Raw genomic sequence first — 230,686 nt, forward strand, 5'->3', positions numbered from 1 at the left:
TTGTAACTTTATCTTTTATTTTTTTAGAAAATAGTTGAGAATGACGTATTGTAATTTACGATATAACGTCTTTAAGATTTTAATTATGAAGCTGTTAAAGAGATGACATTTTTAAATGTAAATGTCCTTATTTAAATATTTTTAAATTTTTGTTTGCGGATTATCAATAGTTTAGGTATGATTTTTGAATTGTAAGGCATGATCATTTTGATTAGCGCTATAATAAGAGTCTTTTATTCTGTATTAAATATTCTAACATCTTAGTAGATATTGGCTTTGGTAAAAAATCAATAACCATTGAGTATTTTTTTGTTTTTTCTAAATCTTCAGGATCAATTGTAGAAGACAGTACTACTATGGATATAGAATTATAAGCTTCGTATTCAGGTAAGCAAAAAGTATCAAGGAATTCCCATCCGCCCATTACTGGCATGTTAAGATCTAAGAATATAAGTTGCGGTAGTTCTTCGACTTTGTCAGATTTTATGTTTTTAAAGTACTGTAATGCTTCTTCTCCGTTATTTGCTGTAATCGTCTCTTTTGCAAATGAGGTCCTAGATATTACTTTCTTGCATAACATTAAGGTAATTGGATCGTCGTCTACACATAGTATTTTATGTAACATTTTGCTTATTTTTGAAAATTAGTGTAAACGTCGTTCCTTTGTCTACTTCGCTGTTGATACTTATTGTTCCGCCCATTGCTTCAACCTGTGATTTTACCAAGTATAGGCCTAATCCCTTGCTGTCAGGGTAATTATGGAATCTTTGATAAAGTCCGAATACTTTATCGTGGTTTCGATCTAAATCAATTCCGATACCGTTATCTTTAAACGTTAAGGTAAATAAGTTGTTAACCTGTTCCGTAATTACGGTTATTTTTAATGGGCGTTTATCTGATCTATATTTTAAGGCATTCGATAATAAATTTAGTAATATACTCTCAATATATGATTTGTTTATTATTAGTGCAGGGACCCTATCGAAATCGATTTTTAAAATGGGTTTTTGTTTGTAGATTTCGAAAGAGAGTTGGTTGAATACATTTTCGAATACATCTTTCAATAATATAGGTTCTTTTTCTATTGAGGTATTATCTTTAATTATCATCACCTTGGTAAGGTCATTGATTGTGTCGTTTAATAAGTTGGTAGATTTATTGAAACCATGTAGGATTTCTTTTAACTCGTTGTCCTCAATGGTAATGTCTTCAATTAGGTTTAATAGACCGGTCAAATTTGAAATTGGAGCTCGCAGGTTATGTGATGTGATATATGAAAAATGTTTTAAATCTTTATTATTTTTTGTTAGTTCTCTAATAAGGTGTTCCTTTTCTTTTTCTTGTCTTTTTTCATCTGTGATGTCTCTTTGTATGGAGACCCAATGTGAAAGTTCTTTTTCTTTATTGAAAATAGGAATCATAGAAAATAAAAGCCAAAATTCTTTCTTTTCTTTTGTGTAACAAATCATTTCGATAAGCGCTTCTTTTTTTTCTTTTATCGCTGTGATTATTTTTCTGCTAACCTTTGGATCTGTTTTAGGCCCTTGTAATATGTCTGGAGATCCATTAATAACCTCTTCTTCGCTATAGCCAGTCATTATTGTAAAGGCAGGATTAACGTATACAATCTTAGGGAGTTGGTTATCGCTAAAAGTTGCTTCAGTGATAACTATAGCGTCTTTGGTCTGAATAATAACTGTTTCTAATAATTTTAAACGTAATTCTTCTTGTTTTCTTTTGGTTATATCTTGGATGGCACCAATCATCCTTGTTGGTTTACCCTCTTGGTCTTTTATTAAAAAACCTCTATCTAAAACATATTTATACGAATTGTCGGCGCATTTAAAGCGGTATTCATCTTGCCAGTTTTCTGTTCGTTGTTCAATAAATGCATATAGTTTGATCGACATTTTTATGCTGTCTTCTGGATGTATTTGCTCAAACCACCAGCATGAAGTTTTTCCTACTTGATTTTTATTATAACCAAAAATACTATTGATTCCGTTGTTCCAAGAAATCTTGTCATCTATAATATTCCAATCCCAGATTGTATCACTAGTAGCTTTGGCAACGATGTTAAATTTTTCGTTAGACTCTCTTATCTCAGCTGTATTTGCTTTAAGTTTTTCGAAAACAATTTTATTTTTTCTATTGTTTTCTTTTAGTATTAATCTGAAGATGAGACCTGTAAATGTTACGAGTGTAATGTCTTTTGCAAAGTTGTAAACTGGGTAGTTCCAGCTAGGCACAAACTTGATAGAAAGTTTATGAAAAACTATAACTGCAAATAGCGCAATGAGTAGGTAGACTATTGTTATTTGGTTTATTTTGTTTTTCATTACCCAAATGTAATTAATAAATGTGAATTAAAAAACAGGTGCTAAAAATTAATTAAAAGTTAGATTAGATAGGGTTTTAGGTGTTTATAGAGTTAAGAATGTGTAAAGTAGTTTGATTATTGTTTTTTATATGAAAATAAAGTGTACCTTTGCACCCATTAAAAATCACAGATGGAATCTATTAGAAACATTGCAATTATTGCCCACGTCGATCACGGTAAAACAACTTTGGTTGATAAAATTATGTATCACTGTCAGTTATTTCGTGACAACGAAAACACAGGTGATCTAATCCTTGATAACAACGATTTAGAGCGCGAAAGAGGTATTACCATTACTTCTAAGAATGTTTCTGTTCAGTATAAAGGAACGAAAATCAACATTATTGACACTCCTGGTCACGCCGATTTTGGTGGTGAGGTAGAGCGTGTATTAAATATGGCTGATGGAGTTTGTTTACTTGTGGATGCATTTGAAGGGCCTATGCCACAAACGCGTTTTGTATTACAAAAAGCATTAGACCTTGGTTTAAAACCATGCGTTGTTATAAATAAAGTTGACAAAGAAAACTGTACTCCTGAAGAAGTTCATGAAAAAGTTTTTGACTTAATGTTTGAATTAGGAGCTACTGAAGAGCAGTTGGATTTTCCAGCAGTTTACGGTTCTGCTAAGAACAACTGGATGTCTGACCATTGGGAAAACGTAACTGATAATGTTGAAGCATTGTTGGATATGGTTATCGAAAATGTACCAGCTCCTAAAGTATCAGAAGGAACTCCTCAAATGTTGATTACGTCTCTTGACTTTTCTGCGTTTACAGGTCGTATCGCTATTGGTCGTCTTGAAAGAGGTGTATTGAAAGAAGGAATGCCAATCTCATTAGTAAAAAGAGATGGTACTGTAACAAAATCTCGTATCAAAGAATTACATACTTTTGAAGGTCTTGGACGTAAAAAAGTAGCTGAAGTAATTGCTGGAGATATTTGTGCAATTATTGGTGTTGAAGGTTTTGAAATTGGTGATACTATCGCTGATGCTGAAAACCCTGAAGGACTTAAATCAATTGCTATTGATGAGCCTACAATGAGTATGTTGTTTACAATTAATGATTCTCCTTTCTTTGGAAAAGAGGGTAAATTTGTAACATCTCGTCATATTAGAGAAAGATTAACTAAGGAGCTTGAGAAAAATTTAGCCATGAAAATGGGTGAAACTGACTCTGCTGATAAGTTCATGGTTTTTGGTCGTGGTGTACTTCACTTATCTGTTCTTATTGAAACAATGAGAAGAGAAGGGTATGAGTTACAAATCGGTCAACCACAAGTTATCATCAAAGAAATTGATGGTAAAAAATGTGAGCCAATTGAGGAATTAACAATCGACTTACCAGAATCACTTTCTGGAAGAGCTGTTGAGTTTGTTACTATGCGTAAAGGTGAAATGTTAAGCATGGAGACTAAAGGTGAACGTATGATTGTGAAATTCAATATTCCATCTCGTGGAATTATCGGATTGCGTAATCAATTGTTGACTGCTACTGCTGGTGAGGCTATTATGGCACACCGTTTCATTGGATATGAGCCTTACAAAGGTGAAATCGCTGGACGTAACAAAGGTTCTTTAATCTCTATGGAAAAAGGAAAAGCTATTCCTTATTCTATCGATAAATTACAAGATCGTGGTAAGTTCTTCGTTGAACCAAATGCTGAGATTTACGAAGGTCAAGTAATTGGTGAAAACTCACGTTCTGATGATATGTGTGTTAACGTAACTAAGGAGAAAAAACAATCTAACGTACGTTCATCTGGAAATGATGAAAAAGCTAGAATTATTCCTCCAATCATTTTCTCTCTTGAGGAAGCTTTAGAATACATTCAAAAAGATGAATATGTTGAGTGTACTCCAAAATCTATTCGTTTGAGAAAAATCTATTTGACAGAAACTGATAGAAAAAGATTTAAAGTATAGTACTATCACAAGTATACTAAAAAAGCCATTTCGAAAGAAATGGCTTTTTTTTTGTTCAATAGTAGAGGTGATTTTTTTTATGTATAGGTGGTTCAATATTGTTTAACAATATTAGATCATTTATAAATTTTGGCAATAAAACAGTATAAGTAATAGTGTTACAAGGATTTTTGATACTATAGCGAATTTTGTGCTGTGCTTTACATGACTGCTTGTATAATCCGTGAGGGATTGAAGTGTAAATCCTTTTTTGGGGCTTTTTTTGCCCCTAAAAAGATTGAAACATAAAGCCCGACCCGCTTTTTTGCGGGTCACGCCCACCATTAAATTTATCTTTTTAAACTAAAATGTCCTTTGGCTGCTCTTCCATCTTCCAACTTAACGGTGTACCAGTAATCATCGCTTGGAAGTGGTTTGTTATTATAAGTACCATCCCAGCCTTGGTCTAATGGATTTAGTTGTTTAAGTAGTTTTCCATATCTGTCAAAAATATAGATAACGGTGTTAGCATTGAAGGTGCTATCAATTCCTTGTACATTCCAATAATCATTGTAGCCATCGTTGTTTGGAGTAAAGAATTTAGGTAATCCAATTACAGAAATCCTTTGGCTTACGGTTCCGCAACCGTTCACGTCTTTGATGTATACGTCATGAATACCTGAAGGAACATTTACAAAGATATTCGATTCTTGAAAAAAGGTATTGGCATCATCCAAGCTGTATACGTAGTTTCCGGTGCCTGTAACGTTGACGATTACGGTATTGATATCAGTCATATCTTCGATATCAATTGTGGAGATTTTCGCAATGTCTGATGGGGTTACCACTATTGTACGCGTGCGTTCGCATCCTGTTGTTTTGAATGATACAGTTACTGTATAGATTCCCTTGGTATTGACATCGAGTGTTGGATTTGTTTCTGTTGGTAGCACTATTCCGTCTCTTGACCATTTAAAATTGTAATTCGTTTCTGGTGATCCATCTAAGATTCCAGCATTTAGTTGAACAAAGAATGTCGGAAGATTAGAACATATTAATTCGTCCTCTGTACCGTCTGCATTAAGTGAAATTTGCGGAAGCGGATTAATAATAAATGGAATTACTGTCGTTGCAGTACAATTTGGGTTAATAGGGTTTGTCACCGTTGCTGTTATATTTTGGGTGTTTGTATTGAATGGATTTGGTAGCGGACTGGATAATAAGTTACCATTTTGATCAGTATAACTTACGACCATACCAGTTTGGGAACCTATGATTGTAGATTCGAATGTACTCGTATTAAAGCTATAACGTCCATCTTGATTAACTGGGTCTAATTCATCATCGCAAACAGTGGTTAATGATGTAGGAACCGAAAATGCTTGCGGCAAAACATCTACTGTAAAGGTTATAAGTGTATCATCAAAACATTTTGAAGATGTATTGTTTGTAAGGACAGCCTTTATAGTTTGAGATTTAGTCGAAAAGGTTGCTGGAAAACGACTTGAAATGAGGAGTCCGTTGGCGTCTTTAAGCGGATTATTCATTGCATCGAAATAAGTTGCCGTCACATTTATTTGTCCGTTTACGAGTGTATTTTCTAAGGTAGCAGTATTGAAAATGAATATGCCATCTTGATTGTCGTCACATTGTCTTGCAATCGTTACAGGGTTTGCTGTAGGTAATTGTTCGACCGTTAGTGTGATATAAGGTCCAAAACCATAGCAAGAGTTATCGGTGTCACTATCAACGCGACCCCAAATTTGCTGTTGATTTGGATAACCTATATTTCTATAATTTGTTGTACTGGTGATTTTGTTTTGTTCGGATAATGCATCGGCCTCATTTCTATAAAATGTTATAGAATAGTTTCCAGTACTGGGAAGTAAAGCTTTAATATCATTTTCGGCAGAGCTGAAGTTGAAAGCAGAGACGCCATCTCGTTTGTTATTATTCACATTATTGAGTCCGTTTATATCTAGTTCATCATCACAAGTTACAAAGGAACGATTGAAGGTAGCTGGTACTTGTGTTGCTACAACTTTCAAAGCCATTTCGGCAACACTGAAGCAATTGTTTGCATTGACTACTCGCGCCCATACTTGCATAAGTAAAGGGGTAGTATTTGTATAGGATAATGGATTTGGAATCAATTGTGATGAATCTGCATTTGTAGCGGCTGTTTGAGTCTTGTAGTAGGTAAAGGTTTCAGCAGTTGAATTTGCCGAAATTATATTGTTTTTCTCTGTCAAATTAAATGCTGTGATTCCGTCAAGATCATCATCACATTGAATTAAAGTGATGTCGTTTACAGTAGGTATTGGATAAACAGTCAACGTTGTTTCAGATGAGAGTAGTCCACAACTATTTCCTATTCGATTAATAAAAACTCTGTATTTATAGCCATTCATAGCAGTTGTCACTGAATTTACATTTAGTTGGTTTGTGGTTGCGTTGCTATATGTGGTACCATTTGTAATCGCAGTCCATGTTGTTCCATTGGAGCTTACTTGCCATTGATAACTATCTCCATTTGCTACAACGGGAATTATTGCTTGCTGCAATTCGCAGGTTGCTGGAGCATTTGGTTGGTTAGTAATGATAATTGGAGCGGCAGTTTTATAATTGTTATTGGGTGTAGTGTATCCCACTGCGCTAGTTACTTGACCTTTTGTATTTACGGTAACTGGACTGTTTCCAAGAATTCCATCATTGTTTGGATCCAAAAATCCTGCTTCAATTACGTCCAAACATAAGTCATTATCACTATCGAGTTCACGATAATTCATAATGCCATCGTTGTCAATATCCTTATTTGTTGCATTGGTTCCAGATTCTTCGATATCATTAATACCATCATTATCACTATCTAGGTCCAAATAGTCTGGAATTCCATCGCCATCAGTGTCGACTGGTGTAAATCCTGATCCAAATGCATTGTCGATACCATCTTTGTTAGTGTCAGCATTAGTAATTGAGACCGCATTGTTTACTTGTGCTTCAATGTTATCAAGTATTCCGTCATTGTCACTATCTGTATCAACTTGATCAGCTTTACCATCCCCGTCGCTATCAATAGGAACACAAGTGGCTATTAATTTGAAAGTGCTTATGTTGGCATCACTATCCGTTAGGTTTTTATGCGTTATGCTTATAGTATTGGTTAGGTACGAAGAAAATCTAAAATCGCCTGTTCCAGCAGGAAGCGGAACAACTGCATTTAGTCTAAATCGAATTTCGAATGAAGAATACTGTGTTACACCGCTTTCATAGATTCCGTCATAATTAGTGTCAATTAATAACTGATTACTTGGATTGCTAACAGTTATAGTTTTGTTAGTATCAGAATTAATAATGTACTCAGCATTGGCATTTAGTAAATCGGTACTATTTGCTGTAGTAACATATTCAAGTGCTACCGACATGGGTTGGCTAAAAGTAAGTTTTTGTTTTACAAAGCTATCTTTACCAGCTGGTATTTGGGTAACAAAAGTACCATCTGCAGCACCGACAAAAGGAGTTGTGCTTACTGCAGCTGAAGTTGTAGTGGCGCCTGTAAATGTAGTGGTATAGGTACCAACAGCGATCGTTCCAGAAGAACTGTTTGTTAAATTGATTGCCTGATTTCCGTAGGATTCTGTGCAATTTGTGATTCCGTCATTATCATTATCAAGGTCAATATTGTCATTTACTCCATCTCCATCCTGATCTGTAGGGCATTCACTCACCGGAATTTCATCTGAGAATAGTGGTTGTGATAACGGGCAATTTGAAACAGTTCCACGTACGTTGTAGTAACCTGGTGTTGTGGGAATGAAGGAATTTGCTATCTGTCCAGAAATTGGTACACCGTTGGAAAACCACTGGAACGAATCGTATGATGATATAGTATTTACATTTAACTCTACATTGGGTATGCAGGATGAATTGGTTGTTGTTATCTTGTTAGAAATAATTTCTGGTTTAGTGTCAAATCCTGAGTAATATCCTCCGTAGGTTGCTGCGCCATTTTTACCAAAATAAGAAACATATACTTGTCTAGTAGATTTGACAGAGATGTTACCAGATAAGCTATTAACGGTATATCTTTCAAACCCAGGGCTACCACTGACTGGAACTGGGCTGGAAGTTAGAACAGAGTTGTTTATGGATACCGTTGCTCCAGTTTCTGTTACAATATTTAAAAAGTTATCTGAAAAAGAATTGCTTCCAATCAAATCAACTAATGGTATATTATCCACTATTTTAGGTGTTGTACAGTTTAATGGAGGGACAAAGAATAAATTTTGATTGGCAGGGTTTGCTGCTCCACCAATGCTCTGGTAGGCAAATACGGGCTCGGAAGTTTGTACATAAAGATTTCCATTGGTAAAAGAACTACCCGTAATATCGGCATATTGGCCAGCATTTAGCGTTGCAAAAGGCGTCGTGCTACCATTTATGTACACAATGGTATTATCAACTTGAGCAATTAACTGTACTCTTTCAATGTCATTTGTTCCTGCTCCTTTTACAAATATATACTCTTTTCCTGTTTTTTCGAATGATACAATTTGGTCAAAGCCTACATCACGTCCATTAAGAGAGGTGCTGTTACTACCACCAAACGAACCAGAGTTTACCACTACAGGCTTATCTGTTTGAACTAAGGCTCCAATCATTTTGGCACTATTGGAAACAGATCCTGTTCCGTTTTCAAATGCTAAAACATAACTTTCATTTTTATTTAAATTGATTGTAATGGGTCCAGTAATAGTAGTTCCATCAGTCATAAGGGTTCCTGTTGGAATGTTTGATATTGTTACTGTAGTATTATTGTCGGTCGCTAGTATGGAACCGAAATTTAGTAAAAATCCATCGGTATTCACTGGGTTAAGCATAGCACCTAATCGAAAGGTTTGCCCGAGTGCACTATTCCCCTTAGAAACTATTCCTCCTGCATGATTATAACCGCTTGAAGTGTTTCTTGAAGAATTTAATCGCATACTCACGTAAACTTGGTTCTCTGCTTCAATGATATATCCTTTATTGGTTAACTTACCTATTGTGGACTTGGGTGTCATTAACTGAGTGGAACTACCAGTACCTATACTGTATATATAAGGTAGTGTGTTGCTAACTACCCCTGTTACGGTAGCACCACCAATAGCAATAATTTTAAAGTTAACGGGAGAAATACTAGGTGTCGAAATGTAGAAATACTGGTCCTCGGCAAGATTATTGTTGCAAGTTACAGGCGGTATATAGTGTGTGGTGCTAAACTGTGCGTAACTATTTAATGATAATAGGAAGAGTAAAGCGAGTACAGATTTTTTCATTTGCTAAAAATAAGAATAATTTTATTTAGTGTGCTAAAAATAGGCAGATTAGATAATGCTATGCGTTAATATTTTGTTAGTTTGTTAAATGCAGTGTCTATTTAGTTTGATTTTAAAATTTAAACTGTAACTTATTCCATGTAAAATACTTTAAATTTGTATAAAAGCCCAAATGTTATGAGTGAATCATCTGTTTTATTTAAAAAACCTTCCTACCCAATAAACGAATTTTTATTAGAATACTTGGATCGTTACGATCGCATTTCTACAGTTACCGTTTTTTATGATGATTTATTACGTTTTTCAGGTTCAATTGTGGTGTATGATAAAAATGATCATGACACTTTGTGGGTTCGCGTGTACTACAATGAATTTGAAAGAGCAGAGATTGACTTGAATTTAAAAAAAATATATTCCTTATTGCATTCAGATGGAAATTTAGAGATTATTAAATTTCTAAATATTGATGCTATTGACTATTGTACTTTTGGAAACTCAAAACCTTTTCGAATAAAAGTAAGAAACATTCTAAATGACAATTACGTTCATTTTTATGTAAAAAAGGCGGATGCATCAAGAATTTACGGTCTTGAACTAGAAGATATTCTTTCGCCAGATAAAATAAATTTTTTGGTTCATGGAGACACATTGATAGAGGAGCATATTATTGGAATTCCTGGTGATGTATTTATGGAGACCTTACTTACCAAATGTACTGAAACTGAAAAAGCGCAGATTGCCAAAGAGTTTGTAAAGTTCAACGAACGTTGCATGATTCGTCTCTTGGGAGACATGCGTGCTTACAATTATGTTGTACTACCAATTCATGATTTTGACCAAGTGGTACATCGTATAAGGCCAATTGATTTTGATCAACAGTGTTATGAAGGGAATTTTAAAATATATAGGCCGCAGTTTTTTAAAGAAAATAACCCAATGGTCCAATTGGTCAAAAGTAAATTACAGGCTTCTTCAATAGAACAATATAAAAATGAAGAGCGTGCAGCCTTGGCCAAAAGATTGCATTCTGCCCGCAAGCGCATTTCGCGTTTGTTGCACATTATGAGTAATGACTTTTTGGCTCCTGATGAACATACTGAGAAATTGAAGATGGAATTGTTCCGCTATACCAATGATCTCAATTTTAAAAATGCCAATTCAATGGGTGATGTACTCGAAGCATCGTTTGAGTTTATCTCTAGAAATTATAAAAATGCCAATATTTTTAAACCTGGATTTTAATGTCCCAAATACATAAATTGTAAAGAAATATAACCATAATGAAAAAGTATTTTAACGTCATCGTCATATTCCTTGTACTTGCCTGCCAGCAAAAATCAACTAAGCTTGTGGACTTGTACGATTTTCCAAAATCATTGAAGGAAGTTTCAGGGATGATCACTTTGCAAGATTCAGATCTTATGGCCTGCATTGAGGATAGCGGAAATAAGAACGAAGTTTATTTTTTAAATTCGAAAGGAAAAATTAAAAATACCCTTGAAATTTCGAATGTCAAAAACACAGATTGGGAAGATGTAACCAAAGACCAAGAAGGTAATTTGTACATTGGTGACTTCGGTAATAATGATAATGTTCGAAAAGATTTAGCAATTTATAAAATAAACAAAGATCAATTGGCAAAGTCAGAAACGACAACTTCTTCTATTATCACTTTTTCATATCCGGAACAAAAAGACTTTCCTCCTAAAAAGAAGAAACTTTTTTTTGATGTAGAGGGGTTTATTGTTTTTCAGAACAATTTTTATTTGTTTACCAAAAACCGTTCTTCAAATTTTGACGGAACGGCTTACATATACAAAGTGCCTACCGCTGCGGGAAACTATCAAGCTCAAAAAGTAGGGGAATTTAAATCAGGCCCAGATTATCATAATTATGTGATTACTAGCGCGGCTATAAGTCCTGATCAAAAAAAAATAGCACTATTAACGCATAGTAAAATTATTTTGTTCGAAAATTTTAAAGGCGACGATTTCCTTTCGGGCAAACGAACTGAAATTGATTTACAGCATTTTTCGCAAAAAGAAGCGATCTGTTTCAAAGACAATTCAACGGTTTACATCGCCGATGAGAAAGTTAAAAAATCAGGCGGAAAAGTGTACGAATTTAAAATCCAAAGCCAAGAGCAAAACTAAGTCGTCCTTCTTCTTCTCTACTTTTAAAATAGGAAAGCCTTGCGGTCAAAGTATTAAGTCCGTTTAGCCATAAGCCTCCACCAACGGCTTGATGCCATTTTTGATTGTCTTTATTATCTAGCCAAACACGTCCATAATCATAACCACCAAGAATTCCGTAACTCATAGGCAGGATACTTTCTTTAATTTTACCTAGACTTACACGTAAGTCAGTACTGTTATAAAACGAACTTTTTCCTAAAAATCGTTCGTTTCTAAAGCCTCTTAAACTCAAATCGCCTCCTAAAACTGCACCTTGGTAAAACTCGTAATTGTTGTTTAAAATGGCTTTTGCTTTTACAATGGTAGCCAAGACTATTCGTCCGCTAGCATCAATTTTATGATTGAAATTTAGTTTTGATTCGAATGTTGGAAAGTTTGTTCGAGTGTCGTCCAAGTTTGTTTTCCAGCTTCCAATCACTGAAAATCCCATTCCCATTTTTGGTAATGAGGGTATGTCGTAGTTTTCAAAGTGGTAACCTACAGTGACTCCAGCAAATTTTTGACTATCAAAAACTAATGGGTCAACAATTGAGTTGGATGTAATATAACGGTTGACTGTATTTTGGACTTGTATATTTTCAAAACTAGTCTGAATTTGCAAACGACTACCAAAAGGGCCAACTTTCTCAAATTGTGGTGCCACCTTAAAAATACTGATTTTAACTCTATTAAAATTCATTCCTTTTACTTCATCGTTGTTTACAGTTTCGTTGCCGTATCCAAAAAAGTTGATAGAAAAATTAGGACTAGTAAAACGGGTATCAAGATTAAAATCCCATTTATCAGTGACCTTCGGTGCTTTAAACGAATAGAATAATTCAACCCCACTCGTTGCAAAATAATAATTTGCTTTAAGTATGTGCTTGCTAGAATATGGATTTTGCTTAAAGTTATTAATCGTATAGTTAGCAATAATACCAATTTTTAGGCCATCATCGGGGTTATAGCCAAGGGTAGGCAGTCCAGAAAAAGCATTGTATTTGGGCAAAGTATACCTGTAGGAATTGATAGTATAGTCGTCTGTGATTTTTTTGGTAGTTTGCGCATCAACATTATAGGTGTTCTTTTTCGAAAGGAAATCAATAACTCGAATTCCTTTACCGTTTTCGATGGTATAGCTATCATGGTTTTGTCCACCTAGCAAAATAATTTCTGCTGCAGTTTTAGCTTTTCCTTTGACAATAAATTCATCATCATCATCTAAACCGTAGATCCATAAATGTTTTGTTTTTTTGCCCGAAAGTGTTTTGGAGTACGCAAATTCAATTCCGTCTTTCTTAATTCGATTCACGGTTATTTGGAGTACATTGCCTGGCTTTTTTTCGATAATAAACTGGTCTTTTTTATTTGTTCCAACAACAAGAACACGTTTTTCTATTGTTTTCGAATACTTTTTAGCATAAGTAACTAATTCTTTTTTGCGAGCTTTTAAATCTTTTTTAATTGTCGTTATCGTTTCGTCTTGCACTTCTAAAGGTAGCTGCAGGAATGCTTTTTCGATGGCTTCATCAGATAAGTTATTTTGAATATAAGTAGCTTGCTCAATCCAATCTTGTTCAGTTGCTGTCTTTAAAATCGCCAAATCCATTGGGTAAGGTTCTCTATTAAACCATTTTACGTTTTTTATTTTATCTTTGAATGTTTGCATATGACGCAAGTCAGGAATATTCATCAAGATGGACAGTAAGGCACCATCATACTTAGAAAAAACCTGGTCACGGTCTCTAGGAATTGGTTTGTAAATTGTTTTGTCACCTTCTTTATATGTACTCCAGCGCCATTGGTCTTGATGCCTGTCCCAATCGCCTAGTAGCATATCAAATAAGCGAGCTTTGATGTATTCTTTTTCATCTACAGCATAATTTTCATCCTTATGAAGTTTTTCCAAAAGATCAGCTGTACTTATAATATCGTCAGAGTTGCCAAAAGAAGCAAGGTCTTTTTGAGTTTCAGAGGCTTGTTCTTCAATAAAGTACAACTCATCGCCAAAATTGCTATTAAACTCTTGCAATGTATTTTGTTTCGGGATATAATATAATTTTGGATTGGAATGATTGACTCCAATTTGTTCTGCCAAATAACCTACAGCAAGTGGTGCATACGGGTGTGAACTAGTATAAAAATCAAGAAGAAAATCTTCTGCATAGGTGTCTTCAAAATCATTTTCTACAAATTGATCCTTGAAGGCAACCGCTTGCAAAAATCGAGAAGCACTTTTCTTGAGGGCTCTCATAGCATACTCCTTACCCGATTGATCTACAAGGCGAAGCGATTTTGATTGATGACCGCCACCAGCTCTTTTTGGAGATACGCCACCATACAAAGTATCTAGCATAAGTACAGGCGCTTCTATAGCTGTATTATAAATGGTGCGGTAGTGGTTACCAAAAACAAAACGATAAGCAGCTGACTTCGAGGTACGATCCTCCGAATAAACAGAGGCCGATTTTGTTTTAGGAAATGAAGTAGGGTAGGCGGCAACTTCATTTTCGGGAACGTTTAATACGATTTGACGGTACAGTAATTTATCTTCATTAAAAAAGGAGACTATGCTTTTTCCATTAGTGTACACGTTTAAAATTGCGTAACCTTTTTGTCCGTATGAAAAATCATTTGGGTATACTGCTTTGGCAGCTTCTTCTTTTGACCCTGCTCCGCTAATAATTTGTTTTATATTTTGATGATCGATATACTGCAAATTGTGATCGTGCCCAGAAACTACAATCACATTATCCTCACCTTGAATAAGTGCTTTGATTCTATTTGATAAAGTGGAATATTGTTTGTTTTGAAGGTCTTGCGGGCTAGCTCCTGTAGTTTTTCGAAGCAAATTAATAAAAGAACCAATAACTGGTAACGGAATGTCTTGTTCCAACGGGAAAATTTGTTTTCGCAAAGAAAATTGTCCTCCATGCGTACCATTGCTCATAAGCGGATGATGCATGGCTATTAGGATTGTTTTGTCTTTGTTTTTACTAATTAAACCTTCAAATTCTTCAAAGAAGGCTTCTCTAGTTTTGATCGAACAATCATCATTAATAGTAGGTGAGTCGTCCCAGTTTTCTAAGAACCATTGACTATCAATAGTAATCAATAGAATGTTATCATTAATTTTCACATCATCAATAGCGCATCCTTTCCTGGGTGAGAATGTTTTTTTGTCATTTAAATAGTCTTGCACCAAGTCTTCTTGCTTTTTCAAACCTTCAATTCCGCTATACCAATCATGGTTTCCGGGGATAAAGATGGTTTGGCCCTTGTAATTTTTTGCAATTTGCAATTGATTAATAAGCTTTTGTTCAGCCGGTAAATAGTCAGGATCAGATGTTTTGCTTGGTATTCCTTTTGGGTAGACGTTATCTCCTAAAAACAATAAGGAGGAATTTTTGTTTGCAGTAACTAACTTTTTACTTAAAGCCATTAAAATGGATTTGGAATGTTGCTCTGTAGTGTTGCCAGCATCACCAATTAAATAGAAAGTATGGGCAATTTTTGCGGTGTCTTCCTCGTTAACTAGGTTCGAATTGGTTACATTAGAGCCGTATTGTTCTTTTTTGGTTGCACAAGCAAACAAAAGAGAAGATATAAAAAGGAGAATCAACCGTTTTTCCAAAAACAATTTCATATTTTAGTCGTATAATTATTTTATTATGAATCTTCTACATCAAGCTGAAGCTTTTGTTTCAGAATTACTCAAAGATAAACTTTCTAAATCATTTACCTACCATAATTTGGGACATACTAAAGTCGTGGTAAATGCAGTAGAAGCTATATTGCAGGCTGAAAAGCTTAATGAAAATGATAAGCAGGCTTTGTTAATGGCCGCGTGGTTTCATGATACGGGTTATACGCAAGGATGTACAAAGCACGAGGATGCCAGCGTAGTAATAGCAACAGATTTTTTGAGAGATAAAAAGCAGTCTGAAGAATTTATAGTTGCAGTAAACAAGCTCATTGAGGCCACTGTTCACGATTATGAGCCCAAAAATAATCTAGAAAAAATAATTAGAGATGCCGACTATGCACATTTTGGTAGTTTAGATTATCCGGTAATTTGTGAACAACTGCGAAAAGAGTGGCAAATTACCATGAATAAAGTATTTTCGAATGAAGAATGGGCAAAAGAAAATCTTCATTTTATGGAAGAAAAGCACCGCTATCAAACAGGATATGCCTTGACGCATTGGCAACCAATTAAAGAAAAAAATATACAAATGCTCAAAGGAAATGATCAAAAAGAGTTGAAAATGGAAAAGATTGAGACAAAAAGTAAAAAAGGTAAAAAGAAAAAAGACAAGAAAGAAAAACCAGACCGAGGTATTGATACTTTGTTTAGAATTACCTTAGGAAATCATACTCGTTTGAGTGGAATTGCTGACAGTAAAGCCAATATTTTATTGTCTGTAAATGCGATTATTATTTCGATAGCATTATCTTCTATTATACCAAAGCTTGATAGTCCTGGGAATGCGCATTTAATCCTTCCTACTTTTATTTTATTGATGTTCAGTGTAGTGTCTATAATTTTTGCCATATTGTCTACCCGTCCAAAGGTGACCACTGGTACATTTACGCGTGAGGATATCGAAGCTCAAAAAGTAAATCTTTTATTCTTTGGTAACTTCTATAAAATGCCGCTAGAGGAGTACCAATGGGCTGTTAACGAGTTAATGAAAGACCGAGATTATTTGTACAATTCTATGATCAAGGATTTGTACTTTTTGGGTATTGTTTTGGACAAAAAATACAAACTATTGCGTATAACCTATAATATTTTCATGATCGGAATTATTGTTTCGGTGATTGCATTTGTCTTGGCTTTTAATTCTGTTCTAGGATAATTCGTTTAGTAATTCTTGATACGTGTACTCTTTTTTATGAGCAACATCACTGTTGATTACTTTGATTCGAATGGCTTTCAAACCAGAAACACCTTGTAATTCTTCAACGTCAAATTTTTCGATTTCTGGTTCGATTATGTTTTTAAATTGCAGGTACTGAATGTATTTTAAATATTCCGTCTCTTCATTTTGATGCGAATAGACGATGGTTATTTTTTCCTTTTGGGTAATGCGTTCCAATGTTCCTTTGATGTTGGCTTTGTCGATTCGTTTTTTTACTACCTCATAGCGAGCATTGTAAGTTCCGTCTACGTCAAAACGTTTTTCGTCCATTCGAAAACGGATAGAAAGTGGCGAACTGAAGACCAAAATCAATGAGGTAACATCCAATTCATATGGCAACAAAGGTTTTAAACGATGGTGCTCGAGCTCCATCTTGCACAAGGTTTGCAATTGCCATAAGCGAAGGTTATTCAAATACATCATATCAAACGGAATATTTGGATTGATGCTTTGGCCTATGTACAAATTGTGTTCGACCCCGTCCGTTTTAAAACGTTCAAAATAATGTGGGTAATTCTGTTGCGCTTCCAATTGTTCTTTGTCTAGAACCGATGCCATTTTTTTGTTGATAATAGACATTGCCTCATCAAACTTTTTGCGGGCATGGTAAAAGAGTTCTGTTTTTTCATCCAATTCATTAAAATAAGCGTCAATTAGCAATTGCAACTTAGGATCATTTTTAGCATTGGTCAAAACAGGATGAATTTCCTTCTGAATATACAACTGAATTTGCTGTTCGGTATCTGCTTTTAATTCGATCAATAATTCTTTCGAAAAAGAAAACAATTCAAACTTACGTTGTTCTAATAGTTGCAGTTTGTTATTCTCTGTCAAATGATCCAATATCGTAATCAACTGACTTATTTGGCTTTTTAAATCTTGTTTTACAGTCTCATTTCTATGATTTGAGGAACTCTTTATGTCAATCTGACCGTACAAAGGATAAACTTCTTTAAAAACAATTGCTTTAAAAATGTAATCTTTATTAGGTGCTTGAATTTGAAAATATTTCTGTGCCTCTTTTCTGAATTTCCAATAAACGCTCGGGTGAATGGAGGTGTATTCTCTTTGAATTACTGCTTCGATCTGATTTTGTAAATCTATATTGTAACGCTCAATGGTCTCTACAACATAGGGTAACAATAGGTCAAGATTGTTGGCATTGACGCTATTGAGTATTTTGGGTTGCGAAGAAATGAGTTCGATCACACCCAATAATTTATCATTTTTAATAACGGGGGCCAAAATGCAACTCTTAATGTTTTGTTTTGCTAAATGAGCCGCAAAAGATGCGTTTTCGATTGAAAACTTATCCACATCAGAGATAATAAATGGTTTTTTGTCATTGATTATAGCTTGTAGCGTACAACCAAATAATGCAGATTTACAAATTATTTCCTCTTCTTTTTCTAATAAAATGTAGCTGTTCGATTCTGTATTGTTACTGAAAGGTGGTGTAGTGAATTTATTCTCCTCCTCATTGTACAAGACGAATCCAAGTTTTAGATCTGGGATTTTGAATATAGTTCTGAAAATGGTTTGAATATCATCATCTTTAGATTTTTGTTGATTATCCGACCTTAACAAGTTTGTTTTTAAGTTAGAAATAGCACTCTCTACCGAAGCATCAAATAAAGATATAATTCCGAAGCCCTTTAAAATCCAACTTTCTTTTGGGAATTTTTGTTTCCATAAGGCAATGTCATCGTAGTTGTCCATCAACATATCGATATCCTCTTGGGTTAATTCGACTGCATTTTCGGTACGAATAATTTCCATGAAATCTGCGTTGTACAAAATACGGTAGTGTTTCAATATACCATTGGCATCTGGAATGTCATAAAACAAGGGTTTATTGTAATCTAGATTTTGCCCGTACTGTGTGTTTAAAATTAAAATACAACTCACAATATAGAGTTGGTCGTCATTATAATCACGAATAGACATGTCAAATGCATTACCCGCATCGGCCAAGATAGTTTTGAAACGGTCGGTATAATTAAAGGTGAGATTCTGAAACGGAATGGTAATGGCTTTAATCTCATTTTTGGTCAATGCTGTTGGAAACAAGTCTGCCAATAAATGCTTGATTAGTTGTTTGTGCTCGTTTATAGACGCGTAATCTTCTATTCCGGTAAACAATTCTGGGACTTTCTTGATTTGCTCCAATAAGGCAAGAGCATAATTTGAGCGATAATCTACATCTGTAAGAGCAATTTCTTCTAAAGATTCGATTAATTTATGAAAAGATATTTTAGTCTTAAACGGACTATCATTAAGTATAGGATGATTCATTTTTTGTTCTTTTAAACAAAGCAACTTTTGGACGTGGTACTAGAAAAAGAAACTTTATTAGAGTCTACAAAAGTAACAAAAAAAACTCCAATTACATTCGTAACTGGAGCTTCGATTTGTTTCTTTGGATGGTATTTTGTTTTCGAACCCTTAAAATTTAAAATTATTGAAATGAAAGGCTATCGATAATAACTAATCATGGCAACTACGTTTTTTTATTTTAATGATTTGTTTTGGAGTATTAAATGTAGTGTAAAATGTGTTTATCGGCTTAATAAATTCGATAAAAAACATCTTATTTTATAAAAAGCAGGATTTAATTTATATTTTAAAGTAAAAATCCTCACCGTAGAAGGTAAGGATTTTGTATTTGAAAAGGGATAAACTTATGATTTTTGTTCTTTGTTGAAATATACTAGATAGTAGTACATTTGTTTTTCTTCATCCCATCCTTTTTCTACAAATTTCTCTGCACTTTCGGGGTTGATGAAATCCATTTTGATTTGGATGTTGGTATCTAGGTTGATCACGTTTTTGATAGATTTACGTGCATCACTTACAGCTGCATTCGCAATAGGGAAGGATGTTACGTCTTCAATACTGTACTTTTCACCTTTGTCAACTTTATAATTTTTGAATTCAGGAATCAAGTCTGGGTTATCAATTACTTCGTTCAAAAAGTTGTTTTCGTCAAATTGGTCATTCTTTGCAAAATAATTTACAGAACGGTTCATAAACATGACTTCTTCTTTCTTGTCTTCAGCAGGAAAAACAACATCTTTAGCAAATCCTTGACAAAATTTCAAGTATTTTTTTGTGATAAAGTTTTCGTCTTCAAAGGCGTCTACATTCAAAAAGTGCTCCAACCAGTAGCGCGCATCATAGCGGTTGCTATCAACGGTTAGGATTTTAAAGCCTTCCTCTTTTTTATGATTGAAGATGATGCAACCTTTGTCCAATTTATTCAAATTGATACCGTGTTGTAAAATCATTTCTAGATGCGTGTCTTTTTCTTCAAACTGTAAAAAGTCAGCTTGTAATTCACTTTTAAAAATCCCGATAGCATCAACCGGAGTATTGTCAATATTCACATTAGTCAAGTAGGTTACATAAACCTCTCCGTTTTTAATATGTGGATGATTGGATTGTTCGAATAAATGCTTAGTTATTTTTTTTGAAGCCTCATGAATATTGGCAGGATTATCAAAAATCTCACAGGCCAATTTGTACATGTCATTATAATCTAAATCTACTTCATGAGCAAACTGATAATAGTTTTCTTCTTTCTCTCTAAAAGGTTTCAAGAAAAATTCCTTGATCAACGGCACGATTTCATCCTGAAGATTAAAAGGCTGTTCTGATAAAAATAATGCTTCGTTACGGCTTTTATTTCCTACTCTGTGAATAGAAAGCGTATCGATGTGGGTGTTGAATAAGTTGATCATGTAAAATGTTTAATATTGTTTAAGGTTTAGAAGTTGTTTAAAGTTTAGGAGTCGATAAACTTTGTCCCTTTAAAATCTTTTTTGTTTAAATAGGTAATAAAATTGTGGATTTTGATACTTAACCTCTCATACTGAGCAATTAATATTTTTGAGTTTTCTTCGGTAATATACTCATTATCTAATAAGCGATAAAGTTGTGATCGAGTTTCGCCAGCCGAGCCTTTTGCAATTGATAAGAATTGTCGAAACTCAAGATTGCCATTTCGTTCAAATCCTTCTGCGATATTATCCATCACAGAACCCGAAGAATCTTTGATTTGTTCCTTTAGTTTATAGTCTCGGTTTAATTCTGTGTTTTTGGCTATAAAAATAATCTCCTTTGATAATCTTCTAGCTTCTTGCCAAATTTCTAAATCTTCAAATCTCGTAATTGTAGCCATTTCAAAACAATTTTAAACAATTAAACTATAAACCATTCAAACTTTTTTAGTTCCACAAATCCTCTGAGCCATAATCTTCAAAGCTATTATCGCCTTCAAACATGTCTAGATCATCTTCGTCTAGGCCGTCTTCATAGTCGTTTGCGTAGTCATCGGCATTGTCTGCTTCAAAGTTTTTCTCCATTGCTTCATCTGGCATTTCACCATGAGAGAAAAGTGTTTCAGGGTATAATGCATTTCCTTCTTGTTCTTCAATTGCAGCCAATTCGACCAAGAAAGTCCACATGTTGATGAAATCATATACGTAGATGATTTTGGTATTTTCATCATCCAATAAGTCAGACAGTTTGTAGTCGCTCATGGTTTTTTGTTCTCCAGGAATGTCTCCGGTATCAAAAAGAGCTATTTCGTCTTCTTGATTCCATGTTTCATCACAGGTGTAAAACGAGGCTACTTCCATACCATCAAACCCAAAGGAGTTGAAAATAGCGTTGTGTAAATCCTCTAGAGTATCGTCATCAAGGATGGCAATATCTCTAAAAATATCTTCTTCTGCATCTAGAATTACTCTGAATTTGTAAACCATAATCGTTGTTTTAATGAGAGGTCAAAGGTAAAATTAAATTTTTAATATCTTTTTACGAAACTAGATTTGTTAATAAGATTTAAATACCATTGATCCTTAGTTCATTGCTGTCTCTGAGCCAATTTTTTTCTGAAAGTGTGGTAGTTCCTGTGAAATCGGTTGTTTGAGGGGTAACTTCTACGTTCGGTAACATTATTTACAATCAGAGCAACAAACAATAAAATCAAGCAACCTGCAAGTACAGGAGATAGAACATACCAATATCCTAAGGTTTTTATCTTTTCAGTACCAATTATAGCAATCAGTGCGGTTGCTCCACCTGGCGGATGCAAGGTTTTGGTCATTTGCATGGCAATAACCGAGAGCGAAACAGCCAAAGGAGCGGCGAGCCATATAGGTTCGGGTAGGAGTATTTGGATGGTAACACCAATAATTGCAGATATAACATGACCACCTATGAGGTTCCGAGGTTGTGAAAACGGACTTTGGATAATTCCATAAAGCAATACGCTCGACGCACCAAATGACCCAATTAAGTAAACACCATCTGATCCAGGGAAATGTTTAGCATGAAAATAAGCAATACATCCAATACCAATAAAGGAGCCAACAAACGACCAAAACTGCTCTCTAAAATCAATTAAAGTCTCCTTATATATTATGTACTTGGTTTTTTGATATCCTTTTTTTATATATTGTGTTGGCATGTTAGTGAGCTGTTTTTGGAATGAAACTATAAACGGTGTGTGGAAAAATCATTTTTGCAGTGTATTTCGATACAAAACAAACTAGTAAAATGGGTAAAAACAAAGTATAATTATTGGTTAGTCCAAGTGTCAAAAACAAAGCCGTAAAAGGAGCGTTGATACTCGCACTCAAAACGGCTCCCATACCTAGGACCATAAAATTGAGAACTATTACATCACTATCAAATAAATGATTGAGGCATAATGCTGTTAGCAATCCTAAAAAAGCACCTATAAACAAACTTGGAGCAAACACACCGCCATCACCACCTGCAGCCAAGGTCACAGAACTAACAATAGGTTTTAAAATCAAAATACTTGCAAGGGTGACAACCAACGACAAGCTAACTAAACTTTGATTGGAACTATTGATGATGCTTTTTATCGAATGATAACCTTCTCCATACAACTGCGGAAACAAGAGCAACGCAGCGCTTAATATTATTGATCCTAAAATGATTTTGTGAAAATGAGTGTTTATTTTTAAAAATTGCCCTTTTATAAACAATACTGTTTTGGTCATATACACGGCATTAAGTCCTGCTAAAATTCCGAGTAGTATAAAATACGGAATAGCATTGGTGTGCCAAGTAGTAATATGAATGGCAAACAGTGGAGGTTCATTTATGGTAAGTAATAAACCATAGGCAATAGCAACAGCAATGCCCGTAGTAAGTAAAAAGATATTTGAAATCTTTTTCGAAATAACCTCATACGCAAACAATAATCCTGCAATAGGACTACCAAACAAAGCCGTAATTCCGGCAGCAACACCCGCACAAATCAATTCGGTTTTGTATTTTCTAAAGATATTTTTCTTTCGCTGGGCCACAGAGCCAATCGTTGCTGCGGCCACCACAGTCGAAATTTCGATCCCTGTTGATCCTCCAAAAATGACCGTTAAAAATCCGTTGATGAAGTGTGACGGAATTTTATAAGCGGGTAGGTTGTTCGTTTTGTTTGTAGTACTATCAAAAACTTCTTTAATGCCCTTGTTTTCTTTTTTTCTGAATACATATTGACGTAAAAAGTAGATCAGTGACAAGCCAATAAAGGGGAACAATAGATAAAAAACAAGATGATTATTGGCTCTTTCTAAGAAAATATCCTCGTAATATTCAGTTGATCTTTTTAATACAATTCCCATAAAGGAGGAGAGAAAACCAATTAAAGCAGAGACAATTACTAATTTTTTTAAAATGATAAAAGAATGATTCTTTTTGATTTTAGCCGATTTTGTCATCTTTGTATTCTTTACTTTTTAAGGAATACAAAGGTATAAATCCGAAATCGCATTAAACACCCTTTTAACATTTCGTGTTATTTTTCATAGAATTCTACAGGCAAATCATCAGGATCAGCAATAAAGAAAAAGCGTTTCCCTGTAAATTCATCTACCCGAATCGTTTCGCAATTAATCCCTTCGATAATTAATTCATCCCTGCAAACAACAACCGAATCAACCTCAAATGCCAAATGACGCAAACCACAACTCTCAGGTCTTGAAGGGCGTTGTGGCGGACTTGGGAACGAAAATAATTCGACCACATAGTCACCATTCAGCGCCAAATCGAGTTTGAACGAATCGCGCTCCTTTCGATAAATTTCTTGAATAATAGTCAATCCTAAAATATGCGTATAAAAGTGTTTTGACTTTTCATAGTCCGAACAAATAATCGCAATATGATGTATTTTGTTTAATGCTAGCATGTTATTATTGATTTAATTTCCTGATTACTTTTGCAGGATTTCCAACTGCTAACGAATTCTCAGGAATATCTTTCGTTACCACAGATCCCGCGCCAATCACCGATCCTTTTCCAATTGTAATTCCGGGACAAATCACCGTATTGCCACCAATCCAGCAGTCGTCGCCAATGGTTATAGGTAAGGCGCTTTCGAGTGTGCGACGCAATTCGGCCTCAAGTGGGTGTGTAGCCGTGTACAATTGCACATTGGGTGCAAAAAAGACATTCGAACCAATAACCACCGGCGCACAGTCCAACACCACACAATTCACGTTGAAGTAGACATTGTCGCCACAACTAATATTGTATCCATAATCACAGTGAAAAGGCGGCTCAATATACAAGTTCACCCCCGCATCAGGAATCAATTCCTTGATGATTTCGCGTGCTTTTTTGGTGACACGATATTCAGTAACATTCAATCGGTGCAGCAAATTTTTGGCACGTCGGCGGTCTTTAATTAGAGTTGCGTCACCCGCATTGTAATAGTCACCCGCAATCATTTTATCTTTTTCTGTCATCCTTCTTTACTTTTATATTTGGGCATGCCCTTCGGTCGGGCTATCCGTTTCAATCTTTTTTTCGGCAAAAGCCTCAATAAAGGATTTCCACTGCTATCCCTCATGCAAAACACCTTGGGAGATTATTGTATTTAATTGTAAATATAAATCAAAATTGTAGTTGTTACAATTCATCATGAAATTTCAACAGTTCAGTAGTATTAAATTTATTTGAGACAACAATAATAGTACTTTTGAAATAGAAATGTTTTAGAATTAGATTCTTGTATCATAGCGGCATCCAAAAAACAGCAACACTTAACATATGCATTTACATTCGTTATATGTACTGCTGTTTTAAGTACTCAAAATCTGGAACAAATATAACAGCACTAATAAAATAGAAAATGAATCCAAGTAGACTATTTAAAGAGCTCCCAAGAGCACTTCTTATTTCGTTTTTAATATTTATTGTCTTGGTAACTATTCCGGTTTTGAATGGCGGAACGATAACATTCGATAACAAATTGAAGGTGAATTTTCTATACACCATGTTGTATGGGATGGTTTTATATTATAGTAATGCTCTTCTTTTTATGAAACTACAATCATCTTTTAAAAATAAAAGTTATACGCTCAAAAGATTGGTTATAAGTTTGGGTAGTTCTTTACTTTTATCTTTGTTCGTGATTTTTTTACTTCGAATTTTTGAAGATGTAATTGTAGAAAACAGGAGTTTTTTAACCTTTTTCGAATCAGAAACGATTTCAAATTACATTGTTGCTGCAGTAACTTCCTTTATTGTTTTCCTGGGAATTTATTCACTATATTACTACAAAGTATACAATGAAAACAAGGTAAAAGAACAGAAGATTATCGCAGGAACAGCTTCGGCTAAATTCGAAAGTTTAAAAAATCAAATCGACCCTCATTTCCTTTTTAATAGTTTGAATGTGTTGAGTTCCTTGATTGAAGAAAATCCCGAAAATGCACAACGTTTTACAACTTCATTGTCTAAAATTTACCGTTATGTTTTGGAGCAGAAAGACAAAGAATTGGTATCGATTGAAGAGGAGCTTGCCTTTGCAAAAACCTACATGAGTTTGCTCAAAATGCGTTTTGAGGACAGTTTGGAATACGAGATGACAATTGAAAATCCAGATCCAGAAGCCAAAGTGGTGCCGCTTGCTTTGCAACTTTTGTTAGAAAATGCAGTCAAGCACAATGTGGTGAGTACCCAAAAACCTTTGAAAATTCGGATTTTTATCGAAAACGGATTTTTAGTAGTTCAAAATGCTTTTCAAAAGAAAGAGGTTTTGCAAAATAGGCAAGGGGTAGGATTACAAAATATCATCAACCGCTACGCAATTGTCACTGATCGAAAAGTTTTGATCGAAAAAACAGAACACCATTTCAAAGTCCGTTTACCAATTTTGACAAAGCAAATTTCGATAGTTCAAACTACAGTTTTGCAAAATGAAAACAATGCTTATTATCGTGCCAAAAAACGAGTGGAAGAATTAAAGGGGTTTTACGGGAATTTGATTTCGTATTGCATCGTCATTCCGTTTTTGGTTTTTATTAATTTGACATTTTCGCCGCAATTCCAATGGTTTTGGTTTTCTGCCGGTGGTTGGGGATTTGGACTTCTCATGCACGGTATCAAAGTATTTGGTTACCGAAGCGATTGGGAAGAACGTAAAATACAAGAAATTTTGAGAAAAGAAGCGACTAAAAAACACAAGAAATAATCATGGAATGTAGTAACCAAGAAGAAGAGCGCTATTATAGAGCGAGAAAAAAAGTTGAGGACATCAAAGGCTTTTATGGTAACTTAACCTCATACGTAGTGGTAAATAGCGGGTTGTTTATTCTCAACATTATCACTTCACCAGGTCATTACTGGTTTTATTGGCCTTTGCTGGGGTGGGGAATTGGCGTGCTATTTCATGCCTGTAAAGTTTTTGATTTGATTTCGGTTTTTGGATATGATTGGGAAGAACGAAAAATCAAAGAATTCATGGAGAAGGAAAATCAGAATCAGAAAAGAGATCAATGGCAATAATTTTAAAATGCAAGAAATAATGAGAAAGGATAAAAGAATACTTGATAATTACGATTTGGATCCTAACAGTGATCAAGCACGATATAACGCTGCATACAAGCGCGTAAAAAGAATAAAAGGGTTCTATGTTCATTTGTTAGTTTGTGTGCTGGTAAATGCCTTTATTTTGATCTCAATTGTAAAAAGTAGTGGTTTCGGAGTTGAAATGTTGTGGAAATGGGAAACTTGGAGTACGGCGCTTTTTTGGGGTATCGGAATCGTTGTACATGGCTGGTCTGTATTTGGGAAGAACTATTTTTTTGGATCGGATTGGGAAGAGAAAAAAATGAAAGAATTCATGAGCGAAGAAGAAAGCAATAAGTGGGAATAGCTTTTTCGAAAGAGACTAAAGCGCAAGTAGTAAACCATTAAAAATTTTATCTTGAAAACAATAATTATTGAAGACGAAAAACCTGCAGCTAGATTGTTGCAACGAAAATTAGAAAAATTAAATATCGAAGTAGGGGTGATGCTTCATTCGGTCGAAGAAGCTGTCAATTGGTTTTCTCAAAATGAACATCCCGATCTGATTTTTTTAGACATTCAGTTGTCGGATGGTTTGTCATTCGAAATTTTTGAAAAGGTCGAAATCAAAAGTGCTATCATTTTTACAACAGCTTATGATGAATTTGCTTTGCGCGCTTTCAAATTAAATAGCATCGATTATCTTTTGAAACCTATCGACGAAGAGGATTTGGAAATGGCAGTTTCAAAATTCAGGGAACGTCATCCTAAAAATGAAAAAGTGGAATTGGATTTTGAGACGATAAAAAAAATGTTGAGTGGTTCGGTGGAAAAAGAATATCAAAAAAGATTCACCATCAAAATCGGACAACATCTAAAAGTGATCGCTATTGACGAAATTGAATGTTTTTACAGCGAGAACAAAGCGACCTATTTGCACACTTTTGAAAACCGAGATTATTTGATCGATGGCACCTTGGATCAACTCGAACAGAAATTAGACCCCACCACTTTTTATCGCATCAGTCGTAAATTTATAATTCCGATTTCGGCCATAAAAGATATTGTGGTCTACTCCAATTCGAGACTCAAAATTGTCCTTCCAAGTTACAAAGATGATGAGGTAATTGTCTCGAGAGAAAAGGTCTCAGATTTCAAAAATTGGATTCAATAAAGTGGGTCAAAATTTGGTCTAAATCCGCCTTCTTTTTTATCGAAAATAATGCAGAATTTTAAGCCTGAAATCAATTTGATTTCAGGCTTTTTTTTTGGCTCAAACTGTTCGGGTTTTCGACTGTTTTATTTTCGAAATAATTGCTTCGTTTTTGCCTGTTTGCTATGAATTAATTTAGGCTTGTTTTGGGCTGTTTTCGATCTGTGATTTGTATATGTATTAGGTGCGAGTAGGAGGTGGTTTTATGATTCGTAAGTAGTGAGTGTCCATAGTAAACTGATGATCATTTTTCGCCCCTAATTAAGGCGGGTCATTGCTTCATTCTACAATTATGGTTTGTTCGGAAATGAAGCTTTAGAAGTTGTTAAAACGGATATTAATGCAGGACTTACATCCAGGATCAACTACCGTTTTGTCTTTATTTTTTATAGAAAGATGGTGAGAGTAGGCTTGTGTTTGAGCTAAAAAAAACGATAAAAAAAGGCTTCAAAATATCGCTCGATTAGCATTTTTTAGAGGGTGTAAAATGGAGAGATTTCTCTAGGTTGTTAGGGTAGTATTTAAGTTAATTTTTAATGGTTAACTTTGTTTTTGTCTCTTGTTAATAATATGATATATTCTAATTTTGTTTTTGAAAATAAATACAATTTATGACTGATACATAGCTTAAATAGCGTAATTTGGCCAAATATTTCAAGAGTAAACACATTTTTATTCTTCGTGTTTTTAATTAAATTTATAGTTTATTTAATAGTTTATAATTAGTTGGTAAATAACTATTTAATGTTGTTGTATAGTTTTTGTCTATATTGCTAAATTGTAAGTTTTTTATTTTTAAATTGCATAATTTATTTTTACCTACTAAATCTGCTTTTTTGAAAGTGCAATTTTTTTAGCTCGAAAAATATCAAAATTAAAATTGTACTCAAGGTTGCTTTTATAGTATTATAAAGTGTTTTTAATTTAAAGTAATACTTTAAGTAAAACGTGAAGTCTTTTTCACGCTAGAATCCACCTTTTTTTTTAAGTTTCCCTCCAAAATTAAAGCGGTAATTTTGAGTAAAAAATGATCGATTATCACCTACTTCTACTCAGTTGTAATTTGCTTTTTCATGATAATGTTTTGTTAACTGAAATGATAAAATGAGATATAGATTGTAAATTGTTATCTCAAATTAATTAATCGATGGTCGTTATGAAGTACTCATTGTTCTTGTTTGTAGGTGTCCTTTTTTCTTTCCAAATGAAGGCACAAAATCCAGTCGTTTTTGATAATTACCAAGCTTTGGAAAACGAAATATTGAGCAATAAAAACACCACTTATGTAGTCAATTTTTGGGCGACCTGGTGTGCTCCATGTGTTAAAGAATTGCCCTATTTTGAGCAACTGAATACAGAGAATAAAATGATAAAAGTGGTCCTCGTAAGTTTGGATTTTAAGGACCAAATTCAGTCCCGATTAATTCCGTTTTTGAAGCGTAAAAAGGTGCAATCTGAAGTCGTGGTTTTGACTGATAAAAACTATAATAATTGGCTCGAAAAAGTAGACCAAAACTGGTCTGGATCTATCCCTGCTACACTGATTATACAAGGTGAAAAAAGGGTGTTTGTTGAGCGTGATTTCGCTACTTTTAATGAGCTAAATCAATACATAAATTCGAATATAAATTAAACTACTACACTATGAAAATTATCTCTTCCTTCTTGTTTATTTTTACTTTTTTTATTGGCTTAGCCAATCCATTTCCTCCAACGGATTATAAAATTGGGGATACCGCAACCGACTTTAATCTCTAATCTATTGATGATAAAATGTATAGTATGGCCGACTATAAAAGCGCAAAAGGCTTTATTATTGTGTTCACTTGTAACCATTGTCCGTTCGCCAAAAAGTATGAAGATCGTATCAATTCTTTGGCTAAAAAATACAAATCCATAGGCTATATTGTGTTAGCAATAAGTCCAAATGATCCTGAAGCGCAGCCCGAAGATAGCTACGAACTAATGCAAGTAAGAGCCAAAGAGAAAGGATTTGCTTTCCCGTACATGTTAGATGAGGGACAAAAAATCTATCCTCAATACGGAGCGACTAAGACACCGCACGTCTTTTTATTGGGCAAAAACAGAGTCGTAAAATACATTGGAGCCATCGATGATAACGTAGATAGCGCCAAAGAAGTGAAAGGAAAATACTGGCAAAACACCATCGCAGCTTTAGAAAAATGACAAACTCCTTCACCAGAAACTACTAAAGCAATAGGCTGTTCAATTAAAATGATGAGGTAATAGTAAGTTGAAAAGGCATTCATTTATCTCCTTTTTACATTCTGTAAACAACAAAAAAGAGCAAAAAGTCGTAGATTTTTTGCTCTTTTTTATGCCTCAAAGTCTCGTTTTTTAGCGGCTAAAACAGTGAGTAATCATCAAAATAATTCAAAAATAATTAGTTTTTATCTTAGGTTTTGAGACTGTATTTTTACATTATGGGTGGCAATAAGTTTATTAAATCAGTCCGCTATTTTCTTATATTTCGAAAAGGAATCAAGCTTATCCGAGTCCTGAATTTGTCGAAAAGACATAATATATTCGTTCGAATTATAGATAAATTAGGCTTTAAGAACGGTTTTTTGAAGTAGTTTATACGCTAGATTTGCTTTATTTCGGACGATTAGATAAGCTAAACATGGAAAATTTATTAGATAATTGGTGCTTTATACTGCATTATAAGAGTTAATTTAAGGGGTTTTCAATACAGTTTTGATAATAGGTTTGTAACAAAAGCGCTAAATTAGGCCCTTTTAATCGGTCTTCTCAAGTTAGCGGTTCTATGGTTTTAGTGTTCTTTTAAGTGGTCATACGTATAAACTCACTACTCATATTAACTGATTAGAAATAAATAATTCCACCTTTAGCCGTGCTTTCAATGCAGTGAATTCGTTAAATTCGTGTCCTAATAGCAGGTTATACATGCAAAATACTCACTTACTTTATAAGAAATAGGTAATGAGAAATCTGTTTTCAAACCTGTAGCAGTAGCATGTCACATACACGAACTGTACCCATTATTTGTTAGATAGTCAAGAGAGTGAATCAGTTTTTATCCGAGGTTTCGCGATAGCGAAACTGTTACATCCGTATCCTAATTGCTTATTATATACACAAACTATTCTCTCTATTTACAAGATAGTCAAAAGGAAAAATCAGTTTTTATCTGTGCTTTCGCGATAGCGAATCCGTTATATCCGCGTACCAATGCCACGCCATGTACATAAAGCACATGAACCGTTAAAGAGATAAGAAAATTACTTTTTATCCATGCTTTCGCGATAGCGAAACCGTTACATCTTTAACCTAATAGCGTATTATGGACACGAACTATTCTCTCTATTTATAAGATAGTCAAAAGGAGAAATCAATTTTTATCTTTGTTTTCGTGATAGCGAATCCGTTATATCCGCGTACTAATACCACGCCATGTACATAAAGCAAATGTATAGTTAAGAAGATAAGAAATTCAGTTTTAATGGGTCTTCTCCGCGTACCATCAAACACATCGCTCATATAATTACTACTCAATATACATACGGCGAATCGGAATTAATACAGCCAATAATAAAGAATAGCCAATAAAAAAGGGCAGAATCCATTCAACATATCCCAGCGGAAGCATAACAGCAATCAATAGCAGTTGAAAGCCCAAACCGTACACAGACAGTACAGTCATGAACCAATTCGGAAAAGTAGAAACAAGATACGCTTTCGGGTCCAAGGCATAGATTACAGCATCAAAGGCACCGTATACATAGGTATATATTCGGAACATCAAGTTAACATTTCGTTGCTTTTCACCCGGCAAAGCGGTTGGTGTATGACGTTCAAATATCATACTTGTGGCGTCGGCTCCAGCGGACTTATGACGCAAAATAACATAATAGTAATTGTATAGAGTGCCTTGTAATTGTAGTGCGGCAAATGCGATAATCGTAACCCAAAACGGGGTATTCGAAACATAACAAATAGCAGAAAAGAACATAAAATTCAATAGGATATCAAAGACACTATCGAGGTATCTACCCGTGTAGGAAGGAGTTTTCTTCAGGCGGGCCAGCTCGCCATCTGCGGCATCAATCATTGATTTTAGTACAATGAAAAAAGCAGCCCAATACAAATGGCCTTCAATAATGCAGTAAATAGCCGTTAGTCCCGACAGACCAAATAATAAGGTAACATCAATTGGAGTAAAGCGAGTATTTTTTAAGGAATTAGCCAATAATCGACCAAAAGGACGTCCGTAATCAGACAAATCGATAAATTGGTCTTTAGCAGTAAGTTTTGACATTAATGTTTAGAAACAAAAATAAATGTGACAATATAGTCTGGTGCAAATTTATACAATTAGTTATAAATAATTTTAAAAATTAGGGGTTTTAGTGCTAGAATGTATTGAAAAAGCGGAAACAAATTACTAAATCATAATTATTTCCGCTTTATTATATATTTTTACCCTATAATTGGTAATCTTAACTCCTATCATTATTTAGAAAGTCTATGCAAAGTAAACGTCATCGTTGCTAACAAAAAGAAAGCGTTAATTTGATGTGCCAATCCCAACCAAAGTGGAACAGCTAGTAATAAAGTAAATACACCCAAGGCAAATTGCACCAAAATCAAGAAAATCAAAGCATTAATTCCTCTTTTTTGATCCTGTAATAACAAGTTTCGTTTACTTTTTACAAACAACAATCCAATCATAAATACAACAACATAAGCTAGTGTACGATGTACAAACTGCACACCACTCTTACCTTCGGTAAGGTTTAGTAGTAAGCTAGGTTGCTCTATAAAAACACTATCATGTACAAATTGTCCGTCACTCATCAAAGGCCAGTGGTTATGAATCAAACCAGCATTTAAGCCCGCTACAAAACCACCATATATAATTTGGATTAATAGTAAAACAAGCGTAATTCTTGCAATTTTCTGTAAATTCAATTGCGGAGGATTGCGGTGTGGATACAACAAATCTAGCGCCACCCAAAGGGTATAAGCAAAAGTGATGAAAGCAAAAGTAAGGTGCAATGCCAGTCTAAAGTGGCTTACATCAGGATTGTCAATCAGTCCACTTCGTACCATGAACCAGCCTAAAAATCCCTGAAAACCACCCATAAATAGTAGTACAAAGCACTTTTTAATCGTAGCGCGATCTAGCTTCTTTTTGATCAAAAAATACACAAACGGAACTATAAATACCAATCCGATAATGCGCCCTATAAAACGGTGAAACCACTCCCAAAAATAAATAAACTGATAGTCTGATAACTGAAAATCGTTATGAATATTGATTTTCTGATACTCCGGAAACTTCTTGTACTCTTCAAAAGCCGCATTCCACTTTTCTTCCGTCAAAGGAGGGAAGGTATCTGTTACCAAATGCCAATCGGTCATAGATAAACCGCTATTGGTCAAACGAGTGATGCCACCAACGGTCACCATCAAAAACAAAAGAAAACATCCTGTAAGTAACCAGTATATTACTGATTTTTCCGCTTTTTTCATTCTATTCTAACTTTTATAGTTTTATTTTATTGCTTTCAAGCCCATTTTTTGTGCCCTTTTTAACACAAAATCATATGCGGCTTGGTATTCATTCGGAATCTCACCTTCCAAAATGGCTTCTTTAACCGCTTCTTTCAATGTTCCAATTTCTCTTGAAGGTTTCAAATCAAAAATTTCCATGATTTGCTCTCCTGTAATCGGTGGTTGAAAATTTCGAACAGAATCTTTTTCCTCTACTTCCACAATTTTCTGACGTACAATCACAAAATTATTGTGGTATTTCTTGAATTTCCCTGGGTTTTTGGTCGTGATATCTGCTTCGCAAAGCGTCATCAAATCTTCCACTTCATCACCAGCGTCAAACACCAAGCGGCGTACTGCCGAATCGGTAACCAAATCTTGCGAGAGCACGATAGGGCGTGAGCTCATCACCACCATTTTCTGTACAAATTTCATTTTTTGGTTTAGTGGCATGTGCAAACGCTCAAAGATTCGCTTAACCATTTTTCCGCCCAAAAATTCATGACCATGAAACGTCCAACCTTGTTTTTTGTTGAATTTCTTCGTCGGTGCCTTACCAATATCGTGCAACAAAGCCGACCATCGCAACCACACATCATCTGTGTTTGGGCAAATATTATCTACAACTTCAAGCGAATGATAAAAGTTGTTTTTATGCGTCTGACCTTCAATTTCCTCCACATTGTTCAAAGCTGTCAATTCGGGCAAAATAATGTCGAGTAAACCCGTTTTATATAACAGTAAAAATCCAATAGATGGCTTTTCGGTCAAAAGTATTTTGTTCAATTCGTCCACAATACGCTCACCAGAGATAATGTTGATGCGGTCTTTATTTCTTGAAATCGCTTCCAAGGATTCCGCCTCAATTTCAAATCCCAATTGCGTTGCAAACCTGATGGCGCGCATCATACGCAAAGGATCGTCAGAGTAAGTAATGTCTGGGTTCAAAGGCGTTTTGATGGACTTAGCCTCCAAGGCTGTTACACCATCAAAAGGATCAATCAAATCCCCATAATTACTTTCGTTTAACGAAAAAGCCAACGCATTTATCGTGAAATCCCTGCGATCTTGGTCGTCTTGTAACGTACCAATTTCCACTTTAGGATTGCGGCTTTCCGTTTGGTAGCTCTCCTTACGAGCGCCTACAAACTCAATATCCGTATCCTTGTAGCGCAACATTGCAGTACCATAATTTTTAAAAACCTGTACCTTTGGCTTGTTTGGCAACAATTCAGAGACCTTCAAGGCCAATTCAATACCACTACCAACGGCAACAATATCAATATCTTTCTTCAACGGTCTCGCTAGCAAATAGTCACGCACAAACCCGCCAATAACATAGCTATCAATTTGCAGTTCGGCACTCGCTTGCGCCACAATTTTAAAAATAGGGTTTTGTAAAGCTTTTGTATAATTCATATGATTTTTTGACGTTCCAACTTTCACGTATAGTTAATCAACCTGAAACTTGTAACAACTTTTTTTACTTTCTAATGATCTTCACTTGGTGGTCATTTCCTAACTTAATGATCGTAGAGGGTTTACCACATACAAGCTCCCTATTCCAGTTCACCACATAGTCCACACCATTAACAATCGCAGGACTAATTTCCTTGAAACTTTTAGGAGTAGGTTGGCCCGATATATTGGCCGAAGTCGACACCAAAGGCTTCTTCATGCGTTCCATCAACTTAAAACAAAACGGTTCCTTAACCAGTCTTATTCCGAGTGTTTTATCAGTTGCAACTATGTTTGCAGCCACATTTCTCGGATTATCCAAAATCAAAGTCGTTGGGTTTTCAGATAAATCCAAAATTTGCCAAGCCACTTCTGGAATCTCCTTAAAGACATTATACATCATCTTCTCGCCATTCATCAAGCAAATCATCGACTGCGTTTCGGCACGTTGTTTCAGTTTATAAATCTTCGCAACCGCCTCAGGATTCGAGGCATCACAGCCAATTCCCCAAACCGTATCGGTAGGGTATAGAATAATTCCGCCCTCCTTAATCACCTCGTAAGCATTCAGTATTTCCTGATTGATATCCATCTTTACATTTTAAGTGGTGCAAAGATATTTATTTGTTATCATTTAGCGGGCATCCAAGCAGGTTTAAAAATGGTTTTTAACGACATTTTATAGAATGTTCGACTAGTCAGAATAATTATTTGGGCATTCCCTTCGGTCGGGCTCTTCGCTATATCTTTTTTGGGGCAGAAAAAGCCCCAAAAAAGGATGCCGCTGCGATCCCTAATGCGGGGAGTTGGGGTCTTGTAGAAGTGGAAAGTATTTTAATGTAGATTTGATTTTTTGTTTTAGTATGTTGAACTTTGACAGTAAAATGATTTATTATTTTAGTACTGTATAGTAATGAATGTTTAAAACTTTAGTTATTACACTAGATTTATTATATTTTTGTTCAATATATTACCAAAATGGCAGCTGCAGATCAAATAAAATCCTTAATAAAATCTTTTGGAGATGACGATGAAAGTCGTTTCTTCTCAATTGCTTTGCAAATTGCTGCAACCGAAGCTAAGCAAGGCCATACAACTTTTGCACAGGAATTAAAAAAACTTATTGATGTAGCAAAAAAGGATAGGTCTGTAAATGCTATACATAGCAAAGCTTTACCTTTAAATTTACCCAAAAGAGAATTACAAGAATTAATAGAGGTTTTTCAACCTAAAATCAATTTAGGTGATATGGTTTTGGATGAAAATATTAAAGAAACTCTATATAAAGTTATCAAGGAGCAAGAAAAATGGCAACTTTTAAAGGCTCATAATTTAGAACCAAAGCGTAAATTATTATTAACTGGTGCTCCGGGAACCGGTAAAACTATGACAGCTCAAGCAATTGCTGGTGAATTAGGAATTACTGTTTTTATTATACGATTGGATGGATTAATGTCCAAATATCTGGGTGAATCAATCGCAAAACTTAGATTGATTTTTGACGCAATGAATGACCAAAGAGCTGTGTATCTTTTTGATGAATTTGATTCAATTGGGTCTCATAGAGATCAAAATCAAGATGTAGGAGAAATAAAAAGAGTTTTAAATTCCTTTTTAATAAACATTGAAAAAGACCAGAGTAATAGTATAATAATTGCAGCAACAAATCTACCTGAATCTTTAGACAAAGCTTTGTTTAGAAGATTTGACGAAATTATAGAATATCCTTTACCTGATGAAAACCATATTTCTGAAATTATAAAAAAACATACAAAAGCATTTTCTTTTTCTACAAAAGTTGATTATAAAGTACTTTCAAAACTAGCTTTAGGTTTAAATTATTCTGAAATTGTTAGAATATGTAATGATACGATTAAAGAGATGATTTTGAATGATATGGGTAATTTAGAATTAGCAACATTAAAAAAATTATTAAAGTTGAGAAATGTTGTAAATGAAAAATAAGCCACATATTTCATTTGAGGGTAATTACGATAAAAGAACCTACAAGACACCAAAGTCCAATCCAATTAGTCCTACTCCAATAACAAGAGATAGGTCACATGGGAGCTATTTACTTAAGGAAATTGAGAAAATAAAGAAATCGTTTGAAGTACAAGTGATTGAGAATTCTAATTTAATTATTGATGATTCAATCTATGTTGAATTTGTTTCAGAATGGGGAACAAAATTTGATTTTGATAAATTTGACAAAGATGGAGTTAGAAAAACCAAAATTCTTTTCCAACTTTTAAAAATCGAGGTCGAAGAAAGACTAGTTAAAGAAAGCAAAGAATTTAGGTATACTTTACTAGTTGTGGTAAATGAGAATGGAGTTTCTGATTTTATTAAAAAAATAAAACAATTTCTTGATCCTACTAAGGATTCTGAGAAAGGAAATTTTAAAAATCAAGCTTTATTAAACAATATTAATAGTATTGAAATTGCTACGCTAAAATCTTTTTGGGTTGATACGCCTGAAATTCCTTTTCCTGTAGAAAATGAGAATATTTGGTGGGAAGTTTGGTTTAGAAAATCTGAAAACTATCAAGACAAATTAGATGATGTTTACAATAATTTAGAAATAATTGGATGTCAAATAGGTTTGTCACAAATTGAATTAGCAGAATATATTGTAAAGTTGGTTAAAGGTACTTCTAAGCTATTATCAGATTCTTTATTGTTACTAGATAATCTCGCCGAATTAAGAAAACCTCAAGAAATTTCAAATTTCCTCACTGATAACGACATATCTTTTGAAACTAAAAAAGAATACCTAGACGATTTACAAAATAGAACGGTTAACAATCTTGACGCTAATAGCGTATTAATTTGTTTACTTGATTCCGGAGTAAATAATAACCATTTTTTATTGAGAAATTTTGTTATGGATGAAAATCTTTATACTTATAATGAGTCATGGGGGAAACAAGATGATTTAAACCACGGAACAGGTGTAGCAGGGTTGTCATTATATGGAGATTTGACAGACGCATTAAGTCATTCAAATAATATAGAGATTTTTCACGGCTTAGAGTCTTTTAAAGTAATTAGCACCAATAGTAATAATGATCCTGATTTATATGGAGCCATCACAGAAAGCGGGGTTAATACACCTCAAATTTATAAACCATTAAATTTGAGAGTATTTTGTTTAACAGTTACAGATGTTAATACAAGATTTAATGGAAGGCCTTCATCTTGGTCGTCTGCTGTTGATAATATTTGTTTTGGTAAAGAACTAGAGCAGCAATTATTTATTATAAGTGGAGGTAATGTTTCCATTACAAAACATAGTGATTACCCTTCACTAAACGAAACAGAATGCATACATGATCCTGCACAATCTTATAATGCTTTAACTATTGGTGCTTACACAAGAAAAGATAAAATTGATATTTCAACTGGATATAAACCATTAGCTGATTATGGTGCAATGTCTCCTAGTAACTCAACATCTCTTTTATTTAATAGAAGTTGGCCAAATAAACCTGATTTGGTGTTTGAAGGAGGAAATAGATCTACTGATGGAATTTATACATCAGACCATTCAGTATTGAGATTATTAACTACAGATGCGGATTTTACTAACGATTTGTTTATGCCCTTTGGAGATACTAGTGGTGCGGCCGGCTTAGCTTCAAAAATGGCTGCTGAATTAAGAACGAATTATCCTAACTATTGGGTAGAAACTATTAGAGGTCTAATGATTCATTCAGCTGATTGGACTGATGCAATGAAAAAAAGCATTACCAAAAAAAACTTACTAAGAACTGTTGGCTATGGTGTGCCTAATATCCAAAAAGCAATGCATAGTGTAGAAAATTCTTTAACGCTAATTGCAGAGAGAGAAATTCAACCCTATAAATATGAGAAGTCGAGAGGTCAATATAATGAATATCATTTGTTTAATCTTCCTTGGCCAATTGAAGCGTTAGAAAGTTTAGAAGAAAAAATGGTAAAATTAGTAGTTACATTATCGTACTACATTGAACCGAATCCAGGAAGTAGACGATTAGCTACTCATTACTCTTATCATTCACACCAATTAGATTTTGAATTAATTAAACGAAATGAATCTATTGAGGAATTTCAAATAAGAGTGTCAAAGCCAGAAAACGAAACAAAAGAAAATAAACCATCTAGAACTGGTGTTAATTGGGAAATAGGTAACACAATAAGTGCAAAAGGGTCTATTCGAAAAGATTTCATTACCGCAACAGGTCGAGAAATATCAGAGAGAAATGTTTTAGCCGTTTATCCCAAAAATGGTTGGTACAAGAATTTAAAGAGACAAAACAAGTTTAATGAAAAAGTTCGTTATAGTTTAATTGTTAGTTTAGAAACTGATGAGGTTGATATAGATCTATATACACCTGTAATGAATCAATTAGCAATTTCTTTATAATTAAGGAAGTGGTAATTACCACATACATAAGTGAATATTGCTCGTGTCTACAAATAAAATAAACTAACAAGCTAGATAAAAAGGATTATTCCATAAAATGTTTCATTATTTATTTTATCGCAAGAAAGAAAACAATTAGCAAGAAAAAAACTAAGAAATTGTTCCGTTATCGAGCGGTAACGCTGTTTACGTGATTGCTCCCTTCGTCGCATTGACGAGAAGTAAACAACAATCTGTATACCAAAACCTTAGCTCATTTTAACTATAACCTAATCAATCCTGCGGTGAATAACTTAATATTCTCTGCAAATTATGCGGTAAATAATGGTATATTTACCGCATAATTTAAGGACAATGACAAAATACATCCACGAACGACCAGATTTCCCTCAGTTTTATTGGGATAATGAGCAATTATTGACTCCTTTAAGCGAAGTGCGTTTTTTGCAAGGACGCATTCTGGGTAAAATGGAGTCATTGGGTTTTAGTACGCAATACGAGTCCAATTTGTTATTATTAGAAACAGAAGTACTTTCTTCGGGCGAAATAGAGGGCGAAATTTATAAACCAGCAGCGGTACGTTCCTCCATCGCAAAACAGATCGGTGATCCATTTTATGACAACCAACCTACAAATCAAAATATTGATGGCTTTGTGGCGTTATTGCTGGATGCTTTCCAAAATTACAAGGACGAACTAACTACAGAACGAATCTTCAGTTGGCACGCTGCTTTGTTCCCAATGGGCAATAGTGGTTTGTATCCCATAACAGTAGGGGGTTGGCGGCAAGATAAACGAGGACCAATGCAAGTGGTTTCAGGTGGAATTGGAAACGAAAATATACATTTTGAAGCTCCAGCTGCTACTTTAGTTCCGACCTTAATGGAGGACTTTATGAAATGGCTTGCTGAGGATACTGGTCAAGATTTAGTGATAAAAGCTGCGGTTGCACATTTATGGTTTTTGACAATTCATCCCTTTGATGATGGCAATGGTCGAATAGCGCGTTCAATTTCAGAAAGCCTTTTGGCAAAGTCAGAAAACTGCGCCATGCGCTGCTACAGTTTATCGTCTCAAATTTTAAGTACTGTAAAAAGCTATTATGATCTATTAGAGGCAACTCAAAAGGGGAATTTAGATTGTACTAATTGGTTGCTGTGGTTTATTGATATATTGAAAAAAGCAATAATTCACTCAGAAACAGTGATTAGCCGCAGTTTACAAAAAGCTGAATTTTGGAAGACACATCAAAAGACGATTTTGAATGACCGTCAACTAAAAATGATTCAGCTACTTTGGAATGATTTTGAAGGTAATTTGACCACAAAAAAGTGGGCTAAAATCACTAAATGTTCCGATGATACCGCTTTAAGAGACATCAATGATTTAATCTTTAAAGACATTTTATACAAGGAAGATAAAGGAAGTAGGAGTACAAGCTATAAAATGCGAGGGTTTTAATTGAAAATATTTAAATGTGTGGTTTGGATAATGGAATTACCATTGCAATTGTCGCTACCAATTGGCAAACGAAACTCCAATACCAATAGTTGTTTGTTGAATATTATAGTCAATTAAGGTTTCACCATAGCCTTGAAAAACTTGTGCATGTCCACGTAGGTGTCCATGTATAGGAAAGACATAATTTAGTTGGATATTACCTTTCTCTAATGTGCTAAAAGAGTGATTGATAATAGTGTAAAATTCATGTTTGCCAAAATGAGTTGCAACTTCTAATTCTGCATCACCCACAGATCTCGTGATACCTGGATTCTCGTCTTCGTCATCAGGCATACGGTACCAAGGTCTGAAGTTGATGTTCCAATTTTTATATTCATAGCCTATATTCAGGATGATTCTGTTCCAACTTCTAGAGGTCGGGATATCTTTTCCGTTGGATTGATGATTTAAAGTCAAACCAACTGTTCGAATATGGCCCTTAAATAACGGAATTTTAGTCGGGAAATTTAACATCACTTCTGGCTCGTAATTGACTTCACGAAAAGCTCTACTTAAGGTCTTGTTATATACCTGCCAGTGTGCTTTTTGGGTGTAGCCCACCCAAAGATCTCCGGTTCCAAAAAGTAATCCTTGTATAACTTTGGTTTTAAAACTAATCTGGAATTTAGTTTCGATATTGTTAAAAATGTTTTTATCCTTGGATTGAAATTCACCACTTTCATTAAAAGGTTCCGTATTTCGTCTACTTGACCATCGTGCGGCCGAAAAGTAAATCGGGCGATAAGACATTAATCTAAAAGTTCCCTGCTTGTCAATGCTATCCAATTCCCAAGCTTCAGATAGGGTTTTTCGAATGATAACCTTATCGGGATCAATTTGAGCGCTTGCAAAAGTAAAAATTAAGAATATAAACAGTGTCGTTTTGTATTGTTGTAGCATGTATGTGAGATTATAATTTACAAAACTAAGACTAGACCGTGCTTGTTATGTTCTATCAATTTTGAATTAGGTTACATAATTTACACGTGGTACAGTTTAAATAATTAGGATTTTGTGTTAGCAGTTTTCATCCAATGACTTCACTAATAGGAATGTTAGTAGAGAAGGGGTAATCAATAATTCAGGTTGCACGCCAATACTCGCATATGGGACGGAACAGTTGTTAAGCAAAAGAATTTGGCTTCTACATAATAGTGTATCAATATGCAGTACTATTTTGCTGATTTTATTTTTAAGCTTTTAAAAAATCTATTTTGTTACGTTTATATTTACAAATAAATGCAAATGTTGCGTATTGTCTAATTTTTTAAGATTTTTAGAATCAATATACTGGTCTTTGTATATATTTGGCATTATAATAATTGATTTACCAAACTAACAAACCAATTTATGATTACAACTAAAAATTTTTCGAAAGCAGCAGTAAAAATCGCTTGCTTATCAATGGCAGTCACTGCACTATCTTGTACAACTGATGCTACTCCTACCACAGATGTTGCTGCTGCAACAACGACTGAAGTTACCGCTAATGCTGCAGTTTCCACGGCAAAAGTAACCAGTACTGTATTGAACAGCTACAAAATTCAGATTGGTACTACTACCGGAAGCACAAGTACAACAAGTTATACCTCATTGACGAGCTCTGGTGTATCATCCTATTGTTATTTGAGTGGTGATAACTTAATTATGACTATGAACAAAGGAAAATCAACCCGTTGCGAATTGCGCGGACTAGGTGAGTATGCCTATAACGCGACATCTTACCAACAAACAAAACTATATGTGACCAAGTATCTAACTACCGGAGAAATGGCTATTGTGCAGTTGCATAGAAATGGTGATAACGACCAACAGTTTTTCATGCTAGTTGTTGATAGTGGAAAATTCAGATTCAAGCAAAATTCACATAAAACAGACACTGGGAATACTGAAACTAAAGAATATATTGACAGCGATGTTGCCTTTAATACAGGTCACGAGTACAAAATCACGTTGCAAATGACAGGCGCCAAATTGGTATTCAGCATTTATGACGCTACAGATAAAACACATTATACCAAATCATTTACAATTAGTAGCACAGATTTCGGTGCTAGTGGTTACTATTTCAAAACGGGGGTTTACAACCAAACTACTGGTACTGGTGAAGTGAAAATCACTTCTGTTTCTACAGGATCAGGAACAGCACCTTTGTCAGCGTACTAGATAAAATAGAATAGCGTTAAAACATAAAAACCACTTACAGCAAGATTTGTAAGTGGTTTTTTTATTCGAATAATACTCCTTAAACTAAGCAGTATTTATCGAATGATTCCTGTACAAGCAACACGTCCGCCAGCGTCACCTGTAGGTTGTGTCTTGAAATCGTCTGTACCTTGATGAACTATAATTCCATGATTTAAAATGTCTTTGGTAGCATCGCCAGATCCTATGTTCCATTCATCGGTAGTGAATTTTATCGAACCATTTCCGTTTTTGTCAGCGGTGAAATTTCCAATATCTCCTTTGTGGTATTCACCAACACCCCATTTTCCATGATTTTTAAAAGTTGGATTCCAGTGTCCTCCAGTAGATTTCCCGTCAGGAGAAGAGCAGTCCGATTTTTCGTGTATGTGTATCGCATGTACACCAGGAGTTAGTCCTGTGAAATTTGCTTCAAGTGTTACCTTGCCGTCTTTTTCTACAAATGTGGCAATTCCAGCTACATTGCTACCGCTCTTAGCTTCAAAGTTTAATGTTAACTTTTTGTCATTAGAAGAATATAGTGATTTGCATCCTAAGAAGGCAACAGCCATCAGTACGAAGGAAAGAATGATTTTTTTCATAATTGTAAGTGTTATTTAATTATGGGTAAAATTACAAATAATATGAGATGTCTAAACGGATAATTACGTTATAATTTTACATAATTTACACTTAAGCACACTTTAGTTTGTATTAGTAATGGTTTTCGAAATAGAAGCAGGGATTCATTTTGGTTTTCTGATCAAAAAAGTGAATTTCTAGTCTTTTTTAACGCAATTATGATGTCGAAGAGACAAAATATTGCGTTTTTTCAACTCATTTAGGGCAAATTTTTTAATTCTAAATCTTTTATCTTTTTATCATTTAATAAAATAATTGCGAATAAAGTAATAGAAAGTTTTTGTCATTATGATATCCTAGAATATAGTCCTTAAAATCACCTTTTAGGCAATAAAACCTTCTGCTTTGTCTAAATTTGCAATCCAATATTTTGCTTCTTTAAGACTGTTTTTTTTCAAACAGGTTGATATTGATTATAAATCATTTACTCATTTAAGTTTTTTGAATGCCTTTCTCTAGCTTTTTGCTATAGGATGAACATTGCTATTTTACAATACTTAGCTATAAAAAAGGCAGGATAACAAGATAATCAAACCTATTGCTGGATTACCTGAATCACTTTTTTTGTTTTTAGGTATCCTTATTTATTCAAAAGTTTAATTTAAAAAAGATTGATGTTAAAAAAAATTACTCGATTACAATGCACAAAAAAGAAGTGCTTAATGCTCCTATTTTTACTTATGGTACTTCCATTAACCGCTCAGGATAAGCCAGAACTAAGCATTGGTGGTGCTTTGCGTTTTAACTATAATTTATCTTCATGGAAGGATGGTCAGAAAAAGCGAGGGGGAGATTTTGGATATGATGTGTTTAGAATAAATGCCAAAGGGGCATACAAAGGAATACTTATGAATGCCGAGTACAGACTGTATTCTGAAGGTTTTGGTGGTGGAATGCTAAAGCAGGGATGGCTAGGATACAATATAAATGAACAAGATCAAATACAAGTTGGTTTGACTCAGGTTCCTTTTGGTATTCAGCAGTACAACTCTCATAACTGGTTTTTCAACTTAGCCTATTATGTTGGTTTAGAAGATGACCATGATATGGGAATAAAATACATGCACAGTAGTGAGAAATTTGAATATCAACTGGCCTTTTTTAAAAATGCAGAGGAATTAAGATTTGGAAACAATTCAGAAAATTCGACGAGTCGATATTCTTATGATGTCACGGGGCGAAATAAAGAAGTGAATCAATTTAACGGAAAATTCATCTACAAATTTGGCGAAAAGTCAGCAAGTAGAGTGGGTGTTTCAGTAGAATATGGTGGGCTTTACAATCTAGACACGGAAGAAGTTGGAAATCATGCTGCTTTTGCTGCTCACTATGAACTAACCAAAGGAAAATGGAATGCAAAAGCACAATTTATTGCTGCAACAAATAATCCTGAAAATGCTATTGGTGAATCCGACGATGTAGTAACGATGTCTGCTTATGGAGCACCTTATGAAGTTGCTGCCGATTTTAATATGTACACCTTGGGGATTTCTAGGAATGTTCCCGTAGAATATGGGCCGATAACCAACTTACAATTTTATAATGATTTTGGTTTTATGCAGAAAAAAACAGCTGGATTTACCGATTCGTATATGAATGTTACGGGAGTTTTAATCTCTGCAGGAAATGTGTATACCTATGTTGATTATGCCGCTGGGTACAATCATTCCTGGCTTGGTGGAAATTTTGTAGATGATTTTGCAAAAGGGAATCCCGATGCCAAATGGGAAGCTAGGTTTAACATTAATATTGGTTACTATTTTTAGACTTTGAATAATAAGTAGAAGGATTTAGAAGAATAAGGAATTTAAATTATAATAATAAATAAAAGGATTTATGGCTAAGAAAATTATAAGAAGTGATGAGAGGAAATCCATTTTTGGGTTGGAGGTTAATGGCCCGGTGTTTTTTACATCAGCGATTACCATCATTTTAATTATCACACTAACGCTGATGTTTAAAGATGGGGCAGAAAAATTTTTTACAGCAACCCAAGAATTTGTAGCCAATAAGGCGGGTTGGTTTTTTATATTAAGCGTGAATATTTTTCTAATATTCATGATTTATTTGGCGTTTAGTAAATTTGGACACTTACGAATCGGAGGTCAAAATGCAAAACCTGAATTCAAGACTCTATCTTGGTTTGCTATGCTTTTTAGTGCGGGAATGGGAATCGGATTGTTATTTTGGAGTATATCAGAACCTATTTTTCATTTTCTGAGTCCACCAATGGCAGAAGGCGGAACCGCCGAAGCAGCCAAGGAAGCTATGAAATTTACCTTCTTGCATTGGGGTTTTCATGCTTGGGCTGTTTATGCTTTGGTAGGTTTGTCTTTAGCTTATTTCACGTATTCTAGAGGCTTACCGTTAACCATTAGATCCATTTTTTATCCTTATTTAGGAGATAGGATTTATGGGAGGATCGGTGATGCAATCGATATTTTTGCAGTATTAGCTACATTATTTGGTCTTGCAACCTCATTAGGTATGGGCGTACAACAAATTGCAGCAGGTTTACACCATCTTTTTGGAATCGATAGCGGCGTGCAAACTCAAATTGTCTTAATTGTTGGTGTTACATTAATTGCTACCGTTTCGGTTGTTTTGGGAGTAGACAAAGGGGTGCGAGTTTTAAGTGAATGGAACATGAGAATAGCCGTTTTATTTCTGTTGATTGTTTTGATTCTAGGACCAACTATCTTTATTTTTAAATCTTTTGTACAAAATACTGGGAATTATTTATCTGGTTTTCTTGAAATAGCAACTTGGACAGAAAGTTATACGGGTTCAAGTTGGCAAAATGCTTGGACCATTTTTTACTGGGGATGGTGGATCGCATGGTCTCCTTTTGTAGGGATGTTTATTGCTCGTATTTCTAAAGGTCGTACCGTACGTGAGTTTATATTAGGTGTTTTATTAGTACCCTCTCTTGTTACTTTTTTCTGGATAACAGCTTTTGGAAGTACCGCATTACATCAAGCACTACTTGGAGATGATACTATCGTAAAAGCAGTAAATGATAATGTGGCTACTGCTTTGTTTGTGTTTTTAGAAGATTATCCTTTTTCTTTTTATCTAAATATTATTGCTATAATATTAATTGCAGGTTTCTTTATTACCTCCTCAGATTCTGGGTCATTGGTAGTTGATAATTTAACTTCCGGAGGTAAAATAGATGCTCCTGTAGGCCAAAGAATTTTTTGGGCCCTTTCTGAAGGTGGTGTTGCTGCCGTACTATTATTAGGAGGAGGGTTGCAGGCACTTCAAACGGCCACGATAGTCACGGGCCTGCCTTTTGCTATTATTTTAATCGTGATGTGCTTTTCACTTTATAAAGGTTTAAGCGAAGACCTTAGAAAATTAGAAAAACGACATTCTCAAAAAGAGCTTGAAAATTACGAAGAAATAGTTTCAGAGATCGTTAAAAAACAACATACAAGTCAATTAAATAAAAATAAACAATCATAAAATGGCTGAAATAAAAAACATATTGGTCGCCTTAGACCTTTCAAATATTGACATTACTTTAATTGAGTATGCATCCTTTATAGCAGAAACTTTAAAGGTGAATAAAGTTTACTTTGTACATAATATCAAGAAATATGAAATATCAGAATTGTTTGAAGAGCAATTAAAAGGTATCAATCTAGATGAAATAATAGGAGATGAATTAAATGAAAAAGTAGAAGAGACATTTACCTCTTCAACAGACTGGGAGGTACTTATCTCAGAAGATCCCTATTCGGAATCACTTATAGATTATATTGTCAATAAGTATGAAATTCAACTTGCTATAGTAGGTAATAAAAATAAAATTAAAGGAACTGGGGTTGTTAGCGGAAAGCTACTTCATATGCTTAAGTGTAATATTCTATCCATTCCTATGAATTCAAAACCTGTTATTAATACTATTTGGGCGGGTACAGATTTTTCAAGCGCTTCTAATAAAGTCTTTGAAGTAGCCGAAAATTTACAGAAAACTACGAAAGCTACCGTAAAGTCGGTTCACGTTTACAATGTTCCATTACAATTTTCAATTTATATTCCAAAGGAACATCTTGATTCAAAAATTGAGAATCATTTAAAGGAAAAACATGAGAAATTCATTAAAAAGATAGGATACAAAGGAGAATTGACTACAGAGATAATTCCAGGTAGAGATACTGGGATTGCTGAAAAATTGCGTAGAAAAGCGGAATCTGCAAAGGTTGATCTTATTATTGTTGGTGACAAGGGGAGGAATACTTTCTCATCATTATTGGTTGGTAGCGTCACAGATGAACTCTTTAATCAAGATTTGAACATCCCTTTGTGGATTGTAAAATAAAATTGGTTTAGAGGCCAAATATTTTTTAAGTTCTCTTGATAGATGAACTTTAGAGTTTACAATTTCACTTTATTTTGGTAAGTATAAAAACGAAAAAACCGCAATCAACTTAATGATTGCGGTTTTTTGATTCAGAACCTTTCTTGTTTAGAAACAATATTGATTTTCGTCAATAAGTTTACTAGCAATTGTATTTCTCAATGCCACAATATTTGGCATGTTTGTGTATTTTGTAAAACGTTTCAATCCCATTAACATCATACGTTGTTCGTCTCCTTCTGCAAAAGAAATAATACTTTCTTTTCCTTTTTGAGTAATGATGTCTACTGCTTTGTACAAGTACAATTGCGCCATAGCGATTTGTTGTTCAACTTTATCTGCACCTTCTTTTTTAGCCAATTTCTCAGTTCTCAAAATAGTACTTTCAGCCATGTACACTTCGATTAAAATATCTGAAGCAGCCATTAACAATTGTTGATGAGAATCTAAATCTGGTCCGTATTTTTGAACAGCGCTACCAGCAACCATTAAGAATACTTTTTTCAATTTGGCAACCATTTCTTTCTCTTCTGCAAACAATTCAGAATAGTCAGGTGTATCGAAAGATGGAATACCCAATAATTCTTCACCAACTTTTGAAGCAGGTCCTAAAAGATCAACATGACCTTTCATTGCTTTTTTGATTAACATACCTACAGATAGCATACGGTTGATCTCGTTTGTCCCCTCATATATACGAGCAATACGAGCATCACGCCAAGCAGATTCCATTGGAGTATCTTCAGAGAATCCCATTCCACCAAAGATTTGAATTCCTTCATCAGCACAATTCTGAACATCTTCAGAAACAGCTACTTTCAAAATAGAACATTCGATAGCATATTCTTCAACACCTTTTAATTCAGCATCTTGATGAGATGCACCTTCAGCTTCACGAGCTGCAATACGGTCTTCAATATCTTTTGACGCTCTATAAGTAGCACTCTCTCCTGCGTAGCAAGAAGTTGCCATTTCGGCTAATTTATAACGAATAGCACCAAATTTAGCAATTGGAGTATTAAATTGTACTCTTTCATTAGCATATTCTACTGAACTAGTAATTACTCTACGTTGTGCGTCCAAACAAGCTGCAGCCAATTTGATACGTCCTACGTTCAAGGCATTCATTGCGATTTTAAAACCATTTCCTCTTTCAGACAACATGTTTTCTACCGGTACAACAGTATCAGTAAAGAAAACTTGACGAGTAGATGAAGAACGAATTCCTAATTTGTGCTCTTCCTCGTTCATTGTGATTCCATTTGCAGGATCATTTTCTACAATAAAACCAGTAATATTTTTATCATCTCCAATACGAGCAAAAACGATGAACACACTACAGAAACCTGCATTTGAAATCCACATTTTTTGTCCTGTAATCTTGTATGTTTTTCCGTCCTCAGACAAAACTGCTTTTGTTTTTCCAGAATTTGCATCCGATCCAGCTCCTGGCTCTGTCAAGCAATACGCTCCAAACCATTCTCCAGAAGCCAACTTAGGTACGTATTTTTGTTTTTGCTCTTCGCTACCATAAAGCGTGATTGGCATGGTACCAATACCTGTATGTGCTCCAAAGGCTGTAGAAAAAGACCCAGTTGCACCAGAAATATAATCGCAAACTAATACTGTGTTTACAAATCCCATTCCCATTCCGCCATAAGCTTCTGGTACAGCGATACTCAAGAAACCTAAGTCTCCAGCTTTTTTCATACACGCTTCTGTGTATGCATAATCTTTTTGCTCAAAACGGGCTTTGTGTGCCCATAATTCTTTATCAACAAATTCTTTGACACTATCACGCATCATGATTTGTTCTTCATTAAAATCTTCTGGTGTGAATATTGATTCGCACTTGGTCTCTTTTACAAGGAATTGTCCTCCTCTAGTTACGTCGCTCATTATGTATGTTTTTTTTAAAAGAATATAGAATAGAGATTTTAGAAAAAAGACCTATTTAAGGTTATTTTGAAATGACATGGTCATTCTTTGGAAATCTTCTATTTTAAGTTCTAAATGGTTGAAAGTTATTATGTTAATATATTTTCTATGCTTTGCAATGATCAGTTGCATATTTAATTCGAATGAAGAACCAAAAGTCTTATCTAGTCTATTTTCTCTTCTCTTTTTTATTCTTGTTCCCTGCCGAGGCGGGGTTAGGGGGCTTTACATTAATTCATAAACCCCTGCTGATCCTTGTCCTGTACCAACACACATAGTAACGATTCCGTATTTGTTACCACGGCGTTTCATTTCGTCAAATAATTGAACTGAAAGTTTAGCACCTGTACATCCTAATGGGTGACCCATTGCGATCGCTCCACCATTTACATTGATGATGTCAGGATTTAAATCCAATTCTCTAATTACTGCTAATGATTGAGAAGCAAAAGCTTCGTTCAATTCGAATAATTCAATATCGTTTAGAGTCAAACCTGCTTGTTTCAATACTTTCGGAATTGCTTTTACCGGTCCGATACCCATAATTCTAGGTTCAACACCTGCTGATGCAAAGTTTACTAATCGTGCAATTGGCTCTAGGTTTAATTCTTTTACCATTTCTTCACTCATAACCAATACAAAAGCAGCACCATCACTCATTTGTGATGAATTCCCAGCAGTTACACTTCCACCAGCTTCAAAAACGGGTCTTAGTCCTGCCAATGCTTCTTTTGAAGTTCCGGCTCTAGGTCCTTCATCTTTGTTTACAACATACGATTTGGTTTCCTTTTTACCATTTTCATTCAAAAACGTTTGCTCTACAGTAATAGGAACAATTTGTCTGTCAAATTTACCTTCAGCTTGTGCTTTCAAAGCTTTCATGTGCGAGTTAAAAGCAAACTCATCTTGATCTTCTCTCGAAACGTTAAACTGTTGTGCAACGGCTTCAGCTGTTAAACCCATTCCCCAGTAGTAGTCTTCGTTTCCTGCTTTTGCAACAGCATAATCCGGAGTTGGTTTGTACCCACCCATCGGAATAAAGCTCATACTTTCAGCTCCACCTGCAATAATACAGTGTGCCATTCCTGATTGAATTTTGGCGGTTGCCATACCAATCGTTTCTAATCCTGATGCGCAGTAACGGTTTACGGTTACACCAGGAACATCCTCAACTTTCAATCCCATTAAAGAGATCAAACGTGCAACGTTCAATCCTTGTTCTGCTTCAGGCATGGCGTTTCCTACCATAACATCGTCAATACGGGTTTTATCAAATTGCGGTAACTCATCCATCATGTACTGAATGGTTTCTGCTGCTAGTTCATCTGGTCTTTTAAATCTGAACACACCTTTTGGGGCTTTCCCCACGGCAGTTCTGTATGCTTTTACTATATAGGCTGTTTTCATATTAGCCCCCTAACCCCACCGCAGCGGGGGAATTCCTATTAGGGGTAAATAGGGTTTTAGAATTATATTATTTTATCATCTCTCTTATTCCCTTTCGGGGTTAAGGGGATACTAGTTACGCAACGGTTTTCCGGTTTTCAACATGTGCTGAATACGTTCCAACGTCTTTCTTTCAGTACATAGCGATAAAAATGCTTCTCTTTCAATGTCCAAAAGATATTGTTCGCTTACCAATGTTGGTTCAGATAAATCACCACCAGCCATAACATAAGCTAGTTTGTTGGCAATTTTTTTATCGTGCTCAGAGATATATTTACCCGCTTCCATTTGGTCTGTTCCTACTAAGAACATTCCTAAAGCTTGCTTTCCTAACACTTTAACATCTGTTCTGCGTATTGGTTGTGTGTATCCAGCTTCGGCCATTAGTAAAGCATGTTTCTTAGCTTCAGCAATTTGACGGTCTTTGTTCACTACAATAATATCTTTTCCTTTTTGTAATAGACCAGTATCAAACGCTTCATAACCAGAAGTAGATACTTTTGCCATTGCAATAGTCAAGAAATATTCTTGCAACACATTCAACTCAACATCATTTTTGTGGAATAAGTCCGATGCACGTAACGCCATTTCTTTCGACCCACCTCCACCAGGAAGTACACCTACACCAAATTCAACCAATCCCATATAGGTTTCGGCTGCGGCAACTACTTTATCAGCATGCAAACTCATCTCGCAACCACCACCAAATGTCATTCCGTGAGGTGCTGTGATAACTGGGATACCTGAGTAACGTACACGCATCATCGTATCTTGGAACATTTTGATAGCCATATTAAGCTCATCATATTCTTGCTCAACGGCCATCATAAAGATCATTCCGATATTTGCTCCAACAGAGAAGTTAGCTGCTTGATTACCGATTACCAAACCTTGGTATTCTTTTTCGGCAAGATCAATTCCTTTATTGATAGCTTGTAAAACATCACCACCAATAGTATTCATTTTTGATTGGAACTCTAAGTTCAAAATACCATCACCCAAATCTTGAATGATTGCACCACTATTACTCCAAACTTTTTTGCTTTCGCGAATGTTGTTCAGGATAATAAACGAATCTTGTCCTGGTACTTTTTCTTGTGATTTTCTTGGAAGATCGTAGAAATAAGTTGCTCCTTCTTTAATAGAATAAAAACTAGTATGCCCTGAAGCAATCATATCTGTTACCCAATGTGCAGGCTCTAGACCTTCTGCTTTCATCATGGCAACTCCTTTTTCTACTCCAATAGCATCCCAAATCTCAAATGGACCATTTTCCCAACCGAAACCTGCCTTCATAGCATCGTCGATTTTGAAAAGTTCGTTTGAAATTTCAGGGACACGATTAGAAACATAGGCAAAAAGGGCTGAAAAACTTTTGCGGTAAAATTCTCCCGCTTTGTCTTTCCCTTTTACAAGAACTTTAAAACGGTTGATAGGTTTGTCAATAGTTTTTGTTAATTCAAGCGTTGCAAAAGAAGCTTTTTTTGCTGCTCTATATTCTAAGGTGTTGAGGTCTAAAGTTAGAATCTCTCTTCCTTCTTTTTTATAAAATCCTTGTCCAGTTTTACTACCCAACCATTTGTTTTCCATCATGGTATTGATGAAATCTGGCAATTGGAATAAGGCGTGTTGCTCATCTTCTGGGCAATTCCCGTAAATTCCGTTGGCAACATGCACCAAAGTGTCTAATCCAACAACATCAACAGTTCTAAAAGTAGCCGATTTTGGACGACCAATTACAGGACCAGTAAGTTTGTCGATTTCTTCCACAGTAAGATCCATTTCTTTTACCAAATGAAACAAACTTTGAATTCCGAAGATTCCAATTCTGTTTCCAATAAAAGCTGGAGTATCTTTGGCTACCACAGAAGTTTTTCCTAGAAATTTTTCACCATATACAGTCAAGAAGTCTAAAACTTCAGGAGATGTAAGTGGTCCAGGAATAATTTCGAATAACTTTAAGTAACGTGCAGGGTTAAAAAAGTGCGTTCCACAGAAATGTTTCTGAAAATCCTCTGAACGTCCTTCACTCATAAAGTGAATCGGAATTCCGGAGGTATTAGACGTTACTAATGTTCCTGGTTTTCTGTATTTTTCGACTTGTTCGAAAACCACTTTCTTAATGTCCAATCGTTCTACAACCACTTCAATAATCCAGTCAACATTGGCAATTTTGGCCATGTCATCGGTAGTATTTCCGGTTGTAATTCGGTTAGCAAATTTCTGACTGTAAATAGGAGAGGGCTTTGATTTTAGCGCATTTGCAAGATGGTCATTGACCACGCGATTGCGCACAATAGGCGACTCTAATGTAAGTCCTTTTTTTGTTTCACTTTCAGTAAGTTCTCTAGGTAGGATATCAAGAAGTAATACTTCGACTCCTATGTTGGCAAAATGACAAGCAATGCCAGAACCCATTATACCTGATCCTATTACTGCAACTTTTTTAATTGTGCGTTTCATTTTCAGCTTTTTCGGTTTGATTAAAAATAGATTTATTTTGAATTAATTCATTTATTATTTCTGCGACTTCCATAAAGTTTTGAAGTTTATCTTCGGGTATGTTCTTTTTTATGGCTGCATTAAATTGCATTACGTTTTCTCTAGACACGGCTCTTTTATCTTTGCCTTCGTTGGTGAGGTAAATTAATACGCCTCTACCATCGTCTGGATTTTTTTTTCGTTCAATCAGTCCTTTGTCTTCCATAGACTTCAGGGTACGTGTTAAACTAGTTGCTTCCATTCCCATTTTTGGTCCTAATGACGTTGATGGTGTTCCTTTTTCTTTGTCCATACTCAAGAGTGCAAATCCTGTTGACATAGTGGCTCCATATTTCGCAGCCTCTTCGTTGTACATCCTCGAAACGGCTTGCCAAGTGGCCCTCAATATGTAATCTATAGTTTTGTCTTTCATAAGCAGTAGTAACTCTTTCAAATATAAGAAAAAAATACTATGCACGCATAATAAAATTAAGTTATTTTTTTATTAAATATAATAAAAGGCTGAAGATGAATAACTTTCTCTGTAGATTGAAAGTGTGAAAACAGTGTTAATAGTAGAGTAGCAGCTGAATTTGATTTACTAAGGTAATGAAAATGGATTTAATTTCCAATCTAAAATTAAAGGATTGATTACTCTTTAAAATGATAATAGTCGAATTTTGAAGTAATACATATATAGGAGTATAATAAAAAAGCTGAAAGTCATTTTGTGGAAAATGGCTCTCAGCTTTTTTATTGATATAATAAGGTAGGTGTTAATTTAACACATCTATTTGGATAGCGAATAGTTTATGAATTATAAATCTTATCAAATAATGATTTGTAAATTCCCATAATGATTTTACGTCTTAGTTTTAAAGTAGGAGTAAGGTGTCCGCTATCAGCTGTCCAAACATCACTTGTCAATTCAAAACGTTTAATTTGTTCCCAATTTCCAAATTTGGTATTGATTTCGTTTATTTCTTCTTGAATACGAGCAATAACTTCTTTGTTGTTTACTAATGAATCATTTGATGGGCCTAAATCAATTTTATGCAACACACCCCATTCTCTAACAAATTCAAAGTTGGGCTGAATGAAAGCAGCGGGCATTTTTTGTCCGTCACCAATAACCATCACTTGTTCAATAAAACGTGATTGTTTCATGGCATTTTCAATAAGTTGTGGTGCAATATACTTTCCGCCAGATGTTTTGAACATTTCTTTTTTACGATCAGTAATTTTAAGAAAACCTTCGCTGTCTATCTCTCCAATGTCTCCGGTATGAAAATAATCATCAATGATTACTTCTGCTGTTTTTGCATCATCTTTAAAATAGCCCATCATTACATTTGGACCTTTGCAAAGAATTTCGCCATCGGCAGCAATTTTTACAGTTAGATTGTCAATAGGTTTCCCTACTGTTCCTACTTTGAAACCATTGTTACGCATGTCATTAACCGAAATCACAGGGGATGTTTCAGATAATCCGTATCCTTCCATTACCGGAATTTGCGCTGCGGCAAAAACGCGAGATAATCTTGGTTGCAAGGGTGCACTACCAGAAACCATTAGCTCAATTTTACCTCCTAAACCTTCTCTCCATTTACTGAAAATTAGTTTTTGAGCAATTTTGAGTTGCATTTCATACCACCATCCATTGGCGCCATAAGGTTCGTAACGCAACCCTAGATCATTTGCCCAGAAAAATAACTTACGTTTGATTCCTGTTAAGTCATTTCCTTTTGAGTAAATTTTATCGTAGACTTTCTCTACTAGTCTAGGAACAACTGTGATTACAGTGGGTTGCACCTCTTTGATGTTGTCGCTAATTTTTTCGATAGATTCACCAAAATAAATGGCAACACCATAATATTGGTATAGATAAAGTATCATTCGTTCAAAAATATGACAAATAGGCAAGAAGCTAAGTGCTCGACTTACTCCTTCTTGAAATGGGATTCTCGGAGCACTGTTTAATACGTTTGAAACTATATTTTGGTGTGATAACATTACACCTTTTGGTCTTCCGGTTGTACCAGATGTATAGATAATTGTAGCGAGGTCAAGTGTTGTAACATTGTCTTTGCGCGCTTCTACTTCATTTTGGTTCGAAATATCTTCTCCTAAAACTAAGAGTTCTTTCCAGTTTTTACAATTGGTAACTGAATCAAATGAATATACTTCCTTCAATAAAGGTACATTTTTTTTGATTCGGCTTATTTTTTCGAATAATACTGCATCAGAGATGAAGCAATATTTAGCTTCACAATGGTTTAAAATATATTCATAATCCTCTTCAGTAATAGTAGGATATATAGGTACATTTTGAGCTCCTGTTTGCAAAATCCCGATATCAACTATATTCCACTCCGTTCTGTTGGTAGTAGAGATAACAGCAATTTTGTCGTTTTTTTCGATTCCTAGTCGCAATAAACCACGAGAAATAGCATTGGCTTTTGCAATGTAATCTTGAGTTGAAGTCTTTACCCAAACGCCATTCTCTTTGTTTACGAGTGCATCAGGAATGGTTTTGTATTTTTGTTCTTGGTAATAAGGAAGATCAAATAATCTTGTTATGGTTGTCATAGGTTAGTTATAATGTACTGCAAAATAGAAAAAAAATGTGATTCTTAAAAAAGAATGTTATATTTTTTCGAATAGCTCGTGGTTAAATTTTTTCGATGTAATCTTTACTTCTTTCTCCTGCAATAAAAATTTTCTTCTTGTTGGGGTGTATAGAAAGTTGCACTGTTGTCCAGTTTTCTTCTGGATCTGACGTTTTTTTGTACCAAAAAGAATACTTGGAACTGTCGAACCCTTTTTCGAATAAAGGATATCCTTTTTCATTGGACTCAATACCCCAACTTATATTATTTTTTGATAGATCTTGAAACTGATAAATACCTGTGCCATTTGCATTCAACAAAACTATTGGCTCGGTAGTGCCATCATATAGGTATGTTCCTGTAATGTCATGTCCAATTGTTGTTGTGAGATATACATCTTTATTATCTACTTTTATTAAAGTGGCACTATTTTGAGAAAAGGCGGTAGTGATAAATGCAAATAATAGTATAATGACAAAGTGGTATTTTTTCATTGTTGCTATTGTAAGTTAAACAAATCTAATTAAAAAAAGTCGTAATAATTATAATTGAACTCCTTTCTTTTATTGGTGATTAGTTAAATTTTTCTGAATTATTTGGGTTGTCTTGCTAATGAAATAGAAAAAAATAGCAGTATAAAAACCATTTCGATAAAAAAAAGGGTTAATTTTAATTTTCGAAAAACAATTAAATATTTTGTATAACTATGGGTGTAAATAAAAAACACATATTGCAAGGTGCACAAAATCAGGAATTTGCTTTGGATATTAGCTATTCTGAGCAAGGAAACCCGAAAGGGACTATAATTTTTTGTCACGGATTTAAAGGATTTAAAGACTGGGGATGTTGGCAAATGATAGCAGATTATTTTGTAAATAATGGGTTTGCATTTGTTAAATTTAATTTTTCTCATAACGGAATGGGTCTCGAAGATGCCTCTGATTTTACTGCGCTTGAAAAGTTTTCGATCAATACCTTAGGTAAAGAAATGGAGGATATAGCCAGTGTCGAGCATTTTTTGTTGAACGAGCTTCGATTGGAAATACCCGTTATAAACACACAAAATATTTTTTTAATAGGACACAGTAAGGGCGGAGTTGCTGCTTTGTTGTATTGCAGTCACAAACAAACGACCATTAAAAAGGTAGTGACATGGGCCAGCCCGTTTGATTTTCATCGCAGTTGGAATGCCAAATTTGTGGCACAATGGCGAGCAGCCGGAGTTCAATACATCAAGAATGCGAGAACAAATCAAATGATGCCGCTCAAGATCGAAATTTTAGAGGATTTAGAGTCAAATAAAGCGTATTACGATTTGAGTCTTGCTAGTAAGAAAATGACAATTCCTTACCTCATTTTGCAAGGCACAAACGATGCTGCAGTGAAAATGGAGGAATTCAATTTACTCAAAAAACACTTTACAAAAGCCAAACATCAAATTATTGACGGTGCAAATCACGTCTTTGGTGGTTCGCATCCTTATGTAGGTGATGCGCTACCTGAGCATACGCAGGAATTGGTCGATTATACAAAAAATTTTTTGTTATGAGTATTTTTCAAGGGTAGATTGTGCATTGTTCTGGTGGCTAGCACGGTAAATAAGAAGCGCCATAATGACTATCGAGACTATCGAAGCCTGCAGTGTACCAAGGTCCAGACCACCTTTGGTAATAGGTTTTGTTAGGAAATCTCCAAAGGTTGCACCAAATGGTCTAGTAAATACAAATGCAATCCAAAACAATAGAATGTGATTAATTTTTGTGTAGTAATGCAGTGCAACTACCAACAGAATAATGCTGCCTGTAACCATAGCTCCGGTTAGATAGCTTATTCCCAACACATCACTTAGATAATCTCCAAAGGCGGTACCTAAACTGTTCGAAAACAAAATAGCAGTCCAATAATAAAGTTCTTTTGGTAGCTCTTTGATTGGGAATACCTCAAGGGTTTTATATTTTTTAAACCATAATAGAAGGGTCAAGAGTAAACAACTTATTAGAATTAGGCTGCCATACGTGTAACCTAAATTCAAAGTGCGATCCATGAAATCTGAAATTTCTGTCCCGAGCGTTGTGGTTCCAATAATCACCAACCAATATATAGCGGGTACGTATTTTTTTATCGAAAGTTGTAATCCTAATATACCAATAAAGAAAACTAAGGTAATTAAGATTCCAATGGCGTAGCCTAGATCTAGAGTCATAGAAATAAAGTCACCCAAGGTTTCGCCCAAGGTGGTTGCTACTATTTTCATGCTCCAAAAAAGGAGTGAAACTGCTGCTACTTTATTGATTTTATTCATTTTTCGGATGTCTAGTTCTTGCTGTGATTCCTAATTACATTGCTTTATAAATCAAAGCTAATCAATTTTATAGATCAAATTTGGGATGAGGATTAGTTTGGATTTTATTTAACTTTTGTACAAGTTGCAATTTGTGTTACAAAGCATTCTCGGCTACTTGGGCAGTTGTTAAATTGATGTTAGAGTCCGTTTTTGACTGTTTAGGTATGGTTGTTATTGTGGTATATTTGTTAAAAAAGACAGTATGCGTTACCTTATATATTTGGTTTTAATCATTATGACATTTTCCACAATAGCTTGTAGTTCAAAAAAAATAAAAGACGAGCCCTACCTTACAACAACTATAAACGCTGATGAAAATGCACCTAAGTTGAATGTCTTTGTCCCTAGGAACAGCAAGGAAGACGCTCCCATATTGATTTTTGTTCATGGAGGATATTGGAACAGTGGACGAAAAGGTACTTATGACCTCATGGGACGCAATTTTGCCAGCAAAGGTATCGTTACTATAATTCCGGATTACACCCTAAGTCCAATGGCTAATTATGATGAAATGACAAAACAAGTTGCAGCAGTAATTAATTGGACAAAAGCGAATGCGAAAAATTACAAGGGTAATCCAAAACAAATTTTTGTAACGGGTCATTCTGCAGGGGGACATCTCGCAGCACTGGCAGTAATGAATCCAAAATATGGAATTGCAAAGAATACGATTTCGGGCATAATTCTTAATGATGCTGCAGGCTTGGATATGCACGATTATTTGCAAAAATATCCGCCTACTACAGATCACGATTACTTAGCAACATGGACCAATGACCCTAAAAATTGGAAAGATGCTTCGCCAATCTATTTTATTGATAAAGATACACCGCCAATAATGATGTATGTTGGTAAAAAAACCTATCCATCAATAACAGAAAGTAATGCTGCCTTTTTGAAGGTGTTACACAAAGTACAACCCAATGTCCAACCGATATTTCTAGATAAGGAGCACGTGCCAATGGTGACACAATACTTTAAACCGTGGAGTGATCGTTATGACGAGGTAATCGATTTTATAACGTTGAATAAAAAATAATTTTTGGCATTGACTTTGAAATTTTCTACTTTTAACGTATCTTCATAAAAACGGTTTTTAACTGTTCTATTAATAAATATTTATACTATTTTTTGTATGAAATTAGAAAAAATGCATGCTATTAGAGTTTATCCAAATGAAGAATTCAAAGAAATTGTGATGGAGGATAAATTACGATTGCGCTACGCAGTATCCAACAAAGGCCGATTGATAAGCTTTGTAGACGATATAAAATTTGGTAGAGAATTAAAAGGCGGAATAACCGATGGTTACAAAATGTTTCGCTACAAACTATATTCTGCTGACCAAATTAAAAATAAGCACCTATTTGTTTGCAAATTGGTAGCTGAATTGTTTGTGTCAAAAACAAGTGAAGATCAAACTTATGTGCTACACTTGGATCGCGTTCGTGACAATGATGATCATCGAAATCTCAAGTGGGCAACGAGAGAAGAAATGATTGAACACAGCCGAAACAGTCCATTTGTGAAACAAGCCAAGTTAAAACTGATAGAGCACAATTTAAAGTCGAATGGTCGAAAATTGACGATTACAAAAGTAATGCACATCAAAAAGATACTTGCCAATCCTGTGCAAAAAACGCGTATGAAGATGATTGCCAAACAATTTGGTGTAAGTGAAATGCAGATTTGCAGAATAAAATCAGGAGAAAATTGGGGTCACATTAAAATATAAAGTCGATTATAAAATGTATTTTTTTTCTCGATAACAAATAGGATTATAATTAAAAAACGCCAACCTATCTTTCATACGAAAGGTAGGTTGGCGTTTTTAATTTAAATTATTACAGCATTACTATAATGACTCGAAATAGTTTTCTACGGTTGCAATATGAGCTTGTTTTTCTGTTTCAGTTAACCAGCTTGCTTTGAATCCATTGATTGCTAATTGTTTCAATTGGTCATTATTTAAATGCAGTGCCTTTGCGGTCTCAAAATAATTTTCGTTCATATACCCACCAAAATAAGCGGGGTCGTCTGAATTGATTGTTGCCAAGATACCTTTATCCAACATCGTTACTAGGTTGTGATCTTCTAATTTTTGAACCACTTTTAGTTCCAAATTACTCAAAGGGCAAAGTGTTAAGGCTATTTGTTGATCAATAATGCGTTGCGTCAATTTTTCATCGTCCAAACAACGATTTCCGTGGTCAATACGGTCAATTTTCAATAAATCTAGGGCTTCCCAAATGTATTCTGCAGGTCCTTCTTCTCCGGCATGTGCGACCAATTTGAATCCTTCTTTAGCTGAAGCTTCAAAAACATTTACAAATTTGCTAGGAGGATTTCCAAGCTCAGAAGAGTCTAGACCAACACCATCAATCCATTCTTTGAACGGCAAGGCAGATGTTAAGGTTTGAAAAGCAGATTCCTCGCTCAAATGGCGTAAGTAGGACATAATTAACTTATAGGAGATGTTCAATTCCTTTTTAGCTTTCTCCAAAGCATTGTAAATTCCTTTGATCACTACATCAAATGCAACTCCTCTGTCTGTGTGGGTTTGCGGGTCAAAAAACACCTCTACGTGCACTACATTTTGGCTGTGTACTTTGGTCAAATAAGCCCAAGTTAAATCAAAAAAGTCTTGCTCGTGCAGCAATACTTGTGCACCCATGTAGTAAATATCCAAAAACTCTTGAAGGTTATTGAATTTATAGGCTTTTTTTAAGGATTCAACAGAATCGTAGTCGAGAGCAATGTTGTTTCTTTTGGCGATTTCAAACATCAATTCGGGTTCAAAACTCCCTTCGATATGCAAATGTAATTCTGTTTTAGGTATGCCTTGTATGACTGATAATAAGTTTGATGCTTCCATAAGATGTATTGTGTATTTTTAAATTGGTAATGGTGCAAATTTAATTATAATTTGAAAACGATTCTCATAAAACTAACGATTGTATTCTTCTTGAAGTTTTTTGTTCAATAATTTATAAAGATTTTCTACTTCTATTTCTAATTTTTCAAAGGGTACATTATTTAGCGTTGTGTACAATCGACCACCATAAAATAAATCTAGATTATATTTGTTTGCTGATGTTGGTCGTACTTGGATGCCTGATGAAGGTTGTGACTTCTCATTTGTTTGTATTGTTGCAAGCACTCTCTTATCTTGTAGTTCATCATCATGACGTACAAATCTATAAAATTGATATTCGGTCATAAATTCTTGTGCAATAGCTTCCTTAAAGCCTATTAGCGTATTATCTTCATAAATCATAGCATAGAAAATATTGGTTAGGATCTCAAAATTTTCTTCACTATCAGCAATATTAGCTTTCTCAGTTTGATCGACAGTAAAATCTGCGGTAACAACCTTATTGTTTTTTAAAATATAAGCTCTTCCTCCATTTCTGGGTAATTCATCACCTATAGTACTGTTGTTTGAAGTTTTGGAAAAAAGTGTCTGACCTTTACCAATCAAACGCATTGTCAAAATTTTGTTTTTCTCTTCAATAATTAGCTCTCCTTTTGATTGATAGTCAGTTATTTCAATGCTCTCTTTTAAGAAATTAAAACTTATTCTGTTGAAATAATGCATCGCAAACACATCAAAATCAATAGATTGCAAAACACCGTTTTTCCATTTTTTCGAAATATAAGATTTGCTTTCTTTTTTATATTCCATTCCATCGAATACTTTTCCATCTTTGAAGGTAGATTTCAAATCATATTCTGGAAAAGAGTATTTCTCCATGTTTTTTAAATAGTCATTCGAATATTGGTGTTTTAGAATTCCATTTTCATAATACTCGATTGTTTTAATCTCATTACCATCTTCTCTGAAAAACCCATCAAAGGGTAATCCATTTTTGTATGTACCTGTGTAAATTTGTTGAGGTACATCGAGTAAAATAAACTGTTCTGAATAACTCACGCTTTGTATTTGATTATCCTTATACGATCGAACAATTTTTTTATTAGGCATACCATTACGCTCGTAACTAGTTTCTTCAATTATAAAACCGTTTTCATAAGTTACCATCATTTCATCATCATGATATGTACCATCAAAAAATTTCCCGTTTTTACATATAATTCTTGAAACCACCTCTCCATCCTTATAATATACGCTTTCACCGTTTCGTAGACCGTTTATTAAAGTGTGCGTTTCTATTGGTTTTAAAAAATTATAATTGAAAATAATTTGTTTCCCCGTCTTAATAAAATTATTTATTTGTACAATTTCATTCCTGTCTTTCTCTGGGTCTTCAATAAGAAACGAACCTTGATAGGGTTTACCCTCCTTAATGGTTCCTTTTGTAATAATACTATCTTTATCTGTCTTGGTCGTTACTTCGCCAACTTGTGCACCATTGCTGTAGGTGGCGTGGATAAAAATTTGCGATGAAAATTTTTCTACAAAATTGCCTTGATAAGGCTTACCATTTTTCCAAACTTGCTTATTTTCTATGTTTCCTGCTGTGTTGTACACTAGTGCCTCTCCATCTTGTTTCCCTTTCTTATAATTGACTATACTACTCATTTTTCCGTTAGGATAAAAGGATACTATTTTCCCTTGAATAGCCCTTTCTACGTAGGGCGTTATAGATTTTACACCTACAACAAAATTATTTTGAGTGTAATACTCATACGTATTTCCGTTTTTAATTTTGTAGCCATAGTCAATATCTTGCTGTAGAATACTTTGTAGACTATTTCCAGATTTATCATAATTTTTTTGACCAATCAATTTAGGATTATCATAGTCATTGATTAGTTTAAAAGCTTTGGATTGCGCTAATTGCTGCCCTCCCGACCAAAATAATTTTTCATAAATGTTAGCTTGAGGCTGTACTGCTGTTTTTGATGGTAAACTCTCATCATAAACCATAACAGCTGTCGTCTGCTCTCCATCTGCTTTCTCCTGTAGTAACGATTTTCCATAATAGTGTTCTATTCTATATAAATTATTAAAGTTACCACTGACTGGCTTTTTGTAATGAAATTTTCCTGACATTAGAACAGAACCATCTTTTTTGTAAATGGTCGTTGCACCCTCTTTTACTTCATTTTTATAGTTCACCTTCTTCCATAATTTTCCGTCAGGATAGTAGTAGGTAAGCTCTGGAACCTGAGAAATATTATAATACTGAGATGAATTTGAATCCATTCCATTTTCATCATACCAATAAATATCTCCAACCTTCTGTTCTTGTTCTTTTTTGAGAAAATATCCCTGCATTTGTAGATTTCCGTTTTTGTAATAATCCCTAACGAAAACTAAATCTCCAATTTCTTTCAATGGCATGGGTCTGTAATAGGTGTAGTTTTCTTTGGTACAAACCTTCCAATCACTATCATAATAAATCGCCGTTTTTTCTTGAGAATAGCATGCAGTTATTAAAAAAAAGAATAGGCAGCAAATGCTGTTTTTTAGTTGAAATTTCATAATGTTTTTTAATTGAAGAGGAAGAGATACTGTCAAATGTACTGTTTTATTACTTTTTAATACATTACGAATCATATCATTGTACTTATATAAAAATATTCCCCTACAGGTTTTAGCTGTAAATTTATAGTGTTTTTTCTTATAATCCGAATCATTTTTGTTTTATAAACAAAGATTTTTGTAAGTATAAGTTAGTTCCTGATTTTAGAGCAGATGATATTTGTAGAACTTATATTTTATACTCGATTACTTTTTTTAACATATTGTTGTAGGCGAGTGTTATTTACTAACTTATATAGCTGATTATTAGCTTAGGAATCGCTATATTCGTAATTGCCACGCTATTGAAAATTTCATTATGAAAAACGTTATCAAATATTTTTCCGCTCTAAGTTTGTACTTTTGTGTTTTGGGATTTTCTGTAGTGGTAAATGCTCAAAAAAAGCAGGTTACAGAACCAGATATTATAAAAGTTGGTATCTACAACAATCCGCCAAAGATCTTCATGAACGAAAAGGGCCAGCCTGACGGATTTTTTGTTGATATTTTGAGAGAAATAGGAAAAACCGAAAACTTAAAATACGAATACCAATTTGATACTTGGGATCATTTATACAAAAAACTGCAAACGGGTCAGATTGATGTTTTGCCAGATGTCGCGTACTCAAGCAAAAGAGACTCCCTTTTTACCCTTAGTAAGTTACCCGTAATATCCTCTTGGTCTGAACTATTCTCTCGAAAAGACGTGCATTTGAATTCTATTATGGATGTTCGGAACTTAAAGGTAGGAGTACTCAAAGGTGCTATTGAGGCCCAGTATATGAGTGAGTTTGTCACTAAAGAATTTGAAATTACATTTACATTAAAAACATATGATACGTTTGCTCAAACAGTAAAAGCATTAAAAAACAAAGAAATTGATGTGCTAGCTGCCGATCGTTTTTTTGCTTTTTCAAATTTACGTGACAAAAATATTGAACCAACGGGTGTGATTATTCGTCCCATTGGACTACATTTTGGGTTTGTAAAAAACAAAAATAAAGCGCTGGTTGATTTGTTTGACAAAAACATTACTGATTTAAAAAATGACAAAAACTCTGTTTACTATACGTCATTGTTTCATTGGCTTGAAAAACAAAAATCGAATGCACTACCTGAATATATAAAATGGTTCATCTTAGGTACCATTGCTGCCCTAGTTTTTGCGCTATTAATTGTTTTTTTATTGCGAAAAAGAGTCAAAGAAAAAAGTGATCAACTATCAGCGGCTAATATAATAGTAGGAGAAAGCGAAGATCAACTAAAAACGATTGCAGGTAATTTGGTTAATGGTATGATTTATCAAATTGTAACAATCGACGATAACGTGCGTAAGTTTAACTACGTAAGTGACGGTGTTTTCAATTTATACGGATGCTCTGCAGAGGAAGTGATGAACGATCCAGGCTTAATTTACAGGAAAATACATCCTGACGATATACCTATAATGCGGGCTGCAGAACTCAAAGCGATCCATACTATGACCAATTATGTGGTTGAAGTTCGCGTGATAAATCCCGATGGTAGTGTAAGGTGGTCATATTCCGTTGCTAAGCCTAGATATATCAATGGCTTACTATGTTGGGATGGGATAGAATATGACATAAGCGAGAGAAAGCAACTTGAAATAGATTTGAAAATTGCCAAAGATAAAGCAGAGGAGTCAGATCGCCTAAAGTCGGCTTTTTTGGCCAATATGAGCCACGAAATCCGTACGCCTATGAACGGAATTTTAGGTTTTGCTGAATTACTGAAAGAACCAACCTTGAAAGAGAAAAAGCAACAAAAGTACGTTGCAATTATTGAGAAAAGCGGTGTTCGAATGCTAAATATTATCAACGATATCATCAATATTTCAAAAATAGAATCGGGGCAAATGGAAGTGTACTTACAAGATTCAAATGTAAATGAGCAACTGGAATACCTACTCACATTTTTCACCCCAGAAGCGGAGAAAAAAGATATTGCCTTGCTCTGTAAAAAAGGTTTGCCTTATGACGATGCTTACATCACTACCGATCGAGAAAAACTCTTCGCTGTCCTTACCAATCTTATCAAAAACGCCATTAATCACACCAAATCTGGTACGATTGAATTTGGGTACAAACAGAAGGAAATGATGCTTGAGTTTTTTGTAAAAGATACTGGTGTGGGTGTGCCTCAAAATAGACAAGAAGCAATTTTTGAACGTTTTATTCAAGCAGATATCGCAAATAAAATGGCCTACCAAGGTGCCGGTTTAGGATTGTCAATCTCTAAAGCCTATGTTGAAATGCTTGGAGGTTCACTTTGGTTATTCTCTGAAGAAGGTAGAGGTAGTACCTTCTTTTTTACTTTGCCTTATGATAAAAAAGAGAGTAAAGAAGCCATGATAACACTTGACTTCGAGCCTCCAATCGCTATCGCTGCAGCTCCATCATTGAAAATATTAATAGCTGAGGATGATACTATTTCTCGAATGTTAATCATGCGAGTAGTAAAAGATTTTAGTCGCGAAATTATCATTGCCAAAACAGGTCTAGAAGCCGTTGAAGCTTGCCAAAAGTATGATGATATCGATTTAATTTTAATGGATGCTCAAATGCCTGAGATGGATGGCTACGAGGCGATGACTGAAATTAGAAAATTTAATACAACCGTAAAAATCATTGCACAGTCTGCCTATGCATTACCTGGAGACAAAGAAAAAGCTATTGAAGCCGGCGCTAATGAATATGTGACAAAACCAATCAAAATCAGAGTACTGAAAGAGATTATTGCGCAATTTTTTAGTAATTAGGCAGTTTTAAAGTTTAAAGCAGATACTATTGTCTTTTTAAGAAACGGTTATTGATTTATCCATCAATCATCATGTCTTTGGGTGTCATACCATCAAAATCTATAGTAACAAAATGGCGCATAGGTTTAGAATCATATGTAACAGACCATTCAGTTTTTTGATTCGAAATATAGCCAATTGAGATTCCGTCCAGTTCAAATTCGGTGTCAAAATTTGCTAGGCCGCTTTCTTCAATAGTATCTTCCAATTCAATTTGTAAAAAAGGAAGGATGATTTCGTCTTTGATGTTTTTGTAATCGGATGTTAGTTTTTTAAAAAAGTCTTTTTGCAGTTGACTAGGTCCTTTATCTTTAGCATCAATTGTAATTCCAATCAAGAATCCTTGAAAAAGAATGTCCCCAGAGTAAAAATTCTTAGTATTATCCTTGAATACATTATAGGTAAGTAGTCCAAATACTTCGTCCTGAAATTTTGGTTGTTTTTTGAAGAAGTCAAATAATCCCATTAGTTTTCAAATTGATTAGTAAAATCAAATATAGGTAATTTTAGTGATTATAGCGATCGCGTGAGGGATGGGAGCGGCATCCTTTTTGGGCAGGCTTTTTTGCCTGACCAAAAAGATATAGCGGACAGCCCGACAGCATTCCTGAAAAAGAGCCAATAAGCGCAAACTGCTTGGCTCTTTTTTGGGGATGGTGGCACGCCCAAATTTTAAATATGACATCAAAAAAAAAGCGGTAAACCTAAATTTACCGCTTTTGTATTCTTAAATCTTGAAATTATTTATTTTCAATCCATTTTCTTGCATTAACAAACGCTTCATGCCAAGGTGAAACCTTGTAGACTAGGCCTAAAGAAAAATTAACAATATTCAAGATGCTCTAAGAAATAACGATTATAAATTGACATTTAATATGAGGTCAGTTTGATTCGTTACCAGATACATAATAGAAGTTATTATAATGATAATCTCAATGATAGTTAACGAATAAAACATGAGAATCCTCCATGAGAATCCCATGATAGAATACTCTTTTTTTGTAGCATTAAAGTAAGTCCAAGCTGGAAATAAAAAGATCAAGAATAGGCAAATAGATTTAAGAATCTGTGCAAAGTCTTTTATTCCTTGAAATATGGATAAGAGTGAAAACAAGTTTACGAATAGACATAAAACTAGAATTCCCAGTAAATTAATTCCTCCAATTATAAAATGTTCAGCTATATTGAGTTTCAATCTTCTGAAAATAAGAATTGCATTTATAGCAATTAACGGAACGAACCCTAGTAAAACTACTTTTACATTAGCCGATAAAAAATTCATGAACTTTAAACCATTGCCTATATTTTCCTTTACTGTTGAGTGGTTAATTTCATGATAATAATGCACCGTAAGAATATTTAATCCGATCAGCATTAAAATGAGATAAAAAACATTATAGTATTTGACTCTTTTACCATTAATGTAATCCAATGCTGCTTGTCCAGGTCTTGTGAAAGTTTCCTTTATTGTTAAGAGAATACCTTTTTCCAAATGCCATACACCGTGTATAATGTCGTGAAACAAAAAGTGTTTTAAAGTAATAGGGTGTGTGTCATTTTTTTGTCCGCAATTTTCACAATAATTCCCAGATACCTTTTGTTCACAGTTTAAACATTGCTTGTTATTCATACGGTAATTTGTTAAGTGTTCTATTCAGTCGTTAAAAGACAGAGTCTACTGTTTTCAATTGATAAAGCTTTCAATTATACTATTTGAAAGCTCTATCAAAGTTGAAATTTAGTAAATTTTATTTATTTTCAATCCATTTTCTAGCATTGACAAATGCTTCATGCCAAGGCGAAACTTCGTCGTTTCTATCTTTTGGATAATTAGCCCAGTTCCATTGAAAAGTCGAACGCTCAATGTGTGGCATCATTACCAAGTGGCGACCTGTGGTGTCACAAAGCATGGCCGTATTGTAGTCTGATCCGTTTGGATTGGCTGGGTAGCTGTCGTAACCATACGTTCCTACGATATTGTAGTTATCTTTGGCTTCTGGTAAGTTGAATTTACCTTCTCCGTGCGATACCCAAACACCCAATGTGCTACCTGCAAGGCTAGACAACATTACCGATTTGTTCTCATTTACTGTAACAGAGGTAAAGATGCTTTCGTGTTTATGACTGTCGTTGTGCAACATTTTTCCGTGTACTTCGTGCTCAGGATTGATTAATTCCAATTCCATGAACAATTGGCAACCGTTGCAAATTCCGACAGATAAAGTGTCTTCTCTTTTGAAGAAGTTTTTCAACGCCGTGTTTGCTTTTTCGTTGTACAAGAAAGCACCCGCCCAACCTTTGGCAGAACCCAATACATCTGAGTTAGAGAAACCTCCAACAGCACCGATGAATTGTACGTCTTCTAAGTTTTCACGACCCGAAATCAAGTCGGTCATATGAATGTCTTTAACATCAAAACCTGCCAAGTACATAGCGTTTGCGAATTCACGCTCCGAATTACTTCCTTTTTCACGAATTACCGCTGCAATAGGACGTGGTTTTGAAGCATCGATTACTGGTTTTTTTCCTGTAAAATGCGTTGGAAAAGTAAACTGTAACGCTTGGTTTTTATAATTATCGAAACGAGCTTGCGCTGTTCCGTTTTTAGCTTGTTTTTGGTCTAAAAGGAAAGAAGTTTTGAACCAAATGTCTCTGTATTTCGCAATATCATGTTTACAAGGACCAAAGTTTAAAGTTGCCTCGTTGGTAACAGTTCCTAATTTGAAGAATTCTACTCCGTTTTTATTTAATAATGCCTCTACAGCTACATCGTCTTTGGCTTGGAAAACCACCGCGATATTTTCTGCAAATAGGTATTTGATGATGTCTTTTTCTTCGAAAACAGAGAAATCAATCTTAGCTCCTAAGTTCACGTCTGCAAAACACATTTCGAGTAAAGTAGTAATCAAACCACCGCTTCCGATATCGTGACCTGCCAAAATTTGGTTGTCACCAATTAATTCTTGCAAGCTATTGAATGCTTTTTTGAAGAAAGCAGCATCTTTGATAGTTGGAACTTCGGTACCAATTTTGTTCAACGTTTGTGCGAAAGAAGAACCTCCCAATTTGAATTCGTCTTGCGACAAGTTGATGTAGTAAATAGAACCACCGTCTCTTTGCAAAACAGGTTCTACTACTTTTTTGATATCTGTACAATTTCCTGCAGCCGAAATAATAACCGTTCCCGGTGCAATTACTTCGTCATTAGGATATTTTTGTTTCATAGAAAGCGAATCTTTTCCAGTTGGAATATTGATTCCCAATTCGATTGCAAAATCAGAACAACCTTTTACAGCAGCGTACAAACGAGCGTCTTCCCCTTCGTTTTTACAAGCCCACATCCAGTTGGCAGATAATGAAAGTCCGTCCAAACCACCTTTGATAGGTGCCCAAACAATATTCGAAAGCGATTCTGCAATCGCAGTTCTACTTCCAGCCACAGGATCGATCAAAGCAGCGATAGGAGAGTGTCCTATTGAAGTTGCAATTCCTTCTATACCTAAATAATCCAAGGCCATTACCCCACAGTTGTTCAACGGCAATTGCAAAGGTCCAGCACATTGTTGTTTGGCTACTTTACCACCCACACAACGGTCTACTTTGTTTGTCAACCAGTCTTTACACGCTACTGCTTCTAGTTGCAATACTTGCTCTAGGTAAGTGGAAATGTTTTTTACTGAATAATCTAATTCCGTATATTTTCTATCGATAGTTTTGTCTGTGATAACCACTTTTGGCGAACTACCGAAGAAATCTTCCAAAGCATAATCCATTGGTTTTGCACCAGTAGTTTTTGATTCGAAAGTAAAACGGTGATCTCCCGTTACATCACCCACTTGGTACATTGGCGAGCGCTCACGGTCAGCGATGCGCTGCAAAATGTCAATATCTTTTTGAGCGATAACCAATCCCATTCTTTCTTGCGATTCGTTTCCGATGATTTCCTTAGCCGAAAGGGTAGGGTCACCAACAGGTAGTTTGTCCAAATCGATTAAACCTCCAGTGTCTTCAACTAGTTCAGAAAGACAGTTTAGATGTCCACCTGCACCGTGATCGTGAATCGATACAATTGGGTTAATGTCGCTTTCTACCATTCCACGAATAGCATTGGCAGCACGTTTTTGCATTTCTGGATTCGAACGTTGGATCGCGTTCAACTCGATACCCGTACTAAAAGCACCTGTATCTGCAGAAGAAACTGCCGCTCCACCCATTCCAATTCTATAATTTTCTCCACCAAGGATAACGATTTTGTCACCTACTTGTGGTTTGTGTTTGATTGCTTGTTCTAGTTTTCCGTAACCAATTCCACCTGCTTGCATGATGACTTTGTCGAAACCTAATTTTCTACTTGACGCACTGAGCTTGTCGTACTGTTCGTGTTCAAATGTTAAAACAGAACCTGTGATTAACGGTTGCCCAAATTTATTTCCAAAGTCAGACGCTCCGTTGGAAGCTTTAATTAAAATGTCCATTGGTGTTTGGTACAACCATTTTCTTTCGGTCATAGCCTCTTCCCAAGGGCGATTGGCTTCAAGGCGCGAGTACGAGGTCATGTAAACAGCTGTTCCTGCTAGAGGTAACGAACCTTGTCCACCTGCCAAACGGTCTCTGATTTCTCCACCAGCTCCAGTTGCAGCACCGTTGAAAGGCTCTACGGTAGTTGGGAAATTGTGTGTTTCTGCTTTTAATGAGATTACCGAATCAAATTCTTTGGTCTCATAAAAATCGGCTTTGTCGGCACTTTTTGGTGCAAATTGCTGCACTCTTGGTCCTTTTACAAAAGCCACGTTGTCTTTGTAAGCCGAAACGATAGCACCAGGAAATTCCTGTGATGTTTTCTTGATTAATTTGAAAAGAGAGGTGTCTTTTTCTACGCCATCAATCACGAAAGTTCCGTTGAAGATCTTGTGACGACAGTGCTCAGAGTTCGCTTGTGAGAAAGCAAATATCTCAGAATCGGTTAATTTTCGATCTAATTTAGTCGCTAAATCATTCAAATATTGTTCCTCTTCTGGACTCAAGGCCAAACCTTCTTGTTTGTTATAAGCCGCTATATCATCAATTTCCAAAATAGCTTCTGGAGCGATGTTGATGGTGAAAATATCTTGATTTAGCTCGGGATATTTTTGCGAAAGCATTGGGTCAAAATCATTGAAATCTGCAGTCGCAGGATGGAATTCTTCAATTCTAATAATGCCTTCGATTCCCATATTCTGGGTAATTTCTACCGCATTGGTGCTCCATGGCGTGATCATAGTGGCGCGTGGACCAACAAAAAAATCCGTCAAAGCGGATTTTTCTATTTTATTTGCGTCTGCAAAAAGCCAGTTTAATTTTGATATGTTTTCAGCCGAAATTTTGTCTTGCGTCTGTACGGCAAAAACGGTTTTGCTTTGGTTTTCAAAGAAATGAATCATCATGGTAGTTTTGTTGTATTGCGGTGCAAAAATAGTTATTTAAGATTAAAATGCTAATAAAAAAAAGCGACAATGTTGTCGCTTTTTTAATTTTAGTTGTTTTGTGATTTATTAGTTGATCAGAATCTTTTTGATTGTGGTATGAGTTTCATCTGAAACCTTAATTAGGTAGGTTCCTGTAGGTATATTTGTTAATTGTATCGTGCTGCTATTGCTACTGTTTTCTTGTTGAATAAATTGTCCCAAAATATTATAAATGGTAACAGAAAATGGCATATTGGAGTTGTAAACTGTGAAATTACCTTGGGAAGGATTTGGGTAAATTAGCACTTCATCTGCGTCAGCTTCATCTTTGCTAATCGCACTTTTTGTAATTGCTTGTACTGTCTTACTACCTAAATTGTTGCAAGTGTCTGAAGAAAATGTATCCCATTCTCCAGTTTTATTAAATTGAGTATTTGGAGAGGTAATAGAAGCTTTCCTTCTTAAAGTTACGTCTGCTGCAAAATTAGAAGTACCACCGTTAAAAGTTCCTATAATGTCAATTAGGATGCCATTTTTAAATAAACCAACAGCATCATTTCCGTTAAAAGTCATTTCTGCAGCAGTTGTACTTATGTTTGCAGCAGCAGTAGAATAACAGTTTGTAGTTATTGAACTGTTTACAATTATGTATTTATTTCCTTTACTTAAATTTCCACTCAGCGGTATTCCTGTGCTCCAAGATCCTGAACCGTTTGTTTGTTTTTTAATACTGTAGATACTTAAATTGACTGTACTAGTTGTTGCATTCGAGATTTCAAGTGCCTTGTTGTTTGCAGAACCTTCAACATATTCTGAAAAGTATAAGTCTGTAGCTGTATTTGATGTATTAGATGATGTAGTAACGAGTAGGGTGTTGCTAGAGCTAGAAGTGTTCCCGGCAGCATCTTTTGCTTTAACAATAAAATTATATGTTGTAGCAGCGCTTAAGCCTGTTACTGCATAATTTGTGTTGGTAACGGTTGCTTTTAGTATTGTACCTTGGTAGACTTCGTATGTAGTCACAGCAATATTATCAGTTGCGGCTGTCCATGATAGGTTTGTATTCGTTTGCGTTGTATTAGCTGCTGCTAAATTAGTAGGAGCACTTGGTGCTGTTGTGTCAGTCGTCGGATTCCATACTTTTTGCACATATTCGGGATGGTCAATATACGGATTTCTGTTATTTTGAATTGCATAAATAGCATTGTTACGGGCTATTTCTCTCGGACTTACTGGGTCAAGTGCATTCCAAGCTAATAGCATGTTTAAAAAAGTAGTTGTGAAAACTTGGTTGCTAGTACCATTAAACATTGGATACGAATATCCAGAAACTGTGGTTTCATAACGGGTGGCAAAGTAAAAATACATTCGGGCTATATCACCTTTAAATTCATCTATAGGTTCAAAAACAGTTCCCGTATAACCTGATTCTGCACTTGTTCCTAATTTACTACCATTTAATGAGGTCCAACTTGCGGTAGCAACGTTACCGTGTGGATAATTAGAGCGTTGACCATTTACCTTTCCGTCAGTAGGTGTTATAAAATGTGCATCTGACACCATAGGAGAACTTGAGTTAAAGGAGGATTGTGGTATAATATGTTCTCTATTGTAGCAATTTCCTTCCGAACTATAACTTCCACAACGCTGTGTGCTGCCTGAGCTATAATTATAGGGATCCTTTGCGCTTGGCTTTTCACTATACATGTCCAAAACCGTTCCGTCATTTTCGTAAAAATAATCCCTGTCAGAAGTTTGGTAGGTGGTATACAATTCGTCATATGATTTGACGGTATGATTTTTAATGATATTGTAAAGTTGGGTTTTCAAAGCATAACCTGTTCCGTTAGAGCTAATATAGTAATTTGCTGGAATTTGTGCATGGCCAAGAACACCTAGTAACACTAGTAAAAGAAGTAATTTTAGTTTCATTTATTTTTCTATTTTTATTTTAAAATTTTTTACGAATGTAAATACAAAACTCATTTGTAATTTAAAGTAATTGTTAAGATATGGTATTATCTGATTCTCTAAGATTAAATAACTTATTTAAAGTAAATGCTTTCTCTATTTAAGTTTGATTTTTTTTAAGTGTTTATGTACTTGAAAATTGTATGTAATTGATTTAATGTACTAGGTATAAAGTAAAGTGCATAAAAAAAAACTTCCCTTTTATTTACCTAGAATAATTTAGGTAAACAATAGGGAAGCTATAGTTTTTAATAAACGTGAACTGTCTTTAAAACCGACCTTAATTCACAATTATTTTTTTTGTTACGGATTTTTTACCCGCTTTAACTTTAACAAAATAGATTCCTTTGTTCAAGTTTTTTACAGTAATTCTAGCTCCGTCAGTGCTAGTTTGTGTCTTAATTAGTTGACCTACGGTTGAGTAGATCTCCATTGAGAATGGTTGATTATCATTTTCAATAAACAACTGATCGTTTACTGGGTTTGGATATACACTAAACGTATTTCTGTCAAAATCAGTTACAGCCAAATCTTCGGTATAACAAGACCAACTCAAATCGTCAAAAATTACTCTGTTTTTATTACTACTGCTGTTGTCTGTAAAACTGATCACCACATTTCCTGTCACGTCAATTCCAGGGATTGTGGTAGTTGTTGCAGTATCACTATATGGTACCGTTCCTACTGCATTTCCATTTACTCGAACTATAAATGTCCCAGATGTACCCGAGTAAATAAGTTGAGTAGTGACTTTAAGGTCGTGGATTCCATTTTCTACCGTTGATGAGGTTAAAGATCCGTTACGAATAGTAATTGCTCTTGTTGCATTCAGGGGTTGGTCAGTACGAGCATCGGTAGCAGTCCAGGTTATCCCATTATTGGTCCAAGTTCTAGTCAAATAACTACCATTATTAGCAGGTATAGTCTCAAAATTCTCAGTGGCGCAAAATTCTGCTACAGCTGATTTTTCTGGAGTAGTAACCATTATAGAATTGCTTGCAGTTGAATAGTTTGCAGCAGCATCTTTTGCAATTACATAAAATGTATAGGCAGTCGATGCTGTTAAGTTTGTAATATGCGCCGTATTACCCGTTGTACTTAAACTTAATGTACCATTTACGTATACATCATATCCAGTAACACCTACATTATCTGTGCTTTCGCCCCAACTCAACGTAACTGATGTAGATGTACTTGAGGTACTAGCCAAAGCAGTTGGAGCCGTTGGACTTTCTGTATCAATAATAGGAGCGGTAGTTGTTCCGCTTACAGTATTGCTCGCCGGTGCCGCATTGTTTGCTGCATCTCTAGCTACAACATAAATAGAATAGGAGGTCGAAGGGGAAAGATTTTGTACTGTTGCTGTAGTGTTGTTTACTGAGGTTTTCAAAATGCCATCAACGTATATACCGTAACTTGTTACAGCCACATCATCAGTTCCTGCAGTCCAACTAAGAGAAATTGTCGTTGCTGTACTATTGGTTACAAGTAAATTGCTAGCTGCTGTAGGTGCTTGTGTATCAGGAGCTGCATTCCAAACTTGTTGTACATATTCAGGATGGTCAATATATGGATTTCTGTTACCTTGTTGTGCATAGATAGCGTTGTTTCGATCAATTTCTCTTTGATTTACGGGGTCCATTGCGCTCCATGCCAAAAGCATGTTCAAGAAATCGGTCGTGAACACTTGAGTTCTTGTTCCGTTAAACATAGCGTACGGATAGGTTGAAACCGTAGTTTCGTAACGCGTAGCAAAATAAAAGTACATACGAGCAATATCTCCTTTGAATTCGTCAATTGGTTCAAAAACGGATCCAGTATAATTTGGTACAGCACTTGTACCAAGTTTACTTCCGTTTAATGTTGTTGTGGTAGCGGTAGCAACTATTCCATGAGGATAGTTTGATCGAATTCCGTTTACTTTTCCATCTGTAGGAGTAATAAAGTGAGCGTCAGAAACCATTGGAGAATTCGATCCAAAAGTGGATTGCGGAATAATATGTTCTCTATTATAACAATCTCCTTCTGCTGAATAGTTTCCACAACGCTGTGTGCTTGCTATTGAGTAATTGTAAGGATCAGTACCATTTGGTTTCTCAGAATACATATCCAATACTGAACCATCATTCTCGTAATAATTATCTATATCCGAAGTTTGGTAGGTAGTGTACAAATCGCCATAGCTTTTTACAGTATGATCTTTAATGATATTGTACAATTGGGTTTTCAATGTATAGCCCGTTCCTGTAGAGTTGCTATAATAATTTGGTGGAATTTGCGCGTGTCCAACTACACCTAACAATGCTAGTAAAAAAAGTAATTTTAGTTTCATCTATATCTGCTTAAATAATTTAAATTAGCTTGCGAATATAGCAGTAAAAATTCTTATTTGCCTGAGATTCATTGTTAAGAAATCGTGTTTTTTATGTTTTCTTTGGGAATTCTTTAGTTTGGTAGGCTCCTAGGTCTGGAGGAAGACTTCTTGTCGCTCCTGTAATGTCGGTCGGAATTAAATACGAAGAATTACCTTTCGCGAAAGCGGCAGAAGTAGCATCGATATTAAAATTGTTTAGACTCGTTTTGTAGAATGCCGGATCTTGGTTTAAAATTATATTGGTATAATGGGCGCTATCTGTTGTAAATTGATAAAGTGCATTCGTACTACTACCAAAATATTTAATCAAGCAATTATTGAAGGAATAGTTGAAAGTTGCAGCGTCTTTTTTGCTTAAACTTAAATGATTGGAGTAGGAGCCATAGATGATGCAGTTATTAAAAGTGGCTTGAGTAAGATTTTTTACCTCGGGTGTTGCGCCCAGTTCAAAGTTGTTTACTAGCACAGATGTGGGACTATTACCATTCCAATTGTTATTGAATGTACAATGTGTAAATTTGTAATCGCCTCCGTATGTGCATGCTAGACTAGCTTGACCCGCTGAGTTGATTACGAGATTTTGGCCCGTGATTAATGCGCTTTTCGCCAATATGCCATAATTGGTACAATCGTAAATTTGACTGTTTTCTATGGTTAGTTGGTCAGTATTGTTTTCGATCAATAATCCAATAGTTGCATTTTTTAAAGTCAAATGATTGATGCTGTTGTTTTTGGTGCCATTCTGAAGCCAAATTGTACCCCATTGCCCAGGAATATTATCGTACAAAGGTTCTAGTCGGTCTCCTTCAAAAAGGACTTCTCCTTCAAGTTTATCGGTGGTTGAGGTTGTTCCGTTGATTTTTAAACTGGCATTTTTTGATACAATTAAACCCGAATCCGCATGGAAGTGCACACGAGCACCAGCCGCAAATGTAACGGTCTTGCCTTCGGGTACGGCTGCATATCCGTAGATGACGTAAGGCTTTTTATTCGAAAAATTCAATTCATTTCCGTTTATAGCATCGCTTTCGTCCAAGTAGAATCCGTATGTTTTCTCATCATTAATAGTTACCGTTTCGGTCGATCCATCAATAAATTTTTGTGGATATAAAAAAACAGCATCTTGAATAAGAGTCACCAATTCTACTTTTTGCAAATTGGTTCCAGCATCAAATTCAATATTATCAGTATATAAAAAATCAGTAGGGTTTGCATCCGTAGCGGCAGCGGTAGTTTCGATGAAAATATACAAACTGTCTTTGGCCAACAAAGTCACATTGCTAAATTCTTTTCCGTTCACGCCAGTCATTCCATCAACAGTCATGCGGTATTTTGAGTTGGACCGCTTGCCCAAATTTATTGTTGGTATGTTAATATCGTTCTTAGAATGATTGTATACTTTTAACGTGTAAGTGCTTGATCCAATGTTTGAAAAAACAGTGTCCAAGTAAATAGTGTCTCTAGAAAAAGCCAATTCTCCTTTGCTAGCAACGGTTTCAAAATCGGTACGACATGAACCCAAAGCAAGGAGCAATCCAGCAAAAAGTAAAAAAGAAAAATAACGCATGAAATTAGTTTTCTGTAAAAATAGGTAAAAACTATATTGCTTTGGCGCTCTTTTGCATTTTTGAATGTAGAATGCAACTGCAATTATTATTTTGCTAGGTAACTTTTCCTTATTTTTACATTCTATAAAATAAAAATCTATGACATTAGACAAAGCGAAAATGCTGGAACAATGCAACGCTATTTCCAAAAACACTTTGATGGAAACTTTGAATATTGAGTATATAGATGCTGGTGAGGATTTTTTGGTAGCGCGTATGCCTGTAACACCTACTGTGCATCAGCCCATGGGATTGCTTCACGGAGGCGCATCGGTAGCCTTGGCAGAAAGTGTAGGTAGTACAGCCTCTCATTTTTTTATAAATGCGAAAGAACAAGAAGTACGAGGTATCGAAATATCAGCCAATCACCTCAAGAGTATTCGTGAAGGATTTGTTTATGGCACCGCAAAATTAATACATAAAGGAAGAACGATTCATCTTTGGGAAATTAAAATCACCAATGAAGCAGGAGAACTTATTTCGCTATGTAAACTTTCCAATATCGTTCTGGATAAAAAGCCACAGGTTAAATAAGTAGAATTTACAAAACCATTAGTTCATAAAAATATGATTGATTTTTTTATAAAAGTAAAGCAGCAGGAAGCGCAAGATTTGCCTTTTGTTCTTTTTAAAAAACCAAATAAAAAGAAATTGGTTGGTTTTTTTCAAAATAATGATCATCTGTATTTTGCAGAAAACTTCAAGGAACGAGGATTTGTTTTTGCGCCTTTTGACGGAAATCAAATGTTGCTTATTCCAAAGGAAGAGTCGGTACGTTGGGAAACGAAAATTTCGTTATCCAAAGATTTTTCAGTTAATGATATCGAAGTAGCAAGCGAGGACGATGTAGACTCTAAGCAGTATTTTGAAAATTTAGTTCGAAAGGGAATTCAAGGAATAGCTAATGGTGATTTTCACAAAGTAGTGGCTTCGAGAGAAGAAGTTGTTGCTGTGCCTGATTTTGATCTGGTAACCGTTTTTAAAAAATTGATTCAGTATTATCCTAGTGCGTTTTGTTACTGTTGGTACCATCCCAAAATTGGTTTATGGATGGGTGCTACACCCGAACGTTTATTAAAAGCCAACAAAAAACGATTCTATACCATGGCATTGGCTGGAACCAAAATTGGCGATGATATTGATAATGTGGAGTGGAAACCAAAAGAAAAGGAAGAACAGCAGATTGTGACTGATTTTATTTTAGAAAATCTGAAAGATAAAACCTCAGAAGTAGCTGTTTCGAGTCCGTATACATTGAAGGCGGGGAAGCTTTTGCATATTATCACCGATATTGAAGGTGTAATTAATAAAAATTCTAATTTAAGCGACGTGGTCAAGGTATTGCATCCCACACCAGCAGTATGTGGCTTGCCCAAAGAAAAAGCCAAAGCATTTATTTTAGCTAACGAAAATTATGACCGAAGTTATTATACGGGGTTTTTGGGCGAATTGAATATTAAAGAATTTGATAAGCACCAAAGCAAGTCAGATTTGTATGTTAATTTGCGATGCATGAATATCAAGAATAAAGAAGCGCATTTGTACATAGGTTGCGGTATCACCAAAGATAGTGTGCCCGAAAAAGAGTGGAAGGAAAGCGTAAACAAGGCTACGACAATGAAACGTGTTTTATAAATATAATAGAGGAATATTTTTGGCGAAACAATTTTACCAAGTTGCGAGGTCGAAAAACAAAATAAGCATTACAATTAAATAGAAGAAGAAAATGAAATTAGATATTTTAGCTTTTGGAGCTCACCCTGATGATATCGAGTTAGGTTGTTCTGGAACCATCGTAAAAGAAATTGCATTAGGAAAAAAAGTCGGTATTGTAGATTTAACCCGAGGAGAACTAGGGACTCGTGGTACGGCCGAAATTAGAGATCAAGAAGCAACCGATGCAGCAAAGATCATGGGCGTGTCTGTTCGTGAAAATTTGGAGATGCGTGATGGTTTCTTTATCAATGATGAAAAACACCAAATGCAGGTGATAGAAATGATTCGAAAGTACAAACCAGAGATCGTTTTGTGCAATGCGGTCGACGACCGTCATATCGATCACGGAAAAGGGAGTAAGTTAGTTTCTGATGCTTGTTTTTTGTCGGGCTTACGAATGATCGAAACCACACTAGAGGGAGTGCAACAAGAAGCATGGCGACCAAAGCTAGTTTATCATTATATTCAATGGAAAAATATAGTACCAGACTTTGTCGTTGATATAACGGGGTATGAAAAAGTGAAAGAAGCTGCTATCTTAGCGTACCGTTCGCAATTTTATGACCCAAATTCGAAAGAACCAGAGTCTCCAATTTCGTCAAAAACCTTTCTTGAAAGTATCAATTATCGCTCAAGAGACCTAGGAAGACTATCAGGAGTAGAATATGCAGAAGGTTTTACAGTAGAAAGATATTTGGCAGTCAATAGCTTAGGTGATTTGAAGTGATTTTATTGAATTATTTTTGTAAAAACGTTTGCAGATATCAAGTTTAGTTGTATCTTTGCAACCGCAATACAAATGGTGGTTGTAGCTCAGTTGGTTAGAGCATCGGTTTGTGGTACCGAGGGTCGCGGGTTCGAGCCCCGTCTTCCACCCAGAAAGTAAAAGCCTTGAAGAAATTCAAGGCTTTTTTTGTGGATTAAACTGAAATTTCCCTATCGGGTTATTGATGAATGTTATACTTTTTAATGTAGCAAAAAAAACTCCCAAGACTAAAAATTTTAGTTTTGGGAGTTTTTTATTTTTTTGATAAATTTCTATTTAGTCGGTTCCGGTTTATTCTGGAAAACCTCTATTTCGAAAACTAATGTTGCGTTTGGCGGAATAACACCTCCAGCACCACTTTCACCATAAGCTAATTTTGAAGGGAGGATAGCGATGATTTTCTCACCATACGTCATCAATTCAATAGCTTCTGTAAAACCTGGAATCATGCTGTCTTTCTTTCCTAATTCATAAGGAAAAGGCTGGTATCCGTTTTGAGCAGCACGGTTCGGATTGTGTTGACCGTAAGTTTTACTTAATTCTTCGTAGCTTGTATCAAATAAGGCACCGTCTTCTAGGTAACCTGCATAATGAAAATACAAAGTTGACCCTACGGCTGGTTTAACACCAGATCCTTTGTTTATGATTTTGTATGCCAATCCAGATGGAGTAGTCGTTGCAGTCGCTTTTACATCGGCTATATAAGCCTTTTTAGCTGCGATTACAGGTGCATATTTCTCAATATAAGCTTTCTTCTCATCTTCGATTTTTTGAAGTGCCATCTTTCTGTTCTCTTCATCAACTAGCGCTTGTTTTTTCTCGTCTTCAGCTTTATTATTGAAGTAGGCAGCAAATACTTTGGCTGCATCAAATTTTTTGGCTTCGGATCCCACTTTGTTGATGGTGATTTTGGTGATTACATCATTTTGTGTGATCTTATTCACAACATCCATTCCTTGTGTCACATGACCAAATACGGTATGTTTTTGATTCAACCATGGTGTGTCTTTGTGGGTGATAAAGAATTGGCTACCGTTGGTTTTTGGTCCAGAATTTGCCATGGCTAATATTCCGCCTTTGTCAAAGGATAGGTCAGGAATAAATTCATCTTTAAAAGAGTATCCTGGATCTCCAGCGCCTGTACCTTGTGGGTCACCACCTTGAATCATGAAATCATTAATAACTCTATGAAATTTTAATCCGTTGTAAAATGGTTTTCCTTTCAATTTTTCGTCCTTAATAAAAGGATTTGTTCCTTCGGCCAAGGAAATAAAGTTGGCTACTGTTACAGGTGTTTTTTTATATTCTAATGCCAAAACAATAGCACCTTTTGGGGTTTCAATGGTAGCAAAAATGCCGTCTGTTATTACCGGTTTCTTTGCAATAGGTTTAGCAGTTGTAGTTGTTTTTTTTGCAACAACTTTTTTCTTTACTGTTTGTGCTTGTAGGCTCACTACTCCTAAAAAAAGGAGGCATAAAAGTTTTAATTTCATTTTGTAGATTTAAAAGGTCTTTTTTTTATTGTTGGTTATCCATTAATTCAATTTCAAAAATAATATTGGCATTGGGCGGAATTACATCTCCAGCGCCACCAGCTCCATAAGCTAAGTGTGAAGGGATAAATAATACGGCTTTGTCACCATAAGATAATTTTTCTAATCCTTCGATAAAACCAGGAATCATTCCATCTTTTTTACCCGCTACAAAAGGAATTGGGATGTATTGTTGGGCTTCAGCTCTAGCTGGATTAAATTTCCCAAAGGTTTGCGCTACGTTTTCTATACTTGTGTCAAACAAATGACCATCTTCCAGAAAACCAGCATAATGAATGTTTAATGCTGCTCCTTTTGCAGGTTTCTTTCCTCCAGATTTTTTGGTAATCACATATTTTAAACCTGTAGATGTTTTTGATGCCTTTGATTTTAAAGCATTAAAATAATCGGTTTTATCTTGACGTACTTCTTTATATTTAGAATCCGCTACAGTCAAAGCTGCTAGTTTTTGTTTTTGCTTGTCTGCTTCCACAGAGAAATAATCGTAAAAAGTTTTTTCAGCATTGAATTTTTTTGCTGCTTCTCCTTTTCGAATAATAGTAATTTTTTTGATAAAATCGCCTTGCTGAATTTTATTCACCGTTTCCATTCCTTTTTCTACTACATGACCAAATATGGTATGTTTTCCATCAAGCCAAGGAGTAGGTAGATGTGTGATAAAGAACTGACTGCTGTTGGTTGAAGGTCCGTTGTTTGCCATCGCAAGAACACCAGCATCTTCAAAGCGCAAATCTGTAATTTCGTCTTTAAATTTGTAACCCGCATCACCAGAACCTGTTCCAAGTGGATCTCCTGTTTGCACCATGAAATCACTAATCACACGGTGAAAACGAAGTCCGTCATAAAAAGGTCTTTCTTTTAGGTGGTCATTGGTCACAAACTTGTTTTTTCCTTCGGCCAAAGTCACGAAGTTAGCAACTGTAATAGGAGCTTTGGTATAATTTAGTTCTACTATTATTTCGCCTCTGTCTGTTTCTATTTTGGCATACAAACCATCAGGTAAGTTGCTGTTCTCTTCTTTACAAGAAACAAAGGTTATGGCAAGTAATAACAAGTATAAAATATTTTTTTTCATCGGTTTGTTAGTTTATAGTATCGTTAGGTTTTGGAGTTGATTTAGGTGTTTTTGGTACTGCATTTGATTCCGTTTCTGCATTTTTTTGTGCTTCTAGGTCTCTTTTTACTTTATCGGATTGTTCTTTTTTATACGCAACTTCAGATTTAAAATCTCGTAGTTTTACAGTAATTAACAAAGGTGTATTAGAACCAATTTTTTTGGTGTCGCCTCTATATCCGTAGGCTTTGTGCGAAGGAAATAGAAAGTTTACCTCTTCACCACGGTGCATCAATTTTATTCCGTCACGCAGTCCAATTAATATATCTTGTTTGTCAACATAATACGTTTGCGGACGCAATTCTAATTCTGAATAAATAATTTTATTCGATAAATCCTTAATTTCATAAGAGAAGAAAGCAACATCACCTTTCTTTGGTGTGATGGTATCCGTTACATTTTTTGTGGTGTAACTGTACCAATATCCTTTACTTGATGCTGTATAAGGAGTTTTGCCATCATTCTTGATGATATTTTTAATTTGCTGTTCTTCGCTAGCAATCAATTTTTTGTTTTTATCGATAGACTTTTTCATAAAAGTCCCAGATGAATGTGATATCGGTCGTCTTGCCTCTTGATTGTTTTTGCAACCAATGGTTAGTATCGAAAGCAGTAATCCTATTGCGATTTTGATTTTCATAAGTACTCTAGTTTAATTGACTTACTATTGATTCGAATTTAGCAACCGTTTCTTCCATTGAAACATCAGATTTTCCACCAGCAGCGTTGCGATGCCCACCACCATTAAAGTGATCTCTTGCGAATTGATTTACATCGAAATCTCCTTGTGAACGAAACGAAATCTTGATGATTTCCTCGTCTTTATTTTCGATAAAAATAGCGGTCAAATGAATTCCTTTGATGCTCAAACCATAATTCACAATTCCTTCTGTATCGCCTTTGATATAATTGAAACTGTCCAGTTCATCTTGTGTTAGCGTTGTGTAGGATGCATGATGCTTATCAAGAATTTTCATGTTTTGTAAAGCACGGCCTAACAGTTGCAAACGGCTGTACGAACTATTATCGAAAAGTAGATTTGGAATCTGAGTATTTTCTACTCCCAAGTCAATCAGTTGAGCAACAATACGATGGGTGTTTCCTGTTGTTCCCGGAAATTTAAAAGAGCCCGAATCGGTAAGGATTCCGGTATAGATGCAAGTTCCAATTGTTTTGTCGATCGAGGCAACTTCTCCTAATAAAGAGATAAAGTTGAAGATCATCTCGCAGGTTGAGCCAATAGAAGTGTCTGAATAGACAAATTTGGCATAATCATCTGGTTTTTGGTGGTGGTCAATCATGATGAAGGTCGTGGTCAAACTTGCCAAAACTTTCTCCATTTCTTCGCCAACACGGTGGAAAGCATTAAAATCTAAAGTAAAAACTAGATCTGCTTCATTTAGTATCTGAGTACATTTATCTTTCTCTTTTTCGAAAATTTGAACGGTTTCTGAACCAGGCAACCACGCCAAGAAATCTGGAAATTCGTTTGGAGCAATTACTACCGCTTGGTGATTGAATTGTAATAAAAAATGGTATAAGGCTAGGGTAGAGCCCATAGCATCACCGTCTGGCCCGCGATGCGGAATAATTGCAATTTTTTTTGGAGTCGCTAATAATAGCTGTATAGCTTGTATGTCTTGTATTTTCATAGTGTGCGAATTTACATTTTTTTAATGTAAAACTGAGTTGGTTTTTAAAATTAACACGATTTTTAAATATTACAAATTCTTCAAATTTCTCTTTCTAAAACGCTCATACAAATGGTATTTTACTCCTTTTGAATTTTGTGAACTGTAGATACCAATAGATCCCGAAGCCAAATAAGCAATACCACAGGCTAGCGCAATATACCAACCACTTTCCATGCCAAAAAGTTCGAGCCCCATCGCAGTACATGCTATAGGTGTATGTGTAGCACCCGAAAATACGGCTACAAATCCCATACCTGCTAGTAAGGCGATTGGTAGCGGAACCACCATAGAGAGTGCGCTGCCAAGTGTTGCACCAACAAAAAATAGTGGTGTAACTTCGCCTCCTTTAAAACCGCAACCCAGTGTAAATCCGGTGAAAAGAATTTTTAATAGAAAGTCAAAATTAGCGCTAGGATTATTAAACGCTTCTACAATGACCGGAACGCCGAGTCCTACAAATTTTTGAACATTAAAAAAATGAATAGCTAGTACCAAAACAAGTCCACCAACCACAGGACGTAAGGGTGGGTAAGAAATGTATTTACTAAATGTTCTCCCCCAAAAATGTGTTGTTCTAGAAAAAGCCATTGCGGCAAATCCGAAATAGATGCTGGCTACCACTGCCCACATAAGTAATGTAGGTGTCCAACTAGGCACTTCGGGAATGCTGTAGTGGGTATGTTTGACGGCCCAAACTTCTACTGTGAAATAGGCAACAAAGGCCACAATAAAGGAAAGTAGGATGGTTTTAAAATCAATTTTACTGCAATAGAGTACTTCGATGGCAAATAGAGCACCTGCCCAAGGTGTTCCAAAGATTGAGGCAAATCCAGCGCTAATCCCCATGACAATAAGGGTGCGTCGCTCAATGTTTTCTAGTTTAAAAAGTGCTTGAAATTGATCTGCAATAGCGCCACCCATTTGTACGGCCGTACCTTCACGTCCAGCCGATCCTCCAAAAAGATGTGTAATCAATGTACCTACAAGTACAAATGGCGCCATTTTGAGCGGAATTACAGTTTTGGGATTGTCATATTCTTCGAGCAGTAAATTATTACCTCGTACAACTGTACCTCCATAATAATGATAACCAAGACCAATAATTAAACCTCCAAACGGTAATAGCCAAATGATCCATGAATTTTGAATCCTAACCTGGGTTACCCATTCTAAGGTAACCAAGAAAAAAGCAGAGGCAGAACCCGAAAAAATGCCTATCAAAACACAAATGAATAACCATTTGAGCATGATAGGCAGTGTAGTAGTGACTTTTTCTAACATTAATTTGTTTTAAAGTAGGAATGCAGTCCAAATGTTTAATTTATTCAGAAAGAACAGCAGTTAATTCAATTTCAACCAAATATTCTGGAGCAACCAATTGATTGATTCCGTAAAAACCAGTTGTAGGTTTGATGTCCTTGAAAAAAGTGGCATGAGCAGTAGCAACGGCCTCAAAAGTACTTACATCAGTAGTAAAAATACGAGTACGAATCACATCGCTCATACTAGCATTCAGGTCCTGTAATACTTTTTCAACTCGCTCCAAGATGTTTAATGTTTGTGCATGTGCATCATCAGCTTTTACATTTTCGCCATCAATAATCGCTACCGTACCCGATACTTCAATGATGTTTCCTATGCGTACTGCACGACAATATCCCATTTTATCTTCCCAAGGTGAACCTGTAAGGATGTTTTCTCTTTTCATTTTAATTTTTTTTAGTCTGATTATTAGTGTGTTGTGTTATGAACTGTATTTTGGTATATTTTTTGCAATTTATAAAAAAATGTCAATAATCAAACGGTACATTTCGTTTAAAAAATGATATTTGTGAAAGCTTTTCAGGTTAATAGCAAATTCGTATCGGAAGGAAATAATATAGGCTTATTTGTTTTTTATCGAAATTAACTCTTTGGATGAAAGAATTACTTTGCAGGTAGCTGAAAAGAATACAGTTTTTGTTGGCAGATCAGGAATTAAGGTTTACTTGTTCTTTTGTACCATTCACTGAAAATCAGCCGAATTGCAAGTGTAATTGGAATAAAATTGAGGTAATAAATTAAAGTTAAAATAGACAACAAACAGCAATTATACTGTGGGAGTTTATATTTTTGAAAAAATTAAAACAGATTGAGTCATCAATTAAAGGATATGAAGCAGCTTCTTTTTTTTATTTTTATTTTGGGTATATCCACTTCGGGTTATGCACAGTTTGAGGGTAGCAAAACTTTCAAGGTGATTCCGCCGCAGGCTATTCCGCCAAAAGCGAAGGCCAAAGAAGCACCAAAGAAAATAGATGACAAAGATCCTTTTGCGGTGGTTCCTACAATTGACCCCAAGAAAGCAAAGCCCATTACAGAGGATCCGACTTATTCGAACGGAATCGAACCAGAGCCTTTTTCGATGATTGTAAAAAAACCTGACTTTGATGATCCAGGGCAGGTGCTAAAAGATCGATTGAGCCAAAGTTTAGAGAAATCGTTAGTCAATCGCGGAATGAAATTTGATCCTCGCAATCTTGTGAAAATTGATGTTAACTTTGGAGACATACGTACCAAATCAAAGTTTTTTGTAATTAAATGTCGTGATTTTGGAGAAATTGATGGTGATTTAATCAAGGCAACACTCAATAATCAAACAGTTGAACAACGTTTGTTGCTTCAGAACTCATACAAAACCTTCACTATTTATTTTAAAGAGGGTATAAATACTTTTGAACTCGAAGCTTTGAACCGTGGTACGCTCGGTGGGAACACGGCAGAATTCCAGATTTATGACGACACAGGCAAACTTGTTCGATCCGACTATTGGGAAAACTGGGATACAGGTGTCAAAGGATCCTTTATTATCGTCAAGGAATAAGGTTTGTAGTTTACTAAATTGTTTCGAATATAGATAAAGAGTACTTATAGATAATGAAAACTACTCCTACCTAATAATAAAAATGGCACTTGCTTGAAGCGAGTGCCATTTTTTTATAAAGTGATTTACTATTGTACAATCACTCTACAGATCGCCAAAATTGAAATACTTTTTTTAATTTGTACTGCAATTTTTGGACTAAAATATTTTACAACGATTATTCGTTAGGTTTAATCTCCATACATTCTATTGGAGAAAATTTATATTTTACATTATCATAATCAATTTTGGTTCCTTTTACAAAATAAGATGCCCCCATTGAAGTGGCAATTTGCCCATTACCAAGGATTAATTCTGTACCGCGTTTCAAGAAAGCCATTGGATTTTTGAAAGTAACTTTTTTATTAGCGCCTTGTGTGAAGGTATAACTCGCATACAAAGTATCGCCGCTAAATTCACCCACTAGTTCCCCTGATTTCTTAGGCATATTAGCAATATTCATGTCCATTGTACCGCTAATTTTTCCGCCTTCAAGTGTATTTATTTGTAGATCAAGCGTATCAGCTTCGTAAACTGCTTTAAAGCATTCCTTACTCAACGTCTTTGCCATTACAGTTGTGTCTTCCGTTTTATCAGCGTCTTTATTTTTACAGCTTTGAAATCCTAAGGCAATTGACAGTAAACCCAACATAGCTAGCTTTTTCATAGTAATTTGATTTGATTAATAATTTATATCTTTTTCTAGCTAATTTACGTATAAAAACTAAAAACGCTAGAATATTAATTGTAATTTTTTGTTATCGAAATCGAAGTTGCTGTATGTATTTGATTAACAAACCCAATTGATGAGATCACTGCTACGAAGCGCCTGTCAGGATTTGCGTAAAGCGATCACGGTTTGCTATATCTCGCTTGGTTTAATATAATTTGTTTCTGAGTTGAATTTATCTGTGGGTACAGGTATCTCGAAGTGGTGGGGACTGCGCAACCTATTATCTATATTGCTGCGCGATCGGGATTTCATTGTTGGCTTTTCAAGCCCAACGAAATCTTTCCTGTTTTATGCTGTTTCTTTATTTTCTCAGAATAAAATTTAAAATTCTTGCAAATATATTTTTTTTCTCTTCTATTTGAGTTGCATTAAAATTTTCTTCTTGTGATTGGACTTTAGCAGTTTCAACTTTTCTAACGATAATTACTGGCTCATTTTTAATTTCAATTTTTGATTGTTTGGAACTTTCATTTTTTAATTGAAGTAACCTTTTTTCTTCTACTTTTCTTTCTCTCTCTATTTTTTGTTTTATATAATTCGGGTTGTGTAAAGTTCTTGCGTATCTTTCTTTGTCAAAATATCCTGAAAGTTGTCTATATAGTTTATTTAAATCATTATCAAACTTTATTTCTTTATAAAGGTCGATTTCAATAGCGGCATAATTATTATCTCTAAAAAATTGTTGTTTTGTTTTAGTTACTTTGTTTGTTTTATGAATTTCTATTATTAGAAATGAATCAACAGGTAATTCAAATTTGTTGTTTTCCTTTATCTTAGCATATAAGTCAGTTCTAAAAAGTCCATTTTCAAAAGGTTTTTCAATAAATATTTCAGAAAACATCAGAGTATCTTGTATTTCGCCAATCTTTAATTTTAATGACTTTTTATCGTAAATTATTTCTTTAGAAAGCTGATGTTCAATACTTTCTCCCGTTCCTGAATTTTCATTTCCACCACCGCCATTTTTAAAAGCAAAATGAGGTGTTTTTGATTTTGTGTTGACAACGGCTTTCATTGGTGTGAAATGAGATAATGAATAATACTCACGATTTTCCCAAATTTTTGGAAATTTTGAATTTAACCCATTTTTCACATCAAAAATCGATACTATTTCACTATTTAAATTGTTTTCGAGGTGGGCATGGTATTTCATTAATTGATGTTTTTTTGTTTCAGTAGCGTTTTTTTGAAATAGCATACAACGTCAGTCTGTGAAAAAACTTCCGTTTACTTCTCCCAAATATACTTAAATAATTAAAGTACTCGACAGAAAAGTTATACACTTAACTATGCGGCATATCACATGAATATTGCGCAATCAGCTGTTTTATTCTAGTTTGGAGGCAACTATTTTGCCTAAAGGATTTTGTAGAAATAAGGCATTACGGTTTTTTGAGTAGTAATTGGAAGCGAGAGAAATTAAAGGTTTTACAAGAAAAACTAAAAGTTAAACCCCAAATAAAGGTAGCTAAGGAATCGAAAATTAGAAAGTGTCAATGCTGTAAAACAGGCAATTTGCACACAATTCTAATGTTCGACCAGCGAGGTCCGCCTGTTTGGTATCTTGGCAGTAGCCAAAAATCACCTGCCTGCAAAAGCTAGTTTTGTGGGTAAGGCATTTGTGTTAAACGGTGAAGGAAAACACTATAAAACCATCTTAACGTACCCCTCAAAAAAAAGAGGACGTTTTGTCCTCCAAAATTACCTAAACTTGTTTATCGATATCCCCATAGTGGCGGAAGTAGAGGGGTGAGCCTGTCCTGAGCGATAGCCGAAGGGTTCAACTGCGGTTTCATTACTTCGTCCGTTCGCTATCGCTCGGGTGTTGGCTTTTCAAGTCCAACGAAACCTTTGCTGATATGTGAGGTTATAATTTCTCCATCACTCTTTTTAATAAATATTTAGCCATTCCTTTTGCAAAATATTCTACTAATAACTCATCATTTTTATTTTGTTCGCATTTTACAATTGTACTTATATACTCTATCTGTTCTTCTTGTGTTACAATTTCGGGAAAAATAGGTGCACAATTATTTTTCATTAATATTGCTCCTACAATTATTCTACAAACTCTCCCATTACCATCAGCAAATGGATGAATATCATTTAAAAATTTATTATGGAAATATGCAATTCTTGTAAGTAAATGTTTTTCAGCATCATTATTGTCAATTTGGTTTATTCTGTCATTGAACATATCTATATATGATGCCATTATAAATTCTAAATTATAATGTGGTGCATATTCTTTATTTTCAAAAAAAGGTTCTCTTGATCCAACTGTCGGAATATTTCTATAATTCCCAACAAGTTCAGGTTTAAACTCAGTTTCCCAAGCTAATGGATTATTCATTAAACTTCGATGAATATTTTTAATAGCATCTTCTGTTAATTGAAAATTTTGAAAATTATCTAAAACATTTTTTAAAACACTTTGATGTTCAGAAACATTCATTAGGGAATTAAAATTAATACCTCTTATTGTTTCGTTATTTAGAAAACGAATTGTGTCTCCGTACTCTAATTTTGAATCTTCAACTCTTGCGGAATAAAATGTATAATCATTTATAAGTGAAGACTTAAAATCTTCACCCCATTCTAATCTAGGAAATTTATTCTGAAATAATAAAAGAGCCTCATTAAATTTCAATAAGTAATTTGGAAGCATTAAAATTATCCATTATATTTATTAAACATAAAACGTATCCAAACTTTAACATCGTGTGGGTAGGCGAAAAGAAGTTCGTCTTTTTTCATAAGCGTTTTACCAAAAAAGTATAATTTAAAATCACTTATAAAGGCACTAGGAATTGAATCAACTGCAACTAATTCTTTAGTCGTTGATAAATTACTCAAAAATAATATGTCTTGCCTTGTAACTAACATAATACAAATGTAATATATTTTTTATCTCAATTTCATTTAATTGTGATTTATTTCTATTTTCCGAGATGTTGTGAAATAATCTTATATATCGTCTTGGCGCTTGTAGTAGTTGGGGAATAAAGATGCGAGTTTTTTCCATTAAACACAATTTATCAAGTACAAAACCATTTTTAAATTCAGCCAAATGCCCAAATCTTTTGCAAAACGGCTGTTGAACTAAACCTTCGGTAGTGTATTGAGTTAAATAGCAGTCCTTTGTAAAAGTAAATAAAAACTTTATAAGATGAATAAAAAAAACCACTAGAAGAATTAAAGTACAACAAAATCATCAATCAGGCCATACGAAACGTACCTGATTTTGAAGCCTTGTTGAATCGATTTGAGAGAACAATTTCGGTATTAGGACGCAGTCAAAGTACATTTTCCAACTACTCCCGCCATGTTGCTTCGATGGCGTTGCATTTTGGAAAGATTCCAACAGAATTGGATGTAGAGCAAGTACAGGAGTACTTGTTTATGCTGCAAAAACGATCCCTGCCTGGCCGGCAGGCAGGCAAAACACCTTCTCAGACTTACTTTAAACATTGTGTTTATGGACTGAGATTTCTACTCAAGTCCGAAGGATTGCCTTATGAGTATTTGCATTTACCTTCGATTAAGCACGAGAAAAAACTCCCTACCGTACTCAGTAAAGAAGAAGTTTGGCGGATGCTCAAGAGTTGTCATTTGCTAAAACACAAAGTCCTAATCGGACTTTTGTACGGCTGTGGACTTCGTTGCATGGAAGCGCGATCGGTGCGCTTGCAACCCCGATAGCTATCGGGGTTGATTTTGACCGTCAGCAACTCAAAGTAGTTCAGGGAAAAGGCAAAAAAGACCGCTATGTGCCGCTATCAGAGCATCTTATTAGGGTACTAAAAGTATATATCGAAGCCGAAAAACCAAAAACCTACCTCTTCAACGGGCAACCTGTAGCTCGTGCTGGAGGCGATACTTCGTCTACGCTCAGCACAGGTTTTGACTCTCGTTATTCGCAACGTGGCGTGCAATGGGCAGTAAAACAAGCCAGTAAAGCTGCTGGCATCACCAAAGAGGTTTGCGTACACACGCTCCGACACACTTTTGCAACGCACTTACTCGAGGATGGACTCGATATTGTGAGCTTAAAAAACCTTTTGGGACACGAACAAATTGAGACCACAATGGAGTACTTGCACATCGCCCAACTCGACACTCAAAAAGCTTTTAGTCCACTCGATACTTTGTTTGCCAAGTGTCGCAAGAAGTAGCCTGCACTGAGCCAAGCCGAAGTGAAGTAGCCCATGTTTTAGAAAAACTCGGGACAAAGATTGAGAATTTAGGACTTAATACTTGGCAATTGCGCACCTTATCGGCAGTTCGTAGGTGTCGTACGGCGGCTTTGGGCGGGCATATTGATGCTTGTGATAGTTGCGGAAACATCAGTATTAGTTACAACTCCTGCCGCAATCGGCATTGTCCTAAATGTCAAGGTAAAAACCGAGAAGATTGGATACAAGCACGGCAAAGAGAACTCTTACCCGTGCCGTATTTTCATGTAGTTTTCACTTTGCCCGAAGGCATTAATCCGCTGGTGATAAAGGATCCAAGATTGGTGTATAATTTATTGTTCGAATCGGCTTGGGCGACGCTAAAGACTTTTGGAGTAAGAAAAGAAATCCAATCTGGCATGATTGCTGTTTTGCACAGTTGGGGACAAAACCTGTCCTTGCATCCACACCTGCATTGCATTGTGCCTGGTGGTGGTGTGGACAAAGATGGTAACTGGAAAAACATTCGAGGAGATGGAAAATACCTCTACAATGTAAAAGCATTGTCAAAGATGTATCGAGGCAAATTCTGTGATGCTTTGAAGCAGTGTGATCCCGATCAATACACCCGAGTGAAGAAACAACTTTGGGAGAAACCTTGGGTGGTATTTGCCAAGAAGCCTTTTGGAAATCCAAACTCTGTTGTTGAATATCTGGGGCGTTACACCCATAAAATCGCTATTAGTAACAACCGACTAAAAAGCATCGATGATCAAAATGTAAGTTTTCATTACAAGGACTACCGTCAAAATGGGCAAAGAAAGAGCATGACCCTCACACACGAGGAATTTATCCGCCGTTTTGCGATGCATATTTTGCCTAAGGGATTTGTGAAAATACGGCATTACGGTTTTTTGAGTAGCAATTGGAAACGAGAGAAACTAAAGGTTTTACAAGAAAAACTAAAAGTCAAACCCCAAATAAAGGTAGCTAAGGAATCGAAAATCAGAAAGTGTTAATGCTGTAAAACGGGCAATTTGCACACAATTCTAATGTTCGACCAGCGAGGTCCGCCTGTTTGGTATCTTGGCAGTAGCCAAAAATCACCTGCCTGCAAAAACTAGTTTTGTGGGTAGGGCACGTATGCAATGATGTGAAGGAAAATACAATAAAACCAGCCTATTTAAGGCTCAAAAAAAAAGAGGACGCTTTGTCCTCTTAAATTACCTAAACTTGTTTATCGATATCCCCATAGTGGCGGAAGTAGAGCGGTGAGCCTGTCCTGAGCGATAGCCGAAGGGTTCAACCGCGGTTTCATTGTTGGCTTTTCAAGCCCAACGAAACCTTAGCTGTTCAAGCCCAACGAAACCTTTGCTGTTAGCAGTAGTTGTTTATTCCATCAACACATTTTCTATTTTGAAATATCTTTCTGCAACTCTTTTAGGATTTAAAATTTCTTCATCACATTCTGTTGGTTTTTGCTTTCTAACCTTTATTGCATTAAAATAATCATTTTCTAATTGCTTTAAATTTTTAGCAGGACTTGATGCGCCAATGCTTATTTTGTCAATATCAATTTTTACATTTTCAAAAACACGTACGTTTTTAGAGACAGAATTTTCGTTTAGATAACTTAGGTCATAGCAACTTACGCAATCTCCGCTAAAACCACTTGGTATATTTCTAGCAAAGAAATTTAATTCATTAATTTTTTTTTGATTAGGTATTATGCTTCTATAATCACTAAGACATATTCCATACCATATTCCGGCTTTATCTTGGTTAATATCCATTATTATTCCAATATAATATTGCTTATCAATAAAAATTGATACAGCGTCTCCAAATTTATATTTAATATTTTCAGGTGTTATTCCATCCCAATTTGGTTTCATAATATCTGGATGAAAATCTTCCGATTTTTTAGTTTCACAGCTAAATATTAATAATGACAAAGTTAATAATAATAAAATATTTCTCATTAAAATCTGATTTTTTGGTACAATTACTGCTAACGTGTCGCGGCTTGCAGAAGTGGCGAACTTCGTGACCGATTATTTTCGGCTAAGATAAAATATCTTGCGAAAGATAAACGTGAATTTACCACATATTTCGCCATTTATGCAAACCGCTGTGTGTGCCCTGCATGAGCAGGAAGCAGATTGTAAATCGTTTGTTCACGATTCGAAATTAAACATTTTGAATTAGAAAACAAATCCTACAGTCTGATATTTTTCCAGAGGGTGCAAGTCCCTTATGAGCGGATTGAAAACCCGAATCATTAGTACGTCGCAAGGTGGTTTATCGTGAGGTATGCACTGAAGGCAGCGAAACGACAAAATCCGGTACTGACGTACAGGAACGTCATATGAGGCAAGTTAACGAGGATAAGCGTCCACAGCAACGTAACGTCCGAAGATTATCAAAATCGTTGATTTGTAGATGACGCAGGAATCGGAGGAAGGAAGAAGCTCTTACCGGGGGAGGTCTTGACAACTACGAGTTGGTTAGGTCAAGAAGTCAGCAGAAGTCATAGTACTTGTGGCAACGAGTTGCAAATAGAAACTGCATAGGTCTCACAATCAAGGAAGGACAGAACGCATTGAGGTTCTTAATTTTCAACGGAATGACGCAAGTTATAGCCCTGAAAAACAAGAACAGGTTAACCGATTAAAACAACAAAATGATTGCACGAGTAGTACATCCTTACAATCTTCAAAAAGCATTGGAACATGTTATTTCCAATCGAGGCAGTGCAGGCGTTGATGGCGTAAAAGTCAGCCAACTCAAAGAAGGTTTTCCGAAACGAAAACCACAACTGCTAGAAGATATTGCAAACGGAAACTACTGCTCACAACCCATTTTGGGAGTAGAAATTCCTAAGGGGAACGGCAAAGTCCGTCTTTTGGGAGTTCCTACCACTACCGACCGAGTGTTGCAACAAGCCGTATCGCAGGTTATAGCACCATTATTCGAAACCGAGTTTAGTAGCAATAGTTTTGGATTTCGCCCCAACAAGAATGCCCGACAAGCCGTTGGACAATCACGGGACTACATCCATCAAGGGTTGAACCACATTGTGGACATTGACCTCAAGAACTTCTTTGATGAAGTAGACCATTGTTTATTACTGAATTTAGTCTATCGAAAAGTGAAATGTAAAACTACGATGCGACTCATCCGAAAATGGTTGCGTGCGCCAATACAAATCAAAGGAAAACTACAGAAAAGACGCAAGGGCGTTCCGCAAGGAAGTCCACTCAGTCCGTTATTGTCGAATATTCTACTCCATGAATTGGACAAAGAAATGACAAGACGCAAATACAAATTTGTACGTTATGCCGATGATTTTAGTATTTATTGTACGAGCCACAACGGGGCAAAAGCGACAGCACAAGCACTTGTTAAATTCTTGAAAACAAAGCTCAAACTGACCATCAACGAGGAGAAAAGCGGGATAAAACGTCCTGTTCACTTCACGATTTTGGGATTCGGATTTGTGCCAACTTACAAGAAAGGAAGCAAGAACGATTATCAATTGGTAGTGGCAGAAAAAGCATGGAAGAAACTAAAAGAAAAGCTCAAAAGCATTAGCCGTAAAACCGCACCAGTCAAACTAGAAGACCGTATTGCCAAGATAAACGAAATTCAGCGAGGATGGTTAAACTATTTTCGGGGAACAAGTATCATGGGAAAATTACGTGACATAGATGGCTGGTTAAGAAACCGACTTCGGTACTGCATTTGGCACGACTGGAAAAAACCCGAACGGAAAAGGAAAAACCTCATACGACTAGGAATTGACCAAGACCACGCCTATGCATGGAGTCGGACTCGAAAAGGTGGTTGGGCGATTGCTCAGAGTCCAATTTTGGGGTCTACCATCACTTTGAAGCGCTTAAAACAAAAAGGGTATCAATCATTAACCGATGTTTATATCGAACTTAACCCATCTCTTTGCGAACCGCCGAATACGTGACCCGTACGTTCGGTGGTGTGAGAGGCGCAGTCCGTCCTATTCGGGGCGGACCCGTCTACTCGATTAGCCGTTCGTCCTTTTTTCGCAGTGGTATTTCAAATGACAAATCCTTGTCCAATTTTTATTTGAACAAGGATTTTTAGTTTACAAGTAAATAGTCAGGTAATACTTTATTTGTCTAATAATTTTTTAATTACGCTTTTATTTCAACCCCTTCTTCAACCAATTCAGCCACCTGAATGTTTGCAATTAGTTTAATATTTTCACCCAAACCTAAACCACCTGTGTCTGTCAATTTATTCCAAGTCATTCCAAATTCCATACGGTTTACCGTTCCTGTTATTTCAAAGCCGTGTTTTAGAATACCGTGACCATTATCTTCCGAGCCACCATATTCTACATTCAGCTCGACAGTTTTGGTTACTCCTTTCATTGTTAAATTACCAATCATTTTGTAATCGTTTCCGCCTTGGTTTACAAACGATGTGGACTCAAAAGTAATTTCAGGAAATTCGTCTGCGGCAAAAAAATCGCCACTTTGTAAATGTTCATCACGCTGTGATTGGTTGGTGTCGATACTTTTTACATCAATCTTAAAATTTACTTTGGCATTGTTAAAATCGTCTCCTTCTTTAACAATTCTGCCGTCAAATTTTCTGAAAGTGCCTGTTACGGTAGATATTACTAAATGTCTAATTTTAAATTGCACATCTGAATGTAGTGGGTCAATTGCCCAAATTGTTCTATTTGTCATAATTTTTTTATTTTTTTTAATGTTTAATTATGGTGTAAATTTATATAACTTTGCTTTATAAAAGATAGTAGTTACTTTTAGGTAAGTAGTTACCTGTAGGTAAGTATTTTAAAAATCAACCTAATATGAATCAAAAAGAAGATATTTGCCAACATAAATTAATGGTAACAAGAGATACATTAGAAGTAATACAAGGAAAATGGCGAATACCTATAATTATTGCTTTAACTTTTGGCGAAAAACGCTTTGGTGAATTGCAAAGAGATATTGCCGACATATCTCCAAAAATGCTGTCGCAAGAATTGAAGGCTTTGGAAACGAACAAAATTATTACACGAACGCTTTATGATAGTATGCCAGTAACTGTCGAGTATTCGCTAACACCATTAGGCAAATCAATGAAAAATTTGCTTAATGAAATTTTAAATTGGGGTGTTCATTTTCGGAAAGAAATTATTGGAAAATAAACTACTGAAATTTCAACGGGTTTTATTATAAAAAATTGACGGATTTGTGTGTCCGTTCAATGTCCGCTAGGTCGCTCACAGGATGACGGCTAACGTTTTGCTGCTTTGAGATGGCTGGAAAATCGTAACCGCTCAATTTTCGGCTTAACGAAAACTTGATGCGGAACGATAATTCCACTAAATTCCAGCTATATCAAAACAGCGGTTGGCAGATGTTTTTTTTACTCTACTTTTATAAGTTTTGTAATTTTTTCAACTAATTCCCCTATTTCAGATAAGTTAGAAGGTACACTTTTGGATTCTTTTGATGTTTTAGTTCTGTTTCTTAAAGGGTCTTTATGTATTTCTTCTAATGCAGTTTTGATATAATGTATGTATTCTTCATTATTTTCTGTACCATTCTTTTTCAATTGCTCCGAAAAGCCAACTATTGATTTTGCTAAAACCATTTTATAAGCATAATCCTCAATAATATTTTTTTGCTTTGTATATTGGTTTGCACAAAATATTGCGCCAATAATAGGTAATGGTAATAAAGAAATTCGAGCAATTAATATTCCAATATCATTTGGTATTGTGTGTAAAATCCAAATACCTAAACCAACTGTACCTAATAAACAAATTATTGCTCCAAAAATCCAACTTCCAAAGACCCATCTATTATCTGCATTTTCGTATTGAACTTGAAACGATGCGCTTATACCTTCAGCGGTTTTATAATTCAATGCTTTTTTGGCAGATTCAACAAGATTATTAGCTTCTGATAAAATTTTTTTTCTTTCAGTTTCGTAACTGATTAGTTTTTGGTTATTGTCGTTTGTTAAAACTTCCAATTCGCTTAATCGTTTTTCTCGTTCTTGAACTTTATTAGCAAAAGAAGTTATTAGCTTCTCATTGGATTTGCTTTCAGTCATTGAATTGACAATTTCTTCTAAATTATCGTCTGCTTTTTCTTTTGCTATTACTAAATCTTCATTGTATGATTTTAAAGATTCGGTTTGCTTTGTCAGTTCAAGTTTTTTCGCAATTATTGTTTCTAATTCAGTTTCAATTTCCTCCAATTTTTCGTTACTGGATTCTATATTTTCATTTATACTTTCATTATCTTTTTCAATTTCAGCTTTAATTTTTTTAACTTCATTTAATTCATCTTGGAGTTCAAGTTTAATTTTGGTAACGTTACTTATTTCATTTTCAAACTCAATTTGCCTTTCAGAAATTCCTCTGACATTAAAATTCCGTGTAAGAATTTTTAATTCTTCAAAATGAGGAATGTAATTATTTGGAGATTCAAAATATGTATTTATAGAGTTTAAATAATTGTATATATTATTTCTTTCTGTATAAGTTGAAATAGCAACAAATCTATTTGGAGCTTTTGTCAGTGTTGAGATATCAATTAATAAAGTATCAAGACCTCCAACAATACCTTTGAAAGTATATTCATTTTCACTTCCGTAGGTGTTTGTTTTGAATTGGCTGTAATTTACAGATTTGATTTTCTCACGAATTTCATCTCGTTTTTCTCGAATATTTTTTATTGAAGTTAATTCCATATGTTAATTTCTGGTTTCTGCGGTAAAATATCTGCCAACGTCTTGGCGCTTGGCGAGGTTGGGGACTTTATAGCAGAGTATTTTCTGCCGAAACGAAGATATGATAAAAAACGTTAATTCCACTAAAACCCCAATCTCGCCAAACGGCTGTGTGTGCCCTGCATGAGCAGGAAGCAGATTGTAAATCGTTTGTTCACGATTCGAAATTAAACATTTTGAATTAGAAAACAAATCCTACAGTCTGATATTTTTCCAGAGGGTGCAAGTCCCTTATGAGCGGATTGAAAACCCGAATCATTAGTACGTCGCAAGGTGGTTTATCGTGAGGTATGCACTGAAGGCAGCGAAACGACAAAATCCGGTACTGACGTACAGGAACGTCATATGAGGCAAGTTAACGAGGATAAGCGTCCACAGCAACGTAACGTCCGAAGATTATCAAAATCGTTGATTTGTAGATGACGCAGGAATCGGAGGAAGGAAGAAGCTCTTACCGGGGGAGGTCTTGACAACTACGAGTTGGTTAGGTCAAGAAGTCAGCAGAAGTCATAGTACTTGTGGCAACGAGTTGCAAATAGAAACTGCATAGGTCTCACAATCAAGGAAGGACAGAACGCATTGAGGTTCTTAATTTTCAACGGAATGACGCAAGTTATAGCCCTGAAAAACAAGAACAGGTTAACCGATTAAAACAACAAAATGATTGCACGAGTAGTACATCCTTACAATCTTCAAAAAGCATTGGAACATGTTATTTCCAATCGAGGCAGTGCAGGCGTTGATGGCGTAAAAGTCAGCCAACTCAAAGAAGGTTTTCCGAAACGAAAACCACAACTGCTAGAAGATATTGCAAACGGAAACTACTGCTCACAACCCATTTTGGGAGTAGAAATTCCTAAGGGGAACGGCAAAGTCCGTCTTTTGGGAGTTCCTACCACTACCGACCGAGTGTTGCAACAAGCCGTATCGCAGGTTATAGCACCATTATTCGAAACCGAGTTTAGTAGCAATAGTTTTGGATTTCGCCCCAACAAGAATGCCCGACAAGCCGTTGGACAATCACGGGACTACATCCATCAAGGGTTGAACCACATTGTGGACATTGACCTCAAGAACTTCTTTGATGAAGTAGACCATTGTTTATTACTGAATTTAGTCTATCGAAAAGTGAAATGTAAAACTACGATGCGACTCATCCGAAAATGGTTGCGTGCGCCAATACAAATCAAAGGAAAACTACAGAAAAGACGCAAGGGCGTTCCGCAAGGAAGTCCACTCAGTCCGTTATTGTCGAATATTCTACTCCATGAATTGGACAAAGAAATGACAAGACGCAAATACAAATTTGTACGTTATGCCGATGATTTTAGTATTTATTGTACGAGCCACAACGGGGCAAAAGCGACAGCACAAGCACTTGTTAAATTCTTGAAAACAAAGCTCAAACTGACCATCAACGAGGAGAAAAGCGGGATAAAACGTCCTGTTCACTTCACGATTTTGGGATTCGGATTTGTGCCAACTTACAAGAAAGGAAGCAAGAACGATTATCAATTGGTAGTGGCAGAAAAAGCATGGAAGAAACTAAAAGAAAAGCTCAAAAGCATTAGCCGTAAAACCGCACCAGTCAAACTAGAAGACCGTATTGCCAAGATAAACGAAATTCAGCGAGGATGGTTAAACTATTTTCGGGGAACAAGTATCATGGGAAAATTACGTGACATAGATGGCTGGTTAAGAAACCGACTTCGGTACTGCATTTGGCACGACTGGAAAAAACCCGAACGGAAAAGGAAAAACCTCATACGACTAGGAATTGACCAAGACCACGCCTATGCATGGAGTCGGACTCGAAAAGGTGGTTGGGCGATTGCTCAGAGTCCAATTTTGGGGTCTACCATCACTTTGAAGCGCTTAAAACAAAAAGGGTATCAATCATTAACCGATGTTTATATCGAACTTAACCCATCTCTTTGCGAACCGCCGAATACGTGACCCGTACGTTCGGTGGTGTGAGAGGCGCAGTCCGTCCTATTCGGGGCGGACCCGTCTACTCGATTGTGCGTTCGGCCTTTTAAGTTTGAAATGTCTTTAATTTAAATAGTTGTAACTGAATTAGCTAATCTTCTTTCGTTTCCTTGCCTTGTTGTATAGTAACGTTGCTCAATTCCAAAAAGTAATTTTTTTAGTTCATCTTCAGTTGAAATTGTAAAATTTTCGTCATTTTCGTCAAAGTTCAAATCTTCACAATACTCTCTGATATATATAAAAATCTCGCTTTTTTCTATAGGAGTAAATCTTTGTAAAGTTTCCATTGCCATTGCAATTCTTTTTCTGTTTGCTTTTTTTACGCTTTCTGCTGAATAATTAATATCAAGAGATATAAAGTCACTTAACAAAAACGCCTCTGTTTCTTCTTGAGTTGCTTCTTTATATAATTCATCAATTCCATTAAATATTGTTGTTAACGAAGTTAATCTTTTAAAATATAAAATATCTTCAGTTTTTATATAAATGGCGTCAGGATAATTATTTATTACTATGATTGGTTCATTCACAACCAAAGTTGGTGCAATAGAACATGAAAAGTATTTTTTTTGTATTACTTGACTTGAAGTTAATTTCTGAAAATAATAAATTCCTGTTTGATAGGCACATAAATAATTAATATTATTATAGGCTGTTACAGGAAGTTGATTATAATCTGTAGAAATAAATCGGTGCGTCAAAAAATCAATACAATATTCTTTTTCTGAAAATGCTTCAATTGCAAACCATTCATCATCTTCAAGTTTATAATCTGAATTGTATTCGATTGGATTATCTAAATCATCAGGAAGAGCGAAAATTTCTTCGTTTGATATTACTTTAAAAAAATCTCCTGTTCTACCTTTTGTTTTTGCTAATAAGTGGTTCATATTTTTAATTTTCTTGGTCTATAAAAGTGAAGTCATTAATTCGTTTAAGTTTTGGAAGGTTTATTTTCCTTGGGTCTTTAAGTTCTTTTCTTGAGATAAGGAAAATTTTTATGTTTGTAGCTGTAGTTAAATAATAAAAATGATATCCAAAAATCAGAAACAATGGATTGAAATATAGAGTTTGTGATAGAAATGTGAACAAAAATAAAATCACAAAAACAAAAATTAAAGTGTCACAATACGGTACACTTAATGCTACGAAAAAATAGCCTAAATAACTTGGTAAATAAGCGTTATTAGCTTGTTCTATTTCCTTAATTGCTGAAATGCCATTTTCAATTTCTATGCTTTCGTCAATTAGTTTTGTTGATAAAAATAAACTTAAATAAGTAAAAAGAACTGGTATAGCAAAATATATTGCGTAAGAAACAAAATGCGGTAAATTAAAAATATATACACAAAAATGATTTATTAGTATTTGACTTTTGACTAAATAAACTACTATAATTAATGAAGTCGCATTGAATGTTAAAAATAGACGAAATAGTAAGTTTATAATTCTATACATGATTTTGTTTAATTTAATATTATATTCTATCTGTTTCAACAGGCTGACGCACAACTCTTTAATATACGCAACTCTATTAATTGAAATATATTTAAAGTATTGATTTTTAGCTTTTTAATTCTGACAACATGAAAAAACGCATTGCGTTTTTTCATGTTGTCAAATTCAAGTTTGCGTTCATTTTCCAAAAATAGGAAAAATTGTATTAGAGATTGTCCAAAGGGCTAGTTATTTTTCTTAAATTTTTGTCAGTCACTTCGGTATAGAGTAAAGTTGTTTTAATATCCTTGTGTCCCAAAAGTTCTTGTATGAATCGGATGTCGGTGCCTTGCTCCAATAAATGTGTGGCGTAGCTATGTCGCAAACTATGTATTCCTACAGTTTTGTTTATTTTTGCTTTTAGCATGGCATTTTTAAAGACCTGTTGTGCACTGCGTACACTATATTGACCACCATATTGCCCTTCAAATAAATATATTTGTGGTTTGTATTCGATAAAATAGGAGCGGAGTTGCCCCAAAATACTCTCGGGTAAATTCACATATCGGTCTTTTTTGCCTTTGGCTCTTTCTATAAATACCTGCATCGATTTACTGTCTATATCGGTTATTTTTAGTTTTACAATTTCAGATACTCTTAATCCAAGACCGTAACAAAGTTTTAGCATGGTGTTGTGTTTGATATTTGGGGTAGCGTTGAATAATTTTTTGATATCGGCTGGAGCTATAACTTTGGGGAGTTTTATGGGCATTTTTGGACGTGGCAATTCAATCAAAAAACGTTCTTGTCTAAGAACTTTTTCATAATAAAATTTAATAGCATTTATGCGACTGTGTATGGTTGACTCGGATAGTTTCACCTCATTGATGCAATACAAAATATAGTTGCGTATGTCTTCTATTGTACAAGTTTGTGCCTGCGTTTGGTTCAAGTAACATAGGTAAATACCAAATTCATTGCGATAGGTTTTTAAGGTTGCACTGCTGTAACCCATTAGTTGTATCTGTTCAATAAAACGTTTTAAGGCAATTTGATTTTCTGTTTGAATTTGGGATAATGCCGATTTTCCTTTATTACCTTCAATTTTAAATCGAATTCTGTTTTCTGCGGTATCGGGAAGATGCCAAGCTACTAATGAGGAACTCCATCTAGCGCCCTGAATTTGCTTGATACGTGTGATGAGTTCTGTGTTTTTTTGGAAATAAACGGCGATTCTGCTTTCGCTTTTGTGTTTTATTACATTTGCTGACCACTTCATGCTAACTTGTTTTGATGTTTTAAAGATATTATTTTTTTTCTTACAAATCATCAAAGTAACTTTTTGTTTGCTGCAAATTTCTCGTGAAAAAATGAAATTCTGTTTTCCTCAATCTCGCGTGAGGGGGAGAAGCTAGCTACCGAAGTAGCGCGTATCACCCGACAGTACTATAGAAAGGGGCTTTGTGACTGCAAACTACTTTCAGCCCCTTTTTATAGTGCTGGCACGCCCAAATCACTCTTTTTGTAGGTGCAATAATTCCGTTTTTGAGAGAATGAAAAAAAATTAAATTCCGTTTTTACAATCCAAATTTTAAAAGTAATTTTGCGGTCATGCAACACAACGTACTTATTTTAGATTTCGGATCGCAATACACTCAGCTGATTGCGCGTAGAGTTCGCGAATTAAATATATTCTGCGAAATTTTTCCTTACAATCATTTTCCAGATGATTTGTCCAGTTATAAAGCTGTAATTTTGGGAGGTAGCCCTTTCTCTGTACGCGGAGAAGATGCGCCACACCCAGATTTGTCGCAAATACGAGGCAAATTGCCTATGCTTGCCGTGTGTTACGGGGCGCAATATTTGGCTCACTTTTCGGGTGGCGAAGTTGCGGCATCGAACACAAGAGAGTATGGTAGAGCGAATTTGTCTTATATTAAGGAGGACGAAGTTTTCTTTGAAGGGATTACGCCAAACAGTCAAGTTTGGATGAGTCATAGCGATAGTATCAAGGCGTTACCAACCAATGGAGTTAAACTTGCAAGTACGCACGATGTGGAGTTTGCGGCTTACAAAATTGAAGGGGAAACGACTTATGCGATTCAGTACCATCCAGAGGTTTTTCACTCTACTGAAGGTGGAAAAATGTTGGAGAACTTCTTGGTGAAAATTGCCGAAGTACCTCAAAACTTTACACCAACTGCTTTTGTTGAAGAGATGGTGGCTGAGTTGAAAGAAAAAGTGGGGAATGACAAAGTAGTTTTGGGACTTTCGGGTGGAGTAGATTCTACTGTTGCGGCAGTATTATTGCACCAAGCGATTGGAAAAAACTTGTACTGTATTTTTGTAAATAACGGTTTGCTTCGTAAAAACGAATTTCAAAGTGTACTGGATCAATACGAAGGAATGGGCTTAAACGTAAAAGGAGTAGATGCTTCTCAACGTTTTTATACTGCTTTGGCTGGAGTTACAGATCCTGAATTGAAAAGAAAAGCAATCGGAAATGCTTTTATCGAAGTTTTTGATGCAGAGTCTCACCTTATCGAAGATGTAACTTGGTTGGCCCAAGGAACGATTTATCCTGATGTAATTGAGTCGGTGTCTGTAAAAGGACCTTCGGCTACGATTAAATCACACCACAACGTAGGAGGTTTACCTGATTATATGAAACTGAAAATTGTGGAGCCTTTGCGTATGCTTTTTAAAGATGAAGTGCGTAGAGTAGGAGCAAGTTTAGGAATTGATCCTGAATTGTTAGGAAGACATCCTTTTCCTGGTCCTGGGTTATCGATTCGTATTTTGGGTGATATCACACTAGAGAAAGTACAAATCTTGCAAGATGTAGATAAAGTTTTTATCGACGGATTAAAATCTTGGGGATTGTATGACAAAGTTTGGCAAGCTGGAGCGATTTTGCTTCCAGTGAATAGCGTTGGGGTTATGGGTGATGAGCGTACGTATGAAAAAGTGGTTGCCTTGCGCGCAGTAGAGTCTACTGACGGAATGACGGCGGACTGGGTACACTTGCCTTATGATTTCTTGATGAAGGTGTCAAACGACATTATCAACAAAGTAAAAGGTGTGAATAGAGTGGTGTATGACATCTCGTCTAAACCACCAGCAACGATTGAATGGGAATAGTAAACAGTAGTTTATTGGAATAAATATATAAACGGTATCAAATTTTTGGAATAAAATTTGGTACCGTTTTGTTATCTTTGAAAATATAATTTCTATAAAAATAAATAATGAAGTACATTTTTACCTTAACTCTAAGTTTGTTTTTGGCGGTAAGTACTGGTTTTGCTCAAGGGAAAGCCATTATGCATAAAGTGGTAGCGAGCGAAACGGTGATACAAATTGCCAAAAAGTACCAAGTTACGCCTTATGATATCTACCAGCTTAATCCAGATGCACAACACGGTATTCAGCCCAATATGGTTTTGTTGATTCCGAATAAAACGGGTAACAAACCAACTGTGAAAGCGGCTACTGAAAAGCCTGTTGCAAAAACGGCTGTAACTGCCACAGCTGCACCTAGTAAAATGGTATTGAAAACGACCTCACACGAGGTGTTGCCGAAAGAAACAATGTACGGAATTTGTAAAATGTACAACCTAAGTGCAGAAGAATTGATTGCTGCCAATCCGTTTTTGGCTACTGATGGTGTGCAGATTGGTCAAGTTTTGCTTGTTCCTGCTAAAAACAGTGGTAAAGCACCTGTGAAAACGACGGCTGCAATTGCACCGGTAAAACCAGTTTTTCACGAAGTGTTACCGAAGGAAACTAAATATTCTATTGCAAAACAATACGGCATCTCGATCGCTGAATTGGAAACTAAAAATCCAGAAATTATTCCGAATCTAACCATTGGGTATAATTTGTTGATCAAAGGTTCACGCCCGAAAGAGGTAGTAGCGGCTCCAACTTATGGTGTAAAAACAGAGAATACTGCACTGTCCTCTTGGAATACGCCAAAGCCAATGGCGGAATTCACGACTTATGAGGTGAAGCCGCAAGAAACGATGTACAGCTTATCTAAAAAGTTTAATATAACTCAGGAAGAATTAATTGTACTGAATCCTGATTTGCAAAACGGAGTGAATATTGGGATGAGTTTAAAGGTTCCTGCAAACTCGATTGCTACTTTTCAAAGTAAAAAAGAATTTGGTTCTTTGACCAAAATAATTGCAGAAGGACGTCGCAAACGTTTGGTGCTTTTGTTGCCGTTTAATATTCCGCATGTAGAAAATGATTTTAACAACTCTACTACCGCACGATTGAAGAAGGATAAATTCTTGAACATGACGATGGACTTCTATGCTGGTGCGTTGGTCGCTATTGATTCGGCCAAAGTATTAGGATTGCCAATTGATATCGAAATTTATGATTCTGAAGAGAATAAAAATGGCTCAGATGTGCCAAAAATTATAGCAGAACACAATTTGCAAACTGCCAATGCCATCATTGGACCCTTCTACCAAAGTAATGCAGAGATTGCTGCTCAATTGTTGGCAACGACCAATACACCTGTAATTTCGCCACTTTCCAAAGATGTAGGGAACCCAATGCGTAATTTGTACCAAACGATTCCGTCGCCTGATACGGTGAAAAACACCATGTTTGATTACATGCGTGCACAAGGAGGAAACATTATGGCTGTTGTAGACAAAAAGAAAACATCTATTATTGAGTATCTAAAATCAAATCAAAAAAGTGTACCCTTTGTAGCTTTTACCGATCGAGGTAGTGTATCTGTAGAAAGCTTTAAAAGTCTTTTGGTCAAAGGTCGAATGAATTATGTCGTGATGGAGACAGGAAATACTTGGATGATCAAAACCACGATTTCGATGATGTTGAATGTGATGAAAGACTACCAAGTTCAGTTGGTTATTTTAGAACCAAACGATACCTTGAATTTTGAAGAAATTAAAATAGATAATTTGGTAAAATTGAAATTAATGTATCCTTCTGTAACGCGTGAGAACATAAGCCCTGAGGGAATGGTTTTTGATCGAAATTTCAAAAATACCAATAATATTTTCCCAGGTGTGTATGCAACACGTGGGTTTGATGTGACCTTTGACACGATGATGCGTTTGGTGCAAGATGTGAAGTTTGAACAAACCGTAAACGCAGTAGCAACAAAGCAAGTGGATAATAAATTTGAATATTACCGTAAAGCAGATGGCGGATACACCAACAAAGGTGTTTTTATCTTGTATTACGATACTGACTTGATGATCAAAGAAGCAAATTAAACCTAAGTAGAAAGCAAAGTAATAGCTTACGCTATATTTTAAAAAGATTGAACTAGAAATTATATAAAGTAAAATGAAAATAAACCTAAAGAACGGGATTGATAAATTGCTTTTTGGAATGAAACAAAAAGATGTAGTGGCCTTATACGGTAAGCCTACAAAAGAATATAAAGACGAAGACGAGAATTTAATTTTGGTTTATAATGACTTAAAAATGCGTCTTACGTTTTATAAAGACGAGGAGTTTAAGTTAGGGTACATCGTTGGGTCTAGCCTTGATTTGGATTTGTCAGGTAGTAAAATCATCGGAAAAAAAATTGCTGATGTAAAAAAGGATTTAGCTAAAAAAAGCATCACTAAGTTTACACAAGAAGAGTTTGATACTTTTGAAAATTACTTCAACGAAGAAAACTGGATTATTTTTCAGACTGAATTTGATGAGGTGGTGAAATTTGAAATCGGAGCGATTATCAATCAAAAAGATGAATTTGATTGGAAGTTTGGAAAAAAATAACCAAGGAAAAATAAATAGAAAAAGCCACTAATTGTAATCATTAGTGGCTTTTTTAGGTTTTGTGATTATCGTATCTCGAATTCGATATCTATTTTTTATCTATAGTAATTCTGTTTTCACGATTGGCAAGTTCCCACGCAACAGCAAAGGCAAGTTTTGTTCTTTTGGTTAAGGCATCAAACTCTATTTTTTCTACAGTGTCAGTGCTTCGGTGGTAGTCTGCATGTACACCATTGAAAAAGAAAACAGATGGAATTCCAAATTTTGCAAAATTGTAATGGTCTGAACGTTCGTAAAAATGGTTGGGGTCATTTGTTGCTGTATATCTAAAGTCTAAATCTAGTTTGGTTGTTTTTTCGTTAGCAGCGACTACTATGTTAAGTAAATCAGTTGAGAGTCTTTCGGCACCAATTACATACACGTAGTTATTGCTTGCAACATGCTCAACATCACGACGGCCAATCATATCAATGTTAATGTCACTAACGGTATTTTTTAGTGGATACAAAGGATGTTCAGAATAATATTTCGAACCCAAAAGTCCGTGTTCTTCACCCGTTACATGCAAGAATAGAATAGATCTTTTTGGACCATGCCCTTCTTTTTGAGCGATCTTAAAAGCTTGTGCAATTTCTAGCAAAGCCACCGTTCCTGAACCATCATCATCGGCACCGTTAAATATTTTTCCGTCTTTGATTCCGATATGGTCGTAATGCGCTGAGATAACAATGACTTCCTCTGGTTTTTCAGATCCTTTGATAAAAGCTGCAATGTTTTCAGAGGGTGCTAATAGATCTCCTTTTCGCGTTTTTAATGCAGAGGATGGAACTGCCTGTAAATAATTGGTAGTGTTGTCAGCGGCTACGATATTATTCTTTTTGTAGTGACCAATCAAATATTGCCCAGCTGCTTTTTGTCCTTCCGAACCTGTTTCGCGCCCTTGCATTGCGTCTGAGGCAACAGTGTATAAGTGGTCTTTTAATTCAGATTCTGTTATGGTCTTGCTGTATTTTGTTACTAAATCGGCAGGATTTGCATCTATGGACTTGGTATTGGCACAAGAAACAGCCAAGGCAGCGGTGATAAAAAGAATAGTTTTTTTCATTTCTAAAAAGAATAGGGGAGATGAATAATAGTGTTTTATTGTGGTGGTATTTTATTGAAAACGAGTCCGCTACCATTGACGTAACGATCAGTATTGTTTGTTTTTGAACTGCGAATGTACATTATATTTCTATTTTTTGAACATATTGGTAGTGAATTGTTACTTAAAAAGGCAGATTTGAATAGATTGTTATCGAATTTATATTCGCTTTTGGCTATTTTTTACGATCAAAACTCAAACTAAAGCGTTATTTTTGTGTCTTAACTAACAATACAATAAAATATGCAACAATTTCAAGGCGAACTATCTTCGAAATCAGAATCTTTAATTGCTAAAGAAAATAAATACGGTGCTCACAATTACCATCCGTTACCCGTAGTATTGGATAGAGGAGAAGGAGTATACGTTTGGGATGTTGATGGAAAACAGTATTTTGATTTTTTATCTGCTTATTCAGCAGTGAATCAAGGGCACTGTCATCCTAAAATTGTTGGTGCTATGGTGAAACAAGCGCAAACGTTGACCTTGACTTCAAGAGCTTTTCACAACGACCAATTGGGTGTTTATGAAGAATACATTACCAAATATTTTGGATTTGACAAAGTATTACCAATGAATACAGGTGCAGAAGCGGTAGAAACTGCTTTGAAATTGTGTAGAAAATGGGCTTATGAGGTAAAAGGAATAGCTGAGAATCAAGCACAAATTGTAGTTTGTGAAAATAATTTTCACGGTAGAACGACAACAATTATTTCGTTTTCGAATGATGAAGGTGCTCGCAAGAGTTTTGGTCCGTTTACCGAAGGATTTATAAAAATCCCTTACGATGACATTGCAGCATTAGAGGAAGTTTTGTCTTCATCATCAAATATTGCAGGATTTTTGGTAGAACCTATTCAAGGTGAAGCAGGCGTATACGTACCAACGGAAGGTTATTTAGCGAAAGCAAAAGCACTTTGCGAAAAGCACAATGTATTGTTTATTGCAGATGAGGTACAAACAGGGATAGCACGTACAGGACGATTATTGGCAACTTGTGGGAACTGCAGTTGTACAGACGGTTGTGAAAACAAACCAGAAGTAAAAGCAGATATATTGATTTTGGGAAAAGCAATTTCGGGTGGTGTATATCCAGTTTCGGCAGTTTTGGCCAATGATGCGATTATGAATGTGATCAAACCAGGACAACACGGATCTACTTTTGGAGGTAATCCTGTTGCAGCCGCTGTAGCCATTGCGGCACTAGAGGTTGTAAAAGAAGAAAAACTAGCCGAAAACGCAGAACGTTTGGGAGTGATATTGAGAGACGGACTGAATAAAATTGCAGCCAGCAACTCATTGATCACACTTGTACGCGGAAAAGGTTTGTTGAATGCGATTGTAATTGATTGTGATGAAGAGTCAGATTTGGCCTGGAATATCTGCCTAAAATTTAGAGACAATGGTTTGTTGGCGAAACCGACACACGGAAACAAAATTCGTTTGGCGCCACCATTGGTAATTACTGAGGCGCAGATTGTAGAATGTTTGGCTATTATCGAAAAATCGTTAAACGAATTTAAATAAAAATAGTGGCCGCAAAAAAATAGCAGTTAACTCGCTCCACTTAGTAAAGCAGGTTCGAAAGGGAATTATTGCTAAAGTAATTGGATGTAATTAGCGGTTTACCTATCAGAATGAAGTTAAAATAAAAATGTGTAGCCAGCGAAAGCTACTCAAATACTTAAATTAAATTATTTTTGTTACTTATGATTACGTATTAATACTTATATTTGTATAAGTATTTTTGCGTAACTAAGTAGTGATAATTTAATTTAGAAGATAACATGTTCAAATTTTTAAACCATTGGGTGAGGGAATCCAAAGTTATTTTCGAATTATTAAAGGAAGAAAAAATGAATAAATCAAATACACCAAAATTAACGATAGTAGGTGCAGGACCTGGAGATGTAGAGTTAATTACTGTAAAAGCAATAAAAGCACTTGAAGCTGCAGATGTAGTTTTATATGATGCTTTGGTTAATGAAGATTTATTGCAATACGCAAGCAATGCAGAAATTGTTTTTGTAGGCAAGCGCTTAGGGTGCCATGCTTATAGCCAAGACCAAATCAATGAACTAATTGTTGCCTTGGCGCAGCAACATGGGCATGTAGTACGTTTGAAAGGTGGTGATCCTTTTATCTTTGGTCGTGGAAGTGAGGAAATTGAATTTGCTCATGAAAACGGACTAGAAACAGCGATTGTTCCTGGTATTTCATCTTCTATGGGGGTACCGGCATTAAACGGGATAAGTTTGACGCAACGCAAAGTAGCTGAAAGCTTTTGGGTGATTACAGGTACAACCTCAGATCATAAATTGTCTAAAGATGTGATACTTGCTTCACAATCTGCGGCGACAGTAGTGATCTTGATGGGGATGCATAAGTTAAACGAAATAGTAGCCGTTTATAACGAAAATAGAACGGATGATTTGCCGATAGGAATTATTCAAAATGGTACGCGTGCTGATCAAAAGAAAGTAATTGGTACCATGAGCACGATTTTGAATTTGGTTAAAGACCAGCAAATATCCTCCCCAGCGATTATCGTAATTGGCGAAGTAGTAGGAAATATTTCGAAACTGACAGATTACTTAGAAATTGAAAACCTAGAAGACGAATTTGTTTACCAAAACTTAAGTTTCTAAATTGAACTTTAAAATAGATTATAAAAAAAAAACAGCTTTTAGCTGTTTTTTTTTGCTTTCAACCATAAAAAAATCCCATTCGTATTGAATGGGATTGGTTTTTTATGTTTTTGAATTTTACTGTAACTCTACTTTAATATTGTATTTGTTTGAGTTTAAGATAGAATCAATAGAGCCAAAAGTGGCTACATTTTTTTGCTCTTCTTTCAATTTTTTCATTTCGATTTGTCTCAAACAGTTTTGAAAACGACTTACCTCTTTCAAAGTGGTCAAAATCAAACCAGGAACGAGTGATGTCTTTCCTTCGCTATCTTTGGAAACCATTGTAAAGTAAGACGAATTACAGTGTTTTATGACTCCTGTTTGAATATTTTCGGCCTCGACACGTATACCTACGATCATGGAGGTTCTCCCTACATAATTCACGCTGGCTTTCATGCTTACTAATTCGCCAACTTCTATTGGCATCAAAAAGTTTACGGTATCTACAGAAGCCGTTACGCAATAGTTACCACAAAACTTAGACGCACAAGCAAAAGCAATCTGGTCCATAAGGGAAAGAATATAACCTCCGTGAATTTTACCACTAAAATTGGTATGTGATGGCAGCATTAATTCGGATATCGTAATGTGAGATGAGGTAACTGTTTTGAAAGTAGTATTCATGTATTCGTTCTTAGATTATTGTATTTCTTGTGTTTCTGTGCTCAAAGCTATGAAATTATTTTTTGGCGCTTCGCAAAGTGAGCAACAATAGTCAGCAGGCAAGTCCTCAAACAGTGTTCCAACAGGAATATCTTGGTGTAAATCACCATATTTTGAGTTGTAAACCGTCAAGCAGTCTTGACATTGGTACACATCTTGAACCATTACTTCTTTTTTAGGAATCTTGCTTTCGGTAGTGCTGTCAAGAATAGTATTCCCCAATTGATCAAAATATTTTTTACTAAGTTCGATCAAAATGTTAGGCAGTTCTAGTTTATCAACATCTTGTGCGTGTACAATGTACTCGCGACTATTGGCATCGAAATTTTTGGCATACAAAACATTGAAGGTATCACGTATTTTGATAGATTCCAGTTCTTTGGGCAATTGGTTTTTTTCGACAACTATCGAAGTGAAGTAATGCCCATCACGATTGTAATCTGCAATTCCAAAGGTAAGTCCGTAGGTACTGATATCAAATTGATCAAGGGTACGCACAAGGAACGTTTTTAGATTCAAAGCCCATTCTGTAGCCACCGGTAAATGCCAGTTCAACTCCAACAAAGAGTGGCGGACATTGATTCCGTTTTTACCAAGAAATTTTTCCCATTCTAACTTTTTATCTTTCGGAATCCCTTTTACAATAAATGATTTCCAGGGTGTGATGCATATTTTACCGATTTTACATTCGAAACACAAATCGCATAATTCCTGTAAAAATTTAAGGTCATATTGATTGTTTCTCCAGTACAATCCTAGCCAATATTGGTCGATTCCGAGTCGGTTCATCCCTTCGTAATAAGGGAAAGGATAAAACGGAACATGCAACGGCGCATCTATTGTTCTATTATTGGAGTCTAAAGCTTCGCTAACTAAGCTAAAAATCATGTCGATACCACATGACTCTTGGCGTACAACTTTTTCTATTTCGTAATAAATAGTGGCAATATCCCAAGTGTAAATCAATACAGGATAGACCTCCATGCGTTCCCACTTGGGTAGGCGTACGTATAGGAACCAGTAATCTTCATGCTCAGAAGCAATAAAATTGATGTGGCCAGTAAACAAAGGGACCAATTGCTGCTTTGGATCGGTTATATTGACCTTTAGATCAGGTTGCTCTTTGAATTGTTCTAATATATAAAGTAATTTGTTTCCAGTGAGCCATGGCGTATCACGCAATAAGTCAGAAGAAACGTAGGAGGATACAATATTGTTTCCGCTAGTTTCATTTGGCAGAACAAAATGATGTTTGCCCGCTTTTTCTGGTGGTAAAGATTGGAAACCTTTAGGAAAAATAATGTCTTGTCTGGACCCAAAAGAGATGGTATCAAGTCCTTGTTCTAAGGCCATATTTGCGATTTCTTTTAATTCACTAGGTGATAAAACGCCTCCTTTTACTATCAATCGTGTTAATTCCATTTTTTTCTACTTTAGAGTGTGCTAGTTTTTGTTTGAATCGAATGCCATGCTACCAATTTTTTTCTTTCGAATAAAAAAACTAAGGATGGCGAACAAAACCTGCAACACTAATTGTTATTGGTCTCAAATAGTATGTTAAACGAGGCACTTTGAGTACGACTCGTTTTTTTTATTTTTTGATTACTGATTTTTTTCGAATAAGAAAGCGATACACTTTACAAATCAATAGTATCAGTGGTTATTTTTGCATCCATTATTGCTGCTAATCCATTGCTTAAAAGCAGTTATAACGGAAATTATTTAATTTTAGATAAAATCTCTTTCACTTCGGTTTTGCAACTCCCGCATCCAAGACCTGCGCCAGTGGTTTTGCACAATTCGGTAAAATTGGTGCAACCGCTTTTTATAGCTTCTTCAATATTTCCGCTTCCTACTTGGCTGCAAGAGCACACGAGCTTACCAATTACGGGCTTTGCTTGTGAGCCGCTCCCTCGCAGTAGCATTTCTCGTTTGTCAGACAATTCGATTTTGCTTTCGATCATGGTTTTGAATTCGGCAAATTCATTTTTGTCTCCCATCAAAATGGCGCCTACGAGCAGATCATTTCGAACCACACATTTTTTATAATACCTTTTCTTCAAGTCGGTAAAGACTATTTCTTCATAGGAATCATCATTTTCTGGGAAATCAATTTGACCAATGCTGCAAAGGTTGATGTCTTCGAGTTTTAAAATATTCATTAAAACAGAACCTTTGTAGTAACTGCTAATATCGCCTCCGATAAAGTTAGCCAAAATATCCGCTTGTTCCTCTGCGGCAGATGTGATTCCGAACAGCTGATTGTTGAACTCTGCAATTTCGCCAATGGCAAAAATATTTGGTTGAGAGGATTGCAAGTATTGGTTTACCTTAACGCCACGACCACAAGCTACACCGGTTTCCTTGGCAATTTCTATATTCGGAATCGTTCCAATGGTATACACGATAGCATTGGCAGTAAGGATACGTCCACTTTTAAGGCCAATTTCTAGTTCATTATCATTATCAGTATCGAAAACAGTGCTGACTTCATTGTCAAAATAAATTTGAATGTCTCTCAGTTGTACTTCTTCGGCCAATAATTTGCAAGAAACGCGATCCAGTTGTCTCTCCATCAATCGAGAGGCACGCTGAATAATGGTGATTTTTACTTTTTTGTGTTTAAGTGCAGCGGCCAATTCTAGTCCTAATAAACCACCACCAACAATAACCACATGTTGCTCTTCAGATTTTAATTTGGTTCCATCCAAATAATTTTTGAGACGGTCGGCATCTTCTTTTCGACGCATAGTAAAACGGCCTGGGAGGTGCAATTGTGCATTTTCAGGAACAAAAGGTCGACTACCCGTGGCTAGAATAAGCGAGTCATACGTATGTACAATGCCTTTGCTGTCGGTAATAAGGTTGTCCGTTTTATTGATACTTTCGATAGAAACACCCGACTTCATTGTAATATTTAGTTTACTCAATGAGTCAGCCTTTATTTTTTGTAGGCTCTCCCACGAGAGTTCGTCTGTAACATACTCGGGTAAAAGAACACGGTTGTAAAAAGGATTTTCTTCGTTCGAAAACACAATTATTTCATCCGTGGTATTGATCTCACGGTAGTTTTGAATAAATCTAAAAGCGGCTGCTCCTGCACCTACAACGGCAATTTTTTCAAAAGGTTTTTCGTATTTAACTACTGCAACTGTTGTGAATTTAAAATCGGGCTCTTTTGAGATCGGATCCACCACTGTATTGGTCAGATTATTGGCTCTATTAAGATCATTGTCCAATTGTTTACCCCAATGCATCGGCAAGAAAACTACACCTTCTTTGATAGTGTCAGTGACTTTGGCTTTGACACGAACTTCTCCGTTCTCACTTGAAACAACCACAATATTACCATCTTCTATTCCGGTTTTGAAAGCATCAATGGGGTTTATTTCGAGTGTTGGACTCGGAATATGAGATAGCAATCGAGATACTTTTCCTGTTTTGGTCATCGTGTGCCATTGGTCTCGAATACGACCCGTGGTCAAGATAAATGGATGTTTGTCTGTGGGTTGCTCAGAGGTATTATCTATGGAAGTTGGTAAGTTAAAAATCGCTTTTTGAGATGGAGTATAAAACTTTTTGTCTGTAAATAATCGTGCTGTTCCGGGGTGTCCATAATCTGGAACGGGCCATTGGAAAGTACCTTCATTTTTAAGACGCGTATAATTTAGGAACGAAATATCAATCTTGGTATTTTTGGTTAAAGCACAATATTCCTTGTAAATATCTTCGGCAGAATTATAATTGAAACCATTGAAATTCATTTTTTTTGCAAAGCGAATTAGGATTTCGATATCCGAAAGTGCTTCACCAGGAGGATTGATTCCTTTAGGTAAATAAGATATTCTCCTTTCAGAGTTGGTCATTGTACCTTCTTTTTCCAACCATCCAGCAGCAGGCAGCAGTAGATCGGCGTACTTTGCCGTATCAGACTTGTGTGAGATATCTTGAACCACAACAAATTTGGCATTCGCTAAGGCTTTTTCTACCCTGCGTACATCAGGCATGCTCACGAGAGGATTGGTACAAATGATCCAAACCGCTTTCATCTTGCCCGATTCTAATGCATCAAACATTTCGGTAGCCGTCAAGCCTGGTTTTTCAGATATGGAATCTACGCCCCAAAAATCGGCTACTTCTTGGCGGTGTTCAGGGTTTGCCAGTTCTTTGTGTACTGCCAGTAAATTGGCCATACCACCAACTTCACGACCGCCCATTGCATTGGGTTGGCCCGTGAGTGAAAAAGGTCCAGAGCCTGGTTTACCTACATGTCCCGTAATTAATGAAAGATTTAGCAAAGCAGTATTTTTATCTACACCAATGGCACTTTGGTTAAGTCCCATGGCCCACATGGAGATGAAACCTTTGGCTTTCGCAATAATTTCAGCCGCTTGTTTGATTTCGCTAATAGGAATTCCGCACAATTGAGAAGCTTTTTCTAATGAGGTTCCGACAACCATATTTTTGTAGGCTGCGTAGTTTTCGGTATGATTTATTATAAAGTCATTATCAATATATCCTTTGTCGATCAGGCATTTTGCAATGGCATGGTACAAGTAAATATCAGATCCAGGTAAAATTTGCAAATGCAAATCGGCTGTTAGGGCTGAATCTGTTTTGCGAGGATCTACGACTATAATTTTTGTTTTGGGATTTTTCTCTTTGTGTTGCTCAATTCTCCTAAAAAGAATCGGGTGGCACCAAGCAGGATTTGCACCAGTGATTAAAAACGTATCGGCTAGCTCAATATCATCATAAGAGATAGGCACAGAATCTTCGCCAAACGTTTTTTTGTATCCCACCACTGCAGAACTCATGCACAGTCGGGAGTTGGTGTCAATATTATTTGTTTTCAAAAAACCTTTGACTAGTTTGTTGACCAGATAGTATTCCTCTGTCAAACATTGACCAGAGACATAAAATCCAACACTATCGGGACCGTGTTTTTTAATGATCGAAGCAAATACAGCGGCAGCACGATCAAGTGCTTCGTCCCAATTTACTCTCTCGAGCGGGTGTGATTTGCTCCAACGCATTTCGGGATACAAAATTCGATCAGAAACATCATTAGCAACATAGTGCAAATTCATTCCTTTAGAACAAAGCATTCCTCTGTTTACTGGGTGATCTTTGTCTCCTTTTACGCTTATTCCATTATTAGAATCCTTGGTGACAATTATTCCACATCCTACACCACAATAGGAACAGGTTGTTTTTATTTCTGAATTTTGCATTGCTGATTTACTTTGTTGTTACTAAAACGTAGTCTTATCTATTTTGATGTTGTAAAAATACGTATTTTTACGTATAAATACGTAGTTCTATGTCTTTTTTTTCTATTTTTACTAAAAATTATGAATTCCTAGTACGTAGCATGATTTATTGAGGTAATGACAAATACTATGGCTAAACTGAAGAAATGTATTGATTTTTGAACCATGAGCAACTGCTGCAATGATATAGAAACCTATTTTTTACTATTCGAATATTCTAAAACCTGCCAAAAAGCAAGGTTTTTAATGTAATAAATAGGGTACGGTTTAACAATAGAAAAGTATATTTAGGTAACAAACGAGATAACACTAATTGAGTAGAAGGCTATTCAAAAAAACAACAACATGAACAATATTATTTTTGACTTTATAGGCGGAAAAACAGGAGATTGGAAGGTGCTAAAGACAACCACATTGGCAGGAGATTCCTTGCCGAAAGTGACACATATCGATAAGATTCAGAGTTCGTTACTGAATCGATTTGAAGGGTTGTGGTCATTAAAAGGTACCATTAGTAATTTGCGTTATACCCAAAAAGAAGAGAAAGTACAACTCGAAGCCAAGCAGCCTGATCTTGGTCGAAAAAAAGCAACTTATGCCGCTTTGATTCCGATTAAAAAAAGTGAAGCATGGTGGAGTCTAGCCCAAGACGAGCGAAGAGACGTCATGGAAAAACAATCTAAGCACATGCATCATGGTATGAAATACTTACCAGCCATTGCCCGTCAGCTCTTTCATTCGAGAGATATAAATGAGCCTTTTGATTTTTTGACTTGGTTCGAATTTGCTCCCGAGGACGAACCTGCATTCAATGAATTGCTAGGAATTATGCGTAAATCTGAAGAATGGAAATACGTAGAAAGAGAGATTGATATTCGAATGGTAAGAGTATAATGTCTAGTCACGACTTTCCTTATTTTCGAACAGCATAACTTTCGAACTAAGTAGTCTTTTTTAAATTTCGAATAACAAAAAATAGCCCAATAATAATAAACGGAATACTTAGTAATTGCCCCATATTTAATGACATACCTTCTTCAAAATCGGATTGATTGATTTTTAAGAATTCGATTAAAATACGCATGATAAAGATCAAAGTGACCGATAGTCCAAAATAAAAGCCATTCCCCATTTGAAATTTGTCGCTTTTATAGATCGAAAACACTACTATAAAAATGATGAAGTAGGTGACAGCCTCGTACAATTGAGTTGGATGTCTAGGTATTGAATCTATTTGTTTAAAAACGAAAGCCCACGGCATCGTTGTTGGATTTCCAATCATTTCTGAGTTCATTAAATTGGCCAATCGAATAAAAGTAGCGCCCAATGGAGCGACGATAGCAATAAGATCCAGAATAGTCAGGTATTTAATTTTGAATTTTTTGGAGTACAAATAAAGGGAGAAAATCAATCCTACGGTACCGCCATGACTGGCTAAACCTGCATATCCTATGAAGTGGTAAGTTCCGCTACTGTTCTTCTGAATCGGTAAAACGATTTCTATAAGGTGTTGCGAAAAGTAATCAAAGTCATAAAAAAGGCAATGCCCTAATCGTGCTCCCACAAAAATCCCAACAATTCCGTATAAGAATAATGATTCGTGAGCGTCTTTGTCTAGATTTTCATCTTTAAAAATGCCTTTCAGGATAAACATGCACAAAACCAGTCCGGTTGCAAATAAGAGTCCGTAGTATTTTAATGGGAAGCCATAAATATTTACAATCTCCGAATTTATATCCCAGTTTACGTATAATGATGTCATTTCTGTTTTCTTTTTTAGCGCATCCAAAAGTAGCCAAAATCTTTGAGCCAATGAAAAATTTTAGACGGTAAGAATGTAAAGGCTCCGTTAAGGTTCTCTTTCTAATGACTAAGGGAATTAGAATAGCAATTTTTCTTGAGAGAACTATCGATTTAAATGTTCTCTATTGAATGAAACAAGTTCAAAGGAGCATCGTTTATTCGAAAATTTAAAAATAGATTTTAAAGGTTTGATCCGTTTTTTAAAATAGATGCCATTATACTCTATCTATTCGTTAAATAAGCAATGCTGTTTCAAAGTTTCAATATCTTTTTCAAAATCCAATGCAATTTGGGCTCTTTGGAGTGCTTCGGCTGAGTTTCGCATCGCTGCTTCCTTGATATCTGTTTGATTAATGGTGTGTAGTGCGGTGAATGTTTTTTGCAATCGCAACATCAATTCGATCGTACCGGCACCATCTCGTGCGATAGGTCTAAAAGCATCTTCAAAAAAGTCATCCATTGCAATTTTTGGTACTTCAATACGGTCGTAAACTGTTTTTTCAATATGACTATTTTTGTTTGACTTATTCCATAAAAAGAACAATCGTTCATGGCAACCCACAATTTGAATAGCCGTGCCGGGATCGTTAATTCCGGGTGACAAGGCTCTACTAGCAATTTCAGATAGGGCTATCAAACCAAATCTTGGATCATGATTATAAAGTCTTGTGCTACCTATCTGCAGGGTTTCAGCAATTTTTTGAGTAATAGGAGCGCTAAGTGGATTCTGCGATGATTGGATCCATGCAATCGTAGAATGTTTATTCACAAAAGCACCTGGAAGGCAGTTTATTCTAATTTTTAATTCGTGTTCTACTGCGATTTTTTGAAGCGCATCCAAATCAATTTTCTGAACATATCCAATATCCTGCGCAAGAATACTTTGACCATTTGGGAACTCGCCAATAATAGGCATCGCCTTTAGAGTAGGATGTTGTATGTACGCTTCTAGTGATTGGGTGGCAACGTTTTCAACTTGAGAGATAGTGTTCTCCAATCGACCTAAGCGAGAAATCTTGTCCACCCAATGCAAGAACGTCAGGATCACCACGGTAAAAAATAAGATGGTAACAACAAACAATACAAAGCGTCCTGTTTTGCCATAATACCCGTTGTTTAGTGCAATTGTAGCCACAATACTAAAGATGAAGGCACCAATAAATACAGCTAAAGCATTCAGGGAAACATCATCTGTAACGATAATCTTAAAGGATCTGGGAGTAGCATTATTACTTGCGGAGGTAAAAGCAGAAACCATGGAACCAACTGCGAATATTGAAATCACCAACATGGTATTGGCGATGGTGTCTAAAAGTCCTTCAATCGAATCTGCTTTGATATCAGGAACAAGTTCACTGAATCCAAAACCATCTGCCAAACGTGCAAATAGCGCTGCTGCAACAGAGAATAAGCAAAATAACAAGGGCTTAAACCATAATTTATGACTAAAAACCCTATAGTATTTAAGGATTATCTGATTCATATTTTTTGTTTTATTTTTATAAATGATGCTCGATCATTTCATGTGATTTGTAAAAATAGGTTTTTAAAAATAGTGACAAACTATTATAAGGAATGAAATTGCAGAAAAATGACATGAAATTGTAATGATAGTGGTGATTATTGAATCGAAAGGTAAGCACGTTCAAAATCGAATGTGTGCAGCTAAATATTCGAAAGAGTTCTAGTAAATTGATTATCGAAGGATTTAAAAACGGATTTAAAAGTGTTATAATTTAATGTTGATTTGTAATAAAATGCAGTTGGTTTCTATTTATAATTTAAATCAGCTATTTTTATAAAAAAAAATACAAATTGTAATGAACATCAAAACATTAATCCTCATTATCATTAATAGTTTGATCGCGTTGGTGATTGCGCTTTTGGCTATTTCGTCGTACAATGAGTTTTCGACTGTTTTGAATGATCGTGTTTTGTTGCAGCTCAATTCAATCAAGACACTCAAGAAAAATCAAATTGAGCACCTTTTGCAATCAGAATGGGAGCGGTTTGAAAGTACTAAATCAAGTTATAAAACAGATGAAGCTAAGCTACTGAAACTGCCGGACAGTATTAAAAACAGGAACGGAATCCATGATTTTACAGCTTACAATCCAACTAAAACTACAACCTTAGGGTTTGTCTCATCATCCGAAAATGGGACGGTTGTCAAAATTTTAGATTATAATAAAATAAAAACTATTTTGCTCGAGCGCACCGGAATGGGGAATAGTGGTGAGTCCTACCTCGTGGGCCAAGATTTTCGACTGCGCTCTCAATCTCGTTTTTATCCAAACAAAACTCCTTATGGCATAAGGGCAAAAACAAAAGGAGTTGTAAAAGCTTTTAGGGATGTAAACGGTCGTGGCATTTTTGAAGATTACAGAGGCGTTGAGGTGTATAGTGTGTACAGTCTTATCAAAATTTCAGATTTAAAATTGGTTATTCTATCTGAAATTGATGTCGATGAGGTCACAATGCCTTTGGATAAATTGAAAGAAAGACTCGTAGGACTAACTCTTGTCATCTTTTTATTGGCTGTAATGTTGTCTCTTTTTCTAACAAGATTTATAACCAATCCCATTAAGAACATGCAAAAAAGCCTGAAAATTATGGCTGAAGGAGATTATAATCAAACCAATGAGTTTATAAAAAATTCGAAAGAAATAAAGGAAATGTTTGATGCTTTGGCCAATTTAAAGGCGTCTTTGCAAGGTGCCGTGCAATTTTCAGATGCTATTGGAAAGATGAATTTAAATACCAATTATACTCCTAAAAGTTCTAATGATCTTTTGGGGAAAAGCTTGGTAGCGATGAGAGACAAGCTAATTGAATTCCGAAATAACGAAGAAAATACTAGAATACTATCTAAACGAATGTTGGTTAATGGCATGGAGAATGAAAGGCGTCGTTTATCGCGAGAGCTTCACGATGGCGTAGGACCGTATTTGACCTCGCTGAAACATTATATCGAAAATAGGGTAGTGGACGAATCGAAAAAAACAGAGATGAAAAAGATAGTTGATGACACCATTTCAGAAATACGGTTGATGTCAAACGCCCTAATGCCAGCTTCAATAGATGATTTTGGAGTGGGTGTAGCGTTGACAAATTTTATTGAAAGCCTGCAAAAGTCGACGCCGGTGACCATTGAATTTGAAGATTTGACTTTGCAAGAAGGTTCCAATATTACCAACCATCAAGCGATTAATCTTTTTCGAATGAGTCAAGAGCTCATCAATAATACTTTAAAGCACGGGAAGGCGCAAAATATTCGAATTACACTGTCAGAATTTGAAGAATTTATTTCGCTATTTTATTATGATGACGGAATTGGTTTTGATGCAGCGACAGTAAAATTAGGATTAGGAATTAGTAACATTAAAGAACGAGTTGAAATTTGCAATGGTAGCATTATAATTGATGCTAAGCCAGGAAATACAACTTTTGAAATTGAATTACCCATAGAATTATGAATGAAATAAAAGTGATAATAGCTGATGATCATGAGCTTTTTCGAAAAGGACTTGAAGAGTTGCTTAAAAAACATGATGATATAAAAATAGTCAGTACTGTTGCAGATGGAGCAGAGTTTTTGACATTAGTAAAAAGTAGTTTTGACGCAGATATTGTTTTGCTAGACATTACTATGCCAAATACGGATGGTTTTCAGGTTTTAAAAGAATTACAAGCGTTGGGATCAGACATCAAACCTATTGTAATTTCGATGCATAACGATGGAAATTACATAGCCAAATGTGCAAAGATGGGTGCTTTTGGTTACCTACTAAAAAACACTGACGAATCAGAATTAATTTTGGCGATACGCATGGTGTATAAAGGTAAAAAATATTTTAGCGCCGAGATTTCCGAGAAAATGATCAATTTTATGGCAACGCAAAGCATCAGTGAAAATGTATTGTCCAACAAAGAAACAGAAGTTTTAGGGTTGATTTCTACAGGATTAACAACCAAAGAAATTGCCGCCAAACTGTTTGTGAGTTCGCGTACGATAGAGACCCATCGTGCTAGTATTTTAAAAAAATTAGAAGTAAAAAACACCGCCGAACTTATCAAAAAGGCTACTGAAATGAATTTGCTTTAAAGCTGTTAAAATAGTCTATCCGTATAAATACGGATACAGATTGGGTAGATTCACATACTTCCAAAAGCCTACTTCTCGTCCTAAATTTGTATGGAACGATAAAAGTAATGGTTATGAAAAAAGTACTACTGATTTTAGGATTTTTATTTTTTTCTCTAGGTGCCTTTGCACAAGAAAAAAGTAATGTAAGACAGAACGAGCTAAAAGGTCCAGCGTATAAAAACTATAAACCTTGGATGCACGAAACGGTCCCTGTGAAGATATATACAGATAACAATAAACAAGATCTCAAAGGACCTGCTTACAAAAATTATCAAGTGGCGAGAGATACTTCAGAGAAAGATTTGGTTCTTGTTACCACAAACGGTGATGCAAGACAAAAGTTGAAAGGGCCAGCATACAAAAATTTTGGACCTTGGACCAAAAAAGAACAATAAATTGCTTGTAAGGGTCTGCAAAATGGCTGCAGACCGCAGCATTTTTATCATTTTAAGTAAGTAGTTTGTGGTAAGTGAGCTCGATATTATGTCGGGCTCATTTTTTTTTATGATGTATAGAATAGCAATTTTGAAATCACAGTTTTTTGCTGTAATTGGGTAAAAGTTGGAGTTTTTTTCCTAAACATCTAAACTTGTTTATCGATATCCCCATAGTGGCGGAAGTAGGGCTTTTAGCGTGTTATGAGCAATAACCGAAGGGTTCAACCGCGGTTTCATTAGTTCGTCAGTTCGCTATCGATTGGGTGTTGGTTTCTCGAGCCTGACGAAATCTTTGCTGTTTTGGGTAGTACTTATTTTTCGAGTTCAATTACAAGTTTGTCAATTTCGCTATTTATTTCAGATACTGAAATATAATTTCCATTTCCAATTGAAAATAAATTGTTTGATATTTTTATTAAATTTCCCATTAAAGAATTATTGGTTGGTGTCCAAATTTTTCCCGTTTTAGTTTTTCCATTATTGTCAGCCGTAATAAAATAATATGTTTCACCATCTGTGCTATAAATTTCATTATCATAACTTTTTGTTTGTTTAGCTAATAGTTGGAATAAATGACTGATTTTTGAGTAAAATTTTTTATCGATTTTAAGTTTTTTACTTTCAAATTTCACGTTTTTTTTGTTTTTAGCACGCCAGTAACTTTCTGATGGAGTAATAGAAACCACAAAATATTCTTCGTTTTTCTTTTCGATTGAAAAGGCATATTCTTTTGAAAACGACGGAATAACAATGAATCTTGCAAATGGAATTTCAGACAATCCATCATAAAAATATGTATTTAAGTTTCTGTAATAATTTTCTAAACTACCACCAACATAAAAGCTTGCGGGCTCTAAATGTTCCTTTTGCCCATAATTTATTAAAGTGTTGAATAATATGAATGCAAAAATTATTGTTCTTTTCCTACGGAATTTTTATCGTATTACCCATAACGTCAGTCTGTAAAAAAACCTCCGTTCATTTCCTCAAATATAAGTAAATAATTAATGTAATCGAAAGAAAAGTTTTATAATTAAGTATGTGACATATTTCAGGAACACCGCGCAATCAACTGTTTTTATATAGTTTGGAGGAAACTATTCTACTTAATGACTGAGTGTTCAGGCTACCGTATATCTGCGCGATCGAGATGTCTTTTGCGCATTATTATTTCGGCAGTTTTTGTAATTCCAATTATTATTAAGTGTGCAAATAAAAATAATCCTCCGTAAAACAAAATCGCTAGAGAGTTTCCGTATTTGAAATTTTCTTCATCAGAAAATATGTAAACCATAAAAGAGAAATAGATTATATAAATTAGAAGATTTACTTTGAAAATTTTCTTTTTGTTAATTATAAATCCTCGAATAAGATAAATAAGTAACAAAATGTAACAAATGTAAAGAGTGATAAACTCGGAATCAATGGGAAGCATATTTTCTGATTTGTTTTAGTTTCTGCTCGGGTATCTGCGTTAACGATAGTGAGTGATTTAACTCATTAGGCATTTTCTATGCGTTGCGAAAAGTATCAGTTTGCGGGCACCGGTAAATACCTGCGCTAAGGATTATGCATATCTGCGCGATTGGGTTAGCTCAAAATGGCTATTAGCAAACGTTTTATTTATTAGAAATATGTGATTTTTCTTTTATCTAATTTTACAAGTTTTCCCATTCGATTAAAAGTTTTTTTCTCAATCCAATTATTTTCTTTGTCATAAATGTATTCAAAAGATTGAATTACTTTTTATCTTGGTTGTAACTGACTATAACGTTATTCTGTTTATCGTATTTTTTTGATTCAAAAAAGATAGGGGTTTCATTATAAATATATTTTTCGTTTGATATATTGTTTGATTTTGAGTCTAAATATTCATAGATTTTTTTTGAATATATTGTGTCATGAGTGTAAGTTTCATTTTTATAAATCCTACCTTTTTTATCATAATAAAATATAGAACTTATTTTAAAAGATGTTTCTGGACGTCTAGTATATAGTTTTTCCTTTTCGCTTTCTTGGACATAACTATAAAAAAGAGTTCCGAGCATTCTACCTTTTTGTTCTATAATTACAGTTTCTTTATTAGGAGAACTATATTTCCAAGTAGTTGTGTCTGGATATTTAAAAGATATTTTTTGTTCGTTTTTTATTACATCTCTCTTATTATATTCATAACTCCATTCTTCAGCTTTTACTGTCAATTCATTATTCGTATAATATTCTTTTTTGTTAATTAAATATCCATTTTTATTAAATGTAAAATCAATATGGCAATTAACGAATGGTTCAAAGTTTAATTTATAAATATAGCTTGAATCGATCATTTGGGACACTTCATATTCCCTATATTCTATTGCATTCACCTTACCATTTAATTTTTGTCTTTTTAAGTCATCATAATGAAGTCTGTCGCGCATTTGACCATTACAAAGCGAAATGAAAAACGTGAATGTTAATATAAATATTTTTCGTGCTGTCATAATATGTTTGCTAACGAAAATCTGTGAAAAAACCTCCGTTTGTTTACTCAAATATAACTAAATAATTAATGTAATCGAAAGAAAAGTTGTATATTTAAGTGTGTGACATATCACAGGAACACTGCGCAATCAACTGTTTTTCTCTAGTTTGGAGGAAACTATTTTACTTAAGAGTTTTGTGAAAACAAGATTTTACGGTTTTTGATTAACATCCCGAAAAATCAAGATAGGATTTGGAAGCGAGAGAAACTAAAGATTTTACAAGAAAAACTAAAGGTGAAACCCCAAATAAAAGTAGCCAAAGAATCGAAAATCAGAAAATGTCAATGCTGTAAAACGGGCAATTTGCACACTATTTTGCTGTTTGACTAGCGAGGTCCGCCTGCTTGGTATTTTGCCGGTAGTCAAAAATTACCTGCTGCAAAAACTAGTTTGTGGGTAGGGCAAGGATGCAATAATGTGAAGGACAACACAATGAAACCAGCTTATTTACGGCTTAAAAAAAAAAGAGGACGTTTTGTCCTCTTGATTCAGAAGCATCGGGAGCGCTGTACTATTTTTATATTGTATCGGAATTATGTTGGAAGATCTAGGATTAAAATATAAATTCATTTTGCATTTAATTTAAGTGTTGCACAAAAAAACCGAACAAGAAAACGAGGCCTGTTCGGTTATTTAAATTTACTAAATTTTTGGGGGAACTTTTAATGTTCTAAGAAATTGATTAAATGTTCTCTATTTTTATAATAGGTTTCATGTTCCAAAATAGCCTTTCGATTACGGGGGCGGCTGTAGGTTATGTCAAGTATATCTCCAATTTGTGCACGTGGACCCGAGGTCATCATAATCACGCGATCGGCCAAGAAAATAGATTCGTCAACATCGTGCGTAATCATGATTCCGGTAGTTTTTTCTTTGTCCAAAACTTCGAGCAAAACATCTTGCAATTCGCCTCTAGTTAGTGAATCTAGCATTCCGAAGGGTTCGTCCAAAAGTAAAACTTGAGGCTTTAGTGCCAAAGCTCTTGCGATTCCAACACGTTGTTTCATTCCTTGTGAGAGGTCTTTTGCTTTTTTATCGAATGCGCCGTCGAGGCCTACTTTACTGAGGTAGTATTTACAAATGTCTTGACGTTGTTTTTTGGTTGCATTTGCAAAAACTTTGTCTACACCCAACTGCACATTTTCCATAGCACTCATCCAAGGCAATAAACTTGGCGACTGAAAAATCACGCCACGGTCTGGTCCAGGACCCGAAATAGGGGTTCCGTCTAAGATGATTTCTCCTTTTGTAATCGGATTCAAGCCAGCAATCATCGAAAGTAATGTTGTTTTTCCACAACCCGAATGCCCGATGATCGAAACAAATTCGCCTTCTTTTATTTTTAAATTCAAGTTCTCAAGTACCACAAAATCACCATTTGGAGTAGGGTAGACTTTGGTGAGGTTGGATAGTTCCAACATGTATTTTTCAAATCCGTGCGGGTCTCTTTCTGTATCTGGGGTGGTATGTGGTGTATTTGTCATGATTTAAATTTTTTATAAACTGTGTGTTTGGTTTTTTAAACACATAGATTTATAGATTTTAGTTTGCGTTGAAGGCGTTTTACTTTCATAGGGAGCATAGCGCTATGTTTATTCAATTTTTAAAGGTATGTGTTTGTTTTTCAAGCACATATATTCATGGATTTTAGTTTGCATTGAAGGCGTTTTACTCCCATAGGTATCATAGCGTTATATGAATTCAATTTTTTTAAACACATAGATTCATAGATTTTCAGTTTGCGTTAAAGTCATTTTACTCTCATAGTTAACATAGTGCTATGCGAATTCAACTTGTTGAACTATGAACTCTTTTTTTCTATGCTTCTATGTGTTAAATCCTCTTTTAAACTGTTTGTCTTTTAAACACATAGATTCATAGATTTTACTTTGCGTTGAAGGCGTTTTACTCTCATAGGTAACATAGCGCTATGTGAATTCAACTTGTTGAACTATGAACTCTTTTTTCTATGTTTCTATGTGTTAAAACCTTTTTTAAACTTTGTGTTTGTTTTTTCAACACATAGATTCATAGATTTTATTTTGCGTTGAAGGCGTTTTACTCTCATAGGTAACATATCGCTATGTGAATTCAACTTGTTGAACTATGGGCTCTTTTTTTCTATGTTTCTATGTGTTAAAGGCGTTTTACTCTCATAGGTAACATAGCGTTTAGTTCTTTAATTTTCAATTTCTAATAATCTTCGTGTTTGTTATTTTAAACACATAGATTCATAGATTTTAGTTTGTGTTGAAGGCGTTTTACTCTCATAGGTAACATAGCGCTATGTGAATTCAACTTGTTGAACTATGAACTCTTTTTTCTATGTTTCTATGTGTTTTTAACCTTTTTAAGGCTTTGTTTTTTAAACACATAGCTTTAAAAAAATTTAGTTTGCGTTAAAGCCGTTAATCAAATTTCATCGGGACCAAATCGGGAAGCTCATATTCTGTTACTTCGAGTCCGGCGGTTCTTTCTTGACCAATTTCCATCAAATATTCAATGATTCCGTTTCGTAATAATTTGAAATTATCGTTGTGGTTCAGTGCAATTTTGTTTCTTGGGCGGTCAATCGAGATATCAAATTCGGGTCCCAAAGTTGCTCTTGGTCCTGGTCGTAACGGAATCACTCTGTCGGCCATAAAAACACCTTCGTCTACATCATTGGTGATCAATAGGGCAGTACGTTTGTCTTCGCTCCAGATAGATAGAATCTCCTCTTGAAGGTTTCCTCTTGTCAGAGCATCGAGTGCACCAAGCGGTTCGTCCATCAAAATCAATTCTGGCTTCATGGCCAAGGCTCTCGCAACTGCTACACGCTGGCGCATACCACCTGAGAGTTCTCTCGGTTTTTTGTGTGTGGCGTGAGCAAGATTAACTTTTTCGATAAAAGACAAAACCTGTGCATCCACCTCCTGCGCGGTCCAATCTTTGAAAACCGCTTTTACCGCCATTGCAATATTGTCATAAACACTAAGCCAAGGCAGCAAAGAATAATTTTGGAAAATAATTCCTCGCTCGTGACTCGTCCCTGAGATCGGTTGTCCTTTAAAAAGAATTTCTCCCGAATCAGGTTCGATCAATCCAGCCAACAAATTAACCAAGGTTGTTTTGCCGCTTCCAGTAAAACCAACAATGGCTACAAATTCGCCTTCTTCTATTTTTAAATTGATATTCGATAAAACTTCGGTTTTGTTTTTGCCTTCACCGTAGGATTTGCAAACATTTATAAGTTCTAAATAAGCCATTTTTTTTGTTTTTTAGTTGCTGTATAAAAGTTTCTAAGTTTCTGAGTCGCTAAGTTTCTAAGTAACTTAGCAGCTTAGAATCTTAGCAACTCTTTTAATCCGTAAACGTTAATAATTTTTGAAAAATCATCATGATACGATCCAGCATGAACCCGATGATACCAATTACAAACATGGCAACTATAATTTTCGAATTCGAATCACTAGAACCATTTTGGAATTCTTCCCAAACAAAAGATCCTAAACCTGGACTCTGAGCCAAAAGTTCGATGGCAATCAATACCATCCAAGCCACAGATAACGTAATACGCAAACCTGTAAAAATCATTGGAAAAGAGGACGGAAGAATAATCTTGAATATTTTTTGAAACGTCCCTAGTTGCAAAACCTTCGCTACATTCATAAAATCTTTGTCTACAGACGAAACCCCAACGCTAGTATTAACCAAAGTCGCCCACATAGAACAAAGTCCGACACTGATAAATGAAATAACAAATGATTTTTCGACATCAACATTGGTCAACATGGTTTTTACAATCATCGAGACCAATAAAAGCCAAACTACAGGCGAAACGGGTTTCAAAATTTGAATGATCCAGTTAAAAGAGGTACGCAAAGTGGTACTAAGACCCAAAACAATCCCCAGCGGAACAGCGATTATGATCGAAAGCAAAAATCCTGCAAATACAGTTTTTAAGCTGGTTTTGATTTGGTCCACAAAGGAAGGACGGCCGGTGTACACAATTTCGATTTCGCCATTGGCTGCACGCTCTTTGTTGATGGTTTCATATTTATCTACAAAATCTTGTTTTTTTGCATCCATTATTTTATGATCTTCCCACAATTTTCCAAGGGCAGTCGCCACCATTGCAGGTGAGGGCAAAGAGTTGGGTCTACAACTCAAATCACCTGATGCTATGCAGTCTTCTAGTTTTTTTGCCGCTTCGGGACCTTGGTCTTTCAGTGCTTTTTCTATTTTTATTGTAGATTCAACATTATTCAAATAATTTGAAAATGACTGCCATAAAAGGATAAATACAACAACAGATAAAAGTGGGAAAAGAATTCTCTTGAAAGCTTCTTTTGAATTTTTTTTCACTTCTTCGCCAGTACTTAATCGGATGAGTGGTTCCAAATACCCCAGTCCCATGAATTTTACGGTCTTTATTAATTTAGTTTTCATATTTCTTTATTTTATAATATTGGTCTAAAAAAGGAGCTAGTAGTTCTTGAAATAGTAGTCTCTTTTTTGTAGTAAAAAATAGGTCTTGTTTTGTTTTCTAAAAAAAATGAGGGCACTAGTACAGCACCCTCAATTTTAAATGCTTTTTTTTATTCTAAGTATTTCAAGGAGTAGGGAACACATAAGCTTACCTACAGATCCTCATGATTCATAACTTAGTTTTTGTTCCCGATTTTCATACTTTTAATGTATTCCAATGGTTTTTTACCGTCGTACTGAATTCCGTCAATAAAGTCAGATGTAGGCTCTTTGTATCCGTCTGTAGTAGGAATATCTTCTTGAGATAGGTTTCCTTCTTTAACCAACATTTCGGCTGCTTTTTTCCAGATTTCTGGCATGTACACCTCTTTGATTTTTGAAGCATACCAGTCAGCAGGTTGTGCTTCTGTGATTTGTCCCCAACGTCTCATTTGTGTCATGTACCAAACTCCATCAGAGTAAAAAGGATAGGTTGCATTGTATTTGAAGAAGACGTTAAAATCTGCAGCATCGCGTTTGTCTCCTTTTTCATATTCGAAAGTTCCAGTCATTGAGTTTTTCAAAACCGCCTCGTCTGCACCTACATAAGCAGGACTAGATAAAATTTTGACAGCTTCATCTCTATTTTTAGGATCATCCAACCATTTTCCTGCTCTAATTAAAGCTTTGGTAATTGCTATAGCTGTATTTGGATTTTTCTCTACAAATGCTTTTGTCATTACAAAAACTTTCTCTGGGTGGTTTTTCCAAATATCACGTGAGGTGATTACAGGCACTCCAATTCCTTTACTTACCGCTTGCTGGTTCCAAGGTTCTCCCACGCAATATCCGTTGATTGTACCTGCTTCAAGTGTTGCTGGCATTTGTGGTGGTGGTGTTACAGACAAAAGTGCCTCGGCATTAATCATTCCTTGAACATTATCTTTGGTGTACATTCCAGGGTTGATTCCGCCTGCCGCTAACCAATAACGCAATTGGTAGTTGTGAGTAGAAACGGGGAATACCATACCCATTTTGAATGGTTTGTTGGCGTTTTTGTACTCCTTAATCACTGGTACCAAAGCACTAGCCGATATTGGGTGTACTGGTTTTCCATCTTTCAACGGTAACGAAGGTTTCATTTTTGACCAAACATCGTTTGAAACAGTAATTGCATTTCCGTTCAAATCCATAGAGAAAGTAGTTACCAATTTGGCTTGTCTTCCAAAACCAACAGCAGCAGCAATTGGTTGTCCTGCCAACATGTGAGAACCGTCAATTTGTTCGTCAATCACACGGTCCAAAACATTTTTCCAGTTAGATTGTGCTTCTAGGGTAACAAACAATCCTTCGTCTTCAAAGAATCCCTTTTCTTTTGCAATGGCTAATGGCGCCATATCGGTTAGTTTGATAAAACCCAAAGTTACTTGTGGTTTCTCCAATTTTAATTTCTCTGTAGTGGTTGCAGTAGCTGTTCCGGTAGCTGCATCTTCTTTTTTTCCTTCTTTTTTACAGCTCATTACACTAAGAGCAGTGATGGCTAGTAACGAAATTTTGAATACTAATTTTTTCATCTTATTTGTTTTTGTTCGTTGTATTATTTTTTGCTCGAAAATATTTGCGGGTTGATGTTCACCATCACATAAGCCCAGTTGTTAGTCGTGTCTTTAAGCCCTGTTCCGCCTTTAAGTGCTACCATAGAACTAGAAGCAAACATTTGAGAATATCCTGCTACCAATGTGATGTCTTTGTACACTTTGTAAACAGCTGTTAAGTCGATTTCGGTTCCCAAATACTTATCAGATGTTGAGGATAATTCATTTGCTGAGCTGAAAATATGTGGCGCGACAGAAAGGTTTACCTTCTTGATCGGGAAATCTAGTTTAAGGCTTAGGTCTTGTAATCCTACAGATCCACCGTGGTTCCCAACATAAAAGTAGTCCATGAAACCATTGAAGGCATGGTTGGTACCAAATACCGGGTTGAATGACTTGACTACTGTAGACGTAGAGGCTTGGTCTTTACCAGATAAATATTCGTAGCCTATTGTCGCTTTGAATTTTGGTGCGAATGCGTAGCCTAAATTGGCTGCAGTCTCAAAAGCAGAGACTTCATTTTTTCCTATTTTACCAGTTTGTCCGTAAAAACTAAAGTCAAATGTTGTTTTCTTTCCGGCATAGTTTGCATACGTACCAAAGGTTTGTGAATAGTTGGTTTCTATTTCAGCAATTGTTTTTTGATATTCTCTTCCTAAGTTTAAGGCCAAGAAGCTTACACCCAATTTCTTGATGTTGGTATGGTACCACGCATACTGCATGTCTTTGAAGTCTGTAGCAAATGGTGTAGTTGGTGCTACCTTAGCTTCAGAATCTGAGTTTAAAGCAAATCCTAAGTCCAATGCGCTTGTTTTTCCTTTGTATTTGATAACAGCAGCATCAAAACTACGACCTTGATTAGCCCAGTCCAATCCGCCTAATATCCTTTGATTATCATAAGCAATAGATTGACGTCCTGCTTTCACACTCCATGAATCGGTAAAACTATACTGTGCATACCCTTCAAATAATGCTAGTCCATTTTGAGTAGAAGCCGAATTTCCTAATGTGTTTACATTTCCCCATGTACGAATGTTTTGAAAAGCTACTTTTACCTTTAATTTGGCATCACCATAATTTAAATTTACTCTTGAACGTTGCCCAATAAATGATGTATGGCTTGTAGTTGGAGTTAACAGGGTACCAAAACCATTGGTGTATTCATAACGAGGACGTATTTGAAGATCGGCATTAAATTCTTGTGCATAGGTACTAGCACTAATAAATCCCAAAACGGAAAAAGATATTGTTTTTAGTAACTTCATAGTTGTTGTTTTAAATTGATAAATTGATTGCTGTTTGTTTACATGACAAATATACGTACGTATTTATACGTAAGTTAAATGTAAAAAGCATTAAATAAGAAGTTTTTTAAAAGGTTTTAATCGAATGTAACACAGTTAAATAGCTGTTTTTTGGCAGTTTTTAAGCATAAGTATCATGTTTGTAGTTGGTTATAATATTTAGTTTTATACGTAGTAGTGTGTAACTGTATTCTATGTACGTACGTATACAGTCAATGGAGTTTGTAACAAAAAAAAAGCCCATTATAAAAATGGACTTTCGTACTAGGGGAGAAGTATATTATTTAGAACTGCCTGTGTTCTATCAATTCACCTTGCAATTTATTAATTTGAATAAGGCTTATTTTTTTTCCAACGGTATTGATGAGGGCTTCTTTTTTTAGACTCGAAAAAATACGGGTCACCTGTTCGTCTGTCGTTCCAGCAAAATCGGCAATTTCTTTTCGAGAAAGACTCACATTAATAAGGTTGTTGGTATGTCCAAATTTTTTGAATAAGTGAAGCAAGGTGTCTATAACGCGCTCTCTCACATTCATTTGAGCAATTTTTTTAACTTTGTTTTCGCTTTTATTCAGTTCCTCAGCATAAAAAAGCATCATATCATAAGTAAACTCAGGTATTGTTTTTAAAATTTGTTCCATAACATCGTTACTAAAGTTGCATAACAAACTATCTTCGAGTGCTGCGGCGCCAATTAAATACCTATTTCGAGTACCAAACCCTCTAAAACCCACCGTGTCACCTTCTACAGCCAAACGAACGATTTGTTCCTTGCCATAAATCCCGGTTTTTAGAATTTTGACTTTTCCTTTATACAAAAAATAAAGCCCTTGAATTGGCGCCCCTTCGATCATAAATTGCTGTCCTTTTTTGCAAGCAAACGAATTTTTTTGCAAGGCAAAATCTTGCATCTTTTCTAGATGAAGGTGTTTTTTAATAAAACAGCTCGTATTATCGCAAGTGGCACAGTCAATATTTAATCTTTTCATGGTAACTTATTTTAAGCACATTTGTGTGCGTCTGTAAAAGGAATAGTAGGCTTGTTTTGGCTTTGGGTGTAACAAATTTAAATAAAATTAAGTATTTGTACTTAAGATCAAGAAGATAGATTCTTTTTTGGAAGCGGTTTTGAGTATGATGTAATTATCGTTTCTAATTTTGTCTATTTGTCAATTTTGCCAACCAAATAATATAACATTGATAATTTTGCTCCTTTATTCGAAAATTGGCAACTAGGGTTCAGCAGGCAGAAAAAGGTTCGTTTATGTAATCATTAGGCAGTCAATGGCAACAGGATACTGCATTATTATCGAAAAAGAAATGCCACTGATAAAAATGATTTCGATAGAATTAATCCTTTTGAATCATCTTGATCAGTGGCAAAATCTTTAATTATGACTGTGCTATTATCGAAAGTTTAAAAAACAATTCAAACTTGGATAAGCATTAATTTTTTCTATCAATTTGGTTGGCCATTCCTGGCTGTTTTTCATTCATCATGTTGGTAATTGTTACATGCATCCAAATCAAGCAAATCACAGAGAAGATAAGAACAAATATCCATGAACTTGACCAAATACCGGTTGTGGTTAATAAGTAGCTGAAGATAATGGGACAAAAGAAGCCACCCAATCCACCAAGTAATCCGACCATTCCACCGACAACGCCAATTTCATTCGGAAAATAATCTGGAATGTGCTTGTATACTGCTGCTTTCCCTATTCCCCATGAAACCCCGATCAGAATTACCAAGATGAGGTATACCCACATGTTGGCGTCAAAGCTGATGCGTGTAACACCTTTGGCAATAACTTCCTTTTTATTTACTTCTTGATTTTGTTCTACAATTATTTTTTGCCAAGACGATTTCGTTGGAAAAATACTTCCTTCTTCTATCTTTTCTGGTTTTGAATCAATAGGAAAATCTTTGTCGCCTATGCGCACATTGTCTGGGCTTATAGCGGTAATGACGCCTTTTTTTCCTGCCATTACACCAGGACCGGCAGTGGTGATTTCCATTTTTGGAATCATAAGCAAGGCACTCAAAATTACCGACGAACTCAATACCCAATACATTACTTTTCGAGCTCCAAATTTATCTGATAACCAGCCACCAAAAGCGCGAATCACACCCGAAGGTAAGCTAAACATAGTAGCAAACATTCCGCCCATCACCAAGCTGGTGGAATATACGTTCATGAAATTGGGTAATAACCATTGTGAATACGCAACAAAACAACCAAAAACTAAAAAGTAATAAGCTCCAAATCGCCATACTCGAGCACTTTTTAATGTAGTTAACATTTGCGGAATCGTGCGGTTTGATTTTTCTAATTTTCTGTTTTCGGCGAAGAATAAAAATAACAGTCCGATGAGTAATAATGCTGCACCATAAACAATTGGTAGCATTTTCCATCCATTTTGAGCATCGGATATTGAAAAGTGATTTAAAAGCGAAGGCGCTACAAAAGTAGTTATGGCGGCACCAGCATTACCCATTCCGAAGATTCCTAATGCTCTACCTTGCCATTCTTTTGGGTAAAAAATAGAAGTATAACCAATTCCGACCGCAAAACTAGTCCCGACTAAACCAAACAAAAAGCTCAGTATGGCAAACATAAAAAAGCTATCAGCCAAGGGTAGAAGAAACAAAGGCACAGAGCAAACTAGTAATAAAGTGGCAAAAACATATTTTCCTCCATATTTATCAGTCAAGATTCCGATAGGCAAACGCATAATCGAACCCGTTAAAATCGGAATACCTAATAGCCATCCCACTTGGACAACGCTCCAATTAAAGATTCCTTTGTCTACCAAAAAGGTAACCAGTACACCATTTAATGTCCAACATGCAAAACAAATGGTAAAAGCCAGCGTGTTAAGAAATAACATGCGATGCGATTTTGATAATGAAGATGAATTTTCCATATATACTTAAATTTTTCATCAAAGATAAGTAGTAAGCACTAGTCAAAACCTGCTAAAACGCAGTTTTTTCAAAATAAGTACGTATTTTTACGTAATAGTACGTAGTTTTTATTGGTTTTGAGATTTCCGTTTATTTTTTAGTCATTTTTGAGGTTTATGCAAAGTAATAAGATGGTCAACTTGTGCATGTCATGCTGAATTCCGAGGAGTCGGGAGTGGATTGGGCTTTATTTAGGTACAAAAACCTCCAAAAAAGCATTCCGCCCAACAGTTCGGAATTATCGCTCATGCAAAAAAAAAGATGCGATTGAAGTATATATTCAAAGTAGATTTTTTGAATTGCGTCGGGATTTATCCCGATGTTTTTTTGGATGGATGAGGTAGAATGATTTTTTTTAGAAATTTTTAATTCGTGACATTCGTGTAATTCGTGGCCAAGACCTCCAATAAATCTAGGATGTATATATTAATAATTCGTGGCTAAGACCTTCACCGATTGTAGTTTTATAAAAACAAAAAATCCGTTCGATCAAAAAAATGAAGGAACGGATTGTATAATAAGAGGACTAAACTTTATAGTAATGAATACTCAGTAGCTTTGTTTGAAAGCTCCATTAAGTTTTTGACTTTTAATTTTTTCATTAAGTTAAAACGGTGCACTTCGGCAGTACGTTTACTGATTTCTAAGGTTTCGGCAATTTCTTTGTTTCCTTTGCCAGAGAGCAAAAGTTTGAGGATTTCTTTTTCTCTTTTGGTAATCGTTAAATCCTCCGCCAATGCTGTTTTTTGTTCAATAGGACCACCATTCGATAGTTGATTGATCAAAATAGAAGAAATATCTCCGGTGAAATATTTGCCACCATTGCTTACGGTATATAGTGCCTTTAAGAATTCTTCTTTACTAGACCCTTTAAGTAAGTATCCGTCTGCACCAGCATTGATGGCCTTAAGTACGTACTCTTCAGAATCGTGCATAGAAAGTACGATTGTTTTGACCATATTACCCTTTTTACGCAATTCATCTACGGCTTCAATTCCGGTCATGTTGGGCATTCTGATATCAATAATCAATAAATCAGGTTTACTTTCTTCAACAAAAGTAAGGGCTTCGAGGCCATCAGTCGCTTCGCCAACGACCAAAATATTCGCTTCTGATTCCAATAGCGATTTTACTCCATCGCGTACAAAAACGTGGTCATCTGCCAAAACTACTCGAATAATATCACTCATAATGTACTTAATTTAGAATAAAATAGGGTTACGTACTTACCACTAAAACGGCCTGCAATATACGTATTTATTCCTTAGTTTGAACAAAAAGTAAAACGCCATAAAAGCGCAAATCTTATTTATATCAAGCGATGAAAACTGAAAATAATTAGGAATCTTTTTCAAAATGAAATCAGTAACCAAAAGATAATTGTCCCTTTCGAGAAGAAAAAAAAGGATTCAAAGATTTTTAAGCTGTACTCAGGTTATTTTATATTTTTTTGCAAAATAGTTCTGGTTTATAAAAGGTAGCGTCTTCGTGCTAAACAAAGTTAAATAGGAATATTAAATGTAATTCGGGTCCCTTCGCCCAAAATCGAGTTAAAGAACACGCGTCCGTTGATGTATTGAATTCTTTCTTTCATAAAAAGTAAACCCATACCAGATTCACTTGTTTTCTTTTGGTCAACGGTTGCCAGATCAAATCCTTTTCCGTTGTCGTCAATCGTAATGCTCAGTAAGCTGTTGCTGTGCGAAAGTTGCACTATAATATGAGAAGAATCAGCGTATTTTATTGCATTGTTAATTGCTTCTTGGGTTAAGCGGTACAAGTTAATTTCGATCAAAGAATCCAAACGTTGATTAAAATCGGACTTATTGTAAAAAAGAATGTTTTTCCCGGTTAGTTTTGATAGTTCAACGGTCAGTTTTGTAATAGACGAAACGATACCGTGGTCACTCAATTCTGGTGGCATTAGATTAAAAGTAGCTGTTCGAACACCTTTAATAATATCGAGCGATAATTTTTTTAAGTATTCAATCTTCTGTGCCGACTTTTCTTTGTCATCAAGATTGATACTTTCGAGACTAAACTTCAAACCAGTAAGCATTTGCCCAATTCCGTCATGAATCTCACGTGCGATTCGGTTCTGTTCGTTCTCTTGATTTTCGATGATTTTGCTCGAAATGATTTTTTGCTGATTTATTTTTTCTGCGATATTTTCGGCATTTAGACGCTCTACTTCTTGCTCGGCATTTTTTCGAACCGTAATATCAAAGCAAATAACAAGTAACTCAGATTCTTGCTTTCGGATCGTAACCGGAATCATAGACAAATCCAGCCAGGTTGATTCGTTGTCTTTGTTGGTTAAATGAATTTCGCCTTGCCAACCACTTTTTTGCTTTTCGGTAATAATTCGGCTCAAAAAATGTTGTTCCTTTTCAACAGAGGTAAGTACTTCTGGAAATTTTTTATCAGCATGAAAAGCAGTGTAATTAATCAGTTTGGCAAATTTTTCTCCTATATGTATGATCGTGCCATCATTGGCAACGCGACAATACAAGAGCGTGTTTTCCATCGCATAGTTAAGCGACTTCAACTCCTTTACCGAGTTCTCCTTTGATTCGCTCAAAATCTCTGTATTGTAAGCCAGTTTTAAGGCTTTTTTCTCAGAGGTTAAGAGCTTTGTGATTAACTCTTCAATATTTTTGTTGGTTGGTTTAAAAATAAATTGCAACTCTAGCAGCAAAACAAGTAAAGTGAAAGCAAGAATTGCGTATTCAATATTTCGTTGTAAGGTCACTTTCTGAAAAGCTTCTGTTTCATATTGCCCTACAATTTGATTCATTTTTTTTAAGAACAACTCTTGATTGTAAAGCACTCGCTTAATCAAAGGTTGGTTTAAAACCGGACTACCGCCTGATTTTCGATTCTGAACAATTTGCTCAGATGTCTGAATAATTTGTTGCAGGTTCGGGCTTATATTTTGGTACAGCTCCGTTAATTTTGGACTATGCTCTTTGGGGAAATTCAGTTTTTTGTCACCGAATTGTAAGGCATTTTGGGTTGTTGTCCACAAGCTTATCGTGCTATCGATGGTCTGGATTTGCTCGGCAGTTTTAACCGGATTGGTAAAAGTATTTAGAATCAAAATCTCCTTCACTAACTTCTGACTTAACATTCTCTGTCTTCCAGAGATATTGATTAATCGCGAATCATCCAATTGCGTATTAATGTTATACTGAACCACTAACTGACTCAATAATACCGTAATCGCAATGGTGACTAGCGCAAAAATATAGCGTTGCTTTAATTTTTTGAAATTAAAGTTTTTAGCAGTTTCTGATATACTTTTCTTCATAGGCTTAGATTCCGAGTGCCTCCTTGATCAATGCTAGATTATCTGCTGAATAATTGATTTTTAATGCCGCTTCATGACCTGCGTCCGACATTTTATTCCAAGTTTTTAGGATGATATTTTTGAGTTTTTCGGTCTCGTGTTTCGCTACAAAAGGCTCTAAATAAAATTCCATAAAAACCAAGCAGATTACATCTTCTAGCAATTGGGTTTCGGCATCTTTTTTTAGTAATTTCTTTTCGATCAAAAAAGTTACTCGAGCAATAAATTCAGAATCATATCCAGCTTTTTCAAGAATTTCAGCGGTAGTTTTTGCATGAAATTTTTTCAAATCTTCTCTCCATTTCAAATAACCTACACGATCCATAGGGTAGGAGTCGCGAGCAATTTTCCAACGACAAATATGTTGCGCTTTGGATGCAATTTGTACCGCCTCTGAAGCAGAAGGACAAAAATCCATAAGTTTCGCAAACATTCTATTGGAGTACAACAGTTCTTTTGGGAAATTTATGGATTCGTGTTGGTCTATATTTGGATCTTGAGCATTTTCGGCATCAATCCATTGGCTTGCTAGCTGGAAGGGAGTCGTTGTCATTTGAAGTGTTTTATTGATCCTTCAAAGATACATATTTAATCAACAAAGCCAATCAATACTTCGCCTTCAACAATTTTAACGGGATATGTTGCGATTTTGTAATCGTTACCGTTTAGGTTGGTTCCGTCAACCAATGAGAAGTTGTTTTTGTGCAAGGGACAAGCAATTTTTGGAGTATCCTCAGACGATCCAATCATACCTCTTGACAATACCATCTCCATTTTGTGAGGGCAAACATTTTGGCAAGCGTACCATTCATTTCTTCTTTCAAAATTGATAACTGCAATTTGTTTTCCTTTATATTTCACGCATCCACCGCCATCTGCAGGGAAATCAGTTGTTTTTCCAGCGTTGAACCATATCTGCACATCATTTAATGCTACTGTTTGGTATTGTTCTAGTATTTCTTCCATGCTGTTCTATTTTTAAGTTTTGAATCCTTTGATAACGCTCGTTTTAAAGGATTCTGAGGTTGCTTTTTATATTTTTTTTCGATCAAAACTTACCAAGCCTTTGGCATTTTTTGCTCTCTAAGTGCGATGTATTCAATAGAATCATCACGATCATCAGAGTTGGTAAAGTGACTGAAACGTTTCATCATTTCAGGATCTTCAATCGCTTGTTTCCATTCGCACTCAAAGGTGTCTACAAGAGTTTGCATTTCAGCTTCCAAGGTTTCATTGATTGCTAAACTGTCATCGATCACCACTTTTTTCAAGTAATCAAGACCACCTTCTAGTTTTTCTAACCAAGTTGAAGTTCGCACCAATGGGCCCGCGGTACGTATGTAGTACATAAGGAAACGGTCCATGTATTTGAAAACGGTTTCTTTGTCTATTTGCTCGGCCAGTAATACGGCATGTTTTGGGTTGGCACCACCGTTACCACAGATGTATAAATTCCATCCGCCTTCTACAGCAATCACACCAAAATCTTTTCCTCTTGCTTCGGCACATTCACGAATACAAGCTGAAACACCACCTTTTAATTTATGAGGAGATCGAATACCTCTGTAACGATTTTCAAGTTCGATAGCAAATGTGGTACTGTCATCCATTCCGTAGCGACACCAAGCATTACCCACGCAGCTTTTTACGGCACGCAATGATTTTCCGTAGGCGTGACCGCTCTCAAAACCGCTGTCTATTAATTTTTTCCAAATCGCTGGGAGATCATTTAGTTCTGCACCAAACAAATCGACACGTTGTGCTCCTGTAATTTTTGTATATAAATTGTATTCTTTTGCAACTTCACCAATCGCGATTAATTTTTCGGCAGTAACCTCACCACCGGCCATTCTTGGAACTACAGAATAGGTTCCGTTTCGTTGAATATTAGCCAAAAATCGATCATTAGTGTCTTGTGAAGTCACATGCTTGTTGGCTGTGTCATTATAAATACTAGAGAATATTGAAGACAATAACGGTCGACATACCTCGCAACCATCACCTTTTCCAACAGTACCAAGTACCTCATTATGATTGGTGAATTTGTTTATTTTTACGATATCAAACAATTCTTGACGGCTGTAAGCAAAGTGCTCACAAACTACATCTTTCACCTCTTTTCCAAGTGATTTTTGGGTTTCTTTGACAAGGTCTACGACCATAGGTTTACAGCCACCACAACCAGATGTTGCTTTGGTTGCTTTGATAACATCGCCAAGTGTTTCGCAACTTCCATCGGTAATCGAGCAACAAATTGCGCCTTTGGTTACATTTTCGCACGAGCAAATTACGGCAGTATCAGGCAAATCCATTGCGCTACCCATCGAGGAAGCTTCGCCACCTCTGGATCCTAAGATTAGATCTTCAGGATTTTCAGGAAGTTTCATGGCGTTGCTATAAATTTGGAATAAACTGTTGTAATCGCTTGAGTCTCCTACCAATATTCCGCCAAGCAAGGTTTTTCCATCCTTGGTAACGTTGATTCTTTTGTAGGTTCCGTTAAATTTATTTTCGAAAATAATAGCGGTTACATTTTCATTTTCGATAAAAGGATCACCAAAACTAGCCACTTCTACACCAATCAATTTTAACTGTGTTGACATGTCAATGCTTTCTCTCATGACCTTTTCAGATCCCAAAATTTGTTCGGCTACCACATCGGCCATTTCATATCCAGGAGCAACAAGTCCGTAGATCATTTGATTGTACAACGCTACTTCACCAATGGCATAAATGCTAGGATCAGACGTTTGCATTTTATTATCCACTACAATTCCGCCACGTACGCCTACTTCAAGACCAGCGCTGCGTCCTAGTTCATCTCTAGGCTTAATTCCAGCCGAGATAACCAGCATATCTACCTTCAAAAGTTGGTCCTCTTGAAACATCATGCCTGTGATAGCATCGTCTCCGGCAATATATTGGGTCGATTTGTTGAGGTGGATACCTATATTAAGTGCTTCGATTTTTGATTGTAGCATATCACTAGCGCCTTTGTCCAATTGTCTTGGCATTAAGCGAGGTGCAAACTCAACTACATGTGGGTTTAGACCCAAATCACGTACCGCTTTTGCAGCTTCAAGCCCTAGTAAACCACCACCAAGTACAGCAGCCTCAGTAGCGCCATTGATTTTTATTTTTTTGGCATACGCCATAATTGCGTCAAGATCTTCGATAGTTCTGTAAACAAAAACGCCCTCTTTTTCTACTCCTTCAATAGGAGGTACAAAAGCGGCAGAACCCGTAGCCAAAACCAAGTAGTCATAAGAATGTGTTTTTTCTAAATGCGTGGTAATGGTTTTGTTCTCCTTATGAATATCTGTAATTAATTCTGATGTATTTAATAGAATGTTGTTTTGTTCGTACCAATTTGAAGTAGACATTGATAAATCATCAGCTGTTTTTCCTGCAAAGTATTCGCTTAGGTGTACACGATCGTAAGCACGTCTCGGTTCTTCGCCAAATACGGTAATTTGATATTTCTCTTGGCCAGATTTTGAAATGAACTTTTCGCAAAATTTGTAACCCACCATGCCGTTTCCGACTACTATTATTTTAATCATACTATCAATATTAAGTATTACGTAGCAAATATACGTAGTTATACTTAATTCAAGAGCAAGGTTTTGTAATTTGTACTAATATTTGAGGATTAACGAACATAGCCTTTCTAAAATGCGTTTTTTGTAATTTTGGTTCGAAAAATCACTAATTATTTAGGTATTCGGGATTGTTTTATTCGAAAAAGACACTGTTTTGGTGTTTGTATCGAATGCTAAATTAGAATTTTTAAGGATTTTGGGATTGTTTTTCTACTTATGCGCATTTTTTATTTCGAATGAGATACGTAGTTTTTAAGGATAAATGATGTTCAGTAAGAAATAGGGAATGCTAGTTCCATTGCAGTTGTTTTCGCTCTTGCCAATACGCTTCAGGTTCGGTTTTAAAAGCATAGAGTAGGGCCAAATCTTCATCTGAAAGTTGAAAAGTACCTACCTTCAAGTTTTCTTTAAGTTGCTTGACCGTCGACGCACCACTAAGAACCATAAAAGGAGCCACCGATTGAACGCAAAACTGCAAGGCAATTGCATCACTGCCTACGGCATATTTTTCAGATAAATGTGCTAGTGTCTTATATAGGTCATAATAGTGCGGATAATCTGCATTGGGCAACAATCGACCGTTTGCTAGTCCTTCTTTAATAATGATGCGATTGCCATTGCTTTTTATTCGATCAAGAATAGTAAGTAAGCTTTGGTCTAAAATATTGTAGGTGACTTGAAAAATTTCGAAAAGTGGTTCGTCTTCTATTTTGATTTCTAAAGCTTTCTTCAAAATGTCAACTTGATTCGCTCCTGAAACGCTAAGTCCAATTTTAATATTTTGACTTTTTTTGATTTCGAACATTTTTTGATGGACGGCTTCATTTTCCAAAACCCCAGAATCAAAGGTGGCCGAATGAATTTGTAAACTCGTTAGATTTGGAAATAAAATTTTTGAATCCTCCCATTGTTTCGTCAGTTGTTCAACGCTATGGTCTTTAAACTCGTGTATGTCTGCATGTAGGTCAAAATTGGCGGTGTAAACATATCCCCACTTAGTTGCTACTTCAACAGAAGGGTCGTTTTTTGTTAGCAACCATTCGCCCAAAATTTGTTCGGCAATGCCATAACCTGGAGCGGTATCATAGTATCGAACACCTTTTTTGTAGGCAGCGTCTAGGACTTTGAAAGCCTTTTTTTTAAAAGCTTGAAGGTCAAAAGCATCTTCGGATGATTCTCTGATATTGATGTAATGAGGTCTGCCGATTGCTGCTGTACCTAGTCCGATGTTTGATGATGCCATGTCAAGTTTTTTTCAAATAGAGCTAAATGTAGGTAATTATAGTGTCAACGGCAACCTAATGGCTATAGTTAGGAGCGAATCAGATGAATTTTAGAAATAAAAAAATACTGCCAAGACATATTATCTTACACTAATCTAGGTGGAATGTTACTGAATAAATTATTTGGTTACTTGAAAATTGGTGTATGTAATTTTTTGACATTGAATTCAACTGCGCAAATTACAGCGATTATTCATCAAAAAAAGTTGCTTTGTCTGCCTTAGTTCGAATGCCTTTTTGAGCCCGAAAATCGTCTAGCCAACAAATTTGACTACCTTTGCACAAATTATAGAAATGAATTCAAAACACCTTCCTCAAAATATACTTAAGAATTTGGGTATTGCCCAATTGAATGAAATGCAAGAAGTGGCTCAAGATGCTATTTTGCATGACAATAATATTTTGTTATTATCACCAACAGGTTCCGGTAAAACACTGGCGTTCTTGTTGCCTATTTTAGAAATGCTACAACCTCAGTTTTTATCTGTACAATGCTTGATTTTGGTTCCTTCGAGAGAATTAGGACTGCAAATTGAACAAGTTTGGAAGAAAATGGGAACCGATTATAAAGTCAACGTATGCTACGGTGGACACTCAATAGATACTGAAATTAAAAATTTAAGTAATCCTCCTGCGGTTTTAATAGGAACTCCAGGTAGAATTGCTGACCATATTGAACGCGGTACCTTCCGATTGGACAAAATTCAAACACTTATTTTGGATGAGTTTGACAAGTCGCTTCAATTAGGGTTTCATGAGCAAATGTCTTTCATTATTGGTAAATTGCCAAAACTAAATAAGCGCGTTTTGGTATCTGCAACTTCAGATATCGAAATTCCAAAATACACAAGAGTGGTAAATCCAACGGTTTTGGATTTTATTCCTGAAGAGGAAGAAGCATCTGAGAGCAATCTTGAAATGCGATTGGTAGTATCTAAGGAGCGTGACAAAATCAATACGTTATTCAATTTGATTTGTTCATTAAAATCAGAATCGGCGATTGTATTTTGCAACCATCGTGATGCGGCAGAACGTATTAGTGACACCCTAAACGAAAAGGGAATTTATGCTACGTATTACCATGGTGGAATGGATCAAGATGAACGTGAGCGTTCTTTGATTCAGTTTCGAAATGGAAGTATGAGTTATTTGATCACAACAGACTTAGCTGCTCGTGGATTGGATATTCCAGAGATGAATCACGTTATTCATTATCATTTACCATCGAAAGAAGATGAGTTTACGCATCGTAACGGGCGTACAGCACGTATGCATGCCTCTGGAACGGCTTATATTGTTGCCAACGACAGCGAGAAAAAAATGGATTACATTGACTATTCCATGCAAGTATTGGATGTAGAAGCAGCCAAAAGTATTCCGAAGCCACCTTTGTATCAAACGATTTACATTAGTGGTGGTAAAAAAACCAAACTGAACAAAATTGATATCGTAGGTTTCTTTTCTCAAAAAGGAAAATTAGAAAAAGGCGATTTGGGTTTAATTGAAGTAAAAGACTTTATCTCCTTCGCCGCCGTAAAATTCGGAAAAGTAAATGATTTGCTCCGTCTTGTACGTGATGAAAAAATGAAGGGTAAAAAATTCAAAATTGAAGTTGCCCGAAAAGTGATTAAAAAAGTAGAAGAATAGCGTATCGAATCGCTATTCATAAAAGAGAATGATACTGAAGGAACAGGAAATGCATTTGTTTTTCAATTCAGTACAAAGCCAAAAAAAACGTTAGTAGAATTTTTTCTGCTAACGTTTTTTTTATAAAAATAACTTATGACTGTTAGATAATAAAGTCTTTAGTTGTAAATCAATCTACTGAATTTTAAGAGTCAAAGCAGGTAATGAAAGTACTTTTAAATAAGTGACAGCCATTTTTTGATAACAATCTAAGTTTAAAATTGTAATGCAATATTAATTATGGATACTTACTTTTTCTTAACCGGAACCACTTTTTTCTTGTACAAGGGTACGAAGTAGGTTACGGTATAATTGAACCCAACACCAAAACTTCCGTTGTAAGTTCGATTAAAACCAGGAATATACAAATTGTCAAAATCAGCTGGTTTTTTGTTCGAAATCAAAGTATTTAGTCTTAGACTAAAGCCAACAAAGACGTTGTCAAAAACCTTTGCTTTTAATCCGGCAACAACTTCAGCCCAGCTAGCTGTCAAACCATTATAAGAACGATCTGTGATGATCGTCTCATTCTCACCAAAATATTGAGAGGTATTGTATGTTCGATATGAATTTAAATTTTGATTAAAAGTACTGAAACCATATCGCAAACCAATTGATATTATGTTTTCCATGTCCAACCAGTTTTCGTAGGCATTGTAGTCAAAACCAGCTTTTAAATACGATCCTTTGGTCGTAAAATTCAACCTATCATCATCTGTGGTTTTGTTTTCAGTACCAATTTCTGCAGCTATAAAGTACTTTTTATTGTAACGGTAGTCAGCTACAAGTTCAAGACCTTTATAGTTTTTATCATAAAATCCACGGCTTATCTTGTACAAATCCAGTCCTACACGGAGTCCATAGCGATCTATTTTTGGCGTCGTAGTCAAAGTATCTATTGCATTAATTGGCCTCGCCTTTGGGGTCGCACTTTCGGCCTTTTCAGGCAAAACACCACGACTAGCAGGCGGAATCGGCTTTTTTGAAGTCGTTTCTTGTGCGTGGCCTACAAACAGCGTGAGCATAAGGGCAATCTTAATGAAATATTTCAAGGTGTGTTTCATTTTCGTTAGTGATTGATCTTGTTTCTAGAACGATTTCTCTAATCCATAGTTCATCTGCAGTGGCACCATCGGTCCATATATAAGGATTCAATTGATTCAGTTCATAAACCGTTTTGTAACCACAAGCTCTAGAAACAAAAAGACTTGAACGGATATAGTTAAATTCAATATCATCCTCATTTGTTAGTGACGTAGTCGTACTTCCATAATTCAAGATGAACCTATATTTTACTTGATCAGCCGTTGTTTTCAAAGGGATAGATACAGTGCTTCCGTTTATTAAAGTACTGCTTTGATAAGTAATTCCATCGGTCATACCTTCTGCAATAATAGTCAAGTCGATTACGGCTTTTGCTGTGCTAGGATCATTAAAATCATAAAAATCGATGACCAATCGTGGCGTAGTACTCGTTGCAGCATCGCAAATGTCATCCTTCTCACAACTCGATAAAGTAGTAAGTAGCGCTAGGAGCAAAATTAGAATATATTTCATATTATGTGAGTTTTTTTTGTCTCAGTGTTCGGTCGCGGTTTTCAGTTTTCAGTCTCAGTTTTCAGTCTCAGTTTTCAGTCTCAGTTTTCAGTCGCGGTATACAGTCGCGGTATACAGTCTCGGTATACAGTCTCGGTATACAGTCTCGGTTTTCAGTCACAGTATTTAGTCGCGGTATTCAGTCGTAGTATTCAGTTGCGGTATTCAGTTTACGTGCATGCAAGTTCCTATATGTAACCGTATACTGCACACTGAATACTGCGACTGCGACTGCGACTGAAAACTGAAAACTGAAAACTGAAAACTGAAAACTGAAAACTGAGCACTAATTAACGTAGTTCCAAAACGACCACATTCTCTACGTGATGCGTCTGCGGAAACATATCCACAGGGCGCACACGAGTTACTTTGTATTTTTCGTCCATCAAAGCCAAATCACGTGCTTGCGTAGCCGAGTTACAGCTTACGTACACCACTCTTTTCGGAGCGATTTTCATAATTTGTTCGATCACGTCTTTGTGCATTCCGTCTCTTGGTGGGTCAGTAATGATTACGTCTGGTTGTCCGTGTTGCGCAATAAAAGCGTCGTTAAAAACTACTTTCATATCTCCAACAAAAAACTCGCAATTGTCAATATTATTGCGCACTGCGTTCGCTTTTGCATCCTTGATAGCGTCTGGCACACTTTCGACACCAATCACTTTTTTTGCTTTTTTCGAAACAAATTGAGCAATTGTTCCCGTTCCTGTATACAAGTCATACACCAATTCTTCTCCTGTCAATCCTGCAAAATCACGTGTAATTTTGTATAATTCATAGGCTTGGTTCGAGTTGGTTTGGTAGAATGATTTAGCGTTGATGCTAAATTTCAACCCTTCCATTTCTTCCAAAATATAGTCACGACCTTTGTACAATTTTACATTCGTGTCATACAAAGTATCGTTTGCTTTGTTGTTAATCACATACAATAACGAAGTGATTTCTGGGAAAGTTGCATGCAAATGATCCAAAATCAATTCTCTGTTGGCTTTATCATCTTCAAAAAACTGAATCAATACCATGATCTCTCCCGTAGATGATGTACGCAACATTACGGTGCGCAACAATCCAGAATGTTCTCTTGGGTTGAAGAAGGTTAATCCGTTTGCGTTTGCAAAATCACGAATTGAATTACGAATCGCATTCGAAGGATCTTCCTGCAAATGACATTTATTAATGTCTAGAATCTTGTCCCACATTTTCGGAATATGGAATCCAAGTGCATTTCTGTTTCCAAGATCTTCTGTACTTGCAATTTCAGCCTCAGTCAACCAACGGCTGTTAGAGAACGAAAATTCCATTTTGTTTCTGTAAAAGAATTTCTTCTCCGAACCTAAAATAGGCTCAAAGTCTGGCAATTCGATTTTACCAATACGTTGCAAGTGGTTTTTAACCTCGTTTTGTTTGTAAAACAACTGTTGGTCGTAGTTCATATTTTGCCATTTGCAACCGCCACAAACACCAAAGTGCTCGCAAACTGGTTCCACACGATGCTCAGAGAACTCGTGAAATTTCACGGCTTTCCCTTCATAATAGGCCTTACGTTTCTTAAACGTTTGCACATCAACTACATCCCCAGGCACTACATTGGGAATGAACACTACCTTACCATCGGGAGCCTTTGCTACCGAAACGCCTTTTGCACCTGCATCAAGGACTTTTATCTGATGAAAGACAACTTTGTCTGTATTTTTTCTACTCATGCGGCAAAAATAAGCGTTTGTAAACTTTTATAAATTCAAATTGTGAAATATTTTTAAAAAGGAAGGCGTTTTTATTCGAATAAGAGATTTTTTTGGGCCCAATCCCGCTTTTCGCTACAAATCCTCGCTTTGCTGGCAGTAGTACTAAGCCTGCAAAGGAGCTTCCTTCGGTCGCTATTTACAGTCAAGTACTACCATGCCAGCAAAGCTCCGGGTTTTTCGCTGCAATCGGGGGCAGGTGAGTTGGGTACTAGATTATAATTGAAATAAAATAAAATAAAGTAGGTGAATATGGAAGGTTCATTTTTAATTATTGTATATTTACTATAATCTAAGCGTAAAAATACAATTATGGATAATAAAGTAACATCTAGAACTAAGGCAAAAAAAGCGTCTGCAGTAATACAAACTCCATTAAAGAATTTGAAAGCGGTTAATTTTGCTGAATTTTCTCCCTCTTGGGTCGTACTTCACGGTAAAGATGCGCCTAGTTTTAAGATGGAGTTAATTGACCGTATTCGCCAAGGGGTAAAAAAACCAGATTGGAAACAATTGATAGATTATATTGATTCGACAGAAAAAGAGTTTGAACCTATCTTACCAGCTTCAATAAGTAGTATGCAAAAGAAGGCTGTTTATAGCAAAGAAACCTCAGAGCGTATCTATGAACTAGCGAGATTATTTGGACTTGGTTATGAAGTCTTTGATTCCAAAGAAGATTTTAAGCAATGGTTAATGACGCCCTCTAGAACGCTCGGTAATAAACTACCTTTTGAATTATTAGATAGTAGTTTTGGTTTCGAAATGGTCGAGAGTGAAATTATCCGAATTCAATATAATGTGTATAGCTAATGGTCGTTTATAGAATAGCCAATCTTAAATACAAAGATTTAACCCTTTCTGGAATAGGAGCTGAAAAAGTGGGCGGAAGGTGGAACGAAATAGGAACACGTGCAGTATATTGCTCCGAAAATATTTCTTTGGCATTGCTGGAGTATTATGTCCACTCAGAAAATATCGCTTACTTGCCCAAAGAAATAGTAGTGGCTAAAATTGAATTCCCAGACGAATGGGTAATTCAAGATCTAAAAGAACTACCAGAAGAGTGGAATCAATATCCGTATACTTCCAAAACAACGGCTATTTTTACACAACTTGCAAAAGATCGAGACGTATTTGCCTTGCGTGTCCCCTCTACAATTGTTGGATTAGAAAGTAATATTATACTAAATCCATTATTTAAAGATTTCGGAAAAGTTGAGGTGGTTGAATTCATCATTTTACCCATAGATGAAAGGTTAAAAATGGATAAGCGAGAATAATTGAATAAACATTATTATTTAATGTTTTTGTGGTATGGTCTTGTGATTTAGTAGAAATAGTATGTAACAATCTTGAATTGTAATAGCTCCGTGCAGCCAAGTTAAATGTTCTTAGGTATTTTTTGATTTCATGAGTTCATAATTTACAATCGAAAAAAAGTAAAAGACAACATCGGCACATAATTTACCCATTAAAATTCCTATTACTGCATTTCCTGTCACAATAGGCAACCAATACATACAAAACGGACGCAAAAAAAAGAAATCCAAAACAGCAGGATAACCAAACTCCAATAAGATGTTTTTGGCTAAAACGGCTATTGTTTTAAAGGTGTTTTCTTGTTCCGATTGTTTTGGTATCTTCTGCAATTGAAGATAAGAAATCCAGATGATTACGCTATAAAACGCAAAATATTCGGCAAACGTAATCAAGTAAGCCGTTGTCACGCCATCAAAAAAATAGCTCAGTTGCGAGCAAAGCAGGGCTGTGCTCGTCGCAGCGAGTTCTGCATACTTGTAGCGGTTAACCCATTCTTTAAATTTACTTTTCGAAAACATGAATATTAATGATTGTAGAGCAACAAAAATAGGGAATTGTAATGATTTTCTTTGTGGGTTCAGCAGCTTTCGGAAAGCTAGTTTGGCAAAAGCGACTAAATACTCCTCATTGTTTGTAGGTAGTATTCCTTTGATTTAGAAAACTAAAGATGAATTTCGCTAAAAACAGTATTCAGATTGTTAAAAACATCAATATAATCAAAGGTTTAACCTAGATTTGTGTTTTATTTTTATATCTTAAATCGTTTTGCGTATTTTTACTTTTTGCCCTTTGTATGGTTAATCATCCAAGGCAGTCTGTTTTATAATACACTTTACAAACCGCTAATACGTGTTGACTATGAGTACAGTAAATACTTTATCAAATAAAGAACATTCTAATCCAATTCAGAAAAGTACCGATCTAGAGTCTTACTTTGCAGCGTTTAGAGCCAATGTAGTTGGAAACGATCAAGAATTTGAGTCACCTTACGGAAGAAAAAAAATAATCTACGCAGACTGGACCGCTAGTGGTCGTTTGTATAGACCTATTGAAGAGAAACTACTGAATGAAATAGGACCTTTTGTCGCCAACACACATACAGAAAACGCTATCACAGGTAGCGTCATGACACATGCTTATCATGATGCTAGAGCCATTATCAAAAAACATGTCAACGCTTCAAACGATGATGTTTTGATAACAGAAGGTACAGGGATGACGGGTGCTATTAATAAATTTCAAAGGATTCTAGGTATTAAATTAAGTGAGAACCTAAAACAATATACTGATATTCCTGAAGAAAAAAGACCCATAATTTTTGTGTCTCACATGGAGCATCATTCCAATCAAACGTCTTGGTTAGAAACGATTGCAAAAGTGAAAGTGATTCCATCAGATGATAATGGCTTACCTTGCTTACTAGGATTAGAAAAATTATTGAACGAATACAAAGACACACCTATAAAAATTGCTGCCATAACGGGTTGCTCAAATGTTACAGGGATAAAGACACCGTATCATGCTGTGGCAAAATTGATGCACAACAACAATGGCTTGTGCTTTGTAGATTTTGCTTGTTCTGCACCATACGTAAAGATCGATATGCACCCAGAAGATGAAGAGCAGTATTTGGATGCCATCACTTTTTCTCCTCATAAATTTTTGGGTGGTCCAGGATCAACAGGTGTACTGATATTCAATAAAAAACTTTACAAAAATTTAGTTCCTGATAGTCCAGGTGGAGGTACAGTGAGTTATACCAATCCTTGGGGGCAACATGATTATGTAGATGATATTGAAACTCGCGAAGATGGTGGTACTCCAGGATTTTTGCAAGCCATTAAGATTGCGCTATCCATCAAGTTAAAAGAGAAAATGGGAATTCAGAATATTCGGGATAGAGAAAACGAACTTAATGCTATTATATTTGATCGATTGTCTTCGATTGAAAATCTACATATTTTGGCACCAAATCATAAGGAACGTTTAGGTATCTTTTCGTTTTATATTACAAATTCGCATTATAATTTAATCGTCAAATTATTGAACGATAGATTTGGTGTGCAAACAAGAGGCGGATGTTCCTGCGCTGGTACGTATGGCCATTATTTGCTAAACGTAGACGAATCTACTTCAAAATCTATTGAAGATGAAATCTTGAAGGGATGTTTAATCGCTCGTCCAGGATGGATACGTATGTCAATTCACCCCACGTTAACCAACAATGAAATCGAATTTATCTGTAACGCTATAAAAGAAGTTGCTGCCAATTTCAAAGAATGGGAAGCAGATTACCAGTACAGTGCTATAAAAAATGAATTTATACACAAGGATGACCATGATGTCGTAGCAAGAATTTCAAGAAACTGGTTTGATTAAAAATTAATTCTAAATACATTTTAGCGACTGCTTTTGTACAATGATTCACTAAGTACTTTTGTTTTAAAATCGAGTTTGTATTTAGAACATATTCTCATTGACCCTATGCATCATTAGGGGCTAAGGTTTGACTATTTTGCAATTAATCGCCAATTTAGTGAGTGGATTTAAGTAGCAATAACCTATCAATTAAATGCTCAGAAAACCCTATATAATATTTAAATTTGTTCGCTCGTTCCATTCTAATTCTTTTGGTAATTCTTGATTACTGAATTCAATATGAATTACTCGCCTTCTTTCATAATTTGTCGTTTTGTTTGAAGCGTGAAAAAGTAAAGGTTTCATAATCATAACGCCTCCTTTTTCAAGTTCGCAAAAACTTTCAATTTCTCCATTCATTTTCATATTTTCGCTTCTACAGATTCCTTTTGAATGTGATTTATTGATAACTTTCAATGCACCATTTTCTTTAGTTGTCTTGTCCAAATGAATTCGGATCGTAAAGTTTCTATCAAGAATTTTTTTTGGTGGCTGCACCGCAAATTGATTCTGTTTTGTTGTCCAATTGATGAAATCATCAAGTTCTATTTTTTTATTAACAGAGATTGTCAAGTCTTGATGATAAGCGACAAACCAATTTGACAATTCTGGTTTATCGAAATAAATTGATTTTGTAATAAAATAATCTTCTCCAAAATTTAACTTTATAATTTTTTTTAGTTTTTCGTTTAAAATGGTATCCAATATTTCAGGAACTTCTATTAAAAATTGTCTAATCGCAAATAAATCTTCAGATTTTCTGAAGGTAGATTTTTCAGATTTCAATAGACTGTTTTTTTCGATTACAGAAATTAGTTCAGCAATTTCATTATCGCTATAAACGTCATTAATTATTATAAAACCTTGCAGATTCAGTTCTTCAATTTGGCTCATTATTATAGATTTTGTATTGTTAGCTAAAACTTCTGATGATGAGCTGTGAGACATCAATATTTGCGGTTATAACTGATTAATTAAAACCTCGTTTTTTTTAAAAAACGAGGCTCTTTTTATGCTTTTATTAGGGTTAAGTTTACTTCTTTAGATATTCTTTCAATCCATAACTAGCCACAACGCCTTCACCTGTAGCGGCTGCAACTTGTGCAATAGCTCCAAAACGACAGTCTCCTGCTGCAAAAATTCCTTCAACGCTTGTTTGGTTAAGATTTTTGGTTAAAATGTGACCACTATTTGATAAATTTAAAAATCCTTCAAAAGGTTTGGTGTTAGGGATTAAACCAATGAAGGTAAAGACGCCATCGGCTGTTAGTTCTCCTTCTTTTTCAGTTTCGTTGTCACTGTAAATCAATTTATCAAAATTACCATCGCTATCGGCAATAAATTCTTTTGGTTTTTTGTTCAGGTGAACTTCAATATTTTCGAACGATGTTAGTTTTTCAGTGTATATTTCGTCAGCAGAAAATTTCTCGCCGCGATGTATAATCGTTACTTTTTTGCAAAATCCTGCTAAGAACATTCCTTCTTCAAGCGCACTGTTTCCACCACCAATAACGATGACTTCTTTATCTCTATAAAAAGCGCCATCACAAGTTGCGCAATAATGAATACCTGATCCTATTAATTCGGCTTCACCCGGAATGCCTAGCGTGCGATACGTACTCCCGGTACTAATCACTATCGATTTGGCTCTGTATTCTTCGGACTTGGTGTATACTTTAAAAAAATTGCCAACTCTTTCGATACTTACAATTTCGACTCCGGTTTCGATTTTTGCTCCTAAAGTTGCGGCTTGCTGTTCCATTCGATCCATCAAATCTGGACCTGAAACTTCTTTAAAGCCTGGGTAGTTTTCTATTTTTTTAGTTATAAACGCATTTCCACCAATATTCTTTTTTTCTAAAATTATACTATCAAAACGATCTCTTTGTGCATAGATGGCAGTAGTCAAGCCAGATGCGCCACCACCCACAATCAGTACATCATAGATACGTGTGTCGGTAACTTTATCAATATGTAACAGCTCCGTCAATTTGTTATTGTCGGGGTTAGAGTAGGGCGTGTCATTTATTAGGATCGTTGGTATTATACGTTTACCATTATTGACTTTCATAACATATTCACTAGCACCTTCGGTGTTTTCTACATCAATAAATTCAAAGTTGATTTGGTTATCTTGCAAAAAACGTTTGGCTCTGCGACAATCAGGACACCAATCGGCACCATATAATTTAACGGTTCCCTGCTTGTTTATACCTAAAATAGCAGCAAGTTCATGGTTTTGAGGGTTGCTATGTGCAGTTTCGTGTATGACTACGGTTGGTATGATTCTTTTTCCGTTATTGTATTCCTCAACCAATTTGGATGCGTCTGGAGTGATATCAAGATTGATGTACTCAAACTCAATATTGTTTTGAGTAAAAAAGCCCTTTGTCCTTCTGCAATCGGGGCACCATTCTGCACCGTACATTTTAATTTTTTGTGTCATATCTTTTTATGGTTTGTCAATAGAAGTTTCTAGAATGATTAATTGTAGGTGTTAAGATAAGAAATTAAAAGGGAGGTTTTTTTTATTTGTACTAATGTTTAGTTTCTAATTTCCATTCCGAAACATTATAATTTTACGAATATCCTTGGCTTTAGCATTATTAATCGTCCTAAAATACAGGATACTGCCATATTTTCCGATTGTGACAGGCGTTGCTCTCGCGTGTGATAGGTGGGGCTCAGGCGTAATTTGGCTATCGCAAACTTGTGAGAAAGGGTACAATCTGTCAAGGAAATAGCTTTGGCGTAGTTTTGGCAATGAAGTGGTTAATTATATGTAAACAAAGGTCTTTTTATTCGAAAAATAGATCTTACAAAATTGAAAAATAGTATGACTCAAGTTAAAGAAAACAACACGGTTAAAGTACATTACACAGGAAAACTAGCAGACGGACAAGTATTTGATACTTCTGAAGGTAAAGAGCCTATTGCATTTACTCTAGGACAAGGGAGATTAATTCCTGGTTTTGAAAAAGGCCTTATTGATATGAAAGTAAATGAGAAAAAAACAATAAATATTGCCAAAGAAGACGCTTATGGTGAGCCTCGTGAGGATTTATTTATTGAAGTTCCTAAAGCAGAATTGCCACCAGAGATGACTCCAGAAGTAGGGATGGGGCTAGTTTCTAGAACTCCAGAAGGACAAGAAATGAATCTAATAGTTGTAGAAGTTAGAGATGAAACAGTTGTCTTAGACGGAAATCATCCTCTTGCAGGACAAGACTTGATTTTTGACCTAGAGGTTGTAGAGATTTCAGAATAAATCTTTTCCTTAAAATATAAAAGCCTGATAACGTATTGTTCGTTATCAGGCTTTTTTGCTTTCGATCTAAAAAAAAACTTATGTCAAAGCGCTTATAGGTTGATGAAATAAGAATAGCATATTAAAAAACACACAGTTTAAAATCACAGCGAAATCTTTTGACTTAAAGAAAAAATGCCAGTTTAAACTCAAATCGCATATAGTGATCAAGTTAAAACTGGCATTTTGGTATTCAAATTATTCAGCTTTTGTTGCCGACTTAATTTTGTAAATAAATGTAACCTGCTTTACGTTTATCAAATCCATTTGATTTGTATTTAATAACATAAAAGTACGTTCCAGTTGGTAATTTTTCTTGTTTGCTGATGGTTACACGTCCTTCAGAATATCCTCTAAAGAAATTGTTATGAGAACCATAACCAACAGTTTCGTAAACTAATATTCCCCAACGGTTGTAAATTTGGACCGTGTTTTCTGGGAATTCGTAGATACGTCCTAGTACCAAAACATCATTGTCGCCATCACCATTTGGTGATACTGCACTAAAGACTTCTATTTCGTCCGCAGGAAGCGTAAGGTTATAATTTCCAACTTCTAAGTAATCCGGAATACCATTGGCATTTCCGTCTACAGCATCATTCGGATTTCCATCACCATTAGGATCAGCTCCCTCACTTTTTGTTGATATTCCGTCTCCATCATCATCGGTATCCAAGTAATCAGGGATTCCGTCCTTGTCTGTATCATCAGGACCATTGCCATCACTGTTTGGATCCAATTCATATTTGGTGTACACACCATCATTATCATCATCGATATCACGGTAATCAGGCTCGTCAGTTCCATCGGTATTGTTCGTATCTCTACTACCAGTTTTGAATTCATTATTGACTACAAATCCGTCCATTGTATTGGCACCTTCAAAACTATCATCAAGACCATCATGATCAGCATCATTTCCAGAAATAAACAAGTCAGGAATACCATCTTTGTTTTTATCGAATGCTTCAATGATGTCTGCAACGCCATCGTTATCCGAGTCGGTATCCAAATAATCAGGATTATCCGTTCCGTCTGTATTGGTAGGGGTAAGTCCTAGTACTGTTCCGTTTTCATAAGCATCATCGAGACCATTTTTGTTTAGATCAACTTTGCTAGGTGCTTTGTATCCAGTAGTGGTTTGCGCTTCTAGGTTATCCGGAATTCCGTCATTGTCTGCATCAATGTCCAAATGGTTTGGTATACCATCACCATCACTATCCATTGTTCCTTCAACAGTATCTAAAATACCATCGTTATCATCATCGATATCAATAATATCAGCCACTCCATCACTATCAGTGTCTAAGTAACTAGTAGTTGGATCTTCAAAATCACCATCTTTATCAATATCAACATTGGTTGTATTGGTTGGGTCATCAGAATCTTCTTCGATTGTTGTGGTCGAATTCGGAATCAAAGCATGGACTACCGCTGTATTATCGATGTAGCCAAATAAGATATCATCTGCTGTCGTTAAGTGCGTAGCGGTAACGGTAAACGATTTACCTGGGGCCAATACATTAACTGATGATTGGCTTGTAAAGGTTCCGTTATTATCTCTCACATTAACATTCAGTAAATTGATATTCCCACGATTAGTAACAACAATAGTGTACAGAATAGGATCACCTACCTTTGTAAACGTGCGGTTGTTGGTTACTTTGGTCACCTCTAAAATGGCCAATTGCGGTGTAACGGTTACGGTTGCATCATCAGGCTCACCATCACCATTAGTATCTTTGTTGGTATCATTGTTTGGATCATCAGAATCATCGGTTACATTTCCACCCTTAGGATCTTTTGCCGTAGCAACTGCTGTATTTGTAACAGCTCCTTTATCCAAATCAACTTGCGTAATGGTATGTTTTGCCGTCAAAGTTACTTTTTGACCTGGTAATAATGTAGCAAAACTGGCTGGAGTTACACTCCCTGCATCAGCATTGGCATCAGTCACCGCAACATTTGTTAAAGTTACGTTTCCAGTATTGGTCAATACTAAATTATACAAAATCACTTCACCAATTGTATCCCAAAGTCCATCAGGTGCTAGGGTAGAAGCCTTAGTTAATTGCAATTGTGGTTTTTGCGCCATTGCAGAAACCGTTGCATCATCAGGATCACCGTCAGCATTAGCATCAATATTTGCTGGGTTAGTAGGATCATCGGATAAATCAGATACTACATTTCCTAAAGCATCATTACTTCGTACTGCAGCCGTATTGCTTACAAAACCAGCATTCAAATCTGCTTGAGTTACGGTATGTATAGCGGTTATAGTTACCGATTTCCCTGGACTCAGTACCGATATTGTACTTGGTACTACCGTTCCTAGATCGGCATTTGTATCTGTAATTTTAATATTGGATAAGGTCGTGCTTCCAGAATTGGTCACTACAATAGAATAAGTGATTTTCTCTCCAATAGTATCATAGGCACCATCTGCAGCTGCCAAGGCAGTTTTAAGGATGCTGATTTTTCCTTGCACAGGGAAAGAAGTTACAGTTGCATCATCTGGATTACCATCATTGTTGAGGTCTGCATTTGCTGTATTGTTTGGATCATCTGAGAAATCTTTAACTACGATTCCATTTGGATCTTGACCAGAAGCTACAGCCGTATTGCTTACTTTTCCGGTATCTAAATCTTCTTGAGTGATACTATAAACAGCCTTAAAAGTTGTTGCGTCAAGTTGCCCAGGTGACAAACTAATAGCTGCTCCCGATACAGTAACAATTGGATCTGTTACTTTGACATTCGTCAAACTTAGATTTCCAATATTAGATACAGCAAAAGCGTAGGTAATTGTTTCTCCCACATTTGCAAATCCATTATTATTGGTATCGTTGAACGTTGCAGTTTTTGTAATATTCAAAGCTGCTTTTCCGGTTAAAGCACTTACGGTAGGATCGTCAGGATCACCATCTCCATTTAAATCTTCATCGTTTGGATTGTCTGGATCATCAGAGAAGTCACTTACATCAGTCACTTTCGAACCATCTTTGTCTTGCCCTACAGCCAAAGCAGAGTTGGTAATACCTCCAGAATCAATATCACTTTGTTTGATTGTGTATAGCGCAGAGAAGTGCGTGTCATTGCCTTCTGTAGGTTGTAAATCAAGCGGTGCACCGGTTATTGCTACCAATGGATCTGTAATTTGAATACCAAAGATGGTAACGTTTCCGTTATTTCTGATATCAAAATTGTACCTGATTGTTTCATTGGCTTGCGGTAGACCATCACCATTTTCATCATTAAAAGTAGCCGTTTTGAACAATGATAATTGTGGCTCTCTTGCAAGAGATGTATTGGTATCATCATTTTTCGCAGCAGTTGTAGGATCATCAGAGCGATCACTTACTGTACCTCCAAAAGGATCTTGACCTGATGCAGTAGCAGTGTTTATGACAAATCCAGTATTAACATCATCTTGTGTTAGGGTATAGATTGCCACAAAATTGCTGGTGTTTTTCGCTTTTGGCGCCAATGTAATAGGGTTACCCGTGACGGCAACTAAAGCATCTGCAATTGTAATGTTAGAAATGGTTACGTTACCTGTATTAATGATTTCAAAATGGTATCTAATTGTTTCACCTACTTGCGCTAAACCATCTTGATTAGCATCAATAAAACTTCCAATCTTGGTAACAGTCAATTCAGGTTTCGAAACTAAGGCTGTGATGGTAGCATCGTCTGGTTCTCCATCGCCATTCGCATCTACATTTGATGAATTGTTAGGGTCGTCAGAAGTATCGGTCACTGTGTTTCCATTAGTATCTTTACTATTTATAACAGCCGAATTGCTTACAAAACCTGCATCGATGTTTGCTTGTGTAATTTTGTAAGTGGCATAAAAGGTATGATTATCAATTTCTGTTGGAGCCAAAGTTATTGGACCACCAAGTACAGTCACTAGTTGATCGATTACCTTAATATCACTCAAGGTCACTTTTCCAGTATTTTGAACTTTGAAATTATAGGTAATAGATTCATTCAACTGCGGGAAACCATCTCCATTTTCGTCATTAAATACAAATGTTTTCTCTAATGAAATAGCTGGTTTTTGTGTAATCGAAGTTACAGTAGCGTCATCAGGATCTCCATCACCATTTATATCTGCATTGGTTGCATTATTTGGATCATCTGATGTATCAGTTGCTGTAATTCCTGCAGTATCGGTAGCCGTAACCGAAGCACTGTTAGTTACAGAACCTAAATCAATTTCGCTTTGAGTGATCGAATGCGCAGCCGAAACAGTAGCCGATTTACCTGGTGCAAGCGTAGCAATAATTGCTGGCAGAATACTTCCTATATCCGCATTTGCATCTGTTATTGCTAGGTTCGAAAGTGTCAAGTTTCCGGTATTGGTAATGGTCAATAAGTAATTGATTTTTTCACCAACCGAATCATAACTACCATCTGTCGGAGCCAAAGTTACTTTTGTTAAACTTACTTTTCCTTTTCCAGGAATAGTAGTAATGGTAGCATCATCTGGTTCTCCATTTCCGTTGTTGTCTGTATTCGTTGGATTATTTGGATCGTCAGAAGTGTCAGATACGGTAGCGCCTTTTGGTGTTTGTCCTGAGGCTACGGCAACATTGGTCACTTTTGCAGCATCGATATCCGCTTGAGTTAATGTATAAGTAGCTTTAAAAGTAGTACCATTTTTTTGATTTGGATCTAATGAAATAGGGCCACCAGTAACCGTCACCAATGGATCGGTTATTTTAATTCCGGTCACACTTACATTTCCAATGTTCGAAACTTCAAAAGTATAGTCGATAGTTTCGCCAACTTGAGCTAAACCATCATTGTTTGCATCTTTAAATACTCCCGTTTTAGTTACGCTCAATTTTGCGTTTGGTGCTAATTTGGTTAGAGTAGGGTCGTCAGGGTGACCATCATTATCACTGTCGCCATTAGTAGCATTGTTTGGATCGTCAGACAATGTTGCAACAGTTTTTCCATCAGGATCTTTTCCTGTGGCCGTGGCAGTATTGGTAACTTGTCCCGCATTGATATCAGTTAATTTTAAAGTATAGTTCGCTTTAAAAGTAGTAGCATCTGATTTGTTTGGAGCCAACGTGATAGGTCCGCCTGTAACTGATGTCAAAGGATCTGAGATTGTTATTCCGGTTAGGGTAACATTTCCATTATTTTTAACCGTAAAACTATAGGATACTGTTTCACCAGTTTCTGGGAATCCATTTCCGTTTTCATCATTAAATACCGCAGTTTTTAACAACGTTAATAATGGGTTTTGAGTCAGTTTGGTTACAGTTGCATCATTTTGAGCAGCAGTAGTAGGATCATCTGATACATCAGAAATGGTTGCTCCATTAGGTGCTTTACCAGCTGCTGTAGCAGAATTAGTTACGGTTCCAGTATTGATTTCTGCTTGTGTCAACGTATGTACTGTAGTGAACGTTGTACTGTCTTTTGCACCTGGAAGCAGGGTTATTGGTCCACCAGTAACTGGTGAGAACGGATCGTTTACTGTGATACCTGTAATCGTTACATTTCCAGTATTTTTTATTTCGAAACTATACGAAACAGTTTCACCTACCTGAGCAAGTCCGTCTCCATTGGCGTCGATAAAGACACCTGTTTTTTCAACGGTTAATTCCGGTTTCGCAACAATTGCAAAAATTGTACTGTCATCAGGATTACCATTTCCGTTGGTATCAATATTTGCTGCATTTTTAGGATCGTCAGAAATGTCAGTAACTATTTTTCCTTTCGGATCTGTACCAGTTACGGTAGCCGAGTTGGTTAAACTTCCAGAATCAATAGTTCCTTGAGTAATCACATAGGTACCTGCAAAGGTAGTAGCGTCTACAGCAGCAGGAGCTAAGCTAATCGGGCCACCGTTAACCGTCATTAACGGATCATTGATACTTATGTTTGTAAGTGTTACATTTCCGGTATTAGTAACTTTAAAATTATAGGTAATAGTTTCATTGTTTTGAACTAAACCATCACCGTTTTCATCATTGAATGTGAAGGTTTTTTCTAATGCTAAAACTGGTTTCTGAACTAGGCTTGTGATTGTATTATCATTTGGCGTCGTAGTTGCAGGATCATCAGACAGATCAGTGACTCTTGTTCCGCAAGGATCAAAAGCAGTACCTATGGCACTATTTACTACTTGACCAGCGTTTAGATCTGATTGTGTGATAGTATGAGAAGCGGTGAAAATTACTTTTTGAAAAGCGGCTACCGTTGCAAATGAACTCGGGTTAATACTGCTTGCATCTGCATTAAGATCTTCAAGTGTTAAGTTGCTTACAGTTACTTCATTTTTATTTTCAACTGTAATTTGATATTTCACTATTTCACCTACGCTATCATATTGTCCATCAGTAGCAGGAAGTGTTATTTTTGTCACAATCAAAGTTGCTTCAGGTCGAACAGTTACTGTGTAAGTAAATGGTTTCCCAGTACAATTTCCAGAAGATTCAGGAGTGATTGTGTAAACCACAGTTTGAACAACGCCCGAAGTATTAACTAATTTATCTTTTATCGTGTTCGAAATTGAACTAGTGGTTGTCTCTCCAGATACGTTTGGATTATTGGCAGCAGCCCAAGTAAAAGTAGTATTGGCTAAATCAACATCTGCACTTAAATTATGGTTAAGAGCAATGGTGCTACAAGTTACATCTGTTGGGTTTTTACTAGCAAACGGTTGAGGTTTAACAGTAACTAACAGTTCAAATGTAGGTCCTTGACATCCTTTGTTATTGAAAGGTGTAACGGTATACTTCACAGTTTGTGTTACACCACTGATATTTAAAATAGCGTCAGTAATAGTTGTTCCGTTGCCATTTTTTTCACCCGTCACAGCAGGATTGTCTGTGGCAACCCAAGTAAAAGTAGGGTTAACCAATGGTGTTGTAGTTTTAAGATCATAATTCAAAGCAACATCACTACAGCTTATTTTTGTTTTATTCGAAATAATTAATGTAGATGTTACGTCGATCGTGTATGTATAGGTATAAACTGAACTGTTTCCACCGCAATCGGTATAAGTGAAATAGTAGATCTTTTGACCATCACACACAGGACTTACATTTTCCGTGATAACCGGAACAATGTTTTTACCACAGTTATCAATAACAGTTGGAGCAGCCGGTTGTACAGCTTTCGAAATGTCATTCACAAGAGCGCTACCGTTCGATGGCACTATTGGTTTAATCGTCATATCGATAGTGTAAGTGTAAGTATAAACCGAAACATTCGAAGCACAATCAGTGTATGTATAGGTGTAGACTTTAGTTCCTTCACAAACAGGATCAGCCGAAGCAGTGATCACTGGCGTAAGTGCATTTCCACATTTATCAGTAACTGGAGGGGCAGCTGGTTGAACAGCGTCAGCCAAACATTCTACAGTCGAACTTGCATTAGCAGGAACAATTGGTTTAGAAGTCAAGTCAAGTGTATACGTATAAGTGTAAACCGATACATTCGAAGCACAATCAGTGTATGTATAGGTGTAGACTTTAGTTCCTTCACAAACAGGATCAGCCGAAGCAGTGATCATTGGCGTAAGTGCATTTCCACATTTATCAGTAACTGCTGGTGCAACAGGTTGAACAGCGTCAGCCAAACATTCTACAGTCGAACTTGCATTAGCAGGAACAATTGGTTTAGAAGTCAAGTCAAGTGTATACGTATAAGTGTAAACCGATACATTCGAAGCACAATCAGTGTATGTATAGGTGTACACTTTCGTTCCTTCACAAACAGGATCAGCCGAAGCAGTGATCACTGGCGTAAGTGCATTTCCACATTTATCAGTAACAGGTGGAGCAGCTGGTTGAACAGCGTCAGCCAAACATTCTACGGTTGAACTTGCGTTAACAGGAACATCTGGTTTAGAAGTTAAGTCAAGTGTATAAGTATAAGTGTAAACAGATACATTCGAAGCACAATCAGTGTATGTATAGGTGTAGACTTTCGTTCCTTCACAAACAGGATCAGCCGAAGCCGTAATTACCGGTGTAAGTGCGTTTCCACATTTATCCGTCACCACTGGCGCAACAGGCTGAACAGCGTTTGCCAAACATTCTACAGTAGAACTTGCGTTAGCAGGAACAATTGGTTTAGAAGTCAAGTCAAGTGTATACGTATAAGTGTAAACAGATACATTAGAAGCACAATCAGTGTATGTATAGGTATACACTTTAGTTCCTTCACAAACAGGATCAGCCGAAGCAGTGATTACTGGTGTAATATTATTTCCACATTTATCAGTAACTGTCGGAGCAGCAGGTTGAACAGCATCAGCCAAACATTCTACAGTAGAACTTGCATTAGCAGGAACAACTGGTTTAGAAGTTAAGTCAAGAGTGTAAGTGTAAGTGTAAACAGATACATTCGAAGCACAATCAGTGTATGTATAGGTGTAGACTTTCGTTCCTTCACAAACAGGATCAGCCGAAGCAGTGATTACTGGCGTAAGTGCATTTCCACATTTATCAGTAACTGGAGGAGCAGCTGGTTGAACAGCATCAGCCAAACATTCTACAGTTGAACTTGCGTTAGCAGGCACAATTGGTTTAGAAGTCAAGTCAAGTGTATACGTATAAGTGTAAACCGAAACATTCGAAGCACAATCAGTGTACGTATACGTGTAAACTTTAGTTCCTTCACAAACAGGATCAGCCGAAGCAGTGATTACTGGCGTAATGGTATTTCCACATTTATCTGTGACAACTGGTGCAGCTGGTTGAACAGCATCAGCCAAACATTCCACTGTTGAACTTGCGTTAGCAGGAACAGTTGGTTTAGAAGTCAAATCAAGGGTATAAGTATAGGTGTAAACCGAAACATTCGAAGCACAATCAGTGTATGTATAGGTGTAAACTTTAGTTCCTTCACAAACAGGATCAGCCGAAGCAGTGATTACTGGTATAATATTATTTCCACATTTATCAGTAACTGCTGGAGCAGCTGGTTGAACAGCATCAGCTAAACATTCCACAGTCGAACTTGCGTTAGCAGGAACAATTGGTTTAGAAGTCAAGTCAAGTGTATACGTATAGGTGTAAACAGATACATTCGAAGCACAATCAGTATATGTATAGGTATAAACTTTCGTTCCTTCACAAACAGGATCAGCCGAAGCTGTGATTACTGGCGTTATAGTATTTCCACATTTATCGGTCACAACAGGAGCAGCTGGTTGAACAGCATCAGCCAAACATTCTACGGTCGAACTTGCGTTAGCAGGAACAACTGGTTTTGTAGTCAAGTCAATTGTATAGGTATAGGTATAAACCGAAACATTTGAAGCACAATCAGTGTATGTATAGTTGTACACTTTCGTTCCTTCACAAACAGGATCAGCCGAAGCAGTGATCACTGGCGTAAGTGCAGTTCCACATTTATCAGTAACTGGCGGAGCAACAGGTTGTACAGCGTTAGCAAGACATTCTACAGTAGAACTTGCGTTAGCAGGAACAGTTGGTTTAGAAGTCAAGTCAATTGTGTAGGTGTATTTCCAATTCGAAACTAAACCAGAACAATCCGTATAGGTATAATTGTATGTTCTAGATCCTTCACAAGATAAAGTTGTAGGCGAATCTACCGTAGAAGCTAAAACTGCAGTAACATCAGTTCCGCACACATCTTTGATTCCAGTTGGAGGCGTTGGAGTAGTAGCGTTTGCAATACATTCTACCGTACTTGCGCCATCTGCAGGAATAGTTGCAGGAGCAATGGTATGATCAATTGTGTAGGTATATTTCCAATTCGAAACCAAACCAGAACAATCCGTATAGGTATAATTGTAGGTTCTTGAACCTTCACAAGATAAAGTTGCAGGCGAATCTACTGTAGAATCTAAAAACGCTGTAACATCAGTTCCACACACATCTTTAATTCCAGTTGGAGGAGTTGGAGTTGTAGCGTTCGCAATACATTCCACCGTGCTCGCACCATCTGCAGGAATAGTTGCAGGTGCTTTTGTATGATCAATTGTGTAGGTATATTTCCAGTTCGAAACCAAACCAGAACAATCAGTATAGGTATAATTATAGGTTCTTGTTCCTTCACAAGATACAGTTGCAGGCGAATCTACTGTAGAAGCTAAAAACGCTGTAACATCAGTTCCACAAATATCTTTGATTCCAGTTGGAGGCGTTGGAGTAGTAGCGCTTGCAATACATTCTACCGTACTAGCACCATCTGCAGGAATAGTTGCAGGTGCTTTTGTATGATCAATTGTGTAGGTATATTTCCAATTCGAAACCAAATCAGAACAATCAGTATAGGTATAATTATAGGTTCTTGATCCTTCACAAGATAAAGTTGCAGGCGAATCTACCGTAGAAGCTAAAACTGCAGTAACATCAGTTCCACAAACATCTTTGATTCCAGTTGGAGGCGTTGGAGTTGTAGCGTTCGCAATACATTCTACCGTACTTGCACCATCTGCAGGAATAGTAGCAGGAGCAATGGTATGATCAATTGTGTAGGTATATTTCCAATTCGAAACCAAACCAGAACAATCCGTATAGGTATAATTGTAGGTTCTTGATCCTTCACAAGATAAAGTTGCAGGCGAATCTACCGTAGAAGCTAAAACTGCAGTAACATCAGTTCCACAAACATCTTTGATTCCAGTTGGAGGCGTTGGAGTTGTAGCGTTCGCAATACATTCTATCGTGCTTGCACCATCTGCAGGAATAGTTGCTGGTGCAATGGTATGATCAATTGTGTAGGTGTATTTCCAATTCGAAACCAAACCAGAACAATCAGTATAGGTATAATTGTAGGTTCTTGATCCTTCACAAGATAAAGTTGCAGGCGAATCTACTGTAGAAGCTAAAACTGCAGTAACATCAGTTTCACAAACATCTTTGATTCCAGTTGGAGGCGTTGGAGTTGTAGCGTTTGCAATACATTCTACCGTACTAGCGCCATCTGCAGGAATAGTTGCAGGTACTTTTGTATGATCAATTGTGTAGGTATATTTCCAATTCGAAACCAAATCAGAACAATCAGTATAGGTATAATTATAGGTTCTTGACCCTTCACAAGATAAAGTTGCAGGCGAATCTACTGTAGAAGCTAAAACTGCAGTAACATCAGTTCCACAAACATCTTTGATTCCAGTTGGAGGCGTTGGAGTTGTAGCGTTCGCAATACATTCTATCGTGCTTGCACCATCTGCAGGAATAGTTGCTGGTGCAATGGTATGATCAATTGTGTAGGTGTATTTATAAGTGGATACGTTGCCCCCACAATCGGTATAATTAAATGTATATTCTTTTGTTCCTTCACATAATGGATCTGCATTTTGTGTGATGGTCGGAGTTACAGTATCTCCTTTATAATCTTTAACTATTGGTGTCGTTGGTTGTGTTGCATTTGCTAAACATTCTACAATTGAAGAAGCATTGATAGGAACAATAAGTTGAGAATGAACCGTTACAATATATTTATAGGTGTCTATTGTGGTGCCAGACGTGTTTTTAACCGTAATGTTATATTGTATGGTCTGATCTAATCCGGAAGTGTTAATTAAAGTGTCATCTATTAAATTGGTCGTTTTTATTGATGTGGAAGCTCCAGTTATATTTGTGTTTGAAACTGCCGCCCAGCTAAAAGTAGCATTTGTAAACGGACCGTCATTTATTAAATTATGACTTAGTTTTGTATTACTACATACAGTTTGGATTGGGTGAACACTCACAACTTTGCTAGCTGTAGGATTTGTAATGCTTCCTAGTCTAGGTGTTCCGGTTGCGGTAACTGTATTTGTAATATTAGTTTGGTTATTTATATCAGTTTGATTTACTAAATAGGTAGCTGTCCAAGTCGCTATTTGTCCAGAAGCCAAAGATTCTATTTTATTATCAGTCGTGTTTACATCAGTTCCAGTTGTACTTTGAATACTTGGTGTTGACAGTGTTCCGTTTGCAACGTGACTATCATTAATAGTGATGTTGTCTACTGTGATATTTCCACTATTTGTAACTATATAGGTGTAAGTAATTGTTTGACCTTGAGCTACGTTATATTGATCGTCGACTGTTTTTGTAATAGTTAAAGATGGTTTTAATGCTAATGGAGTAACTGTTGGATCATCTACATTATTATTTGGGTTACTTGGGTCGTCTGATATATCTGTAATTGTAGTTATCCCATTGTTTGCTGTCCCTTTTACAGATGCCGTATTGGTCACCTTACCGCTATCCAAATCAGTTTGAGTGATTGTATGGCTGGCGGTAAAAAGGGTAGTAGCCCCGGGGTTTAATGTTGCCACAGTTGAAGGGGAAATGCTACTTGAGGATACATTTGAGTCAGTAATTGTTATATTGTTAAGAATGATATTCCCTGTGTTTTTAACAGTTAGGTTATAAATTATATTCTCGCCTACAGTGTCATAAGACCCATCTGCCGCTGTTTGAGCAATTTTTTCTAAATTTATCTTTCCTTCTTGCGTAATCAATGTTACCGTAGGATCATTAGTTGTGCTAGTTGCATTGGTAGGATCATCCGATACATCTGAAATCCCATAACCGTTTGATAGCGTAGCATTGGCTGTAGCCGAATTAATTACTTGCCCAGCTTCAATATCTGCTTGTGTAATTTTGTGCGTTGCCGTAAATGTTGTTGAAGCACCTTTTGCTAAGGTAGCTACAGAGGAAGGTGATATACTTCCTGTATCTGCCTTTGGATCTGTAATTGTAATGTTGGTCAAGTTAGTATCACCTGTATTTTTGACAACAATGGTATAATTGATAATTTCACCCACAGTATCATACCTTCCATCAGCTGCTGCCAAAGAAGTCTTAGTAACATCAATTTCGCTATTAGTGATAGTGATAGATTCTGTGTCATCGTCTACTTGTACATCTGCCTCAGGTATATCTTGGGTATTAGAAACGGTATTGATAACCGTTGAACTAGCAGTAACATCATTAACTTTTGCAGTAATAAAAATAGTAAATATTTCACCGCTGGTCATTGTTCCTATATTCCAATTAGGTGCAGTCCAAGTTCCGCGTACAGCTGTCGCAGAAACAAATGATAATTGTGACGGTAGCAAATCGTTTATAACAAGATTGGTTACAGGATTTACACCTAAACTTTTTACACTCACTTTAAAAATAACTGTATCTCCTTCGAGTACATTACTTTTATCAACTGTTTTTGTAAGTATAATTTCAGGGTCACAATTATAAGCGGATAAAACTGATGAATCATAAGTACACCCTCCTTTGGTTACTCTAACAAAAAAATCACCTGGAGTTGAAGGAGTGTAACTGCTACTAGTAGCTCCTGCAATGATACTATCATCTTTGTACCATTGGTAGGCTTCAAAACTTCCTGATAGCTCTTTTAGATCTGATCCTGGTAAACAGCTCCCTCCCGTAATTTTTAAATCAACAACTGGTACTGTATCGAAGCCTGAATAGTAACCTGCAATACCTGCATTAGTATTCACTCCAATAAACCCTACTGCTATGGGACCAGTAGATTTAACCGAAATATTCCCATTCAAATTGGGTACATAAAATGATTTCCATGGTAGCCCTGCCGCAGGTATAGGAGTAGGTAAAGGAACGATAGTTGCACCATCTTTTACAACAATGTCACTATTAGGAGTTGTAGTAGAGGCTAAAATAGTTATACCTCCAGAAAAATCCAGACTTGCAACATCTTTTATTAAAGGAATATTATTTAATGTGTCTGGTAATAAGCAATTAACGGGCGCTATGAAATTTAGTCCAAGGGTGTTTGTTGCAGGTGAACCTGCAATACATTGGTATGCGTATGCATCTTTTGACGTAACTACAGTCATATTTGCGCCAGCTGAAGATGAGCTGTAATAACTACCAGGAATTTCAAAATATTCTCCATTATTGATCGTTGCGATTGCTGTTGTAGAACCATTTACAAAAATATTAGTTCCGTTTTGTGTACCGATTATGATTGGGAATTCAGTGGAGTTACTACCATTACCTCTCACAAAAACATAATCTCTACCAATTTTATTTTCAGGTACTGGTTGATCGACTCCAGCATCTCTATTTCCTGATGTTGATATAACTCCAACATTCAATCCTCCATTACTGATTGCTATGTTTTTTGTTGAGCTAATAGACGCCCCTAACCAACCAGTATTATTGGCAGTATTTTGACTAGGCGATGCTTCCAATACATAGCTTTGTCCGGCGTTTAAAGTAACTGTAATAATATCACTAGTTATTCCTCCTAAGTTATTTCCTAATCTAAATTCACAAGAAGTATTATAACCACTTATAGTTACTACGGTATTATCTTCGGCAGACATTATACCCAAGGTATTTGTTAAAGTAGCATGGGATCCTCGATTTGGGATACCTCCCCACTTAAATTTTGTTCCAAGTGCCTGTCTTCCTTTAGAAGTTAATGAGGTTGCTTGAGAAGTAGATCTACCTCTATAATTAACATAAAAACTTTCGCCATTTCTAGATTTAAATCGGAGTCCACTATTACTAAGAACAACACCTGTATTCGCATTAGTGACTAAAGTTATGTTGTTATCACCATCTGTAAGAGAGTATTTAACAGGGCTACTGTTTGACAAGGTCAACGTGGTTAATGCTGTGGTACTTGTTCCTAGATAGACATCAATAAGAAAAGAAGTTGTAGTTGGTGTGGACAAATAAAACGCTTGTTGTTGCACGGCTTGGTTGTCGGACGCCTGTTTTAATGGCGGTAAATAATGCAAATCACTAAGTTGAGAATGACTAGTGTGCATGAACAATATAGTAATGAGAAAAATATAAAAGTATTTTTTTTTCATGATAGTACGGGTTTTGATAAATTATAGCAACAATTCGAATGTAAAAATGAATTATGTTTTATAATTTATTATCAACAGTATAAAAATTATAGAAATTATCAATTTAGATTGTAAAATTACTAATATATATATTAAGAATTCTTTATACCATGAATGTTTTTTCTTAGAAAACGATTAATTTTGTGTATTTCATAGATGATTTAGTACTTTTTAAAGGTTATTCTTTTCTATTTGATGCTTTTTTAAATATATAAATTATTAACGGCATCATAATCCTAATAGTTTTTTGATCTATTGGATTAGTAATTATAGCATAAAATACTGATCTTATTTTATAGGAAAAAAGAGAAATTTAAAATATATTGAAAAAAAGGTGAGTGTTTAATGAAAAAAGGAATTTTCTATTAAATGAATGGTTTGATTAAGGATTTCATTACTGCATAACCATTTAAATTTGGATGTACTCCGTCTTCAGAAAATTGGAGAGCTAGTCCAAAGTGATTATCAACCAAAGCAGAATAATAATCGATAAACTGGATATTTTTCGCAAAAGCGTACTCTTGCAACATTCTGTTGAATTTTATAATACTCTTTGAAGGATTTATTTTTGGATTCCAATAAAAATGATTGCAGGGTAAAAGGGAGCATAGTATCAGTTCGATTCGATTAAATTTTGCCAATTCTACCATCGATACAATATTATTTAGGATCATTTCTAATGAAGATTCACCTGTGTTTCCGGCAATATCATTTCCACCTGCGAGAAGAACAACTGTTTTGGGTTGTAACTGAATCACATCTGCTCTAAAACGCAAAAGCATCTGCGGACTAGTTTGCCCACTGATACCTCTGTTGATGTAGTTTTTGTTCGAAAAAAAATCAGCCTGTTCTTTACTCCAAAATTCGGTAATAGAATCTCCTATAAAAACGACTCTGTTTGTTGTTTTAGGTTCATTTTGTAAACGTAGGTTCTCCTCTTTATATCGGCCTAAATAGGGCCAATCTTGCGATTGTAAATTTTGTCCCATGCTGCAGTTGATTTGGCTAAAAATATCGTATTGACGCTACTTTTATTACTCCTTATATGTTTTGTAAACAAGGTGAATTGATACTAAAGCAAACATACTACATTACGACCAAATGGAAAGGATTTAATTAGTGTATATCGTTTGCCATGCTTGCATAAAAGTGAGGGCATTGCCAAAAGAGGGTCATAAAATTTAATTAAAAGAAAATTAGAAATCAAAGTGCTATTTTAGAAATACTTATATTTGAGAGAACATAAAAAATACAAACAATGAAAAGACACGCCACCGCCGTATGGAACGGTTCCTTGAAAGAAGGAGCTGGGAAACTAACAACTCAAAGTACAACTTTACAAGACACGCAATACTCTTTTAAATCTCGATTCGAAGAAGGTGTTGGTACCAATCCAGAAGAATTGGTTGCGGCTGCACATTCAGGTTGCTTCACAATGCAATTGTCGGCTTTTATAACTGAGGCTGGTTTTGAAATTGCAAGTATTGAGACCAAATGCATGATCAACTTAATTGACGGAACTATTACTGGTTCGCATTTAATTGTGCAAGCAAAAATTGAAGGAATTGCTGAAGAGGAGTTTCAATCGTTAGTCAAAAAAGCGGAAGATAATTGTCCTATTTCAAAATTATTTAATACTGCCATAACCTCTGAAGCTACTTTGGTATAATTCATACAGGTTACAATATAACAAACAAGGCGCTAGTTTTTCTAGCGCCTTGTTTTGTTTTACTATTTTTTCGAAAGTAGTTCTAAATGTCAGTACTGTTTTCTAATTTCAATTTTAATTATGCTTAATCTTTACAATACTTATTTCTAGTCATAAAGAATTAGTCATAAAATAAAGAACTAATCAAATAAATCTGAAGACAGATAACGGTCTCCACGGTCGCAAACGATCGCTACAATTACACCCGATTCAATTTGGTTTGCAATTTGTACCGCAACCGCAACAGATCCTCCACTACTCATGCCGGCAAATATTCCTTCCTCAACTGCTAGTCGTTTGGTCATTGCGCGCGCTTCTTCCTCAGATACATCTACTGTTTGGTCTACTTTGGATGGGTTAAATATTTTTGGTAAATATTCTTGCGGCCATTTGCGTATACCTGGAATCTGTGATCCGTCACTTGGCTGTGCGCCTACGATTTGTACCGCTGGATTTTGCTCTTTCAAAAAAGTCGAAGTTCCCATAATGGTTCCCGTAGTTCCCATTGCTGCTACAAAGTGAGTTACAGTGCCCTCTGTATCTCTCCATATTTCGGGACCCGTAGTTTTGTAGTGGGCTTTCCAGTTATCGTCATTTGCAAACTGGTTTAACATCAGGTAGCCACCTTCGGCCACTTTTTTATCAGCATAATCTCTAGAACCAATGATTCCTGTTTCGGCTGGTGTCAAAATTACGGTAGCACCATACGCTCGCATGGTTTGCGTACGCTCTTTGGTTGAATTTTCAGGGAGAACAAGTTCGATATCGATACCCAAAACTTGTGCAATCATGGCAAGCGCAATTCCGGTATTACCGCTGGTAGCTTCAATCAGTTTGTCTCCTTTTTTAATTTCACCTCTGTCCATAGCGCCTTTTATCATTGCATATGCTGCCCTGTCTTTTACGCTACCGCCAGGATTATTTCCTTCTAATTTTAATAACAATTTTACATTCTTATTTTGAACCAAATTGACTGTTTCTACAAGTGGCGTATTGCCTATCAAGTCAACTAATTTTTGAGGTTTCATAGTATTATAATTATATTGTGATTGTCACTGTGACTAAATGACGTTTTATTTTAGTTCTTTTATTTTTACTTCTGTAGTTGTGGTATTCAAAACAAGCGATCTTGCCGGAATAGATTTGGTCACCCAAGCATTTCCGCCCACGATGCTTCCTTTTCCAATAGTTGTTTCTCCTCCCAAAATGGTTGCATTTGCATAGATGCATACATCTTTCTCCACGGTAGGATGCCTTTTTGCATCCTTCATATCCTTACTTACGCTCAAGGCGCCTAGCGTAACTCCTTGGTAAATTTTGACATTCTTTTCAATAACGGTAGTTTCTCCAATTACGATTCCGGTAGCGTGATCAATAAAAAAAGGAGATTCAATTGTTGCTCCTGCATGTATATCTGTACCTGTGATCTTGTGTGCGTACTCGCTCATAAGTCTTGAGAATAGTAATAAATCCATTTTGTACAATTCATGACTCAATCGGTAAATTGCAATGGCATAAAAACCAGGATAGCCCAAATAAACCTCTTCAATACCGTTGGAAGCAGGATCGTTTTCGAGAATAAAATTAGCATCTTTATTCAGCATTTCAAGCACTGCAGGAAGGCGCAACGAAAATTGGTCCCACAATGATTCGCATAAATTACCGGGTTTTTTGCAAGCAATCTTAGCAATGTCTTTAAAAAGTATTTCGAGCTCGTCGATGCTTTGGTTTAATTCGGCATTGGAATCAAACAAGGTGTAAAATAATTTTTCGGTAAAAGCTTCTGTTTTTGTTTTAATACCATAATTGATATTTAAATGGCTTTTTAAAACTTGAATATTTTGAATGATCAGATCTTTGGACATGATGACGATGTTGAAAGAGTTTTTGATAGAAAGATGGTACGTGATTGTTTTATTTCTCCACAGGGAAAAGCAATAATTGCAAAAGGAATCCCTTGTTTTGGTGCAGAAAAAATGAAAGTCGCAGCCATGTTTTATCTACTCCATAGTTATACATCACAAATATATTGAACTATTTTTGATTAAGCTATAGGATTTTGTTGAAGATTATAAAAACACGCATTTATATAATGGTCCATTTGTATGCCAAAAAAATGGTCAAGGTAATTTTTAATAACGTACATACACTGCGCTTGGTATGTGCAATCCTTCAAAATAGGCAGGACTGTTCTATTCCTAAAATGCGGTAACAAATAGCAATAAACTTTTGCGTACTTTTAAGGTGAAATCAAATAGGATTTGGTTGGTTTTTTTCGAAAAATAAAAAGCTTCAAATAGTAGATGAGACAGTTTGTTTTAGATGCTTTTTTTGATCGAAAGTGAAGTTCTTTTTTAGTTAATAATTTTAGTATCGAAAGACAACTACTAAGCGGTAAGATTAAAGGTTTAATTTTAATTTACTATTTTTGAAATCTGATAAAATTGAAATGAAAATAATTCAAATCGTACTGATGGTTTTGGCCGTTTTTGTACTGTTGTTAAAGAAGGGGAATGACGAGTATATGATCTATTTGAAAGTAGGGGCAGTAGTCGTTTTTATGGTGAGCATGATGCGACTAAGTACAAAAACGCCAAGTAAAAATCAAAATAAAGAAGACAAAGATGTTTAGCAAAGGAGATAAGGTTTCGGTATTGGATGACGCGATTGATGGTGTGGTACTTTCGGTAAATGATACGCAAGTTGAAGTAGAAACAACAGATGGTTTCGTGATGACTTTTCTAGTAAACGAACTGATTAAATTGAACGACTCTAGTAGTTTGGATAATTCGATCAAAAACATCAATATAAGTGCAGTCCAAAAAGAGAAAGAGATTCCAAAACCACGTAGTTTTGTTAAAGAACGCAAAAACAGAAACGAACAACCAGCACCAGAATTTGATTTGCACATCGAAAAATTGGTCAAAAATAAGGGCGGATTATCAAATTATGATATCCTGACAATCCAAGCCGAAACGGCACAAAGACATATCGAATTTGCAATCAAAAATCGCATTCCGAAGATTGTTTTTATTCATGGTGTTGGCGAAGGAGTGCTCAAAGCAGAGCTTGACTTCTTGTTAGGTCGCTATGATAATATCGCGTTTCAAGAAGCAAATTATCAAAAATATGGTCAAGGCGCAACCGAGGTTTTTATTCGTCAGAGTAAAAATATCTAGGCTGTTTTTATATACAAAAAGGGGTTCTTTTTCAATTGAAAACGAACCCCTTTTTGTATGATTTTAATGTAGTAATTGATGCTTAAATGGTAGTTACTAGTGTTCCTAAAACGTAAGTATCACCTAATTTAAAAGTACTATTACCTCTGTTCAAACTTACTTTTTTGAAGGTAATTGTATGTGTAAAACCAGTTGTTCCGTTGGTCGTTGTAGTCACTTCGATAATACCACTTGTACCGCTAACGCCTGTTACGCCAATCCATTCTTCACTCAAAACAGGAGTTGTAGGTGTGGTTGTATTACAAAAATAAGAGGAGCTTAATAATCCAGTGAAATAACGGTAAGTAAGTTTATTGGTAGTGGCTCCAATAAGGCCAGTTCGTACTGTTCCTGCAGGTGTAACTGCATTCACAATAAGCGCTGGGTCAATCGTCAATAAGATAGCTTCGTAGCTTTTGTAATCGTAAATCACATTTGAAGTGCTACACTTAGTCAATAATTTTTCAAAATTAAACGGAAGCGTTGTTGCGGTTGTAGTATAGGTACCAAAAGGTAGCGTACTATAGGATTGTTGTCCGTTTTTAATATCAAATGTAACGTTCTCTAGGCTAATTAAGTGGTTGTATCCTGTGATTTTTGTGCTATTATTAGTAGCATCATTATCTACGACTACAGCGCTAGATATAATTTGTATCGTTCCAGAAGATGCTGTCCATTGATCGCTTACAGTAGGAGTAGCAGGCTGAATTGTTTCACAAATATTATCACTTGCAACAGTTCCGTTATAAAAACGGTACACCGCTCTATTGGAACTTGTCCCAATGGTTAGCGTAGTTGGAGAGCCACTAACTGTTGCATCATTTGGGAAATTTGCAGCAGGAATTTCAAGGATAAGAGCTTCTTTGTCCTTTAGTTTGTATATCAAATCATTGGTGGTACAACTTTGCGTTGTAGTTACACTTTCAAAATCTATATCTTCTTGTATTAGGTTTCCGTCATCACAGCTATTCAGTAGCATTATCATGGCCAAAAGGCTAGTAATTCGTTTCATTTTTATTTTATATTTATTGCAAAAATAAGCAAATAATCATAGAGAATATAAGTTTCCGTTTTCATAAATTTGTATTAATGAAAAAAATATACCTCGATAACGCATCTACTACTGCCATACGACCAGAAGTAGTACACGAAATGACTCGTATTATGTTAGAAGAATATGGTAATCCATCTTCTACCCATAGTATAGGACGCAGCAGCAAAAGTATTATTGAGCTTTCGCGAAAGGCAATCGCTAAAACGATTAATGCCTCTGCAGCAGAAATAATTTTTACTTCGTCGGCTACCGAAGCTAACAATTGGATTTTACGTTCGGCTATTAAAGACCTGAAAGTAACTCGAATTATAACTTGCAAAATGGAGCATCATGCCGTTTTATTGGCAGTGCAGCATTTGGAACGAGAATTTGAAATAGACGTTGACTACGTAAATGTAAACAAAGACGGGACAATAGATTTGACACATCTCGTGTCATTAATGGCGCAAGAAGGGAAAACACTTGTGAGCTTAATGCACGTAAACAACGAGACAGGCGTTATTCTTGATCTCGAGCGTGTGAGTATGCTGTGCAAAGAAAATAATGTTTTGTTTCACTCTGATACCGTGCAATCTATCGGTAAAATAGCAATTGATTTAAAAACGACAGCTGTTGATTTCTTGGTAGGAACAGCCCACAAATTTCATGGTCCGAAAGGGGTAGGCTTTGCATATTTGAAGAAAAATTGCGGTATACAGCCATTATTTTTTGGTGGTGAGCAAGAAAAAGGACTTCGTGCAGGGACTGAAGCAGTGCATCAAATTGCCGGAATGGCAAAAGCGTTGACGATGGCATATGAAAATTTAGGGGAAGAAATGACAACGATTTCAGACCTTAAACAGTATTTAATCAATACTGTTTTAGAAGCTTTTCCAGCAGCTACTTTTAATGGTGGTACGAATGGAATTCCGACGATTTTGAATGTTTCTTTACCTTTTCCGAAAGAAAAAATTGCTTTGATCTTATTTGAATTGGATATGAAAGGAGTTGCTGTATCTCGTGCGAGTGCCTGCCAAAGCGGTAGCGTGCAACCCTCGCATGTATTGATCGAAATGCTTTCGCAAGAAGAATTGGATAAGCCAAATGTGCGCGTGTCCCTGAGTCATTACAATACAAAAGAAGATATTGACGGCTTGATAAGTTGTCTGAAAATGATCAAATAAAAATATAGAACTTTTGTACGATAGTGCAATTCTATTAGAATAATTGCGATACTAAAAAGGAGCTTAAATCAAATGGTGATTTAAGCTCCTTTTTAGTTTTAGAATACAACTTTTTTATGTTTAATGAATTCCGTTCACAACTAAAACTCTTCGCTAACATCGATATTAGGGACGTTGTGTTTGGCCTTTAATTTATCTTTAATGATTTTTTCACGGTGTTTTGCAGTTCCCATTAAACCAATCATCATTGTTAATGCAGTTAACAAAATCACCTGAATAATCAATGATTTGTTGACTTCTGGCAACACAGCATCTGCAGAGATAGATAAGAACAATAAGATCGTTATCAATCCACGAGGCGCTACAAATAGTAACGGAAAGATGGACATTTTAGACAAGTACAATTGAAAAAATCGAAGTGCGTAGATAGTAGCTACAATTCCGATCGCCCAAAAAATAGTGTCTGGATTAATTATTTCTGAGGTTTTGATTAGGTAACCAAAAAGTAAAAAGAATAAAGCACGCACCACAAAAGTAGCCTCAACAGTTAGTTCTTTGAACTTATGAACCTCTTTGTTTAATAGATCCAAACGGAAGCTCTTTGTCCATTTTAAATGCTTTATTTCGTCTAGATTTCCGATAGTAAGTCCAAAAACAAGGATAAAGATTAAGGCTGGTAAATGGAATATTTTCGAAATTTCATAAATCAAAATTACCAACAATATGATTGGCACAAACTTAATATGATGGTCAATTTTGTTCAGTAAAAAGGAAAGTAAAAAGGTAGCGATGACTGATATCGTGATAATAATTAAAATTTCTAATGTAAAATAACCAAAGGTTTCTACTCCAAAATCGGTGTTAAAGGCAACGAAATTGAAGAAAACCACACCAAAAATATCCGACATACTACTTTCGTAAATAGTAAACTCTCGCTGATCAGATGTTAAGTTTCGAACACTAGGAATCGCTATCGCACTACTGATCACGCAAAGCGGAATCGCATTGGTCAAACACGTTTTAAAATCGTAACCTCCATAATAATGAAAAGCATAGGCCAAGGCAAACGCCATCGCCATCAGCGGAATTAATGCTCCCAATACCGATTTTTTGATTAGGCCAATTTTTGATTTGTTAAGTTCTAGTTCTAGCGCGCCTTCAAGTACAATTAAAATTAGACCAATAGTACCTAATATCGGTAAAGTAGAACTCAAATCAGGAATAGGAATGTCAAAGAATACGATCACCTCTTTTACAATCCAACCCAACAATAAAAGTAAAATTACAGATGGGATTTTGGTGTAACTAGCTGTTAAATCAAATAAATAGGCGATTAGCAATAAGATGCAAAGCGATATAATAATGGTCATATAAAGTCATTAGGTTAAAAATCCTCCTAAAAGGTGGATGTAAGATAGCATTTTAAGACCTTAAAAAACAATGTTTTTGTTCAATGTTATGTTTTTTTTAATGAAAGTTTGCTGGTTCTGATGCAATTTATACCAAATGAATTTAAATTTTAGTCCAATACCTTCTGGTATAATGCCAATATAATATGAAAATAATACACTGCTCCCGACACTATGGGAGGACTATATCGACCCGATCCTGAAAAGTCTATAGGCGAAGCAATATGTAATTGAAGTATCTTCTGCTTTATTCAAAATAATAGCCATTTTAGAGATTGGGCAAAATAAAAAAACAACACTTTCTCTTATGAAAAAGTACTGTTTTTATGCTTAAGATCTAAGTCTTAGAACTTACCGTTATTGTTTTTCCAATCTGCTTTTGGAGTAATTTTTTCGACAGCGTCCCAGTGCTCTGCGATTTTACCGTTTTCAACTCTAAATAAATCGTAAAATGAATTATGATCTGCTCCAAAGTGGCCTTCGCTTACTACCAAAACAAAGTTTCCTTCACCTAGTACACGGTGTACTTTATCATATTTCATGAAAATACCTTGTTTAGCCAATGCACCCAAAGTAGCTCCTAATCCAGATACTTGGTCTGGAATGTTTGGATTGTGCTGTATATAATTGTCACCATTAAAGTAACCAGCTAGTTTTTCCATTTTTCCGTTCACCAAAATGTCATTTACAAAATTGGTTACAATTGTTTTATTTGCTTCTGTTTTATCTAGATCTTTAATTTCTGTAGCTCCATCAAGCATGCTGTGTCCGCTAGGGTTTGGTGTTACTGGTTTCTCTTGTAAGTTGTCCCAATGTTCAGTGATTTGCCCATTTTCAAATTTAAAAATGTCAAAACCTACCTTTGGTCCAAAGAAAACGTAGTCTGTTTGTGTAAAAACATAATCACCATCTGCAAAGGCACGTATTGTGCTTACTTTGGCTGAGTTTGCTGGTATTTGTTGTAAAAGTGCTCCAAAACCCGCTAAGCCATCACCAACTGCAGTGTTATGCTGTTTGTAATTTGTGGGGTTTATGTAGGCAACCGGTGCGCTATCTCCAGTTTCAATTGCTTTTAGTAATGCTACGACTTTTTCTTTGTTCGAAATTTCCATTTTTGTCAATTTTTTAGTTTCTCTTCCTTTGTTGTTTTGTGCATGTGCAGTGTATCCTTGTGTAAGTGTGAATGCCAGTATACTAGCTGCTGTAATTGTTGTTAGTTTCATTTTTGTTTGCTTTAAATGTGTGGGGCAAAGGTATAGTGAGACTCCAACAGACAAAGTATCCAAAAAGGGCAAAGGACTGTAAAAATGGGAAAGTTGATGTTATTGATTTAATTTCCGAAAAACTTCTGGAGTGAGTAGCGTATTTTTTTTGAAAAATTTGTACAAGTTCGTTGTTTCTTCAAATCCAGCTTGAAAAGCAATTTCTTTTATCGAAAACGTAGTGTTTATGAGTAATCGCTTGATTTGTGTTATCAATATGGTGTCAATAAATTGCTTAGCCGATTTGTGAATAACAGTGTTGGTTATGTTGTTTACGGTTTTTGAGCTAATATTCATTTGACTGGCATAATCAGAAACCTTCTTGGTTTTAAAACACTGGTTTTCGACCAATTGCTGCAAATGAATAAACGAACTCAGATATTTTTTTTCTGAAAAAATGGCGTTGTCCAATGACTTAATGCGATACATTTTCCGAAAAAGAATATGCAACAAACTACCAATCACGCTCATAGAATGATCGTCTTTTATCTGGTAGTACTCTTTTTCAATCTCGGTAATTAACTTTTGAGTGGTGTCAAAATCGGTTGTATTGAGCTGAATTTTTGGGGAACTAATCAGCTCATTAAACAACTGTAGACTTTTGATAGCTTCCACTTCGTTAAAAAAATGAAGCAAAAAAGTATCCGTAAAAAGGAGGACATAACCTTGAACTTCATTTTTGAAAAATTTATGAATTTGGTCTTTTCGAATACTCAAAATCGTTCCCTGCTCAAGGGTATAATCGGTAAAGTCGACCGTATGCTTTCCGGTGCCGCCCGTTACTACGATAAGCATGTAAAAGTCAATTTGCTGAAAATCAGTCAGAGTATGGTCGAGATCTTTTTTCGAAAATATACGATCGAAACTAGTCAAGTCAAACTGACTCTCCTTACGGGTATTGTTGAATTTAATTTGCTGTATCTCGTTCTTCAAGGATTTGATGATTTTTGTCGCTGCGAATGTATTTGATTTAAAATAATTGACACAAAAAGACTTGACTTATTTTTTATTGCAAGCGGTGCACAGTTACTTTAATATCCTTTTAATTTTCATACAATCGCAATCGGTTCCTCACCGTGTGCAATTCAGTTGTTAAAGCATCAATTTTCTGTAGTAAATTCAAAACGACATCAATCCCCTCAATATTAACGGCCAAGTCTTGGTGCATTCGAATAATTTTTTCGATTTCGTGCAATGAATCTTGATGTATATAATGTGTTTCGGCAATTTCTTCGATATCAATCAGTCCATTTTCGCTCAAATCAAAAAAGAAAGAAAGCGTTACTTTATAATGAATGCATAAGGTGTCTAGTGGGATAAAATTTTCGGTACTCATAAGATTATGTTTTAGAAAGTTCAATAAACAACTCCTTTTGTTTTTCGGTCAAGTTTTCTGGTATAGTGATTGTATAACTCACGTACAAATCACCAAATTGTCCTTCTTTTTTGTAAACAGGAAAACCTTTTCCTTTCAGCTTAACTTGGGTTCCGTTTTGTGTCCCAGGAGCAACTTTAAATTTAACTTTACCATCAAATGTTGGGATAGTAATGTCGCCTCCCAATACGGCAGTGTACAAGTCCAAGTCTACGTTACTGTATAGGTTCTCTTTGTCACGTTTAAAGTTGCTGTCGTTTTTGATTGTAAAAGTTAGGTACAAATCACCTTTTGGGCCACCATTTTGTCCTTCGGCACCATGGCCAGCAATTTTTATAATTTGTCCATTTTCTACTCCCGCAGGAATTGTAAGTCGAATGTTTTTCCCATTGATGGTCAGCGTACGTTTACTAGATTCGTAAACCTCTTTCAAGTCCAACTCCAATTCTGCATTAAAATCTTGTCCTTTGTAAGATCGTTGTTGTCCACGTTGCCCGCCTGCGCCAGCAAACATGGATTCAAAAAAATCAGAATAATCGCCACCGCCGCCTTGGGCATTGCCAAAACCTCCAGAACTGCTGTTGCTATATTGTCGTTGCTGTTGCTGCTGCTTGTTGATTTCGTCGGCATGCTGCCAATTCTCTCCGTGTTGATCGTATTTTTTTCGATTCTCAACATTGCTCAACACTTCGTTGGCTTCATTGATTTCTTTAAATTTTTGTTCTGCGACCTTATCGTTAGGGTTTAAGTCCGGATGGTACTTTCGAGCCATCTTTCGATACGCTTTTTTGATCTCAGCTTCAGTAGCTTTTTTGTCAAGGTCTAGTACTTTGTAGTAATCTATAAAAGGCATAATCTATTGATTTTTAGTTTAAAAAAAAATGATTCTAGTATGCTAAAACACAACAAAATCGGTGTTATAAAGTAAATACACAACGAGATTGTTACTACTCAAATTTAAGGAATTTTCAGCTAGTAATGGGTCTAGAACCCATTTTATTTCGTCAAAAATCTGTTGCATGAGTATAGCAGTGTTCTTAAGTTCTAAGTGGTTGAAATGTATAGTCTTAGCCTTCAATTTGGTTTTTTGTTTTTATCCCCATGAAAAAAAAGTACCTTTGCGCCACTTTATAAACCAACATTTTGGAGTGGTTTTCAAATTAAAATAAAAAATGAAACAGTATTTTAACTTATTCGACTTTACACAAAAAGTAGATTACAGAACAGAAATTTTAGCAGGTCTAACCGTAGCAATGACCATGATACCAGAGTCGTTATCCTTTGCTATTTTAGCAGGATTCCCACCCTTGGTTGGTTTGTATGCCGCTTTTATCATGGGATTGGTTACCGCTGTTTTTGGTGGTCGTCCAGGGTTGGTTTCTGGTGGAGCAGGAGCAACGGTGATTGTTTTAATTGCCTTGATGAAATCGCATGGATTGGATTATGTCTTTGCCGCTGTAGCATTGGCAGGAGTTTTACAAATATTGGTAGGACTCTTTAAATTGGGTAAATTCATACGCCTCGTACCGCAACCCGTTATGTTTGGATTTGTAAATGGGTTGGCCATTATCATATTTATGTCACAATTGGAGCAGTTCAAAACCGTGGTCAATGGTCAAACCGAGTGGCTTTCGGGTACTCCTTTATATATCATGGCAGGTTTGGTAGCCTTGACAGTAGCCATTGTTTTGATATTACCGCGTTTTACAAAAGCTATTCCAGCCTCTTTGGTAGCTATTTTGGTTGTATTCGGAATCGTTTTAGGTTTTGGAATTGAAACTAAAACAGTAGCCGATATTGCCTCTGTGAGTGGTGGATTACCACCTTTTCATATTCCGAATATCGATTGGACTTGGGGTACGCTGCAAGTAATTTTCCCTTACGCTTTAATCATGGGTTCAGTAGGTTTGACCGAAGGATTGTTGACACTGAATTTGGTTGACGAAATCACCGGTACTAAAGGAAGCGGAAACAGAGAATGTATCGCTCAAGGTGGTGCCAATATCTTGAACGGATTTTTCTTCGGGATGGGTGGTTGTCCAATGATTGCGCAAACCTTAGTGAACTTGTCAGCTGGATCTAGAGCTCGTTTGTCTGGAATCGTTGCTGCTTTGACCATTTTGGTTATCGTGCTCGTAGGAGCGCCTGTAATTGAGCTATTGCCTATGGCAGCGCTTGTGGGTGTGATGATCATGGTTGCGATTGGAACTTTTGAATGGATTAGTTTTCGAATCATAAACAAAATGCCAAAACAAGATATTTTTGTTGGAGTCCTAGTTGCGGTCATAACTATTTTGATGCACAACTTAGCTCTTGCAGTTTTGATCGGAGTAATTATTTCAGCTTTAGTTTTCGCTTGGGAAAGTGCAAAACGTATCCGTGCCAAAAAGTATGTGGACGAAAATGGAGTGAAGCACTACGAAATTTATGGACCGCTTTTCTTCGCTTCTACTACAGCTTTTTTAGAAAAATTTGATGTTGCCAACGATCCAGTCGAAGTGATCATTGATTTTAAAGAAAGTAAAATAGCCGATATGAGTGCCATCGATGCAGTAAATAAACTTACGGAGCGTTATGCCAAAATAGGCAAAAAAGTACATCTTCGCCACCTTAGCACTGATTGTCGACAATTGCTACACAATGCAAACGAAATCATAGACGTAAATATACTCGAAGATCCAACCTACAAAGTAGCGATCGACTAATATAAGTATAAATCAAACTTAGAAACCACCATTTTCAATAAGAGAATGGTGGTTTTTTATTTGGGCACGCCCCGCAGAAAAAGCGGGTCCGGGCTATTCACTATATCTTTTGTGCCGCTACCGCTTTACAAAAGGATGCCGTTGCTATCCCTCGTGCGCATAGAGTGAAAATAGTGTATATTTAGGAAATTACCTTTTGTAAAGTTGTTTCACTTGTAATTAAATAGAGAACATGTTCATCAAGTTACTCCTGCCAAGTTACTATTTTAAGGAAAGGGAAATAGTTGTCTTTGTTCCGTTGTGATTTAGTATTTTTAATTTTTATAAATAAACTTAAAAATAATTTTCACAATAATCATTAGTAGCGCAAGTAATAAATATCTTTTCCATTCAAACGTAGACGATTTAGTGTCTTGATTCTTATTTAAATGCTGCAATTGATAAACTCTAAAAGGAGTGTTTTTAAATAAATCGTCTCCCTCGTCATTGTCAATTTGTACTCCAAGTCTACGTTTCGCAATTTTAAAGGTAAAATCTTCCATTAACTGATCTTCTGTGAATGACTCCTCAATGTCATCATCGTATTTCCACAATAGTTGTTCGTTTTCAATATGGGAGTCCTTGTAAATTTCAACTTCCTCTTCAAAGCGGTTTCCCCATTCTTGTTTTATTTCAGAATCAACATATTTCAAGCGTTTCCTTTCTCCTTTTTGGATTAACGAATACCCGTGAAAATTTACTGAACTTGCACAGCTAACGGTTACTATTTCTGAGTCAGGAAATATTTTAACTAAACTTTTTTCATATTCTACCAAGTTTAAATTTTCACTTCCTTCAAGTGACTTACTGGTCAAAATATATCCGTCACAAAGTATAATGTTACCGTTGTAGTATCCAATTCCAATTTGATTCTCTTTTGGATTCAATATGGCATCAAAAGATGTATCCTCTTTATATTCAAAATTTTTAAAACCTAAAATTTTTAAAAGTTCAACTTCATCAGAAAAGTGTTCTCTATTTTCAATAATAATTAAAGACGTATTCCAACCCATATATTCAGTTTTATAATTCAATCGCTTGCAAGAAACCAGAAACAAAAGTAAATGTTTTTATAACTTAATAGAGAGTTCCAAATGCCCGCCTAAACCAAGTTCAACAATTTTTTGCAAAGTTGAGAATCGAGCTTCTTTAATATTATTTTCGATTTTTGAAATATAAGATTTGGTAGTTCCTGTTTTTTCGGCGAGTTGTTCCTGGGTTAAACCTCTTTCGAGTCTTGCTTCTTGAATCATTGCTCCAATTTTAAAATTTTCATAATTAGCATCAAGTTCGTCTCGTTTCGGGCTACCAACTTCACCATAATGTTTGTCCTTGAATTGGTCTAATGTTCTTGTATTACTATTTTTCGCTTTCATAGTCCTGTTTTATTTTAATTGCTTTCTCAATTTCTTTTTTAGGAGTCTTTTGTGTTTTCTTCAGAAATCCGTTAGCTAAGATTATTAATTTCCCTTGATCAAAAAAACAAAATATTCTAAAAATATCACTTCCTTGCTTCACTCTAATTTCATAAAGCCCATTAGTGTTTTCAATATGTTTAAGATAATTTTCTGGAACTCTTTCTAACTCTTCAATTAGTTCTAATGTCCAGATAATTTTGTCTTTAACTTTGGTACGTTGCTTTACAAAGAAGTCTTCAAAGTAATCCTTGTAAAATAGAATTGTACGTATCTTGGGTTTGCTACTCATTTTACAAATATACAAAAGTTGTCCTTAAGTGAAACTTTTGTCAAAGTAAATTGTGTAATTTGTTTGTAATTAGGAAAGTACATGGTATTTTAATTTTTCATAAGAACATTAAGGTGGCCATTTTCAAATTTAAATAGTAATAATAGGTAGTGTAATATAAAAAGGACTAGCGTTATTTTGTTCAAATTAACATTTCAAACCTAAAGTAAAAATATCTCTCTAAATAAGTGTTAACGGGTATTAAAATAGCGTTAAACCCAAATTTTGGTGATTACTGCTCATAGTATTTTTTGTAATTTTAGGATATGGAAAATATATTAGTAGCAGGTGCAAACGGCACCACCGGAAAAAAAATCATAGCCCTTTTACATACATCAGACAATTTTAACCCAATTGCAATGGTGAGAAAAGAGGAGCAACAAACCTATTTTAAAGATCAAAATATAGAGACCGTTTTAGGCGATCTTACGGATAATGTTGACTCCGTCTTCAACACTAAAATTGATCGCGTAATTTTTGCTGCCGGTTCAGGCGGTAAAAATGTGGTTGGTGTAGACCAAGAAGGAGCAAAGAAAATGATAGATGCTTCTAAGAAAGCGAATGTCAAAAAATTTGTAATGCTTAGCTCTATGGGTGCTGACAAACCTGAGGAAGCAACACAATTGGTCGATTATTTAAAGGCCAAACACAACGCCGACGAATATTTGAAATCAAGTGGACTAGAATATAGCATTGTTAGACCTGGAACGTTGACCAATGACGATCAGCTAGCAACAATTGAATTAGCCCTAAAATTAAACAAAAGAGGAGAAATCAGTCGTGCTGATGTGGCGCAAACGTTAGTACAAAGTTTAGCAGATAAAACAGCTACAAATGCCACATTTGAAATCATCAAAGGAGAAAAAAATATCACAGAAGCACTAGCTCAAATGAACTAGTATTATAAAGGCGAAGCGACAGCTTTTGTTTGTCGTCAATTGATAATTTGGGCCGAAATAGTTAAATTGACACCCATTTAGCGTTCCCTAGGTTAGCAACTGTAATGGTTATATTGCTCATCTACGGAACGCTATTTTGATTTATTGGCAGTTCCAACCAACTTTTAGTTCCAAACGTCGCAGAGGTAGAGTGCAGATACTTACTTTACATTGATAGTGATTATAAAATTTACCAAAAAAACCGAAAGGGCGCTAGTAAAATAACGTTCTTTCGGTCTTTTTAGTAAAGCAATACAAACGAATAAACATTGCTTTGATACGGTTTAAAATTTAATTAGCATATAAAACGACTAAGAATCATAGCTTGTTTGATATCTATTTTGATCAAATGATTTTACGATTTTGTAATATTTTGTTTAAGGCTTCAGACTAGAAGAATGTTTTGTTATTTTCTATAAATGAAGCATCCCGCTTCAGATGGGTGATCTAATACCAAAGAATTCATGTCTTCTTTACGCAAGAGATTAATAATCATGAAGTCTCCAATTGCAACAACTGTGAACAAAATGGCAAATAGTAAAACAAAAATATTTCCAAATAATATCGCATAAATAGCGGGTAGAAAACCTAGTATGATGGCAGGCATTATGGCTCCCGTAATATATTCTTTAACTCGTAAGGGTTCGGTGCAATGGCAATAGGGTGTTAGCATTTTCCAAAGGAATCCAAATTTGATTGATTTAAATCGTTTTTTAGTATATTTTGCCCAAGTAATTCCATGAATCAGTTCGTGCACAACAATGCCCAAAGTTATCACCAACATAATTATAGCAAGAACTTCAAATCTAGTATAAGAAAGAGCAGCTTCTTTAATTGAGGTTCTAAACGCATGCGGGTTTAATTTGTCTTTCCAGAGTAGTAAAAACGGAAACAAATACACAATCACGATTGGAATCGCGCCGAAAATCCCATAAATATTTGCTTTCACTATATTAATCGTCAATTTATCTTTTTTGTAATGATCTAAATTTTGCATTTGAATGTGTGTTGGAGAATAGATTAATAAAATAAGTTACTAAAGGAACAAATATAACAAAGTTTATCTTTGATTTTCTATAAATTACGTTATTTTACTTACAAATTCCGATGCAAATAAGCGAGTATTATACTAATTGATTTTCTTTTGAGGATAGCGCAAGTATATTTTTTTTTACTTGCTATAGATCAATCAACTGCAAAATCATTAACGGTACAACATGGTTAACAAGGTTGCTATAATTTATTTTGATTGTCAAAAATTAGATTCTGAAATCTGCTAAGGTAGGTAGTTGTGCTTCGTTTAGTAATGACGCTTTCAGATTAGTATTGTAGAAATTAACTCAAGACCTCAAAAGATCCGTCATTGCCAATAAATAGTTCTTTGTGTAATGAATCTGGTTTTGAGTTTCCTTCAAAACAGGAACAAGAAGCAGGATAGTCACAGCTGTAAAGTATCGATACTTTTATCTGATTGCCATTTGTGTTTTCTACATCACTCAAGATAACAATCTCTAGTTCATCAAAATTAGGCCAACCGCCATTATTACAAAAATCTAATGGGTTGAAAAGTTTAATATTCTTTTTTATTTGAGAGGTGACGAAGTCCTTATCGAGCATAGTTTGATTTGTTGGTTGAGTGCCCAAATTTAATCAATTTATCTCAGAGTGTAAAGTGTACTTTTTCCTGCGGTTTTGCTCGCAACAGCGGGGTAAATTGAAGTTTTATAAGCACAAGAACACAAAGTGCATCTTCAAAAGTCTTTGCGAGCGTAGCGCGGCAATCACGTATGCTAGATCTACAAAGCTTTTTAAACCATATAAGAGATTGAAGCTCATGTAAGTCCAGCAACACAAATTGCGTCTTAATAAGTCATTGCAACGAAGAGGCTGTCCCGATTTTTCGGGCAACGTATGCGCTGATGTGAAGGAAAACACAATGAAACCAGCCTATTTATGGCTTAAAAAAAAAGAGGACGCTTTGTCCTCTTAAATTACCTAAACTTGTTTATCGAGATCCCCATAGTGGCGGAAGTAGAGCGGTGAGCATGTCCTGAGCGATAGCCGAAGGGTTCAACCGCGGTTTATTTGTTGGCTTTTCAAGCCCAACGAAATCTTTGCTGTTAGGCATAGGCTATTTTTGATTATCTGCTTGCTTAAAATGTAAATACATGGAATGAAAGCTACAAAATTTTCATCAAATTAGAAAAATACTTTATTCAAAATCTATCCAACTTAAAAAATGAGCAGACTATATTTTAAATCTTATCCTTACGACTCTCGCGCACTAGGTAAAATATTTTAGTTATTTCCTTTGAGAGCAGCCTCTGCCCAAGGTTCACGAGTCTCTTTCTCGCGCGCTTCATAATCAATATTCCTCCCTTGTGATTTGTGTGTTTTTTTTATACTACCATTGGCAGATGAAGCTTTTTCATCAACAGTTCGTCTGGTTGGAACATTGGGCAGAGCCGCAAGCACGGTCTCTAGGCGAGTTAGAATTTCGGGCTTTACTTGTGCTAGATTTTCTTTTTCATAAGGATCTTCTAAAACATTGTATAGTTGATGCTCACCATCGTCTCCCTCACGTACAAGTTTCCATGGCCAGTCAAATACCGCTTTACCAGAAGCTGAACCGATAATCAATGGGTTTCGTTCGATTTTGATACCACTGTTTATTGCCGACCACATAGTTTGTCCACTTTGGATCTCTAAAGGTGATGATTCACCTCCAACAGCATCAAGTAAAGTTGGTAACCAATCCTGAATAGCGATTTGCTGATCTAGTACCTGACCTGCAGTGATGTGATTTGACCACATAATAAGACCTGGCACTCGCATACCACCTTCCCAAGGTGAGCCTTTGCCACCTCGTAACTCACCATTATTAGAACCTAGAGATAACAATCCTCCATTGTCACTAGAGAAAACCACAATGGTGTTTTCTAGAATACCTTGATTCTCTAACGCCTCAATTATTTGGCCAATGCCATCATCTACTTGAGTAACCATCTCAGCATAAACATATCTATTGCCAGGGGTAACATCTTTATTTAGGCCACTGTTTTTTGGTGTAGTTTGTAAAGGTGTATGAGGAGCATTATATGCTAAGTAGAGAAAGAAAGGGTTATTGGGATCACGATCGTTAATTATCTTTTTTGCTTCAGCTGTGAATAGATCGGTAGCATGTCCTTCTTCTCTAAGGGATACACCTTCCCTTTGCCAATCAAGACCGCCAGAATAAACATGAGTGTAATAATCTATAGAACCACCTAAAAAACCATAGTGTGAATCAAAACCCCTAGAAATCGGCCAGTAGTCGGTATTGCCAATACCTAAGTGCCATTTCCCAACCATAAAGGTTTGATAGCCCAAATCTTTAAAATATTCAGGCATTATTTTTAGGTCAATTGGCAAGCCATTGTCATCTGATATAGGACCATCAATGCCATAATACAGAGGATTTTGTCCGGTTAGAAGACTGGCTCTAGTAGGACTGCAAATAGGATAAACATAGTTTCTATTTAGTGTCATGCCCTTGCGTGCCATTTTATCTAAGTTAGGCGTAGCAATTTCGCTGCCGTTGTAGCCCACGTCACCAAATCCCATATCATCAACTAATATAAAAATCACATTGGGTTGACTTTTAGAGTCCTTTTGAGCGACGGTGTTGGTAGTTGACCGATCTGTATCCTTCTTTGCTAGTAGAGAGCAGGACACTGAAAAAATGGTCATGGCAATTATTAGTAAAAGATTTCTTTTTTTCATAATCAATTTATTCATTGTAATTGTTAAATAAAATACGGCACCATTTTCGATCTGGATTCTTGCTTAAAAATAATTATCCAAAGATAATTAGCAATATTGTAAAATCAGAGTGATACTTACTTTATTATAAAATGAGCTACGTTAATGTAAGGAAAAATGTGTTGTTGTGCATTGAATCGCATTGCAATTGCGACGTTTCATTTTTAAAGTAAGAAGGTTCACGTTGCAAACGAGCACCAGATAGATAAACTGTATGGTCCTGGGTTTACTTGCTTCTCATTACGTGATTGCTTCGTTCCTCGCAATGACAATCGTGGGGAGTTGTAGTTACACAATTAAACTCGACAAAGTCATTGCCAGCGTAGCGTGGCAATCACGTATGCTACATCATACCTTATTATTCCATTCTTTGATTTTGTAATGATTCTTAGATTCAAGTGATAAATGCAACACTCCTTATTTGTTTAAATAAAGCCTACTGATAAGTCTTGAAGATCTAGATCTTCAAGACTTATCAGTAGGCTACGAAAAAAATTTCTCTTATTTTTGGGTTACTAAGCACAAAAAAAAGATGTCACATTTAACGATTGAACAAAGATACGAAATTGCTACACTTCGTTCACAAGGATTTTCAATGAGTAAAATTGGAGGGTTTATAGGTAGAGATAAATCTGTAATTTCAAGAGAGCTATCCAGAAATTCCGATCAAAGAAATAATGTTTATAAAGCTAAATTAGCCCAAAGTAAGGCCAGTATTCGACAGCATGAAAAAGCTAAGAAAATACGCTTTACTGAACAGATAAAAGCACGTGTTATTCATCTTTTAGAAGAAGATTTCAGTCCTGAACAAATAGTAGGATATTGCAGTGATAAAAACTTTGAATGTGTTTCGATTGAAACAATTTATCAATTCATTTGGAGCGACAAAAAGAAAGGCGGACAACATTATAAGCACCTACGCACAAAAGGAAAGCGATATGCTAAAAGAGGGGCTTTAAAAGGCTCAAGAGGTATTATTAAAGATAGAGTTGGTATTGAAAACAGGCCGTTGGTTGTAGAAGAAAAGCAAAGAATTGGGGATTTAGAAATTGATTTGGTAATAGGTAAAAATCACAAAGGAGCTTTGTTAACAATAAATGACAGAGCATCAGGTGTGCTTAAAATGGCTAAAATAAACAGTAAGGAATCACAAGAAATTCAGGAGAAATTAATTGAATTATTAATGGATTGGAAGCCCATTTTGCACACCATTACATCTGATAATGGGAAAGAGTTCGCTAACCATAAAAAAGTATCTGAAATATTAGAAATCTCATACTTCTTTGCCAACCCATATTGTAGTTGGGAAAGAGGTGCTAATGAAAATTTAAATGGTTTAGTAAGACAATATTTTCCAAAAAAATATAACTTTGATTTAATAACAGAAGAAGAGGTTTTAAGAGTAACAAATAAATTAAATAACAGACCCAGAAAAAGATTTGGTTTTAAAAGTCCAAATGAAATTTTTGAGCAAAAACTTAAACAATGTGCATAAGGTTGCATTTGTTAATTGAATCCACCATTTATTTGACTTAGTGTTTATGGATTTTAATTGTGTTCGAAGGTATCTCGAAGTGTCGGGACTTCGCTAACTATTGTCTGTATGTCTGCGCGATCGGGTTGCGCTAATATTATCTGTAAGTCTGCGCAATGAGGGTAGGTGCTGTTGCAAGCTACCCTTTTTATGTATTAGTGTGGTTTCCATTTCGTCTTGCCAACAAATTAGGAATTACCAAACTTAAAATTGTCCCGAAAATTGCGATAAGAACCCCAAGCATCCAGGTATTTTGAACTTCCATTTCTTTTTGTATAACATCTAGTTTGCTTTGGGTAAGTTCTTTGGAATAGTCGTCAGCCTTTTTTAGCAACTCTATTTCCTGTCTAACTTGCAGTAGTGATAAGGTCTTTTCAGGGTTATCTGATATGCCTGTTTCAATAATTTTAACTCTTTTTTCTAAAAATGATAAGTTTGAATTTCTAAAAATGGTGTCGGTCTTGTTATTTGATTTTGCAATATTATTCAGCTGTCTTTCTAAGACTAAAACTTTGTCTTGAAGGTTTTTAAATTGATTTTCTAAACTGTCACAGCATAAATCTGGTTGTTTTGATTGCTTGTCGAAACCTTTCTGCTGAAAAAACACAGCAATTAATGAAGCTGAAATTCCTACAATTAAACTCAATAAAGCAAGATATGAACTTTGTTTGTTTCGTCTTTTTTTGTCTTCAAGTTCAGCACACTTTTTTTTATATAATTCCCTTTGTTTAATCTTTTCTTCAGTTATTCTTTTGGCAGATAGAGTTTTAAAATTAGGAAAGTCATCTTTTGATATTGGTTCAAATGAATTGTCTTTTGTCAATCCAAATATTTGGAAATCTTGTTCATCAATAGGAATTACAAGGTAGGCTGGAATATTCTTTGTTCCTAAATAGCTGAACAACTTGTAAAACTGACCTAAAGTTATTTCTTCAATTCTTTCGTCAATTCTGTTTTTAAATTCAATTAGTCCAATGTATTCCTTATTAACTGTATCAATGATAAGTAGGTCCGGTCGAAATAGTGTTTTTTCCTGGTCAATCCTAATGGCAAATTGTGATAACAAATTGTCCCTAGAATAACCTCTATTAAGCAAAAATTCAATAAATAGATTTTCAAGTTCTCTTTCTGACATTATGTCGTTTGTTTAGGGTTGATTGTAATTAATATATAAATATGTGATATAGCCAGTATCACTACTATCCGAAAGTTTTAAATAAAACTCACAAAACCTTCGCTAAGTATTGTATTTATTGAATTTGTTTTTATTTATTGAGAAAATAAGTCAGGTTTAAATACTATTTTATTTTGGTTTATCACTTTTTTAGCCCCTTCATTTACTTGATTGCAAACATATTCTAAACTTAAATAAAAAGCCAAACACACCCTTATCTTTTCAACAAAGTTAGAAAATGTTTTTACTTTCTTGGCAATTGTTCTGTTTATGAGTTCTAATAACAAGTAACTGATTAAGGCTACGTATATTTGAGATTTAACTGCATTTTCACTAGTTCCTAAAAAAGTTTTTATTTGTAGATTTTGCTTCATTGCTTTGAAAAATAATTCAATATCCCATCTCTTCTTATACAAATCAGCTATTGTTCTAGCTGTCCAATCTAAATTATTGGTTATAATATGGATTACCTTGTTATCTTCTTCTCTATAAACTGTTACAAGCCTTAAATTATGCTCATTTATCGTGGTTTCAACAGCCTTTTTTCCTGATAGAGTTATAATCTCATCCTTTAAGATATCTTGATCTTTATCAAGTGGTAATTCTAATTCATTGACTATTATGTAGTCGGTATTAGTTTTTATTCTTGTTACAAATATATTTTGGGCAAATATTCTGTTGAGCATCAAAACAAAATCAAAATAAGCTCTATCCTCAACAATGATTGTATTTTTTGGGAAGATATTTTGTCCTAAGCCTTTACTGTCGTGTGTTTTTGCCTCTGTAATATTTATTAAATCAGGAATTTGCAAAGCATCATCAAAACAGGTATGTATTTTAATACCTCCTTTTGCTGTCCGAAACTTTGCCCAATCAAACATCGACAAACACAGACTAATTGTGGTACTGTCTATCAATTTGATACTATGGTCTTTGATTTCTTGAATAATGGTTCGATGATTGTCGTTTTTCAAAACTTTATCATAGTGACTTAATAGCTTTACATACAAGGCCTCATACACTTTCCAAGTTCGTTTTTTATTGCCATCACTCATTGTGGAACGAGCAGGAGATTGGTTTAATCCCAAATCGGTTATAAAACTCTCACAAACCCCGATTCCAGTAGAAATATCACTTAAAGTATAGCATTTATTGAGCTGTCCGAAAGTTAAAGCTACGAATTGGTCGTAGGTCTTGTATTTACTACATCCTTTATCACTTTGATGCTTTTTGACACACGATTCTAAAATCCAACGTGGAACTAGATCTAAAATTTGCCTCAGTAAAGGTTTATTGTTATTTTTGTTTCGCTTGAAGAGTCCCATAAAATTATTTTATTTTTCGCAAAACAAAAATAAGGGATTCTCAGGCTCTTTTAATTTATGACTTTCGGATAGCAGTGAGCCAGTATATATTAATTTATTTCCAAATTTATTATTTTTTTCTTACAAATGATCAAAAGGAGTTTTTATTTGTTGCAAACTTCTTGTACTAAAATGTAAGTGTACTGTGGGTGGTTTTGCGTGAGGGATAGGAATGGAAAGCCCGCAAACAAGTGTAGCGATAGCGAAACTTGTTGAGAACTTGCAATGGATAGCCCGACAGCACTGAGCTAAGGGGCTTAATCTAGCATAAGTAGAGTAAGCCCCTTTGCTTGGTGTTGGCACGCCCAAATACTTATCATGAAACCTCCCAAAACCCATAAAAAAACCACTTAGATTGCGCTAAGTGGTTTGGTGTATATAAGGAATGGTGCTTACATTTTTTTCATTTGATCTTTCATCATTTTGATTTGATCGGTTAGCATACCTTGTTTGTCAAGCTTTTTGGCTTCGTTCAATAGGTTGGTAGCTTCAAGTTTACGTCTGCGGGTCATGGCTACACCGGCAAGGTTTAGTTTTGCTACTGCAAGGTCCATATCCATTGATAATCCTAGTTCGATTGCTTTTTTGAAATATTTTTCGGCTTGTGTCAAGTTGGTTTGTGACAACATGATACCGTGTAGGTAATTAAAGTATCCTTGTTGTTTTTGTACTAAGGCAGCTTCTGGATTTCTTATGAAGGCTAACATTTTGGTAGCGCCTGGAAAATCTTGTTTTCTAAGTTTAAGGAAAGCCAATAAGATGAACTCGTTCTTGAAGTAAAAGAAAATAGGGAAGACTGTGAGTAAAATCAAGAAGATTCCGTTACCTATATTGTGTTCTGTAAATTGCCAAATGCTTGCGATTACTAGTAATCCAGCGATGATTAGTTTGATATTTTTGTGAAACATAAGTATTTTTGTTTTTTAAGTTCGCAAAGATAGTAAAATCAATAGGATAGTAGCAATAGAATAGTCAAATGTGTAGAGTTGTTGAAAATCAGTACATTTGCGTGGATTAAGATGAAATAACGGCAATTAAGCGGTCGTATTTAAGGATAATTCGGGGGTAATTTGGGTGCTGAAATAGGAAGGTTGCAACTTTATTAAAATATTTTTAAAAAAGCGCTTGGTAGAAAAAAAAGACTTTGTATATTTGCACTCGGTTTCAAAAGAACAATAAGACATATAAATAAGATTTAAAGATACAAAGCAATGAGCAAAAGAACGTTTCAACCATCGAAAAGAAAAAGAAGAAATAAGCACGGATTTATGGACAGAATGGCTTCTGCGAATGGAAGAAAAGTTCTTGCTAGAAGAAGAGCTAAAGGAAGACATAAATTGACTGTTTCTTGTGACCCAAGACACAAAAAATAATGTTTTAATTAACATACGTAAGGCGTTACTTTTTTTAGTATCGCCTTTTTTTATACCTAGTCGGTAAAAACATTGAGAACTTCTTAGTTTTTAATGCTTTAACCGAGAATATTTTATCAAAAACACCTTTAATTATATCAAAATGCCGAAAGACACATCAATTAAATCCGTTTTAATAATAGGTTCAGGTCCAATTGTAATTGGTCAAGCTTGTGAATTTGATTATGCAGGATCGCAATCTGCACGATCTATTCGTGAGGAAGGAATAGAAGTTATCTTGATAAACTCTAATCCTGCAACGATTATGACTGACCCTTCTATGGCAGATCATATTTATTTGAAGCCTCTAACTACCAAATCAATCATTGAAATCCTTAAGGAACATCCTCAAATTGATTCTGTTTTGCCTACAATGGGAGGACAAACGGCTCTAAACTTATGTTTGGAAGCTGATGAAAAAGGGATTTGGAAAGATTTTGGTGTTAAAATGATTGGTGTTGATGTTAACGCCATTAATATTACTGAAGACAGAGAGCAGTTTAAACAATTGCTTCAAAAAATTGGTGTTCCTACTGCACCGGCAGAAATTTGTACTTCGTACCTAAGAGGTAAAGAAATTGCTCAGGAATATGGTTTTCCATTGGTAATTCGTCCTTCTTTTACACTTGGAGGAACAGGTGGAGCTGTGGTATACAAACCAGAAGATTTTGATAAGTTATTGACACAAGGTTTGGAGGCTTCTCCAATTCACGAAGTCTTGATTGACAAAGCTTTGATGGGATGGAAAGAATATGAATTAGAGTTATTAAGAGATAAAAATGACAACGTAGTAATCATTTGTTCGATCGAAAATATGGACCCAATGGGGATTCATACTGGAGATTCGATCACGGTTGCACCTGCGATGACATTGTCTGATACTACTTTCCAAAAATTACGTGATTATGCGATCTTAATGATGCGTAGTATTGGTAATTTTGCTGGAGGTTGTAATGTACAGTTCGCTGTGTCACCAGACGAAAAAGAAGATATTGTAGCGATTGAAATTAATCCTCGTGTCTCTCGTTCTTCTGCATTGGCGTCTAAAGCTACTGGTTACCCGATTGCAAAAATCGCAACCAAATTGGCATTAGGATACAACTTGGACGAATTGCAAAACCAAATTACAAAATCGACTTCGGCTTTGTTCGAACCGACTTTGGATTATGTGATTGTAAAAATTCCACGTTGGAACTTTGATAAATTCGAAGGTTCAGACAGAACTTTGGGAATCCAAATGAAATCGGTAGGAGAGGTAATGGGAATTGGACGTTCGTTCCAAGAAGCTTTACACAAAGCTACGCAATCCTTAGAGATCAAACGAAATGGTTTGGGTGCTGACGGAAAAGGATATACCAACTACGAGCAAGTAATCGAGAAATTAACCAATGCAAGTTGGGATCGTGTATTTGTAATTTATGATGCAATTGCAATGGGAATTCCGTTGAGCCGTATTCACGAGATCACCAAAATCGACATGTGGTTCTTGAAACAATACGAAGAACTTTATACATTAGAAAAAGAAATTTCTAAATATACTGTAGCCAATTTGCCAAAAGAATTGTTGTTGGAAGCGAAACAAAAAGGTTTTGCCGACAGACAAATCGCGCACATGATGAAATGTCTAGAAAGCGAAGTACACACTTTGCGTATGGACAAGAACATCAACCGTGTGTTTAAATTGGTAGATACTTGTGCTGCAGAGTTTGAAGCTAAAACACCATATTACTATTCTACTTTTGAGGCAGAAATCGAAAAAGCAGATGGTACCCGTTATGTAGACAACGAAAGCATTGTTACAGACAAAAAGAAAATCGTAGTACTTGGTTCTGGACCAAACAGAATTGGGCAAGGAATCGAATTTGATTACTCTTGTGTACACGGAGTTTTGGCTGCCAAAGAATGTGGATACGAAACAATCATGATCAACTGTAACCCAGAAACGGTTTCGACTGATTTTGATACAGCAGACAAATTGTATTTCGAACCTGTTTATTGGGAGCATATATACGACATCATCCAACACGAAAAACCAGAAGGTGTAATCGTGCAGTTAGGTGGTCAAACGGCTCTTAAATTGGCTGAAAAACTATCTAAATACGGCGTAAAAATCATTGGAACTAGTTTTGATGCTTTGGATTTAGCCGAAGATAGAGGACGTTTCTCTGACTTGTTAACCGAGTTAGACATTCCGTTCCCACAATTTGGAATCGCAGAAACTGCTGACGAAGCTTCGGCTTTGGCAGATACTTTAGACTTTCCATTATTGATTCGTCCTTCTTATGTTTTGGGTGGTCAAGGAATGAAAATTGTAATCAACAAACAAGAATTGGAAGAGCACGTTGTGAACTTGCTTAAAACGATTCCTGGAAATAAATTACTGTTAGACCATTATCTTGATGGTGCGATCGAAGCAGAAGCAGATGCAATTTGCGACGGTGAAAACGTATACATCATCGGAATCATGGAGCATATCGAGCCTTGTGGAGTGCACTCTGGAGACAGTAACGCTACTTTGCCTCCTTTTAATCTAGGAGAGTTTGTAATGCAACAAATTAAAGACCATACTAAGAAAATCGCTTTGGGATTAAAGACTGTTGGTTTAATCAACATTCAGTTTGCAATAAAAGATGAAACAGTTTACATCATCGAAGCCAACCCAAGAGCATCTCGTACGGTTCCGTTTATTGCAAAAGCGTACGGTGAGCCTTATGTGAACTACGCTACCAAAGTAATGTTGGGTCACAATAAAGTAACCGATTTTACTTTCAACCCACAATTAAAAGGATTCGCAATCAAGCAACCGGTTTTCTCTTTCAGCAAGTTCCCGAATGTAAACAAAGCACTAGGACCAGAGATGAAATCAACAGGAGAAAGCATCTTGTTTATTGATGACCTAAAAGACGACCAGTTCTACGAATTGTACTCTAGAAGAAAAATGTACTTGAGTAAATAATCTCAAATCATATTATACCAAAATAGGCTGTCTCACAAGGACAGCCTATTTTTTTGTGCTTATTTTAAAGATTAGGAGCGAATGATTTGGCTTTTTTAGGAGACATTGTTCCCGCTTTCCGCTCCAATCTTGTGGCGGCATAAATGCCAGCCGCCACAAGGATTTCCACTTCAATCGGGGCTAAGGGAGGAAGATGGTTTCTTTTTTGGAAGATATAGTAAAATGTTTTTAACCGCAAAGACCGCAAAATACTACGCAAAGTTTGCAAAGCTTTGCGTTCCTAGCGATTTTATTGAAAGGGTAAATAACCGCAAAGGACGCAAAGTACTACGCAAAGTTCGCAAAGCTTTGCGTTCCTAGCGTTTTATAGAAAGAGTAAAATCAACCTTTGCGAACTTTGCGGTTAAACCTCACCAGCTATTTCTCAAAATCTATGGCGAAAATGATTTGAACCTTAATGCTAAAAAAGGTATTTTTGACATTCTTAATAATACAAAAACTAAAAACAACATGAACATAGTTTGGCTAATAAAACCGTTTGAAGCATTAACCGTAAACGAACTTTATGACATGCTGCAATTGCGTTCTGAAGTATTTGTAGTGGAGCAAAACTGTGTCTACTTGGACCTTGATGGAAAAGACAAAAAAGGATTGCATTTAATTGGAACCTATGATGGGAAAATAGTGGCTTGCACGCGCTTGTTCAAACCCGGAATCTCCTATGAGTACGCCTCGATCGGGCGCGTGGTTGTTGCGCAAGCCTACCGCGACAAAAAATGGGGACACGATTTAATGCGAGAATCCATTGCCGGAATCAAAGAGCATTATGGAGAAACGAATATAACGATTGGAGCACAACTCTACTTAAAGAAATTTTATGAGAGCCATGGTTTTGTTCAATCAACCGAGATGTATTTGGAAGATGGGATTCCACATATCGAAATGAAAAGGGAGTAATTTTTGTGTAATACTAAATTCTAGGTTGCTTTTCAGGATCTTGATACGTGTTAAAAATGGCATTTATGAATACCGTTTTATTCTTTTCGTCAACTATGAAAAAAGCGATATATTTAAATTTTTTGAAAGGTATAAATCTGTAATTAGTATCATGAAATTGATAAAAAGGATTTTTTTGTAAAGCTTTGTATGTCTTTCGATAATCCTTCAAGAATTCTAAGGCTACTTTTGTACTAACTTGTTTTACATAATAATCCACGGCGTCCTCGATATTTTGTTTTGCTATCGGAGAAACTACAATTTTATAATTCATGTTTAGCTTTTAGATCACTATAAATCTTGTCTGCATCGGTATATAAAGTAGGGTCAAGACCTAATTGTTTGTCCAAAATCTTTTGCTGTTCTGTGGTTAAAGTATATTTTTTGACAGATGAACCCATCAAAGCTTTAACCTTTTCAACTACGGACACATCTTCCAATTGACTGATCCAATTGATAATGTTTAATTTATCTTTTTGTAATTGCTGTGTATTCATTAGACTTCTATTTAAGGCAACTTTATATTTAGTGAAAAGTAAAATTTCTAAGTATAAGAGTTAATTAATGATTCACACAAAGATACAAACCTTTTTGCCATAAAAGAGAATGAGCTAAATTTTTCGAAGAGATAGAGTTTGGCCGCACATTACATGCACGGATGCTACGGGTTGAAAACTATGTTAATTATTTTTTTGCTGCCAAAGCCAATAAAGAGCCAGAATTAACAATGTTGATTCGTGATGCAGACAAGAAACTTACGCAGCAACTCACGACGGTTGTAGACAAAGAAATGATAGCATCGAATGATGCCAAATTAAAATACAATTTTGATGGAATCAGAACAGACAAAATATAATTTAATGGTCTGGCCCTCGAACGAATTGACAATAGGATTATTTAGAAAGATCATTGGTGTTAACTTAAATAACATTACTAGATAAATTGATACAAATCACATAAGAAATGAACAGTTTTTAAAACAAAATTATAGTCTTTTAGTCCATTTTTCAGGGTGTATTGAGGTATGAAAAACACCTAAAATGATAATGGTGTTCTCAGATTTTAGAAATTGATAATGAATTGTATACGGGAAAATTTTGATAACTGCTACATGAATAGTTTCATATCGTATTTGAAAGCATTCTGGTTGGTTGGCGATGAAATTGATTTCTTCTTTTATATTTTTAAAAAATCTAGTTCCTAAACCTTTCTGAGCTTGATTGTACCATGTTGTAGCCTGCTTGATGTCTTGTTTTACATGCAATGCAAATTTAACTTTAGCCCTCATTTTCTAAATCATTCCAAAATTGATCTTCTTCCAAAACTAAATCAGGATTTTGTTTAATGGCTTCAATTCGTTCTGAAACTAAATCCATTTGCCAATTTGGAATTTCATTCTCATTACTGAGTTCTGATGGCAAAATAATAACTTCAACTCTTGTAGCAGTAAAACCTTCGGGTAAATTAACCTGAAAGGATTTGCCTTTAACATCTATAAACTGTCTGATTGCATCCATAGTTTTAAAATTGATTATTTTGATTCACACAAAGATACAAACCTTTTTGCCATAAAAGGGAACGAGCTAAATTTTTTGAAGATATAGGGTTTTGCCGAAAATTACATGTACGGAAGCTACGGGCCGAAAACTATGTTAATTATTTTTTTTCTGCCCAAATTACACCTATTTTTGAGAATACTAATTGGTTTACCAATCAATTAACTACCAAAAAGTAACCTTATATAAAGTGTATGAAAAAAATAGTAATTATGCTCACATTTGTAGCATGTACCGGTATGCAGGCGCAAGTAGCTGTGTGGAATATGAAAAGTTTGGATACTGCCAAAGCCAATAAAGAGCCAGAAATAGCAATGTTGATTCGTGATGCAGACAAGAAACTTACGCAGCAATTGACGACGGTTGTGGACAAAGAAATGACGCCATCGAGTGGTGATAAGCACGATTATATGAGCATGGGACGCTATTGGTGGCCAGATCCAATCAAAGCTGATGGCTTGCCATACATCCGTAAAGATGGAGTGTCTAATCCTGAGATCGAAAAATTAGATCGGTATCCGTTGGGAGCTTTCGCCAAGAGTATCGAAACTCTTTCCCTTGCTTATTACGTAACGGGGAACGAAAAGTACGCTCAAAAAGCAGTTGATAATCTAAAAATTTGGTTTGTGAATCCCGATACCAGAATGAATCCAAATATGAATTACGGTCAAACGATTCCGGGAATCAGAAACGGTTTGGGTAGAGGAGAAGGTGTCTTAGATACTTATTCTTTTCTAGAAATGCTAGACGGTGTTGAATTACTCAAAAAGTCTAAGTCATTTTTGATTAATGACCAAGAAGCCGTTAAACAATGGTTTACAGCTTATGTCAATTGGTTGCTAACAGCGCCTGTGGCTAAAGAAGAGCAAGAAGCAAAAAACAATCACGGTACAGCATTTGATGTTCAGCTAGCCCGTTACGCACTATTTATAGGCAACGAAGATCTAACAAGAAAAATAGTCTCAGATTTTCCGCAAAATAGATTGTTTAGTCAAATTCAGCCCGATGGCTCACAGCCATTAGAGTTAGAGAGAACGACCGCTTTGGGGTATTCTACCTTTAACCTAACACACTTTTTGGACATGACCAAAATCGGAAAAGTGATGGGAATTGATTTGCTACAAGCTAAATCGCAAGATGGAAGAAGCATTCAAAAAGCAATTGATTTTTTGATTCCGTTTCTTAATATGTCGGTAAGTTCTTTTCCGTACAAACAAATAAAAGATTGGGATGAAGTTCGAGAAAAGCTGCTTTGGCAAATGTACCGACTAGACAAAATGGTAGAAAAACCATTATACAAAGAAGTTTATCAAAAGAAATTGAAAAAGTCTAAAAAAGATATAGGTATCTTATTATTTTAAAAAAGAAATAGCCCCGGAATATAAATTTCGAGGCTGTTTTTTTAGGTTTATTTTGAGTTGGTATACCTATCAAGTGTAAATCGAAAATTATTTTTAGAGAATGATTTTTCAAAATAGTATAAATTTACTTAGTCCTTCTTTAAGTGCTATCCTCCCTATATCACTGTTACCTTGTTAGAGGAAGTAGGATCGTTCTAGAACAAATAGTTAAAGCGTCCCAAAACTTCGAGGGCAGAAGAGCTATTTGATTTGGATATGGAATCGTGCTGTTACAAATACTGCTCTTAGGTTTTGTTGCCTGATATTTATCATATTTTGTATGGAGTTCTTTATCGAATTTTGTCCTGCTTTAATCAATAATATAAATACAGAACAAATGATAAAAACTAATTCTCCCCACAGTTTTCACATTCCCGTTATGGGTTTGGGTTACACGATTGATAGCCCGATTCGCGTGGCGCATTACGGAATTTCGTCAGTGGTTTCGATTGTAGATGATGATTTGATCGAAAAAATGAACCGCTATTACAGTCAAAAATTTAATTTTAAGTACCAAGAAATTACACAAAAAATGCATGATTATCGTGCTGAACGTGTAACGGCTTATCTGAATTTGATGGACACGGTTGTCAAACAAAAATTCAACGACTTTAAAGAAGAATTGGCTGCCAGTAAAACGGTTTTAACCAACTATTTGGCAATGCTACCTCAAACTTCTGATTTGAAGAAAGGCTTGCAAAATCGCATGGAAGAAGGTAAAGAGGCCATTTTGAATTACCTTGATAGCCATTTGAGTCCGGGTGCGATTGATGTGAATATCATGACCAAGGTAGACAAAGATAATTTTGACAAAGACCAGCAATTGCCAATTGAATTTAATGATGCACATGCTTCTTTGCGCGGATTTGCAAATAGTAATTTGAGATCTTCGGTGGTTTTGTCAGCGGGAATGAATCCGAGATTGTACAGTTATTTTGAGAATTTTGACTGCTTTTTTCCAAATACAGAAGACCAATTGGAGAAGAAAATTATCTTGAAGGTTAGTGACTTTAGATCAGCGATGATACAAGGGAATTTCTTAGCAAAAAAAGGACTTTGGGTATCAGAATACCGCATTGAATCAGGACTGAATTGTGGAGGACATGCTTTTGCTACTGAAGGTTTATTGCTTGGACCAATCTTGGAAGAATTTAAAGAAAAGAAAGATCAACTAATTCAGTCTGCACACGATTTGATGGTGAAAGCTTTGACCATAAAGGGGAAACACATTCCTGAACAACCATTGGAACTGATTATTACAGCTCAAGGTGGTGTAGGTACGGCGCAGGAACATGATTTTTTATTAGAGCATTATCAATTGGATTCGATTGGTTGGGGTTCTCCGTTTTTGTTGGTTCCAGAAGCTACTTCTGTAGATCCTGAAACCCGAAAATTATTAGCGAAAGCGAAAGAAGAAGACTTTTATTTGAGCGCTATTTCGCCACTTGGGATTCCGTTTAATGCTGTGAAAGGAACAACAAATGAAGCTTTTAAACAAAAGCGTATTGACGATGAAGTACCAGGAAGCTCCTGCCCTAAGAAGTTTTTGGCTTTGAGCAAGGAGTACGGCGCAAAAGGGATGTGCTCTGCGTCCAAAAAATACCAAGACTTGAAATTGGAGGAATTAGCGACACAAAAAGACAGCTTTTCACCAGAGGCATATTCAAAACGTAAAAATGTAATTACAGACAAATCGTGCTTGTGTGTTGGCCTTGCCAATGCTTCGTACCTAGAGAACGATATTGCAATCAAAGGACAAAAACAAGGTGTTGTGGTGTGTCCTGGACCAAATTTGGCTTACTTTGACCACGAGGTTTCATTATTGGATATGGTAGAGCATATTTACGGCACAACCTCAATTTTGACAGTTCCTAATCGTCCAAATTTATTTGTAAACGAATTAAAGATGTACGTGGATTATTTGAGAAACGAAATCGCCAATTTTTCTGAGACGATTGCAGCGGGGCAAATTAAAAAATGGAAGACATTTAGAGATAACTTATTAAGCGGCATCCAATATTACAATGATATGTTTGCTAATGCTGCTGTTTTGCCCGAAAATAATGAAAATACAAAAGGACAGTTAGCGTTTTATAAACAAGAAATTGAAGCGATAATGATTCCAGAATTGGCAGTGGCCTAGTTGTGATTTTTTTTAAATTGGATAAGTCATTAGAATTTTGAACTTTTTATCTTTTGTAAAAGTTCGAAAAATATAAAGATATATATATCCCTATAAGTTAGTTGCCAAAGCTACTGTTACGAATATGGCTTGAATTTTAGTATTCGAAATAAAATAGTTTAAAATAGAATGGTTGAATGATCTTTATGTAGATTATTCAGCCATTTTTTTTAGGCTAGAATGATCTTTTATTGTGGTTTTTTTACCGTCTAATTCGATGTATCCTAGTTTTTTAAATTCAGATAATAATCGAATACAGCTTTCTGTAGCGGTACCAATCATGCCCGAAAGTTCTTCTCTAGTCAGTTGAATGTGTAAAGATCCGTCTGGATTATTACCAAAATTAGTTTCCAAATACAATAATGTTTCTGCTAGTCTTGATTTTACATTTTTTTGAGCCATAGAGATAATATGATCATCTGACGTTTTCAAGTCACCACACACAGATTTCATCATATTCATAGAAAACTGATTGTTATCATCAAAGAAACCAAGAATTTCAGTTTTAGGAATAAAACAGATCTCCATGTCTTCAAGTGCAATTGCGCTTAAGTTAGCCGACTCATCACTAATCATGGAGCGCTGTCCTAATAATTCGCCTCGTTTGCTAATTTTTACAATCTGATCTTTTCCGCTTGAGGTGAGTTTCGACAACTTGCAAACGCCATCTTTTATACAGAAAACCCCATTCATAGGATCGCCTTCGCTAAAAATAATATCTCCTTTTTTTACCGTGTAGGATGTTTTGCAATTGGCAAGTTTAATTACTTCGTCTTTATTCAAAGCTTTCATGGAGGTATATTGTCTTACGATACATTGGTCGCATTTACCCATAATATATTTTTGTTTAGTGATTTAACAAAAATACTATTTTCTATGACATATATCATACTTTATGGTGTAATCATTACAGAACTTTGCCTCAGGTAAATGAGTAAATTATGGATGCATCAAAATGTTTCCATTGTGGGTTAGATATTGTAGAAGCAGAAGAGATTGTTTTTGACGAGAAAAGTTTTTGTTGTAATGGTTGCAAAACCGTTTACGAAATATTTTCGGTCAATGATATGACCTGCTATTATGATTTTGAAAATTCCCCTGGAGCAACCCCTTTGGATATTCAAGGCAAGTACGATTTTTTGGATAATGACCAAATTGTCGCCAAACTATTAGAATTTGAGGAAGAAAAAACAGCGATCGTTTCGCTAAGTATTCCGCATATTCATTGTAGTTCTTGTATTTGGATTTTAGAAAACTTACAAAAATTAGAGTCTGGTATCAGTACTTCTCAAGTAAATTTTAGTCAAAAAAAAGTTCGTATTGTCTATGATCAAACGGCTGTGAGTTTAAAATCAATTGTACTTTTATTGAGTAGAATTGGTTATGAGCCTTATATCACCTTAGAGAATTATGAAACAGGATCCAAAAATGTGGACCGTTCTTTAACGTACAAACTGGGAGTAGCTTTTTTCTGCTTTGGAAATATAATGCTGCTTTCTTTTCCTGAATATTTTGAAGTTGGCGAATATTGGCTGGATACATACAAACCTTTTTTTAGGGGATTAATTTTAATATTGTCTCTTCCTGCTTTCTTGTATTCTGCGAGTGGCTATTATGTTTCTGCTTTCAAAAGTATCAAATCAGGTTTACTGAATATTGATGTGCCTATTGCATTAGGAATCATTGTCATGTTTGTGCGTAGTTTGGTAGATATCACTTTCAATTACGGTTCTGGCTTTTTTGACAGCTTAACAGGATTGATCTTTTTTATGCTTTTGGGGAAATCATTTCAGATGAAGACCTATAATTTTTTGAACTTTGAGCGTGATTTTAAATCTTATTTTCCAATTGCAATCACCCGCTTGATGGACGGAAATAAAGAAGAAAGTATTCCTGTTTACGAAATAGAAAAAGGTGATAGACTGTTAATTCGAAATCAAGAATTGATTCCGGTAGACGGAATTTTAATGAGTGAAACAGCCTCAATTGATTATAGTTTTGTAACAGGCGAGGCAGATCCTGTGACCAAGAAATCGGGTGATAAAATCTTCGCAGGAGGTAAACAGATGGGAAAAGTAATCGAAATGCAGGTCTTACATTCGGTTTCACAAAGTTATTTAACCCAATTGTGGAGCAATGATATTTTCCAAAAAACGGTCGATCAAAAACACAAAAGTATCACCGATACTGTAAGCCGTTATTTTACCCCAATATTATTAGTGATTGCTTTTGTCTCTTTTGCTTTTTGGCTTTTTATCGATACCAAAACGGCTTTCAATGTATTTACAGCCATTTTAATCGTGGCTTGCCCATGTGCACTGGCATTGACAGCTCCTTTCACACTTGGGAATATACTACGTATTGTGGGAAAACAAAAGTTCTATCTCAAAAATGCTTTGGTAATCGAACAATTAGCAGCGGTGGATACCATAGTTTTTGATAAAACAGGAACAATTACTACCAATAAAAAAGCGGCCATTGAATATAAAGGAAAAACGTTAGTGCACCATCAATTGGCATTTGTGAAAAATAGTTTGCGTGCATCTAATCATCCCTTAAGTCGAATGCTATATGATTTTCTACCTGAAACTCAATCTGTAAAATTGGATGATTTTGTCGAAATAACAGGTAAAGGCATTCAGGCTACCATTGACGGAATTGTAGTTCAATTAGGATCGGCCTCTTTTTGTGGGCTCGAAAGTCAGGATTCTACCGAAATCAAAAACACATCGGTACATATTAAAATTGATGGGCACTATTTAGGAGCCTATGAGTTTAAAAATCAATACAGAGATGGCTTAGAGCATTTGTTTCAAGATTTAAGTAAAAAATACGAATTGAAAGTACTCTCAGGTGATAATGAAGGTGAAAGAGCAACCTTGGAAACTATTTTGCCAAGAGGTACCGAATTGGTATTCAATCAAAAGCCAGACGAAAAACTTGAATTCATTAAGCGATTACAAGAATCGGGTAAAAACGTGATGATGGTAGGAGATGGTCTTAATGATGCTGGAGCACTGGCGCAAAGTAATATCGGAATCTCAATTTCTGAGAACGTTAACGTTTTTTCACCCGCTTGCGACGGAATACTCGAAGCTAATGAGTTTGAAAAACTAAATTACTTTTTACAACTGGCAAAAAAATCAATGTTAGTAATCAAAATGAGTTTCGGTTTGTCATTACTCTATAATATAGTAGGACTATCATTTGCTATTACGGGTAATTTGCTACCCTTAGTAGCCGCTATATTGATGCCATTAAGCACAATAACTATTGTTAGCTTTGTTACTATAATGAGTAATTATTACGGTCGAAAAGTAGTCAAATAGTGCTTTATGACTATTTCACGAATTGAAACATATTAAAACAATAAAATAGTACTTCTTTTTTCAAATCATGATAAATGTCATGGTTTAGCCCAAGTACAAAGCATAATTTTGTTAACACAAATTTAAGGTATGAGTGTCATTTATTTATTAATTCCCATCAGCATCATTATTGCGATTGGTTTCTTTATTGCTTTTATCAGAGCGGTAAAAACTGGTCAGTATGATGATGACTACACGCCATCTGTCAGAATGCTTTTTGACGATGAGCTAAAAGTTGAAAATCCAAACCCAAAACAAATAACAGAAGAAAAACAAAATTAATTATGGAAATGCAACAATTTTATTACGATAACAAAATTGTAAAGAAATTCATCTATGCCACTATCATTTTTGGTGTAGTTGGAATGTCGGTAGGGCTTTTGGTAGCCTTCTTTTATCTTTTCCCAAACTTGACCGATGGTATTGCATGGTTGAGTTATGGTAGATTGAGACCTTTACATACAAATGCGGTTATTTTTGCCTTTGTAGGAAACGCTTTTTTTGCAGGAATGTATTATTCTATGCAGCGTTTACTAAAAGCCAGAATGTATAGCGATTTTTTAAGTAATCTTCATTTCTGGGGATGGCAAGCAATAATTGTAGCTGCGGCAATCACACTGCCACTTGGATATAGCAGTTCAAAAGAGTATGCCGAACTAGAATGGCCAATTGATATTGCTATTACCATTATTTGGGTAGTGATGGGTATTAACATGATTGGTACCATGATCAAAAGGAGAGAGCGTCACTTATATGTTGCGATTTGGTTTTACTTGGCAACTTTTGTAACTATTGCAGTACTACATATTTTTAATAATCTAGAGTTACCAGTATCTGCTTGGAAAAGTTATTCTGTATATGCAGGTGTTCAGGATGCTTTGGTACAATGGTGGTACGGTCACAATGCAGTTGCCTTTTTCTTGACTACTCCATTTTTAGGTTTAATGTATTACTACGTTCCTAAGGCGGCTAACCGTCCAGTGTATTCTTATAGACTTTCAATTGTACACTTTTGGTCTTTGATTTTTATTTATATCTGGGCAGGGCCACACCATTTATTGTATTCTGCTTTGCCAAACTGGGCTCAGAATTTAGGTGTTGTTTTCTCAATTATGTTAATTGCTCCATCTTGGGGAGGTATGATTAATGGATTGTTAACCTTGCGTGGTGCTTGGGATAAGGTACGTGTAGACCCTGTATTAAAATTTATGGTGGTGGCGATTACCGGTTATGGTATGGCGACTTTTGAAGGGCCAATGTTATCACTTAAAAATGTAAATGCTATTGCGCACTTTACCGACTGGATTATTGCACACGTACATGTAGGTACATTAGCATGGAACGGATTTATGACTTTTGGTATGATTTATTGGTTGATACCAAGAATGACGAAATCAAAATTATATTCTTTGAAACTAGCCAATTTCCATTTCTGGATTGGAACCTTAGGTATTATTTTATACTGTCTTCCAATGTATGTTGCAGGTTTCTTGCAAGCATCTATGTGGAAACAATTTAATCCTGATGGAACTTTAACTTATGGTAACTTCTTAGAAACAGTAACCCAAATTATGCCCATGTATATCATGCGTGCTATTGGAGGATCCCTTTACTTGATCGGAATGCTTGTTTTAGTGTATAACATTGCCATGACGGTTAAAAATGGTGAAGAAATTGAAGATGAATTGGCAGAAGCTCCAGCCTTAGTTAAAATTAGCAAAGGAAGAGTTAAAGGTGAAAAATTCCACCCATGGTTAGAAAGAAAACCTATTCAGTTAACAATTCTTGCTACTGTTGCCATTTTAATTGGAGGTGTTATTCAAATTGTACCAACATTGATGGTGAAATCTAATATTCCAACCATATCAAGTGTTAAACCATATTCACCACTAGAACTAGAAGGACGTGATTTATACATCCGTGAAGGTTGTGTGGGTTGTCACTCACAGTCGGTACGTCCATTCCGTTCAGAGGTAGAGCGCTACGGGCCACAGTCAAAAGCGGGAGAATATGTGTATGATCACCCATTTTTATGGGGTTCAAAACGTACAGGTCCAGATTTGATGAGAGTAGGAGGTAAGTACAATGATAACTGGCATTTCAACCACTTCTGGAGTCCACAAAGTATATCTGCAGGTTCTATTATGCCAGGATACAAATGGTTGTTTGATAATAAACCAATGGATATTTCACTTACACAAAAGAAAATGGAAGCCATGGTAACTCTTGGGGTACCATATACAGATGCTGAGGTTGCAAATGGTCTTAAAAATTTAAGAGCGCAAGCTATCACAATCGAAAATAACTTGAAGAATGATCCAGATTTCGTTAAGAGTTATGAAGAAAGTAGAAAGAAAGCAGCAGCTAAAGGTGAAAAATTTGTTCCAATGAATGAGAGAGAGATTGTAGCGCTTATTGCTTATATCCAAAGATTAGGAACAGATATCAAAGTAAAAAAATAGAGAGTTTCTAAGTTTTGAGATTCTAAGTCGCTAAGTAAAAATAACTTATCGAACAAACTTAGAATCTCTTAAACTTAGGGTCTTCGAAACTTAAAAAAAATAGATATGTTCGAACAAATCAAACACAATATGGAAACGATAGAAGGGGTTTCAATTTACCCTATTCTATCCCTTCTAATTTTCTTTTTGTTCTTTGTGGGTCTAGCTGTTTGGGTAGTCTCGTACAAAAAGGAAAAGATTGAGGAGCTGAGTCAAATTCCTTTAGAGGATAACGTAAAAATATAATTTCAAAAATTAAATCTAATGAAAAAAATAATTCCTAATTATCTAAGAGTACTAATCATTTTCTTTTTGATTTTTGGTGCAATGGAATTTTTTATAGACTCTGGTGATCGTCCAGCGTTTATTAAATATCCAATGGTATCGGTGTTTTTATTTGTGTTTTTGTTTCTTTTAATAGCTATAGAAATCACAGTAAAAGCAATTGATAATATAACTTACAACTTGCTTAGTGAGGAAGAGAAAGCAAAATTACTTACAGAAGTTGAATTACCATACACAGAAAAAGAATGGTATAAAAATTTAATGCAAAAATTGACCCGTACAGAGTCAATTGAAAATGAAGATGCCATTATTTTGGACCATGATTATGATGGTATTCATGAATTGGATAACAATTTACCACCGTGGTGGGTGTATTTGTTTTATGCTTGTATTGTTTTTGCAGTAGTATACTTTGTTCGATTTGAAGTAATGGGAGGCGATAATCAAGAAATGGAATTGCAGAAGGAGCTGGCTCAAGCCAAAATTGATGTTGCAGAGTACATGAAAACTGCACCTGATATGATGGACGAAAAGACAGTAACCTTATTGACAGATCCAGCAGATTTAGCGATAGGTAAAACTATTTTTACAACCAACTGTGCGGCTTGCCATAGAGCAGATGCAGGAGGACAAATCGGACCTAACTTAACCGATGATCACTGGATTCTAGGTGGCGGAATAAAAAATATCTTTCACACACTTGTAAATGGTGGTAGAGATGGTAAAGGGATGATATCTTGGAAAGGTACCTTAAAACCAAAAGAAATGCAGAAAGTTGCAAGTTACGTTCTTTCGCTTAGAGGTAGTAATCCTGTTGATCCAAAAGCTCCAGACGGAGAAATTTGGGTTGAAGATGCTGCAGCAGCTGCACCAGCAGCAAAATAATATTGAAATAAAGACCATAAACCATGTCAAACTTACCCAACGAAGCATTTAGAGATACCATCGGAACTATTGATGACGACGGAAAAAGAAAATTTATTTTTCCTAAAAAGCCGTCGGGTAAGTTTTACGATTACCGTAAATGGGTTAGCTATTTTTTGTTACTAATTCTAGTTGCCAATCCATTTATCAAAATCAACGGCAATCAGTTTATGATGTTCAATGTTTTAGAACGTCGTTTTAATATTTTTGGATATCCTTTTTGGCCACAAGATTTTTACATATTCGTATTGTTTATGATTGTCGGAGTGGTATTTGTAATTTTGTTTACGGTTATTTTCGGTCGTATATTTTGTGGTTGGGTCTGTCCACAAACTATTTTTCTCGAAATGGTTTTCAGACGCATCGAATATTGGATTGAAGGTGACAGAGGAGCTCAAATTCGACTTCAAAAACAAGATTGGAATGCCGAAAAAATCAGAAAAAAAGGCCTCAAGTGGACTATATTTCTAATTATTTCGTTTGCCATTGCCAATGTATTTTTGGCCTATATTATAGGTAGCGATGAATTGTTTCAAATGATTGAAGATGGTCCAATGGTGCACGTTAGTACTTTGATATCATTATCAATTTTTACAGGTGTATTTTATTTTATTTTCGTTTGGTTTAGAGAACAAGTTTGTATTATAGCATGTCCTTATGGTCGTTTACAAGGTGTGTTATTAGATAATAAATCTATCAATGTTGCGTACGATTTTGTACGTGGTGAAAAAGAGGCTGGTAGAGCCAAATTTAATAAGCAGGAAAATAGAGAAGAAACAGGAAAAGGAGACTGCATTGATTGCAAACAATGCGTGAATGTGTGCCCAACCGGAATCGATATTAGAAACGGTACTCAACTAGAATGTGTTAACTGTACTGCTTGTATTGATGAGTGCGATACTATTATGGATAGCGTAGGATTGCCAAAAGGCTTAATTCGATATGCATCTGAAGATGAGATCGAAAAAAAGGAACCATTTAAATTTACAGCAAGAATGAAGGGATACACTGCTATCCTCGGAATCTTGATAGGGGTTTTAGTGGGACTATTGTTTCTTCGTAATGATGTTGAAGCTACTGTTTTAAGACTTCCAGGGCAGTTATTTCAACATAAAGGGGAAAATATCAGTAACATTTATACGTTTAAAATTATTAATAAAACCAATAATGACTTCAAAAATATTCATTTTGAATTAGTTGGAATCAAGGGTAAGCTAAACGTAGTAGGTAAAAGTGCTTTTGAAGTGCCAAAACAAGGTATGAGTAGCGGAACCTTATTTATAGAAATTAATCAGTTTTTACTTGAAAGTGATAAAACTAAACTTCAGATCGAAGTTTATGAAGGAAAACGTAAAATCGAATCTACAACGACTAACTTTTTAAGTCCGAGGAGTTTTGATTAATCCCCCTAGTCCCCGAAGGGGGAATATATAGAGGAGTCCTACGACTGTAAAATGCTAAGGAGAAAAATGGAGATTGGTTACAAGTAAAATTATTAAATTTAAAAGACAATGAAAAAAGACAATACAACGACAACAGAGAGAGTTCCCACTTCGGAGGCTAGGGGGATGCGCATCAACTGGGGAACCGGTATTGTAATTGCCATTGCCTTGTTCATGAGTTTTATCTTGTATTTTGTAATCAAAGTACAATCTAATTCTAAATACGATAACGAATTGGTAGTCGAAGAGTATTACAAACATGATTCCAAATATCAAACCGAAATAAACCAACTTCAAAGCGCCCAAAATTTAGCTCATAAACCAACTTTTACCACTACTGAGAAAGGAGTGTTGGTTGCTTTTCCAGCAGAATATGAAGCTACAAAAATAAAAGGAAAAGTGTCTCTCTACAGACCGTCTAACAAGAAATTTGACTTCGAAATTCCCATTTCGTTTTCAGATTCTAATCCAACTTTACTCATACCTAAATTAAATTTGGTAGACGGTCGCTGGGACATTACTATGGAATGGCAATATGATGGCAAGTCGTATATGTCTAAAGAAACCTTGTATTTGTAAAAGAAGTTATTAGTTAAGAGTTTTGGATTAACGATTGTTGATTAACGATTTCTGATTTTTGATATGTTGGAGTAGATGTACAAAACGTTGAATTTTATTTTTGCTTTTTGAAACTGACTTTTGACTTTTGAATTAGATTTTTGATTTGTTGGAGTGGATGTATAAGACGTTGAATTTGATTTTTGACTTTTGAAATTGACATTTGACTTTTGAATTATATTTTTGATTTATTGGAGTAGATTTACAAAACGTTGAATTTGATTTTTGACTTTTGAAATTGACATTTGACTTTTGAATTAGATTTTTGATTTGTTGGAGTAGATGTACAAAACGTTGAATTTGCTTTTTTTTTTTTGAAATTGACATTTGACTTTTGACTTTTGAGATTGATATTTGATTTTTGAAAAATGATTTATACAGCATTTATATTCGGATTAATAAGTAGCTTTCATTGCATTGGGATGTGCGGTCCTATAGCAATGATGCTTCCTGTTGACCGAAAAAATCCTGTCAAAAAAACAACACAAATTTTAACCTATCATCTAGGACGATTAACGGCTTATGCTACCATTGGTTTGCTATTTGGTGTTCTTGGTAGAGGATTATTTATTGCTGGCTTTCAACAAAAGCTATCCATATTTATAGGTATTGCCATGATATTGGTAGTGGTAATTCCAGAGCGAAAATTAGCCCAATACAATTTTTCCAAACCAGTGTTTCGAGCTATATCAACAATAAAATCAAAACTAGGTCAACAATTCAAAAACAAAAGCTATAGTTCATTATTTACTATAGGACTGCTCAACGGCTTTCTACCATGCGGAATGGTTTATGTAGCCTTGTTTGGCGCTATAGCCATGCAATCTGCCAGTCTTGGAGTAGCTTACATGTTACTTTTTGGTCTAGGTACAGTACCTATGATGAGCGCAGTTGTCTACATCAATTCGTTTTTAACAATCTCTATTCGCAATAAGATTCAAAAAGTAATTCCCTACGTAGCCATAGTGATTGCTATCCTTTTTATTCTACGCGGTCTCGGTCTCGGGATTCCATATGTATCGCCTACCAACATGAGCTTGTTTGTACAAGCAGAGGCCAATTGTCATTAATTATCATTTTTTTCGAAGCAGATAAACAATTTTCTATCTGCCAATATCGTCCCGCTATCCGCTATATCTTTGTTTTTTAAAAGAAAAAAACAAAGGATACCGCTCCTATCGGGGCTAAGGGCTTTTTCTTCGCGTTTTTGTACCTATTAGCAAAACTAGTATACTTCGATAGGGTAAAAATGAAATAATACGTGGTAATATGAAGCAATAAACTTATCCAAAATTTTCACTACTTTGTAAATTCAAGGATATTCCTGTTTGATATTGGTATAGTATTCAAAATCAATTAAAATTTACTTTAAATGAAAAATAGCATTTTTATCAGCTTTCTTTTGGCGACTGCTGTATTCTCAACCACTGCTCATGCACAAAAAAAGAAACAACCTAATATTCTTTTTATAGCCGTAGATGATTTACGTGCAGACTTAGGCTGTTATGGCTCAGAGATAGTCAAATCGCCAAATATCGATGCTTTGGCCAAATCAGGAATTCAATTTAATCGTGCTTATTGCCAAGAAGCAATCTGTGGGCCTTCACGAGCAAGCCTTATGACGGGTGCGCGTCCAGAGACTATAAATGTTATTGATTTGTTTCAAGATTTTAGATTGAACGTGCCAAGTATCAAAACTATTCCTCAGCACTTTCGTGAAAATGGTTATGAAACGGTATATTCAGGAAAAGTTTTTCACGGAAAATATACCGATGATGCGCTCTCATGGAGTCGTAAACAAGTACGCGTAAAAGCTAGCGGAGAATCAGAGGAAGTTAGTGGAGGATATGCTTTGCCTGAAAGTCAATTGATGTACTTAAAAAATAAAATCGCTTTAGAGTCCAAGTATGGCGAAAAAATGATTCGTGATAATTGGTTAGCAAAAGGTCCCGTTACCGAATGTGCTGATGTTCCAGACGACGCATACGAAGATGGTGAGAATACCAATAATGCTATTGCAACCTTAAAAGACTTAGTTAAAAATGACCAAAAACCTTGGTTCTTAGGATTAGGTTTTCATAAACCGCATTTAGATTGGATAGCACCAAAAAAATATTGGGACTTATACGATGAAACCAAAATTCCTATTGCAACGCAAGTAAACCCACCATCAAATGGGGCTGCCATGGGATTATCAGAATCTATGGAAGTAAGAGTGTATGCAGATGTACCGAAAACTGACCCGTTCTCTCCAGAGCTTCAACGTAAATTGCGCCACGGTTATTATGCATGTGTAAGTTATGTAGATGCACAAGTAGGTAAAATGGTAGAAGCCTTAAAAGAATCTGGTGAATATGATAACACCATTATTGTACTTTGGTCAGATCATGGCTTTAACCTTGGAGAAATGGGGTATTGGGGTAAAGCCAATAATTATGAGCTAGCTACTCGAGTACCGTTTATTATTGTTGCACCAGGAATTACAGATAAAGTAAAAGGACAAAAATCGGATGCTTTGGTTGAATTGGTAGATATTTTTCCAACTTTAAGTGATTTAGCAGGGCTTAAGCGTCCTGAGCATCTGGAAGGTCATAGTCTAGTGCCCGTTTTGAAAAACCCATCTATAAAATGGCAAGAAGCCGCTTTTAGTTTGTTCCCCAATCCAGCTATGCGCGAGTGGGCTGCAATACCATTTACTCCTCCTTTTAGAAATTCGTTTTTTGCACCACTTATTAAAAAAATAGAAAATAGAATCGAAGACCAAATGGGAGACAAATGGGATCGTAAAGTTTTTGAGGATTTTGTAATGGGTTATGCTATGCGAACAGATCGTTATCGTATGGTAGTCTGGAAAGACAGACGTTTTCCCGAAAAAGATCCTTTGTTTGTAGAGTTATTTGATCATGAGAAAGATCCAACAGAAACTACAAATATTGCGATGCAAAATCCACAATTAATAAAGAAATTAATGGTTACTTTCAATGGTGGATGGCAATCTAGCTTGAAAGGATATAAAAATTGATATGTTGGTTTTTTGGTTAGAGTTGAAATGGGAGAGATTTTTTTAATCTCTCCCATTTTTTTTGCTATATAGTCATCGAGAACAACTGTGTTTGCGGTGCTTTTCGTTTTAGTCTTAGATCGAAGGCCATGCAAATGTTACGTACATAAGGTTTTCCTTTTTCGGTAACCGTTAAGTTTGAATCACCAATTTCAATTAAACCATCCTTTTCCATCTCTGCAAGCTGTTCAATAATTTCTGGAATTTCGTTAAAATAATATTCCTTCTCTTCCCAACTAGTTTTAAATTGACACATCAAATTGAGTATGTGCTTGCGAACAATCAAATCTTCCGTAGATAATAGGTGACCACGATAAATAGGCAATTCATTCTGCTCAAGTTTTTGATAATATTCTTCAATAGTTTTTACATTTTGAGCAAAACTGTACCAACTATCACTAATAGATGATACACCAAGTCCAATCATCAATTGTGTTTTTGACGAACTGTATCCCATAAAATTTCTATGCAGTTTGCCGTCGGTATAAGAATCATATAAGCTGTCTTGCTCCAAAGAAAAATGATCCATTCCTATTTCGTGATAACCATTTTTTGCCAAAAGTGTTTTTCCTACTTCATACAATTGTCGCTTTTCTTCGTCTTGAGGTAAATCTTGGTCCTTAAAGCCGCGTTGGCCATTTCCTTTTATCCAAGGCACATGCGCATAGCTGTAAAAGGCCAGACGATCAGGCTGCAATGATTTGGTTTTTTCAATGGTGTCAATTACATTTTCAATAGTTTGAAAAGGCAGTCCAAAAATTAGGTCATGACCAATTGAGCTATAACCAATCTCCTTCGCCCATAGCGTTACCTTGGCAACATTATGAAAAGGCTGCTCGCGATGAATGGCAGTCTGTACTTTTTTATTGTAGTCTTGCACACCAAAACTCACGCGTCTAAACCCTAAATCAAACAAGGTTTGCAAATGTTGTCGACTAGTGTTGTTTGGGTGCCCCTCAAAACTAAACTCGTGTTGCTGTGCTATATCAGCAGTTTCAAAAAGACCATTGATAAGTAGTGCTAAGTTTTCTATCGAAAAAAAGGTAGGTGTCCCGCCTCCCAAATGAATTTCTTTAATCAAAGGACGCTCAGAAAGTAAATCGCAATACATTTTCCATTCTTTTAAAACAGCAAGTATATAAGGACTTTCAAGTTGATGGTTCTTGGTGATTCGTTTGTTGCAACCACAAAAAGTGCATAAACTTTCACAAAACGGTAAATGAATGTATAAGCTCACGCCTTCACTGCTATTACTTTCTACAAAAGATTTTTGCAAGGTTGTAATCCAATCAGTAATTACAAAATTCGATTCGTCCCAGTAGGGCACAGTTGGATAGCTTGTGTATCTTGGACCAGGAACGTTATATTTTTGTAGAAGGGACTTTTTCATTTTTAACTCATTTTTCTAAAGTCAAAAATAGGGTAGTAGTTACAGACTAAAAATGATAATTGTCATATTCAAAAGTCAAAAATCAACAAGCAAAAGGCAACAAGCAAAAATCAAAAATCAACAAGCAAAAATCAACAAGCAAAAATCAACAAGCAAAAATCAAAAATCAAAAGTCAACAAGCAAAAATCAATTTTAAAAAAGGTAAATAAAAAAAATCAATTTCAAAAAATTTAATTTTTGAAATTGACCTTTGACCTTTGACCTTTGACCTTTGACCTTTGACCTTTGAAATTGACCTTTGAAATTGACCTTTGAAAAATTATTCGTTATTCAAATTACGCAATTGCTCTAATTTTTCTTTCCAGGTATCAAGTGTTTCTTTGTGTATTGCAATGTTTTTACGAACTTCAAGTACGATAGAATTCTCTTTTTTTGCATTTTTGGTATTAGTAAAAAATTGAATATTATTTTCTAATTGAAAGATTTCGTTTTGTACTTCATCTATTTTTCGAATAATAAAAATCTTTTCATTTTCAATTTTACGTGTATCGTTGGCATCAGATAAATTATCCAAACGATTTGCAAAACGCATCATTTCACCTTCTTTCTTACTCAAACTTAATTTGTCAAATAAGGCATCTAGAATTTTATTGAATTTCCCTTCAATATGTCTGCGCTGTTGTGGCACGCGACCAATAGCTTTCCAGTTTTCGATATGTGCTTTAATGGCGTCCAAATCTGTTTTATGATCACCTACTAATTCAAATTCTCTTAGCGATTCCAAATAGGCTTTCTTTTTTTCGAAAGCTTCAATTTCTTCTGCGTTTTCTTCGTTTTTGTGTTCTTTTAATTGATCGAAATAATGATTGCAAGCCGCTTTAAATTCTTTCCAAATCTTATCAGAATATTTTCTAGGCACATGACCAATTTGCTTCCACTCATTCTGAATTTGCTTCATAATAGGTGTCGTAGCAGCAAAATCAGTACTATCTTGCAATTCAATCGCTTTAGCAACCAATGCATTTTTCTTGGCCAAATTATCGTTTTGATCCTTTTTAATGTCTTTATAAAACGAATTTTTAAAAGCATTAAAATTTCGAACAGCAGTTTTAAAAGCAGCCCAAGTTTCTTCGTTAACGTCCGCAGGAACTTTTCCGGCATTGAAAAATGCAGCACGTAGCGCTTCAACTTTTTCAATTTGTACCAACCACTGCGAGTGAGAACTCATTTTTTCAGTACCCAAAACTTCAATTTCGGCAATGATCAATTTTTTGTTGCTGAGGTTTTCAACTTCATTTCCTCTTTGTTTCTCAAAAAGTTGCTCACGTTTATCGTGAATTTGTTTGGTATAATCGCTAAACTGGTTCCAAATAGCATCACGATGTTCTCTTGATACAGGACCAATATCTTCTTTCCAGATACGGTGCAAATCTTGCAACTCTCTAAAAGCTTTATTGATATCAGCTTCTTCTGCCAAGATAGCAACACGTTCTATAATTTTTTGTTTTTGTTCTAAGTTGTGTTTAAAATCTACATCACGCGCTTCTCTGTCTAGGTGTAAGATGTCGTAAAAATTCTCAACATGAAAGTGGTAATTGTTCCAAACGTGGTTGTATTTGTCCTTCGGGATCGGACCTGCAGTTTTCCAACGTTCTCTTAATTCATTAAAATGTTTTAAGGTGTCTTTGATATTTTCTTGCGGATTCAAAAGCTCTTTTAATTCCTCAACAATGGCAAGTCTATTTTCTAGATTTGATTTTAAGTTGGTTTCTAAACTTTTAAAATGAGCGTTCTTTTTATTTTTGTAAGCAGTATAGTGGTGATCAAATGTAGTTTTTAAAGGCAAATGATATTGAAAATCTTCGGTGCTATCAGGGTTTTCGGCATGAAACTCTTCCTTTTTCTCTTCGATAAAATGGTAGTATTTTGCTAAAAACGATTTTTTTATTTCGTCAATATGCTCTTTGATCGACATTATTTTATCGGTAGCAATAAGTGACTGTAACTCGTCTACCAAGGCCTCCATTGATAAGGTGTCATAATCAAGTAGCGGAATATCGTGACGATCTCGCAAGCTAGCATCTTCTCCTTCTTCGGCATTTGACTCGTCAATGGCGTTCAACGCGCTTTGATTGACATTTTCATCAGCTGCCAGAGGAGCATCTGCCTCATTGGTGTTGGTAGTTGATTCCGTTGAGTCAGTACTTAATTTTCCATCTGCATCTTGCAGGTTATCATGTTGTTCTTCTAACATTGGTTCAATGTTTTAAGGTTTGTAATATTTGAACACGAAAGATAGTGAAGAGTGGTTAAAATACAAAACAATTCGTGCATTTCGATTGGTTTTATATCAAAACTAAAATTTTAAATGGAATTGGCTGCCGTAGGATTAACATTCGAAAATAATAATTGTATTCAGTAGCGAGTCGTTAGAAGATTTATTTTCGAATTAAAAAAGGAGTTGGTTAAACCATCAGCCGAATACAGAGTCTAAACTTTTAATTACTTAAAGTTATTCCTTAATTATTGGTTTAGAAGTAGGAACGGATAACTGAATTCGAAACTGAATTCTGAAGTAAGTCTAGCACTCAAAAGTCCGTAAATAGGGATTGTAAGTGCTATGATTCTTTTACGATTATGTAAGTTAAAAATGTTAAAAACTGCCTAAATCATAGTATATTAAAGTAGAAAAGTAGAACTTTGTTTGTTCTACATTATTAAATTATAAACCAAAAAAAAAGCATTGTGAACCAACAACAAAAAAAGACCGGACTGATTGTGCTTGTAACCCTATCTGTTTTAGGCATTGCCTATGCAGGTTACAGTACTGTTGCAAATAAAACCACAAAAGAACTAGCGCAAGATTGCGAAGATGATCATACAGCAGATCGTAAAACTTTGTATTTGCCAACTATTGAAAATAAAAATAATAAACCTACTACGCCCGCTCCTGCAGGAATGGTTTGGGTTCCTGGTGGAGAATTCTCCATGGGTAGCGATATATCCGATGAGAGTTTGTGTAGCGTTAAAGGAATCACCAAAGACGCATCGCCTATACACCGTGTATATGTAGATGGGTATTATATGGATGAGACAGAGGTTACAAACGATCAATTTGCAGCTTTTGTAAAAGCTACGGGTTACAAAACAGTGGCAGAAATAAAACCAACTACGGCCGATTTACCAAATGTTCCAGAAGAGTATTTAATCGCTGGGTCAGCTATTTTTAAACCTACACCATCAAAGGTTGATTTGAATAATTTCTTGCAATGGTGGGATTTCGTTGGCGGTACAGATTGGAAACATCCACTAGGTCCTTCAAGTGATTTAAAAGGAAAAGGGAATTACCCTGTTGTTCATGTTGCTTATGAAGATGCCGTTGCTTATGCAAAATGGGCTGGAAAACGTTTACCAACCGAAGCAGAATGGGAGTTTGCTGCTCGTGGTGGAAATGCAGGAGATTTGTATGCATGGGGAAACACCTTGAAAGTAGATGGTAAATTTCAGGCTAATATCTATGAAGGAACTTTTCCTGTAGAGAAAGGCGATTCTGGCGAGGATGGATTTGTGGGTATTGCACCAGTTAAGCAATACAAACCTAATGCATATGGATTGTATGATGTAGGTGGAAACGTATGGGAGTGGGCGCAAGATTGGTACAGTGAAACCTATTATGCAGAGAGTAGCGCTGACGGAAAAGTGGTGCGCAATCCACAAGGTCCAGAAACAGCTCCTTATGATACCTCTGGAAATAATGAGTTAAAAAGAGTACACCGTGGTGGTTCATTTTTATGTACAAGCGACTATTGTAGCCGTTACATGGTAGGAACAAGAGGAAATGGCGAAATAAAATCGGGTGCCAATCACCTTGGTTTTAGATGTGCTAAGTAATTTTTAAGACAATATAAAAGTAAGAGTCTCAAGAACAATTTGTTTTTGAGGCTTTTTTTATGAAACTATAATTTTGACTCCTTATTTTTATATTTTTCGAAAAGAATATAGACGACGCTATTATAAGTTTTGGTCGAAATTTTAATAATAAAGCCTAAAGTCCAGCAACTTACACATTGCGTACTGTTTGTGGTGTAGGTCTTCGACAATTGTTCTTAGGTCGTCTTCGTCTTGACATAGATTAAAGAAAACATTATCTAAAGTTTGACTAGAGAATTGCGTGTTGGTCGTGCCATATCCAGACACAGCGCTTGCGCCAGTAACATCCAAAAAGTATTGTGCTTCGTCTAAGGTTAAATCGACCAGTTTGGTGTTGGCAAAATGTAGAATCTTACCCTTTAATTTTCCCTCGAACAGTTCGGCTATTTCTTCAAAACTATAGTAGTAATTGTTGAGGCAGATGCTGTTGGCACCGCCGGGCATCACCAAATAAATAATCTCATAATCCTTAAAGTTGTGATCATCATATAATAAAGCTTGCAGACTTTCTTCAAGACCCTCGATGGTGTCACAGGTTTTATGTATGCTAGTTATCCCTTGATTGAATGCCAGTTCTTCAAGGTTTTCAAGGGTTTGTGTGGTTGTTTCTATTTCGACGTCTTCTACTGCTTCGAGACAGAATATAAATTTGTCTTGATCCATATTTTATTACTTTGCTGTGATTGGTGTTACAAAAATATGATTTCACGGAGAAATAGAGTGGAACAATTATCATAAAAAAATCTTATAACATTTGAGGTAAGAAGTTGATTGTGGTTGTCGCTTATGATTTTAATAATGGGGAAACCAAAGACATAATTTTCGAATCATGAATTAGAACAGGTAAAGCTTTTAAACGGCATTTCAATTTCGAATTAAAAGCAAACGATAAATTTCGTCAAGGTCAAAATAGGTTTGCAAATAAAAGCGGCAAAGTAAGTCAAGCTATGATTTTCGGAAGCAATTTGACTGGTAAGATCTTCAATAGTTGACTACTAGAATGAAAAGAATCGTAACCTTTTGCCATATTTTTATAGGTAAATACACGATAAAACCTAAGTTCTCTAAAGTTAAATTATCTGTTTTTTCGTATAGTATCTTTGTGAGAAGATTAAAAATCTTTTAAAAATATTATAAAAAGAATAATTATCTGAATTTAATTTAAAACTAGAATAATTCATCTTTTATTTTCAATTTTGCAAGGTAAAAATACTAAATATTTTATCTCATGAAAGCGATTACACAGGAAGATTTAAGAATAAAAGACAGGGAAAATATTGAAGAAACCTACAATACAATGGGGAATGATTTTGTGTTCGCTCTAAAAAGTACTTGTTTAGATGAAAACTATCACCCCTCAGGTAAAACCCGTCTTACTACCAATTTTGCAAATTTGGCTAGAGGAGAAAATCGCCAACAAAATTTGCGTAATGCCTTAAATATGATTAACAATCGATTCAATGCATTGGCTCATTTGGATAATCCAAAAGGGGATCGGTACCTTGTAAAACTTGAAATCATCACCGTGACGATGAGTATTGATGATAAGAATGGTAGTAACAACCTGCCGATGATTGAAGTTTTAAAAACGAATATTTTTGACCGTAAGACTAACCAGTATATCGATGGTATTGCCGGAAATAATTATTCTTCTTACGTACGAGATCATGATTTCAGTGTTTTATTGATAGAGCATAATAAAAACAAATCTAGCTTTAGTGTTCCTGAAAATTTTGGTGATTTACACGGTAAACTTTATAAGTGCTTTGTGAGTTCAGATACTTACAAAGAGCACTTTAAAAAGTCACCGATCATTTGCCTAAGTGTATCGAGCAACAAAACCTATACTCGTACTGAATATCAGCATCCGGTTCTGGGTTTTGAGTACCAACAGGACCAATATTCTCTAACTGATGAATATTTCTCTAAAATGGGATTAAAGGTTCGTTTTTTTATGCCTTCGAACAGTGTGGCACCGATGGCTTTTTATCATGCAGGAGATTTACTTACTGATTATACTGATCTTGGACTAATCAGCTCAATCAGCACGATGGAGACGTTCCAAAAGATTTACCGACCTGAAATTTACAATGCAAATTCAGTAGCAGGTGAAATCTATCAACCAAGTCTTAAACACGAAGATTATTCGCTAACTCGCGTGGTTTATGATCGCGAAGAGCGCAACCGACTTGCTGTTGAACAGGGTAAGTATGCCGAAGAGCATTTTATTAAGCCTTACAAAGATATTCTTGAGCAATGGTCTGCCAATTTTGCTGTCTAATTAATACAACATACTAAATTTATTCTATTATGAAAAAATTATTACCAACGTCAATTGTTGGAAGTTTACCAAAACCTTCTTGGCTTGCACCACCCGAAAAACTTTGGTCCCCTTGGAAATTAGAAGGCGATCAATTAATTGAAGGAAAACAAGATGCTTTGCGCATTTCGTTCCAAGAACAGCAATTAGCAGGAGTTGATATAATTAGTGATGGTGAGCAAACCCGTCAACATTTTGTAACAACTTTTATTGAGCATTTAAGCGGTGTCGATTTTGAAAATCGTAAAATCGTAAAAATTCGAGATCGTTATGATGCGAGTGTGCCTATTGTTGTGGATCAAGTTAGACGTCAAAAAGCAGTTTTTGTAGATGATGCTAAATTTTTACGTACACTGACCAAAAAGCCTATAAAATGGGCATTACCAGGTCCGATGACAATGGTAGATACTTTATATGATGACCATTACAAAAGCCGAGAAAAATTGGCATGGGAATTTGCAAAGGCACTTAATGAGGAGGCAAGAGAGCTTCAAGATGCAGGAGTAGATATTATCCAGTTTGACGAACCTGCATTTAACGTGTTCTTTGATGAGGTAAACGATTGGGGAATGGCAGTACTAGAAAAAGCCATTGAAGGTTTAAAATGTCAAACTGCTATCCATATTTGTTACGGCTATGGGATAAAAGCGAATAATGATTGGAAAAAAACATTGGGATCAGAATGGCGCCAATATGAAGAAATTTTTCCTAAAATTCAAAAATCTAAAATTGATATTGTGTCATTAGAATGTCATAACTCACATGTACCTTATAACTTAATGGAACTAATACGCGGTAAAAAAGTAATGGTTGGTGCTATTGATGTAGCAACGAATACTATCGAAACACCTGAAGAAATAGCGGACACCTTGCGTAAAGCGCTAGAGTTTGTAGATGCCGAAAACCTTTATCCTAGTACAAATTGTGGTATGGCTCCATTATCTCGAAGCGTAGCTAGCGGTAAGTTAAGTGCTTTAAGCGCAGGAGCAGAGATTATACGCCAAGAACTTGGTATTTCGTCACAATGTATTGATTAGGCATCGTAGTTATACAAATGATTATGATTTTTACTCACTATTGATTTAGATACATGTCAATTTTAAGAAGACATTGGTTCTGTGAGTAACAACTGTTGTCCAATAAGTTTGATGCATATACATGATAAAAAAGGCAGTTTTCACTGCCTTTTTTTGTTGCCTTTTTTTAATGCTTTGTAGTTAAAGGAATCTACATATTTTTAGAATAAAAAGACCGATTTAAAGAGTTGTTTCTACTTTTTTTCTGAACCTATGATTTATAAGTTTCCTTTCAGCTTTCCAAAAATTGATTGTTTTGATTTTGTTGAGGTTGTATTATCATCTTTTATAGGGCTATCCGTTATTTGTACCAAGATTTAAACAGCATGCAGATTTAAGAGATTTTGGCAAATCTGTTGCTATTAAAAGCAGCTGAATCTGTAAAATCTGCGAGCATTATTTTTAGACAACAAGGCAGATAGTCTTACTCTTTTAAATACTGAAAAACACCAGACGGTACTTTTTTAAATTTTCATAAATAAAAAAGAAGTTTACTGAAACGAATTTCAATAAACTTCTTCTAATATTCTATTCAATGACGTCTAAGTGCTTTTTATAAAACTAAAATAGCATAAGGCATAAAAACATTATTCTTCGTCTCGTCGAGCCATCTTCTGTGCGATGATGCTGGCGGCCGTCAATTGCAAGGCATGGTACAGCATGAGCGGCAATAATATGATACCTGTTATGGTGCTGTGCGGAAAGAGCACTTTTGACATGACGGTACCATGTACTAGTGACTTTTTGGATCCGCAAAATAAAACGGTAATACGGTCTTTGATAGAAAAGCCAAACAAGGTACTGAGCAGTCCCACACAAAAGAAGACAACCAAAAATAAGGTCATCATTGCCGCCGCAAGTCCGGCAAGTTCAAGAGCGGTGAAGCCTTCAAAAATATGTTCGGAGAATGACTTGCAAAAAGAGGTGTAAATGATGGTAAGAATGATGGCTTGATCAAACTGTTTCAGTTGTTTCTTGTATTTTTCGGCTAGGGCACCAAAACGAGAATTGAGGCTGATACCAATGATGACTGGCAATATTACTTGAATAATTAATTTAATGAAGATTTGAGTAACGTCAAAATCGCCTGTTGCAGAAGCTATGAACAGTCCAACCCAGAGCGGTGTAACGACTACTCCGATCAAACTAGAGATACTCGAATTGAAAATGGCTGCGGGAATATTACCCTTGGCTATAGAAACCATGACTACCGATGAGGAAACTGTACTCGGCAAAGCGGCTAGAAAAAATACTCCTAACCAAAGCAACTCGTACTCGGTATTGATGAACAAGGGGCGAAAGGCCAAAACGAGGAGCGGAAAAAATAAAAATGTTGTCAACTGTACGACAATGTGCATTCTCCAATTGACAAGTCCGGCTTTTAGTTTCTCAACACTTAGTCGTAAGCCATAAAACAAGAAAATGAAGGACACGCCTACATTGGCAATCTCCTCTAGAGAAACAGGTTCTTTTATCATGCCTGGCATCGGGAAAAAATAAGCTAATAGAATCATGGCGCCTATCAGTAACAGGAAACTGTCAAAACCTACTTTACTTAATGCTTTTAATAATTTCTTCAAGGTGATGTTGCTTTTTTAGATTTTTATACTGCAAAAGTAAGTTTTACAG

At 35.6% G+C, this 230,686-nt stretch carries 172 protein-coding genes, 1 tRNA gene and 3 pseudogenes; 72 read left to right on the forward strand and 104 right to left on the reverse strand.

The window, feature by feature from the left end:
* Positions 1-217: 217 nt before the first annotated feature.
* On the reverse strand, positions 218-625 hold the full coding sequence (locus FFWV33_RS09775) for a response regulator (protein ID WP_108740735.1): 408 nt from the start codon (positions 623-625) through the stop codon (positions 218-220).
* Positions 615-2,339 carry a PAS domain-containing sensor histidine kinase gene (locus FFWV33_RS09780; protein ID WP_108740736.1) on the reverse strand — a complete coding sequence of 575 codons (1,725 nt, stop codon included), beginning with the start codon at positions 2,337-2,339 and terminating at the stop codon, positions 615-617. Before FFWV33_RS09780 ends, FFWV33_RS09775 begins: the two co-directional genes overlap by 11 nt.
* A gap of 171 nt (positions 2,340-2,510) precedes the next feature.
* Between FFWV33_RS09780 and typA the strand changes: the two genes are divergently transcribed.
* Positions 2,511-4,307 (forward strand): translational GTPase TypA, encoded by a 1,797-nt coding sequence (gene typA, locus FFWV33_RS09785; protein ID WP_108740737.1) that lies wholly within the window; start codon positions 2,511-2,513, stop codon positions 4,305-4,307.
* A 329-nt stretch (positions 4,308-4,636) separates the two neighbouring features.
* Here the strand turns inward: typA and FFWV33_RS09790 are convergent, their stop codons facing one another.
* Entirely contained in the window at positions 4,637-9,604 is a 4,968-nt protein-coding gene (locus FFWV33_RS09790; RefSeq protein ID WP_108740738.1) for a T9SS type B sorting domain-containing protein, read from the reverse strand.
* A gap of 177 nt (positions 9,605-9,781) precedes the next feature.
* Between FFWV33_RS09790 and FFWV33_RS09795 the strand changes: the two genes are divergently transcribed.
* Together FFWV33_RS09795 and FFWV33_RS09800 are read left to right on the forward strand one after the other, a co-directional pair.
* Positions 9,782-10,846, forward strand: coding sequence for a hypothetical protein (locus FFWV33_RS09795; RefSeq protein WP_108740739.1), 1,065 nt, complete (start codon positions 9,782-9,784; stop codon positions 10,844-10,846).
* A 38-nt stretch (positions 10,847-10,884) separates the two neighbouring features.
* A complete protein-coding gene (locus tag FFWV33_RS09800; RefSeq protein WP_108740740.1) occupies positions 10,885-11,757 on the forward strand; it encodes a hypothetical protein in 873 nt (290 codons plus the stop codon).
* Here FFWV33_RS09800 and FFWV33_RS09805 read toward each other — a convergent pair.
* Positions 11,729-15,424, reverse strand: coding sequence for a metallophosphoesterase (locus FFWV33_RS09805; RefSeq protein ID WP_108740741.1), 3,696 nt, complete (start codon positions 15,422-15,424; stop codon positions 11,729-11,731). The two genes, FFWV33_RS09800 and FFWV33_RS09805, sit on opposite strands and share 29 nt — an antisense overlap.
* A gap of 25 nt (positions 15,425-15,449) precedes the next feature.
* Here FFWV33_RS09805 and FFWV33_RS09810 point away from each other — a divergent pair, with 25 nt between their 5' ends.
* Entirely contained in the window at positions 15,450-16,640 is a 1,191-nt protein-coding gene (locus FFWV33_RS09810; RefSeq protein ID WP_108740742.1) for a Pycsar system effector family protein, read from the forward strand.
* On the opposite strand, the gene FFWV33_RS09815 is transcribed toward FFWV33_RS09810, so the two are convergent.
* From FFWV33_RS09815 to FFWV33_RS09850, 8 genes are all read right to left on the reverse strand, one after another.
* Positions 16,632-18,998: a GAF domain-containing protein gene (locus FFWV33_RS09815; protein ID WP_108740743.1), complete on the reverse strand. Its 2,367-nt coding sequence runs from the start codon at positions 18,996-18,998 to the stop codon at positions 16,632-16,634. The two genes, FFWV33_RS09810 and FFWV33_RS09815, sit on opposite strands and share 9 nt — an antisense overlap.
* Before the next feature lie 386 nt (positions 18,999-19,384).
* Positions 19,385-20,443: a nucleoid-associated protein gene (locus FFWV33_RS09820; RefSeq protein ID WP_108740744.1), complete on the reverse strand. Its 1,059-nt coding sequence runs from the start codon at positions 20,441-20,443 to the stop codon at positions 19,385-19,387.
* Positions 20,444-20,487: 44 nt separating this feature from the next.
* Positions 20,488-20,883 (reverse strand): four helix bundle protein, encoded by a 396-nt coding sequence (locus tag FFWV33_RS09825; RefSeq protein WP_108740745.1) that lies wholly within the window; start codon positions 20,881-20,883, stop codon positions 20,488-20,490.
* 46 nt (positions 20,884-20,929) lie between these two features.
* Positions 20,930-21,469: an IS1096 element passenger TnpR family protein gene (locus tag FFWV33_RS09830; protein ID WP_108740746.1), complete on the reverse strand. Its 540-nt coding sequence runs from the start codon at positions 21,467-21,469 to the stop codon at positions 20,930-20,932.
* 101 nt (positions 21,470-21,570) lie between these two features.
* Positions 21,571-22,176, reverse strand: coding sequence for an HPP family protein (locus tag FFWV33_RS09835; protein ID WP_108740747.1), 606 nt, complete (start codon positions 22,174-22,176; stop codon positions 21,571-21,573).
* 1 nt (position 22,177) lies between these two features.
* Positions 22,178-23,458: a chloride channel protein gene (locus tag FFWV33_RS09840; protein WP_108740748.1), complete on the reverse strand. Its 1,281-nt coding sequence runs from the start codon at positions 23,456-23,458 to the stop codon at positions 22,178-22,180.
* A 77-nt stretch (positions 23,459-23,535) separates the two neighbouring features.
* Complete coding sequence (gene gloA2, locus FFWV33_RS09845; protein ID WP_108740749.1) at positions 23,536-23,925, reverse strand: SMU1112c/YaeR family gloxylase I-like metalloprotein; 390 nt, start codon at positions 23,923-23,925, stop codon at positions 23,536-23,538.
* Between the two features lie 4 nt (positions 23,926-23,929).
* On the reverse strand, positions 23,930-24,484 hold the full coding sequence (locus FFWV33_RS09850) for a sugar O-acetyltransferase (protein WP_108740750.1): 555 nt from the start codon (positions 24,482-24,484) through the stop codon (positions 23,930-23,932).
* Between the two features lie 386 nt (positions 24,485-24,870).
* On the opposite strand from FFWV33_RS09850, the gene FFWV33_RS09855 reads away from it, so the two are divergent.
* The 6 genes from FFWV33_RS09855 (at position 24,871) to FFWV33_RS09880 (ending at position 29,931) form a co-directional block, all read left to right on the forward strand.
* Entirely contained in the window at positions 24,871-26,214 is a 1,344-nt protein-coding gene (locus FFWV33_RS09855) for a histidine kinase (RefSeq protein ID WP_170111546.1), read from the forward strand.
* A 2-nt stretch (positions 26,215-26,216) separates the two neighbouring features.
* Complete coding sequence (locus tag FFWV33_RS09860; protein WP_108740752.1) at positions 26,217-26,528, forward strand: 2TM domain-containing protein; 312 nt, start codon at positions 26,217-26,219, stop codon at positions 26,526-26,528.
* 19 nt (positions 26,529-26,547) lie between these two features.
* Positions 26,548-26,898 carry a 2TM domain-containing protein gene (locus FFWV33_RS09865; RefSeq protein ID WP_245891717.1) on the forward strand — a complete coding sequence of 117 codons (351 nt, stop codon included), beginning with the start codon at positions 26,548-26,550 and terminating at the stop codon, positions 26,896-26,898.
* Positions 26,899-26,949: 51 nt separating this feature from the next.
* Positions 26,950-27,705, forward strand: coding sequence for a LytR/AlgR family response regulator transcription factor (locus FFWV33_RS09870; RefSeq protein ID WP_108740754.1), 756 nt, complete (start codon positions 26,950-26,952; stop codon positions 27,703-27,705).
* Between the two features lie 1,195 nt (positions 27,706-28,900).
* Positions 28,901-29,377: a TlpA family protein disulfide reductase gene (locus FFWV33_RS09875; RefSeq protein ID WP_108742511.1), complete on the forward strand. Its 477-nt coding sequence runs from the start codon at positions 28,901-28,903 to the stop codon at positions 29,375-29,377.
* A 149-nt stretch (positions 29,378-29,526) separates the two neighbouring features.
* Positions 29,527-29,931: a redoxin domain-containing protein gene (locus tag FFWV33_RS09880; protein WP_245891718.1), complete on the forward strand. Its 405-nt coding sequence runs from the start codon at positions 29,527-29,529 to the stop codon at positions 29,929-29,931.
* Between the two features lie 1,342 nt (positions 29,932-31,273).
* Here the strand turns inward: FFWV33_RS09880 and FFWV33_RS09885 are convergent.
* The 4 genes from FFWV33_RS09885 to FFWV33_RS09900 form a co-directional block, all read right to left on the reverse strand.
* A complete protein-coding gene (locus tag FFWV33_RS09885) occupies positions 31,274-32,044 on the reverse strand; it encodes a CDP-alcohol phosphatidyltransferase family protein (RefSeq protein ID WP_108740755.1) in 771 nt (256 codons plus the stop codon).
* Between the two features lie 194 nt (positions 32,045-32,238).
* Entirely contained in the window at positions 32,239-33,261 is a 1,023-nt protein-coding gene (locus FFWV33_RS09890) for a COX15/CtaA family protein (protein ID WP_108740756.1), read from the reverse strand.
* 21 nt (positions 33,262-33,282) lie between these two features.
* On the reverse strand, positions 33,283-34,701 hold the full coding sequence (locus tag FFWV33_RS09895) for a CCA tRNA nucleotidyltransferase (protein ID WP_108740757.1): 1,419 nt from the start codon (positions 34,699-34,701) through the stop codon (positions 33,283-33,285).
* A gap of 64 nt (positions 34,702-34,765) precedes the next feature.
* A complete protein-coding gene (locus FFWV33_RS09900) occupies positions 34,766-35,332 on the reverse strand; it encodes an L-threonylcarbamoyladenylate synthase (protein WP_108740758.1) in 567 nt (188 codons plus the stop codon).
* A 386-nt stretch (positions 35,333-35,718) separates the two neighbouring features.
* Here FFWV33_RS09900 and FFWV33_RS09905 point away from each other — a divergent pair, with 386 nt between their 5' ends.
* From FFWV33_RS09905 to FFWV33_RS09915, 3 genes are all read left to right on the forward strand, one after another.
* Positions 35,719-36,705, forward strand: coding sequence for an AAA family ATPase (locus FFWV33_RS09905; RefSeq protein WP_108740759.1), 987 nt, complete (start codon positions 35,719-35,721; stop codon positions 36,703-36,705).
* On the forward strand, positions 36,695-39,148 hold the full coding sequence (locus FFWV33_RS09910) for a S8 family peptidase (RefSeq protein WP_108740760.1): 2,454 nt from the start codon (positions 36,695-36,697) through the stop codon (positions 39,146-39,148). The genes FFWV33_RS09905 and FFWV33_RS09910 overlap by 11 nt, the downstream gene beginning before the upstream one ends.
* A gap of 354 nt (positions 39,149-39,502) precedes the next feature.
* Complete coding sequence (locus tag FFWV33_RS09915; protein WP_108740761.1) at positions 39,503-40,609, forward strand: Fic family protein; 1,107 nt, start codon at positions 39,503-39,505, stop codon at positions 40,607-40,609.
* A gap of 54 nt (positions 40,610-40,663) precedes the next feature.
* Here FFWV33_RS09915 and FFWV33_RS09920 read toward each other — a convergent pair whose 3' ends face one another.
* Positions 40,664-41,548, reverse strand: a complete 885-nt coding sequence (locus FFWV33_RS09920; protein ID WP_108740762.1) for a phospholipase A — start codon at positions 41,546-41,548, stop codon at positions 40,664-40,666.
* A 450-nt stretch (positions 41,549-41,998) separates the two neighbouring features.
* Here FFWV33_RS09920 and FFWV33_RS09925 point away from each other — a divergent pair, with 450 nt between their 5' ends.
* The gene (locus FFWV33_RS09925; protein ID WP_108740763.1) at positions 41,999-42,814 is read left to right on the forward strand and encodes a polysaccharide lyase family 7 protein; all 816 of its coding nucleotides are present in this window, start codon (positions 41,999-42,001) and stop codon (positions 42,812-42,814) included.
* Positions 42,815-42,909: 95 nt separating this feature from the next.
* Here the strand turns inward: FFWV33_RS09925 and FFWV33_RS09930 are convergent, their stop codons facing one another.
* Entirely contained in the window at positions 42,910-43,434 is a 525-nt protein-coding gene (locus FFWV33_RS09930) for a superoxide dismutase family protein (RefSeq protein ID WP_108740764.1), read from the reverse strand.
* Positions 43,435-44,088: 654 nt separating this feature from the next.
* Here FFWV33_RS09930 and FFWV33_RS09935 point away from each other — a divergent pair.
* The 3 genes from FFWV33_RS09935 to FFWV33_RS09945 all read left to right on the forward strand — a co-directional run bounded on the left by FFWV33_RS09935 (position 44,089) and on the right by FFWV33_RS09945 (position 47,801).
* Entirely contained in the window at positions 44,089-45,240 is a 1,152-nt protein-coding gene (locus FFWV33_RS09935) for a hypothetical protein (RefSeq protein ID WP_108740765.1), read from the forward strand.
* A 70-nt stretch (positions 45,241-45,310) separates the two neighbouring features.
* Entirely contained in the window at positions 45,311-46,942 is a 1,632-nt protein-coding gene (locus FFWV33_RS09940) for a BCCT family transporter (RefSeq protein WP_108740766.1), read from the forward strand.
* 1 nt (position 46,943) lies between these two features.
* Entirely contained in the window at positions 46,944-47,801 is an 858-nt protein-coding gene (locus tag FFWV33_RS09945; protein WP_108740767.1) for a universal stress protein, read from the forward strand.
* Positions 47,802-47,948: 147 nt separating this feature from the next.
* Here FFWV33_RS09945 and FFWV33_RS09950 read toward each other — a convergent pair whose 3' ends face one another.
* The 6 genes from FFWV33_RS09950 to FFWV33_RS09980 form a co-directional block, all read right to left on the reverse strand.
* A complete protein-coding gene (locus tag FFWV33_RS09950; protein WP_108740768.1) occupies positions 47,949-49,739 on the reverse strand; it encodes an acyl-CoA dehydrogenase family protein in 1,791 nt (596 codons plus the stop codon).
* A gap of 264 nt (positions 49,740-50,003) precedes the next feature.
* On the reverse strand, positions 50,004-51,185 hold the full coding sequence (locus FFWV33_RS09960; protein WP_108740770.1) for an acetyl-CoA C-acyltransferase: 1,182 nt from the start codon (positions 51,183-51,185) through the stop codon (positions 50,004-50,006).
* A 111-nt stretch (positions 51,186-51,296) separates the two neighbouring features.
* Positions 51,297-53,687, reverse strand: a complete 2,391-nt coding sequence (locus FFWV33_RS09965; protein WP_108740771.1) for a 3-hydroxyacyl-CoA dehydrogenase/enoyl-CoA hydratase family protein — start codon at positions 53,685-53,687, stop codon at positions 51,297-51,299.
* Complete coding sequence (locus tag FFWV33_RS09970; RefSeq protein ID WP_108740772.1) at positions 53,671-54,138, reverse strand: MarR family winged helix-turn-helix transcriptional regulator; 468 nt, start codon at positions 54,136-54,138, stop codon at positions 53,671-53,673. The genes FFWV33_RS09965 and FFWV33_RS09970 overlap by 17 nt, the downstream gene beginning before the upstream one ends.
* Before the next feature lie 377 nt (positions 54,139-54,515).
* The gene (locus FFWV33_RS09975) at positions 54,516-56,294 is read right to left on the reverse strand and encodes an AMP-dependent synthetase/ligase (RefSeq protein WP_108740773.1); all 1,779 of its coding nucleotides are present in this window, start codon (positions 56,292-56,294) and stop codon (positions 54,516-54,518) included.
* 82 nt (positions 56,295-56,376) lie between these two features.
* Positions 56,377-56,808, reverse strand: coding sequence for a hypothetical protein (locus FFWV33_RS09980; protein ID WP_108740774.1), 432 nt, complete (start codon positions 56,806-56,808; stop codon positions 56,377-56,379).
* A 212-nt stretch (positions 56,809-57,020) separates the two neighbouring features.
* On the opposite strand from FFWV33_RS09980, the gene FFWV33_RS09985 reads away from it, so the two are divergent.
* A complete protein-coding gene (locus FFWV33_RS09985; protein WP_108740775.1) occupies positions 57,021-57,863 on the forward strand; it encodes an alpha/beta hydrolase family protein in 843 nt (280 codons plus the stop codon).
* Here FFWV33_RS09985 and FFWV33_RS09990 read toward each other — a convergent pair.
* Positions 57,858-58,616 carry a COG4705 family protein gene (locus FFWV33_RS09990; protein WP_211316291.1) on the reverse strand — a complete coding sequence of 253 codons (759 nt, stop codon included), beginning with the start codon at positions 58,614-58,616 and terminating at the stop codon, positions 57,858-57,860. The genes FFWV33_RS09985 and FFWV33_RS09990 overlap by 6 nt on opposite strands.
* Positions 58,617-58,860: 244 nt before the next feature.
* Here FFWV33_RS09990 and FFWV33_RS09995 point away from each other — a divergent pair, with 244 nt between their 5' ends.
* Together FFWV33_RS09995 and FFWV33_RS10000 are read left to right on the forward strand one after the other, a co-directional pair.
* Entirely contained in the window at positions 58,861-59,697 is an 837-nt protein-coding gene (locus FFWV33_RS09995) for an alpha/beta hydrolase (protein ID WP_108740776.1), read from the forward strand.
* A 96-nt stretch (positions 59,698-59,793) separates the two neighbouring features.
* Positions 59,794-60,393, forward strand: coding sequence for an NUMOD4 domain-containing protein (locus FFWV33_RS10000; RefSeq protein ID WP_245891721.1), 600 nt, complete (start codon positions 59,794-59,796; stop codon positions 60,391-60,393).
* Positions 60,394-60,513: 120 nt separating this feature from the next.
* On the opposite strand, the gene FFWV33_RS10005 is transcribed toward FFWV33_RS10000, so the two are convergent.
* Positions 60,514-61,533: an adenosine deaminase gene (locus tag FFWV33_RS10005; protein ID WP_108740777.1), complete on the reverse strand. Its 1,020-nt coding sequence runs from the start codon at positions 61,531-61,533 to the stop codon at positions 60,514-60,516.
* 72 nt (positions 61,534-61,605) lie between these two features.
* Positions 61,606-64,107, reverse strand: coding sequence for a toxin-antitoxin system YwqK family antitoxin (locus FFWV33_RS10010; protein WP_159086004.1), 2,502 nt, complete (start codon positions 64,105-64,107; stop codon positions 61,606-61,608).
* A gap of 358 nt (positions 64,108-64,465) precedes the next feature.
* On the opposite strand from FFWV33_RS10010, the gene FFWV33_RS10015 reads away from it, so the two are divergent.
* Positions 64,466-66,925 (forward strand): ATP-binding protein, encoded by a 2,460-nt coding sequence (locus FFWV33_RS10015; protein ID WP_108740779.1) that lies wholly within the window; start codon positions 64,466-64,468, stop codon positions 66,923-66,925.
* 55 nt (positions 66,926-66,980) lie between these two features.
* Here FFWV33_RS10015 and FFWV33_RS10020 read toward each other — a convergent pair whose 3' ends face one another.
* The 6 genes from FFWV33_RS10020 to FFWV33_RS10045 form a co-directional block, all read right to left on the reverse strand.
* Positions 66,981-67,430, reverse strand: coding sequence for a hypothetical protein (locus tag FFWV33_RS10020; RefSeq protein ID WP_108740780.1), 450 nt, complete (start codon positions 67,428-67,430; stop codon positions 66,981-66,983).
* A gap of 390 nt (positions 67,431-67,820) precedes the next feature.
* Positions 67,821-68,594 carry a DUF3667 domain-containing protein gene (locus FFWV33_RS10025; protein WP_108740781.1) on the reverse strand — a complete coding sequence of 258 codons (774 nt, stop codon included), beginning with the start codon at positions 68,592-68,594 and terminating at the stop codon, positions 67,821-67,823.
* Between the two features lie 118 nt (positions 68,595-68,712).
* The gene (purL, locus tag FFWV33_RS10030) at positions 68,713-72,384 is read right to left on the reverse strand and encodes a phosphoribosylformylglycinamidine synthase (RefSeq protein WP_108742514.1); all 3,672 of its coding nucleotides are present in this window, start codon (positions 72,382-72,384) and stop codon (positions 68,713-68,715) included.
* A gap of 111 nt (positions 72,385-72,495) precedes the next feature.
* Positions 72,496-74,340, reverse strand: coding sequence for an endonuclease (locus FFWV33_RS10035; RefSeq protein ID WP_108740782.1), 1,845 nt, complete (start codon positions 74,338-74,340; stop codon positions 72,496-72,498).
* Between the two features lie 319 nt (positions 74,341-74,659).
* Positions 74,660-76,711 (reverse strand): endonuclease, encoded by a 2,052-nt coding sequence (locus FFWV33_RS10040; RefSeq protein ID WP_108740783.1) that lies wholly within the window; start codon positions 76,709-76,711, stop codon positions 74,660-74,662.
* A 91-nt stretch (positions 76,712-76,802) separates the two neighbouring features.
* Entirely contained in the window at positions 76,803-78,320 is a 1,518-nt protein-coding gene (locus FFWV33_RS10045; RefSeq protein ID WP_108742515.1) for a right-handed parallel beta-helix repeat-containing protein, read from the reverse strand.
* Between the two features lie 139 nt (positions 78,321-78,459).
* On the opposite strand from FFWV33_RS10045, the gene FFWV33_RS10050 reads away from it, so the two are divergent.
* The 4 genes from FFWV33_RS10050 (at position 78,460) to FFWV33_RS10065 (ending at position 80,953) form a co-directional block, all read left to right on the forward strand.
* Positions 78,460-78,894, forward strand: coding sequence for a PaaI family thioesterase (locus FFWV33_RS10050; RefSeq protein ID WP_108740784.1), 435 nt, complete (start codon positions 78,460-78,462; stop codon positions 78,892-78,894).
* A gap of 33 nt (positions 78,895-78,927) precedes the next feature.
* Positions 78,928-79,995, forward strand: coding sequence for an isochorismate synthase (locus FFWV33_RS10055; RefSeq protein WP_108740785.1), 1,068 nt, complete (start codon positions 78,928-78,930; stop codon positions 79,993-79,995).
* Between the two features lie 91 nt (positions 79,996-80,086).
* Entirely contained in the window at positions 80,087-80,803 is a 717-nt protein-coding gene (gene bshB1, locus FFWV33_RS10060) for a bacillithiol biosynthesis deacetylase BshB1 (protein WP_108740786.1), read from the forward strand.
* 74 nt (positions 80,804-80,877) lie between these two features.
* A tRNA-His gene (locus FFWV33_RS10065) sits at positions 80,878-80,953 on the forward strand.
* Between the two features lie 161 nt (positions 80,954-81,114).
* Here FFWV33_RS10065 and FFWV33_RS10070 read toward each other — a convergent pair.
* The 6 genes from FFWV33_RS10070 to FFWV33_RS10095 form a co-directional block, all read right to left on the reverse strand.
* Positions 81,115-82,335, reverse strand: coding sequence for a peptidylprolyl isomerase (locus tag FFWV33_RS10070; protein ID WP_108740787.1), 1,221 nt, complete (start codon positions 82,333-82,335; stop codon positions 81,115-81,117).
* A gap of 25 nt (positions 82,336-82,360) precedes the next feature.
* On the reverse strand, positions 82,361-83,470 hold the full coding sequence (locus tag FFWV33_RS10075; RefSeq protein ID WP_108740788.1) for a peptidylprolyl isomerase: 1,110 nt from the start codon (positions 83,468-83,470) through the stop codon (positions 82,361-82,363).
* 7 nt (positions 83,471-83,477) lie between these two features.
* On the reverse strand, positions 83,478-84,149 hold the full coding sequence (gene gldI, locus FFWV33_RS10080) for a gliding motility-associated peptidyl-prolyl isomerase GldI (RefSeq protein WP_108740789.1): 672 nt from the start codon (positions 84,147-84,149) through the stop codon (positions 83,478-83,480).
* Positions 84,150-84,156: 7 nt separating this feature from the next.
* On the reverse strand, positions 84,157-85,161 hold the full coding sequence (locus FFWV33_RS10085; protein ID WP_108740790.1) for a DHH family phosphoesterase: 1,005 nt from the start codon (positions 85,159-85,161) through the stop codon (positions 84,157-84,159).
* A 69-nt stretch (positions 85,162-85,230) separates the two neighbouring features.
* On the reverse strand, positions 85,231-86,484 hold the full coding sequence (locus tag FFWV33_RS10090) for a voltage-gated chloride channel family protein (protein WP_108740791.1): 1,254 nt from the start codon (positions 86,482-86,484) through the stop codon (positions 85,231-85,233).
* Between the two features lie 40 nt (positions 86,485-86,524).
* Positions 86,525-86,911: a RidA family protein gene (locus FFWV33_RS10095; RefSeq protein WP_108740792.1), complete on the reverse strand. Its 387-nt coding sequence runs from the start codon at positions 86,909-86,911 to the stop codon at positions 86,525-86,527.
* A gap of 444 nt (positions 86,912-87,355) precedes the next feature.
* Here FFWV33_RS10095 and FFWV33_RS10100 point away from each other — a divergent pair, with 444 nt between their 5' ends.
* Entirely contained in the window at positions 87,356-88,066 is a 711-nt protein-coding gene (locus tag FFWV33_RS10100) for a hypothetical protein (protein ID WP_108740793.1), read from the forward strand.
* 217 nt (positions 88,067-88,283) lie between these two features.
* On the opposite strand, the gene FFWV33_RS10105 is transcribed toward FFWV33_RS10100, so the two are convergent.
* Both FFWV33_RS10105 and FFWV33_RS10110 read right to left on the reverse strand, forming a co-directional pair.
* Positions 88,284-88,772, reverse strand: coding sequence for a hypothetical protein (locus tag FFWV33_RS10105; RefSeq protein ID WP_108740794.1), 489 nt, complete (start codon positions 88,770-88,772; stop codon positions 88,284-88,286).
* A gap of 367 nt (positions 88,773-89,139) precedes the next feature.
* Positions 89,140-89,991 (reverse strand): hypothetical protein, encoded by an 852-nt coding sequence (locus FFWV33_RS10110; protein WP_159086005.1) that lies wholly within the window; start codon positions 89,989-89,991, stop codon positions 89,140-89,142.
* Positions 89,992-90,197: 206 nt separating this feature from the next.
* On the opposite strand from FFWV33_RS10110, the pseudogene FFWV33_RS19515 reads away from it, so the two are divergent.
* Positions 90,198-90,440 (forward strand): annotated as a pseudogene (locus FFWV33_RS19515) (IS91 family transposase); the annotation flags it as partial.
* A 265-nt stretch (positions 90,441-90,705) separates the two neighbouring features.
* On the opposite strand, the gene FFWV33_RS10120 reads toward FFWV33_RS19515, so the two are convergent.
* Positions 90,706-91,506: a Fic family protein gene (locus tag FFWV33_RS10120; RefSeq protein ID WP_108740796.1), complete on the reverse strand. Its 801-nt coding sequence runs from the start codon at positions 91,504-91,506 to the stop codon at positions 90,706-90,708.
* Positions 91,507-91,511: 5 nt separating this feature from the next.
* Positions 91,512-91,724: a hypothetical protein gene (locus tag FFWV33_RS10125; RefSeq protein ID WP_108740797.1), complete on the reverse strand. Its 213-nt coding sequence runs from the start codon at positions 91,722-91,724 to the stop codon at positions 91,512-91,514.
* 884 nt (positions 91,725-92,608) lie between these two features.
* On the opposite strand from FFWV33_RS10125, the gene FFWV33_RS19520 reads away from it, so the two are divergent.
* Positions 92,609-93,013 carry a tyrosine-type recombinase/integrase gene (locus tag FFWV33_RS19520; RefSeq protein ID WP_245891469.1) on the forward strand — a complete coding sequence of 135 codons (405 nt, stop codon included), beginning with the start codon at positions 92,609-92,611 and terminating at the stop codon, positions 93,011-93,013.
* Positions 92,998-94,137: pseudogene (locus FFWV33_RS10135) on the forward strand (IS91 family transposase). The gene FFWV33_RS19520 and the pseudogene FFWV33_RS10135 overlap by 16 nt, the downstream one beginning before the upstream one ends.
* Before the next feature lie 267 nt (positions 94,138-94,404).
* Here FFWV33_RS10135 and FFWV33_RS10140 read toward each other — a convergent pair.
* On the reverse strand, positions 94,405-94,995 hold the full coding sequence (locus FFWV33_RS10140) for a hypothetical protein (protein WP_108740798.1): 591 nt from the start codon (positions 94,993-94,995) through the stop codon (positions 94,405-94,407).
* A gap of 701 nt (positions 94,996-95,696) precedes the next feature.
* On the opposite strand from FFWV33_RS10140, the gene ltrA (FFWV33_RS10145) reads away from it, so the two are divergent.
* Positions 95,697-96,992, forward strand: a complete 1,296-nt coding sequence (gene ltrA, locus FFWV33_RS10145) for a group II intron reverse transcriptase/maturase (protein ID WP_108739491.1) — start codon at positions 95,697-95,699, stop codon at positions 96,990-96,992.
* 193 nt (positions 96,993-97,185) lie between these two features.
* Here the strand turns inward: ltrA (FFWV33_RS10145) and FFWV33_RS10150 are convergent, their stop codons facing one another.
* Entirely contained in the window at positions 97,186-97,746 is a 561-nt protein-coding gene (locus FFWV33_RS10150) for a YceI family protein (RefSeq protein ID WP_108740799.1), read from the reverse strand.
* 125 nt (positions 97,747-97,871) lie between these two features.
* On the opposite strand from FFWV33_RS10150, the gene FFWV33_RS10155 reads away from it, so the two are divergent.
* Entirely contained in the window at positions 97,872-98,213 is a 342-nt protein-coding gene (locus FFWV33_RS10155; RefSeq protein WP_108740800.1) for a winged helix-turn-helix transcriptional regulator, read from the forward strand.
* Positions 98,214-98,434: 221 nt separating this feature from the next.
* Here FFWV33_RS10155 and FFWV33_RS10160 read toward each other — a convergent pair whose 3' ends face one another.
* On the reverse strand, positions 98,435-99,769 hold the full coding sequence (locus tag FFWV33_RS10160; RefSeq protein WP_108740801.1) for a hypothetical protein: 1,335 nt from the start codon (positions 99,767-99,769) through the stop codon (positions 98,435-98,437).
* A 699-nt stretch (positions 99,770-100,468) separates the two neighbouring features.
* Between FFWV33_RS10160 and ltrA (FFWV33_RS10165) the strand changes: the two genes are divergently transcribed.
* The gene (gene ltrA / locus FFWV33_RS10165; RefSeq protein WP_108739491.1) at positions 100,469-101,764 is read left to right on the forward strand and encodes a group II intron reverse transcriptase/maturase; all 1,296 of its coding nucleotides are present in this window, start codon (positions 100,469-100,471) and stop codon (positions 101,762-101,764) included.
* Between the two features lie 101 nt (positions 101,765-101,865).
* On the opposite strand, the gene FFWV33_RS10170 is transcribed toward ltrA (FFWV33_RS10165), so the two are convergent.
* From FFWV33_RS10170 to FFWV33_RS10180, 3 genes are all read right to left on the reverse strand, one after another.
* On the reverse strand, positions 101,866-102,687 hold the full coding sequence (locus FFWV33_RS10170) for a hypothetical protein (protein ID WP_108740802.1): 822 nt from the start codon (positions 102,685-102,687) through the stop codon (positions 101,866-101,868).
* A 4-nt stretch (positions 102,688-102,691) separates the two neighbouring features.
* Entirely contained in the window at positions 102,692-103,255 is a 564-nt protein-coding gene (locus FFWV33_RS10175) for a hypothetical protein (RefSeq protein ID WP_245891478.1), read from the reverse strand.
* Between the two features lie 205 nt (positions 103,256-103,460).
* The gene (locus FFWV33_RS10180; RefSeq protein WP_108742517.1) at positions 103,461-104,513 is read right to left on the reverse strand and encodes a tyrosine-type recombinase/integrase; all 1,053 of its coding nucleotides are present in this window, start codon (positions 104,511-104,513) and stop codon (positions 103,461-103,463) included.
* A 332-nt stretch (positions 104,514-104,845) separates the two neighbouring features.
* Here FFWV33_RS10180 and guaA point away from each other — a divergent pair, with 332 nt between their 5' ends.
* The 3 genes from guaA to FFWV33_RS10195 all read left to right on the forward strand — a co-directional run bounded on the left by guaA (position 104,846) and on the right by FFWV33_RS10195 (position 109,009).
* On the forward strand, positions 104,846-106,375 hold the full coding sequence (gene guaA, locus FFWV33_RS10185; RefSeq protein WP_108740803.1) for a glutamine-hydrolyzing GMP synthase: 1,530 nt from the start codon (positions 104,846-104,848) through the stop codon (positions 106,373-106,375).
* Between the two features lie 107 nt (positions 106,376-106,482).
* Positions 106,483-108,495 carry an amino acid ABC transporter substrate-binding protein gene (locus FFWV33_RS10190; RefSeq protein WP_108740804.1) on the forward strand — a complete coding sequence of 671 codons (2,013 nt, stop codon included), beginning with the start codon at positions 106,483-106,485 and terminating at the stop codon, positions 108,493-108,495.
* 73 nt (positions 108,496-108,568) lie between these two features.
* Entirely contained in the window at positions 108,569-109,009 is a 441-nt protein-coding gene (locus FFWV33_RS10195; protein WP_108740805.1) for a hypothetical protein, read from the forward strand.
* Positions 109,010-109,097: 88 nt separating this feature from the next.
* Here FFWV33_RS10195 and FFWV33_RS10200 read toward each other — a convergent pair whose 3' ends face one another.
* Positions 109,098-110,114: a M28 family peptidase gene (locus tag FFWV33_RS10200; protein ID WP_108740806.1), complete on the reverse strand. Its 1,017-nt coding sequence runs from the start codon at positions 110,112-110,114 to the stop codon at positions 109,098-109,100.
* Positions 110,115-110,396: 282 nt separating this feature from the next.
* Between FFWV33_RS10200 and rocD the strand changes: the two genes are divergently transcribed.
* Together rocD and cobA are read left to right on the forward strand one after the other, a co-directional pair.
* A complete protein-coding gene (gene rocD, locus FFWV33_RS10205; RefSeq protein WP_108740807.1) occupies positions 110,397-111,680 on the forward strand; it encodes an ornithine--oxo-acid transaminase in 1,284 nt (427 codons plus the stop codon).
* A gap of 329 nt (positions 111,681-112,009) precedes the next feature.
* Positions 112,010-112,801 carry a uroporphyrinogen-III C-methyltransferase gene (gene cobA / locus FFWV33_RS10210; protein WP_108742518.1) on the forward strand — a complete coding sequence of 264 codons (792 nt, stop codon included), beginning with the start codon at positions 112,010-112,012 and terminating at the stop codon, positions 112,799-112,801.
* Between the two features lie 117 nt (positions 112,802-112,918).
* On the opposite strand, the gene FFWV33_RS10215 is transcribed toward cobA, so the two are convergent.
* From FFWV33_RS10215 to FFWV33_RS10225, 3 genes are all read right to left on the reverse strand, one after another.
* Positions 112,919-113,467 (reverse strand): acyl-CoA thioesterase, encoded by a 549-nt coding sequence (locus FFWV33_RS10215; protein WP_108740808.1) that lies wholly within the window; start codon positions 113,465-113,467, stop codon positions 112,919-112,921.
* Between the two features lie 15 nt (positions 113,468-113,482).
* On the reverse strand, positions 113,483-114,928 hold the full coding sequence (locus tag FFWV33_RS10220) for a rubredoxin (RefSeq protein WP_108740809.1): 1,446 nt from the start codon (positions 114,926-114,928) through the stop codon (positions 113,483-113,485).
* A gap of 296 nt (positions 114,929-115,224) precedes the next feature.
* Complete coding sequence (locus tag FFWV33_RS10225) at positions 115,225-118,740, reverse strand: nitrate reductase (RefSeq protein WP_108740810.1); 3,516 nt, start codon at positions 118,738-118,740, stop codon at positions 115,225-115,227.
* 384 nt (positions 118,741-119,124) lie between these two features.
* On the opposite strand from FFWV33_RS10225, the gene FFWV33_RS10230 reads away from it, so the two are divergent.
* The gene (locus FFWV33_RS10230) at positions 119,125-119,673 is read left to right on the forward strand and encodes a chlorite dismutase family protein (protein WP_108740811.1); all 549 of its coding nucleotides are present in this window, start codon (positions 119,125-119,127) and stop codon (positions 119,671-119,673) included.
* 46 nt (positions 119,674-119,719) lie between these two features.
* On the opposite strand, the gene lgt is transcribed toward FFWV33_RS10230, so the two are convergent.
* Both lgt and FFWV33_RS10240 read right to left on the reverse strand, forming a co-directional pair.
* Positions 119,720-120,541, reverse strand: coding sequence for a prolipoprotein diacylglyceryl transferase (gene lgt / locus FFWV33_RS10235; protein ID WP_108742519.1), 822 nt, complete (start codon positions 120,539-120,541; stop codon positions 119,720-119,722).
* 267 nt (positions 120,542-120,808) lie between these two features.
* A complete protein-coding gene (locus tag FFWV33_RS10240) occupies positions 120,809-122,065 on the reverse strand; it encodes a DUF2254 domain-containing protein (RefSeq protein ID WP_108740812.1) in 1,257 nt (418 codons plus the stop codon).
* Between the two features lie 337 nt (positions 122,066-122,402).
* Here FFWV33_RS10240 and FFWV33_RS10245 point away from each other — a divergent pair, with 337 nt between their 5' ends.
* From FFWV33_RS10245 to FFWV33_RS10255, 3 genes are all read left to right on the forward strand, one after another.
* Entirely contained in the window at positions 122,403-124,058 is a 1,656-nt protein-coding gene (locus FFWV33_RS10245; RefSeq protein ID WP_108740813.1) for a sensor histidine kinase, read from the forward strand.
* Positions 124,055-124,687: a response regulator gene (locus FFWV33_RS10250; RefSeq protein WP_108740814.1), complete on the forward strand. Its 633-nt coding sequence runs from the start codon at positions 124,055-124,057 to the stop codon at positions 124,685-124,687. Before FFWV33_RS10245 ends, FFWV33_RS10250 begins: the two co-directional genes overlap by 4 nt.
* A 113-nt stretch (positions 124,688-124,800) precedes the next feature.
* Entirely contained in the window at positions 124,801-125,124 is a 324-nt protein-coding gene (locus FFWV33_RS10255; protein ID WP_108742520.1) for a hypothetical protein, read from the forward strand.
* A 353-nt stretch (positions 125,125-125,477) separates the two neighbouring features.
* Here the strand turns inward: FFWV33_RS10255 and FFWV33_RS10260 are convergent, their stop codons facing one another.
* Both FFWV33_RS10260 and FFWV33_RS10265 read right to left on the reverse strand, forming a co-directional pair.
* Positions 125,478-125,945, reverse strand: coding sequence for a hypothetical protein (locus FFWV33_RS10260; RefSeq protein ID WP_108740815.1), 468 nt, complete (start codon positions 125,943-125,945; stop codon positions 125,478-125,480).
* A 960-nt stretch (positions 125,946-126,905) separates the two neighbouring features.
* Positions 126,906-127,646: a hypothetical protein gene (locus FFWV33_RS10265; RefSeq protein ID WP_108740816.1), complete on the reverse strand. Its 741-nt coding sequence runs from the start codon at positions 127,644-127,646 to the stop codon at positions 126,906-126,908.
* 118 nt (positions 127,647-127,764) lie between these two features.
* On the opposite strand from FFWV33_RS10265, the pseudogene FFWV33_RS19765 reads away from it, so the two are divergent.
* Positions 127,765-128,018, forward strand: a pseudogene (locus tag FFWV33_RS19765) (IS91 family transposase); the annotation flags it as partial.
* A 332-nt stretch (positions 128,019-128,350) separates the two neighbouring features.
* Here the strand turns inward: FFWV33_RS19765 and FFWV33_RS10270 are convergent.
* The 13 genes from FFWV33_RS10270 to FFWV33_RS10330 all read right to left on the reverse strand — a co-directional run bounded on the left by FFWV33_RS10270 (position 128,351) and on the right by FFWV33_RS10330 (position 146,198).
* Positions 128,351-129,109 (reverse strand): ABC transporter ATP-binding protein, encoded by a 759-nt coding sequence (locus FFWV33_RS10270; protein ID WP_245891729.1) that lies wholly within the window; start codon positions 129,107-129,109, stop codon positions 128,351-128,353.
* Between the two features lie 987 nt (positions 129,110-130,096).
* The gene (locus FFWV33_RS10275) at positions 130,097-130,936 is read right to left on the reverse strand and encodes an ABC transporter ATP-binding protein (RefSeq protein WP_108740818.1); all 840 of its coding nucleotides are present in this window, start codon (positions 130,934-130,936) and stop codon (positions 130,097-130,099) included.
* A gap of 94 nt (positions 130,937-131,030) precedes the next feature.
* On the reverse strand, positions 131,031-132,119 hold the full coding sequence (locus FFWV33_RS10280) for an ABC transporter permease (protein WP_108740819.1): 1,089 nt from the start codon (positions 132,117-132,119) through the stop codon (positions 131,031-131,033).
* 215 nt (positions 132,120-132,334) lie between these two features.
* Positions 132,335-133,711, reverse strand: a complete 1,377-nt coding sequence (locus FFWV33_RS10285) for a CmpA/NrtA family ABC transporter substrate-binding protein (RefSeq protein ID WP_108740820.1) — start codon at positions 133,709-133,711, stop codon at positions 132,335-132,337.
* A gap of 23 nt (positions 133,712-133,734) precedes the next feature.
* Positions 133,735-134,997 (reverse strand): alginate export family protein, encoded by a 1,263-nt coding sequence (locus tag FFWV33_RS10290; protein WP_108740821.1) that lies wholly within the window; start codon positions 134,995-134,997, stop codon positions 133,735-133,737.
* A 323-nt stretch (positions 134,998-135,320) separates the two neighbouring features.
* Entirely contained in the window at positions 135,321-136,025 is a 705-nt protein-coding gene (locus FFWV33_RS10295; RefSeq protein ID WP_245891481.1) for a Crp/Fnr family transcriptional regulator, read from the reverse strand.
* A gap of 457 nt (positions 136,026-136,482) precedes the next feature.
* Positions 136,483-137,964, reverse strand: a complete 1,482-nt coding sequence (locus FFWV33_RS10300; protein WP_108740822.1) for an MFS transporter — start codon at positions 137,962-137,964, stop codon at positions 136,483-136,485.
* Positions 137,965-138,537: 573 nt separating this feature from the next.
* A complete protein-coding gene (locus FFWV33_RS10305) occupies positions 138,538-139,194 on the reverse strand; it encodes a response regulator (protein WP_108740823.1) in 657 nt (218 codons plus the stop codon).
* Between the two features lie 311 nt (positions 139,195-139,505).
* Positions 139,506-141,314, reverse strand: coding sequence for a sensor histidine kinase (locus FFWV33_RS10310; RefSeq protein WP_108740824.1), 1,809 nt, complete (start codon positions 141,312-141,314; stop codon positions 139,506-139,508).
* 4 nt (positions 141,315-141,318) lie between these two features.
* The gene (locus FFWV33_RS10315; protein ID WP_108740825.1) at positions 141,319-141,906 is read right to left on the reverse strand and encodes a DUF4202 domain-containing protein; all 588 of its coding nucleotides are present in this window, start codon (positions 141,904-141,906) and stop codon (positions 141,319-141,321) included.
* Between the two features lie 35 nt (positions 141,907-141,941).
* On the reverse strand, positions 141,942-142,319 hold the full coding sequence (gene nirD / locus FFWV33_RS10320; protein ID WP_108740826.1) for a nitrite reductase small subunit NirD: 378 nt from the start codon (positions 142,317-142,319) through the stop codon (positions 141,942-141,944).
* 89 nt (positions 142,320-142,408) lie between these two features.
* Entirely contained in the window at positions 142,409-144,916 is a 2,508-nt protein-coding gene (gene nirB / locus FFWV33_RS10325; RefSeq protein WP_108740827.1) for a nitrite reductase large subunit NirB, read from the reverse strand.
* A 328-nt stretch (positions 144,917-145,244) separates the two neighbouring features.
* On the reverse strand, positions 145,245-146,198 hold the full coding sequence (locus FFWV33_RS10330; protein WP_108740828.1) for an aldo/keto reductase: 954 nt from the start codon (positions 146,196-146,198) through the stop codon (positions 145,245-145,247).
* 334 nt (positions 146,199-146,532) lie between these two features.
* Here FFWV33_RS10330 and FFWV33_RS10335 point away from each other — a divergent pair, with 334 nt between their 5' ends.
* A complete protein-coding gene (locus FFWV33_RS10335; protein WP_108740829.1) occupies positions 146,533-147,885 on the forward strand; it encodes a DEAD/DEAH box helicase in 1,353 nt (450 codons plus the stop codon).
* Between the two features lie 287 nt (positions 147,886-148,172).
* On the opposite strand, the gene FFWV33_RS10340 is transcribed toward FFWV33_RS10335, so the two are convergent.
* From FFWV33_RS10340 to rlmD, 3 genes are all read right to left on the reverse strand, one after another.
* Positions 148,173-148,988 (reverse strand): DUF6048 family protein, encoded by an 816-nt coding sequence (locus tag FFWV33_RS10340; protein WP_108740830.1) that lies wholly within the window; start codon positions 148,986-148,988, stop codon positions 148,173-148,175.
* On the reverse strand, positions 148,960-149,481 hold the full coding sequence (locus tag FFWV33_RS10345; protein ID WP_108740831.1) for a DUF6452 family protein: 522 nt from the start codon (positions 149,479-149,481) through the stop codon (positions 148,960-148,962). Before FFWV33_RS10345 ends, FFWV33_RS10340 begins: the two co-directional genes overlap by 29 nt.
* A 329-nt stretch (positions 149,482-149,810) precedes the next feature.
* Complete coding sequence (gene rlmD / locus FFWV33_RS10350) at positions 149,811-151,223, reverse strand: 23S rRNA (uracil(1939)-C(5))-methyltransferase RlmD (protein WP_108740832.1); 1,413 nt, start codon at positions 151,221-151,223, stop codon at positions 149,811-149,813.
* Positions 151,224-151,574: 351 nt separating this feature from the next.
* On the opposite strand from rlmD, the gene FFWV33_RS10355 reads away from it, so the two are divergent.
* Together FFWV33_RS10355 and FFWV33_RS10360 are read left to right on the forward strand one after the other, a co-directional pair.
* Positions 151,575-152,075: an antitoxin Xre/MbcA/ParS toxin-binding domain-containing protein gene (locus tag FFWV33_RS10355; protein ID WP_108740833.1), complete on the forward strand. Its 501-nt coding sequence runs from the start codon at positions 151,575-151,577 to the stop codon at positions 152,073-152,075.
* Entirely contained in the window at positions 152,075-152,545 is a 471-nt protein-coding gene (locus FFWV33_RS10360) for an RES family NAD+ phosphorylase (protein ID WP_108740834.1), read from the forward strand. The genes FFWV33_RS10355 and FFWV33_RS10360 overlap by 1 nt, the downstream gene beginning before the upstream one ends.
* Before the next feature lie 111 nt (positions 152,546-152,656).
* Here FFWV33_RS10360 and FFWV33_RS10365 read toward each other — a convergent pair whose 3' ends face one another.
* Complete coding sequence (locus FFWV33_RS10365) at positions 152,657-153,103, reverse strand: hypothetical protein (RefSeq protein ID WP_108740835.1); 447 nt, start codon at positions 153,101-153,103, stop codon at positions 152,657-152,659.
* Between the two features lie 340 nt (positions 153,104-153,443).
* Between FFWV33_RS10365 and FFWV33_RS10370 the strand changes: the two genes are divergently transcribed.
* Entirely contained in the window at positions 153,444-154,964 is a 1,521-nt protein-coding gene (locus tag FFWV33_RS10370; protein ID WP_108740836.1) for an aminotransferase class V-fold PLP-dependent enzyme, read from the forward strand.
* A gap of 207 nt (positions 154,965-155,171) precedes the next feature.
* Here FFWV33_RS10370 and FFWV33_RS10375 read toward each other — a convergent pair whose 3' ends face one another.
* Both FFWV33_RS10375 and FFWV33_RS10380 read right to left on the reverse strand, forming a co-directional pair.
* Positions 155,172-155,897, reverse strand: a complete 726-nt coding sequence (locus FFWV33_RS10375; RefSeq protein ID WP_108740837.1) for a phytanoyl-CoA dioxygenase family protein — start codon at positions 155,895-155,897, stop codon at positions 155,172-155,174.
* A gap of 139 nt (positions 155,898-156,036) precedes the next feature.
* Positions 156,037-157,449, reverse strand: a complete 1,413-nt coding sequence (locus tag FFWV33_RS10380; protein WP_108740838.1) for an FAD-dependent oxidoreductase — start codon at positions 157,447-157,449, stop codon at positions 156,037-156,039.
* A 390-nt stretch (positions 157,450-157,839) separates the two neighbouring features.
* Here FFWV33_RS10380 and FFWV33_RS10385 point away from each other — a divergent pair, with 390 nt between their 5' ends.
* Positions 157,840-158,271 carry an FKBP-type peptidyl-prolyl cis-trans isomerase gene (locus FFWV33_RS10385; protein ID WP_108740839.1) on the forward strand — a complete coding sequence of 144 codons (432 nt, stop codon included), beginning with the start codon at positions 157,840-157,842 and terminating at the stop codon, positions 158,269-158,271.
* Positions 158,272-158,530: 259 nt separating this feature from the next.
* Here FFWV33_RS10385 and FFWV33_RS10390 read toward each other — a convergent pair whose 3' ends face one another.
* Together FFWV33_RS10390 and FFWV33_RS10395 are read right to left on the reverse strand one after the other, a co-directional pair.
* Positions 158,531-173,110, reverse strand: a complete 14,580-nt coding sequence (locus FFWV33_RS10390; protein ID WP_108740840.1) for an HYR-like domain-containing protein — start codon at positions 173,108-173,110, stop codon at positions 158,531-158,533.
* A gap of 404 nt (positions 173,111-173,514) precedes the next feature.
* On the reverse strand, positions 173,515-174,138 hold the full coding sequence (locus FFWV33_RS10395; RefSeq protein ID WP_108740841.1) for a GDSL-type esterase/lipase family protein: 624 nt from the start codon (positions 174,136-174,138) through the stop codon (positions 173,515-173,517).
* A 269-nt stretch (positions 174,139-174,407) separates the two neighbouring features.
* Here FFWV33_RS10395 and FFWV33_RS10400 point away from each other — a divergent pair, with 269 nt between their 5' ends.
* Entirely contained in the window at positions 174,408-174,818 is a 411-nt protein-coding gene (locus FFWV33_RS10400; protein WP_108740842.1) for an OsmC family peroxiredoxin, read from the forward strand.
* A gap of 179 nt (positions 174,819-174,997) precedes the next feature.
* Here the strand turns inward: FFWV33_RS10400 and cysM are convergent, their stop codons facing one another.
* Positions 174,998-175,885: a cysteine synthase CysM gene (gene cysM / locus FFWV33_RS10405; protein WP_108740843.1), complete on the reverse strand. Its 888-nt coding sequence runs from the start codon at positions 175,883-175,885 to the stop codon at positions 174,998-175,000.
* Between the two features lie 45 nt (positions 175,886-175,930).
* Positions 175,931-176,722, reverse strand: a complete 792-nt coding sequence (epsC, locus tag FFWV33_RS10410) for a serine O-acetyltransferase EpsC (RefSeq protein WP_108740844.1) — start codon at positions 176,720-176,722, stop codon at positions 175,931-175,933.
* A 584-nt stretch (positions 176,723-177,306) separates the two neighbouring features.
* Between epsC and FFWV33_RS10420 the strand changes: the two genes are divergently transcribed.
* Positions 177,307-177,489, forward strand: a complete 183-nt coding sequence (locus tag FFWV33_RS10420) for a hypothetical protein (RefSeq protein ID WP_108740846.1) — start codon at positions 177,307-177,309, stop codon at positions 177,487-177,489.
* Positions 177,482-178,036 (forward strand): Smr/MutS family protein, encoded by a 555-nt coding sequence (locus tag FFWV33_RS10425; RefSeq protein WP_108740847.1) that lies wholly within the window; start codon positions 177,482-177,484, stop codon positions 178,034-178,036. Before FFWV33_RS10420 ends, FFWV33_RS10425 begins: the two co-directional genes overlap by 8 nt.
* A gap of 82 nt (positions 178,037-178,118) precedes the next feature.
* On the opposite strand, the gene FFWV33_RS10430 is transcribed toward FFWV33_RS10425, so the two are convergent.
* Positions 178,119-179,087 carry a hypothetical protein gene (locus FFWV33_RS10430; RefSeq protein WP_108740848.1) on the reverse strand — a complete coding sequence of 323 codons (969 nt, stop codon included), beginning with the start codon at positions 179,085-179,087 and terminating at the stop codon, positions 178,119-178,121.
* Between the two features lie 77 nt (positions 179,088-179,164).
* Between FFWV33_RS10430 and FFWV33_RS10435 the strand changes: the two genes are divergently transcribed.
* A complete protein-coding gene (locus FFWV33_RS10435; RefSeq protein ID WP_108740849.1) occupies positions 179,165-180,292 on the forward strand; it encodes a cysteine desulfurase family protein in 1,128 nt (375 codons plus the stop codon).
* 140 nt (positions 180,293-180,432) lie between these two features.
* Here the strand turns inward: FFWV33_RS10435 and FFWV33_RS10440 are convergent, their stop codons facing one another.
* The 5 genes from FFWV33_RS10440 to FFWV33_RS10460 form a co-directional block, all read right to left on the reverse strand.
* Positions 180,433-181,662 (reverse strand): cation:proton antiporter, encoded by a 1,230-nt coding sequence (locus FFWV33_RS10440; protein ID WP_108740850.1) that lies wholly within the window; start codon positions 181,660-181,662, stop codon positions 180,433-180,435.
* A 383-nt stretch (positions 181,663-182,045) separates the two neighbouring features.
* Positions 182,046-182,924 (reverse strand): nuclear transport factor 2 family protein, encoded by an 879-nt coding sequence (locus tag FFWV33_RS10445; RefSeq protein WP_108740851.1) that lies wholly within the window; start codon positions 182,922-182,924, stop codon positions 182,046-182,048.
* Positions 182,925-183,023: 99 nt separating this feature from the next.
* Positions 183,024-183,896 (reverse strand): helix-turn-helix domain-containing protein, encoded by an 873-nt coding sequence (locus FFWV33_RS10450; protein ID WP_159086006.1) that lies wholly within the window; start codon positions 183,894-183,896, stop codon positions 183,024-183,026.
* A 109-nt stretch (positions 183,897-184,005) separates the two neighbouring features.
* Positions 184,006-184,299: a chaperone modulator CbpM gene (locus tag FFWV33_RS10455; RefSeq protein WP_108740853.1), complete on the reverse strand. Its 294-nt coding sequence runs from the start codon at positions 184,297-184,299 to the stop codon at positions 184,006-184,008.
* 4 nt (positions 184,300-184,303) lie between these two features.
* On the reverse strand, positions 184,304-185,191 hold the full coding sequence (locus tag FFWV33_RS10460; protein ID WP_108740854.1) for a DnaJ C-terminal domain-containing protein: 888 nt from the start codon (positions 185,189-185,191) through the stop codon (positions 184,304-184,306).
* Between the two features lie 319 nt (positions 185,192-185,510).
* Here FFWV33_RS10460 and FFWV33_RS10470 point away from each other — a divergent pair, with 319 nt between their 5' ends.
* On the forward strand, positions 185,511-187,043 hold the full coding sequence (locus tag FFWV33_RS10470) for a SulP family inorganic anion transporter (protein WP_108740856.1): 1,533 nt from the start codon (positions 185,511-185,513) through the stop codon (positions 187,041-187,043).
* Positions 187,044-187,357: 314 nt separating this feature from the next.
* Here FFWV33_RS10470 and FFWV33_RS10475 read toward each other — a convergent pair whose 3' ends face one another.
* Genes FFWV33_RS10475 through FFWV33_RS10485 form a run of 3 tightly spaced genes read right to left on the reverse strand, consistent with a single transcriptional unit; the run spans position 187,358 to position 188,789 of the window.
* A complete protein-coding gene (locus FFWV33_RS10475; protein ID WP_108740857.1) occupies positions 187,358-188,095 on the reverse strand; it encodes a hypothetical protein in 738 nt (245 codons plus the stop codon).
* 57 nt (positions 188,096-188,152) lie between these two features.
* Positions 188,153-188,458: a helix-turn-helix domain-containing protein gene (locus tag FFWV33_RS10480; RefSeq protein ID WP_108740858.1), complete on the reverse strand. Its 306-nt coding sequence runs from the start codon at positions 188,456-188,458 to the stop codon at positions 188,153-188,155.
* Positions 188,442-188,789, reverse strand: a complete 348-nt coding sequence (locus FFWV33_RS10485) for a type II toxin-antitoxin system RelE/ParE family toxin (RefSeq protein ID WP_108740859.1) — start codon at positions 188,787-188,789, stop codon at positions 188,442-188,444. The genes FFWV33_RS10480 and FFWV33_RS10485 overlap by 17 nt, the downstream gene beginning before the upstream one ends.
* A 305-nt stretch (positions 188,790-189,094) precedes the next feature.
* Here FFWV33_RS10485 and FFWV33_RS10490 point away from each other — a divergent pair, with 305 nt between their 5' ends.
* On the forward strand, positions 189,095-189,727 hold the full coding sequence (locus FFWV33_RS10490) for an SDR family oxidoreductase (RefSeq protein WP_108740860.1): 633 nt from the start codon (positions 189,095-189,097) through the stop codon (positions 189,725-189,727).
* 445 nt (positions 189,728-190,172) lie between these two features.
* Here FFWV33_RS10490 and FFWV33_RS10495 read toward each other — a convergent pair whose 3' ends face one another.
* The 3 genes from FFWV33_RS10495 to FFWV33_RS10505 form a co-directional block, all read right to left on the reverse strand.
* On the reverse strand, positions 190,173-190,763 hold the full coding sequence (locus FFWV33_RS10495; RefSeq protein WP_108740861.1) for a DUF3267 domain-containing protein: 591 nt from the start codon (positions 190,761-190,763) through the stop codon (positions 190,173-190,175).
* A gap of 338 nt (positions 190,764-191,101) precedes the next feature.
* Positions 191,102-191,383 carry a hypothetical protein gene (locus tag FFWV33_RS10500; protein WP_159086007.1) on the reverse strand — a complete coding sequence of 94 codons (282 nt, stop codon included), beginning with the start codon at positions 191,381-191,383 and terminating at the stop codon, positions 191,102-191,104.
* A gap of 681 nt (positions 191,384-192,064) precedes the next feature.
* A complete protein-coding gene (locus FFWV33_RS10505) occupies positions 192,065-193,543 on the reverse strand; it encodes an arylsulfatase B (protein WP_108740863.1) in 1,479 nt (492 codons plus the stop codon).
* Positions 193,544-194,099: 556 nt separating this feature from the next.
* Here FFWV33_RS10505 and FFWV33_RS10510 point away from each other — a divergent pair.
* A complete protein-coding gene (locus tag FFWV33_RS10510; protein ID WP_108739654.1) occupies positions 194,100-195,062 on the forward strand; it encodes an IS30 family transposase in 963 nt (320 codons plus the stop codon).
* Between the two features lie 187 nt (positions 195,063-195,249).
* Here the strand turns inward: FFWV33_RS10510 and FFWV33_RS10515 are convergent, their stop codons facing one another.
* From FFWV33_RS10515 to FFWV33_RS10525, 3 genes are all read right to left on the reverse strand, one after another.
* Positions 195,250-196,236 carry a hypothetical protein gene (locus FFWV33_RS10515; RefSeq protein WP_108740864.1) on the reverse strand — a complete coding sequence of 329 codons (987 nt, stop codon included), beginning with the start codon at positions 196,234-196,236 and terminating at the stop codon, positions 195,250-195,252.
* Positions 196,237-196,370: 134 nt separating this feature from the next.
* Positions 196,371-197,600, reverse strand: a complete 1,230-nt coding sequence (locus FFWV33_RS10520) for an IS4 family transposase (protein ID WP_108740865.1) — start codon at positions 197,598-197,600, stop codon at positions 196,371-196,373.
* Positions 197,601-198,031: 431 nt separating this feature from the next.
* On the reverse strand, positions 198,032-198,547 hold the full coding sequence (locus tag FFWV33_RS10525; protein ID WP_108740866.1) for a hypothetical protein: 516 nt from the start codon (positions 198,545-198,547) through the stop codon (positions 198,032-198,034).
* A 303-nt stretch (positions 198,548-198,850) separates the two neighbouring features.
* On the opposite strand from FFWV33_RS10525, the gene rpmH reads away from it, so the two are divergent.
* From rpmH to FFWV33_RS10540, 3 genes are all read left to right on the forward strand, one after another.
* Positions 198,851-199,012 (forward strand): 50S ribosomal protein L34, encoded by a 162-nt coding sequence (rpmH, locus tag FFWV33_RS10530; protein WP_026706823.1) that lies wholly within the window; start codon positions 198,851-198,853, stop codon positions 199,010-199,012.
* Positions 199,013-199,154: 142 nt separating this feature from the next.
* A complete protein-coding gene (gene carB, locus FFWV33_RS10535) occupies positions 199,155-202,007 on the forward strand; it encodes a carbamoyl-phosphate synthase large subunit (RefSeq protein WP_108740867.1) in 2,853 nt (950 codons plus the stop codon).
* A gap of 510 nt (positions 202,008-202,517) precedes the next feature.
* On the forward strand, positions 202,518-202,964 hold the full coding sequence (locus FFWV33_RS10540; RefSeq protein ID WP_108742522.1) for a GNAT family N-acetyltransferase: 447 nt from the start codon (positions 202,518-202,520) through the stop codon (positions 202,962-202,964).
* A gap of 13 nt (positions 202,965-202,977) precedes the next feature.
* Here the strand turns inward: FFWV33_RS10540 and FFWV33_RS10545 are convergent, their stop codons facing one another.
* Together FFWV33_RS10545 and FFWV33_RS10550 are read right to left on the reverse strand one after the other, a co-directional pair.
* Positions 202,978-203,277 (reverse strand): type II toxin-antitoxin system RelE/ParE family toxin, encoded by a 300-nt coding sequence (locus FFWV33_RS10545; RefSeq protein WP_108740868.1) that lies wholly within the window; start codon positions 203,275-203,277, stop codon positions 202,978-202,980.
* The gene (locus FFWV33_RS10550) at positions 203,267-203,500 is read right to left on the reverse strand and encodes a hypothetical protein (RefSeq protein ID WP_108740869.1); all 234 of its coding nucleotides are present in this window, start codon (positions 203,498-203,500) and stop codon (positions 203,267-203,269) included. The genes FFWV33_RS10545 and FFWV33_RS10550 overlap by 11 nt, the downstream gene beginning before the upstream one ends.
* A gap of 161 nt (positions 203,501-203,661) precedes the next feature.
* Between FFWV33_RS10550 and FFWV33_RS10555 the strand changes: the two genes are divergently transcribed.
* On the forward strand, positions 203,662-203,859 hold the full coding sequence (locus FFWV33_RS10555; protein WP_108740870.1) for a hypothetical protein: 198 nt from the start codon (positions 203,662-203,664) through the stop codon (positions 203,857-203,859).
* Positions 203,860-203,988: 129 nt separating this feature from the next.
* Here the strand turns inward: FFWV33_RS10555 and FFWV33_RS10560 are convergent, their stop codons facing one another.
* Together FFWV33_RS10560 and FFWV33_RS10565 are read right to left on the reverse strand one after the other, a co-directional pair.
* Entirely contained in the window at positions 203,989-204,291 is a 303-nt protein-coding gene (locus FFWV33_RS10560) for a type II toxin-antitoxin system RelE/ParE family toxin (RefSeq protein ID WP_108740871.1), read from the reverse strand.
* Entirely contained in the window at positions 204,281-204,520 is a 240-nt protein-coding gene (locus tag FFWV33_RS10565) for a hypothetical protein (protein WP_108740872.1), read from the reverse strand. Before FFWV33_RS10565 ends, FFWV33_RS10560 begins: the two co-directional genes overlap by 11 nt.
* A gap of 233 nt (positions 204,521-204,753) precedes the next feature.
* On the opposite strand from FFWV33_RS10565, the gene FFWV33_RS10570 reads away from it, so the two are divergent.
* Together FFWV33_RS10570 and FFWV33_RS10575 are read left to right on the forward strand one after the other, a co-directional pair.
* Positions 204,754-205,920 carry an alginate lyase family protein gene (locus FFWV33_RS10570; protein ID WP_108740873.1) on the forward strand — a complete coding sequence of 389 codons (1,167 nt, stop codon included), beginning with the start codon at positions 204,754-204,756 and terminating at the stop codon, positions 205,918-205,920.
* 376 nt (positions 205,921-206,296) lie between these two features.
* Positions 206,297-208,102: a hypothetical protein gene (locus tag FFWV33_RS10575; RefSeq protein ID WP_108742523.1), complete on the forward strand. Its 1,806-nt coding sequence runs from the start codon at positions 206,297-206,299 to the stop codon at positions 208,100-208,102.
* A 192-nt stretch (positions 208,103-208,294) separates the two neighbouring features.
* Here the strand turns inward: FFWV33_RS10575 and FFWV33_RS10580 are convergent, their stop codons facing one another.
* Positions 208,295-208,975, reverse strand: a complete 681-nt coding sequence (locus FFWV33_RS10580) for a Crp/Fnr family transcriptional regulator (RefSeq protein WP_108740874.1) — start codon at positions 208,973-208,975, stop codon at positions 208,295-208,297.
* A gap of 107 nt (positions 208,976-209,082) precedes the next feature.
* Between FFWV33_RS10580 and FFWV33_RS10585 the strand changes: the two genes are divergently transcribed.
* The 9 genes from FFWV33_RS10585 (at position 209,083) to FFWV33_RS10630 (ending at position 220,301) form a co-directional block, all read left to right on the forward strand.
* Entirely contained in the window at positions 209,083-211,470 is a 2,388-nt protein-coding gene (locus tag FFWV33_RS10585) for a heavy metal translocating P-type ATPase (protein WP_108740875.1), read from the forward strand.
* A 129-nt stretch (positions 211,471-211,599) separates the two neighbouring features.
* Complete coding sequence (gene ccoS, locus FFWV33_RS10590; protein ID WP_108740876.1) at positions 211,600-211,791, forward strand: cbb3-type cytochrome oxidase assembly protein CcoS; 192 nt, start codon at positions 211,600-211,602, stop codon at positions 211,789-211,791.
* Positions 211,792-211,793: 2 nt separating this feature from the next.
* On the forward strand, positions 211,794-213,971 hold the full coding sequence (gene ccoN, locus FFWV33_RS10595) for a cytochrome-c oxidase, cbb3-type subunit I (protein WP_108740877.1): 2,178 nt from the start codon (positions 211,794-211,796) through the stop codon (positions 213,969-213,971).
* A gap of 105 nt (positions 213,972-214,076) precedes the next feature.
* Positions 214,077-214,256, forward strand: a complete 180-nt coding sequence (locus FFWV33_RS10600; RefSeq protein ID WP_108740878.1) for a CcoQ/FixQ family Cbb3-type cytochrome c oxidase assembly chaperone — start codon at positions 214,077-214,079, stop codon at positions 214,254-214,256.
* An 18-nt stretch (positions 214,257-214,274) separates the two neighbouring features.
* Positions 214,275-215,180 carry a cbb3-type cytochrome c oxidase N-terminal domain-containing protein gene (locus FFWV33_RS10605; RefSeq protein ID WP_108740879.1) on the forward strand — a complete coding sequence of 302 codons (906 nt, stop codon included), beginning with the start codon at positions 214,275-214,277 and terminating at the stop codon, positions 215,178-215,180.
* 23 nt (positions 215,181-215,203) lie between these two features.
* Entirely contained in the window at positions 215,204-216,622 is a 1,419-nt protein-coding gene (gene ccoG, locus FFWV33_RS10610) for a cytochrome c oxidase accessory protein CcoG (RefSeq protein WP_108740880.1), read from the forward strand.
* A 165-nt stretch (positions 216,623-216,787) separates the two neighbouring features.
* The gene (locus FFWV33_RS10615) at positions 216,788-217,240 is read left to right on the forward strand and encodes a FixH family protein (RefSeq protein ID WP_108742524.1); all 453 of its coding nucleotides are present in this window, start codon (positions 216,788-216,790) and stop codon (positions 217,238-217,240) included.
* Between the two features lie 407 nt (positions 217,241-217,647).
* Entirely contained in the window at positions 217,648-218,349 is a 702-nt protein-coding gene (locus tag FFWV33_RS10625) for a sulfite exporter TauE/SafE family protein (protein ID WP_108740882.1), read from the forward strand.
* A gap of 302 nt (positions 218,350-218,651) precedes the next feature.
* Positions 218,652-220,301, forward strand: a complete 1,650-nt coding sequence (locus tag FFWV33_RS10630) for a sulfatase (protein ID WP_108740883.1) — start codon at positions 218,652-218,654, stop codon at positions 220,299-220,301.
* Between the two features lie 64 nt (positions 220,302-220,365).
* Here FFWV33_RS10630 and hemN read toward each other — a convergent pair whose 3' ends face one another.
* Positions 220,366-221,730: an oxygen-independent coproporphyrinogen III oxidase gene (hemN, locus tag FFWV33_RS10635; protein ID WP_108740884.1), complete on the reverse strand. Its 1,365-nt coding sequence runs from the start codon at positions 221,728-221,730 to the stop codon at positions 220,366-220,368.
* Positions 221,731-222,050: 320 nt separating this feature from the next.
* Complete coding sequence (locus FFWV33_RS10645; RefSeq protein WP_108740886.1) at positions 222,051-223,985, reverse strand: DUF349 domain-containing protein; 1,935 nt, start codon at positions 223,983-223,985, stop codon at positions 222,051-222,053.
* Positions 223,986-224,476: 491 nt separating this feature from the next.
* On the opposite strand from FFWV33_RS10645, the gene FFWV33_RS10650 reads away from it, so the two are divergent.
* Entirely contained in the window at positions 224,477-225,622 is a 1,146-nt protein-coding gene (locus FFWV33_RS10650; protein ID WP_245891484.1) for a formylglycine-generating enzyme family protein, read from the forward strand.
* A 141-nt stretch (positions 225,623-225,763) separates the two neighbouring features.
* Here the strand turns inward: FFWV33_RS10650 and FFWV33_RS10655 are convergent, their stop codons facing one another.
* On the reverse strand, positions 225,764-226,324 hold the full coding sequence (locus FFWV33_RS10655; protein WP_108740887.1) for a DUF6642 family protein: 561 nt from the start codon (positions 226,322-226,324) through the stop codon (positions 225,764-225,766).
* Between the two features lie 565 nt (positions 226,325-226,889).
* Here FFWV33_RS10655 and FFWV33_RS10660 point away from each other — a divergent pair.
* Both FFWV33_RS10660 and FFWV33_RS10665 read left to right on the forward strand, forming a co-directional pair.
* The gene (locus FFWV33_RS10660) at positions 226,890-227,942 is read left to right on the forward strand and encodes a DUF1852 domain-containing protein (protein ID WP_170111547.1); all 1,053 of its coding nucleotides are present in this window, start codon (positions 226,890-226,892) and stop codon (positions 227,940-227,942) included.
* Between the two features lie 29 nt (positions 227,943-227,971).
* The gene (locus FFWV33_RS10665) at positions 227,972-229,018 is read left to right on the forward strand and encodes a methionine synthase (protein ID WP_108740888.1); all 1,047 of its coding nucleotides are present in this window, start codon (positions 227,972-227,974) and stop codon (positions 229,016-229,018) included.
* A 626-nt stretch (positions 229,019-229,644) separates the two neighbouring features.
* Here the strand turns inward: FFWV33_RS10665 and FFWV33_RS10670 are convergent.
* Positions 229,645-230,637: a bile acid:sodium symporter family protein gene (locus FFWV33_RS10670; protein ID WP_108740889.1), complete on the reverse strand. Its 993-nt coding sequence runs from the start codon at positions 230,635-230,637 to the stop codon at positions 229,645-229,647.
* Positions 230,638-230,686: the final 49 nt, after the last annotated feature.

The organism is Flavobacterium faecale, assembly GCF_003076455.1.
Lineage (GTDB): Bacteria > Bacteroidota > Bacteroidia > Flavobacteriales > Flavobacteriaceae > Flavobacterium > Flavobacterium faecale.

Excerpts from the sequence above, each read along its gene's own strand:
- FFWV33_RS09775 (WP_108740735.1), bottom strand. The coding sequence starts at position 625 with ATGTTACATAAAATACTATGTGTAGACGACGATCCAATTACCTTAATG.
- FFWV33_RS09780 (WP_108740736.1), bottom strand. The coding sequence starts at position 2,339 with ATGAAAAACAAAATAAACCAAATAACAATAGTCTACCTACTCATTGCG.
- typA (WP_108740737.1), top strand. The coding sequence starts at position 2,511 with ATGGAATCTATTAGAAACATTGCAATTATTGCCCACGTCGATCACGGT.
- FFWV33_RS09790 (WP_108740738.1), bottom strand. The coding sequence starts at position 9,604 with ATGAAAAAATCTGTACTCGCTTTACTCTTCCTATTATCATTAAATAGT.
- FFWV33_RS09795 (WP_108740739.1), top strand. The coding sequence starts at position 9,782 with ATGAGTGAATCATCTGTTTTATTTAAAAAACCTTCCTACCCAATAAAC.
- FFWV33_RS09800 (WP_108740740.1), top strand. The coding sequence starts at position 10,885 with ATGAAAAAGTATTTTAACGTCATCGTCATATTCCTTGTACTTGCCTGC.
- FFWV33_RS09805 (WP_108740741.1), bottom strand. The coding sequence starts at position 15,424 with ATGAAATTGTTTTTGGAAAAACGGTTGATTCTCCTTTTTATATCTTCT.
- FFWV33_RS09810 (WP_108740742.1), top strand. The coding sequence starts at position 15,450 with ATGAATCTTCTACATCAAGCTGAAGCTTTTGTTTCAGAATTACTCAAA.
- FFWV33_RS09815 (WP_108740743.1), bottom strand. The coding sequence starts at position 18,998 with ATGAATCATCCTATACTTAATGATAGTCCGTTTAAGACTAAAATATCT.
- FFWV33_RS09820 (WP_108740744.1), bottom strand. The coding sequence starts at position 20,443 with ATGATCAACTTATTCAACACCCACATCGATACGCTTTCTATTCACAGA.
- FFWV33_RS09825 (WP_108740745.1), bottom strand. The coding sequence starts at position 20,883 with ATGGCTACAATTACGAGATTTGAAGATTTAGAAATTTGGCAAGAAGCT.
- FFWV33_RS09830 (WP_108740746.1), bottom strand. The coding sequence starts at position 21,469 with ATGGTTTACAAATTCAGAGTAATTCTAGATGCAGAAGAAGATATTTTT.
- FFWV33_RS09835 (WP_108740747.1), bottom strand. The coding sequence starts at position 22,176 with ATGCCAACACAATATATAAAAAAAGGATATCAAAAAACCAAGTACATA.
- FFWV33_RS09840 (WP_108740748.1), bottom strand. The coding sequence starts at position 23,458 with ATGACAAAATCGGCTAAAATCAAAAAGAATCATTCTTTTATCATTTTA.
- gloA2 (WP_108740749.1), bottom strand. The coding sequence starts at position 23,925 with ATGCTAGCATTAAACAAAATACATCATATTGCGATTATTTGTTCGGAC.
- FFWV33_RS09850 (WP_108740750.1), bottom strand. The coding sequence starts at position 24,484 with ATGACAGAAAAAGATAAAATGATTGCGGGTGACTATTACAATGCGGGT.
- FFWV33_RS09855 (WP_170111546.1), top strand. The coding sequence starts at position 24,871 with ATGAATCCAAGTAGACTATTTAAAGAGCTCCCAAGAGCACTTCTTATT.
- FFWV33_RS09860 (WP_108740752.1), top strand. The coding sequence starts at position 26,217 with ATGGAATGTAGTAACCAAGAAGAAGAGCGCTATTATAGAGCGAGAAAA.
- FFWV33_RS09865 (WP_245891717.1), top strand. The coding sequence starts at position 26,548 with ATGAGAAAGGATAAAAGAATACTTGATAATTACGATTTGGATCCTAAC.
- FFWV33_RS09875 (WP_108742511.1), top strand. The coding sequence starts at position 28,901 with ATGAAGTACTCATTGTTCTTGTTTGTAGGTGTCCTTTTTTCTTTCCAA.
- FFWV33_RS09880 (WP_245891718.1), top strand. The coding sequence starts at position 29,527 with ATGGCCGACTATAAAAGCGCAAAAGGCTTTATTATTGTGTTCACTTGT.
- FFWV33_RS09885 (WP_108740755.1), bottom strand. The coding sequence starts at position 32,044 with ATGTCAAAACTTACTGCTAAAGACCAATTTATCGATTTGTCTGATTAC.
- FFWV33_RS09890 (WP_108740756.1), bottom strand. The coding sequence starts at position 33,261 with ATGAAAAAAGCGGAAAAATCAGTAATATACTGGTTACTTACAGGATGT.
- FFWV33_RS09895 (WP_108740757.1), bottom strand. The coding sequence starts at position 34,701 with ATGAATTATACAAAAGCTTTACAAAACCCTATTTTTAAAATTGTGGCG.
- FFWV33_RS09900 (WP_108740758.1), bottom strand. The coding sequence starts at position 35,332 with ATGGATATCAATCAGGAAATACTGAATGCTTACGAGGTGATTAAGGAG.
- FFWV33_RS09905 (WP_108740759.1), top strand. The coding sequence starts at position 35,719 with ATGGCAGCTGCAGATCAAATAAAATCCTTAATAAAATCTTTTGGAGAT.
- FFWV33_RS09910 (WP_108740760.1), top strand. The coding sequence starts at position 36,695 with ATGAAAAATAAGCCACATATTTCATTTGAGGGTAATTACGATAAAAGA.
- FFWV33_RS09915 (WP_108740761.1), top strand. The coding sequence starts at position 39,503 with ATGACAAAATACATCCACGAACGACCAGATTTCCCTCAGTTTTATTGG.
- FFWV33_RS09920 (WP_108740762.1), bottom strand. The coding sequence starts at position 41,548 with ATGCTACAACAATACAAAACGACACTGTTTATATTCTTAATTTTTACT.
- FFWV33_RS09925 (WP_108740763.1), top strand. The coding sequence starts at position 41,999 with ATGATTACAACTAAAAATTTTTCGAAAGCAGCAGTAAAAATCGCTTGC.
- FFWV33_RS09930 (WP_108740764.1), bottom strand. The coding sequence starts at position 43,434 with ATGAAAAAAATCATTCTTTCCTTCGTACTGATGGCTGTTGCCTTCTTA.
- FFWV33_RS09935 (WP_108740765.1), top strand. The coding sequence starts at position 44,089 with ATGTTAAAAAAAATTACTCGATTACAATGCACAAAAAAGAAGTGCTTA.
- FFWV33_RS09940 (WP_108740766.1), top strand. The coding sequence starts at position 45,311 with ATGGCTAAGAAAATTATAAGAAGTGATGAGAGGAAATCCATTTTTGGG.
- FFWV33_RS09945 (WP_108740767.1), top strand. The coding sequence starts at position 46,944 with ATGGCTGAAATAAAAAACATATTGGTCGCCTTAGACCTTTCAAATATT.
- FFWV33_RS09950 (WP_108740768.1), bottom strand. The coding sequence starts at position 49,739 with ATGAGCGACGTAACTAGAGGAGGACAATTCCTTGTAAAAGAGACCAAG.
- FFWV33_RS09960 (WP_108740770.1), bottom strand. The coding sequence starts at position 51,185 with ATGAAAACAGCCTATATAGTAAAAGCATACAGAACTGCCGTGGGGAAA.
- FFWV33_RS09965 (WP_108740771.1), bottom strand. The coding sequence starts at position 53,687 with ATGAAACGCACAATTAAAAAAGTTGCAGTAATAGGATCAGGTATAATG.
- FFWV33_RS09970 (WP_108740772.1), bottom strand. The coding sequence starts at position 54,138 with ATGAAAGACAAAACTATAGATTACATATTGAGGGCCACTTGGCAAGCC.
- FFWV33_RS09975 (WP_108740773.1), bottom strand. The coding sequence starts at position 56,294 with ATGACAACCATAACAAGATTATTTGATCTTCCTTATTACCAAGAACAA.
- FFWV33_RS09980 (WP_108740774.1), bottom strand. The coding sequence starts at position 56,808 with ATGAAAAAATACCACTTTGTCATTATACTATTATTTGCATTTATCACT.
- FFWV33_RS09985 (WP_108740775.1), top strand. The coding sequence starts at position 57,021 with ATGGGTGTAAATAAAAAACACATATTGCAAGGTGCACAAAATCAGGAA.
- FFWV33_RS09990 (WP_211316291.1), bottom strand. The coding sequence starts at position 58,616 with ATGAATAAAATCAATAAAGTAGCAGCAGTTTCACTCCTTTTTTGGAGC.
- FFWV33_RS09995 (WP_108740776.1), top strand. The coding sequence starts at position 58,861 with ATGCGTTACCTTATATATTTGGTTTTAATCATTATGACATTTTCCACA.
- FFWV33_RS10000 (WP_245891721.1), top strand. The coding sequence starts at position 59,794 with ATGAAATTAGAAAAAATGCATGCTATTAGAGTTTATCCAAATGAAGAA.
- FFWV33_RS10005 (WP_108740777.1), bottom strand. The coding sequence starts at position 61,533 with ATGGAAGCATCAAACTTATTATCAGTCATACAAGGCATACCTAAAACA.
- FFWV33_RS10010 (WP_159086004.1), bottom strand. The coding sequence starts at position 64,107 with ATGAAATTTCAACTAAAAAACAGCATTTGCTGCCTATTCTTTTTTTTA.
- FFWV33_RS10015 (WP_108740779.1), top strand. The coding sequence starts at position 64,466 with ATGAAAAACGTTATCAAATATTTTTCCGCTCTAAGTTTGTACTTTTGT.
- FFWV33_RS10020 (WP_108740780.1), bottom strand. The coding sequence starts at position 67,430 with ATGGGATTATTTGACTTCTTCAAAAAACAACCAAAATTTCAGGACGAA.
- FFWV33_RS10025 (WP_108740781.1), bottom strand. The coding sequence starts at position 68,594 with ATGAATAACAAGCAATGTTTAAACTGTGAACAAAAGGTATCTGGGAAT.
- purL (WP_108742514.1), bottom strand. The coding sequence starts at position 72,384 with ATGATTCATTTCTTTGAAAACCAAAGCAAAACCGTTTTTGCCGTACAG.
- FFWV33_RS10035 (WP_108740782.1), bottom strand. The coding sequence starts at position 74,340 with ATGAAACTAAAATTACTTCTTTTACTAGTGTTACTAGGTGTTCTTGGC.
- FFWV33_RS10040 (WP_108740783.1), bottom strand. The coding sequence starts at position 76,711 with ATGAAACTAAAATTACTTTTTTTACTAGCATTGTTAGGTGTAGTTGGA.
- FFWV33_RS10045 (WP_108742515.1), bottom strand. The coding sequence starts at position 78,320 with ATGCGTTATTTTTCTTTTTTACTTTTTGCTGGATTGCTCCTTGCTTTG.
- FFWV33_RS10050 (WP_108740784.1), top strand. The coding sequence starts at position 78,460 with ATGACATTAGACAAAGCGAAAATGCTGGAACAATGCAACGCTATTTCC.
- FFWV33_RS10055 (WP_108740785.1), top strand. The coding sequence starts at position 78,928 with ATGATTGATTTTTTTATAAAAGTAAAGCAGCAGGAAGCGCAAGATTTG.
- bshB1 (WP_108740786.1), top strand. The coding sequence starts at position 80,087 with ATGAAATTAGATATTTTAGCTTTTGGAGCTCACCCTGATGATATCGAG.
- FFWV33_RS10070 (WP_108740787.1), bottom strand. The coding sequence starts at position 82,335 with ATGAAATTAAAACTTTTATGCCTCCTTTTTTTAGGAGTAGTGAGCCTA.
- FFWV33_RS10075 (WP_108740788.1), bottom strand. The coding sequence starts at position 83,470 with ATGAAAAAAAATATTTTATACTTGTTATTACTTGCCATAACCTTTGTT.
- gldI (WP_108740789.1), bottom strand. The coding sequence starts at position 84,149 with ATGAAAATCAAAATCGCAATAGGATTACTGCTTTCGATACTAACCATT.
- FFWV33_RS10085 (WP_108740790.1), bottom strand. The coding sequence starts at position 85,161 with ATGAAAATACAAGACATACAAGCTATACAGCTATTATTAGCGACTCCA.
- FFWV33_RS10090 (WP_108740791.1), bottom strand. The coding sequence starts at position 86,484 with ATGTTAGAAAAAGTCACTACTACACTGCCTATCATGCTCAAATGGTTA.
- FFWV33_RS10095 (WP_108740792.1), bottom strand. The coding sequence starts at position 86,911 with ATGAAAAGAGAAAACATCCTTACAGGTTCACCTTGGGAAGATAAAATG.
- FFWV33_RS10100 (WP_108740793.1), top strand. The coding sequence starts at position 87,356 with ATGAAGCAGCTTCTTTTTTTTATTTTTATTTTGGGTATATCCACTTCG.
- FFWV33_RS10105 (WP_108740794.1), bottom strand. The coding sequence starts at position 88,772 with ATGAAAAAGCTAGCTATGTTGGGTTTACTGTCAATTGCCTTAGGATTT.
- FFWV33_RS10110 (WP_159086005.1), bottom strand. The coding sequence starts at position 89,991 with ATGAAATACCATGCCCACCTCGAAAACAATTTAAATAGTGAAATAGTA.
- FFWV33_RS10120 (WP_108740796.1), bottom strand. The coding sequence starts at position 91,506 with ATGCTTCCAAATTACTTATTGAAATTTAATGAGGCTCTTTTATTATTT.
- FFWV33_RS10125 (WP_108740797.1), bottom strand. The coding sequence starts at position 91,724 with ATGTTAGTTACAAGGCAAGACATATTATTTTTGAGTAATTTATCAACG.
- FFWV33_RS10140 (WP_108740798.1), bottom strand. The coding sequence starts at position 94,995 with ATGAGAAATATTTTATTATTATTAACTTTGTCATTATTAATATTTAGC.
- ltrA (WP_108739491.1), top strand. The coding sequence starts at position 95,697 with ATGATTGCACGAGTAGTACATCCTTACAATCTTCAAAAAGCATTGGAA.
- FFWV33_RS10150 (WP_108740799.1), bottom strand. The coding sequence starts at position 97,746 with ATGACAAATAGAACAATTTGGGCAATTGACCCACTACATTCAGATGTG.
- FFWV33_RS10155 (WP_108740800.1), top strand. The coding sequence starts at position 97,872 with ATGAATCAAAAAGAAGATATTTGCCAACATAAATTAATGGTAACAAGA.
- FFWV33_RS10160 (WP_108740801.1), bottom strand. The coding sequence starts at position 99,769 with ATGGAATTAACTTCAATAAAAAATATTCGAGAAAAACGAGATGAAATT.
- ltrA (WP_108739491.1), top strand. The coding sequence starts at position 100,469 with ATGATTGCACGAGTAGTACATCCTTACAATCTTCAAAAAGCATTGGAA.
- FFWV33_RS10170 (WP_108740802.1), bottom strand. The coding sequence starts at position 102,687 with ATGAACCACTTATTAGCAAAAACAAAAGGTAGAACAGGAGATTTTTTT.
- FFWV33_RS10175 (WP_245891478.1), bottom strand. The coding sequence starts at position 103,255 with ATGTATAGAATTATAAACTTACTATTTCGTCTATTTTTAACATTCAAT.
- FFWV33_RS10180 (WP_108742517.1), bottom strand. The coding sequence starts at position 104,513 with ATGAAGTGGTCAGCAAATGTAATAAAACACAAAAGCGAAAGCAGAATC.
- guaA (WP_108740803.1), top strand. The coding sequence starts at position 104,846 with ATGCAACACAACGTACTTATTTTAGATTTCGGATCGCAATACACTCAG.
- FFWV33_RS10190 (WP_108740804.1), top strand. The coding sequence starts at position 106,483 with ATGAAGTACATTTTTACCTTAACTCTAAGTTTGTTTTTGGCGGTAAGT.
- FFWV33_RS10195 (WP_108740805.1), top strand. The coding sequence starts at position 108,569 with ATGAAAATAAACCTAAAGAACGGGATTGATAAATTGCTTTTTGGAATG.
- FFWV33_RS10200 (WP_108740806.1), bottom strand. The coding sequence starts at position 110,114 with ATGAAAAAAACTATTCTTTTTATCACCGCTGCCTTGGCTGTTTCTTGT.
- rocD (WP_108740807.1), top strand. The coding sequence starts at position 110,397 with ATGCAACAATTTCAAGGCGAACTATCTTCGAAATCAGAATCTTTAATT.
- cobA (WP_108742518.1), top strand. The coding sequence starts at position 112,010 with ATGAATAAATCAAATACACCAAAATTAACGATAGTAGGTGCAGGACCT.
- FFWV33_RS10215 (WP_108740808.1), bottom strand. The coding sequence starts at position 113,467 with ATGAATACTACTTTCAAAACAGTTACCTCATCTCACATTACGATATCC.
- FFWV33_RS10220 (WP_108740809.1), bottom strand. The coding sequence starts at position 114,928 with ATGGAATTAACACGATTGATAGTAAAAGGAGGCGTTTTATCACCTAGT.
- FFWV33_RS10225 (WP_108740810.1), bottom strand. The coding sequence starts at position 118,740 with ATGCAAAATTCAGAAATAAAAACAACCTGTTCCTATTGTGGTGTAGGA.
- FFWV33_RS10230 (WP_108740811.1), top strand. The coding sequence starts at position 119,125 with ATGAACAATATTATTTTTGACTTTATAGGCGGAAAAACAGGAGATTGG.
- lgt (WP_108742519.1), bottom strand. The coding sequence starts at position 120,541 with ATGACATCATTATACGTAAACTGGGATATAAATTCGGAGATTGTAAAT.
- FFWV33_RS10240 (WP_108740812.1), bottom strand. The coding sequence starts at position 122,065 with ATGAATCAGATAATCCTTAAATACTATAGGGTTTTTAGTCATAAATTA.
- FFWV33_RS10245 (WP_108740813.1), top strand. The coding sequence starts at position 122,403 with ATGAACATCAAAACATTAATCCTCATTATCATTAATAGTTTGATCGCG.
- FFWV33_RS10250 (WP_108740814.1), top strand. The coding sequence starts at position 124,055 with ATGAATGAAATAAAAGTGATAATAGCTGATGATCATGAGCTTTTTCGA.
- FFWV33_RS10255 (WP_108742520.1), top strand. The coding sequence starts at position 124,801 with ATGAAAAAAGTACTACTGATTTTAGGATTTTTATTTTTTTCTCTAGGT.
- FFWV33_RS10265 (WP_108740816.1), bottom strand. The coding sequence starts at position 127,646 with ATGACAGCACGAAAAATATTTATATTAACATTCACGTTTTTCATTTCG.
- FFWV33_RS10270 (WP_245891729.1), bottom strand. The coding sequence starts at position 129,109 with ATGTTGGAACTATCCAACCTCACCAAAGTCTACCCTACTCCAAATGGT.
- FFWV33_RS10275 (WP_108740818.1), bottom strand. The coding sequence starts at position 130,936 with ATGGCTTATTTAGAACTTATAAATGTTTGCAAATCCTACGGTGAAGGC.
- FFWV33_RS10280 (WP_108740819.1), bottom strand. The coding sequence starts at position 132,119 with ATGAAAACTAAATTAATAAAGACCGTAAAATTCATGGGACTGGGGTAT.
- FFWV33_RS10285 (WP_108740820.1), bottom strand. The coding sequence starts at position 133,711 with ATGAAAAAATTAGTATTCAAAATTTCGTTACTAGCCATCACTGCTCTT.
- FFWV33_RS10290 (WP_108740821.1), bottom strand. The coding sequence starts at position 134,997 with ATGAAGTTACTAAAAACAATATCTTTTTCCGTTTTGGGATTTATTAGT.
- FFWV33_RS10295 (WP_245891481.1), bottom strand. The coding sequence starts at position 136,025 with ATGAAAAGATTAAATATTGACTGTGCCACTTGCGATAATACGAGCTGT.
- FFWV33_RS10300 (WP_108740822.1), bottom strand. The coding sequence starts at position 137,964 with ATGGAAAATTCATCTTCATTATCAAAATCGCATCGCATGTTATTTCTT.
- FFWV33_RS10305 (WP_108740823.1), bottom strand. The coding sequence starts at position 139,194 with ATGAGTGATATTATTCGAGTAGTTTTGGCAGATGACCACGTTTTTGTA.
- FFWV33_RS10310 (WP_108740824.1), bottom strand. The coding sequence starts at position 141,314 with ATGAAGAAAAGTATATCAGAAACTGCTAAAAACTTTAATTTCAAAAAA.
- FFWV33_RS10315 (WP_108740825.1), bottom strand. The coding sequence starts at position 141,906 with ATGACAACGACTCCCTTCCAGCTAGCAAGCCAATGGATTGATGCCGAA.
- nirD (WP_108740826.1), bottom strand. The coding sequence starts at position 142,319 with ATGGAAGAAATACTAGAACAATACCAAACAGTAGCATTAAATGATGTG.
- nirB (WP_108740827.1), bottom strand. The coding sequence starts at position 144,916 with ATGATTAAAATAATAGTAGTCGGAAACGGCATGGTGGGTTACAAATTT.
- FFWV33_RS10330 (WP_108740828.1), bottom strand. The coding sequence starts at position 146,198 with ATGGCATCATCAAACATCGGACTAGGTACAGCAGCAATCGGCAGACCT.
- FFWV33_RS10335 (WP_108740829.1), top strand. The coding sequence starts at position 146,533 with ATGAATTCAAAACACCTTCCTCAAAATATACTTAAGAATTTGGGTATT.
- FFWV33_RS10340 (WP_108740830.1), bottom strand. The coding sequence starts at position 148,988 with ATGAAACACACCTTGAAATATTTCATTAAGATTGCCCTTATGCTCACG.
- FFWV33_RS10345 (WP_108740831.1), bottom strand. The coding sequence starts at position 149,481 with ATGAAATATATTCTAATTTTGCTCCTAGCGCTACTTACTACTTTATCG.
- rlmD (WP_108740832.1), bottom strand. The coding sequence starts at position 151,223 with ATGAGTAGAAAAAATACAGACAAAGTTGTCTTTCATCAGATAAAAGTC.
- FFWV33_RS10355 (WP_108740833.1), top strand. The coding sequence starts at position 151,575 with ATGGATAATAAAGTAACATCTAGAACTAAGGCAAAAAAAGCGTCTGCA.
- FFWV33_RS10360 (WP_108740834.1), top strand. The coding sequence starts at position 152,075 with ATGGTCGTTTATAGAATAGCCAATCTTAAATACAAAGATTTAACCCTT.
- FFWV33_RS10365 (WP_108740835.1), bottom strand. The coding sequence starts at position 153,103 with ATGTTTTCGAAAAGTAAATTTAAAGAATGGGTTAACCGCTACAAGTAT.
- FFWV33_RS10370 (WP_108740836.1), top strand. The coding sequence starts at position 153,444 with ATGAGTACAGTAAATACTTTATCAAATAAAGAACATTCTAATCCAATT.
- FFWV33_RS10375 (WP_108740837.1), bottom strand. The coding sequence starts at position 155,897 with ATGAGCCAAATTGAAGAACTGAATCTGCAAGGTTTTATAATAATTAAT.
- FFWV33_RS10380 (WP_108740838.1), bottom strand. The coding sequence starts at position 157,449 with ATGACACAAAAAATTAAAATGTACGGTGCAGAATGGTGCCCCGATTGC.
- FFWV33_RS10385 (WP_108740839.1), top strand. The coding sequence starts at position 157,840 with ATGACTCAAGTTAAAGAAAACAACACGGTTAAAGTACATTACACAGGA.
- FFWV33_RS10390 (WP_108740840.1), bottom strand. The coding sequence starts at position 173,110 with ATGAAAAAAAAATACTTTTATATTTTTCTCATTACTATATTGTTCATG.
- FFWV33_RS10395 (WP_108740841.1), bottom strand. The coding sequence starts at position 174,138 with ATGGGACAAAATTTACAATCGCAAGATTGGCCCTATTTAGGCCGATAT.
- FFWV33_RS10400 (WP_108740842.1), top strand. The coding sequence starts at position 174,408 with ATGAAAAGACACGCCACCGCCGTATGGAACGGTTCCTTGAAAGAAGGA.
- cysM (WP_108740843.1), bottom strand. The coding sequence starts at position 175,885 with ATGAAACCTCAAAAATTAGTTGACTTGATAGGCAATACGCCACTTGTA.
- epsC (WP_108740844.1), bottom strand. The coding sequence starts at position 176,722 with ATGTCCAAAGATCTGATCATTCAAAATATTCAAGTTTTAAAAAGCCAT.
- FFWV33_RS10420 (WP_108740846.1), top strand. The coding sequence starts at position 177,307 with ATGAAAATAATTCAAATCGTACTGATGGTTTTGGCCGTTTTTGTACTG.
- FFWV33_RS10425 (WP_108740847.1), top strand. The coding sequence starts at position 177,482 with ATGTTTAGCAAAGGAGATAAGGTTTCGGTATTGGATGACGCGATTGAT.
- FFWV33_RS10430 (WP_108740848.1), bottom strand. The coding sequence starts at position 179,087 with ATGAAACGAATTACTAGCCTTTTGGCCATGATAATGCTACTGAATAGC.
- FFWV33_RS10435 (WP_108740849.1), top strand. The coding sequence starts at position 179,165 with ATGAAAAAAATATACCTCGATAACGCATCTACTACTGCCATACGACCA.
- FFWV33_RS10440 (WP_108740850.1), bottom strand. The coding sequence starts at position 181,662 with ATGACCATTATTATATCGCTTTGCATCTTATTGCTAATCGCCTATTTA.
- FFWV33_RS10445 (WP_108740851.1), bottom strand. The coding sequence starts at position 182,924 with ATGAAACTAACAACAATTACAGCAGCTAGTATACTGGCATTCACACTT.
- FFWV33_RS10455 (WP_108740853.1), bottom strand. The coding sequence starts at position 184,299 with ATGAGTACCGAAAATTTTATCCCACTAGACACCTTATGCATTCATTAT.
- FFWV33_RS10460 (WP_108740854.1), bottom strand. The coding sequence starts at position 185,191 with ATGCCTTTTATAGATTACTACAAAGTACTAGACCTTGACAAAAAAGCT.
- FFWV33_RS10470 (WP_108740856.1), top strand. The coding sequence starts at position 185,511 with ATGAAACAGTATTTTAACTTATTCGACTTTACACAAAAAGTAGATTAC.
- FFWV33_RS10475 (WP_108740857.1), bottom strand. The coding sequence starts at position 188,095 with ATGGGTTGGAATACGTCTTTAATTATTATTGAAAATAGAGAACACTTT.
- FFWV33_RS10480 (WP_108740858.1), bottom strand. The coding sequence starts at position 188,458 with ATGAAAGCGAAAAATAGTAATACAAGAACATTAGACCAATTCAAGGAC.
- FFWV33_RS10485 (WP_108740859.1), bottom strand. The coding sequence starts at position 188,789 with ATGAGTAGCAAACCCAAGATACGTACAATTCTATTTTACAAGGATTAC.
- FFWV33_RS10490 (WP_108740860.1), top strand. The coding sequence starts at position 189,095 with ATGGAAAATATATTAGTAGCAGGTGCAAACGGCACCACCGGAAAAAAA.
- FFWV33_RS10495 (WP_108740861.1), bottom strand. The coding sequence starts at position 190,763 with ATGCAAAATTTAGATCATTACAAAAAAGATAAATTGACGATTAATATA.
- FFWV33_RS10500 (WP_159086007.1), bottom strand. The coding sequence starts at position 191,383 with ATGCTCGATAAGGACTTCGTCACCTCTCAAATAAAAAAGAATATTAAA.
- FFWV33_RS10505 (WP_108740863.1), bottom strand. The coding sequence starts at position 193,543 with ATGAATAAATTGATTATGAAAAAAAGAAATCTTTTACTAATAATTGCC.
- FFWV33_RS10510 (WP_108739654.1), top strand. The coding sequence starts at position 194,100 with ATGTCACATTTAACGATTGAACAAAGATACGAAATTGCTACACTTCGT.
- FFWV33_RS10515 (WP_108740864.1), bottom strand. The coding sequence starts at position 196,236 with ATGTCAGAAAGAGAACTTGAAAATCTATTTATTGAATTTTTGCTTAAT.
- FFWV33_RS10520 (WP_108740865.1), bottom strand. The coding sequence starts at position 197,600 with ATGGGACTCTTCAAGCGAAACAAAAATAACAATAAACCTTTACTGAGG.
- FFWV33_RS10525 (WP_108740866.1), bottom strand. The coding sequence starts at position 198,547 with ATGTTTCACAAAAATATCAAACTAATCATCGCTGGATTACTAGTAATC.
- rpmH (WP_026706823.1), top strand. The coding sequence starts at position 198,851 with ATGAGCAAAAGAACGTTTCAACCATCGAAAAGAAAAAGAAGAAATAAG.
- carB (WP_108740867.1), top strand. The coding sequence starts at position 199,155 with ATGCCGAAAGACACATCAATTAAATCCGTTTTAATAATAGGTTCAGGT.
- FFWV33_RS10540 (WP_108742522.1), top strand. The coding sequence starts at position 202,518 with ATGAACATAGTTTGGCTAATAAAACCGTTTGAAGCATTAACCGTAAAC.
- FFWV33_RS10545 (WP_108740868.1), bottom strand. The coding sequence starts at position 203,277 with ATGAATTATAAAATTGTAGTTTCTCCGATAGCAAAACAAAATATCGAG.
- FFWV33_RS10550 (WP_108740869.1), bottom strand. The coding sequence starts at position 203,500 with ATGAATACACAGCAATTACAAAAAGATAAATTAAACATTATCAATTGG.
- FFWV33_RS10555 (WP_108740870.1), top strand. The coding sequence starts at position 203,662 with ATGCTACGGGTTGAAAACTATGTTAATTATTTTTTTGCTGCCAAAGCC.
- FFWV33_RS10560 (WP_108740871.1), bottom strand. The coding sequence starts at position 204,291 with ATGAGGGCTAAAGTTAAATTTGCATTGCATGTAAAACAAGACATCAAG.
- FFWV33_RS10565 (WP_108740872.1), bottom strand. The coding sequence starts at position 204,520 with ATGGATGCAATCAGACAGTTTATAGATGTTAAAGGCAAATCCTTTCAG.
- FFWV33_RS10570 (WP_108740873.1), top strand. The coding sequence starts at position 204,754 with ATGAAAAAAATAGTAATTATGCTCACATTTGTAGCATGTACCGGTATG.
- FFWV33_RS10575 (WP_108742523.1), top strand. The coding sequence starts at position 206,297 with ATGATAAAAACTAATTCTCCCCACAGTTTTCACATTCCCGTTATGGGT.
- FFWV33_RS10580 (WP_108740874.1), bottom strand. The coding sequence starts at position 208,975 with ATGGGTAAATGCGACCAATGTATCGTAAGACAATATACCTCCATGAAA.
- FFWV33_RS10585 (WP_108740875.1), top strand. The coding sequence starts at position 209,083 with ATGGATGCATCAAAATGTTTCCATTGTGGGTTAGATATTGTAGAAGCA.
- ccoS (WP_108740876.1), top strand. The coding sequence starts at position 211,600 with ATGAGTGTCATTTATTTATTAATTCCCATCAGCATCATTATTGCGATT.
- ccoN (WP_108740877.1), top strand. The coding sequence starts at position 211,794 with ATGGAAATGCAACAATTTTATTACGATAACAAAATTGTAAAGAAATTC.
- FFWV33_RS10600 (WP_108740878.1), top strand. The coding sequence starts at position 214,077 with ATGTTCGAACAAATCAAACACAATATGGAAACGATAGAAGGGGTTTCA.
- FFWV33_RS10605 (WP_108740879.1), top strand. The coding sequence starts at position 214,275 with ATGAAAAAAATAATTCCTAATTATCTAAGAGTACTAATCATTTTCTTT.
- ccoG (WP_108740880.1), top strand. The coding sequence starts at position 215,204 with ATGTCAAACTTACCCAACGAAGCATTTAGAGATACCATCGGAACTATT.
- FFWV33_RS10615 (WP_108742524.1), top strand. The coding sequence starts at position 216,788 with ATGCGCATCAACTGGGGAACCGGTATTGTAATTGCCATTGCCTTGTTC.
- FFWV33_RS10625 (WP_108740882.1), top strand. The coding sequence starts at position 217,648 with ATGATTTATACAGCATTTATATTCGGATTAATAAGTAGCTTTCATTGC.
- FFWV33_RS10630 (WP_108740883.1), top strand. The coding sequence starts at position 218,652 with ATGAAAAATAGCATTTTTATCAGCTTTCTTTTGGCGACTGCTGTATTC.
- hemN (WP_108740884.1), bottom strand. The coding sequence starts at position 221,730 with ATGAAAAAGTCCCTTCTACAAAAATATAACGTTCCTGGTCCAAGATAC.
- FFWV33_RS10645 (WP_108740886.1), bottom strand. The coding sequence starts at position 223,985 with ATGTTAGAAGAACAACATGATAACCTGCAAGATGCAGATGGAAAATTA.
- FFWV33_RS10655 (WP_108740887.1), bottom strand. The coding sequence starts at position 226,324 with ATGGATCAAGACAAATTTATATTCTGTCTCGAAGCAGTAGAAGACGTC.
- FFWV33_RS10660 (WP_170111547.1), top strand. The coding sequence starts at position 226,890 with ATGAAAGCGATTACACAGGAAGATTTAAGAATAAAAGACAGGGAAAAT.
- FFWV33_RS10665 (WP_108740888.1), top strand. The coding sequence starts at position 227,972 with ATGAAAAAATTATTACCAACGTCAATTGTTGGAAGTTTACCAAAACCT.